Raw genomic sequence first — 229219 nt, 5'->3', positions numbered from 1 at the left:
AGTATAAAAAATACGAGATTTGGCGAAATGAAAAATAAAAATAAATTGTCTTTCAATGTTGAGTGTATCGATGGATGTTCTTTTGATGGAAAAATGAAAGGTATTGATTTCAAATCATCGCCGATCAAAAATACATCGTTTTCCGGAGAGCTTGTCGAATGCGTATTTTTCGGGAACCCATTTATTGATGTTGTTGATGCCGATAAAGGCATCTATGGAAGAATAGAGCCGCATGCTGTTGTCAATAGAATGGAGGGGGTTGATTTTTCTGCTGCATCATTGACCAGGTGTCATTTCAGCAACTATTGCTATTTGGATAAGGTAGTTCCTCCTTCTTCCGAGAACAATTGCATATCATTTCTGGCGCCGGAGTTCTATGAAAAAGCCAATGATCTGATGAAGACAGAAATGCCATTGAATATCTCGAAAAAAGCGTTGATGTGGCTTGAGACATTTTATAAACCAGATGTCAGGATCCCATATGGGGTTATTGGACCTCAAGATCTGGAAAAACCCTTGGGGCAGGAAGGAGCCAAGTTGTTTTTCGAACTGTTCCGTCGTGCTGCAATTGATGCAAATTCAATAGTGTGATTCGTGACCCTCGTGGTCCAATTTGAGCCACTTGCGATCATGTATCTGAGGAACCTGCCGGGGCCGCGCTTCAAGACGACTTCTGCCGCAAGCACGTTGTCCGTCGAGGGAAAGAATCGCCACGCGGTGAAAATGGGGCCAATACAGCAGGGCTCGTCCAAGACAGGCATTTGGAAGTTTTGAATGCAGGCGCTACCGCTGTGACGCGCCTGGCAACCTGATCGATAGAAGATCGGGAAAAATCAGTTGCTACGCTCAAATGGGGCGAGTTCCAGAAGGCCGGTCTCATCATGGTGGTTCGCACTGCCAAGACCTTTGACAGCAATGCAAGCGACCGCCACGACATCTTCGTCTGGAGCCTGGAAAAGAAGGATGCTTCTGGCTGGACCTGCCTCGAATGAGGGAGCTCCCGGTTGCTGGTCGAGCCAAAGCCTGGCCAGCCTTGCGCGCAGTCGCTAGCATCCGTCCAAATCCGGATTTGTTCTCTTCGGATGTGAATTTCTATCCCCCATCCTACCAGGGATTTTCTATGGAGGTGGGCCCGGTTTTATATGGTGCAATCAAGAAGGCGGTTGAACAAAAATGGCTTGATTCAAAAATGGTTGAGAAAATGATGTGAAAAGCACAGCTATTTTAGTGAGCATCCAGAAAAGTTCCCGCGTAGAGATTGGCTTTTGAGGGTTTGTGCAGCCATGAGATTGTTTTAGAGTGGCTAACACCACCGATCCACGAAGCGCGCGCAGATGATCGCTGCCGCCAATTTCAGCAGCGCTTCGTGGATATCCAGCCGTCGTTCAAAGCGGATTCGCAGCTTGCCAAAGCCTGCAAACCAGCTGTGCGTCCTCTCCACCACCCACCGGTGTTTGCCCAGCCGCTCGCTGCTCTCAATGCCTCGTCTGGCAATCCGGCCAATGATGCCCCGCTGCCTCAGGTGGGCTCGGCATCGCTTGAAGTCGTAGCCTTTGTCGGCGTGCAGCTTTGCCGGTCTTCTACGGGGGCGCCCTGGCAGGCCTGCAATCGCAGGAATCGCGTCCACACACCTCTCGAACATCTTGGAGTCGTGCCGGTTCGCGCCGCTGACCAAGATCACCAGCGGGATGCCTCTGGCATCTACGACGATGTGCCGCTTGGAGCCGAGCTTGCCTCTGTCCGTGGGGTTTGGGCCCGTTTCCTGGCCCCCCGGGGGCTTGGTACCGAGGAGCCATCAATGCTGCCTCGGCTCCAATCGATTTGGTCATGTTCACGCAAGCGAGTTAGCATGGCCTGGTGCAGCCGCTCCCAGAAACCAGCGGCGTTCCAGTCGCGCAGGCGCCGCCAGCAAGTCATGCCGCTGCCGTACCCAAGAGATTGGGGGAGGTCTTCCCATGGAATGCCTGTTTGCAGCACGAACAGGATGCCGTTGAGTGCGGCTTCATCGCTGACTGCGAGCTTGCGCGCACCGCCTTTGGCGGAAGGCACGAAGGCTGGGATCAGGGGTTGTAGCTGTCGCCACAGTTCTTTGCTTACGGGTCGTCGTGCCATGAGGGCAGCGAGCATAACCGCTCTGCGGGGGCCTGCGACGAAGTGGTGTTAGCCACTCTTATTCCGTCTGAGGCACCGAGGGTGCTGTTGGCGGATGGATCTCCGCGCCCATTGCGTGCTGCATCCGGCAGCAATCCCTTGTGACTTCCGGAGCCGCTCCCGTGCGCTCGCGGCGCAGCGGCAGAGCATTCTTGACAGTCGGCACGGCCTGTCTGCGGGGCGTTCCATTCTTGAGCAGGGGTGGCGCGCGGTATCATCCCAGGCTGTCTTGCCCTGTCCCAACGTTCTTTTCCGTCCGCCTGCCACGGACCGCTTCCTGACTGCATCGTGCGCCTGAACTCCATCAAGCTGTCCGGCTTCAAGTCCTTCGCCGAGCCCACCAACTTCATGCTGCCGGGCCAACTGGTGGGCGTGGTGGGCCCCAACGGCTGCGGCAAGTCCAACATCATGGATGCGGTGCGCTGGGTGCTGGGCGAGAGCAAGGCCAGCGAGTTGCGTGGCGAATCCATGCAGGACGTGATCTTCAACGGCACCACGCATCGCAAGCCGGCCAGCCGCTCCAGCGTCGAGCTGACGTTCGACAACAGCGACCACCGTGCCGGGGGGCAGTGGGGGCAGTTCGGCGAGATCGCGGTCAAGCGCGTGCTCACGCGTGAAGGCAACAGCAGCTACTTCATCAACAACCAGCCCGTGCGCCGCCGCGACGTGCAGGATGTGTTCCTGGGCACGGGCCTGGGCCCGCGCGCCTACGCCATCATCGGCCAGGGCACGATCAGCCGCATCATCGAGTCGCGTCCCGAGGAGCTGCGCCTGTTCCTCGAGGAGGCTGCGGGCGTGTCCAAGTACAAGGAGCGCCGGCGTGAGACCGAAAACCGCCTGTCGGCCACGACCGAGAATCTCACGCGCGTGGAAGACATCCTGCGCGAGCTCAACAACAACCTCGACCGCCTGGAAAAGCAGGCCGAGGTCGCGGCGCAGTACAACGCGCTGCAATCCCAGGTCACCCTCAAGCAGCAGCAGCTGTGGTTCCTCAAGCGTGCCGAGGCCGAGGCCGAGCAGGACCGTGTGCGCGTCGAGGGGCTGAAGGCCGTCAATGAGCTCGAAGAGCGCATGGCCGACATCCGCAACAACGAAAGCGGGCTGGAGACACTGCGCCAGGCGCACTATGACGCCAGCGACCAGGTCAACCAGGCACAGGCCAGGCTCTACGAATCCACGGCCGAGGTCGGCAAGCTGGAGGCCGAGATCCGCTATGTGGTCGAGGGCCGCCAGCGCGTGCAGCAGCGGCTGCAGCAACTGTCCGAACAGGTGCTGCTGTGGAGCAGCCGCCGTGAGGAGGCCGAGGCCGAGATCGAGAATCTCGAAGGCGCGGGCATGGATGCCGAGGAGCAGGCCGAGATGCTGGCCGCGCAGGTCGAGGAGCAGGCCCTGCGCCTGCCCGACCTGGAGGAGGCGTTGCGCAATGCCCAGAAAGCCGATGCCGACCAGCGCGGCAGCGTGGTGCAGGTGCAGCAGCAGATCCAGGTGCTGGCGGCCGAGCAGCGCAGCCTGGATGAGCAGCGCCGCCAGTTCGAGACGCGCTACGAGCGCCTGCGCGCCGACCGCAATGCGCTGGAGACGCCGGACGAGGCGCGACTGAACAACCTGCAGGCCCAGCTGGACGAGGCGCGAGAGCTGGCCGAGATGGCCGATGCCGTGCTCAACGAACTGCAAGAGGCCGTACCCCAGCTCGATGAAGACCGGCGCACGCGCCAGCACGCCGTCAATGCCGAGGCTGCGCGCCATGCCGACCTGTCCGCCCGCCTGGAGGCACTCCGGGCCTTGCAGGAAAAGGTCAAGACGGACGGCAAGCTCCAGCCCTGGCTGGCCAAGCACGGGCTGGACGGGATGCAGGGCCTGTGGAGCCGCATCGCCATCGAGCCGGGCTGGGAAAACGCGCTGGAAGCGGCCCTGCGCGAGCGTCTGGGCGCGCTGGAAGTAGGGCGCCTGGACATGGTGCGGGGCTTCCTGGGCGCGGGCGGCCAGGACGCGCCGCCGGCGCGCCTGGCCTTCTTCAGCCCGCCGCAGGGCGCGCCTGCGCCGGTTGCCGGCCGCTGGCAGCACCTGTCGGAGCTTTTGCGCGTGAACGACGCCGGCCTGCGCGCCGTGCTCGGCGACTGGCTGCAGGATTGCTATACCGCGCCCACGTTGGAGGAGGCGCTGGCACGCCGTGGCGAGCTGCGGCCTGGCGAGACCGTCTACGTGCCCACGGGCCACGCGGTCAGCAGCCACAGCGTGAGTTTCTATGCCCAGGATTCGGAGCAGTCCGGCCTGCTGGCGCGGGCGCAGGAGATCGAGCACCTCGAAAAGGAAGTGCGTGCCCAGGCATTGATTGCCGATGAGTCGCGCACGGCACTGGTGCGTGCCGAGAGCGCCTATGCCGAGGCTTCGCAGCGGCTGGTCGGCGCGCGCCGCGAGGCCAGCGAGTCGCAAAGCCGTGCCCATGAGCTGCAGGTCGAGACCTTGCGCCTGTCCCAGCTGGCCGAGCAGGCGCGCGCCCGCAATGCCCAGATCAGTGCCGATCTGGCCGAGGTCGAGGCCCAACTGTCCGACATCGAGGAGCGCCGCGTCGCGGCCGAGGCCCGGTTCGAGGAACTGGACATGCAACTGGCCGACAGCCAGGAGCGCCACGCCCAGCTGGGCGACAAGGTGCTGGAGTCCGAGCGGCGCCTGAACGAATCGCGCGAACAGTTGCGCGCGCTGGAGCGTCAGGCCCAGGAGGCCACTTTCTCGCGGCGCAGTCTGGAGGCCCGCCGGGGCGAACTCAACCGCACCATAGAGACGGCCACGCAGCAGGCGCGCTCGCTCGCCGACGAGCAGCAGCGCGCGCAGGATGAGCTGGCCCGGCTGAGCGACGCAGCCGCGCAGGGCGGATTGCAGGATGCGCTGGACCTGAAGATGCAGCGCGAGCAGGCCGTGGCCGCCCGCCGCAGCGAGTACGACGACCTGACGAACAAGCTGCGCGCCAGCGACGAGCGCCGCCAGCAGCTGGAAAGGGCGCTGGATCCGCTGCGCCAGCGCATCACCGAATTCCAGCTCAAGGAACAGGCCGCGCGCCTGGGCCTGGAGCAGTACTCCACGCTGCTGGAGGAGGCGGGGGCCGACCTGGCGGCCGTCTCCCAGTCCATTGCCGAGGCCAATGTGCGCATGCACGGCCTGCAAGGCGAGATCGACCGCCTGCACCGCGAGATCGCGGCCCTGGGCGCGGTCAACCTGGCGGCGCTGGATGAACTGAAGCTGGCACGCGAGCGCAAGACCTTCCTCGATGCGCAGACCGAAGACCTGACCCAGGCGATGGACACGCTGCAGGATGCCATCCGCAAGATCGATGCCGAGACGCGCGAGCTGCTGTCCGGCACCTTCGAGACCGTGAACCGGCATTTCGGGCGCATGTTCCCCGAGCTGTTCGGCGGTGGCCAGGCCAAGCTGGTCATCACGGGCGACGAGATCCTCGACTCGGGCGTGCAGGTGATCGCGCAGCCGCCCGGCAAGAAGAACCAGACCATCCACCTGTTGTCCGGTGGCGAGAAGGCGCTGACGGCGATTGCCCTGGTCTTCGCCATCTTCCAGCTCAATCCCGCACCGTTCTGTCTGCTGGACGAAGTGGATGCGCCGCTGGACGATGCCAATACCGAGCGCTATGCCAAGCTGGTGGCCAGCATGAGCAAGGGCACGCAGTTCCTGTTCATCAGCCACAACAAGATCGCCATGGAGATGGCTCAGCAGCTCATCGGCGTGACCATGCAGGAGCAGGGCGTGTCCCGCATCGTGGCCGTGGACATGGAGTCCGCGCTGTCCATGGCTGAGCTATCCTGAGCATGTCCGAAACCTTTTGAACCCATTCACTGGAACGACACTTCTTTCCATGAGTAACCTGTTTATCAGCCTGGCCGTCCTGGGCTTCGTGGTGCTGGCCCTGATTGCCGCCTACAACAGCTGGTCCGTGCGCCGCAACGCACCCAAGCGCGCCGAGCCCGCCGATGAAGCCCAGCGCGATCCCTCGCGCCAGGAGCCCGGCATGGACACCGTGGGCCACGGCCCGGACCTGACGCACAGCCTGCGCGAGCCCGTGCTCGGCGATTTCGGCAATGCCGCGCCCGGGCAAGGGGCGGCGGCCGCGGACCGGTTTGCCGAGACCGATGCCGAACTGGCCCATCTGGTGCAGGTCGAAGAGCAGCAGCGCCAGGCGGAAGCCCAGGCCATGTCGGCGGCCAAGGCCGCCCAGGCGGTGCAGGCGCTGCAGGCCGCCGAAGGCGATACGGGCGCCGTGTCGGCGCAGGTGCAGGCGGCCGCGCAGGCCGTCGAACCTTCCCTCGATGATGTCGCCCTGACCAGCGCAGCGGCAAGCCGGCCGGGTCTGGATGCGCTGATCGATGCCATCGCGCCCGTGCAGGTCGGACAGGCCGTGCCCGGCGAGCTGGCCCTGCAGGCCCAGCCGGCCACGCGCCGGGCGGGCAACAAGCCTTTTGCGATTGAAGGCATGAACCAGTCCACGAGGCAGTGGGAGCCCTTGCAGCCGGGCCAGCGCTACCTGGGCTTTCAGGCCGGCGTGCAGCTGGCCAACCGCACGGGTGCGCTCAACGAGATCGAGTTCTCGGAGTTCGTCGCCAAGGTGCAGCGCTTTGCCGATGCGCTGGGCGCCACTCCCGATGTGCCCGACATGCTGCAGGAGGTGGCCCGTGCGCGTGAGCTGGACCAGTTCGCCAGTGAGCACGATGCCCAGCTCACCTTCATGCTGCGCGCGCGCCAGGCCTCCTGGAGCGCGGGCTACGTGCAGCAAAATGCCTCCCGCCAGGGCTTTCTTCCCGGCTCCATGCCCGGGCGCATGGCCCTGCCGTCGCCCACGCCGGGCATGCCGCCGGTGCTGGTGCTCAACTACGATCCCCAGGCCGCCATGGCGGACGATCTCGACACCTCGGTGGTGCGCGAGTTCCTGCTGAGCCTGGACGTGCCCCAGGTGCCGCGCGGCGAACAGGCCTTCGTGCAGCTGCGCCAGGTGGCCGAGCGCCTGTGCCAGACCATGGATGGCGTGCTCTGCGACCAGAACGGCTACCTGTTGCCGGCCATGGCGCTGGACCCCATCCAGCATGACCTGGAACAACTGTATGACAAGCTCGACAGCCGCGAGCTGTCGGCGGGCTCCATGCTGGCGCGGCGCCTGTTCAGCTGACCGGCGCAGGGCCCCTGGCGCACGAAACGCTCTAAGCCTCAACCCCATGAATGACAATCTGGATCTCTTCTCCGGCGCGGCCCCTGCGGCGCCGGAGTCCGGGGCCGCGCCCGACAAGGTGCTGGCCAAGGTGCAGGCGCTGCGCGCCCAGCTCAACCAATGGGCGCATGAGTACTACGTGCTGGACACGCCCACGGTGCCCGATGGCGAGTACGACCGGGTCTTCCAGCAGCTGCAGGCGCTGGAAGGTGCCTATCCCGAGCTGGTCACGCCGGACTCTCCCACGCAGCGCGTGATCGGTGCCGTGCTGGATGGCCTGATGCCCGTGCGCCATGCCGTGCCCATGCTCAGCATCCGTACCGAGACCGACAACGAGGCCACGGGGGCCGAGGCCTTCGACGCACGCATCCGCAAGGAGCTGGAACTGGCCGAGAGCGCACCGCCCGTGGAGTACGTGGCCGAGCCCAAGTTCGACGGCCTGGCCATGAACCTGCGCTACGAGAACGGCCGCCTCGTGCAAGCCACCACGCGCGGCGACGGCGAGGTGGGCGAGGACGTGACCCACAACATCCGCACCATCCGCAAGATTCCGCTGTCCCTGCCCGAAGGCAAGGGCGTGCCGCCCGTGGTCGAGGTGCGCGGCGAGGTCTACATGGGCCGCGCCGACTTCGTCAAGCTCAATGAGCGCCAGCAGGCCGCCGGCGGCAAGAGCTTTGCCAATCCGCGCAATGCGGCGGCAGGCTCGGTGCGCCAGCTGGACTCGGGCATTGCGGCGCAGCGCCCGCTGTCCTTCTTCGCCTACGGCCTGGGCGAGATCACGCCGGCTGCCCAGGGCGGCCCCGAGTTCGTCACCCACTACGCCATGCTGCAGACGCTACGCAGCTGGGGCTTTCCGGTGGCGCCCCAGGTCTGCATCGCACGCGGTGCGGCGGAGCTGGTGGCCTTCCACCAGCGCATGGGCGCCGAGCGCGCCACGCTGCCCTATGAGATCGACGGCGTGGTCTACAAGGTCAACAGCCTGGCCCAGCAGCGCCAACTGGGCTTTGTCTCGCGCGAGCCGCGCTGGGCCGTGGCCCACAAGTACCCGGCCCAGGAGATGCCCACGCGCATGGAGGGCATCGACGTGCAGGTGGGCCGCACGGGCAAGCTCACGCCCGTGGCGCGCCTGGCACCCGTGGCCGTGGGGGGGGTCATCGTCACCAACGCCACGCTGCACAACCTGTTCGAGATCCGCAAGAAGCGGGTGCGCACGGGCGACACCGTCATCGTGCGCCGCGCGGGCGACGTGATCCCCGAGGTCGTGGGCCGCGTGCCCGGCGACAGGCCTGCCTACGTGCCCAACTTCCGCATGCCGGCGGCCTGCCCCATCTGCGGCAGCACCGTGGAGCGCCCCAAGGGCGAGGCCAATCACCGTTGCACGGGAGGGCTGTTCTGCCCGGCCCAGCGCAAGGAGGCCATCCTGCATTTCGCGGCGCGCCGCGCCATGGATATCGAAGGCCTGGGCGGCAAGCTCGTGGACCAGCTGGTCGACGGGCATGTGGTGCGTACGCTGCCCGACCTGTACCGCCTGGGCCTGGTGGCCCTGGCATCACTGGATCGCATGGCGGAGAAGTCGGCGCAGAACGTGCTCGACGCACTTGAAAAATCCAAGAAGACCACGCTGTCGCGCTTCCTGTTCGGCCTGGGCATACGCCAGGTGGGCGAGTCCACGGCCAAGGACCTGGCGCGGCATTTCGGCCAGCTGGACGCCATCATGGATGCCAGCGTCGAGCAATTGCTGCAGGTGCGCGACGTGGGTCCCATCGTGGCCCAGAGCATCCACACCTTCTTCGCCCAGCCCCACAACCGTGAGGTCGTCGAGCAACTGCGCGCCTGCGGCGTGCAGTGGGAGGAAGGCGCTGCGCGCGAACAGACGGCGCAGCCGCTGGCCGGGATGACCGTGGTGCTCACGGGCACACTGCCCACGATGGGGCGCGACCAGGCCAAGGAAATGCTGGAAGCGGCGGGCGCCAAGGTCTCGGGCTCGGTCAGCAAGAAGACCAGCTATGTGGTCGCGGGCGCCGAGGCCGGCAGCAAGCTGGCCAAGGCCGAGGAGCTGGGCGTGGCCGTGCTCGACGAGGCGGGCATGCTGGCGCTGCTGGCGGGCGGGGCTGGCTGATGGCGCTCACTCCGCGCAAGCCGGTCGTGGGCCTTGCGCTGGGCAGCGGTTCGGCGCGCGGCTGGGCCCATTTCGGCGTGCTGCGGGCGCTCGAGGATGCGGGCCTGAAGCCCGACATCATCTGTGGCTCTTCCATTGGCGCCCTGGTCGGGGCCTCCTATGCGGCCGGCGAGATGCCGCGTTTCGAGGAATGGGTGCTGGGCCTGGGCATGCGCAAGGTCTTCGGGTTCATGGACTTCAATATCTCGGGCGGCATGCTCAAGGGAGAGAAGCTGATCTCGTTCTGGCGCGAGCATTTCGTGGACTCGGCCATCGAGGATCTGAAGACACCTTTCGGTGCCGTGGCCACCGACCTGCACTCCGGTGCCGAAGTCTGGTTGCGCAAAGGCTCCATTGCCGATGCCGTGCGCGCCTCCATCGCACTGCCTGGCCTGTTCACCCCGGTGCACCGGGAGGGGCGGCTGCTGGTCGATGGCGGCATCGTCAACCCCGTGCCGGCCTCGCTGGCACGTGCCATGGGCGCGGACATCGTGATCGCGGTGGACCTCAATGCCGACATCATGCGCCGCCACATGCAGCCGCTGGCGCCGGTGGCCGCCATGGCGGCGGCGGCGCCGCTGCAGGAAGCGCCGTCCTCCCTGGAGCAGGGCGTGGCGCCCGAGGACCTGTCAGGGCAGGCCAGCGCCGTGGCGGGCTCGGCCTGGATGCGCCGGCTCCAGCGCGGCGTGATGGGATGGATGCCCGGCCATCACCGCGACGAGGCCGGCCCCCTGCCCGGGCCGCCGCCGCGGCCACCCTCGCTGCTGGATGTGGTGATGACCAGCGTCAACATCATGCAGATGCGCATCACGCGCAGCCGCATGGCCGGTGACCCGCCCGAACTCGTGATCGCTCCGCGACTGTCCCATCTGGGCCTGCTGGATTTCCACCGCGCGCGGGAAGCCATCGACGAAGGCTACGAGGCCGCCCAGGCGGCGCTGCCGGGGCTGCGCCACTGGGGGCTGTGACGGTGTCGCCGGCAGGGGCTACGCCGCCTCGCGGTCCATGGCTACCGCATTGCGGTCCGAGTTGGCTGCCGCATCGCGAGAAGGCTGCAGCCTGTGCATCAGTGCAGCAGGGTCCAGGCACTGGATCAGCGGCAGGCCCGAATCGGCATGAACGAGTTCCCGCACCAGGGCCTGGGATCCTGGGGCCATCGCCAGCATGGGCGAATCCACAATTGCACTCGACGGCAAACGGTGCACGCCCTGCAACGCACTGACCAGCAGGCCTACGCGCAGTCCTGCATGACGGACCACGATGACCTGCGACTGCTCGGTGACCACGCCGGACCGGCCTTGCAGCAGCGCGGCCAGATCGAAGACCCAGACATAGCCGCTGACGCTGCCCTGGCTGCGCCGCGCCAGGGCGCCCACGCAAAATGGCAACCGTCCTGCGGCCACAGGTGCAATGGCGCTGGCGGGCAAGGCTTCGCAGATCTCCGATGCGCGCAGGGCAAGAAGGCTGGCGCCCACATAGAAGCTGGCGAGTTCGACCGGCGGTTGCCCGTCCGGCGGCGGCTGCTGCGTGCGGCCCGCATGCCGGGCTTCGTCCAGGCGATGGGCCGTCTCCAGGCGCAGCGCGCGGTTGCGCGCGTCGGAGTGTACGGGCCCCAGGCGTTGCAGGCTCAGGCTGACAAGGCCCGCCAGCATGCCGCCGTCCGCGCCTTGATCCAATCGGAACTCCCGGTAGCCACGGCCAGCCGCCATGCCGACGATGCAGTACTGGCCCTCGATTTCCTCGATGCTGCAGCGGACCTCACCGTCGGCCAGCGACGCAAGGCCGGGCACGCCTTCGATGCGGCTGCCGAAGGCGCGCCCGCCATGGCTTGCCGCCACGATGCAGCCATCCCGCGCCACGTAGAAGGCCTCCATGGCCAGCTGGGGCTGGCCGTGGCCTTGGTTCTCTGGCGCTTCTGGCTGCTGGGGCGCTGCGGCTTGCAGCATGGCCTCCAACTCGCGCCGTGTATGGAACAGCAGGGCGATGCCGCCGATGACGGGCCTCGGCTCAGCAGCGGGCAAGGCATCGGCCGAGGAGGAATGCGAGGCGCGCACGGCGGCGTGATAGACATGCGTGGGCAGCCCGTCCAGGTCAAGCTGCTGCACATGGTAGGCCTGGGCATCGCACAGGCCGAAAGTCGCCTTCAAGGCGGCCGGCTCCACCTGCGAGCCCGGCGCCAGGGGCAGGCTGTCGTCGTGCGCGTGGCTGCAGGCCAGCACCTGACCACGGACATCGTAGAGAGCGATGCGCGCATAGACGGTGTACAGCGCGTTGAGCTGCTCCAGCAGCTGCTGTGCCTGTGCATGCGCCTGTACCGACAGGGCCAGGCAGCCGGCGTTGTCCTCCAGCACTGCCTGCAGGCCCGGCGTCAGCGCCCACCAGCGGCAATCATTGGCGCGCTCGTAGAGGTTGCGCTCCAGCAGGTCCATCAACAGCCGGTTCAGCGTCGAATGCTCCTGCAGCCGTGTGGACAGCGCAGTCTCATGCAGGCCGTGGATGGCGCGGGTGAACACCGCGTGGGTCAGGTCGCCGGTCTCCCCCATCTGCTCCAGCACGGCCTGCAGCGGATCCTGACCTGTCTTGTCCTTCGCGCCGGCTGGCGGCGTGTGACTGGCGGCCAGTACCTGGCCGTTCCAGACCACACGGCGTATGTCGTCGGCGGCACACGCCATGGCGTGCAGCGGCGGGCAGAAACCTGCGGCCCTGGCCATCAGCCCTTCGGCCATTGCGGGCGTGAGTTCCTGCAGGACCTGGGGTCGCTGCTGCGCTGCGAAGGCCAGGTCCAGCGGGGCCATGACCTGGGTCTGCCACCCCTCGGGCCCCGCATAGCCCTGGTAGGGCAAGGCGCGCGCCGTGCGCACCAGGTAGGTGCGGCCTGCATGGATCAACGGTAGTGCGGCATCGCCGTGGTGCATGGGCACATGGCTTCCCGGGGCGATCCAGTAGGGGTCGCTGCTGGCAATGACCTGTCCGCCGTTGTCCAGCAGCAGCCCGACCTGCGCACGTGGCCCGCCCGAGGCGAAGATGGCGCGCATCTCCGCCGCGAAATCAAAGCTCAGGCACAGGACGCCGAGCACCGCCATGGTGCGTGGATGCAACAGGCGCTGCGCATAGAGCAGGCGGTCGGCGCCGGGCAGCACGCAGCTTGGGCCGAAATGGCTGACGTGGTCCGCCTGTTGCAGGGCCTGGTGGAACCAGACCTCGCTGCAAGCCGGTGGCTCCTGGCCTGGCTCGGCGTGGGCGCGCGCGCAGACCTGGCCTCGGGTATCGAGCAGCAGGATGTCGTCATAGACCGTGTATTTGGCACGGTAGGCCTGCAGGTGCGCCTGCAGCGGCGCCTGCCAGGCCTGCAGGCTTCCCGCTTCCATGCCTGGAGGTCCATCGTCGTGCCGGGCCATGGCCTCACAGAGCACGGCATCGGCTGCCAGGAAGCCCACATCCGCCGTGCGCTCGTAGAGGCTGCGTACCAGCAGGTCGATGGCATGGCTGGACTGCATGCCCAGCTGCGTCATGGTTTCCTGCGCGGACTGGGTCAATTGCGATTGCAGCAGACCTTGCTCCAGCTGCTCAAGCCCCTGGCGAGTGTCCGTCAGCATGGATACCAGGGCCTGGCCCTGCACCGAAGCCTGCATGCGCGCCGATGCTTCGATGAGGCGCCACATGAGCCGGATCTCGCGCAGATCGGCGGCGTTGCGGTTGAGCTCGCGCAGGTGGGGAAGGATCAGGTCGGTGGGCAGGGATGTGGCCATGGGTCGCTCCGCAGTCAGGTTCAGGTTTGGTCAAACCAGCCTTCCCATCCTGGGGAAAGCCCTGTGCAACGAGCAAGAAGGAGGCCAGCTTGTGACCAAATGTGTCAAAAGGATGACAAACGGAGCGGCAGCTTGTCTTCCAGCGATGCGCAGCCCTGGTTCGGCTGCCGTGCAGGCCTTGTCGTGGTGCCATGCCGCACGGTGGCGGTGCAGCGCAGGCACATGGCTACAGACTCAGGTCGATGGAGTGCACGCGATGGGCGTCGAGCAGGCCGGCAGCGCGGTCCTCGAAGTAGCGCTCCAGCGTCACGCGCACGGTGCGAAAGGCCAGTTCCTCCCAGGGGATCTCGGCCTCGGCGAACAGCCGGGTCTCCATGGTCTCGGGTCCCGGATAGCACTGTTCGCTGCGCAGCCGCGCGCGGTAGAACAGATGGACCTGGCTGACCTTGGGCACATCGACGATGGAGAACAGCGGCCCCATCTCGATGTCGGCGCCAGCCTCCTCATCGGTTTCGCGCCGGGCACCGCGCGCCGTGGTCTCGGCCAGTTCCATGAAGCCGGCCGGCAGGGTCCACAGGCCCCTGCGCGGCTCGATGTTGCGCTTGCACAGCAGCACACGGCCGTCGTCGGTCACGGGAATCGTGCCCACGACGTTCAGGGGATTCTCGTAGTGGATGGTGTGGCAGTGCGGACAGACGGCGCGCTCGCGCGTGTCGCCATCGTCGGGCAGGCGGTAGACCACGGCCGTGCCACAGGCGCGGCAGAACTTGATGGGGCTGCGAATAATCATGCCGGCACCATGGGATGAAAGCGCCGCCGTGCGGCGGACTGCGGGTTCAAAAAACAAAGGCCGGCAGGCCTGGGAGCATGCTCCCTGCTGCCTTGCCGGCCTGTCGCCAGGCTGAGGGATTTCAGGCGATCTTGACGCTCAAGGGGCTCAGTCCGTCGATGCGGCCTTCCAGAAGGTCGCCACGCACCACGGCGGCCACGCCTTCGGGAGTGCCCGTCATGATCAGGTCGCCGGGCTGCAGTTCCCACGCGGCCGACAGGTGCTCGATGGTCTCGGCGATGTTCCAGATCAGCTTGCCGATGTCGCTGCGCTGGCGATCCGTGCCATTGACCTGCAGGGAGATCGCCGCCTTGGCGATGTCGCCGGCCTCGGCCACCGGCGTGATCGGGCCGATGGGCGCGGCGTGCTCGAAGGCCTTGCCGATGCACCAGGGACGGCCTTGCTTCTTCATGTCGTTTTGCAGGTCCCGGCGCGTCATGTCCAGGCCCACGGCATAGCCCCAGATGTAGTCCGGCGCGTCGGCGGCCTTGATGTTCTTTCCCGCCTTGCCGATGGCCACCACGAGTTCGATCTCATGGTGCAGGTTGGCGGTCAGCGTGGGGTAGGGCATGGTGCCGGTGGCTCCGGCCTCGACGGGCACCACGGCATCCGCCGGCTTGAGAAAGAAGAAGGGCGGCTCGCGGCCGGTGAAACCCATTTCCTTGGCGTGTTCCTCATAGTTGCGGCCCACGCAGTAGATGCGGTGCACGGGAAAGCGCTCGGAGCGGCCCAGGACGGGGACGCTGGCCACGGCGGGCGGGGTGAAAACGTAGCTCATGTCGGTGTTCCTATGGCGCCTTGTCTCATGGGCGCCGCCGCAAGTGTGCCACGCATCTTGGCGCCTGCACGGTATGCTTTGCGGTCATGAAGCTCCACACCTACTTTCGCTCGTCGGCCTCCTATCGCGTGCGCATCGCGCTGCAGCTCAAGGGGCTGGACTATGAATCCGTGCCGGTGCACCTGCTGCGGGGCGACCACAGGGAGCCGGCCTATGCCGGCCGCGTGGGCGACGCGCTGGTGCCGGCGCTGGAAACCGAAGACGGCCATTGGCTGACCCAGTCCATGGCCATCATCGAATATCTCGATGAGACCCATGCCGAAATACCGCTGCTGCCGCGCGATGCGCTGGGCCGTGCCCATGTGCGCGCCCTGGCCCAGATGGTGGCCTGCGAGATCCATCCTCTCAACAACCTGCGCGTGCTCAAGTACCTGGTGCGCAATCTCGGTGTCTCCGACGAAGCCAAGAGCAACTGGTACGTGCACTGGGTGCGCTCGGGGCTCGAAGCCTTCGAACGCCAGCTGGACCTGCTGGCCTCCGAGCGCGAGGCAGCGGGCCTGCCGCCATCCCTGTTCTGCTGGGGAGATACCCCCTCGCTGGCCGACTGCTGCCTGGTGCCGCAGGTCTTCAATGGCCGGCGCTTCAACGTCAGCCTGGACGGCCTGCCGCGCCTGTCGGCCATCGTCGAGCGTTGCGAGGCGCTGGAAGCCTTTCAGAAGGCCCATCCTTCGGCCTGCCCTGACGCGGAATGAGCACGGCCTGCCCTGACGCCTTGCCCGAGTCCTGGCTGGTTCCCGACTGGCCCGCGCCGCCGGGCGTGCATGCGCTGTGCACCTCGCGCGAGGGCGGTGTCAGCCGGGCGCCCTGGGGCAGCCTGAACCTGGGCGACCATGTGGGCGACGAGCCCGCCGCCGTGCGTGCCAACCGCCTGCGCTTGCAGGAGGCCGTGCGGGCGCGTACCCCCGGTGCCTGTACCGTGTTCTTGCAGCAGGTGCACGGCGTGGATGTGGCGGTCCTGGCGCCCGACAGCGCCCAGGGCCGGCCCTTCGATGCCTGCGTGACCCGCGATCCCGGTGTGGTTTGCACGATCATGGTGGCCGATTGCCTGCCCGTGCTGCTGGCCCACCGCAGCGGTGCGGTGGTTGGCGCGGCGCATGCGGGCTGGCGCGGCCTGGCGGGCATGCCGCCAGGGCATGGGCAACCTCTGGCGGGTGGCGTGATCGAGACGCTGTTCGCACGCTTTGCCGGCGAAGCCGATGCTGCTGGCCAGGGCGGCGAGCAGGTTGCCGGGCAGACCCTGGCCTGGCTCGGACCCTGCATAGGGCCGCGCCATTTCGAGGTGGGCCCGGAGGTGCGTGAGGCGTTCCTGTCCCGGGATGCCGAGGCGGCCCGGCATTTCCAGCCGGCGCACAGGCCAGGCAAGTTCCTTGCCGACCTTGCGCAACTGGCGCGTCAGCGCCTTGCCGCGCTGGGCATCATGGCGGTCTACGGCAATGACGGCAGCGACGGCTGGTGCACGGTGGGCAATGCCTCACGGTTCTTTTCGCACCGGCGCGACGGAGCCGCGCTCGGTGCCAGCGGCCGTTTCGCCGCCTGCATCTGGCGGGGATGAGCGTTCGGCCAGCTCACGCGCGGCACGCAGCCTGCGCTTGCGCGCCGGCGTGCCCATGATGTAGATCACGATGGACAGCGGCAGCAGTCCGTAGAGTGCGAAAGTGATCACGGCGCCGAGTATGCTGCCCGTGGGACTGACGGCCTCGGCCAGGGCCATCACCAGCGTGACATACAACCAGGCGATAACGACGAGATACATGGTCGAACCAAAAAAATGCGCAGGGCACGGGTTTTCGTGGAGGTCTGTGCCGGGCAGGGCGGGGCTCGCCTGGGTCACAATCAAAACGGATGCCCCGCAAGGCTGCGGCTATTGCATACGGCATCCGCGAACAAGGATGCAGCATGAATTTTGACCCACTCGCTGGCCTGACGGGCCAACCCATCCAGCAATTCTGGACCGAGCAATGGAGCCGCACGCTGCAGACACTGCAGCAGATGGGGCAGCCGGGCATGCAGGGCATGCCCCAGGCATGGAAGGCGGCAGTCCCCGAGCCAGCCGCGCTGACCGAGACGCCGCTGACGCTTGATCCCGAGAAATTGCTGCAATTGCAGCAGCAGTATCTGGAGGGAGCCAAGGCCTTGTACGAGCAAGGAGGAGCCCAGGCGCTGCTGTCCAAGGACAAGCGCTTCAATGCGGAGTCCTGGGCCGACAACCCGCTGACGGCCGTCACGGCGGCCACCTACCTGCTCAACAGCCGCATGCTCACGGGCCTGGCCGACGCCGTGCAGGCCGATGACAAGACGCGCAACCGCGTGCGCTTCGCCGTCGAGCAATGGCTGGCCGCGATGGCGCCCAGCAACTTCCTGGCGCTGAATGCGGAAGCCCAGAAGAAAGCCATCGAGACCCAGGGTGAAAGCCTGGCCCAGGGCGTGGCCAACCTGCTGGCCGACATGCGCCAGGGCCATGTGTCCATGACCGACGAGAAGCAGTTCACCGTGGGCAGGAACGTCGCCACCACCGAAGGTGCCGTGGTGTTCGAGAACGACCTGTTCCAACTCATCGAGTACAAGCCCCTGACGGACAAGGTGCATGAGCGGCCCTTCCTGATGGTGCCGCCCTGCATCAACAAGTTCTACATCCTGGACCTGCAGCCCGACAACTCGCTGATCCGCTATGCCGTCAGCCAGGGCCATCGCACCTTCGTGATGAGCTGGCGCAACCCCGACGACAGCCTGGCGCGCAAGACCTGGGACGACTACATCGAGGAAGGCGTGCTCACGGGCATGCGGGTGGCGCGCGACATCGCGGGTGCCGACCAGATCAACGTGCTGGGTTTCTGCGTAGGGGGGACCATGCTGTCCACTGCCCTGGCGGTCCTCCAGGCGCGCCATGACCGGGAGCAAGCTGCCGCCCCCAAGCCGTCAGCCGCGCCGGCCAAGAGGTCCACGGCAGGCCGAGCGGCAGCCAGGACCACGGCGTCGCGCGTTGCCGCACCTGCCGGCGTTCCGTTCCCCGTGGCCAGCATGACGTTGCTGACCACCTTCATCGATTTCAGCGACACCGGCATCCTCGATGTCTTCATCGATGAATCGGTGGTTCGCTTTCGCGAGATGCAGATGGGCGAGGGCGGCCTCATGAAGGGCCAGGATCTGGCATCGACCTTCAGCTTCCTGCGGCCCAACGACCTGGTCTGGAACTACGTGGTGGGCAACTACCTCAAGGGCGAGACGCCGCCGCCGTTCGACCTGCTGTACTGGAACAGCGACTGCACCAACCTGCCCGGCCCTTACTACGCCTGGTATCTGCGCAACCTCTACCTGGAAAACAAGCTGGCCCAGCCCGGCGCACTGACCGTCTGCGGCGAGCGCATCGACATGCACCAGCTGTGCTTGCCGGCCTACATCTATGGTTCGCGCGAGGACCACATCGTGCCCGTGGGCGGCTCCTACGCATCGACCCAGGTGCTGGGCGGCGACAAGCGTTTCGTCATGGGTGCGTCGGGCCACATCGCGGGCGTGATCAATCCACCGGCCAAGAAAAAGCGCAGCTACTGGCTGCGCGAGGATGGTCAGTTGCCACCGACGCTCAAGGAGTGGCAGGCGGGCGCCGACGAGCATCCGGGCAGCTGGTGGGCCGACTGGAGCCCCTGGCTCTCGAAGCACGGCGGCAAGCTGGTGGCTGCACCGAAGCAGTACGGCAGGGGCAGGGAATACACGGCCATCGAGCCGGCACCCGGCCGCTACGTGCTGGCCAAGGCCTGAGGCACAATCGTTTCGATGCTGCAGCGCAATAACGCTGCGGCTTGAATGCAGGGGCACGACCGCCACAGCTTGGGCGGTGCTTGCCCGGGCATCCCTTCAAGAGTCCAAAGAAAGGTCCGTCATCATGGAAGACATCGTCATCGTTTCCGCCGTTCGTACTGCCGTGGGCAAGTTCGGCGGCTCTCTGTCCAAGATCCCCGCAACGGAACTGGGCTCCATCGTGATCAGCGAAGCGCTGGCGCGCGCCAAGGTCGGCAAGGACCAGGTCGGCGAAGTCATCATGGGCCAGGTGCTGGCGGCTGGCGCGGGCCAGAATCCGGCACGCCAGGCCATGATGAAGGCCGGCATCGCCAAGGAAACCCCGGCGCTGACCATCAATGCCGTCTGCGGCTCCGGCCTGAAGGCCGTGATGCTGGCGGCCCAGGCCGTGGCCACTGGCGACAGCGAGATCGTCGTGGCCGGGGGGCAGGAGAACATGAGTCTGGCGCCCCACGTGCTGCCCGGCTCCCGCGAAGGCCAGCGCATGGGCGACTGGAAGATGGCGGACACCATGATCGTGGACGGCCTGTGGGACGTCTACAACCAGTACCACATGGGCATTACGGCGGAGAACGTGGCCAAGGAAAAGCAGGTCAGCCGCGAACAGCAGGATGCACTGGCGCTGGCCAGCCAGCAAAAGGCCACGGCTGCGCAGGACGCCGGGAAGTTCGTGGATGAGATCGTTCCCGTGAGCATCCCCCAGCGCAAGGGCGATCCCGTGGTCTTCGGTGCCGATGAATACATCAACCGCAAGACCAATGCCGAAGCCCTGGCCGGCCTGCGTCCCGCCTTCGACAAGGCCGGCTCGGTGACGGCCGGCAACGCCTCCGGCCTGAACGATGGTGCCGCGGCCGTGGTGGTCATGAGCGCCTCCAAGGCCAAGGCCCTGGGCCTGAAGCCGCTGGCCCGCATCGTCTCCTACGCTACCAGCGGCCTGGATCCGGCCACCATGGGCCTGGGCCCGGTGTTTGCCTCGCGCAAGGCGCTGCAGCGCGCCGGCTGGACCGCCCAGGACGTGGACCTGTTCGAGCTCAACGAAGCCTTCGCGGCACAGGCCTGCGCGGTCAACCAGGAGCTGGGCATCGACCCGGCCAAGGTCAACGTCAACGGCGGCGCCATTGCCATCGGCCACCCTATCGGCGCATCGGGTGCGCGCATCCTGGTGACCCTGCTGCACGAGATGCAGCGCAGCGGCGCCAGAAAGGGCCTGGCGGGCCTGTGCATCGGCGGTGGCATGGGCGTGGCCATGGCGGTCGAGCGCGTGTGATCCTCAGGGAAAACGTTAGCAAGCTTTCAGGGTAGATCCTAGGCTGGCCTAGGGCCTGCCCGATAAGGGGCGCAGCGCACGCGCTGCATACTAGCCATGCGGGAGAGCGGAACCCAGAGGTTTCGGCACTCCTGGTGATAACCGGAGTCAATGACCCGGTTGTCGTGGATAGATTGATCTGAAGCAACCATTGATCGACAGGAGAGAAGAATGGCTCAAAAAGTAGCGTATGTCACAGGGGGAATGGGTGGCATCGGAACGGCTATCTGCCAGCGTCTGCACAAGGAAGGCTTCAAGGTCATTGCCGGTTGTGGTCCGTCGCGCGATTTCCAGAAGTGGCTGGACGAGCAAAAGGCGCTGGGCTTCACCTTCCATGCCTCGGTGGGCAATGTGGGCGACTGGGCTTCCACCGTAGAGGCCTTCGGCAAGGCCAAGGCGGAACACGGCAGCATCGACGTGCTGGTCAACAATGCGGGCATCACGCGCGACCGCATGTTCATCAAGATGACGCCGGAGGACTGGCAGGCCGTGATCGAGACCAACCTGAACTCCATGTTCAACGTGACCAAGCAGGTCGTGGGTGACATGGTGGAAAAGGGCTGGGGCCGCATCATCAACATCAGCTCGGTCAACGGCGCCAAGGGCCAGGCCGGGCAGACCAACTACTCGGCCGCCAAGGCCGGCATGCATGGTTTCACCATGGCGTTGGCGCAGGAACTGGCCACCAAGGGCGTGACCGTCAATACCGTGAGCCCCGGCTATATCGGCACCGACATGGTCAAGGCCATCCGCCCCGACGTGCTGGAGAAGATCGTGGGCACCATCCCCGTCAAGCGCCTGGGCGAGCCCAGCGAAATCGCCTCCATCATCGCGTGGCTGGCCTCCGAAGAAGGCGGTTACTCGACGGGAGCGGACTTTTCGGTCAATGGCGGCCTGCACATGCACTGAGCTGCACGGGTCCATGCCACCAAGGGAGCCTCGCGGCTCCCTTTTTGCTTTGAGGTGGGCCCACCGTGCCGTGAGAGCCCTCAGGTTCCGGAAATGACAAAACCCGCCTTGGCGGGTTTTGTGGAAGAGGAGGCCTGCACGAAAAGCCGTCAGGCCGGCGGCGTCAAGGGCTGGGGCACCGCGTGCGCCAGCCGGCGCATCAGCGCTTGCGATCGCGTTCGTCTTCGGGCCAGATGGACATGATGGCGTTGGTTTGCATGGAAGCTTTCTCCTGTATTGCTCTCTTAACGCGGGCCGGATTCAGGTCGTTGACAGGTTTTCAAAAAAATTTTCGAGGAAGCGAAACTTTTTTCGAAGGGCTGTGTTCAGGCGTGGCTGGGGGCGCGCTTGCGGTCGCGGTCATCCCATGGCCAGACAGCTTGGGCCAGCGCTGCGGCTGCGACACGGGTCTGCAGGGCGGTGTGGGAAAAGATGTCGGTCATTGCGGTCACTCCTTTGCGTGTTCAACGCAGGGCCGTGGCTGCGGGTTGACCCAGGGGCTGCCCCAAGGCGAAAGTAATTGCAAGCCTGGGATGGGTAATATGTCAGTCTGGAGACAGACTTCATGCGTGAGTAAAAAAAATCCCTGTCCTGACAAGGGCTTGCGTCCCATGCCAGTCAGGGGTGACTCTGTTACGCCTCGTTGCCGGCAAGCGCCGAAAGCTGCTCGATCTGCTCGCTGAGCTCCAGCCAGCGCTCTTCCAGGCCATCGATTTCGTCATTGCAGGCCTTGAGCTGGCGTCCGGCTTCGGCGATTTCGCCAGGTGGGATTGGCTGGCTGAGCAGGTTTTCGAGACGGTGGCGCTCGGCCTGCAACTGCGGCAGGCGCTTGTCGAGTTGCTCCAGCTCCTTCTTGAAGGGGCGGGTCTTCTCGGCCAGTTGCTGTCGTGCCAGTGCGGCGAGGCGGCGCTGCTCGCGCTGGTCTCCGGCCAGCACGCCTGGCGCGCCGGCCGGAGCCGGGGGCGTGGCTGTTTGCTGTGGCACGGGCTCGGTGACCCGGCTGGCGGACTGCTCGGCCTGGCGGGCTTCCTCGCGCAGGCGCCGGGACTCTTCCAGCAGGTAGCGCTGGTAGTCGTCTAGGTCGCCGTCGAAGGGGCCGACCTTGCCGCGACCGACCATCCAGAAGTCTTCGCAGACCGAGCGAAGCAGCGCACGGTCGTGGCTGACCAGCATGACGGTGCCGTCGAAGTCGTTGATCGCCATGGCCAGGGCCTCGCGCGTGGCCAGGTCCAGGTGGTTGGTCGGTTCGTCCAGCAGCAGCAGGTTGGGGCGCTGCCAGACGATCATGGCCAACACCAGGCGTGCCTTTTCACCGCCACTCATGCTGCCCACGGGCTGCTTGACCATGTCGCCGCTGAAATTGAAGGTGCCCAGGTAGCTGCGCAAGTCCTGCTCGCGCGCCTGCGGGCCGGTGGCTCCCGTATCCCTGGCCAGGCGGATCATGTGTTCCATCGGGTTCTCGCCGGGGCGCAGCACGTCCAGCTCCTGCTGGGCGAAGTAGCCGATGTTCAGTCCCTTGCCTTCGGTGACGGTACCGGCCAGCGCTTTCATCTCGCGCGCAATGGTCTTGACCAGGGTGGACTTGCCCTGGCCGTTGGCGCCCAGGATGCCGATGCGCTGGCCTGCCAGCACCGAGCGGTTGACGCCGCGCAGGATGGTGGTCTCGCGGCCTTCGTCGTCCACATAGCCGAAGGATGCGTCCGTGATGGCCAGCATGGGGTTGGGCAGGTTGGCGGGCGGCTTGAACTCGAAGGTGAATTCGGCGCTGGCCAGCATGGGAGCCACCTTTTCCATGCGCTCGATCTGCTTGACGCGGCTTTGCGCCTGCTTGGCCTTGGAGGCCTTGGCCTTGAAGCGATCGATGAATTTCTGCAGGTGGGCGATCTTTTCCTGCTGGCGCTCGTAGGAGGCCTGTTGCAGCAGCATCTGCTGGGCACGCAGTTCTTCGAACTTGCTGTAGTTGCCGCCGTAGCGTGTGACTTGGGCGTTTTCGATGTGCAGCGTGGTGTTGGTGATGGCGTCCAGGAATTCCCGGTCATGGCTGATCACGACCAGGGTGCCCGGATAGCGCTTGAGCCAGGCTTCGAGCCAGACCAGGGCGTCCAGGTCCAGGTGGTTGGTGGGTTCGTCGAGCAGCAGCAGGTCCGAAGGGCACATCAGTGCACGTGCCAGCTGAAGGCGCATGCGCCAGCCGCCCGAGAAGCTGTTGACCGGGTGCTCCAGTTCGGACACCTTGAAGCCCAGGCCCAGGATCAGGGCCTGGGCGCGCGGCACGGCATCGTGTGCCCCGGCGTCGGCCAGGTCCACATGGGCATGGGCGATGGCCATGCCGTCCTCGCTGGCCTCGGCGGCCGCGAGCTGTGCATTGAGCTCGCTCAGGCGTGTGTCGCCGTCCAGCACGAACTGGGTGGCGGACTCCGAGGTCTCGGGCATGTTCTGCGCGACCTGGCCCAGGCGCCATTGGGGCGGGATGGAGAACTCCCCACCGTCTTCGGCCAGGCTGCCGTTGAGCAGGGCGAACAGGCTGGACTTGCCGGCGCCGTTGCGTCCGACGAGGCCGACCTTTTCACCGGGATTGATGGAGACAGAGGTGCTGTCCAGCAGCACGCGCGTGCCGCGGCGCAGGATGATGTTGCGAAGGCTGATCATGAATGGGCAGGATTATCCCAGTGATTCGCCGGGACAGGATTCCCGCCCGCCATGCCCGTGCCCGGCTGCGGTGCAAGGCCTCAGATCGGCTGTATGCCCACACGCTGCATCATGGACTGGGTGAACTGGATCTCGCGCTCGAAGCCCTTGGCATAGGCGTCGGCGCTGGTGATGGCGACCTTGCCGCCTTCCTGCTCCAGCAAGGCGATGACCTTGGGTTGCCTGAGCACTTCCTCCAGTGCCGTTCGCAGCCGCTGGACGATGGGCTCGGGCGTGGCGGCCGGTACGGAGACGCCGCCCCAGGATGTGAGGTTGACATCGGGCACGCCCAGCTCGGCCAGGGTCTGCACCTGTGCAAGCTTGGGGTTGCGCTGCGGCCCGGCAATGGCCAGCGGTACCAGCCTGCCGGCCAGGACCTGGGGGTACGCGACCGAAAACAGCGGTGCGCCGAAAGCCACCTGCTGGCCCAGCACGGCATTGACCAGTTCCGAAGCACCCTTGTAGGGCACATGGTTGACCTGCAGGCCCATGCTGGAGGCCAGCATTTCCACGCCCAGGTGCGATGGCGTACCCACGCCGCCCGAGGCATAGTCCAGCGCGCCCGGCCTGGACTTGGCACGGGCGGCCAGGTCGTCCAGCGTACGCATGCCGGAGTCGGCATGCACAACCACCAAGATGTCCGAGCGAGACATGCCCAGCACGTGGCGGAAGTCCTTGAACAAATCGTAACCCGGGTTTCTGTACATGCGCATGGCAGCAGCCATGGGCGAGCCCGAGTACAGCAGGGTGTAGCCGTCCGCGGGTGCCTTGGCCACCTGGCGCGCGCCGATGTTGCCGCCCGCACCCGCGCGGTTGTCTATCACCACGGGCTGGCCCAGCTGGGCCGACAGTGCCTCGGCCACGATGCGCGCGGCTGTGTCGGGGCTGGTGCCCGCCAGGTAGGGCACCACCCATTTGATGGGACGCGTGGGCCAGGCGCTGTCTTGTGCCGTGGCCGCGGCAGCCCAGGGCAGGCCTGTCGCCAGCGATGCAGCACCGGCGGCGCGCAGGAATCGGCGGCGGTCCGGGTCATGGTTGGGTATGTCTTGCATGGCGTTGTCTCCTTGTCCTGTCCTTTTCCTGGGGACCGCCTCAGGCAGTGGCCCGTTCCAGCAGTTCCTTGGCGATGGTGTTGCGCTGTATCTCGCTGGTGCCCGTGAGCACCCGGTACATGCGCAGCATGCGGAACAGGAATTCGACGCGCCGTCCCTGTACGATGCCTTCGCCGCCGTGGATCTGCACGGCGCGGTCGGCGATGCGGAACGCCGTCTCCGAGCAGAACAGCTTGCTCATAGAGGCCTGGGCCCGCGCATCGATGCCTGCATCGATGGCACGCGCCGTCTGCACCATCAGCGCCCGTGCCGCCATCCATTCGGTGGCCATGTCGGCCAACATGTGCTGTATGGCCTGGAACTGGGCAATGCTGCGGCCGAACTGCTGGCGGCACAGCGCGTAGTCGCGAGCATCCCGCAGTGCTACCTGGGCCAGGCCCAGCATGGCCGGGCAGTGCAGCAGGCGGTTGACCGTGATGCGGCCCAGGGCCAGGGCCAGGCCCCGCCCCGGCTCGCCGATCAGCTGGGCCGCAGGCACGCGGCAGCCGTCCAGCACGATGTCGCCCGTGCCGGACTGCCCGGCCATGGTCCTGTAGCCGCTGACCACCTGCACGCCCGGCGCATGCAGGTCCACGAAGAAGGCGCTGATCTCGCGCTGCGGGCTGTCCTCCGGGGCGGTCGAGGCCATGAGCACGGCGAAGTCGGCAAAGGGCGCGCCCGAGATGAAGCGCTTGCGGCCGTGCAGCACGTAGTGCTCGCCTTCCAGCACGGCGCGCGTCTGCAGCGCGCCGGCATCCGAGCCGGCAGACGCCTCGGTCAGTGCGAAGCAGATGGATTTGTCGGCGTGCGCCACGGGCAGTATGAATTGCTCCATCTGCAGCGGCGTGGCCTTGCGCACCAGGGCGCCTATGCGCGGAGGGCCGCTGAGTTCGCCCAGCACATGGGGCGCGAACGGCGATCCCGTGGCATAGATGGCTTCCTTGACCAGTACCTGGTCCAGCACGGAAAGGCCTGCGCCGCCCATGGCCTGGGGCAGGGTCATGCCGTAGAAGCCGCGGGCGTGGGAAAGCTTCCAGACCTGACGCAGCAGATCCCTGGAGGCGCTGTTTTCATGGTCCACGCCATGTTCGCGCGCCAGGTCCCCCAGCTCTCCATGGATGAAGCCCTGGAGCGATTCGATCAGCACGGCGGCGCGTTCGGAGCCTTCGAACGGCATTTCCAGCAGGGGGGCGCCAGCGGATGGGAGGGTGTCTTTGGCATTCATCTCAGTTCACCTTGCGGGCGTGTTGGGCCCAGTAGGGCGCCTGCACGGCGCGGCGCATGACCTTGCCGTTGGGGTTCTTGGGCAGTTGCTGCACGAATTCGATGTGGCGCGGACGCTTGAAGCCGCCCAGGCGCTCGGCGCAGAAGCGGTCCAGCGCGGCGCTGTCGCCGGCCTGGCCGGGCTTGAGCACGATATGGGCGGCCACGGCCTCGCCCCATTTGTCGTCGGGGATCGCGAATACGCAGGCATCGGCCACCGAGGCGTGCTCGTAGAGCACCGACTCGACCTCGGACGGGTAGACGTTGAAGCCACCGCTGATGACCATGTCCTTCTTGCGGTCCACGATGTAGACGAAGCCCTGCTCGTCCATGCGCGCCAGGTCGCCCGTGTGGTAGCGGCCGTGCCTGAGCACCTCGGCCGTCAGTTCGGGGGCGCGCCAGTAGCCCGCGAAAATGTCGGCGCCGCTGACCACGATCTCGCCGATCTCGCCTTGCGGCACGGGAAGGCCCTCGTCATCCACCACCTCGACCAGGGATTCGAGAAAGGGCCGGCCGCAGGAGGCCAGGCGCTCGGGGCGCGACGCGCGTGCCTGCAGATGGTCCTGCACGGTCAGGCCGCAGACGCCCGAAGTGGTCTCGCCCGCGCCATAGCCCTGGGACAAAATGGGGCCGAACACGTCCATGGCCTGCAGGATGCGCGCCGGTGCCATGGGGGCTGCGCCGTAGCCCAGGCGCTGCAGGTCGGGCAGGGGGCGGTAGCGGCCGCCGACCTCGGCCAGCAGCATGTTGATCATGGTCGGCACCATGAAGGTATGGGTCACACGCCGCGCCTGCATTTCGGCCATGAAGGCGCCGGGCTCGAAGCCCGCGAACAGGTGGATGGTGGCGCCTGTGCACAGCGCCGGCACCATCTGCATGCCGGAGGCGTGCGTGACGGGACCGACCAGGCCCAGGACATGGCCGGCCTGCATGCCTTCGCCGCGCATCAGGAACTTGCGCAGCTGGGCCAGGCGGTTGCCGAAGGTCTGCATGGCAGCCTTGAGCACGCCCGACGAGCCCGAGGTGTAGTGCAGCACGGCCACTTCGTGCTCCTGCACGGCCACGGGCTGGAAGCGGTCGCTGGCGCAGGCCAGGACGGCTTCGTAGCTGTCCTCGGCGGGGCCGTCCAGCAGCAGCAGGCGCTCGCCGGGCGACTGCAGGTGGGGCTTGAACGTCTCCGCTCGAGCGGCCGTGGTGATGATGATGGCGGCATCGCTGTTGGCCGCGATGTCGCCCACTTCGCGCGGGGACAGCCGGGCGTTGAACGGCGCCTTGACAAGCCCGGCCTTGTAGCAGGCGATCTCGATCTCGACGATTTCCACGCAGTTGGGCAGGTAGATGCCCACGCGGTCGCCGCGCGCCAGGCCCTGGGCCAGCAGGGCGTTGGCCAGGCGGTTGGAGCGCTGCTCCAGTTCGGCGTAGGTGATGCTGCGCGTGGCACTGGTCACCGCAGGCTGCGCCGCATGGGCCCTGCAACTGCGGGCCACCAGTTCGCCGACGTTGGCGATGGCATGGCCCTGGGTGGGCCGGGATGTCTCTTGCATGGTGTTCCTCGTCTGCAGCCGCGCCTCCTGCGCGGCATGCCATGCACTGTTGCAGAAGAGGGGGAGCCAGAGGAAATACTGTTTGCTGATCCAAAGGGATCAGGAATTCTGATGTTCAGGTCAACCCTGAGGGCTGGGGTTGATGGCCCCGGGGGCGGCCAGCCAGCGTGCCTGCCAGAGATGGCTGTCCATCAGGCGCCGGGCCTGGGCCATCAGGGCCTGGCGCACCACCTGCAGCGCGGGGTCGCTGCCGCGGTTGGCCTGTACGGCCAGGAAGTAGTGGCGTAGCAGTTCGGGCGACGTCACCCGCGCCACGATCCAGCCGGGTTCGATGGTTGCCGGGCCATTCCTGGCAGCCAGGCCCGCGTTCGCGCGCAGCCAGGCCGGTGCCTCGCTCAACGAGCAGGCGGGCGTGAAGGTGAAGCCCGCGCCGCAGTGGTAGAGCGAGCGGATCACGCGGGCCGAATCGTGCTCGTGCACGATGTTCAACCGCAGGCCGCCTGCCTCGGCGGCGGATTCCACGGCCTGGCGGATGGAAAAGCGGCGCGACTGCAGCACCAGCGGCAACTGGCAGGCGTCGGCGAAGTCCATGCTCGGCAATCCATCGTCCGGTGCCGGACGCAGCAGCGGGGCTGCCACGGCGTCGACGTCATGGCCGCAGACGTAGATGGGCTCTTCGGCCATCGGCTCGACCTGCAGGTCGTGCAGGGCGGGCGTATCCACCAGAATGGCGAGGTCGGCGCGCCGGTCCAGCATGGCCTTTTGCACCATCAGGCTCAGGTCGTCGATCACGAAGATGCGGATGCGAGGATGGCTGCTGCGCAGGCTGGCGATCACGGGGCCGGCCAGCAGGCTGGTCAGCAGGAACGGCAGCGCGATGGTGACCGAGCCTTCGGGGCCCTGGGGAAGGCGCTGAATGCGCTCGCGCATGGCGTCGGCGTCGGACAGCAGGCGGCGGGCATCCTCATACAGCTGGGTGCCGGCTGGCGTGGGGGTCACGCCCGCATGGCTGCGCTCCAGCAGCCGAGTGCCCAGTTCGCCTTCCAGCTTCTTGATCTGTGCCGTCAGCGCGGGCTGGGCCACGTACAGCGAATGCGCGGCGCGTGAGAGGCTGCCGGCCTCCAGCACCGAGATGAAGTAGCGCAGCGCCCTGAGATCCATCTCAACCCAGGGGGCGGTACTGCGGGCGCAGGGCCTCGGTATCGCCCTCGGTCCAGGCGCGCAGTGCCTCCTGGGTGATGAGCAGCACCTGTTCATCGCCGGAACTGGTGTCCAGCCAGAACACAGGCAGGTCGGGGAAGGCAGCTTCGAAGAACTGTCTTTCGTTGCCGATCTCCAGCACGACCACGCCGTCCTTGGCCAGGCGTGAAGGAAGGTCTTCGAGCATGCGGCGTATGAAGTCCATGCCGTCGGTGCCGCCGGCCAGGGCCAGCTCGGGCTCGGCCTGGTATTCGGCAGGCAGGCGCGACATGCTGTCGGCGTTCACATAAGGTGGGTTGCACAGCACCAGATCCCAGGGGCCGGGCAGTGCGGCCAGGCCGTCGCTTTCCACCAGCTGTACGCGCCGGGCCAGGTCATGGCGGTCCACGTTGATCCGGGCCACGTCCAGCGCGTCGGGCGAGATGTCGGCGCCTGTGACCTCGACCTCGGGCCAGGCCATGGCGGCCAGGCAGGCCAGGCTGCCGTTGCCCGTGCAGAGATCGAGCACGCGGCGCGTGCGGTCGGACAGCCAGCCGTCGATGCTGCCATCGGCCAGCAGCTCGGCGATGAAGCTGCGCGGCACGATGGCGCGCTCATCCACGTAGAAGGGCACGCCCTGGAGCCAGGCCTCGCGTGTGAGGTAGGCGGCCGGCTTGCGGGAGTGGATGCGCTCGATGAACAGCGCGGCCACATCGGCCTGTTGTTGCGCCTCCACGGGGTGGCTGGCGATGGATTCGGGCGCGCCGGGCGTCAGCTCGCTGTCCAGCGGCAGGCCCAGCTTCCAGAGCGTGAGCCAGGCGGCTTCGTCCTCGGCCGTGGCCGTGCCGTGGCCGAAGGCCACGCCGGCGGCCGTGAGCGCGGCGGCTCCCGAAGCCACCAGCTCGGCAATGGTGCTGCCCGAGATGGGAGGGATGGAGGGGCTGGATGTCATCGTCGGCTCCTTGGCCACGCTCAGGCGGCCTGCTGGCGCTGCAGCTGCTCGAGCGTGCGGCGGTAGATGTTTTTGAGCGGCTCGATGTCGGCCACGGCGATGTGCTCGTCGATCTTGTGGATGCTGGCATTGGGCGGGCCCAGCTCGATGACCTGGGGACAGATCTGGGCGATGAAGCGCCCGTCGCTGGTGCCGCCCGTGGTGGACAGCTCGGTCTCCAGGCCGGTCTCGGCACGGATGGCCGCCTGCACGGCATTCACCAGGGTGCCTGGCGTGGTCAGGAAGGGCTGGCCGCCGATGGTCCAGGCCAGCTCGTACTCGAGGCCATGGCGATCCAGCACGGCATGTACGCGCTGCTGCAGCGATTCGGCCGTGGATTCGGTGCAGAAGCGGAAGTTGAAATCGATGGTCACGTGGCCGGGGATGACGTTGGAGGCGCCCGTGCCACCGTGCATGTTGCTGATCTGCCAGCTCGTGGGCGGGAAGAAGGCATTGCCTTCATCCCAGCGCGTGGCGGCCAGCTCGGCCAGGGCGGGAAGGGCCTGGTGGATGGGATTGCGCGCCAGCTGCGGATAGGCGATGTGGCCCTGGATGCCCTGGACCGTGAGGCGCCCGCTCATGGTGCCGCGACGGCCGTTCTTGATCATGTCGCCCGTGCGCTGCACGGAGGTGGGCTCGCCCACGATGCACCAGTCCAGGCGCTGGCCGCGCTCGCGCAGCAGCTCGACCACGACCTTGGTGCCGTCCACGGAAGGGCCTTCCTCGTCGCTGGTCAGCAGCAGGGCAATGTCGAAGGAGGGTGCCGGTGTCTCGGCCAGGAATTCCTCCAGCGCCACGACGAAGGCCGCGATGGAGGTCTTCATGTCGCTGGCGCCCCGGCCGTAGAGCTTGCCGTCGCGGTGCGTGGGCACGAAGGGCGGGCTGCTCCACTGCTCCAGCGGGCCCGTGGGCACCACGTCAGTGTGGCCGGCGAAGACCAGCACGGGGCGGTCGGCCCCCGCAGCGGCCCGCCTGGCCCACAGGTTGCGCACGCGAAAGCTCTCGGGGCCGCTGTCGATGCGCTCGCAGTCAAAGCCCATGGGCAGCAAGGCTTCGGCCAGGAGCTCGAGGCAGCCGGCGTCCTCGGGCGTGACGGAAGGCAGGCTGATCAGTTGCTCGGTCAGTTGCAGGGTGCGGGACATGGTGGTTGGATTCAAAAAAAAGTCGGAGGGCCGGTGCCGCCGGCATGCTCCGACATTGTGAACGTTGCGGGGCCGGGTGCTCAGTTCGGCTTGACTTCCAGCATGATTTCCGTGAAGGAGGGCATGTCGTCCTCGCCGGGCGTGGCCAGTTCGGCGAACTGGCTGGAGGGCGCGGCATGGCCGGCCTTGACCACATCATTCTCGAGGCGCCACATCAGATTGGTGGGCGAGTCGGCAAAGGCCAGGCCTTCGGCGCGGTCGATGCGGCCGCTGCGAATCAGGTGGGCCAGCGCCTCCTCGAAGGTCTGTGACCCTTCGGCCATGGATTTCTCCATGGCCTCCTTCACGCCGGAGAAGTTGCCGCGCTCGATCAGGTCGGCAATCAGCTTGGTGTTGAGCATCACCTCGACGGCCGGCATGCGGCCGCCGTCCACGGTGCGCACCAGGCGCTGGGAGATGACGCCCTTGAGCGCGGCAGACAGCTCGCCCAGCATGGTCGGGCGGATCTCCTCGGGGTAGAAGGACAGGATGCGGTTGAGCGCGTGGTAGCTGTTGTTGGCGTGCAGCGTGGCCAGGCACAGGTGGCCGGACTGTGCGAATCCCATGGCCGATGACATGGTCTCGCGGTCGCGGATTTCGCCGATCAGGATCACGTCGGGTGCCTGGCGCAGTGCGTTCTTGAGCGCGACCTGCAGCGATGCCGTGTCCGAGCCCACCTCGCGCTGGTTGACGATGGAGCGTTTGTTGCGGAACTGGTATTCGATGGGGTCCTCGATGGTGAGGATGTGGCCCGTGAGCTTTTCATTGCGCGCATCGATCATCGATGCCAGTGTCGTGCTCTTGCCCGAGCCCGTGGAGCCCACGACCAGCAGCAGGCCACGCTTTTGCATGATCAGCTCGCCCAGCACGGGCGGCAGGTTCAGCGTCTCCATGGGCGGAATGTGCTGGGCGATGAAGCGCACCACCACGGCACAGCTGCCGCGCTGGTGCATGGCGCTCACGCGAAATCGCCCCACGCCGCGCAGCGGCACGCCCATGTTGAGTTCGCCGGTCTCGTCCAGTTCCTGCAGGCGCTCGGCCGGCACGATCTCCGCCAGCAGGCTGCGCGGCGCATCGGGCGGAAGAAGCTGGTTGTTGATGGGGACGCATTCGCCATTGATCTTGATCAGCGCCGGTGCGTTGACCGCCAGGTAGACGTCGGACGCCTGCTTCTCGCCCATCAGGCGCAAAATCCTCTCCATCGTGCCCATGTGTTCCCCCAAATTTCGTGTGCTGTTGCTGTTCTTGGATCGTCAGCACGTTCCTCCGGCCGGGACTTGCGCTGGCAGGATGCAGCAAGGCGTCACGCCCTGCCTAGCCGTTCGCCTGCGCTCTCCATGTCCTGGTCATGCTGACGTGAAACGGGCGTCCGCTGCCTTGCGGCCGGGGACGCCCTCGATAGTATGCCTCGCTCCATCCCCTGAACAGGGGATGTCCGGGCTGCGGATCCGCACACCTGGCGCGGACCGGATACGGATCAATCGCGCAGCAGATCGTTCAGGCTCGTCGTGGAGCGGGTCTTGGCATCGACCTTCTTGACGATGATGGCGGCGTACATGCTGTAGCGGCCGTTGTCCTTGGGCAGGTTGCCCGATACCACCACCGAGCCGGCAGGCACGCGGCCAAAGCTGGTCTCGCCGGTTGCACGGTCATAGATGGGGGTGGACTGGCCGATGTACACGCCCATGGAGATCACGGAGTTCTCTTCCACGATCACGCCTTCGACGATCTCGGAACGGGCGCCGATGAAGCAGTTGTCCTCGATGATGGTCGGGTTGGCCTGCAGCGGCTCCAGCACGCCGCCCAGGCCCACGCCGCCGGACAGGTGCACGTTCTTGCCGACCTGGGCGCAGGAGCCCACGGTGGCCCAGGTGTCAACCATGGTGCCTTCGTCCACATAGGCGCCGATGTTCACGTAGGAAGGCATCAGGATCGCGCCCTTGGCAACGAAGCTGCCGCGGCGGGCCACGGCCGGGGGCACCACGCGCACGCCGGTGGCGGCGATCTCGGCCTCGGTCATGCCGGCGAACTTGGTGGGCACCTTGTCGAAGAAGTTCAGGTCGCCGGACTGCATCAGCACGTTGTCCTTGAGGCGGAAGGACAGCAGCACGGCCTTCTTGATCCACTGGTGCACGGTCCATTGGCCCACGCCTTCACGCGTGGCAACGCGCAGCTGGCCGTTGTTCAGGGCCTCGATCACGTGGTCCACGGCCTCGGTCACTTCCTTGGGTGCGGCAGCGGGGGAGAGGCTGGCACGGTTGTCCCAGGCGGTGTCGATGATGGATTGCAGCTGTTGCGTCATAAGGCTTTGGTGATCAAAGGGTTTGTGAGAAAAGGGGGGAGGCCAGGGCGGCTCAGCTCTGGCGCGATTCTATGAATTGTGCGATGCGGTGGGCGGCTTCCAGGCATTCCGACGTCTCGGCTACCAAAGCCATGCGCACGCGCCCGGCACCGGGGTTGCGGCCATTGGAATCGCGCGCCAGATAGCTGCCCGGCAACACGGTCACGCCGGTAGCGGCATAAAGCTCTCGTGCGAACTGTGCATCGTCCAGGCCCAGGGATGCGGGAATGCCGGCCCACAGGTAGAAGCTCGCATCGGGCAGGCGTACATCCATCACGCGGGCCAGCACGGGAGTGACCTGGCCGAATTTCTCGCGATACAGGCGGCGGTTTTCTTCCACATGGGCCTCGTCACCCCAGGCCGCGATGGACGCTGTCTGCACAACGGGGCTCATGGCGCCGCCATGGTAGGTGCGGTACAGGAGGAAGGCCTTGATCAGGGCCGCGTCGCCAGCCACGAAACCACTGCGCAGTCCGGGCACATTGCTGCGCTTGGAAAGGCTGGTGAACATCATCAGGTTCCTGTAGTCCGTGCGGCCCAGCCTTTGCGCGGCCTCCAGGCCACCCAGGGGTGCCGTGCCATCGAAGTAGATCTCGCTGTAGCACTCATCGCTGGCGATCACGAAACCGTAGCGGTCGGACAGGGCGAACAGCTTCTCCCATTCGGCCAGCGGCATCACGGCGCCCGTGGGATTGCCGGGCGAGCACACGAAGATCAGCTGGGTCTTCTCCCAGACTTCGGCGGGCACGTTGTCCCAGTCCACGGCGAAATTGCGTGCCGGATCGCTGGGGGCGTAATACGGCTGGGCGCCGGCCAGCAGCGTGGCACCCTCGTAGATCTGGTAGAAGGGGTTGGGGCAGATCACGCGCGCGCCCTCCTGGCCGGCATCGATCACCACCTGTGTGAAGGCGAAAAGCGCCTCGCGCGATCCATTGACGGGCAGAACCTGGGTGGATGCATCCAGGGCAATGCCGTAGCGCTGGCGCGCCCAACGCGCGCACGCCTCGCGCAGCGCGGGTTCGCCGGCAGTGGCCGGGTACCTGGCCAGGCCGCCCAGATCGGTGCTCAGGGCCTGCTCGATGAAGGCCGGCGTGGCATGGCGGGGCTCTCCGATGCCAAGGCTGATGGGACGCACATCGGCCGGTGGCTGGACCCCGGCGAACAGTTTGCGAAGACGCTCAAACGGATAGGGCTGGAGTCGGGAGAGCAGGGGATTCATGGGCTCGCATTATGGATTGATGCGCTTTCGGCATGCCATCGTCACAGGGACTGCGGGTCTGCACGCTGGATTTTTTGCATTCTGTTACCTATTCTGGCATGGTCTCGACTGGGGCCATGCCATCTCGTGTGGCGTGGCCTCGCAAACGGTGAGTTCCAGAACCAATGACAAGAGAGGCAATCCGCTATGCAGGCAGGCGCTGGCATGGAAAAAGATGAAAGCAGGCATCGTAAGCATACATCCGGCCCGGGGGCCGGCTTTCTTGCATTCACCCTATGGGCCTTGATGGGGCCGGTGCTGGCGCTGGCGGCAACGGAAACCGGCCTTGCAGGGTGGCTGTGGGGCGCGTTGGCGTTGTGGGGGCTCATGCTGCTGGCCGGCATGTACCGGCTCTGGTCCAGAGTGGGGGCAGAGCGCGAACTGCTGCAGCAGGCGATGCAGGGCATCGCCCAGGGGGACCTGAGCCAGCGCGTGGCCGTCGAGGCCGTGGCGTTCCCGGAGGGAGGGGATGCCGCGAAGAATCCCAAGGCCCTGCTGGGCGGCATGGTCACCTCGCTGTCGGGCATGGTGGCCGACGTGCGCAGCAATGCGGCACTGGTGGCCCAGGCAGGCCAGCAACTGGTGGATGAGCACCGTGCCCTGTCCGAACGCACGGAGCAACAGGCCAGCAATCTGGCGCAGACGGTGGTCAGCGTGGAGCAGCTCAGCAGCGCCGTGCAGCACAACGCGGACGTGGTGGGCGTGGTCCATGGCCAGGCCAGCGCCGTGCGCGGCGCCGCCGACGAAGGCGTGGTGGCCATGGGGCGCGCCGTGGAGTCTGTGGAAACCATCGAGAGCAGCGCCGGCCGCATGCGCGAGATCATCGGGGTGATCGACGGGATCGCCTTCCAGACCAATATCCTTGCCCTCAATGCCGCCGTGGAGGCGGCCCGCGCGGGGGAGCAGGGCCGGGGCTTTGCCGTCGTGGCCAGCGAGGTGCGCTCCCTGGCACAGCGCTCGGCGGAGGCCGCGCGCGAGATACGCCACCTGATCGGCGACGCGCTGGCCCAGGTCGGGCAAAGCACGGAGTTGATACGCACGGCTGGTCGTGGCATGGAGCGCGTGACCGAAGGCATCCGCCAGGTGGCCGAGCACATGGGCGAGCTGTCGCGGTCCACGGGCAGTCAGAGCACGGGCCTTGCGGAGATCAGCCGTGCCGTGCACCAGATCGACGAGATTACACAGCACAACGCGCAGATGGTGGGCCACGCCTTGGAGCAGGCCCGCGCGTTGCAGCAGCGTGCGCAGATGCTGTCCGGGGCGGTATCACGCTTTCGACTCCAGCAGGGAACGGCCGAGGAGGCCGTGGCTTTGGTCGAGTCCGCCATGCGTATGGCCCGGCGCGGAGTGACCACCGATGCCTTGCTGGCCGCCGTCAACGATCCCGGCCAGCCATTCCATGACCGCGACATGTACGTCTTCGCCCTGGCCGCCGATGGCAGCTACCGGGCGTTTGGCGGCAATCCCTCACGCGTGGGCGTGCGCGTGCAGGAACTGCCCGGCGTGCGCGGGGAGCAGCTGCTGAACGACATCATCGCCCAGGCCGAGCGCGGGCCGGGCTGGGTGGAATACGACTTCAGGAACCCCTCGACCCAGCAGGTGCAGACCAAGATGTCCTTCGTGTGCAAGCACGGCGGGCTGTACTGGGGCTGCGGGGTGTACAAGAGCCTGGCGCTGGCGGCTTAGCCGCAGGCCGGCCCGTCAGGCGAGCCGCGCGCCTGGCTCAGTGGGTGCCGGGCGAGGCACCTGCACCTGCGCGCTGTGCCCGCGCGCGGGCCAGGATGGCAGCGATGGTGGCCTGCTTGCTGTCCGTGGCCGGAGGCGTCGGGCAGGGCGTGGAAGGCCCGTCGAGCTTCTTTTCCTCTTGCATGGCGGTTGCAACGGCCGTCTTCGCACGGTCCGCATCCAGGCGGTCGCGGTGCGCTGCATAACGCTGGCGTGCATGCTCTGCCTGCTGCGGACTCCAGGCAGACCAGCCGGTGGCCGGGCCGCTGGCGTTGTGCAGTTCGATGCAGTCCACGGGACAGACCGGAATGCACAGTTCACAGCCCGTGCAGTGGGCGGCGATCACCGTGTGCATGAACTTGTTGGCGCCCAGGATGGCATCCGTGGGGCAGGCCTTGATGCACAGTGTGCAGCCTATGCACCAGGCCTCGTCGATCACGGCCACGTTGCGCGGCGCCTCGGCGCCATGCTCCACGCTCAATGCAATGACCGGTCGGCCTGTCAGCGCGGCCAGCCGCTCGACGCCCGCCGCACCGCCCGGGGGACACTGGTTGATGCCGGCCTCGCCCGCGGCCACGGCCCGCGCATAGCTTGCGCAGTCGGGGTAGCCGCAACGCGTGCATTGCGTCTGCGGCAATGCGGCGTCAATGCGCGCTGCCAGCGCATCGCGGCCGAGGGGGGCGCAGGCGGACATGGCCTTGTCAGCCTGCCTGCACCTTGGCGCCACGGCGGCGCGCAGGTGCCGTGGAGTCGGAGGCCGCCGGGGCATCATCACTGAGGCTGCTGGCATGTCCGGCCGCGCTGGCGGCGGTGGCACTCTCGGGCTGGTGGGCGTGGATGAAGTCGCGCACCTGTGGATACACGATCTCACGCCAGCGGCGGCCGCTGAAGATTCCGTAGTGTCCTGCGCCCTGAACCTCCAGGTGCTGGCGCTGGTCGGCCGCGATACCCGTGCACAGGTCGTGCGCGGCCCGCGTCTGGCCCGAGCCGGAAATGTCGTCCAGTTCGCCCTCGACGGTCAGGAGCGCGCTGCCATGGATGTCCTGCGGCCGAACCAGCTCGATTTTTCCTTCCGGCGAGCGGACTTCCCAGGTGCCGTGCACCAGCTTGTAGTCCTGGAACACCGTGGCGATGGTTTCCAGGTAGTAGTCGGCATCCATGTCGAGCACGGCGTTGTACTCGTCATAGAACTTGCGGTGGTGCTCGGCGCTGGCGTCGTCGCCCTTGATCAGGTCCTTGAAGTAGTCGTAGTGGCTCTTGGCGTGGCGATCGGGGTTCATGGCCACGAAGCCAGAGTACTGCAGAAAGCCGGGATACACACGCCGGCCCACGCCTGGATACCCATCGGGCACGCGGTAGATCACATTGTTCTCGAACCACTCGAAGCTGCGGTTCTGGGCCAGATTGTTCACCGAGGTCGGAGAGCGGCGCGCATCGATGGGGCCGCCCATCATGGTCATCGACAGCGGTGGGGTCTCGCCGCGGCTGGCCATCAGCGACACGGCAGCCAGCACCGGCACGGTGGGCTGGCAGACACTGACCACGTGGCATTGGCCGTACTTGCCCTGCAGGTAGCGGATGAACTCCTGCACATAGTTCACATAGTCATCGAGGTGGAACTCGCCATCGGCCAAGGGCACCAGACGGGCATTCTTCCAGTCGGTGATGTAGACCTTGTGGTCGCCGAGCATGCTCTGCACCGTATCGCGCAGCAGCGTCGCATAGTGGCCCGACAGCGGCGCCACGATCAGCACCACCGGCTGGCTCAGCATGGTCTGCAGCGTTTCCGTGTCGTCGGAGAAGCGCTTGAAGCGGCGCAGTTCGCAAAATGGCTTGTCCACCTCGACGCGCTCGCGGATGGTCACGTCCACGCCGCCGACATCCACGGTGTGCAGGTTGAACTCCGGCTTTTCGTAGTCCTTGCCGAGGCGGTAGAACAGATCGAACCCGGCGGCCATGCGCTGGGACAACGGGCCCTGGCTCAACAGCGAATGGGGGTTGCTGTAAAGCTTGGCGGCAGCCTGCGCGAAATCGGCAAAGGGCTCGACCATGGCGCGCTGGATTTCGTAGAGCTGATAAAGCATGGGTACAAGGAGGGGGGTGGAATTTGTTGCAGTGCAATATATCAGCAGCACGCTAAAAAAATTGGTAGTAAAACCCCTCTACTGCTGTCGCGTAAGTGATAGTTTTGTTGATGAAGGTCGTTCGGCGGCCTGCAAGGCCACGGCTTGCCTGCAATGTCGTGTGCCGAGTCAGGCTTCGAGCGCCCCTTCGGCTGGTTTGGTGCGCGCAAGCCGCATCACCTCTGACGGCGGCAGTTGCTTGAGCTTGTGGTTGCTCCAGACCTGGCGCCAGCGGCGGGCCCCTGCCAGCCCGTTGCGCAAGCCCAACATATGCCTGGCGATGGAGTACCAGTGCGTGCCATGTGCGCGAGCCTCGCGCTCCATATAGGCCACCATCTGCTCCTCGACCGACTCTCGCGTATGCAACTGGTCCGCTTCGCCGTAGTACAACGCATCCCAGGAAGCCAGCCACCAGGGGTTGTGGTAGGCCTCGCGGCCCACCATCACGCCGTCGACCTGCTGCAACAATTCCTGCACCGTGGAGTCGGCCTTGATGCCGCCATTGATGGCAATGGTCAGCCCGGGGAAATCCTGCTTGAGCCGGGCCACGACTTCGTAGCGCAACGGCGGGATCTCGCGGTTTTCCTTGGGTGAAAGGCCTTTGAGCCAAGCGTTGCGTGCATGCACGATGAAGACGCGGCAGCCGGCGTCGGCCACCGTGCCCACGAAATCGCGCACGAAGCCGTAGCTCTCATCCTTGTCGATGCCGATGCGGTGCTTGACCGTGACGGGAATGTCCACCGCATCCACCATGGCCTTCACACAATCGGCCACCAGGGGTGCTTCGTTCATCAGGCAGGCGCCGAACGCTCCACGCTGCACGCGTTCGCTGGGGCAGCCGCAGTTCAGATTGATCTCGTCATAGCCCCATTGCGCCCCCAGCCGGGCGCTTTGCGCCAGATCGCCGGGCTCGCTGCCCCCCAATTGCAAGGCCAACGGATGCTCCTCACCCTCGAATCGCAGGTGCCGGGGCACATCGCCATGCAGCAGCGCACCAGTGGTCACCATCTCGGTGTAGAGCAGGGTGTGGCGGCTCAGCAGGCGATGCAGGTAGCGGCAGTGCTTGTCTGTCCAGTCCATCATGGGCGCGACGGACATGCGCCAATTCAATGCAACTTGTTGATTTTGTTTGTGTATTTGATCGTTCATCGCGCTCTCCATGGAGTATGGAGCACTGTTTTGTAGCACCGATCTCCCCCGAAAAACCCCGACTTTCCTATCCCGGTGATACATTCAGTGCTCCAAAAAGAACGTGGAGCACCGTAGCATTGGGGTCAATTACGGCAAGGAAGAAGGCCGACGGCTCGACTTCCTATAAGGCACAAATTCGCCTGAGAGAGAAGGGCGTAATTGTGCACAGTGAGACGGAAACTTTCACGCGCAGGGCCTTGGAGCCGGCGTGCATCAAGAGACGCGAGGGCGATTCTCGGCGCGTGTGGGGCCGCTGGAAAACTGAAGGTGGTCAAGGTCGCGTGGGTCGTCTCGATGCTGTCTGCCCAGTCTTTGCTTCCACGAAGCAGCGGCTTCGCCGGGCGTCGAGCCGGTATGCAGGCACGAGCAGTCCGAAGAAGTCCTCTCAACACTGCTTCAGCAGGACGTCGATGCCTCCGCACCTGGCGGTCAGGGCGAAGTGAGACGTGCGGATTGGCGGCGTCGGCAAAAGAGGTCGGCGGCTGCTCGCCATGCGGACCTCCTGTGGTCCGATTCCCTGTGCTGCGGTTGTCCGACAGGGTCGGGGACGGTGGACGCACATGCTTGAGGGCATGACAAAACCCGCCCCCAATTCCCCTGGTCAAGTGCCTACCTCGTCTTCCCGCAACCGCTTTGCGACCAAGCGCATGCTGTACATCGCAGGTGCTGTCGTCGCGGTGCTGCTGGTTGCCATATTCGTTCCCTGGTAGGCGTGCTGCATGGTCCAGCTGTGCCGTGGGCGTCGCCTTGCTGCTCGTGCTGCTCCATCCGCACCGGGTACTGACCGACGGTTCTGGCTGGGGTGCGGCGGATCGAGTCTCATGGTGAGGATGCCCCAAGGCCTCCGTCCACGCGCAGCGTCTGGCCCGTGATGTATGCGGCTCCTTCCGAGGCGAGGAAGGCCACGGCCGCGGCAATGTCCTCAGGTGTGCCCAACCTTTGCAGGGGTACCGATGCCATGTGGTTCTGATGTACGCCGGCACTTCCGATCCAGCCGGGCAGGATGTTGTTCATGCGGATGTTGGCCCGCGAGTAGCCACCGACAAAGATCCGTGTGAACGATTCCAGTGCGGCCCGAATGGTGGACGATGCTGGCGCCAGTTCGCTGTCCGCCTTCGCTGCGGCGCCCGAGATGTTGATCACCACTCCGCCGCCTTGCCTTTGCATGATGGGGGTTACCAGTTGCGTCGGCCGCACCACCTGCAGGAGGTTGGCCTTCGCGTCGGCCAGCCAAAGCTCGTCGGACAAAGCCAGAAGGGGTGCGCCTTGTCCGCGGGAGGCGTTGTTGACAAGCACGTCGATGCGTCCCCAGCGTTGATGGGCCAGTTCGACAAGGCACAGCAGGTCGGTCAAGGATTCGCCGGAGCCGGTGACGCTGACCCCGTCGAGTTCCCGCGCGAGCGCTGCGCCTTTGTCGGTGGACGAAATGAGGCCCATGCGAAAGCCGTCCGCGGCAAGCCGCCGAGCGATCGCGGTTCCGATCTCCGTGGCGGCGGACGTGACGAGAGCGACTTTTTCTGTTGCTGTGACCATGTGGCAGGTACCTTTCGTAGACATGGCCATTTTTTTTCAGGTTCATGACCCTCTGGGCTGTCCAGGCCGTGGAATGGCTGCCTTGATTCAGTAGAAAATCTACAGCCATGAATACCCGGATACACCGCACCCCCTCCTTGAACGCGCTGCGGGCTTTCGAGGTGGCGAGCCGGCATCTCAGTTTCCGCAGGGCTGCGGAAGAACTGGGTGTGACTCAGAGTGCTGTTGCACAGCAGGTGCGGGCGCTGGAAGCCGAGATCGGCGTGAAACTGTTCGAGCGCCGGCCTCGTGCCCTGAGCCTCACGCAGAACGGCCAGCGCTACATCGGCACAGTGCGCCGCGCGTTTGATATGCTGGCCGATGCCACGCAGAGCCTTGCGCCCGAGAAACTGGGCGTCACGGTCAGCGTGACGCCCACGTTCGCCACCAAATGGCTCATGCCGAGGCTGGCCGACTACACACGGGCCCATGCCGATGTCGAACTGCGAGTGCTGGCCACCGAGCGCCTCTCGCATTTCCATACGGAAGCGGTGGATCTGGCTGTTCGATATGGCCGTCCGCCCTTCGGTCCTGGGATCCAGGCCGATCTGTTGTTCCCGGAGTGCCTGGTCGCCGTGGGGACCCCGCGTCTGCTTCAGTACTCGGGCCGGGAAGCGAGCATGCAGATGCCCCTTGTGCTGCTGCACGATTCCCAGTCCCCCTGGAGCCATTACTTCGAGCAGTTCCCGAACCATGAGCCAGCAGCACCTGCGCATGCCATCTGGTTCAACCAGACTACCTTGGCCATCGATGCTGCGCTCCTGGGGCAGGGTCTGGCCCTTGTTCAGAAGGAGTTCGTCAGCCCTTGCCTTGCGGATGGTCGATTGGCACAACTGTTCCAGGAGGAGATGCACACGGATGCTGGCTACTACGTGGTGTGCCCGCGAAAGCCGCGAAAGCCCGAGGCGGTTGAAGCGGTCAGACGCTGGATGCTTCGGAGCGTGTTGGCTGGTACGTAGCCAGGTATGCGGGCCCAGTCCACCGAACAAAAAGAGTCGGACATGGCTTTCAAGCGGCCCAGCGCCTTGGTCGCACTGAACAGCCATCCTTCGCTCGAGGATGGATCCGCAAGCGGGGGTGGACAAAGCGTCAACTTCAGAAAGGTTGCCGGAGGCTATATTCCCGCTGGGGGAAGCTGCGTTCGTAAATCGAGCGCACGTGTCCGGAAGGGCGTCTCATGCACGCCGGAAGCTGTATCAAGGTTTGCAATCAATCTCTGGAGGGAATTGGCAAATGGGCATCGCTTTTCGCCAGACTGAAATCAACATCAAGATCGCCAGGAAGCAAGGCAAGGAGATTTCCAAGCTGCTGAAGGATAAAGGCTGGATCACCGAGGAGATGCCCTTGGATGCTGCATTGGCGGCGGTTGGCTGGCATGGCAAGAGCCACAGAACTCTGCTCATAATCGAGGAGATCGATGTGGACAAGATAACCGAACGAGTCTCTCAGCAACTGGAGGCGTTGGCTCCTTTTGTGCGCGATGGGAGCTTTGTCCGCTTTGAATCCGAGGAGAGCAGCAAAGATTATGCGCTCTGTATTTTTGAGGGGGGAAAGGCGCACGGTTACGGATGGCTGGGAACTCGGGAAAAGACATCGGTGGTTGCCGCTATCGGTGATGTGCCAAGCGGTCCATGGAATGAGTACATCCATGACGAATCTCCATCCCGTGAGAAGTTGACAGATTACCGCTATTGGGCGGTGGTGGCTTGGAACATGGCTCAGAACATCCAGTTCATTGCCCAGAATTCCACGAGCTTCAGTGCAAAGGACAAGAAGCAGGCCTACTGGATCATCCGTGCTTGTGAAGAAGCCCAGGCCTCCATGCTGGGAAAGCGCCACCTGATTTTCGAAGATATCAAGATGTATGACAAAGAGGCCGGCAAGATTCCGCAGGTCCTCGCGAGTACAGCCCACGAGGCCAAACTTCTCTGGCTCAAAGGACCTCGCAAGAAGTTGGCCGAGCTGGAATTCGACATCAGTGCCGATGAACTGCAGGCGCTGCTCCGCTACCGTGATACATTTGCACCGGGGAAAGATCTCTTGGTCGATGGACGAGAGGGCATATATCAACCGGACGTGCTTGCATTCTTTGAGTACCTGCGTGAGGCATCCTGGTTCCAGCAGCTTTGCAGGCTGGCAAAGGATGGAGATAAACGCATGGAGGTGATCCTGGACTTCCAGGGGCTGATGTCTGATGTGATGGAATCTGCCGATCTGAAGGAGCTCCTGTTCAATCTGCATTGGAGTGCCTCCGCTGACAAGGGAAGTGCTGCCATCGTTCCTGGCGTGAGCAGCGAGGAAATCTCTTCGTATGTCGCCAGCGAAATCCACAACGCAATGCAGAGAGTCAGTCAACTGGTCGCTACGAAGTAGGACGGCTGGGGGGCTTCTGTTGGCGGCGAAGGCGCTCTGCGATCAGCCAGCCCTGAGAAGCCGGCATTGCCGGTCAGCCGCCGCCGCTTGACACGTATGCCCAATGGGACGAGGCACTGATCAGAACCGAAACCAGGGCCACGAGCAGCCCAAGCCACATGCCTTTGCGGGCAATCATCGCCTCGTCCTTGGCCCGTGCAGCTTCTTCACGAAAGAAGGCAGCTTCCTTGCGGGCTTCGAGCACCTGATTCAGGGCGGCCCGCAGTGCGGATTCGGTGTCCGCAGCATTGCGCCTTGTGGACTCCGCCATCTGGACATGGTGTTGCCTGCGTGTCTTTTGCTGCTCGGCACGCATGGCGCTGAGCAGCATGGATCCGGCCAGCTGGTCCTGGTGATATCTATTCGCCCTGATGTCCCGATCCTTGGGAGGCGGTGACCCCGGAAAAATGTTGAACCTGGCATGTTGAGCAATGGGTGCTTTCGACGCTGGCTTTTCCTCAGGGAATGGAGCCGTGCGCCTGATGCTGGTTGGTTTCTCAGGATGGTTCTGGGGTGTCGATGGCAGCTTTGTCCTTTCAGCGAAAGCTCCGCTGGTGGCAAAGACTGCGGTCGTACCCAATGCCTGGATCTGTTCCGTATTCTTGTGGGAGACCCGGGAGGCCTGCGCATGATTCCCCGATGAAGACGCTGCGGCAGGATGCCGATCCGGTTTCGATTCAGTGATCGCCGGACCCTCGAGGAGCAAAGGGCTTGCGCCGAAGCTGGGAGCGTTCTGCTTCGAGGAGGTGACGGCGGGTTGTGGTGATGGTGGTGCCGACTGGGGTGAGGTTGGCGCATCGGAGTCAGGCGAGGCGGTCAGTCGCCGGCATGCTCGTGCATCTTGAAGACAGAACATTCCTAGGAATATTCCTGTTTTTGGATGAGTACTTCCTGAACCCTCGCCAGTTGCGCATGATTGTCCGATGTCCCTGCCTGGATATCCCAATGAAACAAGACAAGCAACCCATCTCCATGGAGATGCAGATACACAATGCGCGCAATCAGGCATGCATGCTGGCCGCCGCCTATATAGGCCTGGGTGAATTCGTCCATGACGTGATCCGCCACTCCTTGCACCATGGCGGGGTGGATGTGCAGACGCTGAGGCAATTGCGCGATCAGGCGGAACTGAGAGTCAAGGACACCTCGGTGCAAGGGCTGCCGATCGAGGATGAAGGCGCGGTGCTCAACGGTGCGCTTGCGTTGTTCAAGCACTACCTGGATCCGCAAGAGGCCGACCGTTGAGCGTCGTACGCAACGGCCTGGTCATCTGGCCGACTGTCGGCAAGCACAGCGCGTCCTGCGTCCTGGCAGGGATCCGCGTCCCTGGGTGATGTCCCCGACTCGGCGTCCCCGACCTTGATCGGCAAGCGCATGGTGACACCGGTCATGTGCCTTCCCTGCATTCCACCATGGTGGATTTCCACTATAGTAGATGGCATGACAAGCCATGCATCTCTCGAAAGCCTGATCCCCCGGCGTGTGCGCGAGGAACGGATGGAGCGGGGCCTGACGCTCGAACAGCTGGCGGCCCAGGCGGGCGTCAGCCGCGCCATGATCTCGAAGATCGAACGGGGGCAAAGCAGTCCCACGGCCGTTCTCCTGTCCAGGATCGGTGATGCGATGGGCTTGAGCCTGTCTTCGCTGATGAGCGAGCGCCGGCCCGGCAGGCCGGCCATGCGGTGCATGCAGGAGCAGCCCGTCTGGACCGATCCGCAGACGGGGTACACGCGCCGGCTGGTGTCTCCTGCCGGCGACAACGGTGATACCGAGATCGTCGCGGTCGAGCTGCCTGCCGGGGCCACGGTGACGTTTCCTGCCACACAGAGCCTTCATTCGCAAGACCAGGTCCTGGTGCTGGAGGGCCGGTTGACGCTGCGGGGCGATGCTGCGGTCTTCGAGCTGGAAGCGGGGGACTGTGCCCGGATTTCCACCCGGCTGGAGAGCTCCTTTGGCAATACGGGCAAGCTGCCCGCGCGCTATCTGGTGGTCAAGCGGCACTACCTGTGAATTGCGCACGCGAGGCGGCCGCGCATCCTTGATCGAGAAAGTACATGATGGACCTGGAATTCAAATGGGCTCGAATGGAGTCATTCACTGCGCTGGAGCTGTACGAGATCATCAAGGCGCGGGAGTCGGTCTTTGTGGTCGAGCAGCAATGCGCCTATCAGGAGGCCGATGGCGTGGACCCCTCCTGCTGGCATCTGAGGACATTTGTCGAGGGCGAGCTTGCGGCCTGCGCAAGGGTCGTGGAGCCTGGCATCAAGTACCGCGAGCCCTCGATCGGGCGTGTCATGACCTTGGCAAGGTTCCGGGGGCGCGGGCTCGGACGTCCCCTGGTGACCCAGGCCATCGCCTTCACCGAGGCGCGCTTTCCCGGGCAAGGCATCCGGATCGGGGCACAGGCACGCCTGCACGGGTTCTATGCCTCCCTCGGCTTTGAAGCCGTGGGTGACGCCTATGACGAGGACGGCATCCTGCACATCGATATGGTGAAGTCCTCGGTGGGGCTTGTCCCGTCCCTGGTTGACGGCATGGGGCCGTGATACCCCAGCCCCTGGAGTGACAGGCCGTCAGGGGGGAGGCCTGCCACTTCCTTTGCCCAGCGATAGGATCTCGCTGGCGTGGACGATGGCCTGGGCAACGTCCTCGACCGAACTGCGCCGGCTCATGGCCTGCGCGCGGATCATTTCGTAGGCCTGGTCCTCGCCGATGCCATGGGTCTGCATGAGGATGGACTTGGCCTCGGTCACGCGGCGCTGGCCCAGCAGCTTGGCCTGAAGCCTGGCGATGCGGTGCTGTTGCTGGCGTGACTCCTTGTGGTTTCTGCGTGCCAGCACCAGGGTGGACAGCAGGCCGAAGGAGCGTATGGGCGAGGGCAGAATGGCCTGTACCTGCAGTTCCAGCACGGCGCAGACGACGGTGGGGTTCTCGTAGTTGACCACGGCAATGGCGGTGGGCGGGTTCTCGCCTTCGCCCCGGGTCCAGGGGTGGTGCAGCTGCAGGTGGTCGGGCCGCACGGCGAGGAAGACCACGTCCGTGCCTTCGGGCAGACTGGGCTGGGGCGGCCACAGGGCCTGGACCTGGCAGCCTATGCGTTGCAGTTGCTGGACCAGCAGGCGCCCGTCGGCATCGTCGGGGTGGACGACGGCGACACGCAACTGGCGCAACTCCTTGAGCTGGGGCGAGGTGGCGCGCAGCAGCGGCTTTCTTTCCAGCAAGGGCTTGCCTGTCGCAGCGTCATGTTTCGGGGAGGCATCCACGCTCAGTCCTCCAGGGCACCGAGGCTGGCCGTCCAGTCGCCCAGGGAATGGGTGACCAGGTACGGGTCGGGGGAGACGGCTCGCGTGGCCTGGCGCACGATGGTGAAACCGCCCTGCGCGTTGGCCCGGCCCACCCGCGGGTACAGCCAGGTGTGGTGGTTGCCGGGGTCGATCTTGATGCGACCCTGGGGTGCATCGAATTCGCTGCCCAGCAGATGGGGCAGCAATTCGCCGATGCGGTCGCTGCCGGCCTGGCGGAAGGCGTTGGCAAACAGGTGCATCTGGAAGTAGGCGGCCTCCCAGCACAGGTTGGGCCGGCAGTCTTCACCCAGGTGCTGGCGCAGCAGGGCCAGGCAGCGCGTGTTGGCGGGCGAGTCTATGGACTGGAAGTAGGGGGCGGCCGTGAAGTGGCCGGCAGCGATGTCGGCGCCCATCTGGGCGATCTCGGCCTCGGAGGTGGTGAGGCTTGCCATGGGCATGGTCTGCGGGTCGAAACCCGCGTCCGCATAGGCGCGGTAGAGGCTGGCCGTGGAGTCGCCGACCACGGTGGAGAAGATGAAGTCCGGTTGCCGCTCGCGGATGTCCCGCATGAGGACTGCGTAGTCGCGCTCGGTGGCATCCAGTGGCAGGTAGTGCTCGCCCAGCATGGCGCTGCCTGGCTGCTGCATGACCAGCTCGCCCATGATGCGGTTGGACTCGTAGGGGTAGATGTAGTCCGAGCCTATGAGGTAGACGCGGGCACCGAAGTTGCTGGTCATGAAGTCGGCCAGCTGCACGCTGTTCTGGTTGGGCGCGGCGCCGGTGTAGATGACGTTGCCGGAGAACTCGAAGCCCTCGTAGAGCGTGGGATAGAACAGCAGCCGGTTCCATTTCTCGACGATGGGGATGACGGCCTTGCGGCTGCTGGACATGTAGCAGCCGAAGATGACGTTGATGCCGTCGCCCACGATGAGCTGCTCGGCCAGGGCCGCATAGCGTGCGGGCGTGGAGGCGGGGTCGTAGCGCACGGCCACCAGTTCGCGCCCCAGCAGCCCGCCGGCGGCGTTGATCTCGTCGATGGCCAGTTGCGCGCCCCGCAGCTGGGACTGGCCTATGGTCGAGGTGGTGCCCGTGGCCGAATAGAGAATGCCGACTCTGACGGGATCGGTGTTTGCCAAGTGTGGACTCCTGTGCTTGCGGTCTTCGTGTTCCGGTTTCCCAGGTTAATCGAGGTTGCGGGCCATCTCAGCGTCCTGCGGCGAGACGGGCGCCCATCCGTGCCAGCCGCCGGGGCAGGTGGCTGGCGTCGTCGGCGATGCCGTAGTTGCGCCAGCCGAAAATGTGGCGCACGTAGCTGTCGGCCTGGCTGTCCACGGCCAGGCAGCTGATGCGGATGCCGGCGCAGCGGGCCTGCTGCACGGCGTGGCGCGCGTCCTCGACCAGATGGCGGACGTCGTGCACATCGATGTCGCTGGGTGCGCCATCGGTGAGCACCAGCAGGTGGCGCTGGCCTTCGGGCTCCGCCGCCAGCACGGTGGTGGCATGGCGCAGGGCGGCGCCCAGGCGGGTGGAGTAGCGGCCTTGCAGCGCATGCAGGAGGGCGGGGGCCCTGCCCGCGAACGGCATGCCGAAATCCAGCAGGTGCAGATAGTGGACTTCGGCGCGCGTGTTGGAGCAAAAGGCGTGGATGGCCAGCCGCTCCATGCCCGCGACGCGGGATTCGGCCAGCATGCGCACGGCCTGCTTTTCCAGATCGAGCAGGCGCATGCCGTGGGGGCCGACCGCATTGACCGATTCTGAGGCGTCCATCAGCACCAGAAGGCTGGCGGGACGTGGTCCCTTGCCCGCGCGCAGGAACAGGCGAGGTTCGGGGAGCAGCCGCAGGCGGCGGTCCACCTGGACTTCGATGGCGGCGTTGAAGTCCAGCTCGTCCCCCTCCCATTGGCGGCGCAGGCGCTGGCGGCGATCGAGCTGGCGTGCCCGCGGCAAGGGCATGGGGGGGCGTCCATGGGGGCTGCGCGGGTTGCCGGGCGGCGCTGCCTCCGGGCTCTGGCCCTGGGGCAGGGTGTCGATGACCGTGCACCAGTCCGCCTTCAGGCGCTCCAGCCTGTGGTCCCATTCGGGATAGCGATGGCGGGCCAGTTCCATGTCCTGCGGCCGGCTGTGATCGGCGCCTTGCGTGGCGCCGGGCGATGCCGGCCGTGCCGCGCCGGTGCCGGCCTGCGGCAGCGCCAGCGGATCGTCCTGCCGGTCCGGGGAGTCGGGGTGCTGCCAGAGATGGCTGTTGTCATCGCGGTAGGGGCTGGGCACGGCGTGGTGCTGCGGGTCCATGCGCACGCGCATCTGGCCCAGGTCGTTGGCCAGGATGGAGGCGATGGCGCGGAAGGCGGCAGGGTCCTCCAGGCCGTGGCGCGTGGCGGTGTCCTCGAACAGGCCGCGTGCCTTGTGGATCCAGTGGTTGCCATCGGCATGGTCCGGCCACAGCAGCATGCGGTCCAGGCGCGCCATGAAGGCCGCAAAGCCCAGGTCGGACGGATCGGGTTCGGGCGCGATGCAGGCCTCGAACCAGCGGCGCACACCGGGATGCGCGCGGCACAGCAGCCGGTCCACGCGCGCATCTTCGAGCGCCGCGACCACGGCCTGGCCCATGGGCTTGAGGGCGCGGCTGTCCTGGCGCGCGGGCGAGTAGCGCAGGTGGGCCGCGGCATGGGCCACGGTGGCCGCATGCAGCGGCCCTCGCATCGCCTGGGCGGGCAGCAGCAGCCGTGCCGGTGAGCCGGCCAGCACGGCGCGCGGCGGCAGCGCCTGCTCCGAGGGGGTGGCCCGTGCCAGCGGCTGCACGGTGACGTCTTGGCGTGCGAGCGCGCTGGCCAGCAGGCTCAGAGAGTGGTGCAGGCGGGTGTCGTCGGATGAGGGCGGGGCGACCATGGGAGGGCCCTCAGGCGCCGAACTCGGCTTCGACCAGCTGGCGCAGCGCTGCGGCCGTGTCCGGGTCGTCGGTCAGTGCGCGCGTGATGGTCATGTCGCAGCAGTCCTGCACCGGGACGCCGTCGCGCATCAGCAGGCCCGCGTAGATCAGCATGCGCGTGGAGGCGCCTTCGTCCAGGCCCCGGTGGCGCAGCGCGCGCGTGCCCTGCGCCAGGTTGACCAGGCTGCGCGCGGTGTCCGGGGCGATGCCGGTTTCGCGGACCACGATGTCAGCCTCGATGTCGGGTGCCGGATAGTCGAAATCCAGCGCCACGAAGCGCTGCCGCGTCGAGGGCTTCATGTCCTTGGCGCTGCTCTGGTAGCCGGGGTTGTAGGAGACCACGAGCTGGAAGTCCGGGTGGGCATGCACCAGTTCCCCCTTCTTGTCCAGCGGCAGGGCGCGGCGCGCGTCGGTCAGCGGGTGGATGACCACCGTGGTGTCCTGGCGCGCCTCCACCACCTCGTCGAGATAACAGATGCCGCCATGGCGCACGGCCAGGGTCAGCGGGCCGTCGTGCCAGGCCGTGCCATCGGCATCCAGCAGGTAGCGGCCCACCAGGTCGGAGGCCGTCATGTCCTCGTTGCAGGCCAGCGTGACCAGCGGGCGCTTGAGCGCCCAGGCCATGTACTCCACGAAGCGCGTCTTGCCGCAGCCCGTGGGACCCTTGAGGATCAGCGGCAATCGGTGCTGGTAGGCATGCCGGTACAGCTGTACCTCGCGGCCCGAGGGGCGATAGAAGGGCTCGTCATGGATGCGGTAGGCGGCCAGCGGATCGGCGGCCTGGACATGCGGCGCGTGCAAAGGGCTTGCGGTCTGGTTCATCGTCAGCTTTTCCATCGGGGTAGGCTGGCCGGGGGGGCGGCCAGCGAAAGGGGCGGGGGCCTGGATCAGCGGTGCCTGGGCACCTCGTGCGGAATGCCGTCGATCGGGCATTCGGGCGTGCCCACGGTGCTGCGTGTGAAGGACTCCACCATCTCGCGCGTGCCCTCGGGGTCGTTGACCCACTGGCTGTAGAAGCTGTAGGGGCAGGCGGCCACGCCCTTGTCGCCGTCGCCCGAATTGATGGTGCCGGTATAGCCCCGGTGCACGAGCTTGAACAGGTGGTTCTGCGACTGGCCGTTCTTGCGCGCGTCGCGGATCAGGTGCTTGGACAGCTCGGCGTACTGGATGCCCATTTCCTCCTCGCCGGTTTCGCCCAGGGTGCGGCCGTCGAAGCCGATGATGGCCGAGTGGCCGAAGTAGGAGTAGACGCCATCGAAGCCGGCCGCATTGGCCACGGCCACATAGCAGTTGTTCATGAAGGCCATGGCCTTGGAGACCATGATCTGCTGCTCCTTGGCCGGGTACATGTAGCCCTGGCAGCGCACGACCAGCTCGGCGCCACGCATGGCGCAGTCGCGCCAGATCTCGGGGTAGTTGCCGTCGTCGCAGATGATGAGGCTGATCTTCAGGCCCTTGGGGCCTTCGCTCACATAGGTGCAGTCGCCCGGGTACCAGCCCTCGATGGGCACCCAGGGCATGATCTTGCGGTATTTCTGCACGATCTCGCCCTGGTTGTTCATGAGGATGAGGGTGTTGTAGGGCGCCTTGTTGGGGTGCTCCTCATGTCGCTCGCCCGTCAGGGAGAACACGCCCCAGACGTTGGCCCGGCGGCAGGCGTCGGCGAAGATTTCGGTCTCTTCACCCGGGATGGCGCTGGCCGTGTCGTACATCTCCTTGGCGTCGTACATGATGCCGTGCGTGGAGTACTCGGGAAAGATCACCAGGTCCATGCCGGGCAGGCCGCGCTTCATGCCCACCAGCATGTCGGCGATCTTGCGGCAGTTGTCCAGCACCTCGGCCCGGGTGTGCAGGCGCGGCATCTTGTAGTTGACCACCGCCACGCCGACGCAATCATTGCTGCTGGAAATATCTCCGTGTCTCATGCTGCTGCTCCTGAAGGGGTTGAGGGGCGGCGTTGCGCATCGCCACCCCTGCATTCCCGTACGGGCACGGCTTCGCCTACGGATGCTGCAAATCCGTCGGGCAGGTGCCGGCCATGGAGCGCAAACAAAAAAGCCCGAACCGGTCCGGGCGAGGGGACCAGTTCAGGCTTTGTTGCCCGACATCATCGCTGGCAACGTTGGCAGCGGATGTCGCTTGGTGCGGGAATGAATCGGGGCGATGTCGTATCGCCGTGCATGCATTGTTGTGCCGCGCCGGTTGTCTGCCTATACGTCATATGCCGGTTGTGGCCTGCATGGCGCCGTGGTATTTGCCGCGCGCGCACCGCCATCAGAATGATCCGAACAGGGTGCCCAGCGTGATGACCAGCACCAGGGCCAGCAGCGGCGCGCCGATGGTCATGATGGCGATGTTGCCGTAGGACTGGCGGTGCGTCAGGCCGCAGATGGACAGCAGCGTGATGATGGCGCCGCTGTGGGGCAGGGTGTCGAAGCAGCCGGCCGCCATCACGGCCACGCGGTGCAGCAGCTCGGGGCTGATGCCCAGCTGGGCCGCCATGGCCAGGTAGTCCTTGCCCAGCGTGGACAAGGCGATCGACAGTCCGCCCGAGGACGAGCCCGTGATGCCGGCCAGCACGTTCATGGCCACGGCCTCGGAGATCAGCGGGTTGTGGGGCGCCACGTTGAGCACGGCCTCGCGGATGATGGCAAAGCCCGCCAGGCCGGCGATCACGGCGCCGTAGCCCACTTCCGAGGCGGTGTTGAAGATGGGCAGCATGGAGCCCAGTACGCCCTTGTTCACCGATTCCTTGAGGTTGCGCCAGCGGCCCAGGCCCAGCAGCACCAGCGCGGCACAGGCAACGGCCAGGGCCACGATCAGTGCCCACAGCCCGGTCTGCTTGGCCGGGTCCACGGCGGGAAAGCGCTCCTTCAGGAAGCCGAGATCCATCTGCGGGAACACGCCGTAGGTGAGCAGTGCGTTGACTGCGATCACCAGCACCAGCGGCAGCAGGGCCAGCAGCAGCGGCAGGTCCCTGGGGCTGTGCAGGGCCGGGTCGCCGTCGCCATGGACTGGCTGCTCGACGGCATCGTCATGCTCGCCATAGCCTTCGCCGGCCGCGCGGGCCTGGGCCGCGCGCGACTGCAGCCACCACAGGCCCAGGGCCAGCATGGTCAGGCCACCGATGATGCCCAGGCCCGGCGCCGCGAAGACGTTGGTGCCGTAGTAGGGGATGGGGATGGCATTCTGTATCGACGGCGTGCCCGGCAGCGCCGTCATGGTGAAGGTGAAAGAGCCCAGCGCGATGGTCGGAGGTATCAGTCGCTTGGGCACATGCGCCGCCCGGAACAGCGACTTGGCGATGGGGTAGATGGCAAAGGCCACGACGAACAGCGACACGCCGCCGTAGGTGAGCACCGCGCAGGCCATGACCACGGTCAGGATGGCGTGCCTCTCGCCGAGCACGCGCATGATCCAGTGCGATATCGCCGTGGCGGCACCCGAGTCGGCCATCAATTGCCCGAACAACGCCCCCAGCAGGAACACGGGGAAGAATTGCAGCATGTAGTTGCCCAGCGCTCCCATGAAAGTGCTGGTGTACAGGGGCAGCATGTGGCTGAGGTCGCCGGACAGCAGCACGGCCACGGCGGCCATCAGCGGTGCCAGCAGCAGCACGGAAATGCCTCGGTAGGCCAGGAACATCAGTCCCGCCAGGGAAATCACGATAGCCAGGGTGCTCAAATCGTCTCCAGTCCAGTCTTTGGGATTCAAAAAGACAGGATAAATGCGGATGGGTGACAATTTGGCGGAATTGGCGTGCTTTGTGGATGACTTGGCGCAATATGTCCTCGCGTTTACCCGGGATTCTTTGCGTGTGCGCGCGGTTCCAGACGCAGCCGCAAAGGCTCCTGAGGCCGCAGCGTGACCTGCAGCACGGGCCGAGGGGCGCTGGCGCCTTGTGTCGCGTGCAGGTGCCAGCGCTGGAGCAGCATGGCGGCAACCACCGCCATCTCGGCCTGGGCCAGATGCTGGCCCAGACATATGCGCGGGCCTGTGCCGAATGGCATCCAGCTGCCGCGTGGCGCTGTGGGGGCACCGTCCGGATGCGCTTCGTCGAAGCGCGCCGGCCGGAAGGCATGGGGTTCGGGAAACCAGCGCGCGTCGCGCTGCATGAGGCCCGGCGCGATCATGAACATGGTGCCTGCGGGCAGGCGCCATGGCCCCAGCTGCACGGGCCGCGTGCAGCGCCGGCTGATGAGCACGGGGGCCGCGGGATACAGGCGCATGGCCTCCCGCAGACTGAAGTCCAGCTGGCGCAGTGCCGGAAGGTCCTGCGCCGTGGGCGGCCGGCCCTGGAGTCGCTCGCGGACTTCTTCGGCCACCGTCTCCTGCGCTTCGGGATGGGATGCCATGCACCACGACCACCAGGTCAGGCTGCTGGCCACGGTCTCGTGGCCTGCCAGGAAGGCCGTCATGCACTCATCGCGCACGGCCTGCAGCGTCCATGTCCGGGTGTCGTCCTGGTGCAGGCGCAGCAGGCGGCTCAGCAGGTCTTCGGGCCAGTTTGCCGGCTTCTGCGCCAACCGGGCGCGGAGTTGCTGGTCGATGAAGCCGCGCAGCCAGGCCAGCGCCTGGCGCTTGCCGCGTTTCCAGGGCATGAAGTCGGGCCAGCGCAGCGGCCAGTAGAACTCGCGGTTGGTCGCGTGGCTGACTTCGCGGATGGCCTGCCCGGCGGCGCGCGCATCCTCGCCCATGGCGCCGGAGAACACCAGCCGCATGATCACGTCCATGGTCAGCGTGGTCAGGGCCTGCTCCATGGGAAAGTCGTGGGACTGCCCTGGCCAGCCCTGGAGCGAGGCCTCGGCGGTGGCGGTCAGGGCAGGGATCTGGGACTGCACGGTCCTGGGGGAGAAGGCCGGCAGCAGGGCCTGGCGCTTGGCACGCCAGGGATGGCCTTCGCTGACCAGCACGCTGTGCCCATGCAGTTGAGCAAAGACCGAGATGCCGTGTTCCCAGCGCGTCAGCGCATCGTGCTGCCCGACCAGCAGTTCGCGCACCAGGTCGGGGTGGGTGAGGACCACCTGGTGCTCGGGCCAGATGCGCAGGTGGATGGCATCGCCATGCGCGTCGCGCCATTGCGCCAGTGTGCCCAGCAGGTCGCGCGCCATGGGTCGCAGCAGTGTCCAGCCGGTCAGCCCCGTCGCCGGGCCTGGCGGCCAGGCCGCTGCAACGCCCGGGCTGTCTGCGGGGGCCGTGTGGTTCGATTCCAGGGAGGAGGAATGGGGGCAGCCGCAAGAGGCGGGCCGGGACAGTTCGGATGGAGGTTCGGGGCGATGCATGGCTGCATGGTCGCCGGATGGGTCGCGCCCGTCTTGAATCAAACCGACATCGTGCTGGCCCTACACTGCGGCCCATGGACGCCGCCGTGAAGACCCCCGAGTGCCCTGGGCGCAATGATTTCTCTGCCTGCCCACCCCTGCATGCCAGGGCCCCGCGCTGTGCGGGGCCGGGCCCGCAGCCGCATTCCCGGCTGTATCCCGCGCCACCGGGCCTGCAAGGTGCCGTGGTGGCGGTCGCATGCCGCGACACGCGGGGCGTGGCCCTGGACGATGCCCAGCGGCTGTCGCATTTTCCGGCCACGCCCATGGTGTGCCTGTCCTGGTACCAGGACATGGCCGCGGGCCTGGTGGGGGAGGGGGGCTGCCGGCCCTTTGCCTCCTGCGTCATGCTCTCGGGCAGCCAGACCACATCCACGGCAAGCTGGGCCGACCGGCCGGGACGCGGGGGCATGGCCTGCCTGCACCTGGATGCCGCGCTGAAGCTGTTCGGCCCCGGGGTGATCGCGGTGCAGGATTCATTTGCCGCGGCGCACGAGGTGCTGGGAGCGCCATGGTCTGCGCTCTGTCAGGCCCTGCTCGCGGCCGAGGATGATGCCAGCACTCTGCGGGCGCTGCAGCGCCACCTGGCGCCGCGCTGGCGCGAGGTGGGGGCAGGCGGCAACCAGGTGCTGCCCTCGCTGCGCGAGCATGGGCGCCACTGGGTGGCCTGGCTGGGAATGCAGGCGCTGCAATGGCATCACACGCTGGGCGCGCGCCAGGTGGAGCGGCGCATCAAGCTGTTCAGTGGCCGGTCCCTGCGGCAGTGGCAGGGCATCATCCGCACCGAAAGCCTGTTCCACGCGGCGCGGCAGCGCCACGCGCAGGGCCTGCCGCTGGACTGGGCGGCGCTGGCCCTGGACGAAGGATTTTCGGACCAGGCCCATATGTGCCGTGCCGTGCGGCAGATCACGGGGTTTTCTCCGGGCGAGTTCGCGCGGCGTTTCGAGCACGATGAGTCGTTCTGGATGTACCGACTGTGGGTTTGAAGGGGCGGGCCTGCGGGGCTTTCGTGTCCCTTGCGCCACAGCATTTTTTACATGGCAGAAAACAAGGAGGCCCCAGCCGCTTTCCCTGTGAAAACAGGGCCTGAATGCCGCTGTAAAACCCTAAGTCTTCTACAAGACTTAAAAAATACGGCGGGTTCCGCTTAGAATTTTGTATTGTGGGATCGCATTGCAGAAAACGCCGAGGCAGCATGCTGGCGCGACGGGGCATTGCTCGGCGATCCCGCAGCGTCAGGCCGCGCCGGCTCCGCTCCCCCTGCGGAAGCCGGCTCGACGGCCTGCGGCGCGACCCCTACCTTTTCACTACCTGAGACAAGAGATGAGTACGCAGCAACCCACCATCATCTACACCCTGACCGATGAGGCCCCGCGCCTGGCCACCAGCGCCTTCCTGCCCGTGGTGCGCGCCTTCGCCGCACCGGCCGGCGTCAACGTCGAGACCGCCGACATCTCCGTCGCCCACCGCATCCTGGGTGAGTTCTCGGACCTGCTGGCAGAAGGCCAGCGCGTGCCCAACACCTTGTCCGAGCTGGGCAAGAAGACGCTGGAGCCCGATGTCAACATCATCAAGCTGCCCAACATCAGCGCCTCCGTGGCCCAGTTGACCGCGGCCATCAAGGAGCTGCAGGGCAAGGGTTACGCGCTGCCCGACTATCCCGAGAACCCGTCCAACGACCAGGAAAAGGACATCAAGGCGCGCTATGGCCGCTGCCTGGGCTCGGCCGTGAACCCCGTGCTGCGTGAAGGCAATTCCGACCGCCGTGCCCCCGCCGCCGTCAAGAACTACGCCAAGAAGCACCCGCACTCCATGGGCGAGTGGAAGCAGTGGTCGCAGACCCATGTCTCGCACATGGAGCATGGCGACTTCTACCACGGCGAAAAGTCCATGACCCTGGACAAGGCCCGCGACGTCAAGATGGAGCTGACCACCAAGAGCGGCAAGACCGTGGTGCTCAAGTCCAAGGTCGCGCTGCAGGCCGGCGAGATCATCGATTCGATGTTCATGAGCAAGAAGGCGCTGTGCGACTTCTACGAGAAGGAACTGGACGACTGCCGCGACGCCGGAATCCTCTTCTCGCTGCACGTCAAGGCCACGATGATGAAGGTCTCGCACCCCATCGTGTTCGGCCACTGCGTGAAGATCTACTACAAGGAAGCCTTCGAGAAGCACGGCAAGCTGTTCGACGAGCTGGGCGTGAACGTCAACAACGGCATGTCCACGCTGTACGAGAAGATCGAGACGCTGCCCGCCTCGCTGCGCGAAGAGATCATCCGTGACCTGCACGCCTGCCAGGAGCACCGTCCCGCGCTGGCCATGGTGGACTCGGCCAAGGGCATCACCAACTTCCACTCGCCCAACGACGTGATCGTGGACGCCTCCATGCCCGCCATGATCCGCCAGGGCGGCAAGATGTGGGGCGCCGATGGCAAGCCCTACGACTGCAAGGCCGTGATGCCCGAGTCGACCTTCGCCCGCATCTACCAGGAGATGATCAACTTCTGCAAGTGGCATGGCAACTTCGATCCCAAGACCATGGGCACCGTGCCCAACGTGGGCCTGATGGCGCAGAAGGCCGAGGAGTACGGCTCGCACGACAAGACCTTCGAGATCGAGGAAGACGGCGTAGCCAATATCGTCGACCTGGCCACGGGCGAGGTGCTGATGAGCCAGAACGTGGAGCAGGGCGACATCTGGCGCATGTGCCAGGTCAAGGACGCCCCGATCCGCGACTGGGTCAAGCTGGCCGTCACGCGTGCCCGCAACTCCGGCATGCCCGCCGTGTTCTGGCTGGATCCCTACCGTCCGCACGAGGCCGAGCTGATCAAGAAGGTCAACACCTACCTCAAGGACCACGACACCAGCGGCCTGGAGATCCACATCCTGTCGCAGGTCCGTGCCATGCGCTACACGCTGGAGCGCGTGGCCCGCGGCCTGGACACCATCTCTGTGACCGGCAACATCCTGCGCGACTACCTGACCGACCTGTTCCCCATCATGGAACTGGGTACCTCGGCCAAGATGCTGTCCATCGTTCCGCTGATGGCCGGTGGCGGCATGTACGAAACGGGTGCCGGCGGCTCGGCTCCCAAGCATGTGCAGCAGTTGGTGGAAGAAAACCACCTGCGCTGGGATTCGCTGGGCGAATTCCTGGCATTGGCCGTTTCGCTGGAAGACCTGGGCATCAAGAACGGCAACGACCGCGCCAAGCTGCTTGCCAAGACCCTGGACGAAGCCACGGGCAAGCTGCTGGACGAGGACAAGTCGCCTTCGCGCCGCACCGGCGAGCTGGACAACCGTGGCAGCCAGTTCTACATCGCCCTGTACTGGGCACAGGCCCTGGCCGCCCAGACGCAGGACACCGAACTGGCCGCCAAGTTCGCTCCCCTGGCCCGGCAACTGGCCGACAACGAAGCCAAGATCGTGGAAGAGTTGCGCGCCGTGCAGGGCAAGGCCGTGGACATCGGTGGTTACTACCAGCCTGACGTGGCCAAGATGGACGCCGTGATGCGCCCCAGCGCCACCTTCAACGCCGCGATCGACGCGCTGCTGGCATAAGCCGATCCTGTCTTCGGCGGCGCACAGGCGCCGCCGGTCCATCACAAACGGCCACCCCGACGGGGTGGCCGTTTTGCTTGGTGCGCCAGGCACTGCGCGGCATCTCTGCAAGAACAGGCTGAAATTGATTTGTTATGTTATAACATTGCAAAATTGATGCACGGCAAGAAGGCCGTGCGCAAAGAACCAGGAAACCACCATGCCATTGACCGCCCACCAGCAACGGGTGCTCGACACCCTCCAGCAAGCCGCAGCCCCGCTCACCGCCTATGCGCTACTCGACCAGCTCCGGGGGCAGGGCCTGAGCGCGCCCACCCAGGTCTACCGCGCGCTGGACAAGCTGGCCGAGCAGGGACTGGTCCATCGCCTGGAGTCCATGAATGCCTATGTGTCCTGCGCGCATCCCCCAGGCCGCGACCACGGGATGACGGCCTTCGCCATCTGTGACGGATGCGGCCATGTGGATGAGTTCATCGATGAACAGCTGGGCCACTGCCTGGACCACTGGGCGCGGAACAACCGCTTTGCCCTGGGGCATTCCAACATCGAGCTGCATGGCAGATGCTCGGCGTGTGCGCCGGTCCATGCCTGAGCGCCGCTGAGATGGCGCTTCCCGAGATTCCCTTTTTCCGAGATTCCATGATGCATATCGAAGCGCCGGCGCGGCCGCCGCATGTCCGGCTGCCCGTGACCGTGCTGTCCGGCTTTCTGGGCGCGGGCAAGACCACCTTGCTCAACCACATCCTGCACAACCGCGAGGGCCGGCGCGTGGCGGTCATCGTCAACGACATGTCCGAGGTCAACATCGACGCCGCCCTCGTGCGCGATGGCGGCGCGGGCCTGTCGCGCACCGAGGAACGGCTGGTGGAGATGAGCAACGGCTGCATCTGCTGCACGCTGCGCGAGGACCTGCTGCTGGAGGTGGACCGGCTGGCGCGCGAGGGCCGTTTCGACCAGTTGGTCATCGAGTCCACCGGCATTTCCGAGCCCTTGCCCGTGGCCGAGACCTTCACCTTCGCGGGCGAGGATGGCCGCAGCCTGGGCGACGTGGCGCGACTGGACACCATGGTCACCGTGGTCGATGCCTTCAACTTCCTGCAGGACTACGGCTCGAGGGACAGCCTGCGCTCGCGCGGCGAGTCCCTGGGCGAGGAGGATGCCCGCACCGTGGTCGACCTGCTGATCGAGCAGGTGGAGTTCTGCGATGTCATCGTGCTCAACAAGATCGACCTGGTCAGCGAGAACGATTGCGCGCGGCTGATGGCCATTCTGCGCGGCCTCAATCCGCGTGCCCGCATGGAGATCGCCAGCTTTGGCCGGCTGCCGCTGGACAGGGTGCTGGACACGGGCCTGTTCGACTTCGAGGCAGCGTCCCGGGCGCCGGGCTGGTTGCAGGAGCTGCGCGGCACGCACCGGCCGGAGAGCGAGGAGTACGGCATCCGCAGCTTCGTCTACCGTGCGCGCCGGCCTTTCCATCCGCAGCGCTTCTTCGACCTGGTCGAAAGCGAATGGTCGGGCGTGGTGCGCTCCAAGGGATTCTTCTGGCTGGCCAGCCATCCGGCGCTGGCCGGTTCCTGGTCCCAGGCCGGTGCCGTGGCCCGCCATGGCCCGGCCGGCCACTGGTGGGCGGCCGTGGAGGCCGAACGCTGGCCGCGCGATAGCGAGGCGGTGGAACGCATCCTCGAGAAATGGGTGGACGGTGTCGGCGATGCGCGCCAGGAGCTGGTGCTGATCGGCATGGACATGGACGAGGCCGTGCTGTGCGGGCGCCTGGATGCCTGCCTGCTGACCGATGGCGAGATGGCCCGGGGCCCGCAGGCCTGGACACAGTGGCACAACCCTTTCCCCGGATGGAACTGAACCCGCAGGAATCCGCATGCTCGCACCGCTTCCCGACGTTTCCCTGACCGATCCCGCCCCCAGCCTGAGCCCCTTGCAATGGGTGGGCATGCAGGGCATAGACCTGCCCGTGACCGTGGCCGAGCCCGGCTACTGGCGCGAACTGCATGCCCGCGCCGACGTACAGGTCGATCTTCCGGCCCCGCATGTCAAGGGCATACACATGTCCCGGCTCTATCGCCAGCTGGACAGCCTGGCCGAGGAAGCCGCCTTGACCCCCTTCGGCCTGCGCCACGCCTTGCAGGCCATGATCGACAGCCACCGCGACTGCGCCAGCCGCAGCGCGCGGTTGCGCCTGGCCATGGACCTGCTGACCCAGCGCCCCGCGCTCGTGACCCGGGACCTGTCGGGCTGGAAGGCCTACCCCGTGCGCCTGGACGCCACGCTGGCCCAGGGCGTGTTCCAGCTGCGGCTGCAGGTCAGCGTGGGCTACTCCTCGACCTGCCCCTGCTCGGCGGCGCTGTCGCGGCAACTGCTGGAGCAGGGCTTTCTCCAGGCTTTCGCGGGGCAGACCCAGGTCGAGCCTTCGAGCGTCGCCGGCTGGCTGCGCAAGCACGGGACGCTGGCCACGGCGCACAGCCAGCGCAGCGAGGCCTGCGTCAGCGTGGACCTGGCCGCCGATGCGCCCGACCTGGGCATCCTGGCCCTGATAGCCCGCGTGGAGCAGGCGCTGGGCACGCCCGTGCAGACGGCGGTCAAGCGGGCCGACGAACAGGCCTTTGCCGCGCTCAACGGCAGCAACCTGATGTTCGTCGAAGACGCGGCGCGCCGTATCCAGGCGGCCCTGGCCGGCACCCATGCCCAACCTCGCGTGCATGTGCGCCATCTGGAAAGCCTGCACCCGCACGATGCCGTGGCCTGGGCCGAGCCCGCTGATTCCTGACCATTCACGTCCACTTCAAGGAGCTTTTTCCCCATGCAAGTCCTCTCGTCCCTCAAGGAAGCCAAGCTGCGCCACCGCGACTGCCAGGTTGTGCGCCGGCGCGGCCGCACCTATGTCATCTGCAAGAGCAACCCGCGCTTCAAGGCCCGCCAGGGCGGCGCCAGGAACAAGCGCAAGGGATGATCCGCAAGAACCCGCGCGGCGACCTGCCGCGCATTCACCCGGATGCCTTCGTCGATCCCACCGCCATCCTGTGCGGGCTGGTGGTGGTCGAGGAGGGCGTCTTCATCGGCCCCTACGCCGTGATCCGTGCCGACGAGATGGATGCCGATGGCCACATCGACCCCATCGTGATCGGCGCGCATTCCAACATCCAGGACGGGGTGGTGATCCATTCCAAGTCCGGCGCGCGCGTCAGCATCGGGCGCAATACCTCGATTGCGCACCGCGCCATCGTCCACGGCCCCTGCACCGTGGGCAGCAGCGTGTTCATAGGCTTCAACAGCGTGCTGTTCAACTGCGTGGTCGATGACGGCTGCGTGGTGCGCTACAACGCCGTGGTCGATGGCTGCCATCTGCCGCCGGGCTTCTACGTGCCGTCCACCGCGCGCATCGGCCCGGAGACCGACCTGTCCACGCTGGCCCCGGTGCCCGCCGCCGCCAGCGACTTCTCCGAGGACGTGGTCCGCACCAACAACGAATTGGTGCGCGGCTACAAGGCCATCCAAAATGAATTTTAGAAGGCACCCCCTGAGCGGCTGCGCCGCTTCCCCCTCTCTCGCTGCGCGGGAGGGGAACGACACCCTCGCCGCGAGGCGGCTCTTGCTTGGTGTCACTGAGCTGGGGTGCGCCAGTCTCATGGACCCTGGACGGTTGGTAGCGCGCAGTGCCGTGCATCACCGATAGAAAGAAAAGGCTGCATGTCCGATTCCGCTGACCTCAAGCACCTGGGGCTGAAGGCCACGCTGGCGCGCCTGTGGGTACTGGACATCTTTCGCCACGGGAGCCAGCGGCATCTGGCGGCGGAGGATGTGTACCGCCAGCTGCATGACCAGGGCCGGGGCACCAGCCTGGCCACGGTCTATCGCGTGCTGGCGCAGCTGGAGCAGGCCGGCATGCTGCGGCAGCAGCGCTTTGCGGCGGGCAAGGCGGTCTATGAACTTGATGACGGCGAGCACCATGACCACCTGATCTGCACGCGCTGCGGCCTGGTGCAGGAGTTCCATGATGCCGTGATCGAGCAGCGCCAGAAACTGCTGGCAAGAGCGCACGGCTTTGCCATCGTGGAGCACTCCCACATCCTCTACGGGCGCTGCGTCAAGCCCGATTGCGAGCGGCTGCCGGCGCAGAGCGGCTCTACAGGCTCTTGAGGCTGCGCTGCGCGCGTTCGCAGATGCGTAGCGTGGCGGGCACGGGGGATTCCTCGCGCCATTGCGCACACAGTGCACGCACCCAGTCGGGCCGGCTTTTGGCGGCATCGTTGAGCCAGTTGGCCACGGAGTCCTGCACATAGGTGGAGGCATCGGCGCGCAGCGGCTCCAGAACCTGCAGCGCGATCTCCGGCTGCTGCTTGAGCGCGGCGATATGGCTGCACCAGACGCCGCGCGGCCGCAGGGCCTCGCTGGCGAAGCGGCGCAGGCGCTCGGAGGGCTGGTCCGTCCAGCGCGCCAGCTCTTTCACCGCCTGCGGCAGATTGTCGGCCAGGTGCGGGCGCACGCCCATCCACGACCACTCGCGCACGCCGAAATGCGGGTCATCGGCCAGCGGCTGCACCAGGTCCAGCCGCTGGCGCAGGCCCAGCCCGGGCTGCGCACCCGCCATGAAGCAGGCCCAGCCGCGCGCCGTGTCCGAGCGGTGCGTGAGGCAGCGCTGCCAGCCGGCCTGGCCCAGTGTCTGCCACAGCAGGGCCCCCAGGCATTCCATGCGCTTGAGGATGCCCATCCGGCCCAGGGCCTGTGCCGTATCTTCAAGCTGTGGCCAGTCCTCGGGAAAGACGGCCTGCAACAGCATCGCCTGGTCCACGGCCAGGCTCTCGGTCAGCGTGGCGGTTTCCATTTCGCCCAGCGACAGGGCCCGCAGCAGTTCGGGCGTGATGTCGGCGCTGCGGCTGGCACCCTTGCGGCGGGGGATCGATGCCGTCATGCCGGGACCTTCATGCCTGCCGCGGCCTTGGTCAGCAGCTTGGCCAGCTGGCCGCGTTCAGCCGGCGAGAGGTTGGCGAACAGGCCCGCGATCCAGGCGCTGTGCTGGGCAAACAGCTTGCGCGCCAGCTGGCGGCCCTTGGCCGTGAGTTGCACGCGCAGTGCACGCCGGTCGGTGGGGTCGGGCAGGCGTTCGGCCAGTGCCTCGCGCTCCAGGCCATCGAGCAGCCCGGTCACCGTGGCGCGCGTGATGCCGGCCTGCTCGGCCAAGTGATTGGGGGCCAGGCCCTCGCCAGCGGCTTCCAGCAGGAACATGAGCACGAAGCGCCCTTCGGACAGGCCGTGGGGCGCCAGCAGCGCCGCGCAGTCACGGTCGATGCGCGCGGCCAGCGACAGGGTCTGGAAGCACAGCCGGATGCTGTCCACATCAGCCAGCTGGCGACGCTCGGCTTCGGCCAGCAAGGCCTGGTATTTCTGTTCGAGTTGCATGCGGCAAGCATACAGTATGGTGGCTAACCATAGGCGCTTGACTCGGTGGATGCCTGCGGCCGGGCATGATGGCTGCGCTTTCGGCGCAACCGGCGCAGGCCGATCAGCACCCCCGTGGCGCTCAGCATCAGGCCGCCCAGGCTGAAGGCCAGCAGCAGCACATCCCACAGCGGGCGGCACTGCAGCAACGGCAGCCAGTCCCAGCTGTGCAGCATGGCGAACAGCCAGCGCTTGAGGCGCTGGGTGCCGTCCAGCCGGCCCAGCACCTGGCCCGTGTGCGGGTCGATGTGCACCCAGCTGGCCGCGGCATCGCCAAAGACCACGCGCAGCACGGGCAGGGGCCTGTCATGCCCGCCCATCATGGTGTGCTCGGCGCGCTCGTACCAGTACAGGTCGTGCGCGGTCAGCCATTCGCTGCGCAGCACGGGTGCGTCGATCAGCACCGCCGCGCGGGCCATCAGGGCCTCGCGCGAATGGGCTGCGTGCGCTGCGCTGGCGCTGTCCAGCACCAGGGGCGCACCGGCTGCGGGCTGGGCCAGCACCTCGGCGCGGCCTGCGGTGCGCAGCCAGCGCAGTTCGCGCACGGGGCCGCCCGCTGCGGCGATCAGCGACTGCGGCGTGGCCTCGTCCCCGGTCAGGCGCAGCGGGCCCTGCTGCCACCGGGCCATGTGCAGCGGTGGCGTGCCCGTGTCGAACAGGCGCCAGGGGTTCATGGACATCAGGCCGCTGAAGATCCAGGCCAGCGTGGTCAGCGCAAACAGCAGGCCCGCCACATGGTGCCAGCGCATGGCGCGGCCCGGGTAGGGCGTGCGCCGGCCGCTGCGGTAGGGCTGCCTGAACCGCCAGCGCATCACCCCGACCACGGTGCCGGTGATGGCCACGGCAATGCCGACCAGCGACAGCACGTTGACGATGTCGGCCCAGGCGCCGTCAAAGGCATTGCCCCGGAACATGTACAGCCAGTGCAGCCAGGCGCCCAGGTAGTTCCAGCCGCGCTCGGTGCGCGTGGCATCGCGCACCACCTCGGCAGTGCGGCCGGAGATGTAGAGCAGCGTGCCCTGGGCATCGTCCAGCTGCACGCGGTGTAGGGGGCGGTGGATGTCCAGTGCGCGCGAGTGGCTGAAGGCATCCTCGTCCACCGTGCCCAGGTAGCGCAGGCCGGAGCCGTCCCCCGCGAAGGCGCGCGCGCTGGCCAGGGCCTGCGCCTCGCTGGTGGCGTCCAGCACCTGGCCACTGGCCGCATCGATTGCCACGGGCTGGCGCCGCCCCTCGGGCGTGGCCACGTAGCTGGCACGGCCGGCGCTGCCGGCATGCAGGCGCAGGTCCTTGAGCGGGCCGTCGATGCCGGCCGCGCGCAGCGCCTCGGCGGGCGCGAGCAGGGCGGCGCTGCCATCGAGCGGGGGCAGGTGGCGCAGCCGCTCGCCCTCGGTGAGCTTGGGGTAGCCCACGTACATCATCACCATGCCCGAGACAAACCACAGCGCGAAGAACAGGCACACGGCGATGCCCAGCCAGCGGTGCAGCAGGAACAGCCAGCGTTTGAGGTGAAGGCGCATGGCGCGGCCCTCGCTCAGAACGCCACGCGCAGCGTGATATCGGCCGTGCGGGGCGCTCCCAGGTAGGCCATGGTGCTGGTCAGGCTGGCTGCGTAGGTGCGGTCCGTGGCGTTGCGCAGTCGTGCAACCACGGTCATGCGCGGGTCGATCCGGTAGCTCAGGCCCAGGTCCAGCAGCGTGTAGGCGGGCCAGGACAGGGTGTTGGCCGCATCGGCATAGATGCCGCCCACGCGGCGCAGTCCGGCGTTGACCTCCAGCGCGGGCGTGATGCGGTAGCTGGTCCAGAGGTTGAGCACGCTGGCGGGCGTGTTCGTGGGCCGCTTGCCGGCCAGGGACACCCCGCCTTGCTGGTAGTTGTCGTAGCGCGCATCCACATGGCTCCAGTTGCCCTGGATGGACCAGCGCGGCGTGGGAGCCAGGCCCATGGACAGCTCCACGCCGCGCGAGGACTGCTGGCCCACCAGGACCGTGCGCGTGGCGTCCTGCGGGTCCTGGGTGGAGATGTTGCGGCGCGTGATGTGATAGACCGCCAGCGCCGCCGTGCCCTTGCCCTGCCAGAACGACAGCTTGCTGCCCGCCTCCACCTGGCGGCCCGTGGTCAGCCCGGTGTTGTTGATGGCATCGGCAAACGAGGCGCCCATCAGCATGCCCGATGGTGGATCGGCCGCCGTGGAGAACTGCGCGTAGAGATTGGCCTCGGGCGTGGCATCCCAGACCAGGCCCACGCGCCCGGTCGTCGGGCTGTAGCTGCGGCTGTAGCTGGCGGGCAGGGCGGGCGTGACCTCGCGGCGGTTGGTCAGGTCCACGTCGATGCGCTCGTGGCGCAGTGCCGTCAGCAGGTGCAGGGCAGGCGTCAGGGCCGTGCGGTTTTCCAGGTACAGGGCGGTGGTCGTGACCTTGTTGTCGCGGTCGGGCCGGAAGCCCGGCGCCATGCCCGGGATGTCGTGGAAGTTCTCGGTGCGGAAGTCGTAGGGATTGACCGTGCTCACCGTGCCCGACAGGCTGTTCGGAAACCGTGTCTGCCGGTTCACGCTTACGTCCAGGCCGAAGGCCCATTCGCTGCGCCGGCCGGCCAGCTCGCCCAGGTAGCTGCCTTCGATGCGGTCGCCCACCATGCGCTGGTCGTGGCGCTGCAGCAGCGCGGCCGAGCGCACCACCGCGCTGTTGTCGGGCGTGAAGCGGTAGGTCTCCACGTTGCGGTAGTCGCGCAGCGCGTCGTAGGCATAGAAGGTGTTGCCGAGCTTGAGCCGGTCGCTGGCGCGCCATTCGGTGATGGAGCGCAGCCACTGCACGCGCTGGGCATAGAGACCGTCGGCGCTGTTGTAGTTCTTGCCCACGGTGGCTTCATCCACGCGTGCCTCGCCCCGCAGCGGGTTGAGCTGCGGCGTGCCCCAGTAGGGGCGGTCCACGCGCTCATGCTGTGCTTCGTAGGCCAGGGTATGGGTCAGGCCGCCACCCAGGTCGGACAGCAGCGAGGCCGCCAGCTGCGTGGAGCGCGACTGCGTGCCGCCCACCCAGCTGCCGGCATCGCGGTGGTTCAGGTCCAAGCGCAGGTAGTGGGTGGTGCCCTGGGCGTCACCGGCGTCGCCCAGGCGCCGGTTCAGACCCACCGAGGCCTCCTTGAGGCCATGGCTGCCCAGGCGCAGCTGGCCTTCGGTGAAGCTGTCGCGCTGTGCCAGCTTGGTGATGTAGTTCAGCGTGCCGCCCACACCGCCTGCGCCGTAGAGAAAGCCGGAGGCGCCGCCGATGGCCTCGACGCGGTCGTAGATCCAGCTGTCCACGGGACGTGCCGCGATCGAGTACTGGAGGTTGATGCCGTTGAACAGCTGGCTGACCGAGCCCGTGCCGAAGCCCCGGTAGCTGATGCCGATGTTGCCGGGCGGGCTGTAGGCCGTCACGCCTGGAATGGAGCGCAGGATCTCCTGCGTATCCTGGGCGCCGCGCGCCTCGATGGCGGCGCGGTCCACGATGTGCACCGAGGCGGGCGTCTCGCGCGCCGTCAGGCCCAGGCGGCTGGCCGTACCCACGGTCTTGTCGAGCGGCAGCAGTCCGTTGGCGTCGGCGGTTGCCTGGTCGGAGACTTCGACGGCGGGCAGTGCCGCCTCGGCCAGGGCCTGCGCCAGCGCGGCAGGCGCCCATGCGGCGCCCAGCACACAGCACAGCGCCGTGGCCAGGGGGTGGAGACGAAAGGCGTGCATGGACGGGCGCACCGGCGCCGCCATCGCGGGGAAAGGGGAAGAATTCACGAACTGACTCCGGGTCTTGCAGCGCGCATGCGGCGCAGTCCTGGGCCGCAGGCGCGGCACAGGCGGGCCGGGCGCGCATCAGCAGGCCCGGCGGCGATTCAAGAGGACACGGCAGTCAGCAAGGGAGGGCCGCGCGCCGGCAGCGGCGCGCGTGTGACGGAGGCAATGTGCGCCGCCACCAGCGGCAGCAGCGCATGCGCCAGCGGCTGCTGATGCGGCACGGCCATCTGCGGCAGGGCCGGCGGCGGTGCGCCCGCGGGCAGGCACATGGGGCAGTCGAGCTGGTGGTGGCCCATGCCCGGGGCTGCGCTGTCGCCCAGCGCCACGAGCTTGACATCGCCGCTGGCCGTGCAGACCAGCTCGAAGCCCTGGGGGTGGACCAGGGGTGATGCCACGGCAACGCCCAGCGTCAGTGCAAACCAGGCCAGAATCAGCCGGGTGAGCGACAACGATGAGCGCAGTGCGTGCATGGAGGGGGATTATGGCTTGGCGGCGGGCCGGGGGGCGGCCGTGAACAGGCTGCCGCCGAGCCTGGTGCCCGCCTGGATGCCGCGCTTGGCGAACCAGCCCTGGTTCATCTCCAGCACGTAGCGCACGGGCCGGGTCGAGCAGTGCGAGTCTTCCGTCATGGGTTTCATGTCGGCCAGGTTGACGATGGTGCCGTCATCGGCGACGAAGGCAGCGGTCAGGGGCAGCAGCGTGTTGCGCATCCAGAAGCACTGCACGGCAGGCACTTCGAAGACGAAGATCATGCCTTCCTGCTGGGGCATCTCCTTGCGGAACATGAGGCCGATGGCACGTTCGCGGTCCGAGGCCGCGACCTGCGCATCGATGCGGTGGATGCCTGCCGTCAGCTCCACGCGGCGCAGGTGCATCTGGGGGTCGCCCTGGGGCTGGGCCGAGGCCGTGGTGGCGCCGGCGGCCAGGCAGGCCGCCATGAACAGCCCCTGCCACAGGTGGCGCGGGAAAGAAGTCTGGAGAGGCATCGAGAGCTTGGTCATCCTGCACATTCTGGCGCAGCCACGGGCCGCATCGGCAATAAAAAAACCCGCAAAGCATATATTGCGGGCTTTTTCTTGCGGGGGCTTGCCTGCTCCCGCAGCAGTCGTTCAGGCCGTGGCCTTGTGCGACTTCCTGGTCGAGCGCTTGGCGTGCTTCTTGCCAGAGTGCTTGCCGCTCTTGGCGACCTTGGCTTTCTTGGCCGCAGGGGCGGGAGCGGCAGCGGAAGCGGCCGTGGGAGCCGACATCGGCGCTTCGGGTGCTGCGGCGGCCTGTGCGAAGGCGCCTGCGGCAAACGAACCGGCGATCAGGACAGCGAGGAGTTTTTTCATATATGCCATTTCCTTGAAAAGCGGTAGAAGCCAAGTTGAACCGGAAACGGTGCGAAATTCTTGATGCACCGCACATGCTCAACGCGCTTACTGTATCGCCGTTGACAGGAGGGCGGCCCGATTGTCGTTAGAATTTTCTGCACCAAATTTGTGCCCGATCCGGGCATTCACGCTTGCCTCGTGCACCAGCCAACGGAGACCCGTCCCCATGAACCGCTTCCAGCACATCCAGGTGCCGGCCGAGGGCCAGAAGATCACTGTCAACGCCGACATGTCGTTGAACGTGCCAGACCAGCCCATCATTCCTTTCATTGAAGGCGACGGCACCGGCGTGGACATCACGCCGGTGATGATCAAGGTGGTGGATGCCGCCGTGGCCAGGGCCTATGGCGGCAAGCGCAAGATCCAGTGGATGGAGGTCTTCGCAGGCGAGAAATCCACGCGCATCTACGGCCCCGATGTCTGGCTGCCCGAAGAAACCATGCAAGCCCTGCGCGAGTACGTGGTCTCCATCAAGGGCCCGCTGACCACGCCCGTGGGCGGCGGCATCCGCTCGCTGAACGTGGCACTGCGCCAGGAGCTGGACCTCTACGTCTGCCTGCGCCCCGTGCAGTACTTCAAGGGCGTGCCCTCGCCGCTGAAGGAGCCCGAGAAGACCAACATGGTCATCTTCCGCGAGAACTCCGAGGACATCTACGCGGGCATCGAGTACGAGGCCCGCAGCGAAAACGCCAGGAAGCTCATCGACTTCCTGGTCAAGGAGATGGGCGTCAAGAAGATCCGCTTCCCCGAGACCTCGGGCATCGGCGTCAAGCCCGTGTCCATCGAGGGCACGGAGCGCCTGGTGCGCAAGGCCATCCAGTACGCCATCGACAACGACAAGCCCAGCGTGACCCTGGTCCACAAGGGCAACATCATGAAGTTCACCGAAGGGGGCTTCCGCGACTGGGGCTATGCGCTGGCCGCGCGCGAGTTCGGCGCCCAGCCCATCGACGGCGGACCCTGGCTCAAGTTCAAGAACCCGCGCACGGGCCGGGACATCGTCATCAAGGACTCCATCGCCGATGCCTTCCTGCAGCAGATCCTGCTGCGCCCGGCCGAGTACTCGGTGGTGGCCACGCTCAACCTCAACGGCGACTACATCTCGGACGCGCTGGCGGCCCAGGTCGGCGGCATCGGCATCGCGCCGGGCGCCAACATGTCCGACTCCGTGGCCTGCTTCGAGGCCACGCACGGCACGGCCCCCAAGTACGCGGGCAAGGACTACGTGAACCCGGGCTCCGAAATCCTCTCGGCCGAGATGATGCTGCGCCACATGGGCTGGCGCGAGGCGGCCGACCTGGTCATCAGCGCGCTGGAAAAGGCCATCCAGAGCAAGCAGGTGACCTACGACTTCGCCCGCCTGATGGACGGCGCCACCCAGGTGTCGTGCTCCGGCTTTGGCGAGGTGATGATCTCCAAGATGGATTGACGGGCGTTGACGGGTCAGCTCTTGGGCAGCGCACAGCCATCGGGCCCGCAATCCTCGCCTTGGGGCGCGGTCTGCTCGCCGGCGGTGATGGCCGCAACCTGCTGCACCCACTCGCCCAGTTGTCTGGCCCAGCCGTCGGCATCGCCCAGCCAGGGACCGATGTCGATGCGCTGGATGGCGCGCTGGCCCGGCTGGTCAGGTTCCGGGTGGTCGAACTCGAGCGCAAAGGTCGGGAAACCCTGGCCCTGGGCCAGGTTCAGCCATTCGCGCGCCTGGGCGATGTGGGCCTGGGTGGCGCTGCCTGACAGGCGCTGGAAGGCATCGGTGAAGGCCGCCACATCCAGGCCCAGGTCCTGGGCCAGCTCCAGCAGCACGGCCGGGTCGCTGATGCGGCGGCCCTCGACGTAGTGGGCCTGTTGCTGGCGCGCCAGCATGTCCAGGCCCCGGCTGGCGATGTCCTCGGCTGCCAGCAGCGCCGTGGTGGGGGGCTCGGAGTCCAGCACGGCGCCCAGGTCGTTGAGCAGGCCGTCGAAGTAGGCCGCGCCGAAGGGTTGGCCCGTCATCTCGGCGATGCGCCGGTCGTGCGGCATCACATGGTTGCGCCAGTCGGCCGTGATGGTGCGGGTATGGGCACCTGTGAGCATGCCGCCGCCATGCCATTGCAGGCTGACGCCGGGCACCTGGCGCGCGGCCTTGACCAGGGGCGCGGCGGCATAGCACCAGCCGCACAGCGGGTCGAAGATGTAGTGGAGGACAAAGGGCGGCTGCGCGGTCGTGGTCATGGCAGGAGCGGGCTGTAATGAAGGCGCCCACTGTAGCGGCTATCGGCTTGTCCGTGGCGGTGCAGGGCCGCAGGCAGAATGGGCGGCTGCCACCGTCGATACCGTCTGCATTGCCATGCGCCTCAAATCCACGCCGCCTCCATCCGCCCCGTCCGCTGCGGCCACCGAGCCCAGCGTCCAGTCCGTCGCCCGCCGCGGCATGCTGGGCTTTTTGCTTTTCTGGCTGCTGGTCATGGGCGTGCTGTACTGGGCCATGCAGATGTACCTGAAGCCTGCCGGCGTCAAGGTCCAGTCCGACGGCACCGTGGTCATCGCGCGCGACCGCGACGGGCATTTCCGCGTGGAAGGCTTCGTCAACGGCCAGCCGGTGAGCTTCCTGGTGGACACGGGCGCCAGCATGGTCGGCGTGACCGAGTCGCTGGCCGTGCGCGCGGGTCTGCAAGGTGGCGAGCCCGTGCGCTTTCGCACCGCCAACGGCGAGCGTGACGGCCGCATGGTGGTGGCCGATCAGGTGCGCGTGGCCACGCTGGTGGTCAGCGGCCTGCGCGTGGGCACGGGCTATACGGGGAGTACCGACAGGGATGGATTGCTGGGCCAGAACTTCCTGCGCCAGTTCGACGTGGAGATACGGGGCGACCGCATGCTGATCCATCCGCGGGGTGGTGGATCGGCGTCGAAATGAGTCACATGAAGAAGGGCAGTGTCCGCGCGCACCGGCTCTGATGGCCCGCGCGGCAGGACTGCCGTGCGAGAATGCGCGTTTCCAAGGTCGGCCGCATGCCCGGCGTGCGCAATGAAGGCGCGCAACGGGCGGGCCGGTGCGTGTCGAGGCTCGATCCACCTTCCTGGTTCCGGTGCCGGCCCATGAGCTCCTGTGCCCATGAGGCCGGTTGTTTCCGCCTCCCGCACGATCGCCAGATCGCCGATTGCCCGTGTCCCATCGCCAGCCCATCCGTGTCACCGACCGCCACCAGTTCGACACCCTGATCGACGCACGCTCGCCCGCCGAGTTCGAGCAGGATCACATTCCCGGCGCCATCAACTGCCCCGTGCTCGACAACGAGGAGCGCGCCCGCATCGGCACCATCTACAAGCAGGTCAGCCCCTTCGAGGCCAAGCGCCTGGGCGCGGCCATGGTTTCGGCCAACCTGGCCCGCCACCTGCATGAGACCTTCGCCGACAAGCCCGCCCACTGGAAGCCCCTGGTCTACTGCTGGCGCGGCGGGCTGCGCAGCGGCTCCATGGTCACCTGGCTGCGGCTGGTGGGCTGGGACGCCCAGCAACTGGCCAATGGCTACAAGGCCTATCGTGGCCATGTCATCTCATTGATCGACCATCTGGTGCCGCAGCTGCGCCTGCAGGTGCTGTGCGGCGCCACCGGCAGCGCCAAGACACGCGTGCTGCATGCGCTGGCACAAGCTGGCGAACAGGTGCTGGACCTGGAAGGCTATGCCCGCCACAAGGGCTCGCTGCTGGGCAACCTGCCCGGCGTGGAGCAGCCCAGCCAGAAGTACTTCGAGACGCTGCTGGCGCAGCAGCTGGAGACGTTCGACCTGGCACGGCCCGTCTATGTGGAAGGCGAAAGCGTGAAGATCGGGCGCGTGTCCCTGCCCCTGGGGCTGGTGGAGCACATGCGCCAGTCACCCGTGGTCGAGATCGAGGCCACGGCCCAGGCACGCCTGGACTACCTGCTGCGTGACTATGCCTACCTGGGCGACGATCCGCAGGCGCTGGCCGACAAGCTGGGCTGGCTCAAGGAGTTGCAGGGCAAGGAGGTCGTCGCGCGCTGGCAGGCCTGGGCCCATGAGCGCAGTCTGTCCCCCCTGTTTTCCGAGCTCATGGCCCTGCACTACGACCCGCACTACCAGCGCTCGCAGGAACGGCATTTCTCCCGGTGGCGCGCGCGCCGCACCGTGCAGGCCGCCGACCTTGGCGAGGCCGGCATCGCCGATCTTGCAGGCCAGGTGCTGCGACTGCCGCCGGCATAGGCTGTGCTCAGGCGTGTGAATCGGCCAGCACGGGATACAGTGACAGCAGCAGCAGGGCGGCCATGCACCAGTTGAAGCGGCGCAGCGCTCGGGGGGAGCGCAGCGCACGCCCCACGGCGCTGCCGAACAGCGTCCAGACACTGACGCTGGGGTAGTTGACCACGCCCAGCACGAGCGCGGCCAGCAACAGGTTGACGAAGAAATCCTCGCGCGGCGTGTAGGTGGCGATCACGCCGATGGCCATGATCCAGGCCTTGGGATTCACCCACTGGAAGGCCGCCGCCTGCCAGAACCCGAAGGGCTTGGCGCCCGCGCTGCCGCCATCGATGCCCGCACTGCCCGCGATCTTCCAGGCCAGCCAGACCAGATAGGCCGCGCCCAGGTACTTGAGCGCGGTGTAGATCACCGGCATGCGCTCGAAGACCGCCCCCAGGCCCGCGCCCACCAGCAGCACCATGACCACCACGCCCAGGGTGATGCCCAGCATATGGGGCACGGTGCGGCGGTAGCCGAAGCTGGCGCCCGAGGCCGTCAGCATCACATTGTTGGGGCCGGGCGTGACGGAGCTGACGAAGGCGAACATGGCCAGCGGCAGCAGGAACGAGGTGGGGGCGGAATCGTAAGGCATGGTGTCAACGGGGCTGGAGGAAATCCGGCGCCCTGTCCGCGCATGCCGCGGGCCGCGGCGCCGTCAGTCCATGCTAATGGCAGTCATCGGTACAGTGGCAGTACACTTTGCCGGAACAATCCGCCAACTGGCCTGCTCACATGACCCTGACACTTGCCTCGGCGCCCGATACCGGCGCGTCTTCCCGTCCCTCCGGCACCGCATTCCAGGCCGTCGAGCCCTGGCGTCCGCTGCGCTCCTCCGACCTCTCGCTGGTGGAGCAATTGGTGGATCACTACGGCGGGCTGATCCGTCACCACGGGCTGCGCGCAGGCTCGCGCCTGCCTTCGGTGCGGGCTCTGGCGCAGGAGGCGGGCGTCAGCCGAGACACCGTGGTCCAGGCCTATGACCGGCTGGCCGCACAGGGGCTGGTGCATTCGCGGCGTGGCTCGGGCATCTTCGTCAGCGCCCAGCGGGCGGCCCAGGCAGTGCCGCGCGCCAGCGATGCCCTGCCGACACTGGAGCAGGGCGCGGCCTTCGACACGGCGTATCTGCTGCGCAGCATGTTCCGCGAAGGCACGGAGCATTCGGGGAGCGCGGGCATGCTGCCGCCGGAATGGCTGGACCAGGAGATGCTGGCTTCCGCCCTGCGCGCCGTGGGCCGCAGCACGGGGACCAGCCTGCTGACCTATGGCGTGCCGCAGGGGTACCTGCCGCTGCGCCAGCAGATCGCCTCGGTGCTGCAGGCCCAGGACGTGCCAGCCCACCCCGAGGACCACCTGATGACCGTGGCCGGAGTCACGCAGGGGCTGGACCTCATCGTGCGCAGCCTTGTGCGCCCCGGCGACACGGTCCTGGTCGAGGACCCGGGCTGGTTCCTGATCTTCGGCCGGCTCAACGCCCTGGGCGTGAACGTGGTCGGCGTGCCCCGGCTGCCCGGCGGCCCCGACGTGCAGGCGCTGGAGCGGCTGGCCTGCCAGCACCAGCCCCGGCTTTTCATCCTGAACACGGCCGTGCACAACCCCACGGGCCAGACCCTGTCGGCCGGCGTGGCCCACGAGGTGCTGCGCATTGCCGAGCGCCATGACTTCTACCTGGTCGAGGACGATACCTATTCGGACTTCCTGCCCGGCGTGCCCGTGCGCCTGGCGGCCATGGACCGGCTGCGGCGCGTGCTGCTGGTGGGGGGCTATTCCAAGACGCTGGCCGGCAGCCTGCGCGTGGGCTATGTGGCGGCCCATGCGGACCTGATCCGGCGGCTGACCGATCTCAAGCTGCTGGGAGGGCTGACCACGGCACTGCCGGGCGAGCAGGTCGTGCACCGCGTGCTCGCCGACGGCCAGTACCGCAAGCATGTGGACCGCCTGCGCGAGCGCGTGGACCGCGCGCGCGACCGTTGCCTGCGCATGCTGGAAAACCTGGACTGCCGTGCGCCGCACGAACCACAGGCCGGCATGTTCGCCTGGGTGGACTGCGGCATGGATTCGGAAGTACTGGCCCGCCATGCGGCCGCACAGGGCCTGCTGCTGGCGCCGGGCCTGCTGTTCTCACCCCGCCAGGCGGCAGGCAGCATGCTGCGCATCCCCGTTCCCATGGTGGAGCAGGCCAAGGCCTGGAAGATCCTGGGCCATCTGCTGGCGCAACACCGGGGTGGATGAGGGCACGGGGGTGGCGGGCTGGCGCAACACTGCCTGACGGGAGGTTGACGCCTGCCGTGGTCTGCGTTGTAAGACAGTGCATCCCGTCCAGGGGCGGCGGTAGCCCGCTGCTATCGTTCCGGCATGACTATTGAGCTTGTCTTGCCACGGAGGGCCGGCCGCAGAGCCGGGGTGAGGGGCAGCCCGTCCGGATCCGCAGGTGCTGCGTACGCATTCGTGCTGGCGGCTTCCTTGCTGGCCGGCTGCGCGGACACGCCCGCGCCGCGCGGAAAGGTGGAGGGCGCCTCGTTCGAGGCGGGCGAACTCGTGCAGTCCGACAGCAACCGCATGGCCACGCTGGCCATGAAGGAGAACCTGGACAGCCTGTTTCGCATCATGGACAAGCTGTACCTGCGCAATCCCTCCGAATGGAAGAAGACCGCCGAAAGCCGCGAGGCCGCTGCCGCCTATGTGCGCATCGCCATCCTGGAGCGCCAGCCCTGGGCCGACCTGCGCGGCCAGCGCGACGTGGTGGCGTTGTCGCTGGCGCTGCAGCCCGACTTCACGGGCGATCGCGTGGCCTCCTTCATCCATGCGCTGGCCGATACCATCATCACGGCCCATGGCGACCGCACCAGCTTCACCCTGGTCCATGGGCTGGATCCGCAACTGCTCTTCAATGCGGCGCGCAATGTGGAGGTGGCCAACTGGATCCTCAATTCGCGCCGCAATGCGGGGGGCGGTCCGCTGCTGCTGTCCAACCACCTGGGCGATGACGCACGCAATCTCAGCTTCGAGCGCGAGATGGGAAAGATCATCGGCCGGCTCGACCTGATGGCGAACTACACGACGGAGCGCTATCGGCGCTCCTTCATCGGCTACGGGCAGGGCCTGGTGGCAGGGCCGTTCATGCAGTTCCTGCCCGTGCGCTGAACAGCGCTGTCAGGGCGCATCGCACAGCACGATGGTGACGAGGGCGGAAGTGTCCTCCACGGCGCGTACCGCGTGCGGCATGTTGGGTGGCAGGTGCATGAGCTGGCCGGCCTGCAGCGCCTGCAGGCTGCCGCCCAGCATCACCTCCAGCTGCCCTTCGAGGCAATGCAGGCTCACGCTGCCCGGCACCTTGTGCGGTGGCAGAGACTGGCTGGCGCGCAGCACCACGCGGATGACCTCCATGTCCTCGGACTTGAACAGGGCGCAGGTTCTTGCGCCCGCCAGCCGCGCACCGAACGGCAGGACATCGATGGCATGTGCGGTCGGTGCAAAGGGGGTGGCCATGGCGGACCTCCGGGCGTTGGCGGGCAATACGGGCATTGTCCTCCGAAGCACGGGGATCGATCAACCTCGGCCATATGACAGCCGATGCGCGGCATGGTCTCAGCCGGGCACGCTGGCCTCCACCAGCAGGGTCAGCAACTGCAGCGATTCCTGCCAGCCCAGGTGGCAGGCTTCGGCCGGGATCACGGCGGGCACGCCTTCCTGGGTCACGTCGAGCTCGGTGCCGCAGAACACGGCGCGCAGCGCGATGGTGGTGATCATCTCGCCCGGCAACTGGGGGTCGTCGAACCTGTCGGTGTGGCGTACCAGCCGGCCCGGCTCCAGCTCCAGGAATTCGCCACCGAACCCACTGCGCCCGCCTGTGGAGAGGTTGACGAAGGCCATGCGATAGCGCCCGCCCACGCGCGCGTCGAATTCGGCCACTTCGCAGACGTAGCCGTGCGGCGGCAGCCATTTGGCCAGGGCCGCCGCCGTGGTGAAGGCCTGGTAGACACGCTCAGGCGGAGCCTTGAGAACACGGTGCAGCCGGATGGTGTGGGCGGTGTGTGACATGGGGAACTCCTTTGCTTGGGCGCGGTGCAAGGCTGCCAGCCTCGCACCGATGGAGCCCGGGTGCAAGAGGCGGGACCTGGGTGCCGGACCTTGTTTCAATGATTCATAAATCGAATCCTTGATTGGTTTTAAAGAATTGGACTTGAATCATTGACGCCCGCACCATGGCGGCGAGCGCTGGATACACAGCGCCGCCTTTCACAGGAAACAGGAGACAAGCAGATGAAGCATTCCCCGTTGCGCAGGGCCCTGGCCCTTGGCGCGCTCAGTGCCATGGCCGCCGCTGCGGCACCCCCCGCCCTGGCCCAGGGCAGCTATCCCTCCAGCCCCATCACCCTGGTCGTGCCGTTTGCGGCCGGCAGCGGCACCGATGCCGTGGCGCGCCTGGTGGCCAGCCGGCTGGGCGAGCGGCTCAGGCAGCCCGTGATCGTGGACAACAAGGCCGGCGCCAATGCCCAGATCGCCGCCGGCCATGTGGCCAAGGCCAGGCCCGACGGCTACACCCTGTTCATGACAACCAATACCTCGCACTCGGCCAACCCCTGGCTGGTCAAGGGCCTGAAGTACGACCCCGTCAAGGACTTCACGCCCGTGGCGCGCGTGGGCGAGCTGCCGTTCGCGCTGCTGGTCCACCCCTCCGTGCCCGCCAAGACCGTGCAGGAACTCATCGACTACGCCAAGGCCAATCCCGACCGCCTGTCCTACGGCACGCCCAACAGCACCTCGCTGGTGGCCTCGGAAACCTTCAAGTACGTGACGCGGGCCCAGATCACCTCGGTGCCCTACAAGTCCAGCCCGCAGGCACTGACCGACCTCATGGGCAACCAGATCCAGGTCTATGTGGCCGACCTCGGCTCGGCCTGGGGCACGATCAAGACCGACCGCGTGCGCACGCTGGGCGTGACGGCCGCCAAGGGCTCGACCCTGCTGCCCAATGTACCGGCGATCGGCAAGACGCTGCCGGGCTTCGACATCACGTCGTGGAACGGCATCTTCGGCCCGGCCGGCATGCCCGCGGAAATCACCGAGCGCCTGAACACCGAGCTGCAGGCCATCCTCAAGGACAAGGCCGTGCAGGAGCAACTGGCCCAGGTCGGCTTCGAGGTCTGGCCCACGGCCACGCCCGCCGAGTTCGCCACCTATGTGAAGGACCAGATGGCCCGCTGGGGGCAACTGGTCAAGCAGGCCGGCATCGAGGCGCAGTGAGGGAGACCGGCATGCAAGAAGCGCAGCAGGGGCAGCAAGGCCCTCTTGCCGGGGTGAAGGTGCTGGACATGACCTCGGTGGTCATGGGCCCCTTTGCCACCCAGATCCTTGCGGGCCTGGGGGCCGAGGTGATCAAGGTCGAATCGCCCGAGGGCGACAACATGCGCCACGTCGGCCCCATGCGCAATCCCGCCATGGGCCACATCTTCCTGCAGGCCAACCAGGGCAAGCGCTCCGTGGTGCTGGACCTCAAGCAGGGCGCCGCGCGCGAGGCCCTGCTGCGCCTGGCCGAAGGCTGCGACGTGCTGGTCAGCAACGTGCGGCCCCAGGCCATGGCGCGACTGGGCCTGGCCTACGAGGACGTGGCGGCGCGCAACCCGCGCATCATCCACGTGAGTTGCTGCGGCTTCGACCAGCGCGGCCCCAACGCGGCCCGGCCCGCCTATGACGACCTCATCCAGGGCGCCACCGGCGTGCCCTGGCTGGCGCAGCAATACGGCGGCGGCGAGCCCGCCTACGCGCCCATGACCCTGGGCGACCGCGTCACAGGCCTGCATGCCGTCTACGCCGTCACGGCCGCCCTCTATGCGCGCGAGAAAACAGGCCAGGGCCAGGCCGTGGTCGTGCCCATGTTCGAGGCCATGACCCAGTTCATCCTGGGCGACCACATGGCCGGCCTGTCCTTCGAGCCCGAACTCGGCGGCCCCGGCTATGCACGGTTGCTGACGGCCCACCGCCGCCCCTACCGCACGCGCGACGGCTATCTGTGCGTGCTGATCTACAACGACAAGCATTGGCACAGCTTCTTCACCGCCATCGGCCAGCCCGAGCGCATGCGCGAACCCATGTTCGCCACCCACGGCCAGCGCGCCCTGCACATCGATGCCGTCTACGCCGAAGTCTCGCGGCTGATGCGCGAGCGCGGCACCGCCGAATGGCGCACGCTGCTGGACGCGGCCGACGTGCCCAACATGCCCATGGCCTCGCCCGAGGACCTGATCGCCGACCCCCAGCACCAGGCTACCGGCTTCGTGCACGAAATTGACCACCCCAGTGAAGGCCGGCTGCGCACCACGGCCAGCCCCACGCGCTGGAGCGCCACGCCGCCCGCCGAACGCGCCGCCCCCGCGCCGCGCCTGGGCGAGCACACGCTGCAGGTACTGCGCGATGCGGGCCTGACCGAGGCCGAACTGGCGGCCCTGCAGGCCAGCCGCGCCTGCAGCCAGGCCGCCTCGCTGCAAGACACCCCACCACAAGCACAAGGAAACCAGCCATGCCCCGCTATCTGATCCGAGAACAGGACGTACCCGGCTACAGCCCCGCCAACCACCACGGCACCACCAACCGCCGCCTGGTCAGCGCGGCCAACGTGGGCGCGCGCCACATGGAACTGGTGCTGGGAACGCTGGAGAAAGGCGGCGGTGCGCTGCCCCACGCCCACCCGGGCATGGAGCAGGCCTGCTACCTGCTGGCCGGCACGGCCGAGGTGGAGATCGACGGCGAAGGAGGCAAGGAAAGCTTCGCCATGCAGCCCGGCGACACCTGCTTCTTTCCCGAGGACTGCATGCACATCTTCCGCGTGACCAGCGAGGAACCCGTGCGCCTGCTGGTCTTCTACAGCCCGCCCTACGGCGAGAACCCCGGGCGAGTGCGCCGACCGGCCGCCTGAGCAGACCCCACAGACACCACAAGCGACAAGGAACGGAGAACACACCATGGACTTTCTGTGGAGCGAAGAACAGGAACAGATCCGCGACGCCGTCGAGCGCGCCTGCGCGCCCTTCGACGCCGACTACTGGCTGCGCAAGGATCACGAAGGCGGCTTCCCGCACGACTTCCACAAGGCCCTGGCCGACGCGGGCTGGCTGGGCATCGCCATGCCCGAGGAGTTCGGCGGCGCGGGCCTGGGCATCAGCGAGGCGGCGCTGATGATGCACACCATCTCGGCCACGGGAGCGGGCCTGTCGGGCGCCTCGGCCGTGCACATGAACATCTTCGGCCTGCATCCTGCCGTGGTCTTCGGCAGCGACGCGCAAAAGCGCCGCTGGCTGCCTCCGCTGATCGCGGGCACGGACAAGGCCTGCTTCGGCGTGACCGAGCCCAACGCGGGCCTGAACACCCTCAAGCTGCAGACCCGCGCGGTGCGCGATGGCGACGTCTATGTGGTCCACGGCCAGAAGGTCTTCATCTCCACGGCCCAGGTGGCCAACAAGATCCTGCTGCTGGTGCGCACCCGGCCCGTGGAAGAGTGCCAGGGCACGGAAGGCCTGAGCCTGTTCTACACCGACCTGGACCGCGAACGCATCGAGGTGCGCGAGATCGACAAGCTGGGCCGCAAATGCGTGGACACCAACCAGCTGTTCATCGACGGCCTGCGCATCCCCGCCGAGGACCGCATCGGCGAAGAGGGCAAGGGCTTCTCGTACATCCTGCACGGCCTCAACCCCGAGCGCATCCTCATCGCCGCCGAGGCCGTGGGCCTGGGCCGCGCGGCCCTGGCGCGCGCCACCCAGTACGCCAAGGAGCGCGTGGTCTTCGACCGCCCCATCGGCCAGAACCAGGGCATACAGCACCCGCTGGCCCAGGCCTGGATGGGGCTGGAAGCCGCCCACCTCATGGTGCAGAAGGCCGCCTTCCTCTACGACAAGGGACTGCCCTGCGGCGCCGAGGCCAACGCCGCCAAGTACCTGGCAGCCGAAGCCTGCGCCAAGGCCTGCGAAGCCGCCATCTTCACGCACGGAGGCATGGGCTACGCCAAGGAATACCACGTGGAGCGCTACATGCGCGAATCCTGGATCCCGCGCCTGGCGCCCGTCAGCCCGCAACTCATCATGTGCTTCATCGCGGAAAAGGTTCTGGGCCTGCCGAAATCGTACTGAGGGGGAGGCGGGCCATGGTGCAAGATGCGGGCTCGCCTCCTGCCCACCCGCCACCGTCCATGAAAACCCATCTGCTGCGCTACTTCGTCGCCCTGGCCGAGGAGCGCCACTTCGGCCGCGCGGCCCATCGCCTGTGCATCACCCAGCCGCCGCTGAGCATGGCGCTCAAGACCCTGGAGCAGGACCTGGGTGTCAGCCTCATGGAGCGCGACGCCAAGAACGTACGCCTCACGCCCGCCGGCGAGGCCTTTCTCACCGAGGCGCGCAAGGTGCTGGCCCAGATCCAGCACGCGGCCGACGTGGTGCGCGGCGTGGCCGAAGGCATGCAGGGCCGGCTGGACGTGGGCATCACGGGCTCCATGGTCTACCGGCAGGTACCGGATTTCTGCCGCGCCTTCCGTGCCGAGCGGCCCCTGGTCGAGGTCTGCCTGCATGAAATGTCCACGCGCGAGCAGCTGCAGGCCATTGCCAGCGGCCAGATCGACTGCGGCTTTCTCAACATCGCCAATCCGCCCGACGGCCTGCAGACCCTGTCCATCGGTGAGGAACCTTTCGTTTGCTGCCTGCCTGCCTCGCACGCGCTGGCCGGCCAGCGCGACATCGACCTGCGCGAACTTGCCCGCGACACCTTCGTCATGTTCGCGCGAGAAGTGGCCCCCGCCAACTACGACAACGTGATCGCCTGCCTGCAGCAGGCCGGCATCCATCCGCACACCCGCCACGCCGCGCGCCAGTGGCTTACCGTCATGGCCCTGGTCTCGGCAGAGCAGGGCGTGGCCCTGGTGCCCCGCTGCATGCGGCGCGTGGGCATGAACGGCGTGGTCTTCGTGCCGCTGCGCGGGCCGCAGCAGGCCATGACGCCGGCGGTGATGGCGTGGAGGGGCAGCCAGTCACCCGTGGTGCTGCAGGCTTTCATTGAGCATGTGCGTCGGCTGATATCGAGAGATCCGATGGGGGCTTGATACAGATCGGATCGGCATTCTTGCAGTTCTGGCGGAATAGGTTGTGCTGCGCTTGCATACAGCAAATCGAAAAATAAGACTGGTCTGATTGCCTTTGCCATTCTCGCGGCCTAGCATTGTATGGCGCAGATTTGCGTAATACTGGGGCTCGAGCTCCAGAATTGCCGCCCAGAACCTGTACAAGCTATATGTATTAAAACAACGTATTCGCCGTCCTGATTGGCATTGGCTGGGAATGAAGGTTGTTATTTTTTGCTTTTTCATATGGATGCTCTTCTTGAAGAAAAAATTCCATGTTGCGGAGTTCTCATCCTCTGAATATGCAGCATGCGCAATGATGGGGATTGCATTGGCGGCAGGATTTGCATTGGTCGGTAAATACATTGATATTCCGCGGCTGTTGTATATCTTGGCCTGGCTTGTGGCCTTCGCTTTCCTGGCTGTCGCAGTCACCAGAATCGTTCATGGGATATTGGTGAATGGAAATTTGCCAATGCTTGCTTTTGCATCGTTGATGGTGGTCGGTATTTATGCATCTGCATCAAAGCCTACCGGAACCGGCTTCATCAGGCACGACGAAATATATAGTTGGGGAATGTGGGGGGTACAGCATTTTCTGAAGCAGCCCTACGATACCTACTACACCCAGGCCCCTTATCCTCAGTTTTTCTCATATGAGCTGGCTTCCGTCTTCCTGACCCAAGGAAATCACGTATCGCACTTCGCGGCCAAGCTCATCTGTGGCATACCGGCTCTCGTTGTCTTGATCGCGTTTTCCGATCTTGTCGCCGCCAGCTCCAGTCGATTCATCAACTGGCTGAGCTTGTTGCTGGTTTTCTGGGCCTTGGCAAGCTTTTCGAATCTTCTGTTCTGGGCCTATGCCGACCCGCTTGCGACAGCATTGATCCTGTTGAGCTTCACCCTTTTGCTGCAATATTCGAAGAAGCCTGGAAATCTACGCCCATTGCTGCTTTCGCTGTTCTGCGGCTTCCTGGCCTCTCTCACCAAGCAGCCGGGATTGGTTTGGTGCCTCGTCACGCTACCGGTATTGACGGCCTATGGCGTATGGCGTTGGAAATGGAGGCCTGTGGCGCTGGCTGCGTGCAGCGTCATGATGCTGTTGGCCGCAATCTGGCCTTTCTTTGTGGCGCCCAATTTCACAGGTAATCAAGGGGTGCTTGATATCGCAGAGAAAAATGGCGGATTTTTGGCATCCATCCTGTTATCCATAAAAAAATATATCATTGATGCGCCAGAAATAGGTCTGCTTCTGCTGGGGACGATGCTCATTTCCTCGATTTCAAGCAAGGGGAGAATGCTCTGGGTTCTGTGCGTTCTTCCTTTTCTTGTCATATGGTTTGCCGCAGGCTCCTACGAGCAACGTCATGGGATTCATGTGCTTTTCGTGTCCACAGCGCTTGCAATCCATTTTTTGACTGAAAAGTATCCATGTGTTGATGATCCGAAAAGCGATTCAGGGAATTTCAATCTTGCAGGAAGATTTTCCATGAATTTGATTGCTGTGGCAATCTCTGCAACACTGCTGACTTCATCTGTCTATCTTGCATTTCAACGAAATTTCCCGTCACTCCAGGACGGAAACAGGGCGATTTTCATATCGCAATTCGGAAATGATGCAATTGATGTGTATGACGACATCATAGACAAGCAGCGACGGATTTTTCTTGTCAGCAACTATCAATATGGCATGTTCTTCAATAGAACAATCATTGGTCGCCCTGATCAACACAAGAACTCGCAGACGACAGAAGATTTCCTGAAAGAGCTTGCTCAATTCAAACCTGACTACATTTTTGATGCCGGCGAGTGGACTTATGGCCCTTATGCGCCGCTTCTCCACAAGCTGTTGGAGGTTTGCCCTGCTGCCTTTGTGTTGAAGCAGAAGAATACCTTTTTCCCTTACTCTGCCATCTATAAAGTCGACAGCCAGGTGTTGAGTGCAGAGTGTCTTTCCCGCATCGGCAGCGCCCCTGTGTAGCCGGCCATCGAATCCGCTCACGCGACGCTGCTGCCGGCATGTGGCCGGCGCGGATCGACCCGAAGCGGCCCGGCCCCAGGAGATGCCTGAGAACCCGCATCCTGCGACAATGCGCCCCGTGCTGTCCGCGCAAAGTCGAAGCGGTGGCCTCGACCGTCGCCGTATGCCCCCACTTGGCAGCTCTCAAAAGGAGCCAGCCTGTGCCGATACCTTCATCGACCATGGCTCTCGATCCCTTCACCCTGCTCGTCCTCACCACGGCGATGGCCGCCGCCTCGGCGCTGTATCTGGCCATGGAATGGAGCAGCGTGCGAGAGCGCTCGCTGCTGTTGTGGAGCGCGGGGTTTGCCATCATCGCCGTGGGCTGCGTGCTGGCCCTGCTGCGTTCCCGGGGCCATGTGCTGTTCGGCATCTGGCTGCCCAACGGCTTGCTGATCTGCGCCCACTGGCTGTTCCTGGCCGGCGTCGCCTGGTTCACATGCGTGCGGTTGCCGCGCTCCTGGTGGCTGCTGGCGGCCGTCTGGCTGGCGATGCTGTTGCTGCCTGACGGGCCCTGGTGGTCCAAGGCGATGCTGGGCGTGCAGTCGCTACTCATCGGCATCATCACCCTGCGCGCCGGCCTGCTGCTGCGCCCCCAGGGCGGTGCACTGGGCGTGGGCGCGGTGCAGCTGCGCTTCGTCCTGCTGGCGCACGGCCTGTTCTACCTCGCCAAGGCCGGCTCGGTCGTGATGCTGGATGCCTTCGTCAACCTGGCCAGCTTCCACGGCACGGTGATCCTGGTCTCGCTGGTGGAAGGGGTGATGGCAATCATGCTGCTTGCCATGTCCATGACCGGCACCGAGCGCCATCGCCGCGAAGAGCGCATCGCCCAGATCGCCGCCCGCGACCCGCTCACCGCCCTGGACAACCGGCGCGCGCTCTACCTGCGCGCGCCACCGCTGCTGGCGCAGGCCTCGCCGGCCCACCCCTGCGCCCTGCTGCTGATCGACATAGACCACTTCAAGCAGGTCAACGACCTGCACGGCCACGACGCCGGCGACCGCCTGCTGGTGACCCTGAGCGACCTCATACGCAGCGTGCTGCCGCGCGGAGCACTGGCTGCGCGGCTGGGTGGGGACGAGTTCGTGATCGTGCTGCGCGGCGTCTCCGAGGCGAGCACGCATGCGCTGGGCCAGGATCTGCGCGAGGCCTTCGCCCAGCAGGCACGCACCATGTTCGAGACGCCGGAACCCGTGTCCCTGAGCATCGGCGCGACCCGGTTCGACCAGCCCGGGACGGAGCTGTCCCAATGGCTCAAGCAGGCCGATGAAGCGCTCTATGCGTCCAAGCGCAAGGGGCGGGACCGAATGGAGCTGGTGCCGTTTTCGGCAGGGCGGCTGCACTGAGCTGCCGCACCCGCGTGCCGCAATGGCCCCGGGCTGTCTACTTCGGCGTGAGCCGATACAGTCCTCCCTTGCGGTCGTCCTCGATCAGCCACAACGCACCATCGGGCGCCTGCGCCACGTCACGGACGCGAAAGCCCACCGTCCAGTGCTCGGCAGGTGTCGCGGTCGCTCCGTTCACCTCGATGCGGTGCAGGGCGCGGGTCACGAGGCCGGACGCGAACGCCGAACCCTTCCAGGCAGGAAACATCTCGCCGCTGTAGAACATCAGGCTGCCCGGCGCGAAGACGGGCGTCCAGTAGATCACGGGCCTGGTGAGGTCATTGCGCGTGTCCGGGCTGGCGATGGGCACGCCGTTGTAGTTCACCGCATAGGAGACCAGCGGCCAGCCATAGTTCTTGCCCGGCTCGATCAGGTTGAGTTCATCGCCGCCGCGCGGCCCATGTTCGAGCTCCCAAAGACGGCCGTCCGGCGCGAACGCAAGGCCGTAGGGCGTGCGGTGGCCCGTGGACCAGGTCTCGGACGGCGTCAGGTTCGGGCCGTCAAAGACAAAGGTCCGCAGGACCGGCGTGGTCTTGGCGGCCTCGGTGTCCTTGGGCGGGTCGATCACCGGCACCGAGGTGGTGCCGGTCCGGCCCTCCATCGGATTGCCGGGCGCGGGCTTGCCATCCAGGGTCAGCCGCAGGATCTTGCCGGCCGGCTGGTTCGGGTCCTGGGCAGGGGTGAAACGCTGCCGGTCTCCGGCCGTGAGGAACAGGAACTTCTGGTCCGGCGAGAACGCCACGGCTGCGCCGACCTGCCCGCCCTTGCCCTTGACGGGGTCGCGCCAGATGACTTTCAGGTCCTCCAGCGCGGCAGTGCCGGCACCGATCCTGAGCGTCGCGCGGGCGAGTGCCAGGCTGGAGGTGCCGCGGATTTCGCCGGGCTCCGAATAGGTCAGGTAGATGGCCCCGTCGCTGGAATAGGACGGAGCCAGGTAGACGCCCAGCAGGCCGTTCTGGTTTTCGTGCAGCACGGGTGGCACGCCGGTGACGGCAAGCTTTTGCCCAGCCTGCGTCGCGAGGTACAGCTTGCCGGGCTTCTCGGTGACCAGCAGGCGCCCGTCCGGCAGGAAGGCCATGCGCCAGGGCAGATCGAATTGCGCGACCTTCGCGAGCTTGAAGGGGGGCGACGGGGTGGCGGGCAGGTCTCCGGCATTGATCTGCGCCCATACGGGGGTTGCACCAAGGAGCAACCAGGGGATGAGTCCAATCTTCGGCAATGGCATGCTTGGCTCCGCTGGGATGATCGGAGCAGTATCCACCGAGGAAAGCCTACCCCCGAATTCCGGGGTATCTGCCGCAAGCCTGAAGCCACCGCCCGCAACCCGCATCACGCACTCTGCCCTCATCCCTGGACAAAAAACCCATTCATCCAACAGATTGCGGCATGGCCGCCGGGTCCATCCAGAGCGCCGCCCACATATGGCCATCCGGGTCGGCCAGATCACGCGTGTACATGAAGCCGTGGTCCTCCATCGGATTCACATCGGCCTGCCCGCCATGGGCTGCGGCGGCCTCGTTCATCGCGTCCACGGCAGCGCGGCTGTCCAGGGCCAGCGAAAGCATCAATCCGCACGATCCCGCAGGCGGCAATGGCCGCTGCGTGAAAGTGCGCCACTTAGCATGCGTGACCAGCATGACCTGGACCGCCTCGCTCCAGACCAGGGCGGAACCGTCTTCGTTGCGAACTGCGGGTTCTGGGTGAAGCCCGGGCTTTGTAGAAGGCGGTGGAGGTGGCGAGGTCGGTTACTGGGAGGCTGATGAAGAGGGTTTTGGGCGTGGTTGGCTCCGGGAGTGCTGGCTGGGGGGGTGGTCCTGGCGGGGGCAGGGCTGGTCGGGCAGCATGGTGGCCATGCTGCATCCGGAGGGAAATTGATCAGGCGTTTGCGCTTGGGTGGCGGTGCACTTGCTGCGTGGGGTGCTGTGTTGGGGGATGGGCGGTGTGAACGATCTCTGATCGACCCGTTGCTGACCGCCGTTGCGCAACCTGCCAGCGACTGCGTTGCAGCGATTGCCGTCGGCTAACTTCGGCACGTTGGAGGGCTGCTAACCGCCTATGAGCGGGTACTGTCGAGAGTTAACTGTAGAGCCGCCGAATGACAGCAAAGGACTGGACCACTGCCACAGCGTCAACGAGAAAAATACAGGGAAGGCAGAGGCCGGGTCCGCACGCAGCTATCGTCGCCTTGTTTATTGGGTTAGTCAGACTCAATCCTCAATAGAGGCGGGAAATACGCTGCGAAAATCTCGATCGGCGGCGCTTCATGCTTGTTCGGTAGATGCCCACTTTTCTTAGCTCAGTTTGTCGGTAGCCCAAGCTTGTCGAAGAAGGCCCGGTTTCTTTCGCGCGCGGCGTTCAGGATTCGATCAAACGAGCTAACCTCAATATACGCTTTAAAATTATCGTTGTAGCCGAAATATCCTTGATTGTCGCTAGTCACACGGAGGTTGTGGTATTTGCACCGCGAGCGCACTGTAGGAGTGAGATCGCTAATCACATAGCAGAATCCGGGGATGGTCTGGGATCCAGGAATTTCTCGCCCTCGCGCAGTCTTGGCGCCTCCTTCTCGGATCCTTTCAAGGTAGCCCAGTGCTTGTTCAATGGGGTCCTTCTTTTCCCCGGCAGCTGCATCATTTCGCATTGGCCTTTTGATCTCGACTACTACTATTGATGCCAAAGGTAGTTTAATTCCGTCACTCACAAGTAGGGGCTCATCGAAAACATTGAGTGCGCAAATATCCGGTTCGCAGTTTTCTGTGTTGCCGGTAATTGGCAAGGAGGAAAGTGTCTTGTCAGACGCAAGAAAGTTGTGAAACGCCAAACGTTCGTCAATTAGCCAAAGGTTTGAGTTATCCGATGTTATTTCATCAGACGTCTTCTGCATTGGCATAATGATTTCATGGATCAAATCTTCTCGTGCGTACCTCCCATCAGGGCCAATCGCAATTGATTTTTCAAGGATATCGAGAATTATTTTGCGGTGGAAGACATAGTTTGCGAGATCGGACTTTTTTATGTCATCGACTTTTCCAAGGTATTTCTGCAGTCGATTCTGATATTGTGCCGGGGTTTCGCTAATTCCAAAATTCATTACTTCATGGCCTTCGGATATTAACGATCCTTCAATTTCGGCGAGTTGCTTGTGTAGCAGTAAGTCGAGGTCCCTGTCGGATATTTCCGGATCTACATTTAATTTTCTGGGATCTATTCTTCCGAGAATCGGGCGATAGCGAGGCGCACGAAGTGAGATGAATTTGTCCACTCGTTCCCTGCTGGAACGCTCGTTCGCATCCAGGTAATCTTTAAGGTTCGCTTTTGATGCACTTACGATCGAAGAACGAATGGCATTAAGATCCAACTCGCTGTCAGAGAACAAATCGTCGCTTGTCTCGACAATATCAAACCCTATTCGCTCCGGGCGAACACGTTCATCCAAGAACGGGGATGTGACATAGCACGCGTAAAAGAAGTCTCCTGCGTCGTCCTTAATTTTTCCGTGCAAGCCAGGAATTTTTCCGGAAAGATTCTCCTTGTATACGACCCTGCTCGCAGCGCACCAAGCAATGAAATGCTGCCTATCCGGTCCGACTTTTAGACGTAAGTGCGTAACCTCGAAAATTTGATCCTTTAGCTTGATCTCCTCCTTCGTTGAGGATGATTGCATGTATTCGTTATAGACGTCTTCTAGGTCGATCTGTTCGAATCCATCTTTCAATAGTATTTTCGGTGCGCCGCCGTCTCGTACAAAGTACCAAAGGCAGTGCTCAAAGAGGCTGTTGGCAATAGTGGTCGCTGTTTTTGGTGAGGCTTCTCTATAAGCGCGCTCAAAGCCGGTCAGGTGTACAGTAGTGATGGGATTAGAGTTAGGCTTAACATCAAGAAAGACCTTGTTTCCTACGCCCTGGCTTGCTGTGAAAGTGAATGTGCAGCTTGAAGCCTGGCCTTCTGTTGCTGTAAACACGCTGTGAACGTTTACTGCCTCGAAGGCTTTCAGCCAAAGCAAGCGTCCAACACCACGACACCCTTGACCGGCCTTGTAGTCGCTGTCCAACGTCTCGAAGGACGCCATGTTCCTGTCATTAAATCCACTTCCATTGTCGGATATTTTGAATCCAACAATTGGCTCTTGCGGGGGTGCGCCACGTTTTGCTTTTCCATTTTCAAAAGCCAGATTTCCCTGGCTTTCCCTGAGAATTTCAATATTAATCCTCCCGTAAGTCGGATCATTTGATATTTCAGCAATAGAGTGAATGGAATTTACGACAGCCTCGAAAAGAGGCATTAACCCCTGGTTCCGATGCAGGGTTGTGTTGCGCAGGCGCCCCTTAAGATATGTATTCATGCTCATGATGCGCTTCCTTAAATATCGGAGTTCTGCTGTCTTCAACGCATTCTGCGCCATGGGGTCCGGCTCAGGTCTCCGGGCCAGCCCTCAATCTCGGGTGGAGGTCACCGGTTGTTGGATACCAGCCAAGTCTACTGTGTAGCAGCCTGCGCCGCCCACTGCGGCATACTTGAACTCAACATATTCACGTCTTAGGCTTGCCCCAGATCGTGTTGCCGTAACAAGGTACCAACCGCGATGTGCAATTCCCATAGGCGCGTCGGGCGAAGCTCAGATACGGGTAGTGGGATGCTACTTCCACAGTCTGCAACAGGTCTGTATCTCCACCCGCCATGCGGGCCTCAAGTAGGCCAGCTCGTTTGAGCGTGAAGCCTTCTGCCCTGAGCGGCTGGTGTTGGCCGGCAACAGTCTCTCATCGAGTACTGCGATCACCTGACAACTCGCCCGCTACACCCCCATCACTTTGTGCAGCTTGAACACGGTCCAAAGGCCTGGACCTGTTCAAGCCCTGCATGAAAAGCCTCCCAGCAGCTTTACAAAACTCCAACTACAGGTGGCAGACACAAGCAAGGCAAATCCGGAAGCTCTGCTCTCTGGCTCTCCAGAACCCCTCGACCAGTGATCTGGAGAACAGTGACAGCCTCGTCAGGATCCCCAATGCCCCAGCCAACTCCCGCCACCACACCCCCACCCAAACTCGAAGACCTCGCCATAGACGCCGTCCTGCACATGGGCGCTGCGCTGGATGTGCTGGACCTGCTCGCTCGCCACAAGGTCACGGCCATCAATTGCGTGTGCCGCGACCTGCTGCGCATCTACTACGTGAAGGCCGATCAGGCGCAGTCGCTGGAGCCGGAAGACAAGGAACTGGTGGGCCTGCTGCACGACACGGCGGTGAATCTGGGCTATGCCATTGAGGTGGTGGAGCATCTCAATGGCGATGAGGCCGATGACCCCATTCTTTATGCCGTGAGCTATCTGCTCAGGGCTGCGAAGCGGTTTGCGGATGAGGGGGTGTCGGTGGCGTTGGCCTGAATAGTGCAGCAGGCGTGGATGGCCTGCGAATATGGCAGGGCCGAGGCAAAAAATGGGCGAAAAAAAAACGCGCCCCATGTTGAAGCGCGCTGTCGGGTTGGGGCCGTGGGTCAGTCCTTCTTGGCCCGGATGACTTCGCCGCCCACAGCGTCGATCTTGACTTCCATGAGCGTGCCGTTGGCCTGCAGCACTTCGACCTGGTAGCTGGTCTGGCCCCAGTGGGAGTCCAGCTTGGCGCTGACGGGCGTGCCGGGGGTGTGTTTGGTGGCGGCCTGGATGGCTTGCTCTATGGTGGATTTGGCCTTTTCCAGGCGCTGGCGGTCCTTGCGCTTGGCGGCGCCGTCGTTCTTGTGCTGGGCGGCCTGGCCGGTGATGGCGTTGACCCAGACTTCCACGCTGTCGCCAGCCGGGGTGATGACTTCGATTTCGTAGCGCGGGCCCATGCCGTCGCCGTCGTCCAGCTGGGCTTCGATGGCCTTGCCGGGCACGGCCTGGGTGGCGCGGGTGATGGCCTGTTCCAGCGGGATCTTGGCCTGGCTGGTGATGGTCTGCCATTCGGCCACCGACTTGGCGGCGGCGGGCAGGGCAGCGGTGGCGCAGGTCAGGGCCAGGGCAATGGAGAGGGCGGCAGTGCGGGCGAACGGGACAGGCTTCATGGATGTGGCTCCTTCCGGGAATTGGGGTTGGACAAGGCTACGGTCGGGGCCATTGTCTCCACCGACCCGGAGAGCGGTTGTCGGAGAGGGCGCCCTTTGCCCCCTCCGGGGCGCTGCGGTTTGATCCAGCGCAAGCTCTGCGTTCAGAGGCCCAATACCTTGGCCACGTAGTCGGCGTCCTTGTCGCCCCGGCCCGAGAGGTTGATGAGGATGTGCTGGTCCTTGGGCAGGCCGGGCGCCACGCGCATGGCCCAGGCCACGGCGTGGGCGCTTTCCAGCGCGGGGATGATGCCTTCCACGCGTGAGAGCTGCATGAAGGCGTCCAGGCATTCCTTGTCGCTGACGGCCTCGTACTGCACGCGGCCCAGGTCCTTGAGGTAGCTGTGCTGCGGGCCCACGCCCGGATAGTCCAGGCCCGAGGCAATGCTGTGCACGGCAGCCGGCGTGCCGTCTGCGTTTTCCAGCACGTAGCACTTCATGCCGTGGATTTCACCGGGCTTGCCCATGCTGAGGGTGGCCGCATGGCGGCCGGGCTTGTCCGTGCCTTCGCCCGAGGGCTCCACGCCGACGAGCTTGACCCCGGCATCGCCCAGGAAGGCCGTGAACACGCCGATGGCATTGCTGCCGCCACCCACGCAGGCGGCCACGTGGTCGGGCAGCTTGCCGTGTTTGGCCTGGAATTGCTCGCGCGCCTCGCGGCCGATGATGCTCTGGAAGTCGCGCACCATCATCGGGAACGGGTGGGGGCCGACCACGGAGCCGATGGCGTAGATGTAGTCGGTGGGGTTGGTGAGGTATTCCTCGAAGGCGCTGTCCACGGCCTCCTTGAGCGTGGCCGCGCCGCGCGTGACGGGCACGAGCTTGCAGCCCAGGATGCGCATCTTGGTGACGTTGGGGTGTTCCTTCTCGATGTCCACCTGGCCCATGTGGATCTCGCAGGGAATGCCCACCAGGGCGCAGGCCGTGGCCAGGGCCACGCCGTGCTGGCCGGCGCCGGTTTCGGCGATGACCTTTTTCTTGCCCATGAACTTGGCCAGCAGGGCCTCGCCCAGGCAGTGGTTGATCTTGTGGGCGCCCGTGTGGTTGAGGTCTTCGCGCTTGAGGTGGATCTGCGCGCCGCCGAGCTGGGCCGAGAGGCGCCGGGCGTGGAAGACGGGGCTGGGGCGGCCCACGTAGTCGGCGAAGAGTTGGGCCAGTTCCTGCTGGAAGTCTTCGCGTTTCGTGATTTCGGCGTAGGCGGTGTTGATGTCGTCCATGGCCTGCTTGAGGTGCGGGGGGACGAGTTGGCCGCCGTAGGGGCCGAAGTAGCCTTCTGCTGTGGGCATGGGGGCGAAGGTGGGGGGTGTAGTGGTCATGGTCGCTGGCGAGTGTTCTGTGGAATGGTGGATGGTGGCGGTGGCAGCTTACGTAGGGCTTCTGTGCCGCTGAAGAGAGAAAACCCCGGTCGGGGTTTCTTGTTTTTGACCCTGCCGGGTGGTTGTTTTTCGAGGCCGGGTCTCGGCCCGGCAGCCGACCTACCTTTCTTTGATTCGTCAAAGAAACGTAGGCCAAAGAAAGACGACCCGAATGCCCGCGTCCCTCCGCTTCGCTACGGGCAACCTGCGTCGTGACGGTTGCGGGGTTTGCCGCAGAACTCGCTGCGTTCACTGCGTGAACTCCGCTCAGACAACTGCGGCAAGTCAGATCACGAAGCAAGCCTGTCCTTCGGCAGGCTTGCAACCCCGCAACCGCCACGACGCAGGCGCGGGCATACGGGAGCGGAAGATGGGTCGGGGAGGGTCAGCAGGCCAGTCAGCCGTTTTTCTGCAGCGAGCGGATGACGCTGGAGAAGTCCAATGCGCCATTGCCTGCGATGGAGTGCATGGCGTACAAGGCGCGTGCCATGCCGCCCAGCGGCGTGGAGGCCTTGACGGCCATGGCGTTTTCCTGGGCCAGGCCCAGGTCCTTGAGCATGAGGTCGGTGCCGAAGCCGCCGGCGTAATTTTTGGAGGCGGGGGCGTTTTCGTGGACGCCGGGGAAGGGGTTGTATTTTTCCAGGGCCCAGTTGCCGCCCGAGCTGCGGCGCATGATTTCGCTGAGGATCTTGGGGTCCAGGCCGTTGGCCACGCCCAGAGCGATGGCTTCGCTGGTGCCGATCATGAGGATGCCCAGCAGCATGTTGTTGCAGATCTTGGCGGTCTGGCCCGCGCCCACGGCGCCGGCGTGGAAGATGTTGGCGCCCATTTTTTCGAGCAGGGGGCGGGCGCGCTCCAGGTCGGCATCGCTGCCGCCCACCATGAAGGTGAGGGTGCCTGCAATGGCGCCGCCCGTGCCGCCGGAGACGGGTGCGTCGATGAAGGCAATGCCTGCGGCCTGGGCAGCCTTGGCGACCTTTTGGCTGGTGGCGGCGGCGATGGTGGAGCTGTCGATGATGAGCGCGCCCTTGGCAATGTGCTGCAGCAGGCCGGCTGCGCCGTCACGGCCGAGGAAGAGGCCTTCCACATGCTGGCTGGCGGGGAGCATGGAAACCACGGCTTCGGCGCCCTGCACGGCGTCTTCGGCGCTGGCGGCAATGGCCACGCCGTCTGCAGCGACCTTGGCGCAGGCGTCCTTGGAGAGGTCGAAGGCCTTGACCGTGTGGCCTGCCTTGTGCAGGTTGATGGCCATGGGGCCGCCCATGTTGCCGAGTCCGATGAATGCGATCTGCATGTGCTTGTCTCCTGTGTTGTGAAGCTTGTCGTGTGTCTCAGTGGCCGGTGTCGCCGGTGCCATTGATGTCGCCAGTGTTCGTGTCGCCAGTGTTCATGTCGCCATTGGCAATGTCTGCGCCGCGTTCCTTGAGCAGGGAGCGCAGGATGCCGCGGTGGCAGCGCGCCTCCTGTTCGCAGTAGCAGCCGATGGCGAAGGCGCTGTGCTGGGAGAGGGCGGCCAGCAGGTCCAGGGTGCGGCTGGCGGCGGGCTCGGCCATTTCCTTGCGGAATTTGCGCACGAATTGCTGCCAGAGCTTGTCTGCCTCGGCCTGCTGGCCGTGGTCCTGCAGCCGGTGCGATTCGAGCGCGCCTTGCATGGTGTCGGGCTGGGGTGACAGCTCCGGATACCAGACGTCGTAGTAGTCGCGGCTGGCGAATTCGGCCTTGGGTACGCCGCGCGGAGGGCGGCGCACGGTGCCTATGCGCAGGCCTTCATCCGCATGGCGCGGGCTGCCGAGCTGGACGATGCGGATGGGCATGGGGGCTCTCCTGCAAAAAGGGCTATTCGTCGCCGAAGATGGGATGCTTGCGTGCGCGGCCCTTTGGGGCGCAGGGGACCTTGGTGTCTGCTGGCGCCGCCTCCATGGCCCTGGCCTTGCCTTTTCTGGGCGGCGTGGCCTTGGCCTGGGGGTTGAAGGCCAGGGCCTCGGTGATCCAGTGCTGCCATTGCTCGCGCGTGGCGTAGGCGGCGGGGCCGACGAGGAAGTAGCCGTCCATCTGGCCCTTGGACGAGAGCGGGCGCAGGCCGGGGGTCTCGGCGATGGCCGCGTGCTGCGCGGGAGGCAGGCGCACCAGCAGTTCGTCGTCTTCCACGCCCAGGCACAGCTTGCCGTTGACCATGAAGACATGGCAGCCGAACATGCGCTTTTCCTGCACGTCGTCGCAGCCGGCCAGGGCTTCGCGCACGGCGTCTATGAGGTGCAGCGTGGTGTCGGACAGCGGGCGTGCGGGCATGGCAGTGTGGTGTCGCTCAGCGGATCATGTCGGGCGCATCGCCTTCCAGCATGCGCCGGGCGATGATGACGCGCATGATTTCGTTCGTGCCTTCCAGGATCTGGTGCACGCGGGCATCGCGCATCAGGCGCTCCAGCGGGTATTCGCGGATGTAGCCGTAGCCGCCGTGCAGCTGCAGGGCCTCGTTGCAGACCATGAAGCCGGCGTCGGTGGCAAAGCGCTTGGCCATGGCGCAGTAGGTGGAGGCATCGCGCGCGCCGGCATCGAGCTTGGAGGCGGCCAGACGCACCATCTGGCGCGCGGCCACGAGTTCGGTGACCATGTCCGCCAGCTTGAATTGCAGGGCCTGGAAGCTGGCGATGGGCTTGCCGAACTGCTTGCGCTCCTGCATGTACTGCTGGGCCTGGGTCAGCGCGCCCTGGGCCGCGCCCACCGAGCAGGTGGCGATGTTGATGCGCCCGCCGTCCAGGCCCTTCATGGCGATCTTGAAGCCTTCGCCCTCGCGGCCCAGCAGGTTCTGCGCGGGGATGCGCACGTTGTCGAAGCTGATGACGCGCGTGGGCTGGCTGTTCCAGCCCATTTTTTCTTCTTTCTTGCCGTAGCTGATGCCGGGCAGGTCGGCCGGCACGGCAAAGGCCGAGATGCCGCTGGCGCCCGAGCCTGCGTCGCCCGTTCTGGCCATCAGCACCAGCATGTCGGTGCTGCCCGCGCCGCTGATGAAGGCCTTGGCGCCGTTGATCACGTACTCATGGCCCGCCAGTTCGGCCCGGGTCTTGAGCGAGGCGGCGTCAGAGCCCGCGCCGGGTTCGGTCAGGCAGTAGCTGGCCAGCTTGCGGCCGCTGGTCAGGGCTTCGCCCCATTCGGCGCGCACGGTGTCGGTGGCCCAGGTGCCCAGCATCCAGGTGGCCATGTTGTGGATGGTGATGAAGGCGGTGGTCGAGGGGTCGACGGCGGCCAGCTCCTCGAAGACCATGGTGGCATCCAGGCGCGGCAGCTGCAGGCCGCCGGCGTTCTCGGGCGCGTACAGGCCGCAAAAGCCCAGTTCGCCCGCCTTGGCGATGGCCTCGCGCGGGAAGATGGATTCGCGGTCCCAGTGCGCGGCATGGGGGGCGAGTTCGGCCTGGGCAAAGGCGCGGGCCGATTCGGCAAAGGCACGCTGGTCGTCGTTGAGTTCGAAGTCCATGGCTGGCTTGTCTCCTGCGTTGGGCGCTGTGGCCCTTGTTGTTCTGGGGGGGGGCTCGTCGATTCGTGCGGTGCTCAGTCCCGCAGCCAGCGCTCCAGCGCCTGCATGCGTTCCTGCGTGGCGGCCACGAGGCATTCGTGGTACAGGCGCGGGCCTTCGGGCCGGGTCTCGCTGTCGCGGGTGGCGGCCTTGCAGCGCGCCGTGCGGCCCTTGATCCAGCCGTTCTGGTCATGGCGCAGGCCTGTGCGCTTGCCCTGGGGCAGTTGCTGCATGACCTCCAGATAGCGGATGTTGAGCGTGGTATCGGCCTCCTGGAAGGCCTGGACCGCGCAGGCGTTGCGGCTGGCTGCGGCGTCGGAGGCCGGGTCGCAGGCGGCACCGGCCTGCGCGTGAACCGTGAAGGGCAGGGTGGCCAGGGCGAGGCAGGCCAGGCAGCGGGAGATGGGGGCGGTCATTGGAAAACGCATGCCCTCCATCATCCCAGAGCCCGGGCCTGTCCCCGGCAAGGCCGCCGCCATCAGCGCAGGCTGATGGTGGTGTTCACGCCCTGGCTGGTGGTGCTGTCGTCGAACCAGCGCGCCGTGACGGTCTTGGTCTGCGTGTAGAACAGCACGACCTGCTTGCCGTAGGGGCCCAGGTCGCCCAGCTTGGAGGCGCGGCTGCCCGTGAAGGAGAACAGCGGAACCGGCACGGGAATCGGCACGTTGATGCCGACCTGGCCCACGTCGATGTCTTCCTGGAACTTGCGCGCCGCGGCGCCCGACTGCGTGAAGATGGCCGTGCCGTTGCCGTTGGGGTTGGCGTTGATGAACTCGATGGCCTCGTCCAGGCTGTCGGCAGCCGCCAGGCAGAGCACGGGGCCGAAGATTTCCTGGTCATAGACGCTCATGCCGGGCTTGACACCGCTGAACACGGTGGGGCCGACGAAGTTGCCCTTGTCGTAGCCCGCCACCTGGGGCTTGCGGCCGTCCAGCTCCAGCTTGGCGCCGTCGGCCAGGCCGCGTTCGATCAGGCTTTCCACACGCGACAGCGCCGCGCAGGACACCAGCGGGCCCACGTCGGTGCCGGGCTCGGTGCCGCCGCTGACCTTGAGGGTCTTGGACTTTTCGACCAGCTCGGGAATCCACTTTTGCGCATCGCCCACCAGCACGGCCACCGACAGCGCCATGCAGCGCTGGCCTGCCGCACCGAAGGCCGCACCCAGCAGGGCGTTGAGCGTTTGCTCCTTGTTGGCGTCGGGCATGACGATGGCGTGGTTCTTGGCGCCCATCATGCATTGCACACGCTTGCCGGCCAGGCTGGCGCGGTTGTAGACATGGGTGCCGACCTTGGTGGAGCCCACGAAGCTGATGGCCTTGATGTCGGGGTGATCGCAGATGGCGTTGACCACGTCCTCGCCCCCGTGCACCACGTTCAGCACGCCGGGCGGAATACCGGCTTCCAGCGCCAGTTCACACAGGCGCATGGTGACCATGGGGTCTTGCTCGGAGGGCTTGAGCACGAAGGTGTTGCCCGTGGCAATGGCCATGGGGAACATCCACAGCGGAATCATGGCCGGGAAGTTGAAGGGGGTGATGCCCGCGCACACGCCCAGGGGCTGCAGCACGGAATAGGTGTCCACGCCGTTGGCCACGTTGTTGGCCAGCTCGCCCAGCTGCAGCGAGCCGATGTTGGCCGCATGCTCCACCACTTCCAGGCCGCGGAAGACGTCGCCTTCGGCATCGGGCAGCGTCTTGCCCTGTTCGGCCGTCAGAATGGCGGCCAGCTCCTTCATGTTCTCGCGGATCAGCTGCTGCAGCTTCAGGAAGATGCGGGCGCGCTGGCCGATGGGGGTCTTGCGCCAGGTCTTGAAGGCCTCCTTGGCGTTGGCGACGGCGGCATTGACCTCATCGGGCGTGGCAAAGGGCACGCGCGCCAGCACTTCCTGCGTGGCGGGGTTGACCACATCGCGCCATTGGGTGCTCCGGGACTCGACCAACTGGCCGTTGATCAACAGCTTGACCGTGGGCGCCAAAACCTTGGCGGATGTGGATGCGTTCATGACTTGTCTCCTGTTGCGGTGATGGCAGCCCCGCAAGCCGCGGAGCCGGGGCCCGGCATACCTTGCACCGGGCGTTCGCTGCATCGTAGCTGTGCGCTTTTCCACAAACAATGGGAATTGGTGCAGTATCCATGTGCAAATTTGCACAGACAGGTTGAAAAAAAGGCCGGCTGCATCAGCCGGCCATGCCGTTGAAACGGGTCGGTGAACGGGTCCCGGCTCAATCCGTGCCGGTGGCCGGCAGGGGAGCGGGATGGGCCGCGTGCAAGGCCGGCGCGGCGGGCCGGTGCAGGGGTTCGAGCTTCACGCGTGCACTGGCGCCCAGGCCGGATTCCAGCTTGGACAGCAGGCGCAGCAACTCCTGGAGTTCGCCGTCTTCCAGCGGAGAGACCAGCCGCTGGTAGGCCTGGTTCACCAGCGGGGCACTGGCTTGCAGCAGTGCGCGGCCCTTGTCCGTCAGCGTCAGCTGGTGCTGGCGTCGGTCGCGCGTGCTCAGCGCGCGGTGCACGTATTCACGCTCCTCCAGTCCGCGAACCAGGCGCAGCGTCGTCACCTTGTCGAAACCCATGGCGCGGGCCAGCGAGCTCTGGTCCGAGCCCGGCGACGCATCGATGAGCACGAGAGCGCCGTACTGCGGTGGCGTCAATCCCAGCGGGCGGCATTGCTCTTCGAAAATGCCCACGGAGATCTGGTGGGCGCGGCGCAGCAGAAAGCCGGGGCGCTGATATAGCGGCAGTGGGACAGGCGTCGTCGTTTCCATATGCGTCTAGTATTCTTGCAGAAGTGTCTGGTATTTTTTCGATTTCTACCGATTGTGCCCATTTTGGTGCATGATTACCATGCGTTTGCATGCTAACTACAAAAGAGGTCTACATGCTTGATTTTGTTGGCAGACGGCAATTCTTGAAATCAGCGGGATTGGGGGCTTTGACGCTCCAGGGGGCGGGAGCCTTCGCCAGTACCGAAGCGGCTCCATTGAAATTGATTGTGCCATTCACGCCGGGCACCGGCATCGACACCATCGCACGCACGATTGGGCCGCTGCTGGCCAGGCGCCAGGGCCGGCCGGTCGTGGTGGAAAACAAGCCCGGTGCCTCGGGAAATATCGGCACCGAGGCGGTCGTTCGCTCGCCCGCCAATGGCCAGACGCTGCTGGTGACAGTGAATACCCTGGTGATGAATGCATCGCTATATCCCAAATTGCCATTCAATCCGCTGACAGACCTCGAGCCCGTGGCGCTGACCAGCTGGGGCCAACTGATTCTGGTGGCACCGGCGGCATCGCCCCACCAGACGGCGGCCGAACTCGTGAAGGCGGCGAGATCGGCGCCAGGGCGGATGAACTATGCGTCGCCGGGCGTGGGGACACCGCATCACATGGCCATGGAGCTGTTCAAGAGCACGGCGGGCGTGTCCATCACCCATATCCCCTATCGGGGAACGGGGCCGGCACTGACCGATCTTCTGGGCGGCCAGGTGGATTGCATGTTCCTGCCCATCCATGTGGCCCTGGTCCATGTGAAGGCCGGCAAGCTGCGCGCCCTGGGCATAGGCAGCCACCAGCGCCATCCGCTGCTGCCCGATGTGCCCACCCTGAAGGAGGCCAGGGCAGGCGATGTGAATGTGGATATGTGGTACGGCGTGTTCGCGCCGGCCGGCATGCCTGCGGACCAGGTCGATGCGCTCAATCGCGAGATCCGCGCGATCCTGGCATCGGATGAGGTCCGCCAGGCATTCACGCCCCAGGGCATGGATCCGGCCGGCAGCACGCCGGCCGAGTTCAAGGCCCTGGTGCACAAGGACGCCCGGCGCTGGGCCGATCTGGTCAAGGCGCGGGGGATCACCGCCGAGTAGGCGGGTTGCAGGGCCGGGCGCCGTGGGCACCCGGCAGAGAAAACAAGGAGTGGCAGCGGATGAAAGTAGCGATCGTGGGTGGGGGCATCGGGGGCTTGAGCCTGGCCCTGGCCCTGCACCAGAGGGACGTGGCCTGCGAGGTCTTCGAGGCCGTGCCCGAGGTCCGCGAGATCGGCGCCGGCATCACCCTGCTGCCACATGCCATGCGCGAGCTGAGCGACCTGGGCCTGCAGCCGCAGCTGGAGGCCCAGGCCATCGAGAACCTGGAGAGCGTGTTCTTCAACCGCTTCGGCCAGTTCGTGTACCGCGAGCCTCGCGGCCGCCACGCCGGCTATGAGCTGCCCGAACTGGGCATCCACCGGGGCCGTCTGCACCGTGTGCTCCACGAGGCCGCGCAGCAGCGCCTGGGTGCGGGGGCCGTGCACACCGGCCACCGCTGCGTGCGCGTGGAGCAGTCGGCCCATGGCGCCACCGTGCATTTCGCGCCGGATGAGCACGGCCATGTGCCGCCACCGGCCACGGCCGATGTCGTCGTCGCCTGCGACGGCGTCAACTCGGCCGTGCGCCGCCAGTTCTATCCGCAGGAGCAACTGGCCTTTGGCGGCATCAATACCTGGCGCGGTGTCTCGCGCTTCAAGCCCATCCTGACGGGCAAGAGCTATCTGCGCATCGGCTCGGTGGACACCGGCAAGATGGTGATCTACCCGATCGAGGACGATATCGACGGGCAGGGCACCCAGCTCATCAACTGGGTGGCCGAGATCCGCGACCCGCAGATGCGCATGAACGACTGGAACCGCGCTGGCCGCATGGAGGATGTGCTGGAGGTTTTTGGCGGCTGGAACTTCGACTGGCTGGACGTGCCTGCCCTGATCCGCTCGGCCGAGACCATCTTCGAGTACCCCATGGTGGACAAGGACCCCGTGGCCCAGTGGAGCTTCGGCCGCGTGACCCTGCTGGGCGATGCGGCCCACCCCATGTACCCGCGTGGATCCAATGGCTCGGCCCAGGCCATGCGCGATGCGCGCGTGCTGGCCGACCTGCTGGCGGCCCATCCCGATGGCGATCCGCTGGCGCTGCTGGCCGCCTACGAGGCCGAGCGCCTGCCCGCCACCAGCCAGGTGGTGCTGACCAACCGCTCCACGCCGCCCGACTTCATCATCATGAAGGCCGACGAACTCAGCGGCGGCCAGCCCTTCGGCCACATCGACGAACTGATCAGCCAGGAGGAGCTGCGCGCCATCGCGCGCAACTATGAGCAGGTGGCGGGGTTCGCGAATCCACGTTCCCGGGGCTGAGATCCCTTCGCGGGCCGGAGATCAGTCCAGGCTGATGTCGGCCTTCTGGATCAGCAACCTGTACTGCTCGGCCTTGGTCCCGGCGAATTTCACCATCTCCGGAACGTCCCAGGTGATGGGCTGGAAGGCGAAGGTGGCGAACTTCTCGCGCACCTGCGGGTCCTGCAGCACGGCGACCACATCGGCGTGGATCCTGTCGCGCAGGGCGGCGTCCACGCCTTTGGGGGCCAGCAGGGAGACGAAGGAGTTCACGATCAGTTCGGCGGGCCCGCCGGACTCGGCCACCGTGGGCACGTCGGGCATCTGGGGGATGCGCCGGGGCGCGGCCACGGCCAGATAGCGGATCCTGCCGGACTTGTAGATGCCCTGGCTGGAGGGAATGCTGGCAAAGCTCCAGGCCGGGTCTCCGTTGGCCAGCGAGGTGTAGAGCTGGCTGACCTCGCGATAGGGCACATGGGTCATTTTGCTGCCCGTCAAAAAGTCCAGCCATTCACCGCCCAGATGGCCGGGGCTGCCCACGCCCCAGGAGCCGTAGCTGACCTTGCCAGGCTCCGACTTGGCCGCCTTGATCAGCTCGCCCATGCCCTTCCAGGGCGAGTTCGTGGGCACGGCCACGAAGAAGGGCGTGAGGAACAGCGGCGCCACCGGGTCGAAATGCTGCAGCGGATGGAAGTTGCGCTGCTTGTAGAGGTAGGGCAGGGCAGAGACATGCTCGCTGTCGAGCTGCAGCAGCGTGTAGCCGTCGGGCTTGGCGCGGCGTGCGGCCTCGATGGCGACAAAGCCGCCGCCGCCCGGGCGGTTGTCCACGGTCACGCCCTGCTTCCAGCGGGCGGAAAGCTTTTCGCCCACGATGCGCAGCACGGCGTCAGGGCCGCTGCCCACGGCAAAGGCCGTGATCACGGTGACGGGGCGGGCGGGGAAGCTGGCGGCGCTGTTGGAGCCGCTGGATCCACCCTGTGCCCAGGCGCAATGCAGCGGGGCGATGGAGGCCATCAGCAGGGCGGCGCCGGCCAGGGCCTGGCGGTGGGAGGGGTGGTGCCGAGGCGGTTGGATGGGGATGCTTTCACAGTCTGTCTCCTGTTGGATCTGCTTTTTTCACTGCTTGCAATGCCCCGGTCCTTCTGGCGAGGACTCGGGGCGGGGTGGGCTGCCGGCAAAGGCGCGGCGGGGGTCAGGCGAGGTTCAGGTGGCGTTCAGCCTGCCTCGGGCTGGGCCGAGGGCGCGGCCCGTGCAAAGGCGGGCAGGGCGGCGCAGGCGCGGTCCACGGCGCTGATCAGCGGCCAGCGGGCCAGGTCCACGCCAAAGCGGCGTGCGCTTTCGATCTGGGGCACCAGGTAGACGTCGGCCAGCGTGGGCGCGTGGCCGAAGCAGAAGTCGCCGCGCTGCGTGTCCTGCGCGAGCAGGGCCTCGATGGCGTCAAAGCCGTCGGCAATCCAGGTGGCGCACCAGGTGTTGATGGCGGCTTCGTCCGCACCGAACTGGCGGCGCAGGGTCTGCAGGATGCGGCGGTTGTTGATGGGATGCACGTCGCAGCCGACGATGGCCGCCAGCGCGCGCACGCGGGCGCGGTCCTCGGGATTGGCGGGCAGCAGCGGCGGCTCGGGGTGGCGTTCTTCCAGCCATTCGATGATGGCGGGCGACTGGATCAGCGTGCGGCCATCGTCCAGCGTCAGCGCCGGCACCAGGCCTTGCGGGTTGATCCGCTTGAACGGCGCCTGGGCCTGTTCATCCACGCTCAGGTCCACAGGGAAATGGTCAGTGCTCAGGCCCTTGAGGTTGAGCGCGATGCGCAGGCGGTGCGAGGTGCCGCTGCGGAAAAAGCCGTAGAGCTTCATGGCGGTGGTCTCCCTGGTCCTATTCGGGCTGGCCCACGGTCAGCGCGATCTCGCCCACGCCCTGCACATGGCCCGTGATGCGGTCGCCCGGCAGCACGGCGCCCACGCCTTCGGGCGTGCCCGTGTAGATCAGGTCGCCGGGCTGCAGGTGATAGAACAGCGAGAGGTCGGCAATGATTTCGCGGATGTTCCAGATCAGCTTGTCCACGTCGGATTGCTGCTTAGTCTCGCCATTGAGGGCCAGCGCAATGGCGCCGGATTCGATCACCTGGCCCGGCATGGGCACGATCTCGCTGGCGACGGAGGATTGCTCCACATCCTTGCCCAGGTCCCAGGGCCGGCCCTTGTCGCGCGCCACCAGTTGCAGGTCGCGGCGCGTCATGTCCAGGCCGCAGGCGTAGCCGTAGATGTGCTCATGGGCCTGGTCCGACGCAATGCGAAAGCCCGCCTTGCCGATGGCCACCACCAGTTCCATCTCGAAGTGGTAGTTGTTCGTCTCGGGCGGGTAGGCCACGGTGGCCCCCGATTCGGTCAGCGTGGACGGCGCCTTGGTGAAGTAGAACGGGCGCTCCACGCTCTTGTCCACGGGCCGGCCCATTTCGACGGCATGGGCGTGGTAGTTGCGGCCCACGAAGAACAGGCGGTTCACGGGCAGGCGCTGCGTGCTGCCGCGCACGGGCAGGGAATGGACGGGAGGAGGGGTCCAGAGGTATTGGGGATCGGTCATGGTGCTGGCAATGGATGGCAAAGAGAAAACGGGTTCAGGACCGGACTTCGTACAGCCCGAGCTTGCGGTGCAGCGGGGCCTCGTCGGCCAGGAAGAGGAAGGCAGGCTCTCTGGCGCTGGTGTTGTGCAGCGTGGCGGGCGCCCAGCCGGGCACGCAGCAGGTGTCGGCCGTGGCCAGGTCGAAATGGCGGTCCACGGCGGCCACGCTGGCGCCGCCCTCGATCACATGGATCACGCAGGCCGGCGAGCGGGCGGGTAGCTGCAGCGCCTGGCCCGGGCGCAGCATCAGCGCGTAAAAGCCCAGGATGTTTTCGCAGTCGGCCCCGGTCTCGGGGTTGGTATAGGTGAGCTGAAGGCAGTCCAGGTCCGGCCGGTCGGCGGCCAGTTCCAGCAGCGCGGCGCGCGCATCCTTCCACGGGTAGCGCAGCATGGGGTAGGCCTTGGCGCTGCGCGCGAACACCTGCGTGGGGGCCAGGCCGCCGCGCGCATAGGCACGGTCGCCACGGCCGGGCAGGGCGGGCTGGCGCGGGCCGTCCACGTGGTAGGTGACTTCCAGGTAGTAGGCCAGGGGCAGGTCCAGCACATCAAGCCAGACCACGGGCTCGTCACCGTCGTGGCCATGCTCGTGCCACAGGCCCGTGGGCGTGAGGATGAGATCGCCGCGCTCCATGGGGCATTTCTCGCCATCGACCGTGCTCCAGGCGCCTTGCCCCTCCACCACCATGCGCACGGCGTTGGGCGTGTGGCGGTGCGAGGGTGCCCACTCGCCGGGCAGCAGCAACTGCATGCCCAGGTAGATGGAGGCGCTGGCCTGCATCTTCTCCAGGCCATGGCCGGGGTTGGCCAGCACCAGCACGCGACGCTCGGCCTTTTCGATGGGCGTCAGCTCGCCGGCCTGCATCAGCAGCGGGCGGATGCTCTGGTAGGGCCAGGCGACGGGCTGGGTGCGCGGGCGCGGCGTGTGCGGCGGCATCACGTTGCGCAGGCTGGGCCACAGCGGCACCAGGTTGTTGCGCGTGAGTTCGTCGCGGTAGTCCTGGGGCAGGTCTTCCAGGCGGCCAAGTTCTTGCATGGCGGTCTCCTTGTGTTCAGTCTTCGGCGAGGCAGTTTTCGGCCTTCCAGCCGTACAGCCATTCCATGGCGTCGTAGAAACGCTCGGGCGTGCGGCCCTTCCAGAGGTCGTTGCGCACCAGGCGCTCCACGCCGCTGGCGTGGAAGATGCGGCCCATCTCGCGGGCGGACAGCACCACGCGCGCCGTGCGCGCAATGCGCGAGCGCTCGTACAGCTGCAGTGCCCGTGGCCAGTCGTTGCCGCAGCGCTTGAGCGCCTCGCCCAGCGTCACCGCGTCTTCCAGCGCCATGCAGGCGCCCTGGGCGATGTACTGCAGGGTGGGGTGGGCCGCATCGCCCAGCAGCGTGGCGCGGCCAAAGCTCCAGCGGCCCGTGGGCTCGCGGTCGGCCGTGGCCCAGCGCTTCCAGCTGTTGGGCAGGTCGATGAGCTGGCGCGCGCGCGGGCAGCAGTCGCCGTAGTAGCTTTGCACCTCTTCGCGGCTGCCTTCGCGCACGCCCCATTCCTCCTGCTCACGGCTGTGGAATGTGACGACCACGTTGTATTGCTCGCCGCCGCGCAGCGGGTAGTGCACCAGGTGGTAGTTGGGGCCGACCCAGATGCTGGCGGCATTCCAGCGCAGGTCCTCGGGGAAGTCGTTCTTCTGCACCACGGCGCGGTACACCACATGGCCGGAGACGCGCGCCGCATCGCCCACGTACTGCTGGCGCACCACGGACTTCACGCCATCGGCGCCGATCAGCGCCTGGCCTACATGGAGGCGGCCATGCTGGTCGCGCACGGTGACGGTGTCGCCCTCCTGCTGCACGGACTCGATGCGCGTGCCCGTCAGCGTCTCTATCGCCCCATGGGCGCGGGCGCTTTCGAGCAGCGAAGTGTGGATGTCGGCCCGGTGGATCACCGCATAGGGATTGCCGAAGCGTTCGCGAAAGGCCGTGCCCGTGGGGATGCGGCCGATCAGGCGTTCGTCCAGCGCATCGTGCATGACCATCTCGTCGGTATGGACGGCCCGGCCGTTTGCCAGCTCGCCCATGCCCAGCGCGTCGAAGGCGGCAAAGGCATTCGGACCCAGCTGGATGCCGGCGCCGATCTCCCCCAGTTGCGGGGCCTGCTCCAGCACCTTGACGGCTAAGCCCTGGCGCGCCAGCGCGAGGGCCGCAGCCACGCCGCCGATGCCGCCGCCGGCCACCAGGACGGGCAGCGAACGGGAAGGATTGCTTGTGCTCATGTGTCTCCTGTCTGCGTGGGGCCTCGGCAACTCTGCATCGCGGGCCATTCATGTATATAAAGAGTATGCTGATGATCAGTGTAGTTTTTATATGGCACGGAATCACATCGGGTTTTCCCGTTGCGCAGAACGGGCGCGCCGCTGCGCCACAATCGATCTGCCAGGGCCCCGGCATTCATGCGAACATGCCGGCGGCCCTGCGGGGGCATGCCTGCAAGGCGCATGTCCGCAGGGGACAGAGACAACACACAGCGCAACGCCATGGATCACCAACCTGCAGAACTGGAAAACTATCCCGGCTACCATATCCGCCGCCTCCAGCAGATCGCTGTCGCGGTCTTCATGGAGGAGACGCAGCCCTTCGGCGTCACTCCCGTGCAGTACGCCGCGCTGTCGGCCGTGCTGCGCCAACCCGGCGTGGACCAGCGCACGCTGGCACGGCTGATCGGCTTCGACACCTCGACCATCGGTAGCGTCATCGACCGGCTGGAAGCGCGGGGACTCATGGTGCGCAACAGCAGTCCCACCGATCGGCGCGTGCGCCTGCTGTCGGTGACCCAGGAGGGCCGCGCCCTGCTGGTGGCGGCCGAGCCCTCGGTGCTGCGGGCCCAGCAGCGCATGCTGGAGCCGCTGGCCGATGACCGGCGTGCGCTGTTCATGGAGATGATGGCCGTCCTGGTCCACCAGAACGATGAGTTGGCGCGTGCGCCCACGGCCGTGACGGCGCGCGCGACGCCTCGCCCTGCGGACGGCTGAAGCGGTCCGGCTGCCCATGGACTGGGATCATCTGCGTTTCTTCGGCGAGCTTGCCCGCAGCGGCAGCATGGCCGCCGCCGCCCGGCGCCTGGGCGTGGAACACACCACGGTGTCACGGCGCATCCAGGCGCTGGAAAAGCAGCTGGGCGCCGTGCTCCTGGAGCGGGAAGGCGGCCAATGGCGGGCCACCGAGGCCGGCCGCCAGCTGCTGGGCGTGGCGGACGCCATGCAGCAGGCCGCTGCCCGGCTGGAGCACATGCCGCTGGCGGCGGAGGCCGCCAGCCAGGGGCCTGCGGGCCTGGTGCGCGTGGGGGCCACGGAAGGCTTCGGGACGCAGTTGCTGGCCCCGCAACTGGCCACGCTGACCCTGCGCCACCCGTTGCTGAGCATCGATCTGCTGGCGCTGCCACGCCTGCTGCACCTGTCACGGCGCGAGGCGGACATCGTGATCTCGCTGGAGCGGCCCACGCGCGGCTCGGCCGTTGTCACCAAGCTGGCCGACTACCGGCTCTTTCTCTACGGCCAGCGCGAGTACCTGGCCCGCCGTCCGCTGGTCGCACGCACCGAGGACCTGCGCCACCACAGCTTCATCCACTACGTGGACGACCTGCTGTTCACGCGCGAGCTGCAGTTGCTGTCCACGCTGTTCCAGCCCGAGCGCTTTGCCTTTCGCAGCACCAGCATCACGGCCCAGTACGAGGCCGTGCGCGCCGGCGCGGGCCTGGCCGTGCTGCCGGCCTTCATCGCCGACCGGGACCCCGTGCTCAGCCGCGTGCTCCCGGGCCAGGCCTGCTTCACGCGCACCTTCTGGATGAGCATGCCCTCGGACGCGCGCCGGGTGCCGCGCATCGAGGCGGTCTGGGGCTTTCTGCGCGAGGCCGTGCAGGGGATGGGGGAGCTGCTGCGTCCCAGAGCCTGACAGGCCGGGCCGGTCAAGCCCCTGCCGCTATACTGCCCGCCCCGAATCTCGTCATCCGACAGCAGGATCTCCCGGCATGCGCCTGAAAGCCTTTTTGCGTCCACTGGTGTGCCTGAGCCTGGCCGGTCTGGCCGCTTGCGGCAGCAACCCGCCCAGCCCCTCGGCCGCCACGCCTGAATCCACGCCCGTCACCGCGGCCGCGCCGATCCGGATCGGCCTGGCCCTGGGGGGTGGGGCCGTCAAGGGCTTTGCCCACATCGGTGTCATCAAGATGCTGGAGGCCAATGGCTTCACGCCCGCCGTGGTGGCGGGCACCAGCGCGGGCAGCGTGGTCGGGGCCCTGTATGCGGGCGGCATGAACGCCTTCGAGCTGCAGGAAAAGGCCGTGGCCCTGGATGAAACCCGGATCCGTGACCTGCAGCTGTCCTCGGGCGGGCTGCTGGTGGGCCAGAAGCTGGAGGACTATGTGAACGAGCAGGTGGGCCGCAAGCCGCTGGAGCAGCTGGCCAAGCCCTTCGTGGCCGTGTCCACGCGCCTGGAGGATGGCGAGCGCACCGTGTTCGCCCGCGGCAACACAGGACAGGCGGTGCGCGCCTCCAGCAGCATCCCGGGCGTGTTCCAGCCGGTGGCCATCGGCAAATACCATTTCGTCGACGGAGGCATCACCAGCCCCGTGCCCGTGGATGCGGCCCGCCAATTGGGCGCCGACGTGGTCATTGCCGTGGACATCTCCAACAAGGCGCGGGGCAAGACGCCCGAGAACATGCTGGGCGCACTGGGCCAGTCCATCGCCATCATGGGCCAGAAGCTGGGCCAGGCCGAGCTGGCCCGTGCCGACATCACCATCCGTCCCAAGGTCCTGGACATCGGCCCGGCCGATTTCACCCAGCGCGCCAGCGCCATCCTCGAAGGCGAGAAGGCCGCCATGGCCGCGATGCCCCAGATCCGCGAACGCATCGCCCAGCTGCAGGCCGAGCGCGCCAAGGCCGCCCAGCTGGCCCAGCAAAAAGCGGTCGAAGCCCAGCGCCAGGCCTGTCTGGACGGCCGCTCGCGCATGCAGAAGCTGGCCGAGATGGCAGGAATGGACGGGGCCTGCGCCCAACCCTGACGCCCCGGGTGCCCGGGGCGCAGCTTCATCCGTAGACCGGGTGGCGCCGGCACAGCGCCGTGACCTGTTCGCGGATCCGGGCGCTCACTGCGGGCAGATCGTTGCGGCCCAGCGCGTCCAGCACGTCGCACAGCCAGCCGGCGAGCTGCCGGCATTCGTTCTCGCCAAAGCCCCGTGTGGTGACGGCTGGCGTGCCTATGCGCAGGCCCGAGGTCACGAACGGCGAGCGCGGGTCGTTGGGCACACTGTTCTTGTTCGTGGTGATGCGGGCCTCGGCAAGGGCCGCATCCGCCTCCTTGCCGGTATAGGCCCTGTCGGACAGATCGATCAGCATCAGGTGGTTGTCGGTGCCGCCGGAGACGATGCGATAGCCGCGCTGCTGGATCACATCGGCCATGGCGCGGGCATTGGCCAGGACCTGCTGCTGGTAGATCCTGAACTGGGGCAGCAGAGCCTCCTTGAAGGCGACGGCCTTGGCGGCGATCACATGCATCAGCGGACCACCCTGGACGCCGGGGAAGACGGCCGAGCTCAGGCGCCGGTTGAAGCTCTCGTCCTGGCCCTTGGTGAGGATCAGGCCGCCGCGCGGTCCGCGCAGTGTCTTGTGCGTGGTGCTGGTGACCACATGCGCGTGGGGCAGGGGGCTGGGGTACTGGCCCGCGGCGACCAGGCCGGCCACGTGGGCCATGTCCACCCAGAACACGGCGCCCACCTTGTCGGCGATGGCGCGCATGCGGGCCCAGTCCTTGTGGCGCGAATAGGCCGAGAAGCCCCCGATGAGCATGCGGGGACGGTGCTCCAGCGCGATGCGCTCCATCTCGTCGTAGTCGATCAGGCCCGTGGCAGGGTCCAGCCCGTAGGGGACGATGCGGTAGTGGCGGCCCGAGAAATTTGACGGGTTGCCATGCGTCAGGTGGCCGCCCTGGGCCAGGTTCATGCCCATGACCGTGTCGCCGGGCTGGGCCAGTGCCAGGAATACGGCGGCGTTGGCCTGCGCGCCGGCGTGGGGCTGGACATTCGCGTAGTCGCAGTCGAACAGCGCCATGGCGCGTTCGATGGCAAGCCGCTCGGCCACATCCACGTTTTCGCAGCCGCTGTAGTAGCGCTTGCCGGGGTAGCCCTCGGCGTACTTGTTGGTGAAGACCGAATCTTGCACGGCCATCACCAGGGGGCTGGCGTAGTTCTCCGATGCGATCAATTCCACATGGTCTTCCTGGCGGCGCTGTTCGTTCTGCATGGCCTGGGCCAGGCGCAGATCGAAGTCGGCAAGGGTCTGGGTGCTGTCGTACATGGGTTCCTGTCTCCTGTGAGCGGGACGAAGAAGGCCTGGGCGAACCCAGGCCGGTGCGTGGTGGTCGCGGGTGGTTGGCGGCTGGTGGTCTGTTGCGGACCCTGGCGGCGTCCGTGGCTACGCTGCGGCCAGATGGTCAGCCGCCTGCAGGATGGAGGGCGTGTCTGCCGTCGGCGCCAGCAGGCGCGCGACGCGGGCCACGATCTCGTCGATCTGGGCTTCGTCGCAGATGAGCGGCGGCAGCAGGCGGATCGTGCTCTCGCGTGTCACCGTGATCAGCAGGCGCTGCTGCGCCAGTGCCTGTGCCACCAGGGCCTGGCAGTTGTGGTTCAGCTCGATGCCCGCCATCAGGCCCTGGCCGCGCACCGCCAGCACGTCGGGGTGGCCGTGCAGCGCCTGGTGCAGTCCGTTGAGCAGGCGACGCCCCAGCCGCCTGGCCCGGGCGGGAATGTCCTCCCGCTCCATGATGTCCAGCACGGTGCAGCCGACGCGGCAGGCCAGCGGATTGCCGCCGAAGGTGGAGCCGTGCTGGCCCGGCGAGATCAGGCCTGCGGCAGGCCCCCGCGCCAGGCAGGCACCTATGGGCATGCCGTTGCCCAGCGCCTTGGCCAGGGTCATCACATCGGGCACGATGCCCGCGTGCTGGTGGCCGAACCAGGCGCCGGTGCGCCCCATGCCGGCCTGGATCTCGTCGAGCATCAGCAGCCAGCCGTGCGCGTCGCAGAGGCCGCGCAACTGGCGCAGGTAGTCGGCGCCGGCCACGCGGATGCCACCCTCGCCCTGCACGGGCTCGATCAGCACGGCCACGATGTCGTCGTGCCGGGCGGCGGCGTGGCGCACGGCCTCGATGTCGTCGTAGGGCACGCGGACGAAGCCCGGCATCAGCGGCTCGAACCCGCGTTGCTTGGCCGGGTTGCCCGTGGCCGACAGCGTGGCCAGCGTGCGCCCGTGAAAGCCGTTGTCCATGACCAGAATCTGCGGGCGTGCGACCTGCCTGGCGTGGCCATGCAGCCTGGCCAGCTTGAGCGCGGCCTCGTTGGCCTCCGCGCCCGAGTTGCAGAAAAAGGCCGTCTGCATGCCGGCCAGGCGGCACAGCCGTTCGCCCAGGCGCTCCTGCCAGTCGATGCGAAAGACGTTGGAGGTGTGCAGCAGCAGGCCGGCCTGCTCGGCGATGACGGCGGCGATCTCGGGATGGGCATGGCCCAGGCTGGTCACGGCCACGCCGGCGATGGCGTCCAGGTATTCGGTGCCCTGCGCGTCCCAGAGCAGGGCGCCCCGTCCGCGCACGAAGGAGACCGGCTGGCGGGCATAGGCCCGCATCAGGGAAGAGTCGGGTGATGTCATGTCTTTTTGCATGGTGTGGTCCTCAGGGTTGAATCGATGCGGGGGCGCGGCTCAGGGCAGCGCCGGGTCCGGGCCGCCGGCGGGCCAGTAGAAGCTGTCGGGCTGGGCGCGGGCGCCGAAGATGGCCTGGCCCACGCGCACCACGGTGGCGCCTTCCTCGATGGCGATCTCGAAGTCGCCCGACATGCCCATGGACAGCTCGTCCAGCGCAATGCCGACGGGCGCATCCTGGCGCAGCCGCTCGCGCAGGTCGCGCAGCAGCACGAAGCACCGGCGCACGCGCTCGGCCTCGCTGGAGAACAGCGCCAGCGTCATCAGGCCGCGCACCCGCAGTGCCGTGAAGCCGGGCAGCGCCTGCACGAAATCCGGAACTTCATCGGGCGGCAGGCCGTATTTGCTGGCCTCGCCCGAGGTGTTGACCTGCACGAACACATCCAGCGCGCGGCCTTCGGCCTGCAGGCGGCGGTCCAGCGCCTCGGCCACGCGCAGGTTGTCCAGTGCCTGGAACTCGCTGGCAAAGCGGGCCACCAGCTTGGCCTTGTTGGTCTGCAGATGGCCGATGACGGACCATTGCAGGTCGGCCAGGTCCTGCATGGACTCCCATTTGCCGTAGGCCTCCTGCACCTTGTTCTCGCCCAGCATGCGACAGCCCGCGGCATGGGCCAGGCGCAGGCTGGCCTCGGGCTTGGTCTTGCTGACCGGCAGCAGGCGCACGTCGCGGGGATCGCGCCCCACGCGGCGGCAGGCTGCGGCAATGCGCTCCTGCACGGTGGCCAGGTTGTGAAGGAAGTCCTCGACGGTCTCGGCCTGGGGGTAGCGGCCGTGCTGGTCGTGGCGGGTCAGGGTGTCGCCTGCGTCAGAGGCGGCGCCCGGGAAGTGTGCGGCGATGGTGGAAAGCATGGTCTCAGCTCCTCTTGATGGCGGCTTCGGTGCCGCTCTGGCGCAGGGCGCGGTGCGGCCATTGGCCATTGAGCACGGCGTGGGCCACGAGGCCGATCACCAGCCCCCAGAACGCACCGCCTATGCCCAGCATGGTGATGTTGGCCGCAGCGGCCAGGAAGGTGATCAGCGAGGCCTCGCGGGTGCTGGCATCGGCCAGGGCGCTGGACAGGCTGCCGCCGATGGTGCCCAGCAGCGCCAGGCCCGCCAGCGTGGTGATGAAGGTGGCCGGAAAGGCCATGAAGACGGCCGCCAGCGTGACCCCGAACACGCCTACGAGGATGTAGAACACCCCCGCCGCGATGCCCGCGATCCAGCGCCTGGACGGCTGCTCGTGCGCTTCCTTGCCGGTGCAGATGGCAGCGGTGATCGCCGCGATGTTGAAGGCGTGCGAGCCGAAGGGCGCCATCAGCAGCGAGCCCAGGCCGGTCAGCGTGACGATGGGGTTGGCACTGGTCTTGAAGCCGTCGTTGCGCAGCACCAGCATGCCGGGCATGTACTGGCCCGTCAGCGTGATCAGGAACAGCGGCAGGGCCACGCTCAGCAGCGCGTTGAGCGTGAACTCGGGCCTGGTGAACACCGGCGCGGCCAGGCGCAGTTCCAGCCCGGACAGATCGACGCGGTCCTGTGCAAGAAGGAAAGCCAGCCCCAGCGCCAGGATGCCGACCACGGCATAGCGTGCCGTCAGCCGCTTTAGCACGACATAGGCCACGATCAGCAGGCCGGCCAGGGCCGGGTCCACGCTCATGCCGCCGAAGGCCTTGATGCCGAACTGCAGCAGGATGCCGGCCAGCAGCCCCGAGGCCACGCCCGGGGGGATCAGCTGGATCACGCGCTCGAACCAGCCCGACAGGCCAAGCACCACGAAGGCGGCCGCCGAGACCACGTAGGCGCCCACGGCCTCGGCATAGGGCGTGGTGGCCAGGGCGGTCACCAGGAAGGCGGCGGCCGGGGTGGACCAGGCGGTGATGATGGGTTCGCGCGACAACCAGCTCAGGACCAGACCGGTCACGCCCACGCCGATCGAAATGGACCAGACCCAGGAGGCCGTGAGCTCCGGGCTCAGTCCCGCCACCTTGGCAGCCTGGAAGACCAGGATGAAGGTGCCTCCGTAGTTGACGATGACCGAAATCAGTCCGGCCACCACCGGGTGGATGAGGTCGCTGAATCGAAGAGGGGGTTGCGTATCGGAGGATGGCATGGCGTTCTCGGTTGCTTTGGGGTGGGATGCTTTGCAGGGGGCGAAGTGGTTTTTATAGCGATGGAGTGGACTATCGGGTCAATACACTTTTTCCTGATGTTTCAGACCACTTTGAGCGAGGTCCACGGTCTGTGCCTCGTTAGAATGGCCTGCCATATGGATGGGTGAGAGTGAAGAGGAGCAGACCGCATGAGCAAGACCTTCGAGTTGGAGACCCTCAAGATCCGGATGGGAGATGCGGACCTGCGCCAGCTGGATCTGCACCAGCGGGTGCAGCGCGCCATGCGTGCGCTCATCCTCGATGGCGCATTGCTGCCGGGCCTGAAGCTGCCGGCCACGCGGTCGCTGGCGGATTCGCTGGGCATTGCCCGCGATACGGTGGAGAACGCCTACACGCAGCTGCACCGGGATGGCTTCATCGTCCGTCGCCAGGGCTCGGGCAGCTACGTGTCCGAGACCATCGGCACGCGGCTGCATGGCCGGGCGGCCCGGCGCGCCAGACCACTCGAGCATGAGCGCAGCGTGCCGGTGGCCGGTGCCGGGTTGAGCCGGCGCGGGCAGGCCATCGTCGACGGCGGCGGCATCACCGACCAGCAGACCATCCGGGCTTTCGCCACGGGATTGCCGGAGACGCGCACCTTCCCCACCGACGTATGGGAGCGGCTGCAGCGCCAGGCGCTCAAGGACTACCGCGCCAGCGTCCTGCTGCATGGCGATCCGCAGGGCGCCGAGCCGCTGCGCAAGGCGATTGCCACCTACCTGAATCTGGAGCGCGGCGCCAAGGTGGAGGCCGGGCAGATCGTGGTGCTCAGCAGCACCCGTCAGGCCCTGTTCCTGTGCGCGCAGCTGCTGGTGGATGCGGGCCGGCCCATCCTGCTGGAAAACCCCGGCTACTTCGGTGCCAGGAAAGCCTTCGAATCGGCCGAGGCCAGGGTCCTGCCCATCGACGTGGATGCCCAGGGCATACGCACGGACCTGCTGCGCGCCGACCGCAGCGGCGCCAGCTGCGTCTATGTGACGCCATCGCACCAGTACCCCACGGGTGTCACCATGTCGCTGGAACGCCGGCTGGAGCTGATCGGCTGGGCCGCCGACAACGGGCGCTGGATCATCGAGGACGACTACGACAGCGAGTTCCACTACGACGGCATGCCCACGGCCTGCGTGCAGGGGCTGGACAAGTGCGCCCGCACCATCTACATCGGCACCTTCAGCAAGACGCTGTACCCGGGCCTGCGCATGGGCTACATGGCCTTGCCCCCGGAGCTGGTACGGGCCTTCGCCCAGGCGCGCAGCATCATGGACGGCCACACGCCGCAGATCCAGCAGCTGACGCTGGCGCGCTTCATGGAGGATGGGCACTACAACTCGCATGTGCGGGCCATGCGCAAGCTGTATGCGGGCCGGCGCGAGGTCATCCTCGAATCCATAGGCCGTCACCTGGCAGGCATCGTCACGGCGCCCCGACCCGAGGGAGGCATGCAGGTGCCCTGCCTGCTGGAGCCAGGCTGGTCGGAGGAGGACACCATGCGCCGGGGGGCGGCCGCCGGCGTGCTGCTGCAAGGCCTGAGCCGGCTGTATGCGGGAGGACAGCCTCGGCCGGGCTGGCTGCTGGGCTACGCCTCGCTCACGGCCTATGAGATCGAGGCGGCCGTGCTGCGCCTGTCCAATGCGCTGCGCAAGCGGTGAAAGTGCGGTGCGCTGCATGCCTCAATACGGCAGGGGAAAACGACCGGTCAGGTCGGACACGCCTTCGTGGATGGACTTGAGCGTGCGTGCGTTCATGGTGCCGGCGCGGATGCCACCCAGCGTCGCGAGGATCATGTCGCCGATCTCCTGGAACTCGTCGGCGCCCATGCCGCGCGTGGTGCAGGCCGCGCTGCCCACGCGTATGCCCGAGGCGACCAGCGGGCGGGCACCATCGCCCGGCACGGCGTTCTTGTTGACGGTGATGCCTATGCCCTCCAGCGCTGTCTCCGCCGCCTTGCCCGTCAGCTCCCAGGGGCGCAGGTCGATCACGCCCAGATGGCTGTCCGTCCCACCCGACACCACGGACAGGCCGCCCTGGGCCAGCCGGTCGCACAGGATCCGGGCGTTGTCCACGACGGCCCGCGCATAGGTGCGAAAGGACGGCTGCAGCGCCTCGCCCAGCGCCACGGCCTTGGCCGCGACCGCATGCATCAGCGGCCCCGATTGCAGGCCCGGAAAGACGGCGGCATCGATGCGCCGGGCGATCTCGCGGTCGGACGTGAGGATCATGCCGCCGCGCGGGCCGCGCAGCGTCTTGTGCGTGGTGGTCGTGGTGACATGGGCATGGTCCACGGGCGAGGGAAACACCCCCGCGGCGACCAGGCCCGCCACATGGGCGATGTCGGCCATGAAGAGGGCACCCACCTCGTCCGCGATGCGCCGGAATTCGCCGAAGTCCATGACCCGTGAGTAGGCGGAGCCGCCCGCGATGATGAGCCGGGGGCTCTCCTGCCTCGCGATGCGCCGGACCTCGTCCATGTCGATGCGCTGGGACATGGGGTCCACCTCGTAGCTGACCGAGCGGAACCATTTGCCCGACACGCTCACCCTGGAGCCATGCGTCAGGTGGCCGCCCGAGCGCAGATCCAGTCCCATGATCGTGTCTCCGGGTTCCAGGAAGGCGAGGTAGACGCCCTGGTTGGCCTGGCTGCCGGAATGCGGCTGCACGTTGGCGTGGGTGCAGCCGAACAGCTGTCTGGCACGGGCGATGGCCAGGCTTTCCACGGCATCGGCATGGGCGCAGCCCCCGTAATAGCGAATGCCTGGATAGCCTTCGGCATATTTGTTGTTCAACACCGAGCCTTGCGCCTCCAGGACGGCCCGGCTGACGAAATTCTCCGAGGCGATCAATTCAATGGAGCGTGACTGGCGTATGCGCTCCGCATCTATCGCCTCCCAGGCCTCACTGTCCGCCTGCTGAAGATCCAGTGAATTGACTTTGGGAAGCAGGAAATCGTCCATATCGCATTGACTGTGAAGGCGGGGAAAACGTGGGGCGGGTTTCATATTCCTTGAAACTCCAGGCTGCATCGGAAATGGAGCAGTCTACAAAGAACCGCAGTTGCGCCTCCTACCATGTTTCATGTTTATGGCAGACCAATTAAGGTGGCATGCCAATTGATTGCATTGGGGGATCATGCGCAGAGCGTGGCTGGACAAAGCCTGGGTTGCGAGGGAGTACTTCGGGTCCGTATGAGGGAGATAGGGCGGGCGATTCGGAAAAGCGGTCTGGTACGGTGCGTCAAATAGGTCTGATCGTGCTCAATTCGCATACCTAGAATTCGCCGCCAGACCTTGAAAGTAATGGCTGCATGCAAATGCTGTATTCGTGAAAAAAGGTTCCGGTCGATTACGCCAGAATGGAATATGACAGAGCCAAGAAAACCATGACGACGTATCCGGCGCAGTGTGCCAATGGCATTCACGACGGATGAGCGGCAGGGGGGCGGGAATCGCCGATTTGATTCAAATCAAGGTAGTTCGATCACATGGAGGTGAAGCATGAAACCGAATGTCTCTGAAACCGATGATGCCGTGCGCGATGCGCTGAAGAAGCTGTCCATGCTCTGGAAAACCAGGGCGGCCGTGAACCAGGACCTGCCCGACTACTGCGGGCTGGCCTTCGACCCGGCCAGAAAGGATTTCACCGCCTCGCTGCTGCCTTTCCGCGATCACCAGGCGTGGCGCGAGGCGCCGCAGGACCTGAAGGACCGGTGTCTGTCCTATGCCTGGGGCATCTACAACCTCAAGACCATCTACATCGAGTGCAACGTGGTCACTCCGGCCTGCGAGGACATCATCAAGACGCCGCCGCCCAGCGCCAACCGCGCCCTGCTGCAGGACGTGATGTCCCAGGCCCTGCTGGATGAGGCACTGCACACGCGCATGTCCATCATGGCCTGCAACTACATCTATGAAATGCGCGGCCTGCCGCCGCTGGAGTATTCCGACTTCAACCTCGTCGGCTGGCGCAACGGCGTGCTGGCCCAGTGTGGAGCCGAATGGGAGCGGCGCCTGGCGCGGTTCGCCATTGCCTGCGCCAGCGAAACCCTGATCACCGACTACCTCAAGACCATGGCCGAGGACCGCTCCATCCAGCCCATCTGCCACGAGGTCACGCGGACCCACGCCGTGGACGAGTGGAGCCACTCCAGTGTCTTCAGCTCCGTGGCCACCGACATCGTCCAGGGACTGAGCAACCGCGAGCGCTCCTACCTGCGCTCCATCATCCTCAAGACCGTGCAGATGTTCGCCAACAACGAGCTGGGCGCATGGTCCACGGTCTTCTCGATGGTCGGCCTGCCCGGGGCGCGTGACATCCTGCACGACGTGGGCGACAGCAACGAGATCGGCGTCTACACCGACTCGGTCCAGGCCCTGATCGACCGTATCGGCCTGGCCGGGCGCAACCTGGGTGGCGACGTGGCCCTGGTGTCCTCGGTCTACGAGGGGATGCGCGCATGAGCACCGTGATCCAGGCACGCTGCGAGGCGGTCCAGACACAGGCGGGCGGCGTGAGGGTCTACACCCTGCGCGCGCTGGATGCACCGGCACCGTTCCTCGACAGCCTGCGCCCGGGGCGGCACGCCGCCTTGCAACACCCCGACGCCAGCGGCCTCGTCCAGGAGCGGCTGTACTCCATTACCCGCCAGGGGGAGGGCGGGCTGTTCGAGATCGCTGTCAAGAGTTCGGGGCGCGGCAGTGTCTCCGACCACATGCACGCGGTGCTGGGCGAGGGCTGCGTGCTTCCCGTCAACCACGTGTCCGGCGAAATCACCGCCGATCTGCTGCTGGGCCTGGACTCGCTGGCCATGCTGGCCGGTGGCATCGGCCTGACCCTGCCTCTGGCGCTGTTGCGTGAACTGGAGCGCCTGGAGCGCGGAGGCCGGCGCGTGCCGCGCACCACGCTGCTGCTGTGCTTCCCCCGCATTGGCGACATCCCGTTCCTGGAGGAGCTGCGGCAACTGGCCGCCTCGGCGGACTGGTTCGAGCTGCGCATCCACATCACGCGGGAAGACATCGCCGCCCATGGCCCTTTCGTGCCCGGTCGTCCCTCCCAGGATTGCCTGCGGGCCCTGGGCGAGCCCCAGGCCGTGGTCATCTGCGGCGGCCATGCCTTTGCGCAGACCTTCCGCGAACACGCGCGGGCCTGCTTTCCTGGCGCCATCCAGCACATCGAGGCCTTCACGCCGCCGGCAGCGGCTGCCGTGCAGGCAGGTGAAGCACCGCAGGCGTGCAGGCTGGAGATCGCGCACAGCGGGCAGATCATCGAGGCCCGGTCCGGCCAAAGCCTGCTGGAAATCCTGGAAGGTGTGGGCGTGGCGATCCGAAGCCAGTGCCGTGCCGGCATCTGCGGCAGTTGCCGCATCCGCGTCAGAGGCGGAAGCTCGCGGCTGGAAGCCGACTTCTGCCTCAGCGACAAGGAAAAGGACGCGGGCTACGCGCTGGCCTGCTGCACTTTCCCCACATCCGGCCACATATCCATCGACCTCAAGCCCGGTGCGTAGCACCGGGCGCGCGATCCGCCACCTGACTTTTCCGGAAAACCATCGCATGAAAAAAGCCATTGCACTGCGCCACATCCACTTCGAAGACCTCGGCACCCTGCATGCCGAACTCGCCGATCACGGCTACGAGGTGCAGTATGTGGACCCCACCGTGGGACCGCTGGACACCCTGGACCTGGCCCGTGCCGACCTGCTGGTCGTGCTGGGCGGCCCCATCGGGGCCTATGACGAGGCCCTTTACCCCTTCGTCGCGCAGGAACTCGCCCTCGTGCGCCGCTGGCTCGACGGCGGCAAGCCGCTGCTGGGCATCTGCCTGGGGGCGCAATTGATCGCACGCGCCCTGGGGGCCCGGGTCTATCCGCTGGGCGTCAAGGAAATCGGCTTCTCGCCCCTGACCCTCAGCGATGCGGGCCTGGCCTCGCCCCTGGCCAGGCTCGATGGCGTGCCCGTGCTGCACTGGCATGGCGACCAGTTCGACATTCCCGAAGGCGCGGTGCATCTGGCCAGTACGCCCATAGGTGCCAACCAGGCCTTTTCCGTGGGCACCCAGGTCCTGGGTCTGCAGTTCCATCTGGAGGCCGATGCCGCCCGGCTGGAGCGCTGGCTGGTCGGCCATGCCTGCGAGCTGGGCGCGGCGGGGGTGGACCCACGCACCCTGCGCGCCGACGCCCAGAAATACGGCGGCCTGCTGGCGCTGGCCGCGCATGGCGTGCTCGCCGGCTGGCTGGCGAATCTGGCCGGCCGGCGCTGACCGGCCGGCCTGCCCACCCGTTTCCCCACGCCGCAGCCGCCGCCCCTGGCGGTTGCGGGATGTTTGTTCCATAAGAAGGAGAGTCGAAGATGGTAGTCGTGTTGTTCGAACTGCAGGCCATGCCCGGCCAGAACCAGACCTATGTGGACCTGGTCAACAAGCTCACCCCCATGCTCAAGCCCATGGAGGGCTTCATTTCCGTGGAATGCTTCCAGAGCACGCTCAACCCGGAAAAGGTCATGTCCGTCACCACCTGGCGCGACGAGGAGGCCGTCGTCCAATGGCGCAATGTCGAGGCCCACCTCTCCGCCCAGCGCGCCGGCCGCGACAAGATCTTCAAGGACTACCGCGTGCGTGTGACCCAGGTCCTGCGCGACTATGGCCTGCATGACCGCGCGCAGGCGCCGGCGGACAGCATCATGGGACACGCGGGCGGTTGCCCGGTCAGCCACGCCTGAAGTGGCTGCAGGGCGGGCGCGGCGGCTCAACCAGGACCCAGCGCCCGCTCCATGGTCTGCGCCATGCAGTGGCTGCCCTCGCGCAAGGGCTCGGGCAGGCCCACCGGCACGAAGCCCAGGGCCAGGTACAGGCGCATGGCTGGGGTGTCCCCGACCGTCACGCCCAGGCGCGCACGCCTTGCGCCCGCCTGGGCCGCCCAGGACAGCGCGGCTTGCAGCAGCGCCCGTCCCGCGCCTTTCCCGCGCGAGGCGGGCGCCACCCACATCTGATAGAGATCGGCCCTGCCGGGTTCGTCCATGGACAGCTTGCACCACAGCAGGCCGCAGGGCGTGTCTCCGTCGAAGGCCAGCAGCAGCCGGTCGCGCTCCGAAGACGCGGCCATTGCCGCGCGTGCGGACCAGGCCTCGTCGGTTCTCCCCACTTCCTGGGCATGCGTGCTGCCGAAGGCGTCCGGGCTGTCGAGCAGGGCGCGCAGGCGCAGGTCGCGGTAGTGGGGCCAGGCGTGGATTTCAATGGGATGGATGGAGATCATGCGCAGAAGATGGTTGCAGGCCGATGCTGCCACAGCTGACCCCTGGTTTGCCGGACAGGCATGCAGGCATGGCAGACTGGCCTTCGTTGTCCAACCCGAGAGGAATCCACATGATCATCACCACCACCCCCCAGATCGAAGGCCGACGCATCACCCGCTACTGCGGCGTGGTCGCGGGGGAGGCCATCCTGGGGGCCAATGTGTTCAAGGATCTGTTTGCCGGCTTGCGTGACATCGTGGGCGGGCGGTCGGCCACCTATGAGCGCGAGTTGCAGCGGGCGCGCGAGATCGCGCTCAAGGAGCTGGAGGAGCGCGCCCAGGAGCTGGGTGCCAATGCCGTGGTTGGCGTGGACCTGGACTATGAGGTGCTCGGGCAGGGCAACGGCATGCTGATGGTGTCGGCCAGCGGCACGGCCGTGGTGCTGGAGTAGGCCGCACCCTGCTAGGGGCCGGGAGGTTGCCCGGCGCCCGGCTGCCCGGCGCCCGGCATTTCCAGGCAGCGGCCCAGTGCCCGCGCCGCCTCGCCCAGGCGCGGGCCGGGGCGTGAGACCACGTCGGTCTCGGCCAGGTCCAGTGCGCAGATGCGGCCTGAGCGCACGGCGGGGATGCGGCGCCAGCCCGGGCGTGCGGCAAAACGGGCTGAGGGCGTCGGCGGCGTGTGGATGATGAGCTCGGGCTGCTGGCGCAGTACGAACTCCGGCGTGATGCGCGGAAACGGACCCAGGTCTGCCGGGATCACGTTGCGCGCGCCCAGCCGCTGCAGCAGCTGGCCGATGAAGGAGCCTGGTCCCGCCGCATAGGGGGTGGCCTCGACCTCGAAATACACTTTCTGGCCCGCGGGTGCCCGTGCCGCAAGGTCGCGCACCTGGGCATCCACCTCGGACTGCATACGCGCCAGCAGGGCGGGCGCGCGCCGCGTCTGCAGCAACCGGTCCAGCGTGTGCAGCACCTGTTCCAGCTGCGCCAGGTCACTGGCGTCCAATGCCAGCACGGGGATGCCGAAGCGCTCCAGCTGCGCGATGGCGGGGGCCGAGTAGGCCATCAGCACCACATCGGGCCGCAGCCGCACGGCGGCCTCCACCAGCGGCGCGGAACTGCGGCCCAGCCTGGGCAGGCCATTGACGCGGGCCGGGTGATTGGAGAACTCGTCCACCCCCACGAGGCGTTCGCAGGCGCCGAGCGCGCACACGGACTCCGTCAGCGAGGGCAGGAGTGAGACGATGCGCTGCGGCGCGCGTGCCAGGCGCACCTGCCGTCCGCGCATGTCGGTGACGGTGTAGACCGGCGAGGCTTGGGAGGGGATGCCAGCGTCCGAGGCATCGTGCGCACGGGCGCCGCCCGCGCAGGCCAGCGCGGTGCTCAGCAGCAGAAGGTGCAGCAGGTGCATGGCGCGGCCTGGGCCTGTCAGGGCAGAGGTGTCCAGCGCATGCTGACAAACACCGTGCGGCCCGCGTTCGCGTAGCCGCGTGCGGGTGCGTAGGCGCGGTCGGCGATGTTGTTGACGCGGGCCAGCAGCGTCCACTGCCGCGTCAGCTGGCGCTGTGCGTACAGATTGACCACGCCATAGCCGCCGAGCCGCAGGGTGTTGGCCTCGTCTGCATAGCGGCCGCTGTAGAGCTGGGCCTCGCCGCCCAGCGTCCAGCCGGCCGCCTGGGTGTCGGCATTGAGCTTGAGCATGCGCTTGGAGCGGTAGGGCAGCAGCTTGCCGGTCTCCAGGTTCTCGGGGTTCATGAAGTCCAGCGAGGCGCCCAGGTTGGCGCTGCCCAGGCGCGTGCCGCCAGACACCGTCAGGCCGGTGATCTCCACGCTCTGCCAGTTGCGGTAGCAGTTGCAGGGAAGGGCGCTGTTCCAGTCGTAGGTGATCAGGTTCTTGAACTTGTTGCGGTAGACCACGGCCGAGAGGCGGTTGGCACCGGCCGCATAGTGCAGGCCGGTTTCCACGTTGGTGCTGCTTTCGGGCTTGAGGTCGGCCGCCGCCTGGCCGGTGAAGCGCTCGTACAGCGTGGGGGTTCTGAAGGCCGTACCGGCCGATGCCACCCAGCGCCAGCGCTCGTCGATCTGCAGGCCATAGCCCAGGCCGCCCGTGGTCTTGCTCTGCTGGTCGCGCACCTGGTCGTGGCGCAGGTTGGCGTCGAACTGGTGGCGGCCCTCGGTCAGGCGCCAGCCGGCCGACAGGGAGTTCTGCACGCGCCGGCTGTCGGTGTTCTGGGTCCAGGCGTAGTCGGTGTCGAGCCTGTCTTCACGGCGTTCCAGGTCCACGTTGAAACGGTGCTTGCCCAGCGTGAACAGGTTCTGCAGCAGGTAGTTGGTGGAGCGGCCCTTGGCGCTTTCGGGCGACTGGGTGTGGCGGTCGCTTTGGCTGTCGGTATGGGAGATCTGGACCACGCTCTTGTAGAGGGCGTTCCAGCCGGCCTGCCAGCGCAGGCTGCCGGTGGTGTTCTTGACCACGTCGTAGTCGTCGAAAGGCGGCGGGCTCTGGTCGTAGTGCGTGCGCAGGCGGCTGTACAGCAGGCTGGCGTCGATCTGGTGGATGCCTGCTTTGTAGCCCGCGTTCAGGCCCAGCGAGGTGTTGCTGTAGCCATCCTTGTCGGGGTTGGGCGAGAAGGTGTTGCCGGGGTAGACGTCGAAGCCGTCGCTGCGCTCGTCCGCCAGATTCAGCCCGTAGGTGAAGCCGCTGGCCGCGCCCTGGAAGCCCGTGGCGAGCTTGCTGGTGCCCTGGTTGCCGATGCCGGCCTCGGCATAGGCACGGGGCTGGCCGTCGGTAGGCCGCTTGGTGAAGATCTGGATCACGCCGCCCATGGCGTCGGAGCCATAGATGGCGGCGGCCGGGCCGCGCAGCACCTCGATGCGCTCGATCTGCGCCAGCGGCAGGGTGGACCAGACCGCGCCGCCCTGCAGTTCCTGCGAGCTGTAGCGAACGCCGTCGACGAACACGGCCGTGTGCTGGTTGCTGGTGCCGCGCAGGTAGACCGATGTGACCTGGCCCGGCCCGCCATTGCGGTTGATCTGCACGCCCGGCACCTGCACCAGCAGGTCGGCCACGCCGGTGGCGCCGCTGCGGGCAATGGTCTCTGCGTCGATCACGGTCATGTCGGCCGTGACGGTGCGCAGCGACTGCTCGCTGCGCGAGGCGGTGACGACCACGGTGTCCAGCTGCGAGGACTGGGTTTGCGCCTGGGCCTGGCAGGCCAGCAGCGAGGCCAGGGCCAGGGCAGACAGGGTGCGCTGTGCGCAGAAAGCCGGGGGCGAGCGAAGGGCGGCGCCGTGGGCGCGCGCGAAGGCGAGGGTGTGCATGGATGCGGACCAGTTGCGCGCCAGCGACCCCGCCGGCACGGAAACCAAAAAGACCGGCTGCGCTGCATGCGCGGCCGGCCGCCTGTTGGCCGGTATCCAGACTGGTGACGCACTCGCCAAGGCCTTCCCGGGCTGTACGCCCAGTGGCACGGGTTTGGCGGGGGCCGGTGCCATGCACGCGGCGTTTCACTCACTGTTGCGGGGGCAGTACATGCGGGCGGTTTGATCTGGCCGCCCCATGTTTCCCGTTTAACCGCAGCCCCTGGGGCTGCTGGCACCAACGGCGGCGATTGTACGGCGGGGCGTCCGGCAGGAGTGTAAAGCTTGCTTGACATGTCCTTGGTGGGCATCGCACAATGTCAAGCATCCTTTACACATGCCGAGATCCATCCATGAATCGAACCCTTGCCACCAACCGCCGCTATCAGAAGGAACTGGGATTTGCGCTGCTGCTGTACATGGCGCTGCTCGTCGGGGCGCTTGTGCTGAGTGCAGACATGGAGGCGGGAGCCGTGCGCACGGCGCTGCTGCTCAGCCCCATGCTGGCGTTTGCGCTGGCCGTGCGGGCCATCGTGCGGCTGGTGCGCGATACCGACGAGTTCCTGCGCAAGTCCATGCTGGAACAGCTGGCGATTGCAGCGGCAGGTACAGCGGGCATTACCTTCACCTACGGATTCCTGGAAATAGCTGGTTTTCCCAAGCTCAGCATGTTCATGGTGTGGCCCTTGATGGGGGGGCTGTGGGTGGCGGCTTCGGTGGTCCACTGGCTGCGCAGCCGATGAACCGCAGCCCCATGCCCGGGCCACTGCCTTCGCCATGAAAAACAGAATCCGCGCACTGCGCGCCGAGCGCGGCTGGAGCCAGGCGGCGCTGGCGGACCTGCTGGGTGTATCGCGCCAGACCGTCAATGCGATAGAGACGGGACGCTACGACCCCAGCCTGCCGCTGGCCTTCGCCATCGCCCGGGTCTTCGAGACCCGGATCGAGGCGATCTTCGAAGAAGAAGGCTGACTCAGGCCAGGACCATGACCAGCAGCACCAGGCCCAGCAACGCCAGATAGGCCTTGGCATGCAGGGCATCGGGAATGCGGCCGATGAGCGGCGCGGCCAGCCGGATGCCGCACCAGGAGCCGGCCGTCAGCACCGCGAAGGCCCGCAGGTCCACATAGCCCGCATGCCAAGGCCCCGGCGCTGCGTGGCGCGATGCCAGCATGTAGGCCGCGGTGCCCGCCACGGCCATGGGCAGGGACAGCGGGCTGGCCATGGCCGTGGCGGCCGCCATGCTGGCGCCGCGCCGGCGCATCAGCGGCACGGTCATCACGCTGCCGCCCACGCCCAGGAAGGCCGCAATCGCGCCAATCGCCAGACCTGCAATGGCGGCTGGCCTGCGGCCCATGGGCTGCAAGCGAGTGGTGGTGCCATGCACGAAGCCCGGGCGCAGCAGCGCATCGGCAATGGTCAGCGCCAGGTAGGCAATGAAAGCCCAGCGCACCCAGTCGCCGTTGAGCCAGGTGGCGACGGCGGCGCCCGCCACGGCGCCGACCGCGATGTAGCCGGCCAGTGGCCGCACCTGGTCCCAGGGCAGGGCGCCCGCGCGGTGCTGGCGCAGCGTGGCCATGGAGGCACCAAAAATCATCACGCAGGTGGAGGTGGCCACGGCAATGTGCATGGCAGCCTGGCCAACCGCAGAGTCCGCGCCGTGGATGGAGGTCAGCAGCGCATAAAGCAGCGGAACGGCCACGAAGCCGCCGCCAAAGCCGAAGAGCACGGTGGTCACGCCGGCAAGCACACCGAAAGCCAGCAGCAGGAGATGGAACACGAGCAGTCCTTTGAAAAAAAGATCAAGGACTGAACCTTAGGATGCTGCGTTTTGGCATGCTTTCGCGGATAGGTCAATAATCCTCGAATTCCTGCCAAAACCTGCTGGCTGCTTTCCGTACATTCCCATGCTCAACATCCCGCTGCCTTCCGTGGACGCCGTCGCACGCGATGTGCTGGCCATCGGCACCGACTACACGCCCGGCACGCTGCTGCCCACGCACAGCCACCGGCGCGCCCAGTTTCTCTATGGCATGAGCGGGCTGATGGAGGTGGCCACCGACGACGGCGCCTGGACCATTCCGCCTTACAGCGGCGTGTGGATTCCGGCCGGCAAGCCGCACAGCGTGCGCATGCAGGGCGTGAGCACGCGCAGCCTGTACATCGAACCGGCTGCCGCGCCCCGCCCGGGTGTGCACTGCGAGGCGCTGGTGGTCACGCCACTGCTGCACCATCTGCTGCTGTCCTGCGCCGGGCTGCCGGCGCTGTATGACGAACAGGGGCGCGATGGAGCCCTTGTGCGGCTGGTCCTGCACGAGTTGGCCTCGGCCCGCAGCCTGCCGTTGTTCGCGCCCATTCCCCGCGACGAAAAGCTGGCCGCCCTGTGCAAGCAGTTCCTGGCCCAGCCCAGCATCCGCGCCACGCCGCAGGACTGGGCGCAGGCGCTGAACAAGAGCCTGCGCACATTCAGCCGGTTTTTCCAGCAGCACACGGGCATGGCCTTTGGCGCCTGGCGTCAGCAGGCCTGCCTGCTGGCGGCGGTGTCGTGGCTGTCTGAGGGCGCATCGGTCACACAGGTGGCGCTGGACCTGGGCTATGACAGCCCCAGCGCGTTTTCCACCATGTTCCGCAAGGCGCTGGGCCGGGTGCCTTCGGAACTGGTGAGCCGGGTCTAGGCGGGAACGCTGGCCTGGGCAGCCGTTTCCCGTGTCATGGCCCAGAACACCAGGGCCGCCAGGCTGAATCCCGCCCCCGCAACGCAGACCCCGTGCCAGCCAAACCGCGCGTAGGCATTGGTGGCAATCAGCGCCCCCAGCCCGCTGCCCACGGCGTAGAACAGCATGTACAGGCCCACCAGCCGGCTGTGGGCCTGCGGGTTGCTGCGAAAGATCAGGCTCTGGTTGGTCACATGCAGGGCCTGGCCGCCCAGATCCAGCAGCACGATGCCGGCGATCAGCGCCCACAGCGACTGCTGCAGCAGCGCAATCGGCGCCCAGGCCAGCAGCAGGATCACCAGCGCGCCCAGGCTGGTGCGCTGCGCGAAACCCAGGTCGGCCCAGTGCCCGGCACGGGCCGCAGCCAGTGCGCCCACCACGCCGGCCAGGCCAAAGGCGCCGATGGCCGTGAGCGACAGGCGGTAGGGCGGCGCGCTCAGGGGCAGGACCAGGGCGCTCCAGAAGATGTTGAAGGTGGCAAACATCAGCAGGGCCAGCATGCCGCGTGTGCGCAGCATGCGGTCCTGGCGCAGCAGCTGGAGCATGGAGGCGAGCAGTTGCGTGTAGCCGGGTGCATGCAAGGGCACGGCCAGCCGGGGCAGTTGCCGCCACAGGGGCCAGGCCAGGGCCAGCATCAGCAGGGCCGAGCAGGCATAGACGCCGCGCCAGCCGGCCAGGTCACCCACGGCGCCTGCAAACACGCGCGCCAAAAGCAGGCCGATGAAAACCCCGCCCTGGGCCGCGCCCACCACGCGCCCGCGCTCATGCACCTGGCTGGCGCTGGCCGCATAGGCGATCAGCCCTTGCGTCATGGCCGTGCCCAGCAGGCCGACGGCCAGCATGCCCGCCAGCAGCAGAACGGCCGAACGTGCGGTACTGACGGCCCCCAGGGCCAGCACCAGGCCCAGCAACTGCAAAAGCATGAGCCGTCGTCGTTCCAGCCGGTCGCCCAATGGCACCAGCAGCACCAGCGCCAGCGCGCACCCGGCCTGCGTGGCCGTGACCACGCCGCCCACGGCGGCATGACTGATGCCGAAGTCGGCAGCCAGCGCCTCCAGCAGCGGTTGGGCGTAATAGACATTGGCCACGCTCAAGCCGCTGGCAGCGGCGAACAGCAGCACCAGGCCGCGCGGCATGCGGACCGTGTCCGAGGCTGTAAAGGTGTTCATGGATCGATCTAGTTGCAAAACAAAACTGGTTGGATGCTAGTTGATCCAGTTTCGAATTGCAACCAAAATAGCGCCATGAAAGAAGACACCCGTCCTGACACTCCGCAGCCCTGTCCGGTGGCCCGCTCCCTGGAATTGATCGGCGACCGCTGGTCGCTGCTCATCGTGCGGGACGCCTTCGACGGCATCAGCCGCTTCGGCGATTTCCAGCGCAGCCTGGGCGCTGCGCGCAACATCCTGGCCGACCGCCTGCGCCGCCTGGTGGAGGCGAGCGTGCTGGAGATGCGGCCGGCGGCAGAAGGTTCGGCCTACCAGGAATACGTGCTGACAGCCCGGGGCCTGGACCTGTTTGCCGTGATCGTGGCCTTGCGGCAATGGGGTGAAGGCCACCTGTTCGCGCAGGGCGAGCCGCATTCGCTGCTGCTGGACCGCCAGACCGGACGGCCCGTGCCGCCCATGCTCCCGCGCGGCGACAATGGCCTGCCCTTGCCGCCTGCGCAAACTCTGGTCCGGAAAATTGACTGAACGAACGCCATGCTCTCTGCCCTGATGCCGCTCATCTATGTCCAGATCTCGCCCGAGCGCCTGACCATCCGCAAGCCCAAGTCCGGTCAGACCTCGTCCGAGATACCCGAGCTGGCCATCAGCCTCTCGCCCGTTCGCCGCATCATCGGCGTGGGCGCCCAGGCCCGGCTGGCGGCCGCCTCGGCTCCCGCCGAAATCGTCAACCCCTTCGCGCACCCGCGCTCGCTCATCTCGGACTTCACCCTGGCCGAGCAGCTTCTCAGGCACCGGTTGAAGACCATGCACAGCCGCTCCTGGCTGGCCGCTTCGCCGCACATCGTCATCCACCCCCTGGGCGAACCGCAGGGTGGTTTCACCCAGGTCGAGTTGCGGGCCCTGCGTGAACTGGCCAGCGCTGCGGGTGCGGCGAAAGTCAATGTCTGGACGGGGCGCGCGCTGACGGATGAGGAACTGCTGGCGCGTCGCGCGCCTGCGGGCGGAGGCGACTGGCAATAGCCGCGCAGGTTGCGCGGGCCCGGTTCCCCCATGAAAAGGCGCCCGCCAGGACGGGCGCCTTGCCGGAGGGGAACAGGGCTGGCGGTCAGAACCGCGCCGTCATCCCCACGAAGTAGGTGCGGCCGCCGTTGTCGTAGTTGGCGCCGATGGTGCGCGTCTCCTTGTCCGTCAGGTTGATGATGCCGGCGCGCAGTGTCAGCGCATCGGTCAGGTTGTAGTTCATCGACACGTCGAAGGTCGTGTAGGCCTTGGCGAAGGTGGTGGCCGTGCCCGTGGTCACCACTTCCTTGCCCACGTGGCGGGCGCTGAACATGGCGGACCAGCCCTGGCGGATCTGCCATTGCAGCGCCGAGTAGATCGACAGCTCCGGCACGGCCAGCAGCGAGGCCCCCGTGGTCAGATTCTTGGACTCGAACATCTTGGTGATGTTGGTGTTCCAGGTCAGGCCCTTGGCGATGGGCACGTTCACGAAGGCTTCCAGGCCGCGCGTGCGGGCGCGCTGGGCATTGGCCATGCGTGTCCACCAGAAGCCGTTGTAGAAGCCCAGCGGCTGGTAGTCGATCTTGTTCTTGAAGTTGGTGTGGAAGTAGGTGGCGCCCAGTGCCCAGCCGTTGCGGTCCCAGCTCGTGCCCAGCTCGAAGTTGGTGCTGGTCTCGGGCTGCAGGTCGGGGTTGCCGGCCATGTAGCAGCCGCGTGTGCCGTCGGCGTTCACGCTGGTGCTGGTCCATCCCATGCCGGCCAGGCTGCGGCAGCCGTTGCCGCCCGATTGCGTGGCGGCGCTGGCCGAGTTTTCCTTGAGGCCCGGCGCGCGAAAGCCGCGCGAGATGCCGCCGCGAACCGTCCATTCCGAGGCCGGGTGGTAGACCAGGTAGGCGCGCGGGCTCCAGTTGCTGCCGTATTTCTCGTGGTGGTCCATGCGCAGGCCCAGCGTCAGCGCCAGGTTCTCGCGCAGGAAGATCTGGTCCTCGCCGAACAATGCCCAGGTCGTGGCGCTCAGGCCCGATCCCGAGACGGGGCGGCCCGTGTAGTCGATGGGTGCCAGGCCGATGGTGTCGCGGTTGTCCAGCGACTCGCGGCGCCACTGCATCCCCAGGGTCATGGCCTGGTCCACGCCCCACAGCTTGAGTGGCTTGTCGATGCGGCCGTCCAGCGTGGTTTCCTTGGAGTTGTTGCCGATGGTGTCGCCCTTGTCCTCGTACTTGTTGTGCACCAGGTTGAGCTTGGAGGTCATGTCGCCCCAGCGGCCGTCATGGCTGATGCCGAACTTGGTCTGCTCCAGCTTGCTCAAGCCCCAGGGGGAGACCACCTGGTCGCCCGACGCGGTACGTGCATCGGAGCCCCTGGCGCGCTGGATCCCCTGGGCCGCCTCGATGCCGATCACCTGATCGGGCGTCAACTGCCAGTTCAGCAGCGCGTTGAGGTTCTGCTTGCGCGATCCGCCCGTCGAGCGGTAGGAGCCCGGAAAGCCGCCCGTGCCCTCGTCCGAGGCACGGTCCGTATAGTTGCCACCCAGGCGCAGCCCGAAATTCTCCGACAGCGGGCCGCTGATGTTGAACCCCAGCTGGCGCGTGTCGCCCCGGTCGCCGTCCGAAGGCTTGCTGTAGTTCAGGCTGGTCGAGCCGCTCCAGCGCTTGCCGATCTTGCGCGTGATGATGTTGATCACGCCGCCCATGGCGTCCGAGCCATACAGCGAGGACATGGGGCCGCGCACCACCTCGATGCGCTCGATCATTTCGGGCGAGATCCAGTCCAGGTCCTGCTGGCCCAGGTCGTCGCGGTAGTTGATGCCGGCCGAACTGCCCTGGCGCTTGCCGTCCACGAGGACCAGCGTGTACTTCTCGGGCAGGCCGCGCAGCTTGATCTTGGACTGGGCGCCGGTCCCCGACAGGCCGCCCGTCACGCCGGGGATGGTGGACAGCAGCTCGCCGATGCTCGTCACGGGCTTGCGCTCGATGTCCTCGCGCGTGATCACGCTGATGCTCGCCGGCGCCTCCTTGATGTCCACGGCCGTGCCCGATGCCGTCACCACCACGGTGGACAGGGCCGTATCGGCCTTGCCGTCGACTGTCTGGGCATGGGCTGCCAGGCCTGCGCAGGCAAGGGCGGCGCAAAGGGGGAGAGGGCGAAGCATCGAAATGTTGGGCATCTTGTAAAAGTTCCGTAAAGGTTTGGAAAATCAAGGTGCGAATGATAACGATTTGCATCCAGTAAATAGATGACACGTGAAGAAAATTTTTGGGTACCAGGTGGCAGCCAAAGGCGTGCGGGCCGGTGCACGGCGGTGATGACGGGCCCATGAAAAAGGCCCCCAAAGGGGCCTCGCGTCCATGCGCCGGGCGCCATGGAACTACTTGGCCAGGGATGCCTCGGGCGTGGCGCCCGCCTGCGCCTGGCGGCGCACGAACTGGTAGGCCACGGCCAGCAGCACGAACCACAGCGGCGTGACGATCAGCGCCTGGCGGGTGTCGGCCTGCAGCGTCAGCAGGCCCAGGATGGCGGCGAAGAACACCAGGCAGGCCCAGCACATGGCCACGCCGCCCGGCATCTTGTAGCGCGAGGCCTCATGCAGGGCAGCGCGCTGGCGCCGGTAGGCGATGTACGACAGCAGGATCAGCGACCAGACGAACATGAACAGGATGGCCGATACCGTGGTCACCAGCGTGAAGGCCTCCACCAGATCGGGCACCACCCACATCAGGAAGGCGCCGGCCAGCAGGCAGGTGCAGGAAAACAGCAGCCCGCGCGAGGGCACGCTGCTGCGCGACAGGCGGTGGAAGGCCTTGGGCGCATCGCCCTTGAGCGCCAGGCCGTAGAGCATGCGACTGGTGGAGAACACGCCGCTGTTGGCCGACGAGGCCGCCGAGGTCAGCACCACGAAATTGATCACGCCGGCGGCGGCCGGCAGGCCCGCCAGCACGAACAGTTCCACGAACGGGCTCTTGCCGGGCACCACGTCACGCCAGGGCGTCACGGCCATGATGGCGATCAGGGCCAGCACGTAGAACACGATGATGCGCACGGGAATGGAGTTGATGGCGCGCGGCAGCGTGCGCTCGGGGTCCTTGGCTTCGGCGGCCGTGGTACCCACCAGCTCGATGCCCACGAAGGCGAACACCGCGATCTGGAAGCCTGCGAAAAAGCCCATCATCCCGTTGGGGAACATGCCGCCGTCATTCCAGAGGTTGGACAGGCTGGCGGCCCGGCCCGCGGGGGAGACGAAGGCGGCGCCCACCATGTACAGCCCCGTGCCCACCAGGGCCACGATGGCCACGATCTTGATCATGGCGAACCAGAACTCGATCTCGCCGAACAGCTTCACGGTCAGCAGGTTCAGGCCCAGCAGCAGGCCCACGCAGGCGATGGCCGGTGCCCATTGGGGCAGGTCCGGGAACCAGAACTGGGAGTAGGCCGAAATGGCGATCACATCGGCGATGCCCGTCACGATCCAGCAGAACCAGTAGGTCCAGCCCGTGAAGAAGCCCGCCCAGGGCCCCAGCAGGTCGGCCGAGAAATCGATGAAGGAGCGGTACTGCAGGTTGGACAGCAGCAGCTCGCCCATGGCCCGCATCACGAAGAACAGCATCACGCCGATGATGGTGTAGACGAAGACGATGGAAGGGCCGGCCAGGCTGATGGTCTTGCCCGAGCCCATGAACAGGCCCGTGCCTATGGCACCACCGATGGCGATGAGCTGGATGTGGCGGTTGGTGAGATTGCGCTGCAGGTCGTCGTGACCGTGCAGGCCCTGGCCGGTTGGCGGGGCCTTGTGTGTCATCAGGAAACTCCGGAGAAGACTGGCAAAGCGATGGCAGGATGAAGGGCCGTCTGCCACAGCGCCAGCAGCCTGGCCTGGAGGCCATGCCAGGAAATGCGGCAGCGCAGCAAAACGGAGCGAAGGCCGCGAGGATACCTGAACCTGGCCCGCGCACCGGGCCTGCGGCGCCGCGCAGCGCCAGCCAATGCAGCGGATTGGATATGGATGGGTCAGCCGCGCGCCAGGCGCCTGGCGTTGGCCACGGCCGTGCGGTGAACGGGTGCAAGCCCCTTGTCCACCACGCCCCACATGGCGTTCTGCCATAGCGAGGCTTGCGAAGCCAATGCGCTGCCATTCCAGGCGGTGGTGCTCCAGGGGGGGAGCCACATGCGCATCCAGGCCTGCATCAAGGCCTGGCTGGCGGCCATGGACTGCAGGCCCATGGCATTCCATGACTGGTAGAAGGCCGCCTGCTTTTCCGACACCATGCGGTTGAATTCCTTGCGGTCGCGGGCCGACGGGTTGGCGCCGGCCACCGCCATGCGGGTCAGGCGTTGGGCCACGACCTGGGGCGCGGCCACGGCGAGCTCGGTGGCTTGGCGGGCCACCGAGGTGGCCTTGTGGGTCTTTCGAGTTGCCATGGGTGCTCCTCAAAGGGTTTTTACTATAGCTTCAAGCGCCAATGGATTGCTGAATATTTCTATTCAGACTGGATGGAATCGGAAATCTCTATTGAGAGCCGATTTGCTTTCTTCATTTTCAATGCAGCGGGGCCGGATAAAGTTGTTCAATCAAGGGGTTAAAGAGGAGCATGAAATGCCATGTGTATCTGTATCGAATGCAGTCATCCGTGGGTGGTGTCCAAATATCTTGCTCATTCTTGCCCTTGCAGCAACTTCATCCACGGCAGTCGCTAGTGGTGCGGATTTTGATGACTACATGAAGCAAGTCGGCGTGGGAGGACCTTCCCCGATACCTGCAGTGTCCCTGGAGTGGGATCCTTCGACAGGTCAATACGTGCTCAAATCCTCATCCTACTTCAAGGAAACCAGCGTTGTATTTCCCTTGGAAGCCTATTCGGACGAATAAGAAGATCGGTATCAACGCTGAACGCGCGCCGGCTTGTCAAGGTCGCGCCATCTCGAATGCTCCTGTACGGTGTGCCTGTCCCACCAGCTCCCGCCACCAGCGCTTGCCCGCATGCGGCGCATCCAGGTCCAGGCGCTCTCCCATCATGGGCGTCGCCACGGGCACGCCTTGCTCGGCCCCCAGGGCCACCACGCGCTCGAAGGGGTCCCACCAGGCGTGCATGGCCAGGCTGAAGGTGCCGTTGTGGATGGGCAGCAGCCAGCGCCCACCCAGGTCGCGGTGGGCCTGCACGGTCTGGGCCGGGTGCATGTGGACATAGGGCCAGTGCGGATCGTAGGCGCCGGTTTCCATCAGCGTGAGGTCGAAGGGGCCGAAGCGGCGGCCGATCTCGGTGAAACCGTCGAAGTAGCCGCCGTCGCCGCTGAAGAACACGCGCAGCGTCTCGGTGCTTTGCAGGTCCTCGATGACCCAGGAGGCCCACAGCGTGCGGTTGCCGTCGCGCAGGCCCCGGCCCGAGAAATGCTGGGCCGGCGTGGCCGTGAAGCGCAGCCCGTCCACTTCGGTGCCCTGCCACCAGTCGAACTGGCGCACTTTTTCCGCAGCGATGCCCCAGGCGATCAGCCGGTCGCCCACGCCCAGCGTGCAAAGGAAGTGGTCGGTCCGGGCCGCCAGCGCGCGCACGGTGGCGCGGTCCAGGTGGTCGTAGTGGTCGTGCGAGAGCACCACGCCACGCAAGGCGGGCAGCTCATGCAGCGCGATGGGGGGCGCGTGAAAGCGCTTGGGGCCGATGAAGGAAAAGGGCGAGGCGCGCTCGGCGAACACCGGATCGGTGATCCACCAGCCGCCGCGCAGCTTCATCAGCAAGGTGGAGTGGCCCAGGCGGTAGAGGCTGCGCTCGGGCGCGGCGGCCAGGGCGGCCGGCGTGAGCCGCTGCACGGGCAGGGGCGCCGAGGGCTCGGTGTCCTTGGGCTTGTTGAAGAAGAAGTCCCACATCACCTTGGCGCCGGGCTGGGGCGCGTTGGCGGGGCGGGGGTGGATGTTGCGAAAGCGCCCGCCCGCCGATTGGGGTGATTGGGCGTAGTCGGCAATGGGCGTGCGCAAGGGGCGGGGTGTCTTCACGGTGCTCCGTCGGTAGAACAGGCCGGCGCCATCATGGAGCCGGCGGGTCAGCCCTGTCGAGATGGTGGTCTTGGCGGGCTGATTCAAGGCGCCTTGCGTGTCGCCATGTAAACAAAAAGGAGCTGCCTGATGAGACAGCTCCTTGTCGGGAAGGACTCAGCGGGTCACCGTCAATGCGCTCCCGCCGCTTCGGCGCCGCCTGCGTGTCCGGCGGGCCTGCGGGTCATCCAGATCAGCGCGATCAGCACCAGGAACAGCACGGAAGACGCCAGGAAGATATCGTCCGCCGCACGCGTATAGGCCTGCTGGTCGATCAGCCGGTTGACCTGGGCCAGCGCCTGCTCCTGGCTCAGGCCGGCCGCCTGCAGGCCCTGCAAGGTCACCCCGAAAACGCCCTGGCCCTGGATCAACCCTTCGGTCAGGTGGGCATGGTGCAGCGCGGCGCGGTTGTCCCACAGCGTGGTGGCGATCGATGTCCCCATGGCGCCGGCCGTGATCCGCACGAAGTTGCTCAGTCCGGCGGCGGCCGGGATGCGTTCCGGCGAAAGGCCCGACAGCGTGATCGTGGTCAGCGGGATGAAGAAGAACGCCATGGCCGCGCCCTGGATCAGCGTGGGGACCAGGATGTGCATGAAATCCGTCTCCACCGTGAAGCGCGAGCGCATCCACAGCACCAGGGCGAACACGATGAAGGCGCCCGTGGCCATCTTGCGCGGGTCCCACTGCGTCACCTTGCGGCCCACCAGCGGCGTCAGGATGATGGCGAAGATGCCCACCGGCGCCAGTGCCATGCCGGCCGTGGTGGAGGTATAGCCCAGCCACTGCTGCAGCCACAGGGGCAGCAGCACCACGTTGCCGAAGAACAGCCCGTAGGCGATGGACAGCGCCACCGTGCCCGCCGCGAAATTGCGCCGCATGAACAGGCGCAGGTCCACGACCGGATGCGCATCGGTCAGTTCCCAGACCAGGAAGACCAGGAAGCTCACGACCGCCAGCACGCACAGCGTGACGATCTCGCCCGAGGCGAACCAGTCCAGCTCCTTGCCCTTGTCCAGCATCAGCTGCAGCGCGCCCACCCACAGCACCAGCAGGGCCAGGCCCACGGAGTCGATGGGCAACTTGCGCGTGGGCGTCTCGCGGCTGCGGTAGATGCTCCAGGTCATCAGCGCCGACAGCAGGCCCACGGGCACGTTGATGTAGAAGATCCACGGCCAGGAGATGTTGTCCGTGATCCAGCCGCCCAGCAGCGGCCCGACCACGGGCGCGACCAGGGTGGTCATGCCCCATAGCGCAAGGGCCACGCCGGCCTTGGACGGCGGGTAGCTGGACAGCAGCAGCGTCTGCGACAACGGGATCATGGGGCCGGCGACCAGGCCCTGCAGCACGCGGAACAGCACCAGCGTCTCCAGCGACGAGGCAAAGCCGCACAGCCACGAGGTCAGCACGAACAGCAGCACGCTCATGGTGAACAGGCGCACGGCGCCGAAGCGCTGCGTGAGCCAGCCCGTGAGCGGCACCGAGATGGCATTGGCCACGCCGAAGCTGGTGATCACCCAGGTGCCCTGGCTGGGGCTGACCCCCACATCGCCCGAGATCGCGGGGATGGCGACGTTGGCGATGGACGAGTCCAGCACGTTCATGAAGGTGGCCAGGGACAGGGCCAGCGTGCCCATGGCCAGCTGTGCGCCCTTGAGCGGGGCGGGCCTTGCGGGCATGGCCGGTGGTGCCGAGGGGGGCGTCGGCGGCGCGGCAGGCGGCGCGGTCGGGCCATCCGGCTGCGCCGGCGCCGGCACGGCGGTGGTAGAGGAAGTCATAGGCAGTCCGCGTGGGTTCCGGGAAGGCGGGGGCGCGATCCGTGCTTACTTGGACTGCGTGGCATGGCTGTCGGCAGGGGCGGCAGCCATGGTGGCGGGCGCCTGGCCTTGCGCATCGGCCATGGCGACGGGCGGCAGCCCGGGCAACTGCTTGAGTGGCGCCACGTTCTGGCCCGCCACGATGTGGGCGATGCGTTCCTCCGCCTGCGGCAGCGCCGTGTCGTAGATGGAGGTCTGGGCCACGGGGGCATTGCGCGTGGCGGTCGCCAGCACCTCGCCCTGCTGGTCGCGCACGTCCACCTTGACTTCCATGGACAGGCCCACACGCAGCGGATGCCGGGCCAGGTCCTCGGGCGACAGCGCGATGCGCACGGGCACGCGCTGTACCACCTTGATCCAGTTGCCCGTGGCGTTCTGCGCGGGCAGCAGCGAGAAGGCTGCGCCCGTTCCGGCGCCCATGCCCACCACGGTGCCGTGGTAGCTGATCTTGTCGCCGTAGACATCGGCCGTCAGCTCGGTCTTCTGGCCGATGCGCAGCTGGGCCAGCTGGCTTTCCTTGAAATTGGCGTCCACCCACAGGTTGTGCAGGCCCACCACCGTCATCAGTGGCGCGCCCGAGGCCACGCGCTGGCCCAGTTGCACGCCGCGCTTGGCCACATAGCCCTCCACGGGCGAGACCAGGCGCGTACGCTGCAGCGCCAGATAGGCCTCGCGCACCTTGGCGGAAGCGGCCACCACGCTGGGGTGTTCCTCGGCGCTACTGCCCTTGGTCTGGGCCTCTGCGGCCGTCAGTTGCGCCTTGGCGGCGCGCACGGCGGCCTCGGCCGCCACCGCGGCATTGCCGGCCGTGCGGGCCAGCGACTGGGCGTGCTCGAACTCTTCCTTGCCCACGGCACCCGTGGCCAGCAGCGGGCGGCGGCGCTCCACGTCCTCGCGGGCGCGGGCCGCATCGGCCTGCAGCCGGGCCAGATCGGCCTCGCGCTGGGCCACCTGGGCCACCAGCGGCGCATTGTTGGCATACAGCGTGCGCACCTGGCGCACGGTCTGGGCCAGCTGCGACTCGGCCTGGGACAGGGCGACCAGGGCATCGGCCGCGTCCAGCTGCACCAGCACCTGGCCGGGCTTGACGTAGTCGGTATCGTCCGAGCCTATGCTGATCACCGTGCCGCCCACCTGGGGCGTGATCTGCACCACATTGCCCGCCACGTAGGCGTTGTCCGTGGTCTGGTAGTTGCGGGCCACCATCCAGTGCCAGCCGCCCCAGGCGACGGCGGCCACCGCGACGGCGGCGGCGATGAGGGTCAGGCCCTTGCGGCGGCCCTGGGGATTGGCCACGGGCGATGCGGCCGGCGCGGTGGCGGGTGTGCTGGAAGCTTGCTTGTTGGTGTCGGTCATGGTGTTCGGCGCTTTGTTATCTGTGAATGTGGTTGTGCGGCCGGGGCGGGAAGCTGGCGGCTTGTCACGCTGGCCGGCGTCCTGCCCGGTGAAGTGTCGGAAGGAAGGCAAGGTCCTTTGCGATGTGCGATCTCAGTGCTGGCTGACCTGCACGGCAGCGGTGCCGTCGATCCAGCCTCCGCCCAGGGCCTTCATCAGCGCCACGCGCGTGTCCAGCGCGCGGGCGCGCAGGTCCACGTCCAGGCGGCGCTGGGTGATCACCTGGGTTTCGGTATTGAGCACCGTCACCTGGCTGGCCAGGCCGGCCTTGTAGCGCTGCACGGCGAAGTCGTAGGCGCGCTCGGCCTTGTCCAGCGAGTCGGCCTGCAACTGCTGCTGGCGCGCCAGCGACTGCACGGAGGCAATGGCGTCCCCCGCCTCCTTGACCGCGTCGAGCACCACCCCGTTGTATTGGGCGATGGCCGTATCCAGGTCCGCCTGCGTGCCGCGCAACTGGGCGCGCAGCCGCTTGCCGTCGAACAGGGGCAGGCGCAGCGCCGGTGTCACGCCCATCTGGCGCGAGCTGCCCTTGAACAGGTTGTCCAGGCCGATGGCATTGAGACCGATGAAGGCCGTGAGATTGATGTCCGGATAGAAATCGGCACGTGCGCTCTCTATGCCCTGCGTGGCCGACTCCACGCGCCAGCGCGCGGCCACCACGTCGGGGCGGCGGCCCAGCAGGTCCGCTCCCAGCTGGCCGGGCACGGACTGCACACGCAGCGTTCCCAGCCGGGGCGACAGCTGCTGCTGCGCATCCGGTGCCTGGCCGCACAGCACGGCGATGGTGCGGCGCGCCAGCGTGATCTGCTCGTCCAGCATCTCGATCTGCGTGCCCGCATCGGGCAGCCCGGCCTGGGCCTGGGTCAGCTCCACCTGGCTGTCCAGCCCGGCGCGCGTGCGCTGCTGGCTCAGCTCCAGCAGCGACTGGCGCTGGGTCAGCGTGCGACCCGCCACCTCTTTTTGCGCGATCAGGCGGGCCAGGGCCACATAGCTGCGAGCCACCTGGGCCGCCAGCTGGTTCGCGGCGGCCGCGCTGTCCGCCTGGGCGGCGCGGGCCTGGCCCAGCGCGGCTTGAAGATCGGCAGCATGGCGGCCGAAGAAATCCGGCGTCCAGCTCAGGCCGGCCTGCAGATTGCCCGTGTTGTAGGTGTTGCCGGCAATGGGCGCGGGCACCAGGCCGTTGGCGCTGTAGTGCTGCCGCGTGGCGTCCGCGCCGAGCGTGCCGCGCACGTCGGTGGCCGTGCTGGTCGCCGTGGCAAGGGCCGCAGCCTTGTCGAAGCGGGCCCGGCTCACGGCCAGGCTGGGGCTGTCCTGCAACGCCTGGGCGATCAGGGCGTCGAGCCGGGCATCACCCAGAGCCTTCCACCAATCAGCGGAGGGCAAGGCAGCACTGGATGACCCGTCGGTCTGCGCACCCAGGCCCAGACTGGAGGCATCCAGCCGGGCCAGCGGTGGGTGGGCAGGGCCTTGAGAGGCGCAACCGGCCAGGGCGAGCGCGGCGCAAAGCAGGGCTGCCGCTGCGGCCACGCGGCGGGGTGCGGCGGACACGGGAACGAGGGAAATGGGCATGGTGGTCTGCCTGTTGGGGTCAAGAATCGGGAAATCGGACGGGGGGCTGGCGCTGTCAGGCGGCGGACGGCACAGTCTCCGGTGCACGCATGGCATCGCCGTTGGCCAGAAGGCGGCGCAGCATGTCCAGCAACTGGCGCGACTCGTCATGGCTGAAGCCGGCCATGTGGGCATTCATCACGCTGGACAGCACCTGCGGCACCTTGGCAGCCATGGCCCGCCCTTCATCGGTCAGCACCAGCTTGACTACGCGCCGGTCCACCGTGGAGCGCTCGCGCCGCAGCATGCCCTTGGACTCCAGCCGGTCCAGCGCCCGCGTGATGGAAGCCGGGTCCAGCCCCAGGTCGCGCGCCATGCCGGCATTCGTCGCATCGCTGCACAGCAGCAGCTTGTACAGCGGCAGCCACTGCACATAGGTCAGCTCATGCTCGGCCAGCTGCGCATCGGCCTGCTGAAGGATGGAACTGAGCACCTTGCGCATGAGGAAACCCACGCTCTCGAACGGCGTGTAGCTGCCTGGGCTGTAGAAGTCCGAGGGCTGCAGGCCGTTGGGGAGGAGGGGTTGGGTCATGGTGGTTGCGGGTGAAAAGGTTGACTGTGCAATGATTGTTGAGGCAATTATTGCAGAAGCATGGGTCTGGCGTGTGAGCCGGGGGTAGCGGGGATGGGGGAAGGGTCTTTGGCGTAGGCGCATTGCCTGGCTTCGTCGGCGGACAAGCCGGCTTGCGCTGGTTGCTTTTCTTGAGGCGGTATCACGAGCCTCATTGATCTTTTCCTTGGAAGAGGCTTGGGCAGTGGCGGGGAGCAAGCATTTTTTCCTGGCTGGAACAGCTAATTCACTTATTGACTTTGGCGTGGGAGCCAATTCGACTGTGCTGGCTTGGGGGAATGCGCCAGATCATTCGAAGGGAGCGGCTATCTGTATGGCTCAACGATCAGAATATTCCTAGGAATGACTTTGCGCACGCAGTGGACGAACTGAAGTGCAGGATGGCCGAAAAGCATGGGATACTGGCGTGCTCTGTCTTGGTGAGTCGTGATTTGCCGAGTGCAACTATATGTTATTTGAAGTGCTTCCGGGGGAGGGGCTTGCATCTTCTTATGACCCTGGCATGGGCGGCCATGGAATTGAACCATTCCAGCATCCGATATGCTGTTAGTTGAATTTGTCTTGCTAATTGCTTGATGGTGTTTGAAATGGATGTGAAATGGTTCCTTGAGTTGAATGTGGTTCCTGGGAAATATGATCTGCGTTCTTCTGGTGCTTGGTGTGGGGTTTTTCTATAAGGCGATCGAGTCTTTTTGTTTGAAGTGCTTGGTTGTGGCTTGTTGAAATTAATAGGGTTTATTCCATGCGTTCACATGTTTTGATGGGTGGTTTTGTAAGGCTTGTATTTCTGCTGATGCTTTCGCCAAGCGTATTATCAAGTAACTGTATGACATCACCAGATAATTATTATTGCTGCAATCCAGACAAGGATGTTTGTACTCCAAGAGCGGTGCATGTCAAATATGCCCCACAAACCGGGGATCTTTTCGTGCCCGGTTATCCACCTGAAGTGTCCGGTGGTGGAGCAGGGCACTACAGGTTGGACTTGCCATCTGCTGCTGATGCGGTCGATTGGAGAAGACTCTTTGTGCAGACATATTGGAACGCGATCGAGAAAAATTTCCCGGACGGATCCTACGAACAATGCGCGCCGGTAGTTGACGTGGGGCCATTTGAAGAATGGAGCGCTCCCATAGAGGAGCTCACGCTCTGGAATCAGCAGTTCCAGCCATGGGCGACCGTTGCCTATGGCAAGGGTGGACCACCAGGGGTTCCTTCATCATGCGCTTCACCAAGGCTGAATGAATTGCAATTTTCGATCATGAGATACCTGGTGGAAGATGCGTGCCCGGTAGATCAGACGCAGGCTAATTCAGTAGTCGATGATTCTCGTGTCTGCAAGAAAAAAGTACCTATCGAAATTGAGATAAGGGGTGGCGATTCGACGGAGGCATTGCCATCTCTGGCTGGTCCTGTTGTTCAGGCGATTATTTTGAAGCGAAAAAATCTACCTGTGGCGGGGGAGTCTGTTTCGATAGTATTGAGAGAAAATGGGGTGCGTTCTCAAAGCCAAATGGGAACCACTGATGAAGCAGGGCGGCTTGAATTTAAGTATGTCCCGCCGTTTATGAGGTCGACGAATGTAGAGGTGGAGGTTTCTTGTTACGAATGTATTGGTCCAGTGTACAAGAATATATACGTGCACAATGGCCCTCAAATGTGCCATCGTTGATTTCTTGAGATGATCTAGGAATAAATAATGACCTCTTGGACCAAGATTCCCAGTGGATTGATACCGTTCTGTTTTAATTGGGTTTGGCGCGCCTTGCTGATCCATGGCATATTTTTGCTGTGCCTGGGGATTTCTCAGGCCCAGAGCATCCCGAGCCTCCCCGAAAATATCCAATCGCAAACCGACTGGGTTGACCAAAGCCCCGCCCCCCTCACTATCGGTCATGTCTACCGCAGCTTCGGCCATCCTGATGAAGATGCCGACATCGGCATGGGCAAGGGCTGGACGCATTCGTGGTCCGCTCGCCTCAAGCTGCCCACGCGTTACAACACCCGGTATCCGGCAAGCATCGCCATCCTTTTGCCTGACGGCTCCTCGGCCCTCTTCCTCAAGGCCCCGGGAGATCACTCTGCCTGGACGGCGGCAACCGGTGCTGACAGGCTCACGGGCAATGTGGGCGGGGCCTGGCAGTTCTACCGAGCCCATGACGACAGTTTGTGGAGTTTTGACGACAAAGGCTGGCTGACCAAGCTCACCTTGCGCAATGGCTGGAGCTATAGCATCTTGCAAACCGATGGCAAGGTTCTGTCCGTGGCCAATTCCTTTGGCCGGCAACTTGGCTTTGGCTACCGGTCGGACGGCAGGCTCGGGTCCGTCACCTTGCCCGATGGCAATACCATCCACTACGACTACAACGTCCAGGGGAGCCTCAGCTCCGTCAAAGTCAACAGCGAACAGACCCGTACCTACAGCTACGACAACACCGCATTCCCGGGGCTGCTGACGGCCGTGGGCGATGCCCAGGGCCACCAGATTCTGGGCTTTACCTACAACGCCGAGGGGGCCCTGAGCGAGACGGCCCGGGCAGAGGTCTCCGGGGCATACCGGGTTTCCTATGCAGGGGCCGCCAATGTCGGTTCGGCGGGCATGCTGGTGAGCGCAGACACGGACAACTCCAACTGGTACAAAGCCTCCGTCACCACGACCGACCCCCATGGCAACAGCACCACCCGCCAGTACCGGGGCACGGCCGCCGGCGTGCGCCTGGTCGGGCAGAACAATGCGCGCGTCCGGGGCACATTCAAGGAAGAGCTCAATGCCGATCTGCTGCCTGCTTCCGAGGAGGATTTCAAAGGCAACAAAACCAGCTACCAGTGGAACACCAGCCGTCAGCTGATTGCGCAGGTCGTCGTTGCCTCCAATCGCGCAGAGGCCCGCAGGACTCAAGTCGAATGGCATGACACCCTGTCGCTGCCCACCAGGATCACAGAGTCTGGGCGTACTACCCAGTTCAGCTACGACAGCGCCGGCAACCTTGTGGGGGCCGTGATCACGGATACCGTGAACAACAAGACCTACTCCAGCGCCTGGGCCTATGGCCCCAATGGGCTGCCGTACTCTTACACCGACGCTGCCGGCCGGACCCTGTTGGGCTATGACGCCCTGGGCAACCTCAACAAGGTCACCGACCCGCAGGGCCGTATCAGCCAGTACACCCATGATGGTGCTGGCCGCGTCCTGACCGCGACCGAACCCTCCGGCCTGCTGCGCAACTACAGTTACAACCCGCGCGGACAACTGAGCAGCTTCAGCGCAGGCGGCTTGTCGACCCATCTCACCTACCTGCCTGATGGCATGCCGGGCACCGTCACGTTCGCCAATGGCTATGCCATCACCTATCAATACGACGGTGCCCTGCGCGTCAATCGCTGGAGCGACAACCGTGGCAACTCCGGGCAGTACATGCTGGATGCCTGGGACAACCGCACCAGTGAATCCATCCAGGACGGCGGGGGCCGGGTGGCTTGGCAGGTGCAGCGTTCCATCAACAGCATCAATCGCGTCAGCGAAGAGACCCTGGGCAGCAGCCAGAGCACCGCTTGGACCTACGACGCCAACGGCGACCTGGCCACCGGTCGCAACGGCCTGGGGCAGACCACCACGCTGCAAGTCGACGGCCTGCGCCGCCTCGCCAAGGTCACCGACCCGCTCAACGCCAGCGCCACACTCGGCTACAACGCCCTGGACGCCGTCACCTCCGCCCAGGACTTCAAGGGCGTCACCACCACCTATACCCGCGATGCGCTGGGCAACGCCAAGGCCGAGGCCACCCCCGACGCCGGCAACAGCACCGCCACCTACGACGCCCTGGGCCTGATCGCCACCAGCCAGGACGCCACGGGCCGCAGCCTGGCCGTGCAGCGCGACGCCCTGGGCCGCCCCACCCAGCTCAAGTACGGGGCCAGCGCCGTCTCCACGCTGCGCTACGACCTGCCCGGCAACACCTACAACGGCCCCGGTGCACCTCAGGCCAGCGTCGGCCAGCTCAGCGAGATCCAGGACCCTGGCGTTACCACCCAGTACCAGCGCGACATCCTGGGCCGGGTGCTGCGCAAGACCCAGATCCTGGCCAGTGGCGACACCCGGTCGATGATCCATGCCTACGTGCCCGCAGGCCAGGGCGGTGCCGGCGAGCTGCAAGCCATCACCTACCCCAGTGGCAAACAGGCCACCTACCTGTACGACAGCACCGGCCAGATCACGGGCCTGCAATGGAACGGCCAGCCCCTGGTCACCGGCCTGGCCTGGAGCCCCCTGGGCCAGCCCACGGCCTGGCAGTGGCCGGGCTTCGTGCAGCAGCCCGGCGCCACGGCGGCCCTGGCCGAGCAGCGCAGCTACAACACCGCAGGCCAGTTGGCCAGCAGCCAGCTGCTGAACCTGAGCTGGGATGCCGCGGGCCGCATCAGCCTGATCCAGCAGCAGCACATGCTGCCGGGCACGGCGGCGGCGCAGCAGGCCAAGCTGTCCAGCGCCTTCAGCTACGACGCCGTGGGGCGCCTGACGGCCAGCGCCCACAGCGCCCCCGCCGGCCTCACCCTGCCCACGAGCTGGAGCCTGGCCGACACCATCGAGCTGAGCGCCTCCGGCTACGCCTGGGACGCCAATGGCAACCGCACCCAGGTGCACTACAGCAATGCCCTGGCATCGGGCACCTCCACGCTGCAACGCAACTACCAGATCGCCGCAGGCAGCAACCGCCTGCAAGGCTATGCCCAGACACTGCAACGCCCGGGCAGCGCAGCGCAGACCAGCAACGTGGCCTTCAGCTACGACGCTGCGGGCGCCCTGGTCAAGAAGGGCGACAGGCACCTGCACTACGGCGCCGACGGCCGCATCGCCAAGGCCGGCGAATACGCGGACGCCAGCGACGCACGGGCCGTCAGCTACGTCTACAACGCCCTGGGCCAGCGCGTGCTCAAGAGCGATGCGCGTGGAGCGGGCCAGCCCATCACCGTGCAGACCCTGTACGCCGAGGACGGCATGGGCAGCACCGTGCTGGGCCAGTACGCCAACCAGCGCAGCGCCAACAGCGCAGCGCCCGCAGGCCAGAGCGACAGCACGGAAGTCATCTACCTGCCCACGGCCAGCGGCCCCATGCCCATCGCGGCAGAGATCAATGGCCGCCTGTACGCCATCCACACGGACCACCTGAACACCCCCCGGCGCCTGACCAACCAGCAAGGGCAGGTGGCTTGGCAGTGGCTGATCTCAGGGTTCGGCGAAGTGCGGCCCACCACGGGAGATCGTGGCTATGGCCAGACGGTCAGCGGCCCCAGCTATGCGGAGGCGGTGAAGTTCGACCTGCGGTATCCGGGTCAGGTGTTCGATGAAGAGACGGGGCTGTCGTACAACCTGCACCGGTACTACGATGCGGCGACGGGGAGGTATGTGCAGGCGGACCCGATCGGGTTGGCTGGGGGGTGGAATCGGTTTGGGTATGTAGCCAACAACCCGCTCAACGATGTGGACCCACAAGGCCTGCACCCTGTGCTGGGCAGGCTGCAAGGCCTGTACTACCGTTACGGGCCTGCGATCACGGAGTTCATTGCCGGGGCGTCGGGGGTCAATGGCGCGGTGGCATCACCTGCGGCGATCAATCCGCTGGTTGCTCAGATTCCGACGGGTGTTTCGCGGATGACGCCTATTGCGAGAGGGATTGCTGAGGGAGTGGAGTCGGGGGCGTTTTGTTCTGCTAGAGGCTCGACTGGTCTCTATCGTGCAGTTGGCCCGGAAGAATTCAATAGCATAATGAAAACAAAGCAGTTTTCGTTTCCTCCTAATGGCAGCGAAATGAAGCAATTTGGTTTTCAATTTGATGAAGTTCTGAAGTTTTCAAATTTTCAATCGGATTATGCGGCAATAATAAGGGTTGACATTCCAACAAATATTCTGGGTAATTTCAATATTACCCATGGTCAAATAGATCCGTTCATATTTAGGAGTGGTGTTCTGACAATTCAAGGGATTGATGATTTAAATAAACTCAATCAATCATTAAGATCTATTAATCACGCATACTAGACATGAGTAGATACAATATAATTGCCTTAATAAAAATTGAGGAAAATGTTGAAACTCCAAAAACAGGAGGAATTAAAAGTGGATATGCTCCCCATCATAGATTCAAGGGTGTTGATTACTTGGTTAGTGGATTTCATGAATATTCGGATAATTTCATTCATTATCCAGGGGAAATAATATCTGCAAGAATAACTTTCCCCAGTTGGGAGTATTTTAAGAATTCTGTCAATGTGGGAGATAGGTTTGAAATTCTTGAAATGAATAGATTAATTGGGTGTGGATTAGTGGAGGTCATTGAGGAGGATGAGAATTTTTCAGGCACTTAGCATTTTTTAGTTGCATAGAATTGAATTCTTCTTTTTGACGTTGATGTTATCCATGACTAACGCCAAATCTGCATCCTCGTGGATAAGAGCCTCTTGCTGCCAAGATAACCAAGTACGGCTTCTGCGCGAAGAAGAAAAAGCACTCTTGAATGCTTTGCTATCTCGGCACAAGAAATTTTCAAAATTTGTAAATGAAATTACATTTGGCGAGGTTTATGACATGTCGGATGGCGGCATGGGAAGCATAAAATTCATCGGGTCAGAAAATAATGTTTTTGGTGAAAATCTAGCCGAAGCCAGCTATATTGATGAGGATGGTGTTCAGGTGATAATTACTGTCTATGGAGATAAAGCAGGTGGTTTGTATGAGGTGGATTTTTGGAAGGCTGATTTTTCACCTCTGAAAAAATATCCGCAATCAGATTTTCTGAAAATAGAATGCTAAATCTGATTTAGGTAAACTATTCCAATGCGGCAGAAATCAATGGCCGCCTGTACGCCATCCACACGGACCACCTGAACACCCCCGGCGCCTGACCAACCAGCAGGGGTAGGTGGCCTGGCAGTGGCTGATCTCAGGGTTCGGCGAAGTGCGGCCCACGACGGGCGAACGCGGCTACGGCCAGACGGTCAGCGGCCCCAGCTATGCGGAGGTGGTGAAGTTCGACCTGCGGTATCCGGGTCAGGTGTTCGATGAAGAGACGGGGCTGTCGTACAACCTGCACCGGTACTACGATGCGGCGACGGGGAGGTATGTGCAGGCGGACCCGATCGGGTTGGCGGGTGGGTGGAATCGGTTTGGGTATGTGGGGGGTGATCCGCTCAATGCGATTGATCCGGATGGTCTGAACGCCGTTGTTGCGTTGAACAGGATCGCAGAGTTGGGACGGGGGCTTTACTACCGTTACGGGCCTGCGATCACGGAGTTCATTGCCGGGGCGTCGGGTGTAAACGGAGCGGTGGCTTCACCTGCGGCGATCAATCCGCTGGTTGCGCAGATTCCGACGGGTGTTTCGCGGATGGCGCCGATTGCGAGAGGGATTGCTGAGGGAGTGGAGTCGGGGGCGTTTTGTTCTGCACAACAGACATCAAAAATTGATGGCGTTATTGCTGAAACTCTCGGAGGTAGAGGAAACATCACTAGTGGATTCACGTTGTCAGCAGATGAACTTTTGAGCGCAGGGCAAAGATTTTTTGGGAAAAATTACGTTGAAATAGGAAAGCCAGGTAGTGGAGTCTTCAGGAGCATTGACGGGACTCGGCAGTTCCGAATTGATGGAAACTCACTGCTTGGGAATCATGCGCCAGGATTGCCGCATGGACATTTGGAGTTGTATGCTCCAAAAGGTAATAGGCCTATATCTAATAATCACATAATTTTCGGTAATTGAATATGAATATAAAAATCAACACTGTTGGATTAATTTTATCTGGAGAAGAATCTGGAAATTATGTGAAAATAATAGAAGATTTTGACAATACATCAGGTTTCTTGATTTTGACTTCAAAATATGAAAATATGAGTGATGGTTATGATAACTGGGTTGAAAATATTGATAGAGTACGAGATTACGTAAAAGAGTCGGGTTGGGAGATTCGGTGGATTGAATAAATTAAATGGGGTGCGGTAGTGTGCGTCATTTACGGTACTTTGAACCGTCTCATGCTAAAAGTGATGCGCGCGGTGCTTGCGATACTGGATAGTTTTTGGCCGTACTGGGCCAGTACGCCAACAGCGCAGCGCCCGCAGGCCAGAGCGACAGCACGGAAATCATCTACCTGCCCAAGGCCAGCGGCCCCATGCCCATCGCGGCCGAGATCAATGGCCGCCTGTACGCCATCCACACGGACCACCTGAACACCCCCAGGCGCCTGACCAACCAGCAGGGGCAGGTGGCCTGGCAGTGGCTGATCTAAGGACTTGGCGAAGTGCTGCCCACGACAGGCGAACGCGGCTACAGCCAGACCGTCAGCGGCCTCAATGTACGCATCGCCGTCCATCATTTATTCGCCACGGCATGCCCCTTCTCCAGCCGAGCCACGGCCTCCTGGTAGGCAGGGCTCGCCAGCAGTTGCCGGTAGCGTTCAAGGCCGCGCTGGTACTCCTCAGACCGGTAGTCGATCTCCCGGTCCGACAGATAGGTCAGGCCGGCGCGGTGCCACATTTCCAGGTCGGCCAGGACCTGGGCGCGGCTGATGCCGGTGGCTGCGGTGGCGGTGACCGTTGCAGGATAGGTGCCGTCCTGGGCGAGGGCGGAGCCTGCCAGGCCAAGGGTCAGGGCGGCCAGGGTGATGAAGCGGGAAGTGCGCATGGTGAGCCTTTCAGGTGAAACGCAGTGATGAGGGTTTCATCGTGGCGTTGTGGCACTTCCGGGCACAGCGGCATGCGATGGGTGGTGCCATGGCAGGCGCCAGCGGTTGCCGGCGTGCGTGAACGGCGGACGGGGTGCCGGCCTCGTCGGAAGCAGGGAGACGCACCTGCCTGTCTGTGGTGGCCATGCCCTGCGGCAGATTATTCTGTGATTGCATGTGGTGGCAGCATGGAAGGCTGTCATCGAAGCCCAGGCGGAGCGAATCGGCAGCAAATGCCAGCCGCAGAAGCAGACAATCGCCGCTCTCCATGAATTCATCCATTTCCCTTCCATCCACTGCCGTCGCGGCAGATTCCGTTTCCCGCCGTTCCGAGGCCTTGCGCGGCTTCAGGGATGCGCTTCCCGTGATGCTGGGCTTCGTGCCCTTTGCCCTGGTGCTGGGCGCGCAGGCCGTGCAAAAGGGGCTGGCCCCGCTGGAAGTTCCGCTCATGACGGGCATGAACTTCGGCGGCGGCTCCGAGTTCACGGCCATCCGCCTGTGGACGTCGCCTCCGCATGTGCTGCTGATCGTGGCCATGTCCTTTCTGGTCAATTGCCGCCATATCCTGATGGGGGCGGCGCTGGCGCCTTACCTGCGCCATCTGCCTCGGCGCCGTGCGCTGCCGGCACTGTTTTTCATGTGCGACGAGAGCTGGGCGCTGGCCCTGGCCGATGCGCAGCGCAATGCGGCCCGGCAGATCAGCCTGCCGTACTACCTGGGCGTGTCGGCGGGCCTGTACATGGCCTGGGTGTCGTGTACCGCGGCAGGGGCCTTTCTGGGGCCGCGCATCGGGGACCTGGAGCAGTACGGCTTCGACATGGCGTTCACCGCGGTCTTTCTGGTGTTGCTGCGTGGCATGTGGAAGGGCATGCGGGCCTGTCGTCCGTGGCTGGTGAGCCTGTTGACGGCGGCCCTGGTCCACAAGCTGGTGCCCGGTGCCTGGTATGTGGCTGCGGGCGCCTTGTCTGGCCTGGCCTGCGCGGCCTTGCTGGCACCCAGGAGCTGAGCCATGGAGGCTTCAACCCTGTTGACGCTGGTGCTCATGGCGGCGAGCACGTATTTCACGCGGGTGATCGGCTATCTGCTGTTGCGCGGGCGCACGCTGAACCCTCGCATGCAATACGTGATGGAGTGCCTGCCGGGCTGTGTGCTGATCTCGGTGATCGCGCCGGCCTTTGTCGCCGAGCGACCTGCGGATCTGCTGGCCCTGGTGGTGACGCTGATGGCCGCGAGCCGGCTGCCGATTCTGCCCACGGTGCTGATCGGCATCGCTTCGGCCGGGGTGCTGAGGCAGTTGCTGGGGTGAGTCTTCAGTTCGCCAGGAAGAGGCCGATGTAGAAGGCATGCAAGTGTCTTCCCCCACATCGACTCCATCTTCCGGTGCAGCGACCCAGTCTGGCGGGGGCGGCAACGACATTGCGGCCCTGCTGCGAAAGCTCCAGGAGCTGCAGCAGGCGCTCAAGCAGGTGCCCTCCGAGGATATCGACGCCAAGGCCAAGCAGCAGAAGGCCAAGCTGCTGCAGTCCCAGATCATGATGGTGCAAAGCCAGATCGAGGCGCTGATGCGCGCGCAGCAGCAGGCCCGGCTGGACAGGCAGCGCGAGGAGCAGCAGGCGGCAGAGCTCCGGTCGCAGCGCCAAGGCGCCGAGCAGGGCGGCAAGGACCCCGGTGTTGGCATGGTGGTGGACGTCTATATCTGAGCCATCCTCGTTCAATCCTTTGGGCAGGCATGTTCTATTCCGTGAATGTAACTTACATGAATGGATTTCCCAGTCATGAAACGGTGGTGGGGCAAGTTCGGCCGGGCAAGGGCAAGGCGAGGGGATTTATTGATTTTTGCTTCTCAAGAAATCCGGGCGCCTTTCCGATATGGCAGGCAATGCGGGCGCCGGCATGCGATAGCGAAGGGCTATGTCGACGGCGCTGCATGGGCTGGAGAAGCTTCCGATGAACAAACTGAACCATGTACGTATTGGCGCCCGGCTGACCGGGGTCTTTCTTGTCCTGTTGCTATGCCTGTTGGCGGTGGGCGCCATCGGCGCCCGGTCGCTGGGGCATGTGTTTGAGGGCACGCAGACCATCTACCAGGACCGGGTGCTGCCGCTCAAGCAGCTCAAGCAGATTGCCGACGCCTATGCCGTGAACGTCATAGACACCGTGAACAAGGCGAATGCGGGTCTGCTCACGGCACAGGATGCGTCCGCCAGCATCTCTGGCACGCTGCCCGTCATAGAGGCGGCATGGCGCAGCTATTCCTCCACCCATCTGACGGCCCGCGAGGCCGAGCTCGCCAAGGAGGCGCAGTCCCTGTTCGAACCCGCCAACCAAAGCATCGCCCGGCTGCTGCAGCGGCTGCGGCAGCTGGACGGCAAGCAGCCGGGCAGCCTGGATGAATTCGACGGTGCACTGTATGCCAGCATCGATCCGATCAGCGCCAAGATCGGCCAGCTGGTCGACCTGCAGCTGAAGGCGTCCGAGGACGTCTACGAGGATTCCAGCGAGGTCCTTGGCCGGTCGCAGGGGCTGATCTACGGCGTTCTCGCGGTGGCCGTCGTCCTGGCCGCTGCGCTGGGCTATGTGGTGACACGCTCCATCACGCTTCCGCTGAAGGCCGCCGTGGAGGTCGCCCAGCATATCGAGCAGGGTGACCTGTCCCGCGAGATCCCGGTGGCGGGGCGCGACGAGGTGGGCGATCTGCTGCGCTCCATGGCTGCGATGCGGGAGTCGCTGATGCGCATCGTGGGCGATGTGCGGCGCGGCGTGGAGTCGGTGACGACGGCGTCCAGCCAGATCGCGGCAGGCAACCAGGACTTGAGCAGCCGAACGGAGCACCAGGCTTCCAGCCTGCAGGAGACGGCGGCCTCGATGGAGCAATTGGCGGGTAACGTGGGCCTGAGTTCGGAGAATGCGCGGCAGGCCAGCGCCCTGGCCGAGCGCGCCAAGGAAGCGGCGGGTGCCGGTGGGGGCGTCGTCGCCAGGGTCATAGGCACCATGGGCGAGATATCGGAGAGCAGCGGGAAGATCGCCGAAATCACAGGCGTGATCGACTCCATCGCTTTCCAGACGAACATCCTGGCCCTCAACGCCGCCGTGGAGGCCGCGCGTGCCGGCGAGCAGGGCAGGGGATTCGCCGTGGTGGCGGAAGAGGTCCGCTCGCTGGCCCAGCGCAGCGCCGAGGCGGCCAGGGAGATCAAGGCGCTGATCACTGCCTCCACGGAGAAAGTGCAGGCGGGGGGCAACCAGGTGCGCGAAGCCGGGCAGGCCATGGATGCCATCGAGTCCCAGGTGCAACAGGTCGCCACGCTGATCGCCGCCATCTCGGACGCCAGCGTCGAGCAGAGCAGCGGGCTGGGCCAGATCAGCCAGGCGGTGTCCCAGATGGACCAGGTGACACAGCAGAACGCGGCCTTGGTGGAGGAGTCCGCTGCGGCGGCCGCCAGCCTTGAGCGGCAGGCGCATGTGCTGGCCCAGGCGGTGGCCATTTTCAAGATGGCGTCGGTCAAGGAAGGCGCGGCAGGAGATGCCGTTGCCATGCTGCCTGCGTATTGAGGCAGGCAAAGGCCGAAGGAGCGCATCTGGCGCTCCTTTGTCTATTGACTTTGATGTAACTTACATGAATTAACAGCGATGAATGAAAATGGCTGCCTCACATGCGAAGGCAGCCGGTCTGCAGGGTAGGGGGCGGGATCAGCCTGCGCCGTTGCGGCCTTGCCAGCGGTCCGAGGGCTTGGTGTACATGGCGGCGATCTGGGCGTCGAAGCGGGCCATGAGGTTGTTGCGCTTGAGCTTGAGCGTAGGGGTCATCAGCCCGTTCTCTATGGTCCAGGGCTCCAGTTCCAGGTGCAGGGCACGGGGCACGGCGTAGCGGGCAAAGCTGGCCACCTGCTTTTCGATGCGGGCAAGGGCCTCGCGTTCCGCGGCAGGGTGGTTGAGGCTTTGCGGATCCTGAGGGTCCAGGCCCAGACGCTGGGCCATCGCCTGCCACTCTCCGCGCTCGACGACGGCCACGGCGGCGATGAAGGGGCGGTCCTCCCCCACGACGAAGGCCTGGGTGAAGAACGGATCGCCCGTGATGGCCAGCTCCAGATCCGCCGGCGGAATCTTCTCGCCCGTGGAGGTGACGATGATTTCCTTGATCCGGCCCTGGATGCGGACGCGCCCGTCCTCGATCGCCGCCTGATCACCGGTGCGCAGCCAGCCGTCTTCAGTGAAGGTCTTCGCGGTGTCTTCCGGCCGTTCCCAGTAGCCTCGCATGACGCAGGGGCCGCGCACCTGCAGTTCCTTGTTCTCTCCAATCCTGACTTCCACGCCGGGCAGGGCCCGGCCCACGGTGGCGGGGTGGTTGTCCTCCAGCGTGTTGGCGCAGACCACGGGCGAGGTTTCCGTCATGCCATAGCCCTGGATCAAGGGCAGGCCCATGCCGAGGAAGCAGCGTGCGATCGTCGGCGACAGTGGAGCACCTCCGCTGACGGCCACGCGCACACGTCCGCCGAACTGTGCCAGCAGTGGCCTGGCCACCAGGTGATCGAGCACGGACCAGGGCAGCCATTGCATCCAGCCCGGCAGTTCGGGCTGGGGGGGCTGCGCGTCGGCCGCAATGCCCTGGCTGGCACGAAAGCGCTGCCATCCCTTGGCCTGGGCCGTCTCGAACAGCCGGGCCTTGAGGGGCGACCGGGCCAGCGCCTCCATGACCTTGGCATGCACGCGCTCGTAGATGCGCGGCACGGACACCAGCACCGTGGGTCGCTGGGTCTTGAGGTCTTCCGACAGCTGGGCGACCGAGCGGGCATAGGCCACGCAGGCACCCACGGCCAGCGCCAGATAGTAGCCAGCGGTGCGCTCGAAAGTGTGGGACAGCGGCAGGAAGGACAGGAACACGTCGTCGCTGCGTGGCTGAAGGCGCTGCATCACGGCCTGGACATTGGAGACCACGTTGCGGTGCGTGAGCATCACGCCCTTGGGCTTGCCCGTGGTGCCCGAGGTATAGACCACGGCGGCCAGATCCTCGGCCGTCGGCGGGGAGGGCAGGGTTCGGGCTGCGGCATCTCCTTCGTCAAGCCATTGCTGCAGCGGCTGGACGGGAATGCGGCGCAGTGCCTCGATGGCCGCGTCGGCGACCTGCTGCCCGTCGAGTGCGGTCTTCGGCGCGGCCGTGGGCGATGCCACGACCACCTTGCGCAGTTGCGGCAATTCCTGGCCGGTGGCGCAGATCCTGTCCCAGGTCGATGCCTGGGCCACGAACAGCAGGGAGACCTGGGCATTGGCCAGGATGTAGGCGATGCTGCCCGCATTGTCGATGGCGTGCAGGGGCACGGGCACATGGCCGCAGCGCAGGGTGGCCAGGTCGATGGACATGGCATCCAGCCCGTTGGGCAGCAAGATGGCGATGCGCGATCCGGGTGCAAGCTCCTGTGCCGCCAATGCCCGGGCCCAGCGGGCGACGCGCTCGCCGGTCTGTGACCAGTTCAGTGACTTCCAGCTGCGGGCCTCCTCGTCATAGGCCCGATAGGCCTCGCCATCCGGTGTCTGCCGCACACGCAGGGCCAGCATTTCCACCAAGGTGGTGGCCGTGGCCATGCCGGCATCGGCGGGCAGGCTCAGGGCCAGGGAAGGAGTACGTGCTGGGTCTTGGATGCTCATGCAGAAAAGGCGCGGGCCAAAGTGACGGAATCCGGCCATGATAGCCCGGCGCTTGCTGCACCCAGGATGTCAGCTTTGAAGATGGGAAGCGCCGCCGCGCAGGTTTATGCTGCACTGCAATGTTCGTCGCCAGCCCTCCGGGGCATGACAGGAGTCCATGTGCTCTTTGATCTCAGGATGCCGCCGCCAGCCCATTTCGGAAATGCTGCCGCATGGCCTGTGCCGCCGCAGCGCCGTCGCGGCGCATCAGGGCCTGCACGATGGCTTCGTGCTCGGCCAGCGAGTCTTCGATGCGCCCTTGCTTGAACAGCGATTTGTGGCGATTGAGCTTCATGACCTTGCGCAGGTCGGCCACGAGCTGGTTGCGCCAGCGGTTGTCGGCAATCTCCAGCAGCTGCATGTGGAAGCTCTCATTGAGCTCGAAGAAGCGCTCGGCATCCCGAGTCTGGGCCTTGAGTTCCTCGTGGGTGTGGAGCAGGGCGGCAATCTCTTCATCGGTGCCCGATTCGGCCACGACCTGCACCGCGTCGGATTCGAGCAGGCTCAGCAGATGGTAGACATCGGCGATGTCCTTGGATGATACCTCGGTCACGTAGGCGCCGCGCCGCACCTTCATGGTGACCAGTCCCTCGGCGGCCAGCACCTTCAAGGCCTCGCGCAGCGGCGTGCGGCTGATGCCGTACTCATCGGCGATCTTGAGTTCGTCGATCCAGTCACCGGGCGCCAGCTCATGCTCGAAGATGCGCAGGCGCAGTTTCTCTGCGACCTGTTCGTAGAGCGCGCGGGGGGTGAGGGTGTTTGTCGACATGTGGCCCGGATTGTATCGGCAAAGATATTTTGAATGAATAATTATGAATGATGTAAACTGCGGCAGCCCTGGGAGAACCCTCAAGGCGACCCGTCATTCACGAGCCTGAGAACATGAGACAAGACCATCCGACAGCGCAGAACGGCCAGGAATTCGCGCAAGCCGACCTGCAAAAATGGGCCCAAGCGGCCGCCAAGGCCGCTCCGGGGGGCGACATCCAGGCATTGAACTGGACCACGCCCGATGGCATCGAAGTCAAGCCCCTGTACACGGCAGCAGACACGGCGGACCTCCCCCACACGGACAGCCTTCCGGGTTTCGAGCCCTATATCCGCGGTCCCCAGGCCACCATGTATGCGGGCCGCCCGTGGACCATCCGCCAGTACGCAGGGTTTTCCACGGCGGAGGAATCGAATGCCTTCTACCGCAAGGCCCTGGCTGCCGGAGGGCAGGGCGTGTCCGTGGCCTTCGACCTTGCCACGCACCGGGGCTACGACAGCGACCATCCGCGCGTCACGGGCGACGTGGGCAAGGCCGGCGTTGCCATCGATTCTGTCGAGGACATGAAGGTGCTGTTTGACCAGATCCCGCTGGACAAGGTCAGCGTGTCCATGACCATGAACGGCGCCGTGCTGCCCGTGCTGGCCGGCTACGTGGTGGCGGCCGAGGAGCAGGGCGTGGCCCAGGACCAGCTGTCGGGGACCATACAGAACGACATCCTCAAGGAGTTCATGGTCCGCAACACCTACATCTACCCGCCCCAGCCGTCGATGCGCATCATCGGCGACATCATCGAGTACACGAGCCGGTACATGCCCAAGTTCAACTCGATCTCGATCTCGGGCTACCACATGCAGGAGGCGGGGGCCAACCAGGCGCTGGAACTGGCCTTCACGCTGGCCGACGGCAAGGAGTACGTCAAGACCGCCACGGCCAAGGGAATGGATGTGGACGATTTCGCGGGCCGGCTGTCCTTCTTCTGGGCCATCGGCATGAACTTCTACCTGGAGATCGCCAAGATGCGCGCGGCCCGCCTGCTGTGGTGCCGCATCATGAAAGGCTTCGGCGCGAAGAAGTCCAAGAGCCTGATGCTGCGCACGCACTGCCAGACCTCGGGCTGGTCGCTGACCGAGCAGGACCCCTACAACAATGTGGTGCGCACCACCATCGAAGCCATGGCCGCCGTCTTCGGCGGCACGCAGAGCCTGCATACAAACAGCTTCGACGAGGCCATCGCGCTGCCCACGGAGTTCTCGGCCCGCATTGCGCGCAACACGCAGCTGATCATTCAGGAAGAGACCCACATCACCAATGTGATCGACCCCTGGGCCGGCAGCTACATGATGGAGAAGCTGACCCAGGACATGGCCGACGCCGCCTGGAAGATCATCGAGGAGGTCGAGGCCATGGGCGGCATGACGGCCGCCGTGGACTCGGGCTGGGCCAAGCTCAAGATCGAGGCCGCCGCCGCCGAGAAGCAGGCGCGCATCGACTCGGGCAAGGATGTCATCGTCGGCGTCAACAAGTACAAGCTCGCCAAGGAGGATCCGGTCGACATCCTCGAGGTGGACAACGTCAAGGTGCGTGACAGCCAGATCGCCCGCCTGAACCAGATCAAGGCCAGCCGCGATGCCGCCAAGGTCGAGGCCGCGCTGCAGGCGCTGACCCAGGCCGCCGAAAGTGGCGAAGGCAACCTGCTGGACCTGTCCATCCAGGCCATCCGCCTGCGCGCCACGGTGGGCGAGGTCTCGGATGCGCTGGAGAAGGTGTTCGGGCGCCACCGCGCCGATACGCAGAAGGTGACCGGCGTGTATGCGGCAGCCTACGACTCGGCCGAGGGCTGGGAAAAGCTCAAGGGCGAGATCGACGCATCGTCCGAGCAACTGGGCCGCCGTCCGCGCGTGATGATCGCCAAGCTCGGCCAGGACGGCCATGACCGCGGCGCCAAGGTGGTGGCCACGGCCTTCGCCGACCTGGGCTTCGACGTGGACATGGGGCCGCTGTTCCAGACGCCCGAGGAATGCGCGCGCCAGGCCATCGAGAACGACGTGCATGCCGTGGGCGTGTCCACGCTGGCGGCCGGGCACAAGACGCTGGTGCCGGCCATCATCGAGGAGCTGCGCCGCCAGGGCGCGGACGACATCATCGTCTTCGTGGGGGGCGTGATTCCCGCGCAGGACTACGACTTCCTCTACAACGCCGGCGTCAAGGGGGTCTATGGCCCTGGCACGCCCATTCCGGCCAGCGCCAAGGATGTGCTGGAACAGATCCGCCAGGCCAACAGCCTCTGAGCCCGCCGCAGTGACTCCCGAGCAAATGCAAGACGGCATCCTGAACGGCAACCCCGCCGTTCGGCGCCGGGCCATGGCCAAGGCCATCACGCTGCTGGAATCCACGCGCGCCGACCACCGCGCCGCCGCCGACGAACTGCTCACGGCCCTGCTGCCGCACACGGGCGGTGCGTTCCGCCTGGGCATCAGTGGCGTGCCCGGCGTGGGCAAGAGCACCTTCATCGAGACGCTGGGGCTGTTCCTGATCGCGCGCGGCCTCAAGGTTGCCGTGCTGGCGATCGATCCCTCATCCACGGTATCGGGCGGCTCCATCCTGGGCGACAAGACGCGCATGGAGCATCTTTCCGTGCATCCCGATGCTTACATCCGCCCCAGCCCCAGCAGCGGCACGCTGGGTGGCGTGGCCGAGAAAACCCGCGAGGCCATGCTGGTCTGCGAGGCGGCGGGCTACGATGTGGTCATCGTCGAGACCGTGGGCGTGGGCCAGAGCGAGATCGCGGTGCAGGGCATGAGCGACATGTTCTGCGTGCTGCAGCTGCCCAATGCGGGCGACGACCTGCAGGCCATCAAGAAGGGCGTGATGGAGCTGGCCGACCTGGTGGTGATCAACAAGGCCGACATCGACCCGCATGCCGCCACGCGCGCCCAGGCTCAGATCACCTCCAGCCTGCGCCTGCTGGCCATGCACGGCAATCCCGAACATGCCCACCACGACGAAAGCCTGTGGCAGCCCAGGGTCATCACCATCAGCGCGCTCAAGCAACAGGGCGTCGATGGCTTCTGGAGCGCGGTCGAGGACTTCCGGCGCCTGCAGCAGGCCAACGGGCGGCTGGCGCTGCGCCGCGAACGCCAGGCCCTGTCCTGGATGTGGGAGCGCATCGACTCCGGCCTCAAGCAGGCCTTTCGCCAGCACCCCCAGGTGCGGGCGCTGCTGCCCCGCATGCAGGCCGACGTGGCCGCGGGGCGCATCGCGGCCAGCACGGCCGCCAGAAACCTGCTGCAGGCGCAGGCCGGCCCCGCGAATGCAGCACAGTGATCGCAGACAAGACAACCCAAACCGATACCGTTAGACGTTAGAGGAATCGCAGCATGCAAGACATCCTGGATCAACTGGAGACAAAGCGCGAACAGGCCCGCCTGGGTGGCGGCCAAAAGCGCATAGACGCACAGCACAAGAAGGGCAAGCTCACGGCGCGCGAGCGCATCGAGCTGCTGCTGGACGACGGCACCTTCGAGGAATGGGACATGTTCGTCGAGCACCGCTGCACCGACTTCGGCATGGAGGACAGCAAGATCCCCGGCGACGGCGTGGTCACCGGCTACGGCATGATCAACGGCCGCCTGGTCTTCGTGTTCAGCCAGGACTTCACGGTCTTCGGGGGCGCGCTGTCCGAGACCCATGCCGAGAAGATCTGCAAGATCATGGACCAGGCCATGAAGGTCGGCGCGCCCGTGATCGGCCTGAACGACTCGGGCGGCGCCCGTATCCAGGAGGGCGTGGCCTCGCTGGGCGGCTATGCCGACGTATTCCAGAAGAACGTGCTGGCCAGCGGCGTGGTGCCGCAGATCTCCATGATCATGGGCCCCTGCGCCGGTGGTGCCGTGTATTCGCCGGCCATGACGGACTTCATCTTCATGGTCAAGGACAGCAGCTACATGTTCGTGACCGGCCCCGAGGTCGTGAAGACCGTGACCCATGAGGAGGTCACGGCCGAGGAGCTGGGCGGCGCCGTCACCCACACCACGCGCAGCGGCGTGGCCGACATGGCCTTCGACAACGACGTGGAGGCGCTGATGATGCTGCGCCGCCTGTACAACTACCTGCCACTGAACAACCGCGAGAAGGCGCCCGTGCGCTACACCTCGGACCCCGTGGACCGTGCCGACAGGTCGCTGGACACCCTGGTGCCCGACAACGCCAACAAGCCCTACGACATGAAGGAACTGATCCTCAAGACCGTGGACGATGGCGACTTCTTCGAGCTGCAGCCCGACTACGCCAGGAACATCCTCACGGGCTTCGCGCGCATGGACGGCCAGACCGTGGGCATCGTCGCCAACCAGCCCCTGGTGCTGGCCGGCTGCCTGGACATCAAGAGCTCCATCAAGGCCGCGCGCTTCGTGCGCTTTTGCGACGCATTCAACATCCCCGTGGTCACCTTCGTGGACGTGCCCGGCTTCATGCCCGGAACCAGCCAGGAATATGGCGGCATCATCAAGCACGGCGCCAAGCTGCTGTACGCCTATGCCGAGGCCACCGTGCCGAAGATCACCGTCATCACGCGCAAGGCCTACGGCGGTGCCTATGACGTGATGGCGTCCAAGCACCTGCGCGGCGACGTCAACCTGGCCTGGCCCCATGCCGAGATCGCCGTCATGGGCGCCAAGGGCGCGGTGGAGATCATCTTCCGCGAGGACAAGAACGATCCCGCCAAGCTCGCCGCCCGCGAGGCCGAGTACAAGGCCCGCTTCGCCAACCCCTTCGTGGCCGGCGCGCGCGGCTTCATCGACGACGTGATCCAGCCGCACGAGACGCGCAAGCGCATCTGCCGCTCGCTGCAGATGCTCAAGAACAAGCAGCTGGAAAATCCGTGGCGCAAGCACGGCAATATTCCCCTGTGACCCGGCCCTGATATCAAAGATCGAATCCAGAAAAAACAGGCTGCGAAGATGTTCAAGAAGATCCTGATTGCCAACCGCGGCGAAAACGGCTGCGTAGCAGACGTTTCAACAGAATGCATGGCACGCGTAGCGTGCGCAGGCAATATCGCCGCAGGAGGGCGCCATGTTTAAGAAGATCCTGATTGCCAACCGCGGCGAGATTGCCTGCCGCGTCATCGCCACCGCCCGCAAGATGGGCATACAGACCGTGGCGGTGTACTCCGATGCGGACCGCGAGGCACGCCATGTCAAGCTGGCCGACGAGGCCGTGCACATCGGGGCCGCGCCCAGCCGCGAGTCCTATCTGCAGGCCGACCGCATCATCGCCGCCTGCAAGCAGACGGGCGCACAGGCCGTGCATCCGGGCTACGGCTTCCTCTCCGAAAACGAGGCCTTCGCCAAGCGCGTCGAGGAGGAGGGCATCGTCTTCATCGGCCCCAAGCACGCCGCCATCGCGGCCATGGGCGACAAGATCGCGTCCAAGAAGCTGGCCGACAAGGCCGGCGTGAGCACCATCCCGGGCTACAACGATCCCATCGCCGGGCCCGAGGCCGCCGTGGAGATCGCCAGGGGCATAGGCTACCCCGTGATGATCAAGGCCAGCGCCGGCGGTGGCGGCAAGGGCCTGCGCGTGGCCTACAACGACAAGGAAGCCTTCGAGGGCTTCGCCAGTTGCCAGAACGAGGCACGCAACAGCTTTGGCGATGACCGCATCTTCATCGAGAAGTTCGTGCAGGAGCCGCGCCACATCGAGATCCAGGTGCTGGGCGATGGCCACGGCAACGTGATCTACCTGAACGAGCGCGAATGCTCCATCCAGCGCCGCCACCAGAAGGTGATCGAGGAGGCACCGTCCCCCTTCATCAGCGATGCCACGCGCCGTGCCATGGGCGAGCAGGCCGTGGCCCTGGCCAAGGCGGTGGGCTACCAGAGCGCGGGCACGGTCGAGTTCGTCGTGGGCAAGGACCAGGATTTCTACTTCCTGGAAATGAACACCCGGCTGCAGGTCGAGCACCCCGTGACCGAGTGCATCACCGGCCTGGACCTCGTCGAGCAGATGATCCGCGTGGCCGCCGGCGAGAAGCTGGCCATTGCCCAGGACGACGTCCGGCGCGACGGCTGGGCGATCGAGTGCCGCATCAATGCCGAGGACCCGTTCCGCAATTTCCTGCCCTCCACGGGCCGCCTGGTGCGCTTTTCGCCGCCCGAGCAGACCATGTGGCAGGCCGACACCGGCCACCTGCATGGCGTGCGCGTGGATACGGGCGTCTACGAAGGCGGCGAGATTCCCATGTACTACGACTCGATGATCGCCAAGCTCATCGTGCACGGCAGCGACCGCAACGACGCCATCGCCAAGATGCGCGAGGCGCTCAACGCCTTCGTGATCCGCGGCATCAGTTCCAACATTCCGTTCCAGGCTGCACTGCTGGCCCATCCCAAATTCAAGAGCGGCGACTTCAACACCGGCTTCATCGCCGAGCACTACGCCCATGGCTTCCACGCCGAGGACGTGCCGCACGGGGATCCCGACTTCCTGGTCGCGCTGGCCGGGCACATGAACCGCCGCTACCGCGCACGTGCCGCCACCATCAGCGGCCAGATGCGCGGGCATGAACTCAAGGTGTCGGCAGACTACTGCGTGGTGGTGCTGGGCGCCGACGGCCAGCACCAGTACCGCTCGGTGCAGGTCTCGGACTTCGACGCCGAAAGCCGCGCCAGCACGGTCACCGTGGATGGAAAGCCCTACACCTTCCGCAGCGAGACGCCCATGCGTGCCATGTGCGTGCAGGGCAGCTGCAACGGCAAGCCCTTCACGGCCCAGGTCGAGCGTGGCACGGCCAGGAACCCGCTTGCCCTGCGCGTCATCCACAACGGTACACAGATCGACGCCCTGGTCCTGTCTCCGCGGGGCGGGGAACTGCACCGGCTCATGCCTTACAAGGCGCCGCCGGACCTGTCCAAGTTCCTGCTGTCTCCCATGCCGGGGCTGCTGGTCGACGTGGCCGTGCAGGCCGGGCAGAAGGTGCAGGCCGGCGAAAAGCTGGCCGTCATCGAAGCCATGAAGATGGAGAACATCCTCTTCGCATCGCAGGACGGCGTGGTCAGCAAGATCAGCGCGGGCAAGGGCGACTCGCTGGCCGTGGATGACGTGATCCTGGAGTTCGAGTGAGACTTGTGCCGCGGGCCTGCAATGGCCTCCCAGAGGAGCGCCATTGCAGGCCCGAGCTGCCTCTCCAGCCTCGGACGCATGATTTTTTACAGAACGCGAGGCGTTCGCCTTAGAATTTGTAAAAGTATGTGTCACCCTTAGGACATGGCATGAACCTCAACTCCAAGGCCGCCCAGCGAGAGATCGACGAGCGCACCAACCTCACGAGCAACAACCAGTTCGAGTTGCTGCTGTTCCGGCTGGGCAGTGACTCGGAGCTGGGCAAGTCCGAGCTGTTCGGAATCAACGTGTTCAAGGTGCGCGAGATCGTGGCCATGCCTCAGATCACGCCCATTGCAGGCGGCACGCCGCATTCGCTGGGCGTGGTGAATCTGCGCGGGCAGGTGATTCCTGTGCTGAACCTTCCAGCCATCGTGGGCTGCAAGCCGCAGACCGGGCTGAACATCATGCTGGTCACCGAATATGCACGCACCACCCAGGCCTTCGCGGTGGAGGCCGTCGAGGACATCGTGCGCCTGGACTGGAAGCAGGTACTGTCGGCCGAGGCCAGCGGGACCTCGGGCCGGCTGGTGACCAGCATCGCCCGCCTCGATGGCAACACCGATGGGTCCCGCCTGGCCCAGGTGCTGGATGTGGAAGCCATCCTGCAATTGGTCTCGCCCTCCGACGGCCAGGAGATCACTCCGGAGAAGGTCGGGCCCCGGCTTCACCTCAAGCCCGGCGCCATCGTGCTGGCCGCGGACGATTCCTTCGTGGCGCGCTCCCTGATCGAGAAGGAACTGAAGGTGCTGCAGGCTCCCTACGAGATGCTCAAGTCGGGCCAGGAGGCCTGGGACCGCCTCAACGCCCTGGCCCGCATGGCCGAGGCCGAGGGCCTGGACATCACCGACAAGGTCGCCCTGGTGCTGACCGACCTGGAGATGCCCGAGATGGACGGTTTCACGCTCACGCGCAACATCAAGCAGGATGCGCGCTTTCATCCCATCCCCGTGGTCATCCATTCCTCGCTGTCCGGCTCGGCCAACGAGGACCACGTGCGCAGCGTCGGCGCGGACGGCTACGTGGCCAAGTTCGTGGCCGAGGATCTGGCCGACACTCTGCGCCGCCTGCTGCCGGGCTGAGCACCTGCGGGGAGGCCGAAACCGCCGGTGCCTCAGCTGCTCTGGCGCACCACCAGTTCATAGCCCAGGTCCACGCTGTGCTGCTCCACGGGCTCGCCGCGCATCAGCTGGAGCAGCATGCGCGCACCCTCGGTGCCGATGGGGCCGCGCGGCGTGCGGATGGTGGTCAGCGGCGGCACCATCTGGTCGCTGCCGGGCAGGTCGTTGAAGCCTGCGATGGCGATCTGCCGGGGTACGCGGATACCCCTGCGCAAGGCTTCCAGCAGCGCACCCTGGGCGATGTCGTCATTGCAGAAGAACAGGGCGTCGACAGCAGGTTCCAGGCGCAGCGCGGCATCCAGCAGCTCGGCGCCCAGCGCCATCGACGTGGGGCGGGGCCACAGCAGCTCCAGCGCAGGATCGTGCAGGCCGGCCTCTTTCAGTGCATCGCGATAGCCGGCGGCACGCTGCATCACACGGGCATCGAGCTGACCTGCACAGAAGGCGATGCGCCGGTGTCCCCGCTCCATCAGATGGCGCGTGATCGCCGCGCCCGCTTCGGCCTGGGAAAACCCCACGCTGGGCGTGTCCGCCGCGCCGCCCAGCTCCATCAGGTGCACGCAGGGCACTTTGCTGGCCTCCACCAGCGCCCGTGCGGCGGGGCTGCGGTCGAAGCCGGTGAGCAGCAGGCCGGCAGGGCGCATGGGCAGGTAGGTGCGCAGCAGTTGCTCTTCCTCGGCACGGTCGTAGTGGGTCACGCCGATCAAGGCGTGGTAGCCGGCCGCGAACAGTTGCTTGTGCACGGCCTCTATCAGGTCCACGAACAAGGTATTTGACAGCATGGGCACCAGCACCAGCACCTGGCTGCTTTTCTGCGAGGCCAGGGCGCGTGCCGCGGGGTCGGGCACATAGCCCATCTGCCGGGCCGTGGCCTGGATCTTCTCCACCAGGGTCGGGTCCACACGCCTCTCGCCGCGCAGCGCGCGTGAAACCGTCATGGGGCTGACCCCGGCAGCCTGCGCCACGTCGCTGAGCGTGATGCGGCCACTGGCACGCGAGGAACGTGCTCGGCCGGGGGCATGCTCGGCAGGAGATGGTTTCGAAGCTGTGGGCGGAGTGTGTCGGGCCAAGGGATTGTCCTAGGTCGGTGGTCATATCGGCGAAGGTTATGATAGCGCTATCCCATTCATCCCGAAGCCGTTGCGGCTGCGTGTAAACCCGCAGCCAGCCTGGGAAGAACGCCGGAACATCGAAATCCAAGGCAGACCCCTGGTCTGCCAATTTTTGCAAAATCATGGATAGCGCTATCCCAACAATTTCCCCAGAAGACAGGCCTCGGGCGCTGGTCGTCATGGGCGTGTCCGGCTGTGGCAAATCCAGCGTGGGCCAGTCCCTGGCCGATGCGCTGGGCTGGACCCTGCATGAAGGTGATGCCCACCACGCCGAAGAGAGCATCCGCAAGATGCAGGCCGGCATCCCCCTCACCGATGAGGACCGCAGCGGCTGGCTGGACACGCTGGCCCGCCTGCTGGGAACGGCCGTCGCCTCGCCCGGCCCTGGCGTGGTGCTGACCTGCTCGGCGCTCAAGCGCAAGTACCGCGACCGGCTGCGCGAAGCCGGCCCGGCCGGCACCGTGGGCTTCGTCTTCCTGGACCTCGGCTACGAGACCGCGCTGCAGCGCGTGCAAGAGCGCTCGGGGCACTTCTTCTCGCCGGAACTCGTGGCCAACCAGTTCGCCACGCTGGAGAGCCCCGCAGGCGAGGGCGCCGTGCTCAGCGTGGATGCCACGCTGCCCTTGGCCGAGATCGTGCACCGCACCCGGGCCTGGCTGGACCAGACCCCTGAACCGACTCCAAACCCATAACACCAGGAGACATTCCCCATGCAACCCGATTCCCCCGCAGCCCGGCCCAAGCCGGTCCTGCAGCGCCTGGCCGAGGCGCTGATGGTGCTGGCCCTGGCTGGCATGGTCATCGCCGTCTTCGTCAATGTGGTGCTGCGCTACGTGTTCCACACCAGCATCGTGTCCTATGAGGAAATCTCGCGCCTGCTCTTCGTCTGGCTGGTGGCGATCGGCGCCATCGTCGCGGCCTTCGAGGGCAGCCATCTGGGATTCGATCTCGTGACCTCGCGCGTGGGCCCCGTTGCACGCAAGGCGCTGTTCTGGGTGTCGCAACTGCTGGTCCTCGCGTGCATGGGCCTGCTGCTGTGGGGCTCCTGGGCCCAGGTGGAGGCAGGGCTGAACAGCTTCAGCACCGTGCTCGGCTATCCGCTGGCCCTGGGCGCTGCGGCGACCCTGGTGCTGGCCGTGGGCCTGATCGTGGTGACGCTGCGCGATCTTCGCCGCGGCGCACCCGCCGAGAGCCATGCCGAGACTTCGGTCGAGTAAGGAGCAGACACCATGGTCGTGACCCTGATCTTTCTGGCCGTGCTGATCGGCGGCATGGTGATCGGCATGCCGATCGCCCAGGCGCTGGTGCTCACCGGCGTGGCGCTGATGTGGCATCTGGACTTCTTCGACGCGCAACTGCTCGCGCAGAACCTGCAGGCCGGCTTCGACAACTTTCCGCTGCTGGCCGTGCCCTTCTTCATCCTGGCCGGCGAGCTGATGAATGCAGGCGGCCTGTCGCGCCGCATCATCGACCTGGCGCGTGCCTACGTGGGCCACATCCGCGGTGGCCTGGGCTATGTGGCCATCGGCGCGGCGGTGCTGCTGGCCTCGATGAGCGGCTCGGCCATCGCCGACACCGCCGCGCTGGCCACCATCCTGCTGCCCATGATGCGCGACCAGAAGTATCCGGACAGCTACAGCGCCGGCCTGCTGGCCTCGGGCGGCATCATCGCGCCCATCATTCCGCCGTCCATGCCCTTCGTGATCTACGGCGTGACCACCAATACCTCGATCAGCAAGCTGTTCCTGTCGGGCGTGGTGCCGGGCCTGATCATGGGCGTGTTCCTGATCCTTGCCTGGTGGTCCATCGCCCGCAAGTACGACCTGCCGCGCGGTCAGCGCATGGCCTGGGGGCCGCGCCTGAAGGCCCTGGCCCAGAGCTTCTGGGCCATGATGATGCCGGTCATCATCCTGGGCGGCCTCAAGGGCGGCGTGTTCACGCCTACCGAGGCGGCCGTGGTGGCGGCGGTCTATGCCCTGTTCGTGTCCATGGTGATCTACCGCGAAATGACGTGGAGCCGCCTGTACGCCGTCTTCCTGGCCGCGGCCAAGACCACGGCCGTGGTGATGTTCCTGTGCGGCGCGGCCACGGTGACGGCCTACATGATCACGCTGGCCGACCTGCCCAACCTGCTGGCCGACAGCTTCTCGGGCCTGCTGGGCAATCCCGTGCTGTTCATGGCCATGATGATGCTGTTCCTGCTGGTGGTGGGCACGGCCATGGACCTGACGCCGACCATCCTGATCTTCGGCCCGGTCTGCGCGCCGCTGGCCGTCAAGGCCGGCATCGATCCCATCTACTTCGGCTTCATGTTCATCTACGTGGGCTGCATCGGCCTGATCACGCCGCCCGTGGGCACGGTGCAGAACGTGGTCGCCGGCGTGGGCCGGCTGCGCATGGAGACGGTGATCAAGGGCACGAACCCGTTCCTGATGGTCTATGTGCTGCTGGCCGTGCTCTTCGTGATCTTTCCGCAAATCATCCTCGCCCCGCTGCGCTGGATGCACTGACCCCTCACTACAACCCAAGGAGATGAACATGCGTATTCCCTTTGCACTGGCCGGCCTGATGGCCGCCGTCACCACGCTGGCCGCCACGGGCCAGGCCCTGGCCCAGGACTTCAAGCCGCGCATCGTGCGCTTCGGCTACGGCCTGGTCGATGACTCCAACCAGGGCCGCGCGGCGCGCTTCTTCGCCAAGGAGGTGGAAAAGGCCACGGGCGGCAAGATGAAGGTGCGCGCCATCGGCAATGCCTCGCTGGGCTCGGACACGCAGATGCAGCAGGCGCTGATCGGCGGCGCCCAGGAGATGATGGTCGGCTCCACGGCCACCCTGGTCGGCCTGTCGCCCGAGATGGCGGTCTGGGACACCCCCTTCCTGTTCAGCAATGCCAGGGAGGCCGACGCCGTGCTCGACGGCCCGGTGGGCGAGAAGGTCAAGGCCACGCTGGAGCCCAAGGGCATGGTGGGCCTGGTCTACTGGGAAAATGGCTTCCGCAACCTCACCAACAACAAGCGGCCCATCGCCAGGCTGGAAGACCTGGCCGATGTCAAGCTGCGCGTGATGCAGAACAACGTCTTCCTGGACAGCTTCAAGGCCCTGGGCGCCAACGCCGTGCCGCTGCCGTTCTCCGAGCTGTTCACGGCGCTGGAGACGCGCGCGGTCGATGGCCAGGAAAACCCGTTCAACACCGTGCTGTCCAGCAAGTTCTACGAGGTGCAGAAGTACCTGACGGTGTCCAACCACGTCTACAGCCCCTGGATCGTCACCGTGAGCAAGAAATGGTGGGACACTCTGAGCCCTGCCGAGAAGAAGGTCCTGCAGGACGCCGCCATCAAGAGCCGTGAGTTCGAGCGCAAGGACACGCGCGAGGAAGCGGCCAAGGCCCTGGCCGACATCAAGGCCAAGGGCATGCAGGTCAACGAGCTGCCCGCGGCCGAAGCCAACCGCATGCGCGACAAGCTCACGGCGGTGAACGCCGGCATCGCCAAGACCGTGGGCCAGGGCACCTGGGACGAGGTGCAGGCCGCCGTCAAGCAGGCCCGCGCAGCCAAGTAAGCTGCACGGGGTGGCCGGGACACGAAAGGGGACCGTGACCCGGCCACCCCAACACGACAAGGACGACGCGCGACAGCGCATCCGCAGGAACCACGCATGAGCACCATCCACCCCATCGTCGAACAAGTCACGCGCCGCATCCGCGAGCGCAGCGCCGAGTCGCGCGCAGCCTACCTTGAACAGGTGGATGCCATGGCCGCCAGGCCGCCCGGCGCCCAGTCCATGGGCTGCGCCAACGTGGCGCATGCCTTTGCGGGCATTCCGGGCCGCGACCGCATCCGCATCGTCGAGGAGAAGGCGCCCAACGTCGCCATCGTCACCGCGTACAACGATGTGCTGTCGGCCCATGCGCCGCTGGCCCACTATCCGGACATCCTCAAGGACGAGGCCCGCAGGCAGGGCGCCACGGCCCAGGTGGCGGGCGGCGTGCCTGCCATGTGCGACGGCGTGACCCAGGGCGCGCCGGGGATGGAACTGAGCCTGTTCAGCCGCGACGCCATCGCCATGGGCGCGGCCATCGCGCTCTCGCACGATGTCTTCGACGCCGCGCTGATGCTGGGCATCTGCGACAAGATCGTGCCGGGCCTGCTGATAGGCGCCCTGCATTTCGGCCATCTGCCCACGGTCTTCGTGCCGGCAGGTCCCATGACCTCGGGCCTGTCCAATGGCGAAAAGGCCAAGGTCCGCGAGCAGGCCGCCCAGGGCCTGGTGGGCCGCAAGGAACTGCTGGCAGCAGAGTCCGCCGCCTACCATGGCGAAGGCACCTGCACCTTCTACGGCACGGCCAACAGCAACCAGATGCTGCTGGAAGCCATGGGCCTGCACGTGCCGGGCACGGCCTTCATCAACCCCGGCGACGGCGAGCGCGAACTGCTCACGCGCGAGGCCATGCGCACGGTGCTGGGCATCACGAAAAACCGGCGCTTCGCGCCCATCGGCCATGTGGTGGACGAGCGCTGCATCGTCAACGCCATGGTGGCCCTGCTGGCAACGGGCGGCTCCACCAACCACCTGATCCACTGGGTGGCCGTGGCCCGCGCGGCGGGCATCCGCATCGACTGGAACGATTTTTCCGAACTCTCGGGTGTGGTGCCGCTGCTGGCCCGCGTGTATCCCAATGGCAGTGCCGATGTGAACCAGTTCCAGGCCGCGGGCGGCCCGGGCTTCGTGATCGGCCAGTTGCTGAAGGCTGGCCTCATGCATGGCGATGTGCTGACGGTGCGCCAGCAGGGCATGCAGGAATTCGCGTGCATTCCCGGCACGCAGGCAGGGCAACTGGCATGGCGCGAGGCCGCAGTGTCGGGTGATCTGTCGGTGCTGCGGCCCACCAGCGAGCCTTTCAGCGCCACGGGCGGGCTCAAGCTGCTGTCCGGCAACCTGGGGCGCAGCGTGATCAAGGTCAGCGCCGTGCCCGAGGAGCGCCACATCATCGAGGCGCCCGCGCGCGTGTTCGATTCCCAGGAAGCCCTGCAGCAGGCCTTCAAGGCCGGCGAGCTGGACCGCGACGTGGTCTGCGTCGTGCGCTGGCAGGGGCCGCGCGCCAATGGCATGCCCGAGCTGCACAAGCTCACGCCGCCGCTGGCCGTGCTCCAGGGCAAGGGATTCAAGGTGGCCCTGGTGACCGATGGCCGCATGAGCGGAGCCTCGGGCAAGGTGCCCGCCGCCATCCACGTCTCGCCCGAGGCCTGCGTGGGCGGGCCGCTGGCGCGCCTGCGCGATGGCGATACGGTGCGACTGGACGCCGTGGCCGGTACGCTGGCCGTGCTGGTGAGTGAAGAACAATGGCAGCAGCGCCCTGTGGCCACCATGCCCGAGGCGCTGCGCGCCGCCAATGGCCGGGGTTTCGGCCGCGAACTGTTCGCCGGATTCCGGCGCCACGCGCTCAGCGCAGAAGAGGGAGCCTGCACATGGATCGACAACGACTGACCGCTCTGGACATCATGCAGGACGCGCCGGTCATCCCGGTCATCGTCCTGCACGAACTCGCCCACGCCGTGCCCATGGCCAGTGCCCTGGTCGCGGGCGGCATCCGCGTGCTGGAAGTCACACTGCGCACGCCCCAGGGGCTGGCCAGCATCGAGGCCATCGCGCGCGCCGTGCCAGAAGCCATCGTCGGCGCCGGCACCGTGCGCAGCGCGGCCGATGCGCGTGCCTGCGTGGATGCCGGCGCACGTTTCGCGGTCAGCCCCGGCTATACCGGCGCGCTGGGCCAGGCCTGCCAGGACCTGCAATTGCCGCTGCTGCCCGGCGTGGCCACCAGCGGCGAGATCATGGCCGCCCAGGCCGACGGCTTCAACGAGCTGAAATTCTTCCCCGCCGTGCAGGCCGGCGGTGCAGCCATGCTCAAGGCCTGGCAGGGTCCGTTCGGCGACGTGCGCTTTTGCCCCACGGGCGGGATTTCTCCCGGCAACGCAGCCGAGTTCCTGGCGTTGAAGAACGTCATCTGCGTGGGAGGCTCCTGGCTGGTGCCCGGCGATGCGCTGGAGCAGGGCGACTGGGCACGGATCACCGCCCTGGCCAGCGAAGCCAAGGCCCTGCAAAACGCGCGCAAGGCCTGACCTGCCCTGCGGCACAATCGTCGGCCTCCAGCCAGACGAGAGGGCTTTGCCGCATGATGAAGATCGACTCCACCACCGTCCAGCTCGTGCTGGCCATCGCCGAGGAAGGCAGCATCTCGCGCGCGGCCGACCGGCTGCAGCTGGCGGTGGCGGCCGCATCACGGCGGCTCAGCGAGCTGGAGTCCCAGCTGGGCACCCGGCTGTTCAAGCGCCAGCCCCATGGCGTGCACGCCACCGAGCCGGGCGTGAAGCTGCTGGCCCATATCCGCCAGATCGGCAACCTGGTCGAGCGCCTGCAAGGGGATGCACAGGCCCTGGGCCAGGGCCGCGACGGCCGCATCCTCATCGGCGCGCCCAAGTCCGCCATCCTGCAGTTCCTGGCGGCGGATATCGCGGCCACCCAGCGCCGTTACCCCCACATCACGCTGCAGGTGGTGGAGGAAAACAGCCGCATCGTGCAGCAGCTGCTGCGCGACAAGGTCATCGACATCGGCATCTACGAGAAGACCAGCGGCTTCGTGGACCTGCCGCGCTCCGACTACCGGCGCGACAGCCTGGTGCTGGTCTACAGCCGCAGGCATTTCAGCTTCGGCGCTGAGCCCGTGGCGCTGGACCGGCTGCTGGACTGCCCCATCGTCAGCCTGGGCCGGGGCTCGGCTATCCTGGCCGCACTGCGCCGCGCCCACCGCAGCCGGGGCCGGGTGTTCCGCAACGACTTCACCGTCAGCGGCTTCGACACCATGCTGGCCCTGGTGCGCGAGGGCCTGGGCGTCGGGCTGATGCCGCCCGGCGTGCTGCGCGGCTTCCACCCCGAACCCGAACTGGGCTGGGCCCCCCTCGAAGGCGACTGGCATGAGCGCGGCTATGTGCTGTCCTTCATCGAAGGCCAGGCCCAGGAGCAGGCGCTGCGCAATGTGGTCACGGCACTGCTCCAGCCCGAGGCCGGCGACCGCTGATCCTGCCAGGGTTTCGCGGATGGCGAAACCAGGCATGCGGCCCACATGCTTGCCGCGAATCCGGCGCGCGGCGACAGTGACTGCACAACAACGATGTGCAGGAGACAAGCATGAAACGCCGCGACTTCATCGCGGCCGGCGCCGCCGCGCTGGCCGCACCCTGGGCGGGAGCCTCGGGCACCGATCTGCCCAAGGGGCCCGTCAAGATCCTCGTGGGCTGGGCGCCCGGTGGCGGCACCGATGTGTTCGCGCGCATCGTGGGCCAGAAGCTGTCCGAGGTCTGGGGGCGGCCCGTGGTGGTGGAGAACAAGCCCGGAGCCACGGGTTCGCTGGCCGCCGAATACTTCGCCAGGACGCGGTTCACCGAGGGCGTCAACCTGCTGATGGCGCATGTGAACACGCATGCGATTTCGCCGCAGATCTTCAAGTCCATCACCTATGACCCGCTCAGGGACTACGCGCCCATCGCGCTGATCGGCGCCACGCCCCACATCCTGGTCACCAGCAGCAGGAACAGCCATGGCTCGGTACAGGAGGTGGTGGAGCTGTGCCGCAAGAGCCCGGGCAAGATCAGCTTCGGCTCCTCGGGCACGGGCTCGGTGCAGCATCTGGCGGCCGAGATGTTCAACATGGCGGCAGGCGTCAGGAGCATCCACGTGCCCTACAAGGGTTCGGGCCCCATGCAGACCGACCTGATCGGTGGCCAGATCGACTTCAGCTTCGACACCATGACGGCTGCCACCGCCCAGGTCAAGGCCGGCAAGATGCACGGCATCGCCCAGACCCGCGTGAATCGCGCCAAGGGCTTTCCGGCCATGCCCACCATGGACGAGCAGGGTTTCAAGGGCTTTGACGCATCGAGCTGGTACGGCGTGGTCGGCCCGCGCGACATGTCCCGCGACCTGGCACTGCGCATCAATGCCGACATCAACCGTGTGCTGGCCATGCCCGACGTGGTCAGCCGCTTCGACGGCTACGGCGTGGAGGACGGTGGCGGTTCGGTGGACAAGTTCGCGGCCTTCATGGCCGCCGAATACAAGAAGTGGGGCGATGTCGTTCGCGCCGCAAGAATTACGGAAGAAAGCTGAGGTCCAGGCATGAGCAATCCCCAATCCCCATCCCGCCCGCAGCCACTGCCCCTGCAAGGCATCCGCGTGCTCGACGTCAGCCAGGTCATGGCCGGCCCCTTTGCCTGCATGCTGCTGGCCGACCTGGGCGCCGACGTCATCAAGGTCGAGCCTCCGGGCACGGGCGACCAGACGCGCGGCGCCATGGGCTTCAAGATGAAGGGCCCGGACAGCATGGGCTTTCTGAACATGAACCGCAACAAGCGTTCGCTGACGCTGGACCTCAAGAGCGAGGAGGGGCGCGAGGCCTTCTACCGGCTGGCCGAGACGGCCGACGTCATCGTCGAGAACTACCGCCCCGGCGTGGTCCAGCGCCTGAAGATCGACTACGAAAGCATCCGTCGCATCCACCCGCGCATCGTCTATGTGAGCATCTCGGGCTTCGGCCAGAGCGGCCCCTGGGCCCAGCGCCCGGGGTTCGACCTCATGGCCCAGGCCATGTCGGGCGTGATGAGCGTGACCGGCTACCAGGGAGAGAAACCCGTCAAGGCCGGCGTGCCCGTGGCCGACATCGGCTGCGCGCTGTTCGCCACCTACGGCCTGCTGGCCGCCTACATCGGCGCGCAGAGGACCGGGCAGGGGCAGCACATCGACGCTTCGCTGTTCGACTCGGCCATGGCCTTCGCCATCTGGGACATGTCCGAGTACTGGGGCACGGGCGTGCCGCCCGCGCCGCTGGGCACCAGCAACAAGATGAGCGCTCCCTACCAGGCCGTGAAGGCGCGCGACGGCTACTTCGTCATGGGCGCCACCAACCAGAAGCTCTGGGCGCGGCTGTGCGCGCTGATCGAGCGCCCGGACCTGGTCGACCACCCCGACTACGCCACCGTGGCGCTGCGTCTGAAGCACCGCGAGGCGCTGATCGAGGCGCTGGAGTCGGAGTTCGCCCGGAGCGACAGCGCCGACTGGGTGGACCGGCTGCTGGAAGGCGGCATTCCCGCAGGCCCGCTGCTGAGCTATCCCGAGGCCTTCGAAGGCGAGCACGGAACGCACCGCCGCATGTGCATGGAGATCGACCATCCCATCGAGGGCAAGGTCAAGAACATCGGCTTTCCCGTCAAGATGCTGGGCACGCCCCAGCAGGTGCGCCGCCATCCACCGTTGCTGGGCGAGCACAACGCGGAGATCCTGGCCGAGATCCATGCCATGAAGGCCACCGCATGAGCACCGCCCTGCATGAATTCGTCGCGCTGGACCTGGTGGCCCCGGGCGTGGCCGAGATCGTCATCGACCGGCCCGAACGCCACAACGCCATGAGCCTGCCCATGTACGAGGCGCTGCTCGCGGCCCTTGCGCGCTGCCAGAACGATCCGGCCATCCGCTGCGTGCTGCTGCGCGGCGCGGGTGGCAAGTCCTTCATCGCGGGCACGGACATCGGCCACTTCAAGGACTTCCACGACGGCCGCCAGGGCATCGCCTACGAGGATTTCGTCGAACGCGTGATCGACGCCGTGGAACGCGTGGCCGTGCCCACCCTCGCCGTCATCGACGGCTGGGCCGTGGGCGGTGGCCTGGCCCTGGCCACGGCCTGCGATTTCCGCCTGTGCAGCACCGGCTCGCGCTTCGGCGCTCCGATCGCCAGGACGCTGTCCAACACCTTGTCATCCCGCAACATCGCGCGCCTCGTGGCCAGCCTGGGCGTGCCGCGCGTCAAGCGCATGCTGCTGCTTGCGGAGTACCTGTCGGCGGAGCAGGCCCTGACCTGCGGGTTCGTGCATGCCGTCGTTCCCTCCGATCAACTGTCGGGACAGGCACGGGCGCTGGCCGGACAGCTCATGGCCCTGTCGGGCACCACGCAGGCCGCGGTCAAGGAGAGCCTGCGGCGCCTCGTGGTGGAGCAACGGCTGGATGATGAGGACCTGGTGTCCTCGGTCTATGGCAGTGCGGCTTTTCGGGCGGGGGTGGCGCGGTTTGTCGAGGGGTGACACGCAAATTGCCAGGGGTCCACGATGGATGTAGGACCGTTTCCCGCTCTGGGGCGGCGCATGCCTGCCGACATGCCGAGTCCCCCGGGGCATGGTTAAACTCTGCCGCCAGTACATTCGCGGCAGTGCGCGCCGCCCTGGCCCGCACTGCCCCCAACCGCATCACGGTCAAGAGCATCCCATGCCCATCAAGAAATGCATTTCCATCCTGCTGGCCAGCAGCTTCATCCTGCCGGCACTGCCTGTGCATGCAGGCGAAGAGACGGTGCAGCTCATGTCCAATGGCCGCTATCAGACCTACAGCCTGCCCGACGACGCACAACAGGTCCAGCTGATCGAGACCCTGGCCGGCAGCTGCGGCTACAACCGCAGCTGGGGCTATGACCTGGGTCGCAGGGAAATGTGGGTCAAGGAGGGCTGTGGCGGGCGCTTCCGCATCCTGACCGGGCCGGTGCAGGGCGCGCAGGGGCAGGAGGGCGAGGGCGACAACACGGGCGCCTGGATCGCCGGGGCCGCCGTGGCGGCCATCGCGGGAGCAGCCATCCTGGCGAACAAGCGCGACAAGGACCGTGAACGCGAGCGCGAGGAGCAATGGAATGATGACCGCTATCCGGGCTACCCCCAGCCCGGCTATCCCTCATGGGGGGGCCGCGAGATCCGCGGCCAGAACGGCCTGTGCCTCGACGTCTCGGGCGGCTTGCGTCCGGGCAATGGCCTGATCGTCTACCGCTGCAACGGTACGGAGAACCAGCGCTTCACCCTGACGCGCGATGGAGAGATGCGCGTGGGCGATCTGTGTCTGGACGTGGCCGACGGCAATACGCGCAACGGTGCGCGTGTGATCGCCTGGCAATGTCGCAACCAGCCCAACCAGAAATGGGAATGGAGCCGTGGCCAGATCCGCAGCCGCTTTGCCGGCAAATGCCTGGACATCGAAGGCGGCAATGCGCGTCCCGGCCAACCCGTGATCATGTGGTCCTGCTCCGGCGGCTCGAATCAGCGCTGGGACTGAGGGCCCTGTTGCGCAAGCTGTCTCCTGAACCAGTGCCGCAAGCCAGGCCCGGTGCCTTTGCGCGTCACAGGCGCCTGGGGCCTTTGCAATGGCTGGGACTCATCACCGGCGTCGTGTTGCTGGGAGATGCCCTGGTCTTGATGGCCCGCGGCATGTTCAATCTGGGCGTGACGCTGCCGGCCGCATTGGGCCTGCTTTTCATCGGCAGCAGCTGGCAGCGCGCGGCCATTGCGCGCCGGCTGCATGCCAATGCCTGGCTGCGGCGCATCTGGTGGCTGGGCTGGACGGCGCTCGCTCTGTGGTTGGTCAGTCTGCTGGTGTTCTGGGCGCATCTGCTGTCTGCTGCTTCCGGCCCGGCGCCTGACCAGCCGCTGAAGGCCATCGTGGTGCTGGGCAGCGCCACGCGGGACGGCCAGCCTTCGCTGACCTTGGCCCAGCGCCTGGACCGTGCTGCCGTGCTGGCCGCCAGCCAGCCTCAGGCCTTGGTGCTGACCAGCGGCGGAGTGGACTTCGGCGAGACCGAGAGCGAAGGCGCCATCATGGCCCGCTATCTGCAGCAGCGCCATGGCCTGGCTGCCCGGCGCCTGCTGAAGGAAGAGCGCAGCACCAGCACGGCACTGAACCTGGCCTGGAGCCTGCCGTTGCTGCGCGAGCGCGGTGTGGACCCCCAGCAGGCCCCTATCGCCATCGTCACCAGCGACTTCCATACGCTGCGCGCGGGCTGGATCGCAGAGCGCGCCGGCTACGCGAGAGCGTTCACCGTGGGCGCCCCGACGCCGCTGACGATTCGCTTCAACGCCTGGCTGCGGGAGTACTTTGCTGTGATGAGCGGCTGGATGCTTGGGGAGTTCTGAGCGGGGCAGGCAGCAGTTCGGCTGCCTGCCCCGCAATTGCGTCCACAATGGATATCTTCATCGATAAAAAGGAGTGAGACAGTGGCAAGCGATCAGCGTCCTTTCAGGGTTCTGGGCATACAGCAGGTGGCCATCGGCGGCATCGACAAGCAGCGCATGAAGCGCCTGTGGGTGGACATGCTGGGGCTGACCCAGACAGGGACTTTCCAGAGCGAGCGCGAGAACGTGGACGAGGACATACTGGCCATGGGCCAGGGGGCCTACAAGGTCGAGGTGGACATCATGCGGCCGCTGGACATCGACAAGAAGCCTGCGGTCCATTCCACGCCCCTGAACCATATCGGGCTGTGGATCGATGACCTGCCGCTTGCCGTCCAGTGGCTGACGGAGCAGGGTGTGCGCTTCGCACCCGGTGGCATCCGCAAGGGCGCGGCCGGGTACGACATCTGTTTCCTGCATCCCAAAAGCAATGACGAATTTCCCATCGCCGGCGAGGGCGTACTGATCGAGCTGGTGCAGGCGCCCGCGGAAGTGATCACCGCCCTGGGCTGAAGTCTTCGGGCACCTCTGCGTGCAGATACCTGAAAACACCTGGAACGTTCTTTTTTGCATTGCCGCAACCGTGCGTTGAATCTATTCATCGAGCCATCTATGCGGCCGATTGGATCGATGAATCCTGCATGAAACAAAGTCAATTATAAGAATATTCTTATAATTTCTCATTCGATGGAATCATAGAATTCCACGAATGCACCTCCTCAGAGCTTTATTTTCTCCATTCAGGCGGCTGCTAATTAAATCATGGCCTTCTGCGGCACTGCTCTATATTTTTGCGTCGGCCATGTCGGTATGTGCAATTTGCATTACCGTCTTTTATATTTATGTCTCATTGAGCAAGACGGTTTCCGACTACCGTCGAGAGATGAATTCCTCCGCGTATTCTGCTCAACTCTTCCTTGGGAAAAATGAGCTATTGCTGAGATTGAAAGCGGTTTCGATGGCGCAGGCCAGATACCGACTCCCGCATGCTGATTCCCAGAGTCCGCAGACCGAGGGATCGGGTGTCGATCCGCGCCATTCCTCCATGCCCATGCTGACACCCTATGAACTGGAAGAATTGCGGCGCAATCAAGCACAGCTGATCTACACGCCGGCCAATGACGACCCGACCATTCAGGTACTGGCTCCGGTGCATAGCGAAGGTCTCGGCCTGACGGTCCGCACACAACGGTGGATCGCGCAAAACCTTGCACAGGCGGCCCGGGAACGGAAGCCGCAGTTTCCCGCCCCCATGGTCTGGCTGACGCTGGTCAACGATGAAGAGGAGCGGCTTTTCATCTACACACCCCTGGATGCCACCGACCCGGCGGCAGGCTGGCTGGGGCTGGTCTTGAATGGCATGGGGACGCGCCTGGGGCTCCATGGCCTCCAGGGAGGGCACTACGTGCTGTCGGACTCCATGGGCTACGCCATGCTGGCCAACAGGCACGCTGCGGCGGACGAACCCGGAAAGCGCCTGCTGCATGCGCCGCGTGTAAGCGTGGACAACGGTGCCGGTGACGTCTTCGATCTGATCGGCGATGGCTTGATTCCCGAGTTCCTGTTGTTGCACAAGTCGGTGGGAGAGGCGGGGTGGTTTCTGAACTACTACATGCCGCTGCGGCAACTGCTGAAGGACAACGCCCGCAAGTTGCAGGTGGCCACGGTGCTGTGTCTGGCCTTCGTCGTGGCCCTGCTGCTTTTCGTGCGGCTGGTTCGGCGCATGCTGCTGGTTCCTGCGTTGGCGCAACAGGCGGCCCTGCAGGACAGCGAGGCGCTCACCCGCAAGCTGATCGAGACCGTTCCTGCCGGACTGGCGGTGATCCGTTGCACGGACAGGCAGTTGCTGCTTTCCAATGGCATGGCCCGGCGCTGGATGGAAAGCGACCCGTCCTGGTTCGAACATGCCTGCGAGGACACGTCCATGCAGGGCTTGCGCGAGCTCGTGCTGCACGGCAACTGGGTGGTGCAAGTCAGCAGCCGGTTGACGGTGTACGGTGCAGAGCCTGTCGTTCTGTGCATGATCAGCGACGTCAGTGCCCTCAAGCAGATTCAGCAGTCGCTGCTGGAAGCCAAGCTGCGGGCAGAATCGGCGAGCCAGGCCAAGACCCTGTTCCTGGCGACGATGAGCCACGAGATACGCACACCCCTCTACGGGATCCTGGGAACACTGGAGCTGCTGTCCCTGTCCAGGGTCCCCGGGGAGCAGATGCGCTACCTGGAGACCATGCAGCAGGCCTCGGCCACCTTGCTGCGCGTCGTGAACGACAGCCTGGACCTGTCGGCCATCGAGGCCGGGCACCTGAAGCTGGAGGCCGCTCCGTTTTCGGCCATCGAGCTGCTGGACAACGTGGTGGCAGGCTTCATCTCGCGCGCTGAAAAGAAAGGGCTGCAGATCTACAGCGTGGCCGATGTGACGACACCTTCGCTGCTCCTGGGCGACGCTTTGCGGCTGCGCCAGATTCTGGACAATCTGGTCGGCAACGCCGTCAAATTCACCACGTCGGGCCATATCTGCATCGGCCTGAAGGTCAACAGATTCGAAGGCGACAGGGTCGATCTGAGGTTCGAAGTCCGTGATACGGGGATCGGCATCGCGCCCGAGCAGCAACCCTATCTTTTCGATCCCTACTTTCGCGTCCCCACGGACCTGTCGCAGCAGGTGCAAGGCACGGGCCTCGGGCTGTCCATCTGCTCGCGCCTGGCCCGTCAGATGGGAGGGCATCTGACCGCCGTCAGCGAGCCCGGCCTGGGAACTTGCATCGTCTTCGAATTGGCCCTGCCCGTGAGCCGCCAGGCCGGCACCGCGCAAGAGCCCAGGCTGGCGCCAGAGCCGGTCTACGTCGACGGCGCCATCGCCGAGGTGGTCGACAACCTCTGCGAATGGCTGCGTCGCTGGGGCGCAATGGCGCATCCCTGCCGCGACCCCGCGCCACAGACATCGGGGCAGGCCATCCTGGTCGAAGCCTGGCCGCGGTCCCCTCGCAGGCTGGCGTGGAGCGGCAAGCGGGTCGTGGCCCTGGCACCGGGGTCGACCCCCCAGGCGGGCCGGCAGGCCGGTGTGTGGGAAGCGGCGACCTGCGGTGTACCTGGCGTGGTTCAGGCGCTCAGGCAGGCCCAGCGGGGCGTGGCCATGGGGACGGCATCCGCAGCGGGCATCTCGCAGGTCCAGGGACACGAGCGCATGGGCTTGCGCGTGCTGATCGTGGAGGACAACCCCATCAATCAGCTCATCTTGCGCGAGCAGCTGCTGCTGCTGGGCTGCGAGGTACAGCAGGCCTCCAATGGCCAGGATGCCTTGTCCGTGCCTGACCTGCCCGGTTTCGATGTGGTGATCACCGATCTCCACATGCCGTTGCTGGACGGCTTCGGGCTGGCACAGGCGCTGAGACAGCGCGGCTTCGAGAAGCCCATCATAGGGCTGACCGCCAATGCCTATCCACAGGAAGTGGCCAGTGGGAGGAACACGGGCATCGACAGTCTGCTGTGCAAGCCCTTTTCCCTGTCATTGCTGCGCATGACACTCAATAAGATCAAAGAAGCCCGGAGCTGATCCATGCTGTCCACCTATAAACTGCTCATTCTCGATGACCACGCCCTGTGCTGCGAGCACACCCGGAGTCTTCTGATGGAGGCGGGAATCACCGATGTCCATATCGCATACAACGGGGCCGATGCTCTGGAGAAGCTGCGCAGCCATGATTTTCAGCTGGTCATCACCGACCTGAAGATGCCGGACATGGATGGATTGCAGTTCATCAACGAGCTGAACCGCTGGGGACTGCATCCCATGCTGGCGATTTCCACGTCATGCTCCAGGCGCTTGATGAACAGCGTCAGCCTCATGGCAAAGGAGTCTGGGTTCTCTGTGATTGGAATGTTCCAAAAACCGTTCAGTCCCGAGCATGTGCAGACTCTGGTGGGTCAGTTGAAGATATTCAGGGCCGATGCACAGGAAGAGCGGGAAAGCCGTGGCCGGGTGCCCATCTTCGAAAAATCGACGCTTGTCCGTGCATTGAGCGACATGGAAATACAGGGCTGGTTTCAACCCAAGAAATCCCTTCAGACCGGACATATCATTGGCGTGGAGGTGCTGGCCCGATGGAACCATCCGGAATTTGGCTTCATGATGCCAAGATCTTTTCTGTCCGCCATGCAGTTTCACCAGCTGGATCGTGAGCTTCTGATGCGCATGATGGATGACGCATGTTTCGCTCACCTGTCCTGGCGCAAGCAAGGATATCTGATTCCCGTATCCGTCAATCTGCCAATATCATTGCTGGACGATATAGAGCTTCCGGATGAGCTGCATGCCATTGTCATGAGAAATGGCATCTCCACGGCGCAGATCACCTTTGAGCTGCTGGAGGATGAGAAGATCGGCATCCCGGCGAACTACTATATGTCGGTCAGCCGGCTGAGACTGAAAGGCTTCGGACTGGCCCAGGACGATTTCGGCAGGGGCTACAGCTCCATGTATGGACTTATCTCCACTCCATTCACGGAGCTGAAAATAGACAGAGCCTTTGTCAGTGGTGCCGCCAACGACGACGTGCGAAGTGCCACCCTGGCATTGTCTGTTCAGTTGGGAAGGCAGCTGGGCCTGCTGGTGACTGCCGAGGGAGTGGAAAGCACACAGGATCTGGAATTGCTGCGACGCATTGGATGCGACTGCGTCCAGGGCTATCTGATCTCCGCGGCCGTGCCAAAACAGGATCTTGCACTCATGCTGGCAGGAGAACCCAGAAACTTCGACATCGCCGCGAGGAAAACCCTATAATCGCGCGCATGGCCGACACCCCCTTCAACAGAATCACCCGCACCACACGCTGGCAAAATAGAATCCTGTTTGGGATGCTGCTGCTTGCCATATTCATGGCGGGAATCTTGATTTGGGGTTTTCAAAAGATCCTGGAGCAGCAGCAGGGACGTCTGTCCCTGAATTTCTCCGCCCTGGTCGCTTCCCTCAAGGAGCAGGAGACTTATCTTCAGGCACTGGGTTCCGAGAGCGGATCGCTGGCTTCGCTGCCCCGCCAGGTCATTTCGCGCAGCACGGAAAAATCCACGCTAAAAGACTCTAATTCCCGTATTTTCGAAGGTCGGGAATCGGTGGGAGGCATGCCGTTCACGGTGCAATGCGCCTTGCAGATCGACTGTGGACGAATGCCGGATGAATTGTTCCTGCTTGGTGGATATCTTGCAGCCAATTACTCCTCTTTCTGGGCAAGGTCTTCCTTTCCTGCGGCCGATGCCTTCTTTGTGAAGGAGGGCGGGGCCATCAGCCTTGGCGTTCCAGCCATAGGAGTGTCGATTGGAAATCAGAGCACTTCCGAAGAAAGCTACATTGCAACGATAGACTTGATCAAGAGCCACCTGCGTGCACAGGAAGTTTCTTGGGAAAAATCTTTCTCGGCGCGAGATGGTGCATTGCGTGTTGCATGGTTCAGCATGCCGGATGCATCCGAGAAGATCATAGGTCTGATTCCCGTGGATTTTTCACGCCTTGTTGCCAACGAGAGTGGCCCCATCAAGAATGATATATATGCTGCCGTGCTGTTCAGCAGGCAACGCATCAATACCATCGTGAGAACAGAGATTCCAATGCCAAGGCACATCTTCTGGCTCATGCACCGTGACTTCGGCATGCTCATGGGGAGTGGCCCTCCCCCTGAGGTCGGCAATCGTGGAATGGATTATACGCGCGATGGACTTTCATTGAAGATTGAAGATCCGTCCGGTGCATGGACAGGTTATTACAAGATCGACTATTCCGTGTTTCTGGATGGCAGCCTGTGGGCGCCCTTCGGATCCATGTTGTTGGTGGCGGTATTGAGCATTCTTGCCGGGATTGCCTATAACAGGCGATTCAATCGCAGCGTCATGGACCCTGCGATGGATGCGCAAAGAAGCATTTTGGAAAGCGACGAGTTCAACAGGACATTGATAGAGACGGCGCCCGTGGCCATATGCCTGGTTGCGCATGGAACGGGACAGATCGTTTTTCGAAATTCCCAGGCGCAGGAATGGCTACGCGCTACCGATGGATATCTGAAGCCCGTGCCGGGGAGCAATGTGGAGGCGTTGAGAAAGGTGGTCCATGCGCAGCATCCAGGCACGATGGAGAGAATAGACGTCGCTCAGGGAAAGACACTGCACCTGTCGTATGCGCCTACGCGCTACATGGGACAGAAGGTCATTCTTTGCATATTCGCAGATATCAGCGCCCGGGCGGAAATAGAACGAAGCCTGCAGTCGGCAAAGCTGGCCGCCGATGAAGCCAACGAGGCAAAATCCAGCTTCCTGGCCACCATGAGCCATGAAATCCGCACGCCGCTGTATGGCGCCCTGGGAACGCTGGAGCTTCTTGGCATGACGGATCTCACGCCGTTGCAAAGGCAGTATGTGGAGCGCATTGACGATTCGTCCACGGTCTTGCTGCAAATCATCAGCGACATCCTGGATACCAGCAAGATCGAGGCCGGGCAGTTGCAGCTGGAGAAGTCTCCCTTCAACCCGCGTGACCTGGTGCAAAGCTGTACCAGCTCGTACGCGGCAATGGCGCAGCGAAAGGGCCTGTTGCTGTTTTCCTGTGTGGAGACCGACGTTCCCGTTTCGGTGGTGGGGGATGCCGTGCGCCTGCGCCAGATTCTGGGCAACCTGATCAGCAATGCCATCAAGTTCACCGATGCCGGCCATGTGATCATTCGCGTACGCCGGCTCGATGAGCAAGGGGCACAGGCGCGGCTCGTTTTCGAGGTCGCCGACACGGGCGTTGGCATCGAGAAGTCGCTGCATGGACAGCTGTTCACGCCCTTTTTCCTGGTCAAGAACGGCAACCGCACCGCTCGCGGTGCGGGGCTGGGCCTGTCCATATGCTGGCGGCTTGCCCAGATGATGGGTAGCACCATCCAGCTCAGGAGCGAACCTGGACTGGGGAGCAAGTTCTGGTTCGAGCTGGTATTGAGGAACGACCCTGAATCCCTCGAATCCGCCCCGGACCTGAAAGCGGTCCAGGTCGTAGTGCGTACACCCCACACCGAGCTGACGGAGAACATCTGTGCGTGGATGCGGCACTGGGGGGCCAGGGCGACGGCGGCCGGGCGCGAGCTGGCAGCGGCCCGGCCGGACGAATTGCTGCTGGATGTCCTGCAGCCGCCGGGCTTCATCGAGTCGAACTGGCAGGGGCGATATCTGAACGTCTCGACGGCTGGCCAGTCATCCGGCAATCCCGAGATCGACGGCCACAGTGTGTTGAGCCTGGGTTTCGGCATCGTCGACGTCGTCAGGGGGATGCAGCGCACGGCGGCTGCGGAATCCCGTCTGCCGCAATTCGGCTTGCGTGTGCTGATTGCCGAGGACAATCCGGTCAACCAGGTCACCCTGAAGGGACAGCTGGAAAGCCTGGGTTGCGAGGTCACCGTGGCCGACGATGGGGCCGAGGCCTTGGCATTCTGGGATATCAGCCCGCATGACTTCGTGCTGACCGATGTGAACATGCCTTACCTCAACGGTTATGAGCTCGCCGAGAGGCTGCGCTCGGAAGGCGTGACCTGTCCCATCGTGGGCGTGACGGCCAATGCCATGCTGGATGAGGAAACCCGTTGCCTGAAGGCCGGGATGAATGCCTGGCTGGTCAAGCCCATCCAGCTGCGGACCCTGGTGCGCACGCTCCGAAAATTCGCCCCCCCGCATACGCTGTCCCAGGCGGCCATGGCAGACACGGCGCCCATGCCCTTGCCACCCTTCGAAGCCAATGTGCTCAGGGAACACCGAGTACTGTTCATGCAGTGCATGAACGATGATGTGCGGACACTGGCGCGCGGCCTGGACGAACTGCGGCCCGACCTGGCCACGCATTCGCTTCACCGCATGCGTGGCGCACTGCTGCTGGCCGGCCTGAGGGATTTCGCCACGAAGACTGAATTACTGGAAAAACAGATTCAATCGCAAGGTCTGGACGAGGGCGCGCAGGAACAGCTCGCGTCCATGCTGTCCGGTCTCCGCGACCTGCTGGCTCGACTCTAGGGAAAGTATCTTTCAGGCCCAGCCCATGAAAATCAAACTCAGTATCGCCGTCGTTGATGACCATGCCGTGGTTCTGCATGGTGTCAAGGAATTCCTGGAACAGGATTCCAATCTGGACGTCGTGGCGACATTCACCACGCCTTCATCCCTGATGGAGTATGTCAAGGACAGGCCGGTGGACATCGTCGTCACCGACTACTCCATGCCCAGTGACGATATCTACGGCGACGGGCTTCGCTACGTGGCCTACCTGATCCGGAATTTCCCCGAGACCAGGGTGCTGGTCTTCACCACGGTGTCCAACCCGATGATCATTTCCGCCTTGTATGACGCTGGAGTCACCGGTGTTCTGCTGAAGGAGGAGCCTCTTTCCCAGCTGACGGCTGCAATCCAATGCGTGCGCTTGAATACGCGCTACTATTCGCTGTGCCTGCAAAAAGACGGCATGCACCGCAAGCAGCCGGTTTTCCTGAGGGACCGCATCGGCAACCTTTCCCCTCGGGAATTCGAAGTGTTGCGCCACTTCGCCAAGGGAGAATCCATTACCCAGATCGCGGAGCGGCTCAGGCGCAGCGTCAAAACCGTGAGCCTGCAGAAAAACTCCGCCATGCGCAAGCTGAACGTTGACAGCAACCAGGAGTTGATCGCCTTTTGCGGCGAGCACCACCTGTTCGATTGACCGGCCACAGGCACGGCGGCTTGAGCCGGCATCAGCCAAATGGCAGGACAGGCTGTCCTTCGCGCTCCAGCAGCCACAGCCTTTTTTTGGCACGCGTCATGGCGACATAGAGGCGGTTGCGTTCCAGGAAGGCCAGGGAATGCGGCACTGTGGCCGGAAAGCGGCCAGGCGCCATGAAGGGAAGGGCGACATGGTCGTATTCCTTGCCCTTGGCCTCCTCGATCGTGGTCAGTTGGAAATCGAAGCCGCGCTCGGCACGCACGGCGCGTTCAAACCGGCTTTCCATGGCCGTCACCTGGGCGAGCAGATCCTGCACGCCCATGCCCGCCACGGCGTCCATGAGGGATTGCACGCGCAGGCGAAGACCGGCGGCCTGCGCCGTGGTCAAAGGGGTGGCGGCGAACAGGCCCCAGACATCGGCCTGCTCCAGCAGGGTGTGGGCATCGGACTGCAGGGCCAGGGGAAGTTGCAGGAAATTGCCGAAAGCCTTGAAGTTGCGCTGGCCACCCTGGAGACTGGACTCGCCACTCAGGAAGCGCCAGATGATCTGCGGGTTGTGCTGCATCTCCTCGGCCATGCGCTGTGCCAGCGTATGGCGGCTGGCGGAGTCGGCCATGTCGCCGCCCGATACGCTTCCCTTGCCGTAGAACAGGGCGCCTTCGACGAAGGCCGCCAGGACCTCGCGGCCCAGGATGCCGGGCTGTGCCTTCCACGACAGCGCCTGCATGCCGTGCGCATGGCACAGGCCCAGCAGCAAGGCGATCTCGCGCTGCAGATAAAAGCGTTTGAAGCCGTAGAAGCTGGCCGTCTTGCCAGCCCTGTGGATGGCCCACTCCAGTGCGCAGGCATCCTGCTCGTGGCGCAGGATCACGGTCAGCGAAGCAGGGCCTCGCGCCGATTCCGCCGCCTGTGCCTGGATGGCGCTGGCGTGGGCAAGGCCCGCCTGGATCTGCAGCAACTGATCAATGCACTGCGCATCGTCGCGATGCAGCAGTTGCACGACGGTGCTGTGGCGGGTCGGCGCCGCGGTCAGTCCCACGCCGAACAAGGCATTGACGGCCTTGGCCACCTGGGGGCCGAAGCGCCGCGACTGCGTCAGGCCCAGTGTGTCGGTGGCCTGGGGCAGCAAATCGCCCAGTTGATGGCGCTTGTCGCGGAACACGGACCAGGCCTGAGGCTCGATGTGCTGGTTGAAGTCGCCCGCCCCGATAAATGCGCTGCGACCGGGCCCCAGCAACGCCCGCAGCAATTGCAGCGCGGCCGGATCCAGGTCATGCATTTCATCGAGCACCACGAGGTCGTACCGGGGCAGGTCCAGCTCCAGCCCCTGCAGGGCTTCGGCGGCCAGTGCATGGCTGCAATCGCCTTCCGCGTAGTACAGCGGGTCGCCGCAATGGTCGATGCGGCGGCGCTCGTACTCGAAGAACAGGCAGGCCAGGCGGTAGTCCAGCAGTTGCTCTTCGCAGAAATCCGCCAGGTCCATGCCCTCGTCCGCAAGGCGCTGGGGCAGCATGGATTTCTTGGCGGCGAGGTTGAAATCCCAGAAGGCATCCAGGTCAATGTCACCGGAATCCTCGAACCGTGGGTCTGGATGCCATGACAGTCGTTGGCGCAGCGCGTCGTGGGCCTGCCGCACATGTCCCAGCAAGGCCACGCGATCGGCCAGGAAGCGCGCGCCGGGGTCTCGGCGCCGGATCTGCTGGGCCGCCCAGCGCTCCACCGTGGTGATCTGTACCTGAGGTGGCACCTCGCGCACCAGTTGGCCCAGGCGGTGATGGAAAGCGGCCACGCCGGCGCGAGAGTAGGTCAGCACCAGGATGCGCTGCGCCTTGCCGCTGCGGCAGGCCTGGACCACCTTGCAGGCAAGCGTCGTCGTCTTTCCCACGCCCGCCAGTGCCGCCACGATGGCCGAGCGGCCCTCATGCGCGAGGATGGCCTGCTGCTCGCGCGAAAGCATGAGCGGCAAGCCGTGATCGGTCGGAAATTCCAGGGAGCGCAAGGACATGGGAATAGAGGAAGGAGGCCGGCTGAAAAACGCCGGGCCAGTGGCGGCAGGCATCCATTGTGGTCGTTTTGGAGAGGTATCTGGCAGGGATTGGGAATCGACGCCGCTCCTTGGATGCGTGTTTTTCCACCCCCCGAGCACACAATTGGACGACGTTGGACGCCGTTGCCTGCGCGCTGACTGCATGATCAGATCGATGCGCCGAACATCTGCCAAAACACGAGCAACGTCGCTCAAAAATAAGCGAAATTTGCTCTTTTTGCAGCAACCAAGAAACGGCCAACTATTTTTTCCATGGAAGCGGCTTTTTCCTTTCCCGATGGGTTTTTGCTCATCAGAATGAAAAAAGCAGACCCACAGAGGAGTTTTTGATGACCGCCTGCAGCACCGCCCCGACGACCTCCGCCATCAATGCCGCGCCTTCCGCAGGCAGCCCCGTGCAGTGGCATGCCCGCCCCGCGCAAGGCGACCGCTTGCCCTTCGAGGGGGCCTGGAGCGTGGAAGCCATCCAGGAACTGCTGGACAAGCCCTTCATGGACCTGATGTTCCAGGCCCAGAGCGTGCACCGCGAGCACTGGCCGGCGGGGGACATCGAACTGGCCACGCTGCTGTCCGTCAAGACCGGCGGCTGCCCCGAAAACTGCGGCTACTGTCCGCAGGCCGCGGAATTCGATACTGGCGTCAAGGCCGAGAAACTGATGAGCGTGGACGAGGTCAGGCGCGCCGCGCAGGCCGCCAAGGATGCCGGCGCCACCCGTTTTTGCATGGGTGCGGCCTGGCGCGCGCCCAAGGATCGTGACATCGAGAAGATGAACGAGCTGATTGGTGCAGTGAAGGGCCTCGGCATGCAGACCTGCGCCACGTTGGGCATGCTCCAGCCCCATCAGGCGCAATCGCTGCGCGAGGCGGGCCTGGACTACTACAACCACAACCTGGATACGGCCCCCGAGTACTACCAGGATGTGGTCAGCACACGCCAGTACCAGGATCGGCTGGACACTCTCAAGGCGGTGCGCGGCGCCGGCATCAGCGTATGCTGCGGCGGCATCATCGGCATGGGCGAGGCGCCTGTGCATCGAGCGGGGCTGATCGCACAGCTCGCCAACCTCAACCCGCATCCCGAATCCGTGCCCATCAACAGTCTGGTACGCGTGCCCGGAACCCCGCTGGCGGACAGCGATCCCGTCGATCCCCTGGACTTCGTGCGCGTGATCGCCGTGGCCCGCATCACCATGCCCACGGCACGCGTGCGCCTGTCGGCGGGGCGCCAGCAGCTGGGCGAGGCCGTCCAGGCCCTGTGCTTCATGGCCGGCGCCAACTCCATCTTCTACGGCGACAAGCTGCTGGTCACCGGCAATCCCGACGTGGAGGCCGACACGATGCTGCTGCGCAAGCTCGGCCTCAACGGCACGCGCACCTCGGTGTCGCAGGAGTGAGCATCAGCGCCGCGGTCCGTCGCCGCCCGACGGGGCAGCGGCATCCGGGCCATCCCCGCCATCGTCGAGCAGCCGGGCCGCGCGGTTGCTGAGCGCCGAGTCCGCGCGGAAGTAGCCCAGCACGGTGTTGACGCTGTGATGGCCGGTCAGTGCCATGGTGTCGGACAGTGGCACGTTCTGGCGCCCGGCCTCGGTCACGAAGCCGGAGCGCAGCGAATGCGCAGAGAAATCACCCTGCACGCCGGCCAGTGCGCAGCGCTGGCGGACGATGTCCCGCACGGCCGCGGGCGACAGCGGCTCGCCCACATGGCCGCCCTTGCGGATACGCCGGAAAAGAGGGCCTTCCTCGATGCGCGCCGCATGCAGCCATTGCGCTAGCGCCTGGGCGGCGCGTCCCGTGAGGGGCTTGTGGTTTTCGGGCGCCTCCCTGCCGGACTGGTTGGTCTTCGAGTGGGCAAGGGTGTAGATGTATTCCCCGGGTCCCACGGCGCGCAGGTGGCGCATGTCGGCGGTGGCCACTTCCGAGCGCCGGCGCCCGCCGCTGGCCCAGGCGAACAGCAGCAGGGCCCGGTCCCGCATGCCTCGCAGGCTGTCGTCGCAGGTGTCCAGCAACCGCTCCAGCAGCTCCCGCGTCAGTGCATCCTTTTTCGCCGGCCTCTCGCCGCGGCGCGCATAGGCCTTGCGCGTGCGGGACATCAGCTCGCGCACCGCGCCGTCCTGGCAGGGGTTGGCCAGACCATGGACCTGGTGCGCCTTGGACAGCACGGCCACCCGGTGGACCAGCGTGCCGTGCGAGAGCGCGCCCGGCCTGGCCTTGTATCCCGCCTCGACCAGCGCGTGGTCCATGTGCACCGGCATCTCGCTGGCCAGTCCTGCTCCGGTCTGGCGTTGGGCATGGTCGATGATGAATTGCAGCACACAGGCCACATCCACGGGCAACTTCATCTGCCGCCCGAACCGCAGCGCATGCCAGGCTGACCAATAGCGCATGGCGCTCTGGTAGCTGTTGCGCGTGTTGGTGGACTCGCCCTCGCGCAGCAGCTCGCGCACGGCCTGCCGGGCGGCAGGCTCCAGCCCATGCGTGAGTGCGGCATCGCCTGTTCGAGTCTCATCCGCGATGGAGGGGAGGGGGGGCAGGAGAGGAGGACCTTGGCGCATCCCCCGATTGTCTCTCGCGACGGCAGGGATACCGGGCTGCCACCTTTCTTCTGTCCAAGGGGCATGGCATCCGTTTTTGGGTGACAAGGCGGCTCGGGTGCCGCCAAAGCCGTGTAATGTCCATATCTGTTCTGTAAGAAATTTTCATATGTATTATTTAATACATGATACATATGATGTGTTACGTTTATATCAAATAACTCACGATAACAATCTCTTATCGTTGGTAAAAAGCCGGACTGTTCAAGATATGCAGAAAACAACCACCCGTGGCGTGCAGGAAGCCGATGTCTGGGCCGCCGCAGACGTATTGATTGCGCAAGGTCTGCGGCCGACCATCGAGCGCGTGCGCCAGCAGATCGGCAGGGGCTCGCCCAATACCGTCAGCCCCATGCTGGAGTCCTGGTTTGCAACGCTGGGCCAGCGCCTGGGCGTGGCAGCCGGGCAGGGCGAGGCACCTCCGTCCTCCGTGCCTGACCCCGTGCAGCGCCTGGCGCAGCAGCTTTGGGAGACGGCACAGCAGGAGGCCATGGAAGCGGCCCGTGCAGCGCTGCAATCACGCGAGCAGGCCGCGCAGCAAGCCCAGGCCGAGCTGGAGCAGCAGCAAGAGCAGATGGCGCGGCGAGAAGCCGCCATGCAGGCGCAAAAAGACGCCATGGACCAGGCGTTGCAAGTGGCCCAGGCCCAGTCGCAGGACCTTTCGCGCCGGCTCGACGAGATGCAGCAGCAGTTGCAGGACCGCGACGCACGCCTGGAGGAAATGCACGACGCGCTGGCCGAAGCCGCGCGCCAGCGCGAGGCGCTGCAACAAAAGCATGGGGAGGAGATGCAGGCCGCCTCGCAGGAGCGCCAGCGCCTGGCGGAGCAGTACGCAGGCAACGAACGACACATGCTCAACGAGGTGGACCGGGCACGCCAGGAGCTGGCCGCGGCGCGCAAGGCGGCGCTAGATCAGGAACGCAAGGCAGAGGCACGCTACCTGGAATTGCAGGGACGCCATGAGCGCAGCGAGCAGGAGCAGCTGGATCTGCACACCCAGCTGCAGACGGCGCGCAACGCCGCTGCCCTGGCACAGGAACGGGCGGCCGATCTCAAGAGCCTGCTGGAGGCGCAGCAGCGCCTGGCATCGGGCGCTTCGGCGTCCGAGGCTGCCGCCTTGCTGCCGGCTGGCCGGCGCACCAGCCTTTCGGCGGCACGCCGCTCCATGACGCGCCTCAGGGATCGGCGGGGTTAGCGGGCTGCGCACGTCAGGCGCGGGGAACCGGCAGCGCGCCGTGTGCTGGAGGCCCGACTCTCAGCGCTCGCCGGCCAGTTGCCGGCCGAGCGCCTCGTAGGCCGGCAGCGTGGTCGGATCATTGGCCGCATTGCCCGCCACCGGGTGCGAGGCAAAGCGCGCGATCACCATCTGGGCCTTGGGGTCGATGTAGAGGGTCTGCCCGTGCACCCCGCGCGCGGCGAAGGCGCCATGGGCGTTGTGCGTGATCCACCACATGTTGCGGTAGGTCCAGCCCGGCAGCAATCTGTAGCCGGCCTTGGCGAAGGCGGCAGGATCGACGCCGCGGCGGATGTCGTCCACGGCGGCGGCAGGGATGACCTGCTGGCCATTGAACTGGCCACGGTTGCGGACCATTTCGCCAAAGCGCGCCAGGTCGCGCAGGCCCAGGCTCAGGCCACCGCCCGCGAACGGCGTGCCCAGGGAGTCCACCGACATATAGGCATCCTGCTCGGCGCCCAGGCGACTCCAGATGCGCTCGGACAGCAGATCGGCCACCGATTGGCCGCTGGCACGCGCCAGCACCCAGCCCAGGGCATCGGTGTTGGCCGTGCGGTAGCCGAAGGCCTTGCCATGGACACCCTCGGGCTTCACGGTCTGCAGGAACTCGTAGTAGCTGCGCGGTCCCGTGTAGTCGCTGGGCTTGGGAAGCGGGTTGCCGGCCGCGGCATGGGCCCAGACCTCGGCCTGCGGGTCCGCGTAGTCCTCGCTGAAACGTATGCCCGTGGTCATGTCCATGAGCTGGCGTACCGTCGCGCTGCCGAAGGCCGAGGCCGACAGCTCGGGAACGTACTCGGCCACGCGGCGCGAGGGATCCAGTCGCCCTTCGGCTGCCAGCACGGCCGCCAGCGTGCCGATGAAGGACTTGGTCACGGACATGGCGCCGTGCTGCCCCTGGGGCTTGAGCACGCCGAAGTAGCGCTCGTAGACCACGCTGCCCTTGTGCAGCACCACGATGCCATCGGTGTAGTTGGCCTTGAGGGAGTCGCGCCAGGTCATGGTCTGGCTCGCGCCCAGCGGGGTGAAGCGCAACTCGTCGATGTCTTCGCGCAGGGCCTGCGGCAAAGGTGCCGCCGGCCCCAGCCCACGCGACACGTTCACCGTGGGCATGAGCTGGCGAAAGTGCGAGACGCTCCAGCGCATGGCGGGGAACTGGAAGTAGGAGCCGTCCTCGAACCGCAGCACGCGGTCCGGGGGTGGGGGAGAGCCCACCATCCAGCCCAGTCGGGCGGGATCGCTGGCATCGGCATCGGGATAGGTGGCGGGTCGCACGGTAGGGCCCGCCATGGCGCAGGCCAGTTCCAGCGAGCAGGCCACGGCGGCCATCAAGTGTTTGAGCTGCATGGCGGCAACGATACTACGGTTGCCCACGGCCTTCGGGCCTGGGGAATGCCTTTTGAAAACCCTTACAGGAACCGAGCACACGGAATGCGGCAATCCGCTGTCGCCGACCACGGTCCTGTCTCCATCGAATCCGATGAAAAGCCTGCAAGACCTGGATATCTTCGTACGAACGGCCGACAGCGGCAGCCTGTCGGCTGCGGCACGCGCGCTGGACCTGACGCCGGCGGCGGCCAGTGCCGCCCTCAAGCGGCTGGAGGCGGAACTGGGCGTGGCGCTGTTCGTGCGCTCCACGCGCAGCCTGCGCCTGACGCAGGAGGGTGAGCTGTTCCTGGAGCAATGCCGCCCGGCGCTGGCCAGCCTGTGGCAGGCGCGCGACCAGCTCGCCGGGGGACAGGCCGCATGGCGGGGCACCCTGCAACTGGCCGCGCCGTCGGACCTGGGGCGCAATGTGCTCATGCCCTGGCTGGATGCGTTCCAGCAGCAGCACCCGGGGGTGGACCTGCGCCTGCACCTCTCCGACCGTGCCGCCAACGTCTACAGCGATCCCGTGGACGCGGCGTTCCGCTATGGCAGGCCCCAGGATTCGAGCCTGGTGGCACTGCCGCTGTCGCTGACGCACCGGCGCGTGCTGTGCGCGGCCCCTTCGTACCTGCAGGCCCGGGGCACTCCTCGCACGCCCCATGACCTGGACGCTCATGACTGCCTGTGCTTCATGCTGGGCGAGGAAGTGCACGATCGCTGGAGCTTCTGGCAGCAAGGGCAGCCGGCTGCGGTCCAGGTGCGCGTGCGAGGCCGCAACATCGCCAACGACGGCGACGCCGTGCGGCGCTGGGCCGTCGCCGGCCGGGGTATCGCCTACAAGTCCTATTTCGACGTGGCCGAGGATCTGGCAATGGGGCGCCTGCAGGCGCTGTGCACGGAATGGACGACCGAGCAGGTGCCGCTGTTCCTGGTGGCTCCCACGCGCAGGCAGTTCACGCCCCTGGTGCGGGCGCTGAAGGACTTCGTGGCAATCAGGCTGGCTCGGCTGGAGCAGGCCCGGCCCTGAGATCCTGCGGCGAAAGCTCGACGGGCCCATGCACATGGTGCGTCCGGCAAACCCGGCGCTGGAGCACATGCGACTCGATCACCGGGCCCGCATTGCCGGCCGTCAGGCGACCGTACCAGACACCCTCCGGGTAGACGATGGCCAGTGGCCCCTGATTGCAGGGGTACTGGCAGCTGGTCTGGAGCAGGCGCAACCGGCCGCGCAGTGTGCTGCTGGCCTGCACCGCATCGCCCAGGCTGTGCCAGACATCCACGGCGCCCAACGCCGTGCAGCGCGGCCCGGTGCAGACCAGTGCATGGTGCTGGTGTTCCGGCACCTGGGACCAGGCGTGGGGGTCATGCTGCCAGTTGTCTCCCGCGGTGTCGGCGATGTCGGAAATCCGCATGGCCCCGGTGATCTGGGCCAGCAGCAGGGCCGGCATGGCGGATGCGCCCAGCAGGGGATCGGCGAATCTCACCTGGGTGCCCTGTTCCTGCTGTGCCGAACGCCAGCGCATGGCCAGCTTGTGCAGCCAGCGCAGCAAGGCCGGCTCGTCGGGCGAGAACAGCGGCAGCACGACGATGCAGCGCGCCGGCAGGCATTGCTGCAGGGCCTCGGGCAGCGAGGGCGATGCCTTGTCCACGAAGGCCGCGACCACCTGGCAGGCGGGCTCGAGCATGTCGCGCAGTGCCTCGGCCAGGTCGGTCAGGCTTTGCCGGGACGCGGCACCGGTGCCGCCGCGACCGAGCACGACCACGGCATCGGGAAGACCTGAGCAGGAGGGAGCCGGGAAGGCGTCAGAGGTTTTCATCGGGAATGAAGCTGATGCGCAGGCGGCCCGTGGCCGCGTGGATGTCCACCTCGGCCGCCACGCCGTAGACCTGGCGAATGGTGGCCGGCGTCAACACCTGGGCTGGTGTGCCCTGGGCGACGATGCGGCCATGCTCCATGAGATGGAGGCGGTCGCAGTAATGGGCTGCGATGTTGAGATCGTGCAGGGCAACGATGCTGCTGACCCTTTGCCTGCGCACCAGGGCCATCAGCTCCAGCTGGTGGCGTATGTCCAGGTGATTGGTGGGCTCGTCCAGCAGCAGCAGCCGTGGCTGCTGGGCCAATGCCCGGGCCACGAGCACGCGCTGCTTCTCGCCACCGGAGAGGCTGGAGAAACTGCGCTCCTCGAGGGACGATGCGCCCACCTGGGCCAGTGCCTGGCGCATGCAGGCCAGGTCCTGCACGCTGTCTCCGGCCCAGGGGGACTGGTGAGGGATGCGGCCCATCAAGACGGCCTCCCGCACCGTGAAGTCGAAACCGTGCGGCGACTCCTGGGCCAGCACCGAGGCCTGGGCCGCGAACTGCCGCGCCGTCATGTCCTGGATGTCGCGCCCCTCCAGCAGCACGCAGCCGATGTCCGGCCGCAGAACGCGGTAGAGCATGCGCAGCAGCGTGGACTTGCCGCTGCCGTTGGGACCTATCAGTCCCAGGCACTCGCCGTCCTGCAAGCCCAGGTGGACCTGGTCCACGATACGCCGGGGGCCGGCGCTCCAGGAAAGATCCCGGGCTTCGAGCATCATGGCCGCCGCTCCCCTTGCACCGGCTGGCGCACCAGCATCCAGACAAAGAAGGGACCGCCGATCAGCGAGGTGATCACCCCTACGGGAAGCTCCATGGGAGCGAAGGCCGTGCGCGCCACCAGGTCCACCAGCACCAGCAGCAGGGCGCCGGCCAGGGCCGCCACCGGCAGCACGCGGCGATGGTCCGTACCCACGAGCATGCGCGCGGCATGGGGAACGATCAGGCCCACGAAGCCGATGGCACCGCTGACAGCCACCATGGTGCCCGTCAACAGCGACACCGCCAGGAACAGCGCACGCCGCAGCCGCGCCGTATCCACGCCCAGTGTGGCAGCAGCCTCGTCGCCCGCCAGCAGGGCGTTGAGCGGGCGCGTCTGCAGCGCCAGCCACAGCAGGCCGGCGACCAGCACGGTGGCGGGGATGCCCAGCTCCTCCCATTGCGTTCCGGCCAGGCTGCCCAGCGTCCAGGTCAGCAGGGCGTTGGCCAGGTCACGCTGGCCGGAGGACAGGGTGATCAGGCTGGTCACGCCGGCCAGCACATAGCCGATGGCCACGCCCCCCAGGATCAGCCGCGTGGCATGGATGCGTCCCTGGGCGCGGGCCAGTGCATAGACGGCCACGGTGGCCATCAGTGCACCCGCGAAAGCGCCGGCGGTCAGGGCGTACATGCCGGCCGAGGCCAGCGCCCCGAAGGCCAGCACGGAGACCGCGCCCACGGAAGCGCCCGAGGACACGCCCAGCAGGTAAGGGTCGGCCAGGGGATTGCGCACCATGGCCTGCATGATCACGCCGACCACGGCCAGGCCCGCGCCCACGAGGGCCGCCAGCAGCACGCGCGGCATGCGGATCAGCCAGACGATCTGCTGGTGCTGCGGCGTGATGCCCTCCAGCGCAGGAGCGTTCCCGGCTCCGAGGGCCTGGAGCAGCCGGCCCCCGGCGATGCGCCAGACCGTGCCGGCCGGCATGTCCACCGGCCCCCAGGTGACGGCCAGCGTCATGGCCAGCAGCAGGGCCGCGGCCAGCAGCATGCACCAGGCACGGGCGGCGCCATGGCGACCGGGCCTGCGCGCTTCAGCGCCCGCCATGGTCTGGCGCCGGCATGCGCTGGGGGTGCAGGGCCTGTGCCAGGGCACGGGCCCGCGCGATGTTGCGCGGCCCGGGCGTGGCCTCGGCGTAGCTCATCACGAAAAAGCGCCGCTCGCGGATGGCATCGACGCCGGCCAGCTCGGGCCTGGACAGCAGGAAGTCGATCTTGCCCTGGGCATGGGGCTGGCCGTAGTCGATGATGACGATCCACTGCGGGTTGCGCTGCACCACGTCCTCCCAGTTGCCCGCCGGCCAGTTGCTGGGAAGGTCGTCGAAGATGTTGCGCCCGCCCGCCTCGTCGATCATGGCGCGCGGCATGCCGTAGCGGCCCACGGTGACGGGAATGTCCTGTCCGCTGTCGTAGACGAAGACCGAAGGCCGCCGCTGCACGCCCTGCATGCGTCGGCGCAGATCCGCCAGATCGCGCTCCAGGCCCTGCACCAGGTGCCCGGCGTGCTCGTCGATGCGGAAGATGCGGCCCAAGTTGCGCAGATCGGTCAGGCCATCCTCCAGAGCGACCTGGCTGCGCGGTCCCATGCGGATGCAGGATTCGGACAGCACATAGGAGGCGATCCCATGGCGCTGCAGCAGCTCGGGCGTGACCTGACCCTGGCGAAAGCCGTAGCTCCAGCCGCCGAAGACGAAGTCGGCCGAAGCGCCGAGGATGGCCTCCAGGTTCATTTCGCGCTCCGCCAGGCGGGGCACGCGGGCCAGCGCGTCCCGCAGGGCCGGGTCGATCTCCTTGGCCGCCGTGATGCCGCTGTAGCCCACGAGCCGCTCGCCAAGACCCAGGAAGAGGAACATCTCGGTGATGTTCACGTCGTGGGTCACGGCGCGCTGCGGCGTGCTGGCGTAGGTCACGGGGCTGCCGCAGACGTCGACCGTCACGGCCGCCTGCGGGGCCGGTGCAGGCTCCTGCGTCTCGGACCCACCGCGTGAGCAGCCGCTCATGAGCAAGGCCGCTGCCACGCCGATGGCGCACAGGCGTCGAAGTCTCGCAAGGCGCGCCATGGCCGTCAGAAGCGGATGTGGGCCGCGATCTCGAAGCGGCGGCCTTGCCCGATCAGGAACTGGCTGCCGTAGCTGGAGCCCAGATACATCTTGTCGGTGAGGTTGCGGCCGATCAGGCTCAGCGTGGTGCGCGCATCCATCTGCCAGCTCAATGCGGCGTCGGCCACGGTGTAGGAGGGCAGGGACACGGTGTTCGCGTTGTTGCCGAAGCGTTCCCCCACATGGCGCAGGCCCAGCGAGGCCTGCCAGGCCCCCACGCGATAGTGGCCCCAGAGATTGGCCGTGGTCCTGGGCACATTCATCGGACGGTTGCCCGCGCGGTTGCCGCCGGCCTCGACGAGCTTGTCGAACTTCGCGTCCGTATAGGCCAGGTTGCCTTCCAGGCGCAGCGCGGGTGTGGCCTGGAAAGCGGCGGTGAACTCCGCGCCGCGAGAGGACTGACTGCCGCCCTGGATGGAGATGGCCGGGCGGTCCGGGTCGCGCGTGATGATGTCGTCCTTCTGGATGTCGAATACCGCCAGCGTCCACTCGCCGCGCCCGTCCGCCACCTGCTGCTTGATGCCCACCTCGGCCTGGCGTCCCTTGCTCAGCGCATAGGCGCTGTTGGCCAGATTCAGCGACACCAGGCTGGTGACGGGGTCGTGCCCGGAGCTGAGCTGCGCATAGGCATGGGTGTCGCGGGCCAGTTCGTAGGTCAGGCCCAGGCGCCACGAGGTGGCAGCCAGCGTCTTGTTGAAATCCGCGGCGCCCACCAGGGAATGGCTGGAAAAATCATAGACATCGCGGCGCAGGCCGGCCATGGCCAGCCAGCGGCCGCCGATGCGCCAGGCATCTTCCAGGTACAGCGCATGCTGGGTCACTCCGGTCTCGGTCTTGGGGGCGGTGACATCGGGGCTGACCCAGCTGCCATGTGCCGGGTCCCAGGCAGAGATCGTGGAGGAGCCGCGATAGGGCGAATTGTTGGACAGCCGCAGGTTGATGCGGGCCGCTTCCCAGCCCATGGCCAGCTTGTGCGCTCCCCCATCCACGTTCAGGCCCAGGCGGTTGCCGGTCTGCTCCAGGTCATGCAGGATCTCCAGGTAGTCCGAACGGGCCACGGTCCCGGCCACCGGATTGAAGGCATAGGACTCGATGTTGCGCCAGTGGCGGTCGGACTGCACGTGGTAGAGCTCGTTGCGCACGGTCAGCCAGTCATTGGCCTTCCACTGCACCTTGGCGCGCAGGCGCTCGTCGGCATAGCGCACGATGCTGTCTTCGGCGTTGTAGTTGCGATCGCGCAATGCCTCCACCACCTTGCCGTCCAGGCCCGGCGTGCCCCAGTAGCGGCTGGGTTTCTGCACGCTGCGGTCGGCGATCAGGTCGACCAGCAGGTCGCTGGTGGGCTCGAAACGCAGCGTGCTCATGAATTTGCCGCTGCGTGACTGGTCCAGGTCGCGCTCGCCCGCGCTGCGCGCGGTGTAGCTGTCGATGCGGTAGCTGGCGTGAGCGCCCAGTGCCCCGGTGGCGCCCAGGCCCAGGCGCAGCGTATCGTCCGTGCCCGCGCCCAGCAGCACCTCGGCCGAACTGGTGCGGCTGGGCTGCTTGCGGATGGCGTTGATGGTGGCGCCCATGGTGCCGCTGCCATACATGAGGGAGGCAGGGCCGCGCAGCACGTCGATGCGCTCATAGCCCCAGCTATCGCCGGGATAGGCCGTGGTGCCGGCGGCCACGCCCAGCACCATGCCGTCCTCGGCCACGCCCACGGAATTCACGCCCGCGAAGCCCCTGCTGCTGAAGGAAAGGCCGCCGTTGCCCGGAGAGCCGCTGGAGCTCAGGCCCACGGTGCGCGTGATGGCCTCCACCAGGCCATGGTCGCCGCGCTCGAGTACCTGCTCGGCCGAGACGCCATCCACGCCTGCCGGCACTTGCTGGTTGGAGACGCCGGTATGACTGGCCGTGTGCGCAGGCCGGGCCAGTTGCTGCCCGAGGCGCTCTGCCTGACCCGAGACCTGGACTTCGGGCAGTACGGTCTGTGCCTGCAACGGCAGGCAAAGAAAGGCGCAGGCCAGGGCCAGCGGGCTCGGTCGAGGGACCAAGGAAGGGGACACGGACTCGCGGTGGCGAGAGGAGAAGGAATGCATTTCGAACATCGGTCTTCGACCATCTGATGCGAAAGCAAGGCACTGCCAACCCTCCAGCCAGCGCGGGAGGAACGGGGACAGGACATTGCCATCTGCACCCCGCAGACAGTCGAGAAAACGCCAGACACGCAGGCGCGGAACGCAGCAGGCCGGTCTCCGGGCTCACAAGCGGCGAGAGAGTCTTCCCCCACCGGCGCTCCGTCTTCCCGGGCCACACGCGGCGCTGCATGATGCAGCCCACGCCCTTGGCCCAGTGACGGCCTGCCATCGCCGATATCGGAATCGGCGGGGCAGGCATGGAACGCCTTGACTTGTCTACCGTTGCGGGGGCAGCCAAGGCCTGTGCCGGCATGCGCACCATGGCATATGCAGGCAGTCACCTTGTTCCCGTTTCATCCACATGGCTGGCATGCGGACACCTGTTGCACGGATGCCTTTGCAGGCGGCGCATTATAGCCAGCGGCCCGGTCATCCAGGCAGGGCATGGCGACGGCCAAGGCATGCACGGGCGCCAAGCACTCAACCCGCCTTGCGGAACGTGAGATTGATGCGCCGCCCGCCCAGCAGTGGATGAGGCTGGTCCTTGAGCGGCAGCACACCATGGTGGCGCAGCCGGTCCACTCCACCCCAGACCAGCACATCGCCATGCTGCAGCACCACCCTGGCGGGCTTGTCCGAGCGTGCCAACCCGCCGAACAGGAAAATGGCCGCCATGCCCAGCGACACCGACACGATGGGCGCATCCAGGTCGCGCTCGTCACGGTCCTGGTGCAATGACAGCCGGTTGCCGGGCAGGTATTGATTGATCAGGCAGGCGTCGGGCACGAAACCTCCGAAACCCGCCGCTGCCGCAGCATCGCGTGCAAACTGCAGGAAAGCGGCGGGCATGGCGGGCCAAGGCCGACCGTTGAGCGGATCGACACCACTGTAGCGGTAGCCGCGCCGATCGCTGGTCCAGCCCAAGGTGCCGCAGTTGGTCATGGCCACCGACATGGTGAAGCCGCCCGGCGTGACCAGATGGCGCAAGGGCGCGCCGACCATGACGCGCTCCAGCGCCGCGAGCAGGGACGGGACGCAGGGCAGGGCATGGCCGCGCAGTACCACGGACTGGGGGCCGATCATTTCGGTTCCCATGGGCGGCTCGTCGGCAAAGAGATCCAGTGTGCTCATGTCAGCGCATCAAGGGGCATCGCGGAAGCGGTGTAGCGAAGAAAAACGAGTCGGTCGTGGCCGCAGGAAGGTCAACGCCTGCAGTCTAGGCCCGCGGGCACGGGAGCGCCTCCCGAATCTTGCGGGCCTTCGGCGGTGGACAGCACGTCAACCGGGCCGCCTCCGGCTGGACAGGCCGGGGAGGGCAAGGCGCCGCATACCTGTAAACAATCGCGCCATCCACTTCGCATCACAGGCGCCTTCAAAGGCCGGCGACCCGCATGTCCAGCAACGTCCACACCCTGTACCTGTTCTTCGACACGCCCCTGCAACTGCGGCGGGTGCAGCTTATCTGCCAATACCTGGCCTGTCAGTCATGGGAGCAGGCCGAGCGCTGGATCCATGAACTCGACCCGCAGCTGGAACGTGCGGCGCTGTGGGATGACGACTGGGGCAATGCCCATGCCCTGGGACATCCCCAGCATCTGGAGCTGGCATTTGACACCCGCACCACGGCGGGCATGCCCTGGCACCTGCTGGAGACCTTGTTCCAGCACGGGCTGCAGTCGGCCGTGCTGCATGTCTTCCACGACCAGGTGGGGGAGAGCGAGCGCTACCATTTCGATGGCGCGCAATGGATCGCCCACCACGCCTGGCTGGCGAAGTATCCGCAGCGTCAGATCCTGATCGATCCCGAAGGCAAGATCTACCCCGCTGCAGGCGAGGGCCCCGGCAGTGACGGCAAACGGGGAGCGGACGGCACGGCTTTCAGCGACCCCGCCCAGCCTATGGCGCTGGCCCGCCTGCGCGAACGCGATGAACAGCGTGAGCGCGAGGCAAAGGAGTCGGTGCAGGCATTGCTGGACACCGTGGCCAGCCTGCGCGAGAGCGGCGTCTCTCCCGTGGATGGCATCGTGGGCCTGTTCGTGCTGCGGGCCGGACTGCGCGGCCTGTTCCAGGCACTGGCCTTCACCGTCGTCGTCGCGCTGGCATTGCGGGGCCGGCACCTGTGGCTCTGGCTGCCCCTGGGCCTGGTGCTGGCCGTGCTGCTGCCGCTGTACCGCATGGCCCGGGCACGGCGCGAGTTTCGGGGGCAGGGCGGCGCAGACACCGCATCCTGAGACAATCGCCGCTCGCCAGAATGAAACAAATTGCACAAGACATGACACCGACTTCCGCCATCGAACAGGGGGCCACCGTGGCCGCCGGTGCCCACGAGGATTTCGGCCATCTGCTGGGTCTGTACATGCGCCGCATCCGTGCCAGCGCTTCGGGCGTGGCCACCGAGATCGGACTGAGCCGCGAGGCCGTCAACAACTGGCGCAATGGCGTCTCCCTGCCCAATCCACGTTCGCGCGACCGGCTGGCGGCCTGTGCTCGGTACCTGCGCCTGACCGAGGCCGAGACCAATCGCCTGTTTGCCGCGGCGGGGTTCGCCACCGAATTTCCCTTGCAGGCGGCGGCCACCGGAGCCCAGCCCTTCGCGGGCTTCATGGACAGGCTGTTCCTGCAACTGGCCCAGGCCAGGCCCTACGCCATCACCATGCTGCTGTCGCCCGCCCACTGGGGCCAGCCGCCGTTTCGCCAGGAGCTGCTGCTGCGCGCCCGCGCTCAGTATGGCGCCGATGCGGTGCTCCATATCCAGCCGCCCTACAGCGTGAGCACGGAAGCATCCGACTATTTTGCGGCCCTCGCACGCCAGTGCGGGCTGGGCGAGGTCGGCTCCGACTATGAGTTCGAGGCACTGCTGGAAAAGCGCCTGCTCGCCGGCGGACGGCTGTTTTGCCTGGTCAGCCGCTTCGAGCAGGGCACGGCGGCGCTGCGCGAGACGCTGGCAGGCATTCTGCGCAGCCTCAGCGAAATGCACAGCGGCCGGCTGCATCTGCTGCTGTGCGGCAGTGAGGCGCTGGCCGATCTCAAGTACCGCAGCGGTGACCTTTCGCTGCTCAACATCGGCCAGGTGGCCCATTGGCCGGACCCGACACTGGAAGATCTCAGGCTCATGGCGCACCAGCACTGGCCCGGCACACACTGGCCGATTGACGTCATCCAGGCGCTGCAGGACCTCACCGGAGGGCATCCCGCCCTCTATGAAGAAGCCCTGCAATGGTTGATGGAGCAGGGGGTGTCCGTGCAAGCCGTGCACTCGCCCCTGTTGCGCGCGCACCTGGTGGCCAGCGCGCGCCTGTGGCAGACCCTGCTGCCCCTGGTGCAGGACCCGGCCGCACGCGAGCAATTGCGCGGCCTGCTGGGTGCGGCCTGCCTGGGCCGTGCGCGCCCCTATCTGCAGGATGCCATGCTCAGGCGTCTGTTCTGGGGCAACCTGCTGCAGGTGCGTGGAACCGGGGAGGGCGCCCATCTGCACTGGCGCTGCGACATCGCCCGCGAAGCCGCCCAGGCGGTATTGCAGGCATGACGGGCGAAAGCCGGCGGACCTGGCTGCCCGGACCCTATTGGCGTGCCGCGCTGCTGGCGGCGGCGACGCTGTTCATCGGAACGGCCATCCTCCTGCCCGGCTACAACCCTGCCACCCGTGCCAGCCTGCAGGGGGCGGAAAGCGCCGGGCGGGTCTGGAACGAGATCAACGTCTGGCGCCTGGCCCTGACGGAATATGTTCGGCAGGAGGAGCGTTGGCCGCAGGACATCGCTGCCCTGGCCCCCGCCATCGCTGCCCCCGTGGTGCGCATGACCTCGCCCCGACCCTATGTGCTGCAGGTGGATATCGTGCAGGACGCCAGTCTGGGCGTACTGTCTGGCACGCAAGCCTTGCTGGAGGTCGACAGCCATGGGCAGAACTGGAATTGCCAGGCCGGCCAGCCCCCCGTTCCGCCGCGCTACCTGCCGCTGAACTGCAGTCAGGCGCCGGGCCAGCCCGAGCATGATCCTTTCGACTGGCTGCGCCGCATCATCTGGACCAGCGCGCTGGTGTTCATCGCTCTGGCCGCGCTGTGGCTGCTGCGCCATCCCCTGATAGGCCCGGCGCAGCTCAAGCCGCAGAGCCTGCGCCGCAAACCCTACCAGCATCTCCCCCAGCTCGATCGGCTGCTCAGGCTCACCGGCCGCCGGTCCGCCGTTCTGCGCGCTGCGGGCATCCGCCTGCCGGACTGGCAGCGCGCGCTGCGCCTGGACCGCGCCGGCCCCGGCGCCCGCGTCCGTGCACTGGCCGAACGCCTGCCCGCAGCCTGCAAGCCGGCGCAAGGTGAATGGGCCTTGCCTGGTGATATGTTCGAATGGACGCTGCCGTCCGAGTTGCCGGTGGCCCTGGGCCGTTGCCTGGTGTACGTGCCTCCGCCCGAACTGGACGAGGGCGAACTGGTCCGCCAGTTGCGCCTGTTGCAGACCGGCGGCGATGTGGTGCTCATTCTGAGTCCCCAGCATCCGCAGTCCCCCATGCCGCTGTTGCTGCGGCATGCGCAGGACCGCGCCAACCTGCACGTGGTCCTGGACAGTCCCTGCCAGACCGAGTGGCTGGTGGGCGGCGAGCCTGTCCAGGTCTTGCTGCGGCTGCTGTCCGGGCAACTGCAGGTCACGCGCATATCGCCCTACCAGACCCGTGGCGGCGTGACACGCGAGGATGTGTTCTTCGGCCGCGAGCGCCTGCTCGCCCGCGTGCTCAACCGCGAGCCGGCCAACTATCTGGTCGTCGGCGGACGCCAGCTTGGCAAGAGCAGCCTACTCAAGGCCGTGCAGCGGCGGTTGCAGGAGCATCCTTCGGTGGCCTGCCATTACATCTCGCTGCGCGACCACCGCCTGGCTCCCCGCCTGGCCGCGCAGTTCGGGCTGCCGGTGACGGCGCCGCTGGAGGAGATCATCGGGCACCTTCAATCGCAATCGCAGGGCATGCGCCTGTACCTGCTGATCGACGAAGCGGACCTGTTCTTCCGGGATGAAGCCCGCCATGGTTACCCCCAGCTCAGTGCACTGCGGGCACTGAGCGAGGAGGGCCGCTGCTGGTTCATGCTTGCCGGATTCTGGGACCTGTATGCGGCGGCATTGCTCGACTACCAGTCGCCGCTGCGCAATTTTGGTGAAATCCTGGCCATCGGCGGACTGGAGCCGGCCGCCTGCCACGCACTGGCGACCGAGCCCCTGCGCAGGCTGCGCCTGGGGTTTGCCAGCGATGCACTGGTCGAGCGCCTGATCGAGGCCAGTGGCAGGCGTGCCAATCTCGTGGCCATTCTCTGCCAGGAGTGCCTGGAAGCGCTGGGCCCGGACGAGCGTGTGATCGAGGAGCGCCACCTGAGCCAGGCCCTGGCGTCCCAGCCCGTGCAGGACGCCCTGGTTGGCTGGGGGAGGCTGAGCACCGACGAGCACGCCTGCCGCCTGGACCGCATCGCGGTCTACCACACGGCCCAGCAGGGCTGGACCAGTCTGAATGCGCTCGATGCCCTGGTGCATTCACAGGGCGGTGCCACGGGTCAGGCACAGGCCCTGCGCCGCGCACTGTCCCGCCTGCAACTGGCCTACGTGCTGCGTAGGGACACCGCCCAGGGCGTGCACGATGCGCGCTACAGCTTCACCATTCCGTTGCTGCAACGCCAGTTCGAGCCACAGGAAACAGCCTTGCTGCTGCGCCAGGAGCTGCAAGCCCTGCCACCCTGAAGCCAAGGGGGCAGGGCGCGGCTGCGGGATCCTAAGGCAGGAAAGCCGGAGACAGCAGGCGCAGCCCGATGGAGAACCAGCGCTCCTGCGTGCCGCTGCCGGCCCGGTTGCCATAGGTGGTGTCGAGTTGGACGTGGTTGGGCACCAGCCAGTAGCGCAGACCCATCTGATAGAACGGCCGACCCTGGTTCTGGCCAAAGGTCTCGGCGATCAGCCAGGTCGACGGGCTCAGTTGCGCTTCCGTGCCAAGACCCCAGGTCATCCGATTCCGGTCGACCTGCTTTTCGCGCAGCCAGCCGAGATTGGTGTGCAGGAAAAGGCGGTCGTCCTTGAACGCGAAGGTCGCGGGCACATTGACGTAGACATCGCCGATCAGGTTGTTGCCGGTGTGGATGTCTGGATGGCGCACATTGCCCACGGTCAGGCCCCAGGCCCATCCGTCGGGCTCCAGCGTCTTGAACAGGGTCTTGCCCTGGATGAGGACGTCGGTGGTGCGCACGCCAAAGTCGCTCTTGCCCCGGGCCGCTCCGATCGCCAGTTCGAGATTGCCCGTGAAGTTGCATGCGGGCTGCGCCCAGTATTCGGTGCTGTCGCGGTTGAACTTCGTCCAGCTCTCCAATTGGCAGGACTTCGGATCGACGATGCGGGCATCGTCGGTGATCATCGGACGGGCCGCTTGCGTCGGGCCGGCGGCCAGCAGTGCCGCCAGCGCCAGGCCACAGGCAGTCAATGGGGCAAGGAGACCAGCCAGGCGCTTGCCCGGTTCAGAAATGCATGCGTGCATGGCGCGAGGCATGGAGTGGTGAATGAGGACTCGTGCACGGCGGCCAGCCACCGTACGGTTCGATTTTTCTCGCGTATTGTTACCGGAGCATGTTCCTGGATGTGGATTCTCGTATTTGATTTAACATAATATACATCGTATCTACTTGAATTCTTCGGGACAGACATCCGGCGGCGCAGAAAATGCAAATGAGAATCCATATCAGTTGGGTAGAATGCCAACCTCATCGATACACCGAGGAAAGGCCCGTGTCCCCATCGACCGACAACGCCGCCAGCCATGCGCTGGGCAGCATGTACGTCCAGCACAATCACTGGCTGGTCGCATGGTTGCAGCGCAAGCTGGGCAATCGCAGCGATGCGGCGGATCTGGCCCAGGACACCTTCACACGCATCTGGGCCGGCGCAAAAGGCGAAGCGATAGTAGAGATCCATGAGCCCAGGGCCTACCTGACGACGGTGGCCAGGCGGTTGCTGGTCAATCACCTGGAGCGCCGCTCGCTGGAGCAGGCCTATCTGGCATCCCTGCATCTGCTGCCGCAGGCCTGTGCGCCGTCGGTGGAGGCCCGCGCCATCCTTCTGGAGACCTTGCAGGAGCTGGATGCACTTCTCGATGCATTGCCCGCCAAGGTGCGCACGGCGTTTCTGATGTCCCAACTGGAAGGACTGTCCTACGAGGAGATCGCCGCACAGATGCAGTTGAGCGTACGCACGGTGACACGCTACATGGCGCAGGGCTTTCGCCAATGCCTGCAAGTGATGCTCCACGGCTGACCATGTCGGTTGCCGATCCACGCATCCTCGATGAAGCGGCCCGCTGGCTGGCCCGCAGGCATGCCTCCGACTTCAGCGAGGTCGAGCAGACCGCTCTGACACGATGGCGCAACCAGAGCTCCCAGCATGAGCATGTCTGGCAACATGCCCAGCAGCTGCAGGATCGCATGGGTTCGGTGCCCGCCGCGGTCGGCATGGCTGTCCTGAATCGGAGCCGCCCGAAAGGCACGCGCCGCCATGTGCTGCGTGCGGCGGCCCTGGCAGCAGCCACTCCTGCGCTGGGATGGCTTGCCTGTCAGCACATGCCCTGGCGGGAGTGGACGGCCGACTACAGGACAGCCAAGGGCGAGCAGCGCACACTCACGCTGGCCGATGGCAGCCGGGTGCTGCTCAATACGGACTCTGCCATCAGCGTGCGCCTGGACCGCGAGGCGCGGTACATCAGCCACCACGCGGGAGAAATTCTCGTAGAGACGTCGCACGCCACGGAGTACGCCGCCCTGCCCTTCATCGTGCAGACGGCGGACGGCCGGATGCAGGCGCTTGGCACACGGTTCATCGTGCGCAAGCATGGGCACGGCACCACCTTGTCGGTGCTGGAAGGTGCCGTGCGTGTCATGCCTGCCGACTCCCCTGCCCCGTGGGTGGTGAACGCCGGCGAGCAACTGGATTTCGATGGCCGCGGCGCCGGCCCGGTGATGCCGCTGGCCATCCGGCCGGATGCCTGGACGCAGGGCGTGCTCCATGCGGAGAACCTGCCGCTGCGGGATTTCCTCGCAGAGATTGGCCGCTATCGCCAAGGCCTGCTGGGCTGCGATGCAGAGGTGGCCGACCTGCGCGTTTCGGGCAGCTACCAGCTTCGCGATACGGATGGCATCCTGGCCCTGCTGGAGAACAGCCTGCCGGTGCGCGTGCGCACGCGCACCCGGTACTGGGTGACGATCACGCGCCGCTAGGCTTTTTTTGCGAACGCTGTCCTGTTTTTCGACCTCGCCTGTCAAGGGGGGTGAATTCCACCCTTTCGACAGCTACGAGGATCGAACGACATGCACACCAGCCCCTTGCGCGCCACGGCCCTGGCCGCCCTCTCCCTGACCACGGCAATGCTCCTGCAATCGCCCCTGGCCCAGGCCGCCGGCACGGCCGGCACCAGCTCGCCAAAGACCTACCAGGTTCAGGCGGGGCCGCTCGGCCCGGCCCTGATGGCCTTTGCCGCGCAGGCGGGTGTCAGCCTGGGCATGGACCTGGACCGGCTCAAAGGCTTGAGCGCGCCAGGCATGTCGGGGGCATTTTCCATTGACGAAGGATTCGCCTACCTGCTCGGGAACACAGGCCTTGCTGTACGCAGGGTGAGCCCGGGCAACTATCTGCTGGAGACGCAGCCCGTTGCAGCGCCCGGGCCCGAGGCCGTGCGCGATGCGCTGGAGCTGGCCCCCGTCACGGTGACGGCGCGCACGCAGAACAACCTCGTGGCCCCATCCCGTCAGGTAAGCATTCTCGAGGCCGAGGAAGTGCAGCAACTGCGCCAGGGCTCGGACAGCCTTGCCACCTTGCTCAGCAAGGTGGTCCCGGGCATGGCGGACTCCAGCCACACCATCACCGACTACGGCCAGACGCTGCGCGGGCGCAACATGCTGATCCTGGTCGATGGCGTTCCGTTGAACACCAATCGGGACTCCTCGAGAAATCTCGCCAACATCAATCCGGTGGATGTCGAGCAGATCGAGGTTCTGCGCGGCAGCAGCGCCATCTACGGAAGCGGTGCGGCCGGCGGGGTTGTCTCCATCCGCACCAAACGCCCGTCCGGAGAGGCCAAGGCACAAACCATCGTGACGGGTTCCGCTCCGCTATCCAAGCTGCGAGGCGCCGGGCTCGGCGGTGAAGTGCAGCACTACCTTTCTGGAGGCGGCGAGGTGGTCGACTACTCGGTGAGCCTGGGGGGCAGGCATGTCGGCGGATCCTACGATGCCAATGGCAACCGCATTGCACCGGAGCCCAGCCAGGGTGATCTGTTCGACTCCAGCGTCTACAACGCCTCGGCCAAGGTCGGCTTCAAGCTCGATGCCACCCAACGACTGCAGTTGTCGGCCAGCCACTACAACGCCAACCAGGACACAGACTATGCGTCCGACCCTTCGGTGGCACGGCTGCCGGCCGGCACGGCGTCAGCCAGGCCGATCAGGGGGCTGGTGCTGTCCGATCAGAACCAGATCAGGAACACCATGCTCGGACTCGATTACGAGAACCGTGATTTTGCCGGCAGCACGCTGGCCGCACAGCTCTACTACCGGGACTTCTACACGCGCTTCGCACCGTTCGACGCCCGTGCGGTGCCGGTCCGAGGTGCCAATGTGGACCAGTCCATGCAGAACTCCGACGTCTTCGGGGGGCGCCTGACCCTCAAGACGCCTCTGGGCAAGGACAGGAACAGCCTGCTGATCTGGGGCGCCGACTTCAATCACGAGCGCACCGACATGCCCATCGACATCTTCGACCCCAAGGCCTATGACGCCAGCGGAGGGCTTGTCTTCCACAAGATCGGCCGCCTGATGTACATGCCCCCCGTCACCACCCGCAGCCTTGGCGCGTTTGCCCAGTTGCAGCACAAGTTCAACGATCGGTGGTCGGCAGAGGGTGGCGTGCGCCATGACCGCGCACAGGCCAGCTTCGACGATTTCACGCCACTGTCCCAATCAAGGGCGCCCAGCCCCCAATCCGTGGCGGGTGGTACCGTGAAATACGGTGCATGGACCTACAACCTGGGCACCGTTTTCACACCGGTCAAGGGGCAGGAGTTCTATGCGTCCTACAGCCAGGGCTTCGAGCTGCCCGATATCGGGGTGGTGGTGCGCAATGCGAACCTGGGCTTCAACATTGGCAACTCCAACCTGCAAGCGGTCAAGACCCATACCGCCGAGATAGGTTGGCGCGGCAAGTTCTCCAATGTCGTCGCCAACCTGGGCGCTTTCCAGTCGCGCTCCGATCTTGGCGGCGTGCAGAGCTTCAACAACGGGCTCACCCTGCTTCGGACCAAGGAGAAAATCCACGGCCTGGAAGGTGGCCTGGACTACTTCAGCGAGGACGACCGCTGGAGCGCCGGCGGCAGCTTCACCTGGATGAAGGGGCGAGAGTTGCCGCAGGGCGCTGGCAGCTATCAGGACATGACCGGCTACCGGATTCCGCCACTGAAGCTGACCGCCTATGTCGAGTACCGGCCGGATTCCCACTGGAGCCACCGGGTCCAGGCGACCTCCTACGCATCCAGGGACTACCGCCTGGACGGAAAAACCAGCTTCGGCCGCCATGACACCAAGGGCTACACCACGGTGGACCTGATCAGCCAATGGAAGATCGACCCGAAGAACCGCGTGTCTCTGGGCGTGGAGAACCTCCTGAACCGCAGCTACTTCCCCCTCTACAGCCAATTGCTTCGCAGCAACAACAACATGAGCCGCCTGCCCGCGGCGGGAACCGTGCTGAGGATCAGCTACGCGCACACCTGGTGACGGCCGGGGGCAGAAGGCAGAATGACCGGGGTCAGGCCATCCTGTGCCGGGCTTTCAACAGGCTCAGGCCCAGCGCGATGAAGGTTGCGCCCACGATGCGGTTGAACAGCTTTGCATGGGCCTGGACATGCCCTTTGACCAGCGAGATCAGCGCGACATAGAAGGCGTGCGAGATCAGTGCACAGGCCGCGAACGTCGTGGTCAGCAGCAGGTACTGGGTGAGCAGCGGCGCGTCCGGCACGACGAACTGCGGGAACAGCGCCGAGAAGAACAGGATGGACTTGGGATTGGTCAGCGACACGCCCAGCCCCTGTGCCACCAGTTGCCAGTTCTTGCGCTCGCGCCGCTCCGTGGGGGGGAGGCCAGCGTCGTCGCCTATCAAGGCCTCCTTGCTGCGCCAGCGCTTGACGCCCAGCCAGATCAGGTACATGGCACCGGCCACCTTCATGACCAGGAAGGCATTGGCCGACAGGCTTAGCACGGCGCCCATGCCGACCATTGCCAGCCCCGACACCATGAAAATGCCCGCCGAGCTGCCCAGCGAACTCCATGCCGTGCGCTTCGCGCCGACATCCATGGAGTTCGATATCGCCAGCAAGACGGCCGGGCCGGGAGTGAAGGAGATCACAAGGGAGACGCCGCAAAAAAGCAGCCAGTGCGCGAGAGTCATGGTGATGAGACAGGCAGGTGGGACAAGAGGACAGCACGCATTGTCTCCGACCGGACGGACATGTGTGGCCGCCCTCTGTCCGTTTCTCACGTCTGCGAGACCTGCCAGGCGCAGGGGAATGCCCCCTGCGCTCTTTCCTTGCCTACTGCGCGGACGCTGCGTCCCCGCGCTCCATGCGCTCGAAGGCCTTGTCGATCTCCTCGGAGCGTATGGCCCCCGCGGGCACGGGCCGCCCCGTGCGCTGGGCGTCGATCTGCTCCTGCATGCGCGTGGCCACCTGCATCAGCACGCGGTGCAGCCCCAGTTGCTGGCGGCGCGCCTGCTCCAGATGGGTGACCAGGGGCGCCAGTGATTGCGCGAGCAACTGGCCCCACATCTGGCCCGAGCGTTGTCGCTCCTCGGCGGGATCGATGGCCGCGCGAATGGGTTCGGCGGGCGTCGCCTGTGCCTTCAGCGCCAGCAGTTCGCGTATGCCCTGGAGCGAATCGCCGGCCGCATCTTGCGTCTGCAGCAGGCGGGCCAGCAATGCGTGCAGCTGGGCGGCCTGCCCCGCTGCCGCCTGCCTGTCCTCATGGTACCGGCTGGCCGCCTCGCCTGCGCTGTCCTGCGGCCGGGCCTGGGCCAGCTCGCGCGTGGCGGCCACGAGATCGACCAGCTGCGCCGTCACGCGCGTGGCGGCATCGGCATTGGCGCCGCCAGCGGCCTGGCGGCGCAGGAACTGCTGTTTGATCTGCTGCCAGCGCGCCGCTTCCTCCGGCCCCATGGCACCGCGCAGCTCGGCGAGCTTGAGCAGGTTCTCCTCGGCGCCCGTGGTCAGCATCTGCGCTTCGCCCTGGTAGTGGTCGGCCAGCATCTGCTGCATTTCCTGGTCGTTCATCACGGGCGTGATCTTCTCGGCCAGCTTGTTCATGTTGCGGTAGCTGCCCTGCAGACGGAAGGCCGGCTCGGTGCGGTAGCCGTCGTCCTGCGCGGCGCTCTGGATGTACTGCTGGTTGACCTTGAACACCAGTTCGCGCACCTGCACCATACGGGCCAGCACGGCCTCGATCTCGCGCAGCTCGGCCGATGAATAGTCGTGCGACAGCGCATTGCCCGAGACCTCCCGGCCCTGCGCCTTGTCCAGCAGCAGGTACAGGTCCTGCAGGCTGCGCGTGGCCATGGGCGCCAGCACGGCGTTGGAGGTCATGCTGTTTTCGATGTAGCTGAGCTTGAACACCTCCTGCATGCCGCCGAGCACGTCGCCCAGGTTGTAGATGTCGGCACGGTTGGCCAGCATGTCGGGGATCTTGAAGACCTCGCCCGACTCGGTGTACGGGTTGCCCGACATGACCACGCAAAAGCGCTTGCCGCGCATGTCGTGCGTTCGGGTCTGGCCCCGCCACACGCCCTCGATGCGGCGCGTGCCGTCCGACAGCGAGATGAACTTCTGCAGGAACTCGGGGTGCGTGTGCTGGATGTCGTCGATGTACAGCATCACGTTGTTGGCCATCTCCAGCGCCAGGTTGAGCTTTTCCAGCTCCTTGGCGGCCGTGGCGTCCGGCGCCTGGGCCGGGTCCAGCGAGCGCACGGAGTGGCCCAGCGCCGGGCCGTTGATCTTCATGAAGATCAGGCCCAGGCGGTTGGCCACGTACTCCATCAGCGTGGTCTTGCCGTAGCCTGGCGGCGAGATCATCATCAGCAGGCCCATCTGGTCGGTGCGCTTGTTCTCGCCGGCCACGCCGATCTGCTTGGCCAGGTTGTCGCCGATGACGGGCAGGTAGATCTCGTTGATGAGCCGGTTGCGCACGAAGGACGACAGCGGCCGGGCCTTGAATTCCTCCACCCGCATGCGCGACCGCCAGTCGCCCAGCACTTGCTGGCGCAGCGCCTGGTAGCGCCCGAATCCGGGAACGAAGCAGCGGTAGTGGCGCGCGGCGCGCTGGCCCAGGTCGTCGATCTGCAGCCACATGCGGCCGTCCGCAATGCGCGGATGCTGGCCCAGCAGGCCCGGCACTTCATGGCGCAGATCCACGCTGCTGACCTTGCAGGGCAACTGGCCGGCACAGCACAGCCAGGCGGCAGCCTCGCCGCAGTAGGCCAGCCAGGCCGTCGTCTGTTCCTCGCCCAGCGCGCGGCAGGCGGTCTGCAGCCAGTGCAGCGCGCTGCGCCAGCGCTCGGCCAGCGGCGCCACGCCCTTGTCGTGCCGGTCCTCGCCCTGCCAATAGGCCTGTATCTCTTCCCAGCGCTGCAGCGGCTGGGCCTGCTGCTGAACGGCGGCCTGCAGCGCGGCAATGGCCGACTGGCTGTAGCTGGAGAAGGAAAAGCGCACGGCCTTTTGTGCCAGCTCGGCCTGCAGGTAGTCGGCGGCGCCGTGGATCAGGCTGTCGATCTCGCTGTCTGCAGGTGCCGCCTGGCCCGGCAGCAGGTCGCGCAGCAGGCCCCGCTCCTCGGCATAGGCGCGCAGGCGCTCGGAAATGTCGGCGCGCAGGCTGAGCTGTTCGGCCTCGCTGCCGAACATCTGCTGCATGGCCTGGGCCTGCTGGGCGCGCAGCGGCCACTGCGCCATGGCGGCGGCCAGCTGCGGCTGCTGCACCTGGGCCTGTGCGCTCCAGAACAGCAGGGCCAGCGCGCGGGCGTCGGGCGCAAAGCGCAGCACGCCGGCGGCATCGCGCAGGGGCAGCAGCACCTGCAGGATGCGGGCTGCGTCATGGTCGTGGATGCCGCGCTCATAGCCTTCGCGGTAGCGCGGCGCGGAGAATTCGCGGATGGCCTGGGTCAGCGCCGCCTCGTCGGGCAGCAACTGGCCCAGCCGGGCCTCGCTCCAGCCGTCACGGCGCTGGCGCGCGGCCAGCACCACTTCCAGCGCCAGGTATTCGCCCCGGTAGAACTGCGGCGATTCGGCCGGCGTGGAAGCATCCCAGTAGGCCTGCAGGGCGGCCAGCTCCGGGTTGTCCACGGGTTCGAAATACTCGGTGCCGACCAGGTGCAGGAACAGTTCGCCGTTGCGCGGCAGCAGGGTCAGCTCCAGCGCCTGGTCGCCCACGCTGAAACGGTGGCGGCCCAGGCGGATGATGGCGCCATCGCCTTCGTACAGCTCGGTGCGGTCCTGCAGCACGCGAAACGCCTGGTCGCGCAGGTTCTTGACGCGGCCGTCGATGTCGTCGGCCTTGACCGGGTCATGCAGTTGCTCCCGCAGGCGCTGGGCCAGCTCCTTGAGCTTGGTGATCAGCGGATCGCCCGCGAAAAAGGCATGCAGGGCCTCGGCGCTGGCGAGTTTCTCGGTGCGCTTGGGCAGGCTTTGCACGATGCGCAGCGCCGCATCCAGCACACCCTGCGCCTTGCGCTGGCGCTCATCCTGCAGCGCCTGGCGGCGCGCCTCGAAGCTTTCGAGCACCTCCTCGCGCTTGGCCATGATGTCGCCGAGGAACTGCTCGTGCTCGCCAAAGCGGCTTTCGATCTCCTCCAGCTGCACCAGCAGCCGCGCGAGCTGCTCGTCGCATTTCTCGGGGGTCTGCGCCAGCCCCAGCGCGCTGACGATGCTCTGCGAGAACAGCGCCAGCTGGGCTGCGAACTGGGCCACATTCTCGGCGCCGCCCAGGCTCGACCTGCGCTGCTCGGCGCGCGCGCGCACCTGGTTCAGGCGCGCGTAGATGGCCGAGATCCGGTCCACCACCTGGGTGCGCTGCGTGGCATCGTCGATGGACAGGCTGCCCATGAGTTCGGACAGCATGTCCAGCGCGGCGGCCATCTCGGCCATGCGTGCCAGCGGTTCGTTGATCTGCACCACGGTGGCCGCCGCCTGCGCGGCCTGGTCCAGGGCCTGCAACTGCTCCACATAGGGCTGCATGGCCTGTTCGGTGGCGATGAAGCCGGCCGTGCGCCGGGAAACATCGGCCTGGGCTTCGCTGGCACCCTGCACCATCGCATCGATGGCGGCCTGGTCCACGTAGCGCAGGTCACGCGTGGCCATGAGCTGGCCGCGCAGCTGGCCCAGCTGCGTGAGCGCATCCACGTATTCACCGATGCTGCTCCAGTCGGCCAGGCGCAGTGTCTTGAGCAGTTGGCCGTGCCGCGTGGACACCTCGGCCATGGCTTGGGCCGAGGCCTTGCGGATGCTCTCGACCTTCTCGTACTCGTCCAGCACCGCATCGCCCGTGGCCACGATGCCCAGCAAGGTCTCGTGCACCTCCTTCATCTGCGGCGCGCCCATCCAGTGGTAACGCTCGAACAGGCGACGCGCGGCATCGATCAGGCGCTCATAGCGCGGCAGCGAGACTTCGGTGGCCGCGATCTCCTTGCGTACGCTGTAGAGGTCGGAGATGCCGCTGACCAGCTCGGCATTGCCGATGCGGCCCAGGAAGCTGTCACGCTGGGGCTGGCTTGCCGCGTAGTCCTCCGACGCAAACGGCGTGCGCCAGACCTGCATGGGGTGCACGCGCGAGGCCTCGTTGCTTTCGGCCGCGAAGATCACGATGCGGCCATCATCCATGCGGGCATAGCCATGGCCGATCAGGGGCGGCTGCAGGGCGCGCTCGATCAGGTTGTACTTGAACAGCGCCATGCGCCCGCTCTCGGGCTCGTAGAACACGTAGAGCACGTCCTCGCCGTTCGGCGAACGGATGCTGCGCCGGTAGCGCATGCCCTGCATGTTCTGCTCGAAGGCGCGGTGCTCTCCGCTTTGCAGGTAGTAGCCACCGGGGAAGATGATGCCGTGGTCCTGCGGCAGCTGGATGCAGGCCGCGCCGATGGCATCCACCCGCACCACCTGTTGCGACAACGTGTTGTAGATCAGGTAGCGCCACTGGTCTTCGCGGTAGGGCAGTATCTTCAGCAGGATCAGGCTGCCCACGGCGGCGTACTCGAACACGGCATCGTCCAGCGACTGGTTCTTCTCCTGGACCGGCTCGCGGTAGATCCCCAGGCCGTCGTTGGTGTTGTTCTCGACCTTGATGGTCAGGTCACCGTTCAGGGTCTCGACGAAGACCTTGTCCAGGATGTTGATGTGCGGATGGCGCCCCTGCACCAGTTGCTCGCGGCCGGCGCGCTGCCACTCGAAGTCATGCGGGGCGGGCAGCTCGATGTCCCGCTCGCCCCGGTTGTCGATGTAGCGGATGGGCTGTCCATCGACCGGGACCGACCAGCGGAACACGCGCACGTCGGACAGGCGCTCGCCGATCTGGAAGCTAGCCAGCAGCTTGCCGCCCTTCACGGCCAGCTGCATCAGCCGGGTGTTCTTGTAGTAGGCGTACAGCTCCTGGAAATCCTGCACGAAGCTCTGTATGCCCAGGAAGCTGTCCTTGAGGTCCACGGGCGTGACCTCGTAGCCCTGCTCTCCCTCGTGCAGGCGGTAGAGGACGAACACGTCCTCCACGCGCGTGGACTGCTTCAGGCCCATGAAGACGTTGTAGCCGAACAGCAGGTAGCCGCCGACCTGGGCGATGTCACGGCCCAGGCAGTTGTTCTCGGTGCGCACGCGCATGCGCCCGACGACCTCCATCTGGCTGCGGCCGAACTCCTCCAGCCGCTCTTCGTTGAGCTGGCGCACCAGCGCCTCCAGCGACTGGCCCTGGCCCTCCAGGCGCTTGGCCAGCACTTCATAGGAGCCGCCGCTGGCGACCGCCTGGTCCACCGCGGAGGCTGCGGTGCCGGCGGTGTCAGCGGATGGGGACGAGGGGTTCGGTTGGGACATGGGCGTCACGGACTTTCGCGTGTCAAGGACGATTCACGCCCTCCGCGCCCTGCGGGCGGCGGAGGTCGGATGGATGAAGGCCGGCGGTTCGCGCCGGCCGGACGCTTAATCGGCCCTTTGGGCGGGCGGAAGGCCCTTGCCCTCGACCAGGCCATTGAGCAGGGATGCACCGCCCTTGCCGCTGAGGAACTTGTTGAGCAAATCCTGCACGATGGGGCTCTTGCCTGCCACACCCTCGACGGCCTTGCCCACGGACAGCGCCTTGGCGAAGTTGTCGAAGAAAGCGCCCTCGCCGCCCACGATGTCGATGTTGGCCTTGCTGAGTGCGGCCGACAGCACCTCGGACTGGTCCTTGGCCACGCTCTTGTTGGCCTCGATGGCGGCCAGCGCCTGCTCGAAATTCTTCTCCAGCTGCATGCGGAATTCCTCATGCGAGCGCGCCTGGTCGGACAGCGAGGCCAGCGCCGTGAATTTCTCGGTCAGGCCCTTGGCCTCGGCGAACAGCTTGTCGCGCAGCACATCGGCCTCGGACAGGCCCACGTCGCGCGTGACCGTGGCCTTGGTGGCACCGACCTGGGCCTCGCCGCGCGCCTGGGCCAGCAGGCGCTCCTCCAGCACCTTGGCGTCGGCCAGGCCCTGCTTTTCGTTGGCATCGGCCGTGGCCTCGATGACGCGCGCCTCGGCCAGGCCCTTTTCCTGATGGCCCTTGGCCTCGGCCAGCAGCTTCTCGGTGATGACGCGGGCCTGGGCCATGCCTTCCTTTTCGATGGCGGCGGCCGTGACCTCGCGCACCTTGGCATCGGCCAGGCCGGGCGCGGCGCGCTCGACCTCGATGGCCTCGGCCAGCTTCTTCTTGGCTTCGGCGGTCTTGCTGGCGGCGTCCAGCTCGGCCTGGGCCATGGTGGTGACCTCCACGGCCTTGTGGCGCGAAGAAGCCTCGTCGGCCTCGGCCTTCTTGACCTGGCGCACCATGTCTTCCTCGGCCTGGGCCTGGGCGGTCAGCACGGTGACCTGCTTCATGCGCTCGGCCTCGGAGACCACGCGCACTTCCTTGATGCGCTCCTCTTCCTGGGCCACGGATTTCTCCACCACCACGCGCTCGCGCACCACGTTGGCGATGTTGGCCTTCTCCACCTCGATGGCCTTTTCCTTCTCGATGCGCTGCAGTTCCACCTCGCGCTGGCGGGCGACGATTTCCAGCTCCCTGGCGCGCGTGACCTTCTCGACCTCGATCACCACGGCACGTTCACGGTTCTGCTGGGCCACGGCCACTTCGCGCTGGCGGTTTTCCTCGCGGATGTCCAGCTGTTCCTGGGTCTGGATGCGGGCCTGCTCGGCCTTCAGGCGCTCTTCCTCCTGCACCTTCTGGGTCTCGGCCTGCTCACGGGCCTGGATGGTGGCGATCTCGCGCTTTTGCCGCGCCTCGGCGTCGGACTGCTGGCGCTCCAGCGCCAGCATGGCTTCCTTGGTCTCCACGTTCTTCTTGGTGATGGCCAGGTCGGCGTTGCGCTCCAGTTCGTTGGTCACGATGTTCTGGTTGGCCGTCAGCTCGGTGATCTTGCGGATGCCTTCGGCATCGAGGATGTTGTTGGGGTCCAGCGAGGACTTGGGCGTCTGCTCCAGATAGTCGATGGCCACGTCCTCGAGCACATAGCCGTTGAGGTCGTTGCCGATCACATGGATGATCTGGTCGCGGAAGTCCTGGCGGTTCTCGAACAGCTTGACGAACTCGATCTGCTTGCCCACGGTCTTGAGCGCCTCGGAGAACTTGGCGTTGAACAGCTCGTTGACGGCCGTCTTGTCCGAGGCACGGTCCACGCCGATGGCCTTGGCGACCTTGAGCACGTCCTCGGCCGTCTCGTTGACGCGCAGGTAGAAGGCCACGGTGATGTCGGCGCGCATGTTGTCGCGGCAGATCAGGCCTTCCTTGCCGCGCCGGTCGATCTCCAGCGTCAGCAGCGAGATCTGCATGAACTCCTTCTTGTGGATCACCGGCAGCACCAGGCCCCCGGTGAACTTGACCTTGGGCTGCGAGGTGGTGTCGTTGATGATCAGGGCCGTTCCCTGCGGCACCTTGATGTAGAACGCCTTGATCAGGGCGAACAGCCCGAGGATGACGATGAAGACGGAGCCGATCACCACCCCCACGACGATGTACCACTCCATGTTGCTCATGCTCATGCGAATCTCCCCTGTGAATTGCTATCTGTGAAAACGCTGTGAAACGGGATGGCCGCGCCGACCGCACGGCCGGCGCCCATCAGCGGATGGCGCCCCGGACGGACTGGACGGGAATGTCCGTGCCGTCGAATTCGGCCTTGCTGACCACGCGCCAGGCGTTGTGCTCGGGCAGGTGCTCGATGAGCACGATCTCGGTGCCACGCACAAGGCTGCGCTCGGGCGAGCGCATCTGAACGTTCAGTCCGGCCCCGCCATCCTCGACGCTGCCATAGCCCTGAGTGCCGTCCACCACGGCGCTGCGAACCAGGCCCGTGCGACCCAGCAGCACCTTGGGCTGCTCGCCGGGCGCCACCTTGCTGACGATTCCCCGCAGCGGGCGCAGCAGCAGCACCGTGGCCGCAAAGCCCAGCACCACGGCTGCCCCTGCGACCATGGCGCCTGTCAGCAGGTTGACCAGGGTCCAGCCATCGGGCATGGGCACGAAGTGGCACAGCACGTAGGAGGCCAGCCAGGCCATCAGGAACAGCGCGGTCAGGATGACGGTCAGCGGTATGCCGCCCAGCCCCACCTTGAGCAGCAGGCCCGCCAGCGCGCTGGCCGAGTGCTCCACGCCATGCGCATGGTCGCTGCCGTCGAACAGCACCCAGTGGTCCAGGGAGTCCACCTCCAGCAGGCCCAGCATGGCGATCACCCAGTACAGCAGCATGAACAGCAGCAGCGCACCGAAGATGAAGGTCGGAAAACCGAAGGCGTATTGCAGGAATGCAGACATGTTTCAGTCCTTTGCCCAGCCGCGAGGCACGGATGCTCCCATCAGGCGCTTTTCCCGCCGGAGGCCGCGCGCTGGGCCTTCAACCGCTCCAGCACCGACTGGGCATTGCCTGCCTGGGGCGTGATGCCCGCGGCCCGCAATTTGGCGTCCAGCGCATCCTCCTGGCTGTCGCGCGCCAGCTCGGCGGCGCTTTCCATGCGCGCGCCACGTTCGGCCTGCTTCTGCTTGATGCGCTCCAGTGAATCGAGGGCGCTTTGCACACGCGTCTGCGATCCGGCGTAGCGGCCTGCCACCGTGGCCTGGGCACGCTGCACGCTTTCCGTGGCCTTGACCGTGTCGGCCTGCTGCTTGAGGCGCTTGATGTGGGTCTGCGCCGTCTGGATGGCCGAGCGCAACTGCTCCACGCTCTGCGTGTAGGCGTCGAGCTGGGATTGTTCCTCGTCGCGCTGCGCCTCCAGCACGGACACCTTGCCCGCCACTTCCAGCGCCAGTGCCTCATCGCTGGAATCCAGCGCCTTCACGGCATAGCCTTCATATTCGGCGATGCGGTCCTGGGTCTGTCTGAGCTTGCCCGCAGCCAGCTTCTGCTTGGCCATGATCTCGGCCAGCGCCTCCTTGGACTTGTTCAGGTCGCTGTCGGCATCGCGGATCTCCTGGTCCAGGATGCGCAGCGCCTGGCTGTCGGTCACCGCCTCGCCTGCCTCGTGGGCGGCGCCGCGCAACGCGGTCACCAGCTTGTTCCAGATGGTCATGATGATCTCCTTGGGCTCAGTGTGTTCAACGGGCTGCGCGCTTCAGGCCTGCGCGGATGCCGGCGCCAGGTAGTGCTCCAGCGCCTCGGTGGCCTGGATCACGCTGTCGGCCAGGGTCAGGATCTCGGCGATGACGTCGCCTTCGCTGCTGCTGGCATGCAAGGCCGCGAACATCACATAGCCTTCACCGCCATGGGCCTGCGGCTCCAGCGCCATCGTGGTGAAGGGAAAGAGCTTTTGCAGGCGCAGCATCTGCTCATTGAGGCCGGCACGGTCGCGCACCTGATCGGCCGGCCACAGAAAGGCCTCCACCACCAGTTGGTCGCCCGACAGCGCCACATGCACCGGCAGGTCACCGAATTCAGGCAGGCTGACCAGCAAGCTGGCATCCGCGCCTTCGAGCACCTCGACATGGAGCCTGCCGCCCTGCACCAGGGTCGATTGCTGGAGATCGTCCGCCAAGGCATGGATATCCCGGTATGCGTGCCTGCTGCTTTCCATTGCGCCCTCCTTGTGGCTGAGAACCATTGAATCCGGTTGCGACCGTGGCATTCGCATCTGTCTTTCCAATTGCTGCAATGCCGCGCCGTACTCTGGAAGAATCCAGACCTCCTTTTTCACCAGCCCTTGCTCGCGCAGCCTTTGCCGGTGCAGACGCTGGTAGTAGGCGGATGTTTTCTGTTCCATGCGCACACCATATCAAGCATTACATGTGATGTCCACATGTAATGATGGTCAATTTGTAAACGAATGAGTAACGCTGCTCTGCAGGCCTGTGCGGTTCCCCTGCGCCATTGCCCGGGCATTCGGACGCCATTGCGATGAACGCTGCGGCGCCATTGCAATGGGTCGAATGGACCCGCGCATCGGCCCATTCCCGACCCGTGGCATCGGGCCGCCGCCGCGCACCCTGGCAAGCCCGGATGTCCGCGCCCAGGCGCTGAAGGCGCTGCACAATCAGCCTTGTCGCAGGCCGATCCGTTCCTGGATTGCCTGGTGCCACGCCACCATCCATGCCCCGCTTCCGGTTCTCGCTACGCACCGCAGTCACGGCGCCCTTCGTTGCGGTGTTCGCCGTGACGGCAGGGCTTTTGGCCGCCTGGCAACAGCGCCAGGTGGACCATTTGATCCACCGCGAAAGCCAGCGCCTGCTCGACTCCCTGTCCACGACCATCAGCCACCAGCTCGGCGACTATCTGGAAACCCCGCTGCGGGTGCAGCAGGCCCTGGCCGAAACGGTGGCCAGGCAGGCGCTGTACACGCCGGGCGACATGCGTCCCATCTACCGCTACCTGACACGCTCGTTCACCGAACTGTATTCCCAGCACCAGCAGATCAGCCTGCTGAGTTTCGGTGGAGCCCAGGGCGAGTACACCGGCGTGCGCCTGGACCCGGATGGCAAATACCGCCTGATCCTGCAAGACGACAGCACGCAGGGCGTTCTGCACATCTATCCCGGCCTGGAAACGGGCCGTCCCATGAGCAGCCTCACCGGCTACGACCCGCGGGTGCGGCCCTGGTACGGCCCGGCGTCGCGGCAGGCCGGGCCGCACTGGTCCCCCATCTACACCGTGACCGGCGACCGGGGCGATGTGACGATCTCCGCCTCCACGCCCGTGCGCGTGTCCGGCCAGCTGACCGGTGTACTGGCCGCCGATGTGCGCCTGAGCAGCATGAACCGCTTCCTGCGCGATGAGCCCCTGCGTGGCAATGGCCATATCGCCGTGATCGATGCCCAGGGCTACCTGGTGGCGCACTCTTCGGCGGGGTCGGTGCTGCGGCGCCAGGGGGGGCCGTACGAGCCCCCGGCGCGCGTGCTCCTGTCCGACAGTCCCGATGCCGCCCTGCGCACTCTGGCGCAGCGCCTGCCTGCCCCGCGGGATGCCGGAGCATCCGCGCCATCCGCGCGGACCTCCATCAACCTCAGCTTCGAGGAGCAGGGACAGATCTACCATGGCCAGGTCACCGCATTCCATGATGCACGCGGCATCGACTGGCGGATCCTGGTGCTGCAGCCCGAGTCGGATCTGGTCAGCAGCATGCGTGCCGACAGCCGCCGTGCACTTTTCGGCGCCTTCGGACTGGCCTTGCTGGGATTGATGCTGGGTCTGTGGTGCCTGCGCCGCACCTTGCGTCCGCTGGCCGTGACCGTCGATGCGGCCAACCGCCTGGCCCAGGGCGACTGGGGCGCGGTCAAGGCATTGCCCGACACCTCGCTGGCCGAGACATCGGCCCTGGTCTGCGCTTTTCACGACATGGCGCGGCGCCTCCAGGAGTCCTTCGAGCACATGCGTACGCTGCTCCAGCACGACACCCTGACCCGACTGCTGACGCGCGCCGGCCTGCTGGAGCAGGCGGACGCGGCGGCCAGCGCCAGCGCCCGCCCCGCGGCCCTGTGTCTGCTGGAGCTGCAGAACTTCCGCAGCATCCGCGACGATGTGGGCCACGGTACGGGTGAGCAGTTGCTGCGTGCCGTGGCCGATCGGCTGCGCGATCAACAGCCGGCCTGTCCCGCGTTCCTGGCCCGCACTGCAGGCAATGAATTCGCGGTGCTGTGGCTGCATGACTGGACCACGCAGCAGTTGCAGGAACAGTGTCGCAATCTTCTGGAAGTCTTCGCGCAACCGTTCTCCGCAGGCAAGGACGACATCCTTCTGCGCGCCAGCGCGGGCGCGGTCGGTGGCCTGCTGCAGCCGGGCGCGCTGCCCGAATGGCTGCGCAATGCCAGCATCGCGCTGGGCGAGGCGCAGCGCGGCCGGCATCCCCTGGTGCTGTTCGAGCCCGGCCTGGCGCAGAAGATGCTCGGGCGCACGCATCTGGCGACGGAACTGCGCCAGGCGCTGGAGCGCAACGAGCTGCGGCTGCTCTACCAGCCCGTGGTGGATCTGGCCACCGGTCGCATGGCAGGAGCCGAGGCACTGGTGCGCTGGCAGAGCCCTTCGCGCGGCATGGTGCCGCCCTGCACGTTCATCCCCGTGGCCGAGGAATCGGACCTCATACTGAGCGTGGGCGAATGGGTGCTGCGCACCGCCGCCCACGACATCGCCACGCATCTGGCGCAGTTGCCCCCGCAGTTCGAGCTGCATGTCAACGTCTCGGCGCGCGAGCTCATCCAGTCCGACTTCGTCTCCACGCTGCAGCAGATACTGTCAGGCAGCGGGCTGCCGGCGTCCGTGCTGACGCTGGAGCTGACCGAGTCCATGCTGCTGGACGACAGCGACACCACGCTCCAGCGCATCGCCAGCATCAGGGCGCTGGGAGTGCGCATCGCCATCGACGACTTCGGCACGGGCTACTCTTCCCTGGCCTACCTGAGCCGGCTGCGCTTCGACTGCATCAAGATCGACCAGAGCTTCGTGGGCCAGTTGCCCGCCTCCGAACCCGACAAGGCCATCGTGACGGCCGTGCTGCGCATCGCCCAGGGCTTCGACGTCAGGGTCGTGGCCGAGGGCGTGGAAGAGAAGGCCCAGGCCACGCTGCTGCACGAGCTGGGCTGCGGGCAGGCGCAGGGCTACCTGTTCGAGCGACCGGTGCCGCTGGCGCAGATGCTGGGCTATTGCTCGCCCTGGGGCGCCTGAACCTGGCGCGCAGACCACAGGTGGCGCGACGGCAGAGCGTCTTTCCAGCCTGCTGTCTGCATGGTGTTTGTATTGCACAATCCAATTTCGCCTGGCGAGCCCGCTTCATGGCCGCAAAGATTGCGTGCTGTCCTACGCGGCCTGTGCAGCCGGCTGTGGATGATCACCCCTCGATGATGCTGCTCTTTTGATAGCACCATGACGCACTGCAACCCAAGAGATATGCGAATCCTGTACGTGGAAGACAACGCCGACCTGCGCGAAACCATAGGCCTGCTGATGGAGGCCGATGGACGCACCGTGACCAGCTGCGCGACTGCGGAGCAAGCCCTGGAGCTGGACTCGTCCCTGCCGTTCGACGTGGTGGTCTCCGACGTCAGCCTGCCGGGGCTGTCGGGCACGGACCTGGCGCGCAGGCTTCTGGCCGAGGATGCGCAGCGCTGGATCGTGCTGTGCTCGGGCTACGACCTGGGCCACTACCCGGCCACCTGGGGGCCCCAGGTGCGCACGCTGCTCAAGCCTTTCGAGATCGAGGACCTGGAGGCACTGCTGGGCAGCATCCAGGGGTCGCTGCACAGCAGTGCCACCCACTGACCTTGGCGATGGCCATCACAGAAGTGTCCTGGCGTCCCCCGCCGACGCATTGCGCGGCAACTCCACCCTGAAGCTTGTCGTCCCGTCGGCCGACCGCACGTCGATCCGGCCGCCATGGCTGCGCACGATCTGGTGCGCGATGAACAGGCCCAGGCCCAGGCCCTGATGCTGGCCGGGCCGGCGCTCACCGCCCCGAAAGGGATTGAACAGCGTGGGCAGCAGATCCGCAGGAATGGTGCCACCGTTGCTGACCGTCACCGACACGCGATCTGCGGTGCGGCCGTCTGCCTGCACATGCACCGGCTGCGCCGGATCGCCATGGTGCATGGCGTTGCCCACCAGATTGGCCAGCACCTGGCACAGGCGTTCACCATCCCAGCAGCCCTGCAGGTCTCCCTGCAGCTCGCACTCCAGGCGTCGCTGTGGAAAGGCGGATTCCACCTCCTGCAATGTGCGCCGCAGCAATGCCTGCAGATCCGCGGGCTGGGGCGACAGCGCAAGTCCCCCTGCCTGGCGTATGCGGGTCACGTCCAGCAGATCCTCGATCATCAGGGACATGCGCTGGCTGCTGGACTGCACGCGCCCGGCCAGGGCGGCCACCTTGTCGGAATCGGGCTGCCGGGCGAGCACGGTGGCCGCGGCCTTGATGGACTGCAGCGGCGTGCGCAGATCATGGCTGAGCACGGCCATGAACATCTCGTTGACACGCAATGCCTCCGTGCGCTCCTGCAATTGCTGGGCCAGGGCCTGCCTGCGCTGGTGCAGTTCGAAGAACACATTGGCCTTGGTGGCGAGCATGTGGGGATCGATGGGCTTGTACAGGAAGTCCACCGCGCCGCTTTCGTAGCCACGGAATTGCCAGTTGTGCTCGCGCGAGCCGGCCGTCATGAAGATCAGCGGGATGTGGCGGGTGCGCTCGCTGCCACGGATCAGTTCGGCGAGCTCGAAGCCGTTCATCTCGGGCATCTGCACGTCCAGCAGCGCCAGCGCCACATCGCTGTTTTCCAGCAAAAGCTCCAGCGCCTGGGGGCCCGATTGCGCCTTGAGGAACTCGATGCCATCGCGCTGGAGCAGCGCCTCGATGGCGACCAGGTTCTCGGCGATGTCATCGACGATCAGGCATTTGACGTGGTCTGGTTGGGACATGGGTTCTTTCTCGGTATCTTGTCGTGTTGGGGCGCTCACAGGCGCCGCTGGCCATGCAGGGACACGATGAGTGCCGCAATGCCCTCGGGTGAAGCGACTCGGGCCTGGGGCACGCGCGCCAGTGCTGCCCTGGGCATGGCCTGCATGCCGGCGCTCGCCGGCTCCTGCACGACGACCAGGCCGCCTGCGGCGTGTACGGCAGCCATGCCTTGCGCGCCGTCGTCGTTGGCGCCGGACAGCAGCACGGCAAGCAGGCGCTGTCCATAGCAATCCGCCGCGGACTCGAACAGCACGTCGATGGAAGGGCGCGAAAAATGCCAGGGCGCATCCAGGGACAGCGCAAGCCTCGGGCCCTGGTCCACCAGCAGGTGGTAGTCAGGCGGCGCGAAGTACAGGCAGCCCGGCTCCAGCCATTGCTGGTCCTGCACCTCGCGCACCGGCAGCGGGCAGCGCGGCCCGAACAGCTGGGGCAGCAGGCTGCGGCCATGACCCGGCAGGTGCAGCACCACGAGCACGCTGGCCCGCAGCGTGGCAGGCAAGGCCGCAAGCAGCACGGTCAAGGCGTCGAGCGCGCCGGCCGAGCCGCCGATCACGATGGCCTGGTAGGCTGGCGCAGCGCCGCTTCCTGCGCCGCCGACAGCGGCCGTCACAGCCCCGCCCTCTTGCGGTAGATGCGGTCTTCGAGAACGAAATCCTCGAAGGCCTGTGCATGCGCGGAAAACCGCAGCGACTCCTTGGAACCCAGGCCCAGGAATCCCCTGTGGCACAGTGAGTCGCGGAACAGGCCGAGGGCCCGGTCCTGCAGATCGCGCTCGAAGTAGATCAGCACATTGCGACAGGACACCAGGTGCATCTCCGCGAACACGCTGTCCGTGGCCAGGCTGTGGTCGGAAAACACCATGTGCTCGCGCAGCCGCTTGTCAAAGACCACGCGGCCGTAGCGTGCCGTGTAGTAGTGCGACAGCGAACCGTGTCCACCCGAGCGTGCGTGGTTGTCGGTGAAGGCGGCCACGCGCGACATGTCGAACACGCCCTGCTCCGCAGCCTTGAGCGCGTGGGGGTTGATGTCGGTCGCGTAGATCAGGCTGCGCTCCAGAAGACCCTCCTCGTCCAGGAGTATGGCCAGTGAATACACCTCCTCGCCCGCGCTGCAGCCAGCCACCCAGATCTTGAGCGATGGGTAGGTGCGCAGCAGCGGCACGACCTCGGTGCGCAGCGCGCGGAAATATCCGGGGTCGCGGAACATGTCGCTGACCTGGACCGTGAGGTATTCGAGCAGGGCCGGAAACACGCTGGCGTCGTGCAGCACGCGGTCCTGCAGCTGGGACAACGTCTGGCAGCCGAACTGCACCAGGGCCGTCTGCAGGCGCCGCTTGAGCGAGGCCTGGGCGTAGCCCCGGAAATCATAGTGGTAGCGGTGGTAGATCGCATCGATCAGCAGGCGCTGCTCGATGTCGGCCGTGCGGGCCTTTTTCTGGTGCGGCATCACGCGCTCCCGGCTACTTGGGCATCCACACGCGCACCAGCGACAGGAGCTTCTCCACGTCCAGCGGCTTGGCGATGTAGTCGTTGGCGCCGGCCGCCAGGCATTTCTCCTGGTCGTCCTTCATGGCCTTGGCGGTCAGGGCGATGATGGGCAGCCTGCGCCATTGCGGCCGGTTGCGGATCTCGCGCATGGCGGTGTAGCCGTCCATCTCGGGCATCATGATGTCCATCAGCACGAGATCGATGCCTTCCTGCCCCGTGCCACACGCCTCCAGCGCCTCCAGCGCCTCGCGTCCATTGCGCGCGATCTCCACGCGGATGCCGGTGGGCTCCAGGATGCTGGACAGCGCAAATACGTTGCGCACATCGTCCTCCACCACCAGTACCGTGCGCCCCTCCAGCGCCGACTCGCGGCTGCGCGCCATCTGCAGCATCTGGCGGTGCTCGGCCGACAGCTCCGACTCCACCTGGTGCAGAAACAGCGTGACCTCGTCGAGCAGGCGTTCCGGGGAACGCGCATCCTTGATGATGATGGACTTGGAAAAGCGGCGCAGTTGCTGCTCTTCGTCGCGCGACAGCGCTCGGCCCGTGTAGACGATGACCGGGGGAAAGGACACGTCGTCCTGGTCGGTCATGCGCTGCAGCAGCTCGTAGCCGCTGATGTCGGGCAGGTTGATATCCATCACCATGCAGTCGAAGGTGGCGCCGCGCAGGTGATCGAGCGCCGCCGCCGCCGTACCGGCACAGACGATGTCCACATCGCTGCGGCTGAGCAGATGGCGCACGCTTTCACGCTGGCGCTCGTCATCCTCCACCACCAGCACGCGCCGCAGGTCCTGGGTGAACTTGGCCTCCAGA

The 229219-nt window shown here is 65.9% G+C and carries 195 protein-coding genes and 2 riboswitches (2 of these 197 cut by a window edge); of the genes, 98 read left to right on the top strand and 97 right to left on the bottom strand.

The features are described from left to right. Window positions 1-591, top strand: partial view of a pentapeptide repeat-containing protein gene (locus tag L1Z78_RS15040; protein WP_234637210.1) — the 3' portion only. It extends 375 nt beyond the left edge of the window; only the last 591 of its 966 coding nucleotides appear in the window; its start codon lies off the left edge, out of view; the stop codon is at window positions 589-591. Window positions 592-1303: 712 nt separating this feature from the next. Here the strand turns inward: L1Z78_RS15040 and L1Z78_RS15035 are convergent. Continuing rightward, a protein-coding gene (locus L1Z78_RS15035; protein ID WP_234642181.1) for an IS5 family transposase occupies window positions 1304-2112 on the bottom strand; the annotation gives its coding sequence in 2 pieces (ribosomal slippage) (window positions 1304-1782 and window positions 1782-2112; 810 coding nt in all). Window positions 2113-2439: 327 nt separating this feature from the next. On the opposite strand from L1Z78_RS15035, the gene smc reads away from it, so the two are divergent. The 4 genes from smc to L1Z78_RS15015 are packed head-to-tail and all read left to right on the top strand — an operon-like array spanning window position 2440 to window position 10486. Beyond that, complete coding sequence (gene smc / locus L1Z78_RS15030; RefSeq protein ID WP_234637209.1) at window positions 2440-5967, top strand: chromosome segregation protein SMC; 3528 nt, start codon at window positions 2440-2442, stop codon at window positions 5965-5967. Window positions 5968-6016: 49 nt separating this feature from the next. Next, on the top strand, window positions 6017-7321 hold the full coding sequence (locus L1Z78_RS15025; protein WP_234637208.1) for a cell division protein ZipA C-terminal FtsZ-binding domain-containing protein: 1305 nt from the start codon (window positions 6017-6019) through the stop codon (window positions 7319-7321). A 46-nt stretch (window positions 7322-7367) separates the two neighbouring features. Then, window positions 7368-9479 (top strand): NAD-dependent DNA ligase LigA, encoded by a 2112-nt coding sequence (gene ligA, locus L1Z78_RS15020; protein WP_234637207.1) that lies wholly within the window; start codon window positions 7368-7370, stop codon window positions 9477-9479. After that, the gene (locus L1Z78_RS15015; protein ID WP_234637206.1) at window positions 9479-10486 is read left to right on the top strand and encodes a patatin-like phospholipase family protein; all 1008 of its coding nucleotides are present in this window, start codon (window positions 9479-9481) and stop codon (window positions 10484-10486) included. The genes ligA and L1Z78_RS15015 overlap by 1 nt, the downstream gene beginning before the upstream one ends. Before the next feature lie 18 nt (window positions 10487-10504). Here L1Z78_RS15015 and L1Z78_RS15010 read toward each other — a convergent pair whose 3' ends face one another. The 3 genes from L1Z78_RS15010 to L1Z78_RS15000 all read right to left on the bottom strand — a co-directional run bounded on the left by L1Z78_RS15010 (window position 10505) and on the right by L1Z78_RS15000 (window position 14874). Continuing rightward, window positions 10505-13267, bottom strand: coding sequence for a chemotaxis protein CheW (locus L1Z78_RS15010; protein ID WP_234637205.1), 2763 nt, complete (start codon window positions 13265-13267; stop codon window positions 10505-10507). A 226-nt stretch (window positions 13268-13493) separates the two neighbouring features. Beyond that, complete coding sequence (locus tag L1Z78_RS15005) at window positions 13494-14057, bottom strand: NUDIX hydrolase (protein ID WP_234637204.1); 564 nt, start codon at window positions 14055-14057, stop codon at window positions 13494-13496. A gap of 121 nt (window positions 14058-14178) precedes the next feature. Then, on the bottom strand, window positions 14179-14874 hold the full coding sequence (locus L1Z78_RS15000; RefSeq protein ID WP_234637203.1) for a fumarylacetoacetate hydrolase family protein: 696 nt from the start codon (window positions 14872-14874) through the stop codon (window positions 14179-14181). Window positions 14875-14960: 86 nt separating this feature from the next. On the opposite strand from L1Z78_RS15000, the gene maiA (L1Z78_RS14995) reads away from it, so the two are divergent. Continuing rightward, window positions 14961-15626, top strand: coding sequence for a maleylacetoacetate isomerase (gene maiA, locus L1Z78_RS14995; protein ID WP_234637202.1), 666 nt, complete (start codon window positions 14961-14963; stop codon window positions 15624-15626). After that, window positions 15623-16486 (top strand): polyphenol oxidase family protein, encoded by an 864-nt coding sequence (locus tag L1Z78_RS14990; protein WP_234637201.1) that lies wholly within the window; start codon window positions 15623-15625, stop codon window positions 16484-16486. The genes maiA (L1Z78_RS14995) and L1Z78_RS14990 overlap by 4 nt, the downstream gene beginning before the upstream one ends. On the opposite strand, the gene L1Z78_RS14985 is transcribed toward L1Z78_RS14990, so the two are convergent. Continuing rightward, the gene (locus L1Z78_RS14985; RefSeq protein WP_234637200.1) at window positions 16406-16687 is read right to left on the bottom strand and encodes a hypothetical protein; all 282 of its coding nucleotides are present in this window, start codon (window positions 16685-16687) and stop codon (window positions 16406-16408) included. The two genes, L1Z78_RS14990 and L1Z78_RS14985, sit on opposite strands and share 81 nt — an antisense overlap. Window positions 16688-16830: 143 nt before the next feature. On the opposite strand from L1Z78_RS14985, the gene L1Z78_RS14980 reads away from it, so the two are divergent. The 3 genes from L1Z78_RS14980 to phbB all read left to right on the top strand — a co-directional run bounded on the left by L1Z78_RS14980 (window position 16831) and on the right by phbB (window position 20944). Next, a complete protein-coding gene (locus L1Z78_RS14980; RefSeq protein ID WP_234637199.1) occupies window positions 16831-18690 on the top strand; it encodes a PHA/PHB synthase family protein in 1860 nt (619 codons plus the stop codon). A 124-nt stretch (window positions 18691-18814) separates the two neighbouring features. Beyond that, complete coding sequence (locus L1Z78_RS14975) at window positions 18815-19996, top strand: acetyl-CoA C-acetyltransferase (RefSeq protein WP_234637198.1); 1182 nt, start codon at window positions 18815-18817, stop codon at window positions 19994-19996. A 210-nt stretch (window positions 19997-20206) separates the two neighbouring features. Then, window positions 20207-20944, top strand: a complete 738-nt coding sequence (gene phbB / locus L1Z78_RS14970; RefSeq protein WP_234637197.1) for an acetoacetyl-CoA reductase — start codon at window positions 20207-20209, stop codon at window positions 20942-20944. A gap of 672 nt (window positions 20945-21616) precedes the next feature. Here the strand turns inward: phbB and L1Z78_RS14965 are convergent. From L1Z78_RS14965 to dapC, 10 genes are all read right to left on the bottom strand, one after another. Further along, window positions 21617-23632, bottom strand: coding sequence for an ATP-binding cassette domain-containing protein (locus L1Z78_RS14965; protein ID WP_234637196.1), 2016 nt, complete (start codon window positions 23630-23632; stop codon window positions 21617-21619). A gap of 80 nt (window positions 23633-23712) precedes the next feature. Next, a complete protein-coding gene (locus L1Z78_RS14960; RefSeq protein ID WP_234637195.1) occupies window positions 23713-24723 on the bottom strand; it encodes a Bug family tripartite tricarboxylate transporter substrate binding protein in 1011 nt (336 codons plus the stop codon). 40 nt (window positions 24724-24763) lie between these two features. Next, window positions 24764-25987 (bottom strand): acyl-CoA dehydrogenase family protein, encoded by a 1224-nt coding sequence (locus L1Z78_RS14955; RefSeq protein WP_234637194.1) that lies wholly within the window; start codon window positions 25985-25987, stop codon window positions 24764-24766. Window position 25988: 1 nt separating this feature from the next. Next, a complete protein-coding gene (locus L1Z78_RS14950) occupies window positions 25989-27569 on the bottom strand; it encodes a class I adenylate-forming enzyme family protein (RefSeq protein ID WP_234637193.1) in 1581 nt (526 codons plus the stop codon). 120 nt (window positions 27570-27689) lie between these two features. After that, the gene (locus L1Z78_RS14945) at window positions 27690-28730 is read right to left on the bottom strand and encodes a LysR family transcriptional regulator (RefSeq protein ID WP_234637192.1); all 1041 of its coding nucleotides are present in this window, start codon (window positions 28728-28730) and stop codon (window positions 27690-27692) included. 1 nt (window position 28731) lies between these two features. Next, window positions 28732-29700 (bottom strand): 50S ribosomal protein L3 N(5)-glutamine methyltransferase, encoded by a 969-nt coding sequence (prmB, locus tag L1Z78_RS14940; RefSeq protein WP_234637191.1) that lies wholly within the window; start codon window positions 29698-29700, stop codon window positions 28732-28734. A 20-nt stretch (window positions 29701-29720) separates the two neighbouring features. After that, window positions 29721-30881 (bottom strand): succinyl-diaminopimelate desuccinylase, encoded by a 1161-nt coding sequence (dapE, locus tag L1Z78_RS14935; RefSeq protein WP_234637190.1) that lies wholly within the window; start codon window positions 30879-30881, stop codon window positions 29721-29723. Between the two features lie 80 nt (window positions 30882-30961). Further along, window positions 30962-32131, bottom strand: a complete 1170-nt coding sequence (locus tag L1Z78_RS14930) for a PilT/PilU family type 4a pilus ATPase (RefSeq protein WP_234637189.1) — start codon at window positions 32129-32131, stop codon at window positions 30962-30964. Between the two features lie 266 nt (window positions 32132-32397). Next, complete coding sequence (gene dapD, locus L1Z78_RS14925; RefSeq protein ID WP_234637188.1) at window positions 32398-33222, bottom strand: 2,3,4,5-tetrahydropyridine-2,6-dicarboxylate N-succinyltransferase; 825 nt, start codon at window positions 33220-33222, stop codon at window positions 32398-32400. Window positions 33223-33274: 52 nt separating this feature from the next. Next, window positions 33275-34480 (bottom strand): succinyldiaminopimelate transaminase, encoded by a 1206-nt coding sequence (gene dapC / locus L1Z78_RS14920; RefSeq protein WP_234637187.1) that lies wholly within the window; start codon window positions 34478-34480, stop codon window positions 33275-33277. A gap of 186 nt (window positions 34481-34666) precedes the next feature. Here dapC and L1Z78_RS14915 point away from each other — a divergent pair, with 186 nt between their 5' ends. Next, a complete protein-coding gene (locus L1Z78_RS14915) occupies window positions 34667-36205 on the top strand; it encodes a methyl-accepting chemotaxis protein (RefSeq protein ID WP_234637186.1) in 1539 nt (512 codons plus the stop codon). 37 nt (window positions 36206-36242) lie between these two features. Here the strand turns inward: L1Z78_RS14915 and L1Z78_RS14910 are convergent, their stop codons facing one another. From L1Z78_RS14910 to L1Z78_RS14895, 4 genes are all read right to left on the bottom strand, one after another. After that, window positions 36243-36938 (bottom strand): RnfABCDGE type electron transport complex subunit B, encoded by a 696-nt coding sequence (locus tag L1Z78_RS14910; protein WP_234637185.1) that lies wholly within the window; start codon window positions 36936-36938, stop codon window positions 36243-36245. A 7-nt stretch (window positions 36939-36945) separates the two neighbouring features. Then, window positions 36946-38328, bottom strand: a complete 1383-nt coding sequence (locus L1Z78_RS14905; protein WP_234637184.1) for a polyhydroxyalkanoate depolymerase — start codon at window positions 38326-38328, stop codon at window positions 36946-36948. Window positions 38329-38496: 168 nt separating this feature from the next. After that, on the bottom strand, window positions 38497-39465 hold the full coding sequence (gene dusA / locus L1Z78_RS14900) for a tRNA dihydrouridine(20/20a) synthase DusA (protein WP_234637183.1): 969 nt from the start codon (window positions 39463-39465) through the stop codon (window positions 38497-38499). A gap of 912 nt (window positions 39466-40377) precedes the next feature. Then, window positions 40378-41091, bottom strand: a complete 714-nt coding sequence (locus tag L1Z78_RS14895) for an SDR family oxidoreductase (protein WP_234637182.1) — start codon at window positions 41089-41091, stop codon at window positions 40378-40380. A 107-nt stretch (window positions 41092-41198) separates the two neighbouring features. On the opposite strand from L1Z78_RS14895, the gene L1Z78_RS14890 reads away from it, so the two are divergent. Further along, window positions 41199-42089 (top strand): LysR substrate-binding domain-containing protein, encoded by an 891-nt coding sequence (locus tag L1Z78_RS14890; RefSeq protein ID WP_234637181.1) that lies wholly within the window; start codon window positions 41199-41201, stop codon window positions 42087-42089. Between the two features lie 274 nt (window positions 42090-42363). Continuing rightward, window positions 42364-43503 carry a hypothetical protein gene (locus L1Z78_RS14885; protein ID WP_234637180.1) on the top strand — a complete coding sequence of 380 codons (1140 nt, stop codon included), beginning with the start codon at window positions 42364-42366 and terminating at the stop codon, window positions 43501-43503. 73 nt (window positions 43504-43576) lie between these two features. Here L1Z78_RS14885 and L1Z78_RS14880 read toward each other — a convergent pair whose 3' ends face one another. Next, complete coding sequence (locus L1Z78_RS14880; RefSeq protein ID WP_234637179.1) at window positions 43577-43873, bottom strand: hypothetical protein; 297 nt, start codon at window positions 43871-43873, stop codon at window positions 43577-43579. Between the two features lie 614 nt (window positions 43874-44487). On the opposite strand from L1Z78_RS14880, the gene L1Z78_RS14875 reads away from it, so the two are divergent. The 3 genes from L1Z78_RS14875 to L1Z78_RS14865 all read left to right on the top strand — a co-directional run bounded on the left by L1Z78_RS14875 (window position 44488) and on the right by L1Z78_RS14865 (window position 46088). Beyond that, a complete protein-coding gene (locus L1Z78_RS14875; RefSeq protein ID WP_234637178.1) occupies window positions 44488-44787 on the top strand; it encodes a hypothetical protein in 300 nt (99 codons plus the stop codon). A 195-nt stretch (window positions 44788-44982) separates the two neighbouring features. Next, entirely contained in the window at window positions 44983-45552 is a 570-nt protein-coding gene (locus L1Z78_RS14870; protein ID WP_234637177.1) for a helix-turn-helix domain-containing protein, read from the top strand. A 44-nt stretch (window positions 45553-45596) separates the two neighbouring features. Next, window positions 45597-46088 carry a GNAT family N-acetyltransferase gene (locus L1Z78_RS14865; RefSeq protein WP_234637176.1) on the top strand — a complete coding sequence of 164 codons (492 nt, stop codon included), beginning with the start codon at window positions 45597-45599 and terminating at the stop codon, window positions 46086-46088. A gap of 27 nt (window positions 46089-46115) precedes the next feature. On the opposite strand, the gene L1Z78_RS14860 is transcribed toward L1Z78_RS14865, so the two are convergent. From L1Z78_RS14860 to L1Z78_RS14830, 7 genes are all read right to left on the bottom strand, one after another. Continuing rightward, window positions 46116-46763, bottom strand: coding sequence for an ANTAR domain-containing response regulator (locus tag L1Z78_RS14860; RefSeq protein ID WP_418921623.1), 648 nt, complete (start codon window positions 46761-46763; stop codon window positions 46116-46118). A 44-nt stretch (window positions 46764-46807) separates the two neighbouring features. Further along, complete coding sequence (locus L1Z78_RS14855) at window positions 46808-47962, bottom strand: transporter substrate-binding domain-containing protein (protein WP_234637174.1); 1155 nt, start codon at window positions 47960-47962, stop codon at window positions 46808-46810. A gap of 67 nt (window positions 47963-48029) precedes the next feature. Then, window positions 48030-49712: a nitric oxide reductase activation protein NorD gene (locus L1Z78_RS14850; protein WP_234637173.1), complete on the bottom strand. Its 1683-nt coding sequence runs from the start codon at window positions 49710-49712 to the stop codon at window positions 48030-48032. Between the two features lie 10 nt (window positions 49713-49722). After that, window positions 49723-50574 carry a CbbQ/NirQ/NorQ/GpvN family protein gene (locus L1Z78_RS14845; RefSeq protein WP_234637172.1) on the bottom strand — a complete coding sequence of 284 codons (852 nt, stop codon included), beginning with the start codon at window positions 50572-50574 and terminating at the stop codon, window positions 49723-49725. Window positions 50575-50639: 65 nt separating this feature from the next. Continuing rightward, window positions 50640-51677: an aliphatic amidase gene (locus L1Z78_RS14840; RefSeq protein WP_234637171.1), complete on the bottom strand. Its 1038-nt coding sequence runs from the start codon at window positions 51675-51677 to the stop codon at window positions 50640-50642. A gap of 349 nt (window positions 51678-52026) precedes the next feature. Next, entirely contained in the window at window positions 52027-53436 is a 1410-nt protein-coding gene (locus L1Z78_RS14835; RefSeq protein WP_234637170.1) for a GntP family permease, read from the bottom strand. Window positions 53437-53549: 113 nt separating this feature from the next. Continuing rightward, window positions 53550-54863: a cytochrome P450 gene (locus L1Z78_RS14830; RefSeq protein WP_234637169.1), complete on the bottom strand. Its 1314-nt coding sequence runs from the start codon at window positions 54861-54863 to the stop codon at window positions 53550-53552. 245 nt (window positions 54864-55108) lie between these two features. Between L1Z78_RS14830 and L1Z78_RS14825 the strand changes: the two genes are divergently transcribed. The 8 genes from L1Z78_RS14825 (at window position 55109) to fur (ending at window position 62786) form a co-directional block, all read left to right on the top strand. Beyond that, window positions 55109-56059, top strand: coding sequence for a helix-turn-helix domain-containing protein (locus L1Z78_RS14825; RefSeq protein WP_234637168.1), 951 nt, complete (start codon window positions 55109-55111; stop codon window positions 56057-56059). A 337-nt stretch (window positions 56060-56396) separates the two neighbouring features. After that, a complete protein-coding gene (locus L1Z78_RS14820; RefSeq protein WP_234637167.1) occupies window positions 56397-58634 on the top strand; it encodes an NADP-dependent isocitrate dehydrogenase in 2238 nt (745 codons plus the stop codon). Window positions 58635-58833: 199 nt separating this feature from the next. After that, the gene (locus L1Z78_RS14815; protein ID WP_234637166.1) at window positions 58834-59226 is read left to right on the top strand and encodes a Fur family transcriptional regulator; all 393 of its coding nucleotides are present in this window, start codon (window positions 58834-58836) and stop codon (window positions 59224-59226) included. Between the two features lie 47 nt (window positions 59227-59273). Then, complete coding sequence (zigA, locus tag L1Z78_RS14810) at window positions 59274-60494, top strand: zinc metallochaperone GTPase ZigA (RefSeq protein ID WP_234637165.1); 1221 nt, start codon at window positions 59274-59276, stop codon at window positions 60492-60494. Window positions 60495-60510: 16 nt separating this feature from the next. Beyond that, window positions 60511-61416 carry a GTP cyclohydrolase FolE2 gene (folE2, locus tag L1Z78_RS14805; RefSeq protein WP_234637164.1) on the top strand — a complete coding sequence of 302 codons (906 nt, stop codon included), beginning with the start codon at window positions 60511-60513 and terminating at the stop codon, window positions 61414-61416. 33 nt (window positions 61417-61449) lie between these two features. Next, window positions 61450-61599: a type B 50S ribosomal protein L36 gene (ykgO, locus tag L1Z78_RS14800; RefSeq protein WP_234637163.1), complete on the top strand. Its 150-nt coding sequence runs from the start codon at window positions 61450-61452 to the stop codon at window positions 61597-61599. Further along, complete coding sequence (locus L1Z78_RS14795) at window positions 61596-62156, top strand: carbonate dehydratase (RefSeq protein WP_234637162.1); 561 nt, start codon at window positions 61596-61598, stop codon at window positions 62154-62156. The genes ykgO and L1Z78_RS14795 overlap by 4 nt, the downstream gene beginning before the upstream one ends. Before the next feature lie 180 nt (window positions 62157-62336). Continuing rightward, window positions 62337-62786, top strand: coding sequence for a ferric iron uptake transcriptional regulator (fur, locus tag L1Z78_RS14790; RefSeq protein ID WP_234637161.1), 450 nt, complete (start codon window positions 62337-62339; stop codon window positions 62784-62786). On the opposite strand, the gene L1Z78_RS14785 is transcribed toward fur, so the two are convergent. From L1Z78_RS14785 to L1Z78_RS14755, 7 genes are all read right to left on the bottom strand, one after another. After that, a complete protein-coding gene (locus tag L1Z78_RS14785) occupies window positions 62773-63558 on the bottom strand; it encodes a DNA alkylation repair protein (RefSeq protein ID WP_234637160.1) in 786 nt (261 codons plus the stop codon). The genes fur and L1Z78_RS14785 overlap by 14 nt on opposite strands. Next, window positions 63555-64046: a MarR family winged helix-turn-helix transcriptional regulator gene (locus L1Z78_RS14780; protein WP_234637159.1), complete on the bottom strand. Its 492-nt coding sequence runs from the start codon at window positions 64044-64046 to the stop codon at window positions 63555-63557. The genes L1Z78_RS14785 and L1Z78_RS14780 overlap by 4 nt, the downstream gene beginning before the upstream one ends. Window positions 64047-64069: 23 nt before the next feature. Then, window positions 64070-65602 (bottom strand): PepSY domain-containing protein, encoded by a 1533-nt coding sequence (locus tag L1Z78_RS14775; protein ID WP_234637158.1) that lies wholly within the window; start codon window positions 65600-65602, stop codon window positions 64070-64072. A 14-nt stretch (window positions 65603-65616) separates the two neighbouring features. Further along, window positions 65617-67824, bottom strand: coding sequence for a TonB-dependent receptor (locus L1Z78_RS14770; RefSeq protein WP_234642180.1), 2208 nt, complete (start codon window positions 67822-67824; stop codon window positions 65617-65619). A 122-nt stretch (window positions 67825-67946) separates the two neighbouring features. After that, entirely contained in the window at window positions 67947-68318 is a 372-nt protein-coding gene (locus L1Z78_RS14765) for a hypothetical protein (protein ID WP_234637157.1), read from the bottom strand. Window positions 68319-68327: 9 nt separating this feature from the next. Next, window positions 68328-68786 carry a DUF192 domain-containing protein gene (locus L1Z78_RS14760; protein ID WP_234642179.1) on the bottom strand — a complete coding sequence of 153 codons (459 nt, stop codon included), beginning with the start codon at window positions 68784-68786 and terminating at the stop codon, window positions 68328-68330. 171 nt (window positions 68787-68957) lie between these two features. Then, the gene (locus L1Z78_RS14755) at window positions 68958-69179 is read right to left on the bottom strand and encodes a hypothetical protein (RefSeq protein ID WP_234637156.1); all 222 of its coding nucleotides are present in this window, start codon (window positions 69177-69179) and stop codon (window positions 68958-68960) included. A 208-nt stretch (window positions 69180-69387) separates the two neighbouring features. Here L1Z78_RS14755 and icd point away from each other — a divergent pair, with 208 nt between their 5' ends. Continuing rightward, window positions 69388-70650, top strand: coding sequence for an NADP-dependent isocitrate dehydrogenase (icd, locus tag L1Z78_RS14750; protein ID WP_234637155.1), 1263 nt, complete (start codon window positions 69388-69390; stop codon window positions 70648-70650). A gap of 14 nt (window positions 70651-70664) precedes the next feature. Here icd and L1Z78_RS14745 read toward each other — a convergent pair whose 3' ends face one another. Continuing rightward, window positions 70665-71432, bottom strand: a complete 768-nt coding sequence (locus L1Z78_RS14745) for a DsbA family protein (protein WP_234637154.1) — start codon at window positions 71430-71432, stop codon at window positions 70665-70667. 115 nt (window positions 71433-71547) lie between these two features. On the opposite strand from L1Z78_RS14745, the gene L1Z78_RS14740 reads away from it, so the two are divergent. Both L1Z78_RS14740 and mnmH read left to right on the top strand, forming a co-directional pair. Further along, window positions 71548-72114 (top strand): retropepsin-like aspartic protease family protein, encoded by a 567-nt coding sequence (locus tag L1Z78_RS14740; protein ID WP_234637153.1) that lies wholly within the window; start codon window positions 71548-71550, stop codon window positions 72112-72114. Between the two features lie 250 nt (window positions 72115-72364). Beyond that, complete coding sequence (gene mnmH, locus L1Z78_RS14735; protein WP_234637152.1) at window positions 72365-73420, top strand: tRNA 2-selenouridine(34) synthase MnmH; 1056 nt, start codon at window positions 72365-72367, stop codon at window positions 73418-73420. 7 nt (window positions 73421-73427) lie between these two features. Here the strand turns inward: mnmH and L1Z78_RS14730 are convergent, their stop codons facing one another. Then, window positions 73428-74048, bottom strand: a complete 621-nt coding sequence (locus L1Z78_RS14730; protein ID WP_234637151.1) for a LysE family translocator — start codon at window positions 74046-74048, stop codon at window positions 73428-73430. A 140-nt stretch (window positions 74049-74188) separates the two neighbouring features. On the opposite strand from L1Z78_RS14730, the gene L1Z78_RS14725 reads away from it, so the two are divergent. Continuing rightward, on the top strand, window positions 74189-75685 hold the full coding sequence (locus tag L1Z78_RS14725; RefSeq protein WP_234637150.1) for a PLP-dependent aminotransferase family protein: 1497 nt from the start codon (window positions 74189-74191) through the stop codon (window positions 75683-75685). A gap of 123 nt (window positions 75686-75808) precedes the next feature. Then, window positions 75809-76597, top strand: coding sequence for a hypothetical protein (locus tag L1Z78_RS14720; protein ID WP_418921622.1), 789 nt, complete (start codon window positions 75809-75811; stop codon window positions 76595-76597). A 9-nt stretch (window positions 76598-76606) separates the two neighbouring features. Here the strand turns inward: L1Z78_RS14720 and L1Z78_RS14715 are convergent, their stop codons facing one another. Both L1Z78_RS14715 and L1Z78_RS14710 read right to left on the bottom strand, forming a co-directional pair. After that, window positions 76607-76942: a cupin domain-containing protein gene (locus L1Z78_RS14715; RefSeq protein ID WP_234637149.1), complete on the bottom strand. Its 336-nt coding sequence runs from the start codon at window positions 76940-76942 to the stop codon at window positions 76607-76609. 99 nt (window positions 76943-77041) lie between these two features. Beyond that, window positions 77042-77494: an SRPBCC family protein gene (locus L1Z78_RS14710; RefSeq protein ID WP_234637148.1), complete on the bottom strand. Its 453-nt coding sequence runs from the start codon at window positions 77492-77494 to the stop codon at window positions 77042-77044. A 222-nt stretch (window positions 77495-77716) separates the two neighbouring features. On the opposite strand from L1Z78_RS14710, the gene L1Z78_RS14705 reads away from it, so the two are divergent. The 7 genes from L1Z78_RS14705 (at window position 77717) to L1Z78_RS14675 (ending at window position 85925) form a co-directional block, all read left to right on the top strand. After that, entirely contained in the window at window positions 77717-78700 is a 984-nt protein-coding gene (locus L1Z78_RS14705) for a Bug family tripartite tricarboxylate transporter substrate binding protein (RefSeq protein WP_234637147.1), read from the top strand. Window positions 78701-78711: 11 nt separating this feature from the next. After that, window positions 78712-79989 carry a CaiB/BaiF CoA transferase family protein gene (locus tag L1Z78_RS14700; protein WP_234637146.1) on the top strand — a complete coding sequence of 426 codons (1278 nt, stop codon included), beginning with the start codon at window positions 78712-78714 and terminating at the stop codon, window positions 79987-79989. Then, window positions 79974-80369: a cupin domain-containing protein gene (locus tag L1Z78_RS14695; protein WP_234637145.1), complete on the top strand. Its 396-nt coding sequence runs from the start codon at window positions 79974-79976 to the stop codon at window positions 80367-80369. The genes L1Z78_RS14700 and L1Z78_RS14695 overlap by 16 nt, the downstream gene beginning before the upstream one ends. Window positions 80370-80415: 46 nt before the next feature. Continuing rightward, window positions 80416-81579, top strand: coding sequence for an acyl-CoA dehydrogenase family protein (locus L1Z78_RS14690; RefSeq protein WP_234637144.1), 1164 nt, complete (start codon window positions 80416-80418; stop codon window positions 81577-81579). Window positions 81580-81593: 14 nt separating this feature from the next. Beyond that, the gene (locus tag L1Z78_RS14685; protein ID WP_234637143.1) at window positions 81594-82541 is read left to right on the top strand and encodes a LysR substrate-binding domain-containing protein; all 948 of its coding nucleotides are present in this window, start codon (window positions 81594-81596) and stop codon (window positions 82539-82541) included. Window positions 82542-82818: 277 nt separating this feature from the next. Continuing rightward, window positions 82819-84540: a hypothetical protein gene (locus L1Z78_RS14680; RefSeq protein ID WP_234637142.1), complete on the top strand. Its 1722-nt coding sequence runs from the start codon at window positions 82819-82821 to the stop codon at window positions 84538-84540. A gap of 221 nt (window positions 84541-84761) precedes the next feature. Then, window positions 84762-85925, top strand: coding sequence for a GGDEF domain-containing protein (locus L1Z78_RS14675; RefSeq protein WP_234637141.1), 1164 nt, complete (start codon window positions 84762-84764; stop codon window positions 85923-85925). Window positions 85926-85962: 37 nt separating this feature from the next. On the opposite strand, the gene L1Z78_RS14670 is transcribed toward L1Z78_RS14675, so the two are convergent. From L1Z78_RS14670 to L1Z78_RS14660, 3 genes are all read right to left on the bottom strand, one after another. Next, on the bottom strand, window positions 85963-87189 hold the full coding sequence (locus L1Z78_RS14670; RefSeq protein WP_234637140.1) for a PQQ-dependent sugar dehydrogenase: 1227 nt from the start codon (window positions 87187-87189) through the stop codon (window positions 85963-85965). Window positions 87190-87331: 142 nt separating this feature from the next. Then, window positions 87332-87601 (bottom strand): VOC family protein, encoded by a 270-nt coding sequence (locus L1Z78_RS14665; protein ID WP_234637139.1) that lies wholly within the window; start codon window positions 87599-87601, stop codon window positions 87332-87334. A 659-nt stretch (window positions 87602-88260) separates the two neighbouring features. Next, on the bottom strand, window positions 88261-90312 hold the full coding sequence (locus L1Z78_RS14660) for a DUF4263 domain-containing protein (protein ID WP_234637138.1): 2052 nt from the start codon (window positions 90310-90312) through the stop codon (window positions 88261-88263). A 654-nt stretch (window positions 90313-90966) separates the two neighbouring features. On the opposite strand from L1Z78_RS14660, the gene L1Z78_RS14655 reads away from it, so the two are divergent. After that, complete coding sequence (locus L1Z78_RS14655) at window positions 90967-91344, top strand: hypothetical protein (protein ID WP_234637137.1); 378 nt, start codon at window positions 90967-90969, stop codon at window positions 91342-91344. A 110-nt stretch (window positions 91345-91454) separates the two neighbouring features. Here L1Z78_RS14655 and L1Z78_RS14650 read toward each other — a convergent pair whose 3' ends face one another. The 9 genes from L1Z78_RS14650 to L1Z78_RS14610 all read right to left on the bottom strand — a co-directional run bounded on the left by L1Z78_RS14650 (window position 91455) and on the right by L1Z78_RS14610 (window position 99667). Beyond that, window positions 91455-92000 (bottom strand): PepSY domain-containing protein, encoded by a 546-nt coding sequence (locus tag L1Z78_RS14650; protein ID WP_234637136.1) that lies wholly within the window; start codon window positions 91998-92000, stop codon window positions 91455-91457. Between the two features lie 143 nt (window positions 92001-92143). After that, window positions 92144-93355, bottom strand: coding sequence for a tryptophan synthase subunit beta (trpB, locus tag L1Z78_RS14645; RefSeq protein ID WP_234637135.1), 1212 nt, complete (start codon window positions 93353-93355; stop codon window positions 92144-92146). A gap of 436 nt (window positions 93356-93791) precedes the next feature. Further along, entirely contained in the window at window positions 93792-94688 is an 897-nt protein-coding gene (gene mmsB, locus L1Z78_RS14640; RefSeq protein ID WP_234637134.1) for a 3-hydroxyisobutyrate dehydrogenase, read from the bottom strand. 37 nt (window positions 94689-94725) lie between these two features. Beyond that, window positions 94726-95208 (bottom strand): DUF488 domain-containing protein, encoded by a 483-nt coding sequence (locus L1Z78_RS14635; RefSeq protein ID WP_234637133.1) that lies wholly within the window; start codon window positions 95206-95208, stop codon window positions 94726-94728. Window positions 95209-95230: 22 nt separating this feature from the next. After that, complete coding sequence (locus L1Z78_RS14630) at window positions 95231-95683, bottom strand: TfoX/Sxy family protein (RefSeq protein WP_234637132.1); 453 nt, start codon at window positions 95681-95683, stop codon at window positions 95231-95233. A gap of 16 nt (window positions 95684-95699) precedes the next feature. Then, window positions 95700-96866 (bottom strand): acyl-CoA dehydrogenase family protein, encoded by a 1167-nt coding sequence (locus L1Z78_RS14625; RefSeq protein WP_234637131.1) that lies wholly within the window; start codon window positions 96864-96866, stop codon window positions 95700-95702. A 74-nt stretch (window positions 96867-96940) separates the two neighbouring features. Beyond that, the gene (locus tag L1Z78_RS14620) at window positions 96941-97333 is read right to left on the bottom strand and encodes a lysozyme inhibitor LprI family protein (protein WP_326491945.1); all 393 of its coding nucleotides are present in this window, start codon (window positions 97331-97333) and stop codon (window positions 96941-96943) included. A gap of 50 nt (window positions 97334-97383) precedes the next feature. Beyond that, complete coding sequence (locus L1Z78_RS14615; RefSeq protein WP_234637129.1) at window positions 97384-98907, bottom strand: CoA-acylating methylmalonate-semialdehyde dehydrogenase; 1524 nt, start codon at window positions 98905-98907, stop codon at window positions 97384-97386. Between the two features lie 220 nt (window positions 98908-99127). Then, a complete protein-coding gene (locus L1Z78_RS14610; protein WP_234637128.1) occupies window positions 99128-99667 on the bottom strand; it encodes a MarR family winged helix-turn-helix transcriptional regulator in 540 nt (179 codons plus the stop codon). A gap of 113 nt (window positions 99668-99780) precedes the next feature. Between L1Z78_RS14610 and L1Z78_RS14605 the strand changes: the two genes are divergently transcribed. Next, entirely contained in the window at window positions 99781-100761 is a 981-nt protein-coding gene (locus L1Z78_RS14605) for a tripartite tricarboxylate transporter substrate binding protein (protein WP_234637127.1), read from the top strand. 59 nt (window positions 100762-100820) lie between these two features. Continuing rightward, the gene (locus L1Z78_RS14600; protein WP_234637126.1) at window positions 100821-102059 is read left to right on the top strand and encodes a flavin-dependent oxidoreductase; all 1239 of its coding nucleotides are present in this window, start codon (window positions 100821-100823) and stop codon (window positions 102057-102059) included. Between the two features lie 21 nt (window positions 102060-102080). Here L1Z78_RS14600 and L1Z78_RS14595 read toward each other — a convergent pair whose 3' ends face one another. The 5 genes from L1Z78_RS14595 to L1Z78_RS14575 all read right to left on the bottom strand — a co-directional run bounded on the left by L1Z78_RS14595 (window position 102081) and on the right by L1Z78_RS14575 (window position 106918). Continuing rightward, window positions 102081-103052, bottom strand: a complete 972-nt coding sequence (locus tag L1Z78_RS14595; protein ID WP_234637125.1) for a Bug family tripartite tricarboxylate transporter substrate binding protein — start codon at window positions 103050-103052, stop codon at window positions 102081-102083. 200 nt (window positions 103053-103252) lie between these two features. After that, window positions 103253-103894, bottom strand: coding sequence for a maleylacetoacetate isomerase (gene maiA / locus L1Z78_RS14590; RefSeq protein WP_234637124.1), 642 nt, complete (start codon window positions 103892-103894; stop codon window positions 103253-103255). A gap of 19 nt (window positions 103895-103913) precedes the next feature. After that, a complete protein-coding gene (locus L1Z78_RS14585) occupies window positions 103914-104621 on the bottom strand; it encodes a fumarylacetoacetate hydrolase family protein (RefSeq protein WP_234637123.1) in 708 nt (235 codons plus the stop codon). 34 nt (window positions 104622-104655) lie between these two features. Further along, window positions 104656-105693, bottom strand: coding sequence for a cupin domain-containing protein (locus tag L1Z78_RS14580; RefSeq protein ID WP_234637122.1), 1038 nt, complete (start codon window positions 105691-105693; stop codon window positions 104656-104658). A 16-nt stretch (window positions 105694-105709) separates the two neighbouring features. Then, a complete protein-coding gene (locus L1Z78_RS14575) occupies window positions 105710-106918 on the bottom strand; it encodes a 3-hydroxybenzoate 6-monooxygenase (protein WP_234637121.1) in 1209 nt (402 codons plus the stop codon). A 261-nt stretch (window positions 106919-107179) separates the two neighbouring features. On the opposite strand from L1Z78_RS14575, the gene L1Z78_RS14570 reads away from it, so the two are divergent. The 3 genes from L1Z78_RS14570 to L1Z78_RS14560 all read left to right on the top strand — a co-directional run bounded on the left by L1Z78_RS14570 (window position 107180) and on the right by L1Z78_RS14560 (window position 109701). Next, the gene (locus tag L1Z78_RS14570) at window positions 107180-107674 is read left to right on the top strand and encodes a MarR family winged helix-turn-helix transcriptional regulator (protein WP_234637120.1); all 495 of its coding nucleotides are present in this window, start codon (window positions 107180-107182) and stop codon (window positions 107672-107674) included. Between the two features lie 16 nt (window positions 107675-107690). Beyond that, a complete protein-coding gene (locus L1Z78_RS14565) occupies window positions 107691-108593 on the top strand; it encodes a LysR family transcriptional regulator (RefSeq protein ID WP_234637119.1) in 903 nt (300 codons plus the stop codon). Window positions 108594-108669: 76 nt separating this feature from the next. Further along, a complete protein-coding gene (locus tag L1Z78_RS14560; protein ID WP_234637118.1) occupies window positions 108670-109701 on the top strand; it encodes a patatin-like phospholipase family protein in 1032 nt (343 codons plus the stop codon). 25 nt (window positions 109702-109726) lie between these two features. On the opposite strand, the gene glyA is transcribed toward L1Z78_RS14560, so the two are convergent. From glyA to L1Z78_RS14540, 4 genes are all read right to left on the bottom strand, one after another. Further along, window positions 109727-110992: a serine hydroxymethyltransferase gene (gene glyA, locus L1Z78_RS14555; RefSeq protein WP_234637117.1), complete on the bottom strand. Its 1266-nt coding sequence runs from the start codon at window positions 110990-110992 to the stop codon at window positions 109727-109729. A 117-nt stretch (window positions 110993-111109) separates the two neighbouring features. Then, complete coding sequence (locus tag L1Z78_RS14550; protein ID WP_234637116.1) at window positions 111110-112348, bottom strand: aspartate aminotransferase family protein; 1239 nt, start codon at window positions 112346-112348, stop codon at window positions 111110-111112. 39 nt (window positions 112349-112387) lie between these two features. Next, the gene (locus tag L1Z78_RS14545; protein ID WP_234637115.1) at window positions 112388-113236 is read right to left on the bottom strand and encodes a YggS family pyridoxal phosphate-dependent enzyme; all 849 of its coding nucleotides are present in this window, start codon (window positions 113234-113236) and stop codon (window positions 112388-112390) included. A 4-nt stretch (window positions 113237-113240) separates the two neighbouring features. Continuing rightward, window positions 113241-114476, bottom strand: coding sequence for a benzoate/H(+) symporter BenE family transporter (locus tag L1Z78_RS14540; protein WP_234637114.1), 1236 nt, complete (start codon window positions 114474-114476; stop codon window positions 113241-113243). A 189-nt stretch (window positions 114477-114665) separates the two neighbouring features. Between L1Z78_RS14540 and L1Z78_RS14535 the strand changes: the two genes are divergently transcribed. Then, the gene (locus L1Z78_RS14535; RefSeq protein ID WP_234637113.1) at window positions 114666-116165 is read left to right on the top strand and encodes a PLP-dependent aminotransferase family protein; all 1500 of its coding nucleotides are present in this window, start codon (window positions 114666-114668) and stop codon (window positions 116163-116165) included. Window positions 116166-116186: 21 nt separating this feature from the next. Here L1Z78_RS14535 and L1Z78_RS14530 read toward each other — a convergent pair whose 3' ends face one another. Further along, complete coding sequence (locus L1Z78_RS14530; protein ID WP_234637112.1) at window positions 116187-117467, bottom strand: serine hydroxymethyltransferase; 1281 nt, start codon at window positions 117465-117467, stop codon at window positions 116187-116189. Window positions 117468-118007: 540 nt separating this feature from the next. On the opposite strand from L1Z78_RS14530, the gene L1Z78_RS14525 reads away from it, so the two are divergent. The 4 genes from L1Z78_RS14525 to L1Z78_RS14510 all read left to right on the top strand — a co-directional run bounded on the left by L1Z78_RS14525 (window position 118008) and on the right by L1Z78_RS14510 (window position 121222). Further along, window positions 118008-118970, top strand: coding sequence for an AurF N-oxygenase family protein (locus L1Z78_RS14525; RefSeq protein WP_234637111.1), 963 nt, complete (start codon window positions 118008-118010; stop codon window positions 118968-118970). Further along, entirely contained in the window at window positions 118967-120013 is a 1047-nt protein-coding gene (locus L1Z78_RS14520) for a 2Fe-2S iron-sulfur cluster-binding protein (protein WP_234637110.1), read from the top strand. Before L1Z78_RS14525 ends, L1Z78_RS14520 begins: the two co-directional genes overlap by 4 nt. A 46-nt stretch (window positions 120014-120059) precedes the next feature. Then, window positions 120060-120764: a glutamine amidotransferase gene (locus L1Z78_RS14515; RefSeq protein WP_234637109.1), complete on the top strand. Its 705-nt coding sequence runs from the start codon at window positions 120060-120062 to the stop codon at window positions 120762-120764. 89 nt (window positions 120765-120853) lie between these two features. Further along, a complete protein-coding gene (locus L1Z78_RS14510) occupies window positions 120854-121222 on the top strand; it encodes an antibiotic biosynthesis monooxygenase family protein (RefSeq protein WP_234637108.1) in 369 nt (122 codons plus the stop codon). 26 nt (window positions 121223-121248) lie between these two features. Here the strand turns inward: L1Z78_RS14510 and L1Z78_RS14505 are convergent, their stop codons facing one another. Next, window positions 121249-121755: a GNAT family N-acetyltransferase gene (locus tag L1Z78_RS14505; RefSeq protein WP_234637107.1), complete on the bottom strand. Its 507-nt coding sequence runs from the start codon at window positions 121753-121755 to the stop codon at window positions 121249-121251. Between the two features lie 110 nt (window positions 121756-121865). On the opposite strand from L1Z78_RS14505, the gene L1Z78_RS14500 reads away from it, so the two are divergent. Then, on the top strand, window positions 121866-122186 hold the full coding sequence (locus L1Z78_RS14500; RefSeq protein ID WP_012205554.1) for a heavy metal-binding domain-containing protein: 321 nt from the start codon (window positions 121866-121868) through the stop codon (window positions 122184-122186). Between the two features lie 11 nt (window positions 122187-122197). Here the strand turns inward: L1Z78_RS14500 and L1Z78_RS14495 are convergent, their stop codons facing one another. Next, window positions 122198-123142 carry an ABC transporter substrate-binding protein gene (locus L1Z78_RS14495; RefSeq protein WP_234637106.1) on the bottom strand — a complete coding sequence of 315 codons (945 nt, stop codon included), beginning with the start codon at window positions 123140-123142 and terminating at the stop codon, window positions 122198-122200. A 17-nt stretch (window positions 123143-123159) separates the two neighbouring features. Next, window positions 123160-125049 carry a TonB-dependent receptor domain-containing protein gene (locus tag L1Z78_RS14490; RefSeq protein ID WP_234637105.1) on the bottom strand — a complete coding sequence of 630 codons (1890 nt, stop codon included), beginning with the start codon at window positions 125047-125049 and terminating at the stop codon, window positions 123160-123162. A 69-nt stretch (window positions 125050-125118) separates the two neighbouring features. Further along, window positions 125119-125346, bottom strand: a riboswitch (cobalamin riboswitch). A 95-nt stretch (window positions 125347-125441) separates the two neighbouring features. On the opposite strand from L1Z78_RS14490, the gene L1Z78_RS14485 reads away from it, so the two are divergent. Together L1Z78_RS14485 and L1Z78_RS14480 are read left to right on the top strand one after the other, a co-directional pair. Beyond that, window positions 125442-125831: a hypothetical protein gene (locus L1Z78_RS14485; RefSeq protein ID WP_234637104.1), complete on the top strand. Its 390-nt coding sequence runs from the start codon at window positions 125442-125444 to the stop codon at window positions 125829-125831. A gap of 34 nt (window positions 125832-125865) precedes the next feature. After that, a complete protein-coding gene (locus L1Z78_RS14480; RefSeq protein ID WP_234637103.1) occupies window positions 125866-126060 on the top strand; it encodes a helix-turn-helix transcriptional regulator in 195 nt (64 codons plus the stop codon). Window position 126061: 1 nt separating this feature from the next. On the opposite strand, the gene L1Z78_RS14475 is transcribed toward L1Z78_RS14480, so the two are convergent. Next, a complete protein-coding gene (locus L1Z78_RS14475; protein ID WP_234637102.1) occupies window positions 126062-126868 on the bottom strand; it encodes a sulfite exporter TauE/SafE family protein in 807 nt (268 codons plus the stop codon). A gap of 127 nt (window positions 126869-126995) precedes the next feature. Between L1Z78_RS14475 and L1Z78_RS14470 the strand changes: the two genes are divergently transcribed. After that, window positions 126996-127763 carry an AraC family transcriptional regulator gene (locus L1Z78_RS14470; RefSeq protein ID WP_234637101.1) on the top strand — a complete coding sequence of 256 codons (768 nt, stop codon included), beginning with the start codon at window positions 126996-126998 and terminating at the stop codon, window positions 127761-127763. Here L1Z78_RS14470 and L1Z78_RS14465 read toward each other — a convergent pair. Then, window positions 127760-128971 (bottom strand): MFS transporter, encoded by a 1212-nt coding sequence (locus tag L1Z78_RS14465; protein WP_234637100.1) that lies wholly within the window; start codon window positions 128969-128971, stop codon window positions 127760-127762. The genes L1Z78_RS14470 and L1Z78_RS14465 overlap by 4 nt on opposite strands. A 75-nt stretch (window positions 128972-129046) precedes the next feature. Here L1Z78_RS14465 and L1Z78_RS14460 point away from each other — a divergent pair, with 75 nt between their 5' ends. Both L1Z78_RS14460 and L1Z78_RS14455 read left to right on the top strand, forming a co-directional pair. After that, complete coding sequence (locus tag L1Z78_RS14460; protein WP_234637099.1) at window positions 129047-129496, top strand: winged helix-turn-helix transcriptional regulator; 450 nt, start codon at window positions 129047-129049, stop codon at window positions 129494-129496. A gap of 9 nt (window positions 129497-129505) precedes the next feature. Further along, window positions 129506-129991 carry a rod shape-determining protein gene (locus L1Z78_RS14455; protein WP_234637098.1) on the top strand — a complete coding sequence of 162 codons (486 nt, stop codon included), beginning with the start codon at window positions 129506-129508 and terminating at the stop codon, window positions 129989-129991. An 85-nt stretch (window positions 129992-130076) separates the two neighbouring features. On the opposite strand, the gene L1Z78_RS14450 is transcribed toward L1Z78_RS14455, so the two are convergent. The 3 genes from L1Z78_RS14450 to L1Z78_RS14440 all read right to left on the bottom strand — a co-directional run bounded on the left by L1Z78_RS14450 (window position 130077) and on the right by L1Z78_RS14440 (window position 134386). Beyond that, window positions 130077-132122 carry a TonB-dependent receptor domain-containing protein gene (locus L1Z78_RS14450; protein WP_234637097.1) on the bottom strand — a complete coding sequence of 682 codons (2046 nt, stop codon included), beginning with the start codon at window positions 132120-132122 and terminating at the stop codon, window positions 130077-130079. Between the two features lie 216 nt (window positions 132123-132338). Further along, entirely contained in the window at window positions 132339-133766 is a 1428-nt protein-coding gene (cycA, locus tag L1Z78_RS14445) for a D-serine/D-alanine/glycine transporter (protein ID WP_234637096.1), read from the bottom strand. A 209-nt stretch (window positions 133767-133975) separates the two neighbouring features. Further along, window positions 133976-134386 (bottom strand): polyhydroxyalkanoate granule-associated phasin, encoded by a 411-nt coding sequence (locus L1Z78_RS14440; protein WP_234637095.1) that lies wholly within the window; start codon window positions 134384-134386, stop codon window positions 133976-133978. On the opposite strand from L1Z78_RS14440, the gene L1Z78_RS14435 reads away from it, so the two are divergent. Further along, the gene (locus tag L1Z78_RS14435; RefSeq protein WP_234637094.1) at window positions 134385-134834 is read left to right on the top strand and encodes a hypothetical protein; all 450 of its coding nucleotides are present in this window, start codon (window positions 134385-134387) and stop codon (window positions 134832-134834) included. The genes L1Z78_RS14440 and L1Z78_RS14435 overlap by 2 nt on opposite strands. Window positions 134835-134870: 36 nt before the next feature. On the opposite strand, the gene L1Z78_RS14430 is transcribed toward L1Z78_RS14435, so the two are convergent. The 5 genes from L1Z78_RS14430 to L1Z78_RS14410 all read right to left on the bottom strand — a co-directional run bounded on the left by L1Z78_RS14430 (window position 134871) and on the right by L1Z78_RS14410 (window position 141341). Continuing rightward, window positions 134871-135953 carry an MBL fold metallo-hydrolase gene (locus L1Z78_RS14430; protein ID WP_234642177.1) on the bottom strand — a complete coding sequence of 361 codons (1083 nt, stop codon included), beginning with the start codon at window positions 135951-135953 and terminating at the stop codon, window positions 134871-134873. 170 nt (window positions 135954-136123) lie between these two features. Then, window positions 136124-137767, bottom strand: coding sequence for a DHA2 family efflux MFS transporter permease subunit (locus tag L1Z78_RS14425; protein WP_275444446.1), 1644 nt, complete (start codon window positions 137765-137767; stop codon window positions 136124-136126). Window positions 137768-137812: 45 nt separating this feature from the next. Then, on the bottom strand, window positions 137813-139162 hold the full coding sequence (locus tag L1Z78_RS14420) for an efflux RND transporter periplasmic adaptor subunit (protein ID WP_234637093.1): 1350 nt from the start codon (window positions 139160-139162) through the stop codon (window positions 137813-137815). Window positions 139163-139294: 132 nt separating this feature from the next. Next, complete coding sequence (locus L1Z78_RS14415) at window positions 139295-140770, bottom strand: efflux transporter outer membrane subunit (RefSeq protein ID WP_234637092.1); 1476 nt, start codon at window positions 140768-140770, stop codon at window positions 139295-139297. A gap of 55 nt (window positions 140771-140825) precedes the next feature. Continuing rightward, on the bottom strand, window positions 140826-141341 hold the full coding sequence (locus L1Z78_RS14410; protein WP_234637091.1) for a MarR family winged helix-turn-helix transcriptional regulator: 516 nt from the start codon (window positions 141339-141341) through the stop codon (window positions 140826-140828). Window positions 141342-142122: 781 nt separating this feature from the next. On the opposite strand from L1Z78_RS14410, the gene L1Z78_RS14405 reads away from it, so the two are divergent. From L1Z78_RS14405 to L1Z78_RS14375, 7 genes are all read left to right on the top strand, one after another. Beyond that, window positions 142123-143052, top strand: a complete 930-nt coding sequence (locus L1Z78_RS14405) for a hypothetical protein (protein WP_234637090.1) — start codon at window positions 142123-142125, stop codon at window positions 143050-143052. 27 nt (window positions 143053-143079) lie between these two features. After that, window positions 143080-147414 (top strand): RHS repeat-associated core domain-containing protein, encoded by a 4335-nt coding sequence (locus tag L1Z78_RS14400; RefSeq protein ID WP_234637089.1) that lies wholly within the window; start codon window positions 143080-143082, stop codon window positions 147412-147414. Between the two features lie 2 nt (window positions 147415-147416). Beyond that, complete coding sequence (locus tag L1Z78_RS14395) at window positions 147417-147740, top strand: hypothetical protein (protein WP_234637088.1); 324 nt, start codon at window positions 147417-147419, stop codon at window positions 147738-147740. 52 nt (window positions 147741-147792) lie between these two features. Then, window positions 147793-148185, top strand: a complete 393-nt coding sequence (locus L1Z78_RS14390; RefSeq protein WP_234637087.1) for a DUF6984 family protein — start codon at window positions 147793-147795, stop codon at window positions 148183-148185. Window positions 148186-148294: 109 nt separating this feature from the next. Beyond that, entirely contained in the window at window positions 148295-149131 is an 837-nt protein-coding gene (locus tag L1Z78_RS14385; RefSeq protein ID WP_234637086.1) for an RHS repeat-associated core domain-containing protein, read from the top strand. A gap of 2 nt (window positions 149132-149133) precedes the next feature. Continuing rightward, window positions 149134-149352 carry a hypothetical protein gene (locus L1Z78_RS14380; protein ID WP_234637085.1) on the top strand — a complete coding sequence of 73 codons (219 nt, stop codon included), beginning with the start codon at window positions 149134-149136 and terminating at the stop codon, window positions 149350-149352. A 95-nt stretch (window positions 149353-149447) separates the two neighbouring features. Next, complete coding sequence (locus L1Z78_RS14375; protein WP_234637084.1) at window positions 149448-149657, top strand: RHS domain-containing protein; 210 nt, start codon at window positions 149448-149450, stop codon at window positions 149655-149657. Between the two features lie 83 nt (window positions 149658-149740). Here the strand turns inward: L1Z78_RS14375 and L1Z78_RS14370 are convergent, their stop codons facing one another. After that, entirely contained in the window at window positions 149741-150052 is a 312-nt protein-coding gene (locus L1Z78_RS14370; RefSeq protein ID WP_234637083.1) for a DUF4148 domain-containing protein, read from the bottom strand. A gap of 308 nt (window positions 150053-150360) precedes the next feature. Between L1Z78_RS14370 and L1Z78_RS14365 the strand changes: the two genes are divergently transcribed. From L1Z78_RS14365 to L1Z78_RS14350, 4 genes are all read left to right on the top strand, one after another. Beyond that, on the top strand, window positions 150361-151098 hold the full coding sequence (locus L1Z78_RS14365) for an AzlC family ABC transporter permease (protein WP_234637082.1): 738 nt from the start codon (window positions 150361-150363) through the stop codon (window positions 151096-151098). A 3-nt stretch (window positions 151099-151101) separates the two neighbouring features. Further along, window positions 151102-151398 carry an AzlD family protein gene (locus L1Z78_RS14360; RefSeq protein WP_234637081.1) on the top strand — a complete coding sequence of 99 codons (297 nt, stop codon included), beginning with the start codon at window positions 151102-151104 and terminating at the stop codon, window positions 151396-151398. Between the two features lie 37 nt (window positions 151399-151435). Next, window positions 151436-151792 (top strand): FlxA-like family protein, encoded by a 357-nt coding sequence (locus tag L1Z78_RS14355; protein WP_234637080.1) that lies wholly within the window; start codon window positions 151436-151438, stop codon window positions 151790-151792. Between the two features lie 247 nt (window positions 151793-152039). Further along, window positions 152040-153641: a methyl-accepting chemotaxis protein gene (locus L1Z78_RS14350; protein ID WP_234637079.1), complete on the top strand. Its 1602-nt coding sequence runs from the start codon at window positions 152040-152042 to the stop codon at window positions 153639-153641. 138 nt (window positions 153642-153779) lie between these two features. On the opposite strand, the gene L1Z78_RS14345 is transcribed toward L1Z78_RS14350, so the two are convergent. Together L1Z78_RS14345 and L1Z78_RS14340 are read right to left on the bottom strand one after the other, a co-directional pair. Continuing rightward, on the bottom strand, window positions 153780-155732 hold the full coding sequence (locus L1Z78_RS14345) for an AMP-dependent synthetase/ligase (protein WP_234637078.1): 1953 nt from the start codon (window positions 155730-155732) through the stop codon (window positions 153780-153782). A 172-nt stretch (window positions 155733-155904) separates the two neighbouring features. Further along, on the bottom strand, window positions 155905-156540 hold the full coding sequence (locus L1Z78_RS14340; RefSeq protein WP_234637077.1) for a GntR family transcriptional regulator: 636 nt from the start codon (window positions 156538-156540) through the stop codon (window positions 155905-155907). Window positions 156541-156653: 113 nt separating this feature from the next. Here L1Z78_RS14340 and scpA point away from each other — a divergent pair, with 113 nt between their 5' ends. The 5 genes from scpA (at window position 156654) to L1Z78_RS14315 (ending at window position 164786) form a co-directional block, all read left to right on the top strand. Continuing rightward, complete coding sequence (gene scpA / locus L1Z78_RS14335; protein WP_234637076.1) at window positions 156654-158831, top strand: methylmalonyl-CoA mutase; 2178 nt, start codon at window positions 156654-156656, stop codon at window positions 158829-158831. 25 nt (window positions 158832-158856) lie between these two features. Beyond that, window positions 158857-159867 carry a methylmalonyl Co-A mutase-associated GTPase MeaB gene (gene meaB, locus L1Z78_RS14330; protein ID WP_418921621.1) on the top strand — a complete coding sequence of 337 codons (1011 nt, stop codon included), beginning with the start codon at window positions 158857-158859 and terminating at the stop codon, window positions 159865-159867. A gap of 53 nt (window positions 159868-159920) precedes the next feature. After that, window positions 159921-161453, top strand: a complete 1533-nt coding sequence (locus tag L1Z78_RS14325) for an acyl-CoA carboxylase subunit beta (RefSeq protein WP_234637074.1) — start codon at window positions 159921-159923, stop codon at window positions 161451-161453. Window positions 161454-161616: 163 nt separating this feature from the next. Next, complete coding sequence (locus tag L1Z78_RS14320; RefSeq protein WP_234637073.1) at window positions 161617-163665, top strand: acetyl-CoA carboxylase biotin carboxylase subunit; 2049 nt, start codon at window positions 161617-161619, stop codon at window positions 163663-163665. Window positions 163666-163814: 149 nt separating this feature from the next. Further along, the gene (locus tag L1Z78_RS14315) at window positions 163815-164786 is read left to right on the top strand and encodes a chemotaxis protein (RefSeq protein ID WP_234637072.1); all 972 of its coding nucleotides are present in this window, start codon (window positions 163815-163817) and stop codon (window positions 164784-164786) included. Window positions 164787-164818: 32 nt separating this feature from the next. Here L1Z78_RS14315 and L1Z78_RS14310 read toward each other — a convergent pair whose 3' ends face one another. Continuing rightward, a complete protein-coding gene (locus L1Z78_RS14310; RefSeq protein WP_418921620.1) occupies window positions 164819-165895 on the bottom strand; it encodes a LacI family DNA-binding transcriptional regulator in 1077 nt (358 codons plus the stop codon). A gap of 164 nt (window positions 165896-166059) precedes the next feature. On the opposite strand from L1Z78_RS14310, the gene L1Z78_RS14305 reads away from it, so the two are divergent. From L1Z78_RS14305 to L1Z78_RS14225, 17 genes are all read left to right on the top strand, one after another. Further along, window positions 166060-166629: a gluconokinase gene (locus tag L1Z78_RS14305; RefSeq protein ID WP_234637071.1), complete on the top strand. Its 570-nt coding sequence runs from the start codon at window positions 166060-166062 to the stop codon at window positions 166627-166629. A gap of 18 nt (window positions 166630-166647) precedes the next feature. Further along, the gene (locus tag L1Z78_RS14300; protein WP_234637070.1) at window positions 166648-167154 is read left to right on the top strand and encodes a TRAP transporter small permease; all 507 of its coding nucleotides are present in this window, start codon (window positions 166648-166650) and stop codon (window positions 167152-167154) included. Window positions 167155-167166: 12 nt separating this feature from the next. Further along, the gene (locus L1Z78_RS14295) at window positions 167167-168447 is read left to right on the top strand and encodes a TRAP transporter large permease (protein WP_234637069.1); all 1281 of its coding nucleotides are present in this window, start codon (window positions 167167-167169) and stop codon (window positions 168445-168447) included. A gap of 28 nt (window positions 168448-168475) precedes the next feature. Then, window positions 168476-169495, top strand: a complete 1020-nt coding sequence (locus L1Z78_RS14290) for a TRAP transporter substrate-binding protein (protein WP_234637068.1) — start codon at window positions 168476-168478, stop codon at window positions 169493-169495. A gap of 96 nt (window positions 169496-169591) precedes the next feature. Continuing rightward, entirely contained in the window at window positions 169592-171421 is a 1830-nt protein-coding gene (gene edd, locus L1Z78_RS14285) for a phosphogluconate dehydratase (RefSeq protein ID WP_234637067.1), read from the top strand. Further along, on the top strand, window positions 171403-172053 hold the full coding sequence (locus tag L1Z78_RS14280) for a bifunctional 4-hydroxy-2-oxoglutarate aldolase/2-dehydro-3-deoxy-phosphogluconate aldolase (protein ID WP_234637066.1): 651 nt from the start codon (window positions 171403-171405) through the stop codon (window positions 172051-172053). The genes edd and L1Z78_RS14280 overlap by 19 nt, the downstream gene beginning before the upstream one ends. 53 nt (window positions 172054-172106) lie before the next feature. Then, entirely contained in the window at window positions 172107-173009 is a 903-nt protein-coding gene (locus tag L1Z78_RS14275; RefSeq protein WP_234637065.1) for a LysR family transcriptional regulator, read from the top strand. Window positions 173010-173119: 110 nt separating this feature from the next. Beyond that, entirely contained in the window at window positions 173120-174097 is a 978-nt protein-coding gene (locus tag L1Z78_RS14270) for a Bug family tripartite tricarboxylate transporter substrate binding protein (RefSeq protein WP_234637064.1), read from the top strand. A gap of 9 nt (window positions 174098-174106) precedes the next feature. Continuing rightward, window positions 174107-175300 carry a CaiB/BaiF CoA transferase family protein gene (locus L1Z78_RS14265; protein ID WP_234637063.1) on the top strand — a complete coding sequence of 398 codons (1194 nt, stop codon included), beginning with the start codon at window positions 174107-174109 and terminating at the stop codon, window positions 175298-175300. Next, entirely contained in the window at window positions 175297-176061 is a 765-nt protein-coding gene (locus L1Z78_RS14260) for an enoyl-CoA hydratase (protein ID WP_234637062.1), read from the top strand. The genes L1Z78_RS14265 and L1Z78_RS14260 overlap by 4 nt, the downstream gene beginning before the upstream one ends. Before the next feature lie 181 nt (window positions 176062-176242). Beyond that, complete coding sequence (locus tag L1Z78_RS14255; RefSeq protein WP_234637061.1) at window positions 176243-177073, top strand: lectin; 831 nt, start codon at window positions 176243-176245, stop codon at window positions 177071-177073. Window positions 177074-177156: 83 nt separating this feature from the next. Next, complete coding sequence (locus L1Z78_RS14250) at window positions 177157-177927, top strand: YdcF family protein (RefSeq protein WP_418921619.1); 771 nt, start codon at window positions 177157-177159, stop codon at window positions 177925-177927. Between the two features lie 81 nt (window positions 177928-178008). Next, window positions 178009-178479, top strand: coding sequence for a VOC family protein (locus L1Z78_RS14245; protein ID WP_234637060.1), 471 nt, complete (start codon window positions 178009-178011; stop codon window positions 178477-178479). 196 nt (window positions 178480-178675) lie between these two features. After that, entirely contained in the window at window positions 178676-181519 is a 2844-nt protein-coding gene (locus L1Z78_RS14240; RefSeq protein ID WP_234637059.1) for an ATP-binding protein, read from the top strand. Between the two features lie 3 nt (window positions 181520-181522). Continuing rightward, on the top strand, window positions 181523-182746 hold the full coding sequence (locus L1Z78_RS14235) for an EAL domain-containing protein (RefSeq protein ID WP_234637058.1): 1224 nt from the start codon (window positions 181523-181525) through the stop codon (window positions 182744-182746). An 8-nt stretch (window positions 182747-182754) separates the two neighbouring features. Then, window positions 182755-185991 carry a hybrid sensor histidine kinase/response regulator gene (locus tag L1Z78_RS14230; protein ID WP_234637057.1) on the top strand — a complete coding sequence of 1079 codons (3237 nt, stop codon included), beginning with the start codon at window positions 182755-182757 and terminating at the stop codon, window positions 185989-185991. Between the two features lie 25 nt (window positions 185992-186016). Then, the gene (locus L1Z78_RS14225; protein WP_234637056.1) at window positions 186017-186670 is read left to right on the top strand and encodes a response regulator transcription factor; all 654 of its coding nucleotides are present in this window, start codon (window positions 186017-186019) and stop codon (window positions 186668-186670) included. A 31-nt stretch (window positions 186671-186701) separates the two neighbouring features. Here L1Z78_RS14225 and L1Z78_RS14220 read toward each other — a convergent pair whose 3' ends face one another. Next, window positions 186702-188627, bottom strand: a complete 1926-nt coding sequence (locus L1Z78_RS14220) for a UvrD-helicase domain-containing protein (protein WP_234642173.1) — start codon at window positions 188625-188627, stop codon at window positions 186702-186704. 419 nt (window positions 188628-189046) lie between these two features. On the opposite strand from L1Z78_RS14220, the gene bioB reads away from it, so the two are divergent. Then, entirely contained in the window at window positions 189047-190111 is a 1065-nt protein-coding gene (bioB, locus tag L1Z78_RS14215) for a biotin synthase BioB (RefSeq protein WP_234637055.1), read from the top strand. Between the two features lie 3 nt (window positions 190112-190114). Here the strand turns inward: bioB and L1Z78_RS14210 are convergent, their stop codons facing one another. Further along, window positions 190115-191269: a site-specific integrase gene (locus tag L1Z78_RS14210; protein WP_234637054.1), complete on the bottom strand. Its 1155-nt coding sequence runs from the start codon at window positions 191267-191269 to the stop codon at window positions 190115-190117. Between the two features lie 250 nt (window positions 191270-191519). Between L1Z78_RS14210 and L1Z78_RS14205 the strand changes: the two genes are divergently transcribed. Further along, window positions 191520-192503, top strand: coding sequence for a DNA-binding protein (locus L1Z78_RS14205; RefSeq protein ID WP_234637053.1), 984 nt, complete (start codon window positions 191520-191522; stop codon window positions 192501-192503). Between the two features lie 60 nt (window positions 192504-192563). Here the strand turns inward: L1Z78_RS14205 and L1Z78_RS14200 are convergent, their stop codons facing one another. Next, entirely contained in the window at window positions 192564-193886 is a 1323-nt protein-coding gene (locus L1Z78_RS14200) for a serine hydrolase domain-containing protein (protein ID WP_234637052.1), read from the bottom strand. Window positions 193887-194019: 133 nt separating this feature from the next. Between L1Z78_RS14200 and L1Z78_RS14195 the strand changes: the two genes are divergently transcribed. Then, window positions 194020-194934 carry a LysR family transcriptional regulator gene (locus L1Z78_RS14195; RefSeq protein ID WP_234637051.1) on the top strand — a complete coding sequence of 305 codons (915 nt, stop codon included), beginning with the start codon at window positions 194020-194022 and terminating at the stop codon, window positions 194932-194934. Here L1Z78_RS14195 and L1Z78_RS14190 read toward each other — a convergent pair. The 6 genes from L1Z78_RS14190 to alkB all read right to left on the bottom strand — a co-directional run bounded on the left by L1Z78_RS14190 (window position 194900) and on the right by alkB (window position 201871). Further along, entirely contained in the window at window positions 194900-195724 is an 825-nt protein-coding gene (locus L1Z78_RS14190; RefSeq protein ID WP_234637050.1) for a (2Fe-2S) ferredoxin domain-containing protein, read from the bottom strand. The genes L1Z78_RS14195 and L1Z78_RS14190 overlap by 35 nt on opposite strands. Beyond that, window positions 195711-196484, bottom strand: coding sequence for an ABC transporter ATP-binding protein (locus tag L1Z78_RS14185; protein WP_234637049.1), 774 nt, complete (start codon window positions 196482-196484; stop codon window positions 195711-195713). The genes L1Z78_RS14190 and L1Z78_RS14185 overlap by 14 nt, the downstream gene beginning before the upstream one ends. After that, window positions 196481-197569 carry a FecCD family ABC transporter permease gene (locus L1Z78_RS14180; protein WP_234637048.1) on the bottom strand — a complete coding sequence of 363 codons (1089 nt, stop codon included), beginning with the start codon at window positions 197567-197569 and terminating at the stop codon, window positions 196481-196483. Before L1Z78_RS14180 ends, L1Z78_RS14185 begins: the two co-directional genes overlap by 4 nt. Further along, on the bottom strand, window positions 197556-198581 hold the full coding sequence (locus L1Z78_RS14175; protein ID WP_239384198.1) for an ABC transporter substrate-binding protein: 1026 nt from the start codon (window positions 198579-198581) through the stop codon (window positions 197556-197558). Before L1Z78_RS14175 ends, L1Z78_RS14180 begins: the two co-directional genes overlap by 14 nt. A 5-nt stretch (window positions 198582-198586) precedes the next feature. Further along, on the bottom strand, window positions 198587-200668 hold the full coding sequence (locus tag L1Z78_RS14170; protein ID WP_234637046.1) for a TonB-dependent receptor: 2082 nt from the start codon (window positions 200666-200668) through the stop codon (window positions 198587-198589). 162 nt (window positions 200669-200830) lie between these two features. Next, a riboswitch (cobalamin riboswitch) is annotated at window positions 200831-201139 on the bottom strand. A gap of 81 nt (window positions 201140-201220) precedes the next feature. Beyond that, complete coding sequence (gene alkB / locus L1Z78_RS14165) at window positions 201221-201871, bottom strand: DNA oxidative demethylase AlkB (protein ID WP_234637045.1); 651 nt, start codon at window positions 201869-201871, stop codon at window positions 201221-201223. Window positions 201872-202131: 260 nt separating this feature from the next. Here alkB and L1Z78_RS14160 point away from each other — a divergent pair, with 260 nt between their 5' ends. The 3 genes from L1Z78_RS14160 to L1Z78_RS14150 are packed head-to-tail and all read left to right on the top strand — an operon-like array spanning window position 202132 to window position 206452. Then, window positions 202132-202971: a hypothetical protein gene (locus L1Z78_RS14160; RefSeq protein ID WP_234637044.1), complete on the top strand. Its 840-nt coding sequence runs from the start codon at window positions 202132-202134 to the stop codon at window positions 202969-202971. Window positions 202972-203012: 41 nt separating this feature from the next. Further along, window positions 203013-204266, top strand: coding sequence for an AAA-like domain-containing protein (locus L1Z78_RS14155; RefSeq protein WP_234637043.1), 1254 nt, complete (start codon window positions 203013-203015; stop codon window positions 204264-204266). Next, window positions 204263-206452: an AAA family ATPase gene (locus L1Z78_RS14150; RefSeq protein ID WP_234637042.1), complete on the top strand. Its 2190-nt coding sequence runs from the start codon at window positions 204263-204265 to the stop codon at window positions 206450-206452. The genes L1Z78_RS14155 and L1Z78_RS14150 overlap by 4 nt, the downstream gene beginning before the upstream one ends. A 31-nt stretch (window positions 206453-206483) precedes the next feature. Here L1Z78_RS14150 and L1Z78_RS14145 read toward each other — a convergent pair whose 3' ends face one another. Further along, window positions 206484-207236, bottom strand: a complete 753-nt coding sequence (locus L1Z78_RS14145) for a hypothetical protein (RefSeq protein WP_234637041.1) — start codon at window positions 207234-207236, stop codon at window positions 206484-206486. Between the two features lie 293 nt (window positions 207237-207529). Between L1Z78_RS14145 and L1Z78_RS14140 the strand changes: the two genes are divergently transcribed. The 3 genes from L1Z78_RS14140 to L1Z78_RS14130 all read left to right on the top strand — a co-directional run bounded on the left by L1Z78_RS14140 (window position 207530) and on the right by L1Z78_RS14130 (window position 211515). Next, entirely contained in the window at window positions 207530-208009 is a 480-nt protein-coding gene (locus L1Z78_RS14140; RefSeq protein ID WP_234642172.1) for a sigma-70 family RNA polymerase sigma factor, read from the top strand. 2 nt (window positions 208010-208011) lie between these two features. Further along, a complete protein-coding gene (locus tag L1Z78_RS14135; protein ID WP_234637040.1) occupies window positions 208012-208965 on the top strand; it encodes a FecR domain-containing protein in 954 nt (317 codons plus the stop codon). Between the two features lie 90 nt (window positions 208966-209055). Then, window positions 209056-211515, top strand: coding sequence for a TonB-dependent siderophore receptor (locus L1Z78_RS14130; RefSeq protein ID WP_418921618.1), 2460 nt, complete (start codon window positions 209056-209058; stop codon window positions 211513-211515). 31 nt (window positions 211516-211546) lie between these two features. Here the strand turns inward: L1Z78_RS14130 and L1Z78_RS14125 are convergent, their stop codons facing one another. The 6 genes from L1Z78_RS14125 to L1Z78_RS14100 all read right to left on the bottom strand — a co-directional run bounded on the left by L1Z78_RS14125 (window position 211547) and on the right by L1Z78_RS14100 (window position 222059). Then, window positions 211547-212185, bottom strand: a complete 639-nt coding sequence (locus L1Z78_RS14125; protein ID WP_234637039.1) for a LysE family translocator — start codon at window positions 212183-212185, stop codon at window positions 211547-211549. A 142-nt stretch (window positions 212186-212327) separates the two neighbouring features. Beyond that, complete coding sequence (locus tag L1Z78_RS14120; RefSeq protein ID WP_234637038.1) at window positions 212328-217853, bottom strand: DNA repair ATPase; 5526 nt, start codon at window positions 217851-217853, stop codon at window positions 212328-212330. Between the two features lie 105 nt (window positions 217854-217958). Further along, the gene (locus L1Z78_RS14115; RefSeq protein WP_234637037.1) at window positions 217959-220034 is read right to left on the bottom strand and encodes a flotillin family protein; all 2076 of its coding nucleotides are present in this window, start codon (window positions 220032-220034) and stop codon (window positions 217959-217961) included. Between the two features lie 79 nt (window positions 220035-220113). Then, the gene (locus L1Z78_RS14110) at window positions 220114-220806 is read right to left on the bottom strand and encodes a ubiquinone biosynthesis protein UbiH (protein ID WP_234637036.1); all 693 of its coding nucleotides are present in this window, start codon (window positions 220804-220806) and stop codon (window positions 220114-220116) included. A 41-nt stretch (window positions 220807-220847) separates the two neighbouring features. After that, window positions 220848-221558: a PspA/IM30 family protein gene (locus L1Z78_RS14105; protein ID WP_234637035.1), complete on the bottom strand. Its 711-nt coding sequence runs from the start codon at window positions 221556-221558 to the stop codon at window positions 220848-220850. 42 nt (window positions 221559-221600) lie between these two features. After that, complete coding sequence (locus L1Z78_RS14100) at window positions 221601-222059, bottom strand: YjfI family protein (RefSeq protein ID WP_267966974.1); 459 nt, start codon at window positions 222057-222059, stop codon at window positions 221601-221603. Window positions 222060-222571: 512 nt separating this feature from the next. Between L1Z78_RS14100 and L1Z78_RS14095 the strand changes: the two genes are divergently transcribed. Together L1Z78_RS14095 and L1Z78_RS14090 are read left to right on the top strand one after the other, a co-directional pair. Beyond that, entirely contained in the window at window positions 222572-225136 is a 2565-nt protein-coding gene (locus tag L1Z78_RS14095; RefSeq protein ID WP_234637033.1) for an EAL domain-containing protein, read from the top strand. A 222-nt stretch (window positions 225137-225358) separates the two neighbouring features. Then, window positions 225359-225730 carry a response regulator gene (locus tag L1Z78_RS14090; RefSeq protein WP_234637032.1) on the top strand — a complete coding sequence of 124 codons (372 nt, stop codon included), beginning with the start codon at window positions 225359-225361 and terminating at the stop codon, window positions 225728-225730. Between the two features lie 15 nt (window positions 225731-225745). On the opposite strand, the gene L1Z78_RS14085 is transcribed toward L1Z78_RS14090, so the two are convergent. The 4 genes in view from L1Z78_RS14085 to L1Z78_RS14070 are tightly spaced (at most 35 nt apart) and all read right to left on the bottom strand, a layout consistent with a single transcriptional unit that may run on beyond the window. Beyond that, window positions 225746-226876 (bottom strand): hybrid sensor histidine kinase/response regulator, encoded by a 1131-nt coding sequence (locus L1Z78_RS14085; RefSeq protein ID WP_234637031.1) that lies wholly within the window; start codon window positions 226874-226876, stop codon window positions 225746-225748. A gap of 35 nt (window positions 226877-226911) precedes the next feature. Further along, window positions 226912-227526: a chemotaxis protein CheB gene (locus tag L1Z78_RS14080; RefSeq protein WP_234637030.1), complete on the bottom strand. Its 615-nt coding sequence runs from the start codon at window positions 227524-227526 to the stop codon at window positions 226912-226914. Then, the gene (locus L1Z78_RS14075; RefSeq protein ID WP_234637029.1) at window positions 227523-228362 is read right to left on the bottom strand and encodes a CheR family methyltransferase; all 840 of its coding nucleotides are present in this window, start codon (window positions 228360-228362) and stop codon (window positions 227523-227525) included. The genes L1Z78_RS14080 and L1Z78_RS14075 overlap by 4 nt, the downstream gene beginning before the upstream one ends. Before the next feature lie 13 nt (window positions 228363-228375). After that, a protein-coding gene (locus L1Z78_RS14070; protein ID WP_234637028.1) for a response regulator crosses the window boundary here: on the bottom strand, window positions 228376-229219 show its 3' portion. 2717 nt of this gene lie beyond the right edge of the window; the window shows 844 of its 3561 coding nt (coding positions 2718-3561); its start codon lies off the right edge, out of view; it ends in the stop codon at window positions 228376-228378.

Source organism: Delftia tsuruhatensis (assembly GCF_903815225.1).
Lineage (GTDB): Bacteria > Pseudomonadota > Gammaproteobacteria > Burkholderiales > Burkholderiaceae_C > Comamonas > Comamonas tsuruhatensis_A.
This window is presented reverse-complemented; position numbering and strand designations above follow the sequence as displayed.

Bases quoted from the DNA above. Each gene is read 5' to 3' on its own strand.
- L1Z78_RS15025 (WP_234637208.1), top strand. From the start codon at position 6,017: ATGAGTAACCTGTTTATCAGCCTGGCCGTCCTGGGCTTCGTGGTGCTG.
- ligA (WP_234637207.1), top strand. From the start codon at position 7,368: ATGAATGACAATCTGGATCTCTTCTCCGGCGCGGCCCCTGCGGCGCCG.
- L1Z78_RS15015 (WP_234637206.1), top strand. From the start codon at position 9,479: ATGGCGCTCACTCCGCGCAAGCCGGTCGTGGGCCTTGCGCTGGGCAGC.
- L1Z78_RS15010 (WP_234637205.1), bottom strand. From the start codon at position 13,267: ATGGCCACATCCCTGCCCACCGACCTGATCCTTCCCCACCTGCGCGAG.
- L1Z78_RS15005 (WP_234637204.1), bottom strand. From the start codon at position 14,057: ATGATTATTCGCAGCCCCATCAAGTTCTGCCGCGCCTGTGGCACGGCC.
- L1Z78_RS15000 (WP_234637203.1), bottom strand. From the start codon at position 14,874: ATGAGCTACGTTTTCACCCCGCCCGCCGTGGCCAGCGTCCCCGTCCTG.
- maiA (WP_234637202.1), top strand. From the start codon at position 14,961: ATGAAGCTCCACACCTACTTTCGCTCGTCGGCCTCCTATCGCGTGCGC.
- L1Z78_RS14990 (WP_234637201.1), top strand. From the start codon at position 15,623: ATGAGCACGGCCTGCCCTGACGCCTTGCCCGAGTCCTGGCTGGTTCCC.
- L1Z78_RS14985 (WP_234637200.1), bottom strand. From the start codon at position 16,687: ATGTATCTCGTCGTTATCGCCTGGTTGTATGTCACGCTGGTGATGGCC.
- L1Z78_RS14980 (WP_234637199.1), top strand. From the start codon at position 16,831: ATGAATTTTGACCCACTCGCTGGCCTGACGGGCCAACCCATCCAGCAA.
- L1Z78_RS14975 (WP_234637198.1), top strand. From the start codon at position 18,815: ATGGAAGACATCGTCATCGTTTCCGCCGTTCGTACTGCCGTGGGCAAG.
- phbB (WP_234637197.1), top strand. From the start codon at position 20,207: ATGGCTCAAAAAGTAGCGTATGTCACAGGGGGAATGGGTGGCATCGGA.
- L1Z78_RS14965 (WP_234637196.1), bottom strand. From the start codon at position 23,632: ATGATCAGCCTTCGCAACATCATCCTGCGCCGCGGCACGCGCGTGCTG.
- L1Z78_RS14960 (WP_234637195.1), bottom strand. From the start codon at position 24,723: ATGCAAGACATACCCAACCATGACCCGGACCGCCGCCGATTCCTGCGC.
- L1Z78_RS14955 (WP_234637194.1), bottom strand. From the start codon at position 25,987: ATGAATGCCAAAGACACCCTCCCATCCGCTGGCGCCCCCCTGCTGGAA.
- L1Z78_RS14950 (WP_234637193.1), bottom strand. From the start codon at position 27,569: ATGCAAGAGACATCCCGGCCCACCCAGGGCCATGCCATCGCCAACGTC.
- L1Z78_RS14945 (WP_234637192.1), bottom strand. From the start codon at position 28,730: ATGGATCTCAGGGCGCTGCGCTACTTCATCTCGGTGCTGGAGGCCGGC.
- prmB (WP_234637191.1), bottom strand. From the start codon at position 29,700: ATGACATCCAGCCCCTCCATCCCTCCCATCTCGGGCAGCACCATTGCC.
- dapE (WP_234637190.1), bottom strand. From the start codon at position 30,881: ATGTCCCGCACCCTGCAACTGACCGAGCAACTGATCAGCCTGCCTTCC.
- L1Z78_RS14930 (WP_234637189.1), bottom strand. From the start codon at position 32,131: ATGGGCACGATGGAGAGGATTTTGCGCCTGATGGGCGAGAAGCAGGCG.
- dapD (WP_234637188.1), bottom strand. From the start codon at position 33,222: ATGACGCAACAGCTGCAATCCATCATCGACACCGCCTGGGACAACCGT.
- dapC (WP_234637187.1), bottom strand. From the start codon at position 34,480: ATGAATCCCCTGCTCTCCCGACTCCAGCCCTATCCGTTTGAGCGTCTT.
- L1Z78_RS14915 (WP_234637186.1), top strand. From the start codon at position 34,667: ATGCAGGCAGGCGCTGGCATGGAAAAAGATGAAAGCAGGCATCGTAAG.
- L1Z78_RS14910 (WP_234637185.1), bottom strand. From the start codon at position 36,938: ATGTCCGCCTGCGCCCCCCTCGGCCGCGATGCGCTGGCAGCGCGCATT.
- L1Z78_RS14905 (WP_234637184.1), bottom strand. From the start codon at position 38,328: ATGCTTTATCAGCTCTACGAAATCCAGCGCGCCATGGTCGAGCCCTTT.
- dusA (WP_234637183.1), bottom strand. From the start codon at position 39,465: ATGTCCGTCGCGCCCATGATGGACTGGACAGACAAGCACTGCCGCTAC.
- L1Z78_RS14895 (WP_234637182.1), bottom strand. From the start codon at position 41,091: ATGGTCACAGCAACAGAAAAAGTCGCTCTCGTCACGTCCGCCGCCACG.
- L1Z78_RS14890 (WP_234637181.1), top strand. From the start codon at position 41,199: ATGAATACCCGGATACACCGCACCCCCTCCTTGAACGCGCTGCGGGCT.
- L1Z78_RS14885 (WP_234637180.1), top strand. From the start codon at position 42,364: ATGGGCATCGCTTTTCGCCAGACTGAAATCAACATCAAGATCGCCAGG.
- L1Z78_RS14880 (WP_234637179.1), bottom strand. From the start codon at position 43,873: ATGCTGCTCAGCGCCATGCGTGCCGAGCAGCAAAAGACACGCAGGCAA.
- L1Z78_RS14875 (WP_234637178.1), top strand. From the start codon at position 44,488: ATGAAACAAGACAAGCAACCCATCTCCATGGAGATGCAGATACACAAT.
- L1Z78_RS14870 (WP_234637177.1), top strand. From the start codon at position 44,983: ATGACAAGCCATGCATCTCTCGAAAGCCTGATCCCCCGGCGTGTGCGC.
- L1Z78_RS14865 (WP_234637176.1), top strand. From the start codon at position 45,597: ATGATGGACCTGGAATTCAAATGGGCTCGAATGGAGTCATTCACTGCG.
- L1Z78_RS14850 (WP_234637173.1), bottom strand. From the start codon at position 49,712: ATGGTCGCCCCGCCCTCATCCGACGACACCCGCCTGCACCACTCTCTG.
- L1Z78_RS14845 (WP_234637172.1), bottom strand. From the start codon at position 50,574: ATGAACCAGACCGCAAGCCCTTTGCACGCGCCGCATGTCCAGGCCGCC.
- L1Z78_RS14840 (WP_234637171.1), bottom strand. From the start codon at position 51,677: ATGAGACACGGAGATATTTCCAGCAGCAATGATTGCGTCGGCGTGGCG.
- L1Z78_RS14830 (WP_234637169.1), bottom strand. From the start codon at position 54,863: ATGGCGCGCGACCTGCTGGGCACACTGGCGCAATGGCGCGACGCGCAT.
- L1Z78_RS14825 (WP_234637168.1), top strand. From the start codon at position 55,109: ATGGACGCCGCCGTGAAGACCCCCGAGTGCCCTGGGCGCAATGATTTC.
- L1Z78_RS14820 (WP_234637167.1), top strand. From the start codon at position 56,397: ATGAGTACGCAGCAACCCACCATCATCTACACCCTGACCGATGAGGCC.
- L1Z78_RS14815 (WP_234637166.1), top strand. From the start codon at position 58,834: ATGCCATTGACCGCCCACCAGCAACGGGTGCTCGACACCCTCCAGCAA.
- zigA (WP_234637165.1), top strand. From the start codon at position 59,274: ATGATGCATATCGAAGCGCCGGCGCGGCCGCCGCATGTCCGGCTGCCC.
- folE2 (WP_234637164.1), top strand. From the start codon at position 60,511: ATGCTCGCACCGCTTCCCGACGTTTCCCTGACCGATCCCGCCCCCAGC.
- ykgO (WP_234637163.1), top strand. From the start codon at position 61,450: ATGCAAGTCCTCTCGTCCCTCAAGGAAGCCAAGCTGCGCCACCGCGAC.
- L1Z78_RS14795 (WP_234637162.1), top strand. From the start codon at position 61,596: ATGATCCGCAAGAACCCGCGCGGCGACCTGCCGCGCATTCACCCGGAT.
- fur (WP_234637161.1), top strand. From the start codon at position 62,337: ATGTCCGATTCCGCTGACCTCAAGCACCTGGGGCTGAAGGCCACGCTG.
- L1Z78_RS14785 (WP_234637160.1), bottom strand. From the start codon at position 63,558: ATGACGGCATCGATCCCCCGCCGCAAGGGTGCCAGCCGCAGCGCCGAC.
- L1Z78_RS14780 (WP_234637159.1), bottom strand. From the start codon at position 64,046: ATGCAACTCGAACAGAAATACCAGGCCTTGCTGGCCGAAGCCGAGCGT.
- L1Z78_RS14775 (WP_234637158.1), bottom strand. From the start codon at position 65,602: ATGCGCCTTCACCTCAAACGCTGGCTGTTCCTGCTGCACCGCTGGCTG.
- L1Z78_RS14770 (WP_234642180.1), bottom strand. From the start codon at position 67,824: ATGGCGGCGCCGGTGCGCCCGTCCATGCACGCCTTTCGTCTCCACCCC.
- L1Z78_RS14765 (WP_234637157.1), bottom strand. From the start codon at position 68,318: ATGCACGCACTGCGCTCATCGTTGTCGCTCACCCGGCTGATTCTGGCC.
- L1Z78_RS14760 (WP_234642179.1), bottom strand. From the start codon at position 68,786: ATGGCGGCCTGCCTGGCCGCCGGCGCCACCACGGCCTCGGCCCAGCCC.
- L1Z78_RS14755 (WP_234637156.1), bottom strand. From the start codon at position 69,179: ATGAAAAAACTCCTCGCTGTCCTGATCGCCGGTTCGTTTGCCGCAGGC.
- icd (WP_234637155.1), top strand. From the start codon at position 69,388: ATGAACCGCTTCCAGCACATCCAGGTGCCGGCCGAGGGCCAGAAGATC.
- L1Z78_RS14745 (WP_234637154.1), bottom strand. From the start codon at position 71,432: ATGACCACGACCGCGCAGCCGCCCTTTGTCCTCCACTACATCTTCGAC.
- L1Z78_RS14740 (WP_234637153.1), top strand. From the start codon at position 71,548: ATGCGCCTCAAATCCACGCCGCCTCCATCCGCCCCGTCCGCTGCGGCC.
- L1Z78_RS14730 (WP_234637151.1), bottom strand. From the start codon at position 74,048: ATGCCTTACGATTCCGCCCCCACCTCGTTCCTGCTGCCGCTGGCCATG.
- L1Z78_RS14725 (WP_234637150.1), top strand. From the start codon at position 74,189: ATGACCCTGACACTTGCCTCGGCGCCCGATACCGGCGCGTCTTCCCGT.
- L1Z78_RS14720 (WP_418921622.1), top strand. From the start codon at position 75,809: ATGACTATTGAGCTTGTCTTGCCACGGAGGGCCGGCCGCAGAGCCGGG.
- L1Z78_RS14715 (WP_234637149.1), bottom strand. From the start codon at position 76,942: ATGGCCACCCCCTTTGCACCGACCGCACATGCCATCGATGTCCTGCCG.
- L1Z78_RS14710 (WP_234637148.1), bottom strand. From the start codon at position 77,494: ATGTCACACACCGCCCACACCATCCGGCTGCACCGTGTTCTCAAGGCT.
- L1Z78_RS14705 (WP_234637147.1), top strand. From the start codon at position 77,717: ATGAAGCATTCCCCGTTGCGCAGGGCCCTGGCCCTTGGCGCGCTCAGT.
- L1Z78_RS14700 (WP_234637146.1), top strand. From the start codon at position 78,712: ATGCAAGAAGCGCAGCAGGGGCAGCAAGGCCCTCTTGCCGGGGTGAAG.
- L1Z78_RS14695 (WP_234637145.1), top strand. From the start codon at position 79,974: ATGCCCCGCTATCTGATCCGAGAACAGGACGTACCCGGCTACAGCCCC.
- L1Z78_RS14690 (WP_234637144.1), top strand. From the start codon at position 80,416: ATGGACTTTCTGTGGAGCGAAGAACAGGAACAGATCCGCGACGCCGTC.
- L1Z78_RS14685 (WP_234637143.1), top strand. From the start codon at position 81,594: ATGGTGCAAGATGCGGGCTCGCCTCCTGCCCACCCGCCACCGTCCATG.
- L1Z78_RS14675 (WP_234637141.1), top strand. From the start codon at position 84,762: ATGGCTCTCGATCCCTTCACCCTGCTCGTCCTCACCACGGCGATGGCC.
- L1Z78_RS14670 (WP_234637140.1), bottom strand. From the start codon at position 87,189: ATGCCATTGCCGAAGATTGGACTCATCCCCTGGTTGCTCCTTGGTGCA.
- L1Z78_RS14665 (WP_234637139.1), bottom strand. From the start codon at position 87,601: ATGCTGGTCACGCATGCTAAGTGGCGCACTTTCACGCAGCGGCCATTG.
- L1Z78_RS14660 (WP_234637138.1), bottom strand. From the start codon at position 90,312: ATGAGCATGAATACATATCTTAAGGGGCGCCTGCGCAACACAACCCTG.
- L1Z78_RS14655 (WP_234637137.1), top strand. From the start codon at position 90,967: ATGCCCCAGCCAACTCCCGCCACCACACCCCCACCCAAACTCGAAGAC.
- L1Z78_RS14650 (WP_234637136.1), bottom strand. From the start codon at position 92,000: ATGAAGCCTGTCCCGTTCGCCCGCACTGCCGCCCTCTCCATTGCCCTG.
- trpB (WP_234637135.1), bottom strand. From the start codon at position 93,355: ATGACCACTACACCCCCCACCTTCGCCCCCATGCCCACAGCAGAAGGC.
- mmsB (WP_234637134.1), bottom strand. From the start codon at position 94,688: ATGCAGATCGCATTCATCGGACTCGGCAACATGGGCGGCCCCATGGCC.
- L1Z78_RS14635 (WP_234637133.1), bottom strand. From the start codon at position 95,208: ATGCCCATCCGCATCGTCCAGCTCGGCAGCCCGCGCCATGCGGATGAA.
- L1Z78_RS14630 (WP_234637132.1), bottom strand. From the start codon at position 95,683: ATGCCCGCACGCCCGCTGTCCGACACCACGCTGCACCTCATAGACGCC.
- L1Z78_RS14625 (WP_234637131.1), bottom strand. From the start codon at position 96,866: ATGGACTTCGAACTCAACGACGACCAGCGTGCCTTTGCCGAATCGGCC.
- L1Z78_RS14620 (WP_326491945.1), bottom strand. From the start codon at position 97,333: ATGCGTTTTCCAATGACCGCCCCCATCTCCCGCTGCCTGGCCTGCCTC.
- L1Z78_RS14615 (WP_234637129.1), bottom strand. From the start codon at position 98,907: ATGAACGCATCCACATCCGCCAAGGTTTTGGCGCCCACGGTCAAGCTG.
- L1Z78_RS14610 (WP_234637128.1), bottom strand. From the start codon at position 99,667: ATGGAAACGACGACGCCTGTCCCACTGCCGCTATATCAGCGCCCCGGC.
- L1Z78_RS14605 (WP_234637127.1), top strand. From the start codon at position 99,781: ATGCTTGATTTTGTTGGCAGACGGCAATTCTTGAAATCAGCGGGATTG.
- L1Z78_RS14600 (WP_234637126.1), top strand. From the start codon at position 100,821: ATGAAAGTAGCGATCGTGGGTGGGGGCATCGGGGGCTTGAGCCTGGCC.
- L1Z78_RS14595 (WP_234637125.1), bottom strand. From the start codon at position 103,052: ATGGCCTCCATCGCCCCGCTGCATTGCGCCTGGGCACAGGGTGGATCC.
- maiA (WP_234637124.1), bottom strand. From the start codon at position 103,894: ATGAAGCTCTACGGCTTTTTCCGCAGCGGCACCTCGCACCGCCTGCGC.
- L1Z78_RS14585 (WP_234637123.1), bottom strand. From the start codon at position 104,621: ATGACCGATCCCCAATACCTCTGGACCCCTCCTCCCGTCCATTCCCTG.
- L1Z78_RS14580 (WP_234637122.1), bottom strand. From the start codon at position 105,693: ATGCAAGAACTTGGCCGCCTGGAAGACCTGCCCCAGGACTACCGCGAC.
- L1Z78_RS14575 (WP_234637121.1), bottom strand. From the start codon at position 106,918: ATGAGCACAAGCAATCCTTCCCGTTCGCTGCCCGTCCTGGTGGCCGGC.
- L1Z78_RS14570 (WP_234637120.1), top strand. From the start codon at position 107,180: ATGGATCACCAACCTGCAGAACTGGAAAACTATCCCGGCTACCATATC.
- L1Z78_RS14565 (WP_234637119.1), top strand. From the start codon at position 107,691: ATGGACTGGGATCATCTGCGTTTCTTCGGCGAGCTTGCCCGCAGCGGC.
- L1Z78_RS14560 (WP_234637118.1), top strand. From the start codon at position 108,670: ATGCGCCTGAAAGCCTTTTTGCGTCCACTGGTGTGCCTGAGCCTGGCC.
- glyA (WP_234637117.1), bottom strand. From the start codon at position 110,992: ATGTACGACAGCACCCAGACCCTTGCCGACTTCGATCTGCGCCTGGCC.
- L1Z78_RS14550 (WP_234637116.1), bottom strand. From the start codon at position 112,348: ATGCAAAAAGACATGACATCACCCGACTCTTCCCTGATGCGGGCCTAT.
- L1Z78_RS14545 (WP_234637115.1), bottom strand. From the start codon at position 113,236: ATGCTTTCCACCATCGCCGCACACTTCCCGGGCGCCGCCTCTGACGCA.
- L1Z78_RS14540 (WP_234637114.1), bottom strand. From the start codon at position 114,476: ATGCCATCCTCCGATACGCAACCCCCTCTTCGATTCAGCGACCTCATC.
- L1Z78_RS14535 (WP_234637113.1), top strand. From the start codon at position 114,666: ATGAGCAAGACCTTCGAGTTGGAGACCCTCAAGATCCGGATGGGAGAT.
- L1Z78_RS14530 (WP_234637112.1), bottom strand. From the start codon at position 117,467: ATGGACGATTTCCTGCTTCCCAAAGTCAATTCACTGGATCTTCAGCAG.
- L1Z78_RS14525 (WP_234637111.1), top strand. From the start codon at position 118,008: ATGAAACCGAATGTCTCTGAAACCGATGATGCCGTGCGCGATGCGCTG.
- L1Z78_RS14520 (WP_234637110.1), top strand. From the start codon at position 118,967: ATGAGCACCGTGATCCAGGCACGCTGCGAGGCGGTCCAGACACAGGCG.
- L1Z78_RS14515 (WP_234637109.1), top strand. From the start codon at position 120,060: ATGAAAAAAGCCATTGCACTGCGCCACATCCACTTCGAAGACCTCGGC.
- L1Z78_RS14510 (WP_234637108.1), top strand. From the start codon at position 120,854: ATGGTAGTCGTGTTGTTCGAACTGCAGGCCATGCCCGGCCAGAACCAG.
- L1Z78_RS14505 (WP_234637107.1), bottom strand. From the start codon at position 121,755: ATGATCTCCATCCATCCCATTGAAATCCACGCCTGGCCCCACTACCGC.
- L1Z78_RS14500 (WP_012205554.1), top strand. From the start codon at position 121,866: ATGATCATCACCACCACCCCCCAGATCGAAGGCCGACGCATCACCCGC.
- L1Z78_RS14495 (WP_234637106.1), bottom strand. From the start codon at position 123,142: ATGCACCTGCTGCACCTTCTGCTGCTGAGCACCGCGCTGGCCTGCGCG.
- L1Z78_RS14490 (WP_234637105.1), bottom strand. From the start codon at position 125,049: ATGCACACCCTCGCCTTCGCGCGCGCCCACGGCGCCGCCCTTCGCTCG.
- L1Z78_RS14485 (WP_234637104.1), top strand. From the start codon at position 125,442: ATGAATCGAACCCTTGCCACCAACCGCCGCTATCAGAAGGAACTGGGA.
- L1Z78_RS14480 (WP_234637103.1), top strand. From the start codon at position 125,866: ATGAAAAACAGAATCCGCGCACTGCGCGCCGAGCGCGGCTGGAGCCAG.
- L1Z78_RS14470 (WP_234637101.1), top strand. From the start codon at position 126,996: ATGCTCAACATCCCGCTGCCTTCCGTGGACGCCGTCGCACGCGATGTG.
- L1Z78_RS14465 (WP_234637100.1), bottom strand. From the start codon at position 128,971: ATGAACACCTTTACAGCCTCGGACACGGTCCGCATGCCGCGCGGCCTG.
- L1Z78_RS14460 (WP_234637099.1), top strand. From the start codon at position 129,047: ATGAAAGAAGACACCCGTCCTGACACTCCGCAGCCCTGTCCGGTGGCC.
- L1Z78_RS14455 (WP_234637098.1), top strand. From the start codon at position 129,506: ATGCTCTCTGCCCTGATGCCGCTCATCTATGTCCAGATCTCGCCCGAG.
- L1Z78_RS14450 (WP_234637097.1), bottom strand. From the start codon at position 132,122: ATGCTTCGCCCTCTCCCCCTTTGCGCCGCCCTTGCCTGCGCAGGCCTG.
- cycA (WP_234637096.1), bottom strand. From the start codon at position 133,766: ATGACACACAAGGCCCCGCCAACCGGCCAGGGCCTGCACGGTCACGAC.
- L1Z78_RS14435 (WP_234637094.1), top strand. From the start codon at position 134,385: ATGGGTGCTCCTCAAAGGGTTTTTACTATAGCTTCAAGCGCCAATGGA.
- L1Z78_RS14440 (WP_234637095.1), bottom strand. From the start codon at position 134,386: ATGGCAACTCGAAAGACCCACAAGGCCACCTCGGTGGCCCGCCAAGCC.
- L1Z78_RS14425 (WP_275444446.1), bottom strand. From the start codon at position 137,767: ATGACTTCCTCTACCACCGCCGTGCCGGCGCCGGCGCAGCCGGATGGC.
- L1Z78_RS14420 (WP_234637093.1), bottom strand. From the start codon at position 139,162: ATGACCGACACCAACAAGCAAGCTTCCAGCACACCCGCCACCGCGCCG.
- L1Z78_RS14415 (WP_234637092.1), bottom strand. From the start codon at position 140,770: ATGCCCATTTCCCTCGTTCCCGTGTCCGCCGCACCCCGCCGCGTGGCC.
- L1Z78_RS14410 (WP_234637091.1), bottom strand. From the start codon at position 141,341: ATGACCCAACCCCTCCTCCCCAACGGCCTGCAGCCCTCGGACTTCTAC.
- L1Z78_RS14405 (WP_234637090.1), top strand. From the start codon at position 142,123: ATGCGTTCACATGTTTTGATGGGTGGTTTTGTAAGGCTTGTATTTCTG.
- L1Z78_RS14400 (WP_234637089.1), top strand. From the start codon at position 143,080: ATGACCTCTTGGACCAAGATTCCCAGTGGATTGATACCGTTCTGTTTT.
- L1Z78_RS14395 (WP_234637088.1), top strand. From the start codon at position 147,417: ATGAGTAGATACAATATAATTGCCTTAATAAAAATTGAGGAAAATGTT.
- L1Z78_RS14390 (WP_234637087.1), top strand. From the start codon at position 147,793: ATGACTAACGCCAAATCTGCATCCTCGTGGATAAGAGCCTCTTGCTGC.
- L1Z78_RS14380 (WP_234637085.1), top strand. From the start codon at position 149,134: ATGAATATAAAAATCAACACTGTTGGATTAATTTTATCTGGAGAAGAA.
- L1Z78_RS14370 (WP_234637083.1), bottom strand. From the start codon at position 150,052: ATGCGCACTTCCCGCTTCATCACCCTGGCCGCCCTGACCCTTGGCCTG.
- L1Z78_RS14365 (WP_234637082.1), top strand. From the start codon at position 150,361: ATGAATTCATCCATTTCCCTTCCATCCACTGCCGTCGCGGCAGATTCC.
- L1Z78_RS14360 (WP_234637081.1), top strand. From the start codon at position 151,102: ATGGAGGCTTCAACCCTGTTGACGCTGGTGCTCATGGCGGCGAGCACG.
- L1Z78_RS14355 (WP_234637080.1), top strand. From the start codon at position 151,436: ATGCAAGTGTCTTCCCCCACATCGACTCCATCTTCCGGTGCAGCGACC.
- L1Z78_RS14350 (WP_234637079.1), top strand. From the start codon at position 152,040: ATGAACAAACTGAACCATGTACGTATTGGCGCCCGGCTGACCGGGGTC.
- L1Z78_RS14345 (WP_234637078.1), bottom strand. From the start codon at position 155,732: ATGAGCATCCAAGACCCAGCACGTACTCCTTCCCTGGCCCTGAGCCTG.
- L1Z78_RS14340 (WP_234637077.1), bottom strand. From the start codon at position 156,540: ATGTCGACAAACACCCTCACCCCCCGCGCGCTCTACGAACAGGTCGCA.
- scpA (WP_234637076.1), top strand. From the start codon at position 156,654: ATGAGACAAGACCATCCGACAGCGCAGAACGGCCAGGAATTCGCGCAA.
- meaB (WP_418921621.1), top strand. From the start codon at position 158,857: ATGCAAGACGGCATCCTGAACGGCAACCCCGCCGTTCGGCGCCGGGCC.
- L1Z78_RS14325 (WP_234637074.1), top strand. From the start codon at position 159,921: ATGCAAGACATCCTGGATCAACTGGAGACAAAGCGCGAACAGGCCCGC.
- L1Z78_RS14320 (WP_234637073.1), top strand. From the start codon at position 161,617: ATGTTTAAGAAGATCCTGATTGCCAACCGCGGCGAGATTGCCTGCCGC.
- L1Z78_RS14315 (WP_234637072.1), top strand. From the start codon at position 163,815: ATGAACCTCAACTCCAAGGCCGCCCAGCGAGAGATCGACGAGCGCACC.
- L1Z78_RS14305 (WP_234637071.1), top strand. From the start codon at position 166,060: ATGGATAGCGCTATCCCAACAATTTCCCCAGAAGACAGGCCTCGGGCG.
- L1Z78_RS14300 (WP_234637070.1), top strand. From the start codon at position 166,648: ATGCAACCCGATTCCCCCGCAGCCCGGCCCAAGCCGGTCCTGCAGCGC.
- L1Z78_RS14295 (WP_234637069.1), top strand. From the start codon at position 167,167: ATGGTCGTGACCCTGATCTTTCTGGCCGTGCTGATCGGCGGCATGGTG.
- L1Z78_RS14290 (WP_234637068.1), top strand. From the start codon at position 168,476: ATGCGTATTCCCTTTGCACTGGCCGGCCTGATGGCCGCCGTCACCACG.
- edd (WP_234637067.1), top strand. From the start codon at position 169,592: ATGAGCACCATCCACCCCATCGTCGAACAAGTCACGCGCCGCATCCGC.
- L1Z78_RS14280 (WP_234637066.1), top strand. From the start codon at position 171,403: ATGGATCGACAACGACTGACCGCTCTGGACATCATGCAGGACGCGCCG.
- L1Z78_RS14275 (WP_234637065.1), top strand. From the start codon at position 172,107: ATGATGAAGATCGACTCCACCACCGTCCAGCTCGTGCTGGCCATCGCC.
- L1Z78_RS14270 (WP_234637064.1), top strand. From the start codon at position 173,120: ATGAAACGCCGCGACTTCATCGCGGCCGGCGCCGCCGCGCTGGCCGCA.
- L1Z78_RS14265 (WP_234637063.1), top strand. From the start codon at position 174,107: ATGAGCAATCCCCAATCCCCATCCCGCCCGCAGCCACTGCCCCTGCAA.
- L1Z78_RS14260 (WP_234637062.1), top strand. From the start codon at position 175,297: ATGAGCACCGCCCTGCATGAATTCGTCGCGCTGGACCTGGTGGCCCCG.
- L1Z78_RS14255 (WP_234637061.1), top strand. From the start codon at position 176,243: ATGCCCATCAAGAAATGCATTTCCATCCTGCTGGCCAGCAGCTTCATC.
- L1Z78_RS14240 (WP_234637059.1), top strand. From the start codon at position 178,676: ATGCACCTCCTCAGAGCTTTATTTTCTCCATTCAGGCGGCTGCTAATT.
- L1Z78_RS14235 (WP_234637058.1), top strand. From the start codon at position 181,523: ATGCTGTCCACCTATAAACTGCTCATTCTCGATGACCACGCCCTGTGC.
- L1Z78_RS14230 (WP_234637057.1), top strand. From the start codon at position 182,755: ATGGCCGACACCCCCTTCAACAGAATCACCCGCACCACACGCTGGCAA.
- L1Z78_RS14225 (WP_234637056.1), top strand. From the start codon at position 186,017: ATGAAAATCAAACTCAGTATCGCCGTCGTTGATGACCATGCCGTGGTT.
- L1Z78_RS14220 (WP_234642173.1), bottom strand. From the start codon at position 188,627: ATGCTTTCGCGCGAGCAGCAGGCCATCCTCGCGCATGAGGGCCGCTCG.
- bioB (WP_234637055.1), top strand. From the start codon at position 189,047: ATGACCGCCTGCAGCACCGCCCCGACGACCTCCGCCATCAATGCCGCG.
- L1Z78_RS14210 (WP_234637054.1), bottom strand. From the start codon at position 191,269: ATGCGCCAAGGTCCTCCTCTCCTGCCCCCCCTCCCCTCCATCGCGGAT.
- L1Z78_RS14205 (WP_234637053.1), top strand. From the start codon at position 191,520: ATGCAGAAAACAACCACCCGTGGCGTGCAGGAAGCCGATGTCTGGGCC.
- L1Z78_RS14200 (WP_234637052.1), bottom strand. From the start codon at position 193,886: ATGCAGCTCAAACACTTGATGGCCGCCGTGGCCTGCTCGCTGGAACTG.
- L1Z78_RS14195 (WP_234637051.1), top strand. From the start codon at position 194,020: ATGAAAAGCCTGCAAGACCTGGATATCTTCGTACGAACGGCCGACAGC.
- L1Z78_RS14190 (WP_234637050.1), bottom strand. From the start codon at position 195,724: ATGAAAACCTCTGACGCCTTCCCGGCTCCCTCCTGCTCAGGTCTTCCC.
- L1Z78_RS14185 (WP_234637049.1), bottom strand. From the start codon at position 196,484: ATGATGCTCGAAGCCCGGGATCTTTCCTGGAGCGCCGGCCCCCGGCGT.
- L1Z78_RS14180 (WP_234637048.1), bottom strand. From the start codon at position 197,569: ATGGCGGGCGCTGAAGCGCGCAGGCCCGGTCGCCATGGCGCCGCCCGT.
- L1Z78_RS14175 (WP_239384198.1), bottom strand. From the start codon at position 198,581: ATGGCGCGCCTTGCGAGACTTCGACGCCTGTGCGCCATCGGCGTGGCA.
- alkB (WP_234637045.1), bottom strand. From the start codon at position 201,871: ATGAGCACACTGGATCTCTTTGCCGACGAGCCGCCCATGGGAACCGAA.
- L1Z78_RS14160 (WP_234637044.1), top strand. From the start codon at position 202,132: ATGTCCAGCAACGTCCACACCCTGTACCTGTTCTTCGACACGCCCCTG.
- L1Z78_RS14155 (WP_234637043.1), top strand. From the start codon at position 203,013: ATGACACCGACTTCCGCCATCGAACAGGGGGCCACCGTGGCCGCCGGT.
- L1Z78_RS14150 (WP_234637042.1), top strand. From the start codon at position 204,263: ATGACGGGCGAAAGCCGGCGGACCTGGCTGCCCGGACCCTATTGGCGT.
- L1Z78_RS14145 (WP_234637041.1), bottom strand. From the start codon at position 207,236: ATGCACGCATGCATTTCTGAACCGGGCAAGCGCCTGGCTGGTCTCCTT.
- L1Z78_RS14140 (WP_234642172.1), top strand. From the start codon at position 207,530: ATGTACGTCCAGCACAATCACTGGCTGGTCGCATGGTTGCAGCGCAAG.
- L1Z78_RS14135 (WP_234637040.1), top strand. From the start codon at position 208,012: ATGTCGGTTGCCGATCCACGCATCCTCGATGAAGCGGCCCGCTGGCTG.
- L1Z78_RS14130 (WP_418921618.1), top strand. From the start codon at position 209,056: ATGCACACCAGCCCCTTGCGCGCCACGGCCCTGGCCGCCCTCTCCCTG.
- L1Z78_RS14125 (WP_234637039.1), bottom strand. From the start codon at position 212,185: ATGACTCTCGCGCACTGGCTGCTTTTTTGCGGCGTCTCCCTTGTGATC.
- L1Z78_RS14120 (WP_234637038.1), bottom strand. From the start codon at position 217,853: ATGTCCCAACCGAACCCCTCGTCCCCATCCGCTGACACCGCCGGCACC.
- L1Z78_RS14115 (WP_234637037.1), bottom strand. From the start codon at position 220,034: ATGAGCATGAGCAACATGGAGTGGTACATCGTCGTGGGGGTGGTGATC.
- L1Z78_RS14110 (WP_234637036.1), bottom strand. From the start codon at position 220,806: ATGTCTGCATTCCTGCAATACGCCTTCGGTTTTCCGACCTTCATCTTC.
- L1Z78_RS14105 (WP_234637035.1), bottom strand. From the start codon at position 221,558: ATGACCATCTGGAACAAGCTGGTGACCGCGTTGCGCGGCGCCGCCCAC.
- L1Z78_RS14100 (WP_267966974.1), bottom strand. From the start codon at position 222,059: ATGGAAAGCAGCAGGCACGCATACCGGGATATCCATGCCTTGGCGGAC.
- L1Z78_RS14095 (WP_234637033.1), top strand. From the start codon at position 222,572: ATGCCCCGCTTCCGGTTCTCGCTACGCACCGCAGTCACGGCGCCCTTC.
- L1Z78_RS14090 (WP_234637032.1), top strand. From the start codon at position 225,359: ATGCGAATCCTGTACGTGGAAGACAACGCCGACCTGCGCGAAACCATA.
- L1Z78_RS14085 (WP_234637031.1), bottom strand. From the start codon at position 226,876: ATGTCCCAACCAGACCACGTCAAATGCCTGATCGTCGATGACATCGCC.
- L1Z78_RS14075 (WP_234637029.1), bottom strand. From the start codon at position 228,362: ATGCCGCACCAGAAAAAGGCCCGCACGGCCGACATCGAGCAGCGCCTG.